General features: G+C 60.9%; 199 protein-coding genes and 7 pseudogenes (1 of these 206 running past the window's edge). 111 read left to right on the top strand and 95 right to left on the bottom strand.

From position 1 onward, the window contains the following. Window positions 1–68: 68 nt before the first annotated feature. Window positions 69–932, bottom strand: a complete 864-nt coding sequence (locus GH769_RS08210; RefSeq protein WP_020300743.1) for an IS3 family transposase — start codon at window positions 930–932, stop codon at window positions 69–71. Next, the gene (locus GH769_RS08205; protein WP_153649611.1) at window positions 929–1,222 is read right to left on the bottom strand and encodes a transposase; all 294 of its coding nucleotides are present in this window, start codon (window positions 1,220–1,222) and stop codon (window positions 929–931) included. The genes GH769_RS08210 and GH769_RS08205 overlap by 4 nt, the downstream gene beginning before the upstream one ends. 217 nt (window positions 1,223–1,439) lie before the next feature. Between GH769_RS08205 and GH769_RS08200 the strand changes: the two genes are divergently transcribed. Next, window positions 1,440–2,732 (top strand): IS4 family transposase, encoded by a 1,293-nt coding sequence (locus GH769_RS08200; RefSeq protein ID WP_153649965.1) that lies wholly within the window; start codon window positions 1,440–1,442, stop codon window positions 2,730–2,732. A 234-nt stretch (window positions 2,733–2,966) separates the two neighbouring features. Here the strand turns inward: GH769_RS08200 and GH769_RS08195 are convergent, their stop codons facing one another. Next, window positions 2,967–3,872, bottom strand: a complete 906-nt coding sequence (locus GH769_RS08195) for a LysR family transcriptional regulator (RefSeq protein ID WP_032901906.1) — start codon at window positions 3,870–3,872, stop codon at window positions 2,967–2,969. A gap of 213 nt (window positions 3,873–4,085) precedes the next feature. On the opposite strand from GH769_RS08195, the gene GH769_RS08190 reads away from it, so the two are divergent. The 4 genes and pseudogenes from GH769_RS08190 to GH769_RS08175 all read left to right on the top strand — a co-directional run bounded on the left by GH769_RS08190 (window position 4,086) and on the right by GH769_RS08175 (window position 8,683). Continuing rightward, complete coding sequence (locus GH769_RS08190; RefSeq protein ID WP_032901907.1) at window positions 4,086–4,697, top strand: cysteine dioxygenase; 612 nt, start codon at window positions 4,086–4,088, stop codon at window positions 4,695–4,697. Continuing rightward, entirely contained in the window at window positions 4,694–6,277 is a 1,584-nt protein-coding gene (locus tag GH769_RS08185) for a rhodanese-related sulfurtransferase (RefSeq protein WP_020302881.1), read from the top strand. Before GH769_RS08190 ends, GH769_RS08185 begins: the two co-directional genes overlap by 4 nt. Window positions 6,278–6,359: 82 nt before the next feature. Then, on the top strand, window positions 6,360–7,334 hold the full coding sequence (locus GH769_RS08180) for an ABC transporter substrate-binding protein (protein ID WP_020302880.1): 975 nt from the start codon (window positions 6,360–6,362) through the stop codon (window positions 7,332–7,334). Between the two features lie 10 nt (window positions 7,335–7,344). After that, window positions 7,345–8,683: pseudogene (locus GH769_RS08175) on the top strand (LLM class flavin-dependent oxidoreductase). Window positions 8,684–9,893: 1,210 nt separating this feature from the next. Here the strand turns inward: GH769_RS08175 and GH769_RS08170 are convergent. From GH769_RS08170 to GH769_RS08150, 5 genes are read right to left on the bottom strand one after another with little or no spacing between them, the layout of a single operon-like run. Then, a complete protein-coding gene (locus GH769_RS08170) occupies window positions 9,894–10,649 on the bottom strand; it encodes an energy transducer TonB (protein WP_032903515.1) in 756 nt (251 codons plus the stop codon). Next, a complete protein-coding gene (gene tolR / locus GH769_RS08165) occupies window positions 10,646–11,092 on the bottom strand; it encodes a protein TolR (protein ID WP_014718165.1) in 447 nt (148 codons plus the stop codon). The genes GH769_RS08170 and tolR overlap by 4 nt, the downstream gene beginning before the upstream one ends. Window positions 11,093–11,107: 15 nt before the next feature. Next, on the bottom strand, window positions 11,108–11,800 hold the full coding sequence (gene tolQ, locus GH769_RS08160; RefSeq protein WP_014718164.1) for a protein TolQ: 693 nt from the start codon (window positions 11,798–11,800) through the stop codon (window positions 11,108–11,110). Between the two features lie 47 nt (window positions 11,801–11,847). Beyond that, on the bottom strand, window positions 11,848–13,713 hold the full coding sequence (locus GH769_RS08155) for a phytase (protein ID WP_032903516.1): 1,866 nt from the start codon (window positions 13,711–13,713) through the stop codon (window positions 11,848–11,850). Between the two features lie 35 nt (window positions 13,714–13,748). Further along, a complete protein-coding gene (locus GH769_RS08150; RefSeq protein ID WP_032903517.1) occupies window positions 13,749–16,259 on the bottom strand; it encodes a TonB-dependent receptor in 2,511 nt (836 codons plus the stop codon). 743 nt (window positions 16,260–17,002) lie between these two features. Here GH769_RS08150 and GH769_RS08145 point away from each other — a divergent pair. Together GH769_RS08145 and GH769_RS08140 are read left to right on the top strand one after the other, a co-directional pair. Next, window positions 17,003–17,917: a GGDEF domain-containing protein gene (locus GH769_RS08145; protein ID WP_014718160.1), complete on the top strand. Its 915-nt coding sequence runs from the start codon at window positions 17,003–17,005 to the stop codon at window positions 17,915–17,917. A 1-nt stretch (window position 17,918) separates the two neighbouring features. Then, window positions 17,919–18,956: an AraC family transcriptional regulator gene (locus GH769_RS08140; protein WP_060767284.1), complete on the top strand. Its 1,038-nt coding sequence runs from the start codon at window positions 17,919–17,921 to the stop codon at window positions 18,954–18,956. Here GH769_RS08140 and GH769_RS08135 read toward each other — a convergent pair. The 4 genes from GH769_RS08135 to GH769_RS08120 all read right to left on the bottom strand — a co-directional run bounded on the left by GH769_RS08135 (window position 18,943) and on the right by GH769_RS08120 (window position 23,094). Further along, on the bottom strand, window positions 18,943–19,824 hold the full coding sequence (locus GH769_RS08135) for a LysR family transcriptional regulator (protein ID WP_032903519.1): 882 nt from the start codon (window positions 19,822–19,824) through the stop codon (window positions 18,943–18,945). The two genes, GH769_RS08140 and GH769_RS08135, sit on opposite strands and share 14 nt — an antisense overlap. Window positions 19,825–20,021: 197 nt before the next feature. Beyond that, entirely contained in the window at window positions 20,022–20,639 is a 618-nt protein-coding gene (gene ycaC / locus GH769_RS08130) for an isochorismate family cysteine hydrolase YcaC (protein ID WP_003191905.1), read from the bottom strand. Between the two features lie 29 nt (window positions 20,640–20,668). Then, window positions 20,669–22,507, bottom strand: coding sequence for an amidohydrolase (locus GH769_RS08125; RefSeq protein WP_014718157.1), 1,839 nt, complete (start codon window positions 22,505–22,507; stop codon window positions 20,669–20,671). Further along, window positions 22,504–23,094 carry an antibiotic biosynthesis monooxygenase gene (locus GH769_RS08120; RefSeq protein ID WP_153649610.1) on the bottom strand — a complete coding sequence of 197 codons (591 nt, stop codon included), beginning with the start codon at window positions 23,092–23,094 and terminating at the stop codon, window positions 22,504–22,506. The genes GH769_RS08125 and GH769_RS08120 overlap by 4 nt, the downstream gene beginning before the upstream one ends. Window positions 23,095–23,272: 178 nt before the next feature. Between GH769_RS08120 and GH769_RS08115 the strand changes: the two genes are divergently transcribed. From GH769_RS08115 to argE, 4 genes are read left to right on the top strand one after another with little or no spacing between them, the layout of a single operon-like run. Next, window positions 23,273–24,604, top strand: coding sequence for an NAD(P)/FAD-dependent oxidoreductase (locus GH769_RS08115; protein WP_161981182.1), 1,332 nt, complete (start codon window positions 23,273–23,275; stop codon window positions 24,602–24,604). Window positions 24,605–24,627: 23 nt separating this feature from the next. Further along, window positions 24,628–25,038, top strand: coding sequence for a RidA family protein (locus GH769_RS08110; RefSeq protein ID WP_014718154.1), 411 nt, complete (start codon window positions 24,628–24,630; stop codon window positions 25,036–25,038). An 11-nt stretch (window positions 25,039–25,049) separates the two neighbouring features. Beyond that, window positions 25,050–25,727, top strand: coding sequence for a DUF1028 domain-containing protein (locus GH769_RS08105; protein WP_032903521.1), 678 nt, complete (start codon window positions 25,050–25,052; stop codon window positions 25,725–25,727). Next, on the top strand, window positions 25,724–26,869 hold the full coding sequence (gene argE, locus GH769_RS08100) for an acetylornithine deacetylase (protein ID WP_014718152.1): 1,146 nt from the start codon (window positions 25,724–25,726) through the stop codon (window positions 26,867–26,869). The genes GH769_RS08105 and argE overlap by 4 nt, the downstream gene beginning before the upstream one ends. Before the next feature lie 213 nt (window positions 26,870–27,082). Here argE and GH769_RS08095 read toward each other — a convergent pair whose 3' ends face one another. Then, the gene (locus GH769_RS08095) at window positions 27,083–27,994 is read right to left on the bottom strand and encodes a LysR family transcriptional regulator (RefSeq protein WP_032903522.1); all 912 of its coding nucleotides are present in this window, start codon (window positions 27,992–27,994) and stop codon (window positions 27,083–27,085) included. A 250-nt stretch (window positions 27,995–28,244) separates the two neighbouring features. On the opposite strand from GH769_RS08095, the gene GH769_RS08090 reads away from it, so the two are divergent. The 4 genes and pseudogenes from GH769_RS08090 (at window position 28,245) to GH769_RS08080 (ending at window position 31,684) form a co-directional block, all read left to right on the top strand. Further along, the gene (locus tag GH769_RS08090) at window positions 28,245–29,660 is read left to right on the top strand and encodes a cytosine permease (protein WP_020301876.1); all 1,416 of its coding nucleotides are present in this window, start codon (window positions 28,245–28,247) and stop codon (window positions 29,658–29,660) included. 82 nt (window positions 29,661–29,742) lie between these two features. Then, window positions 29,743–29,838 (top strand): annotated as a pseudogene (locus GH769_RS29015) (fructose-bisphosphate aldolase); the annotation flags it as partial. Window positions 29,839–30,464: 626 nt separating this feature from the next. Then, a complete protein-coding gene (locus GH769_RS08085) occupies window positions 30,465–30,956 on the top strand; it encodes a GNAT family N-acetyltransferase (protein WP_014718149.1) in 492 nt (163 codons plus the stop codon). Window positions 30,957–31,285: 329 nt separating this feature from the next. After that, window positions 31,286–31,684, top strand: coding sequence for a hypothetical protein (locus GH769_RS08080; RefSeq protein ID WP_014718148.1), 399 nt, complete (start codon window positions 31,286–31,288; stop codon window positions 31,682–31,684). A gap of 121 nt (window positions 31,685–31,805) precedes the next feature. Here the strand turns inward: GH769_RS08080 and GH769_RS08075 are convergent, their stop codons facing one another. Continuing rightward, window positions 31,806–32,999, bottom strand: coding sequence for a YgcG family protein (locus GH769_RS08075; RefSeq protein WP_020301862.1), 1,194 nt, complete (start codon window positions 32,997–32,999; stop codon window positions 31,806–31,808). A gap of 132 nt (window positions 33,000–33,131) precedes the next feature. On the opposite strand from GH769_RS08075, the gene GH769_RS08070 reads away from it, so the two are divergent. Together GH769_RS08070 and GH769_RS08065 are read left to right on the top strand one after the other, a co-directional pair. Then, on the top strand, window positions 33,132–33,947 hold the full coding sequence (locus GH769_RS08070) for an alpha/beta fold hydrolase (RefSeq protein WP_014718146.1): 816 nt from the start codon (window positions 33,132–33,134) through the stop codon (window positions 33,945–33,947). Beyond that, window positions 33,937–35,073: a PAS domain-containing sensor histidine kinase gene (locus GH769_RS08065; RefSeq protein ID WP_014718145.1), complete on the top strand. Its 1,137-nt coding sequence runs from the start codon at window positions 33,937–33,939 to the stop codon at window positions 35,071–35,073. The genes GH769_RS08070 and GH769_RS08065 overlap by 11 nt, the downstream gene beginning before the upstream one ends. On the opposite strand, the gene dapF is transcribed toward GH769_RS08065, so the two are convergent. Continuing rightward, window positions 35,070–35,873, bottom strand: a complete 804-nt coding sequence (gene dapF, locus GH769_RS08060) for a diaminopimelate epimerase (RefSeq protein WP_032903523.1) — start codon at window positions 35,871–35,873, stop codon at window positions 35,070–35,072. The genes GH769_RS08065 and dapF overlap by 4 nt on opposite strands. Window positions 35,874–36,029: 156 nt before the next feature. Here dapF and GH769_RS08055 point away from each other — a divergent pair, with 156 nt between their 5' ends. Further along, window positions 36,030–36,527 (top strand): AAA family ATPase, encoded by a 498-nt coding sequence (locus GH769_RS08055; protein ID WP_032903524.1) that lies wholly within the window; start codon window positions 36,030–36,032, stop codon window positions 36,525–36,527. Window positions 36,528–36,569: 42 nt separating this feature from the next. Here the strand turns inward: GH769_RS08055 and GH769_RS08050 are convergent, their stop codons facing one another. From GH769_RS08050 to GH769_RS08040, 3 genes are read right to left on the bottom strand one after another with little or no spacing between them, the layout of a single operon-like run. After that, on the bottom strand, window positions 36,570–36,980 hold the full coding sequence (locus GH769_RS08050) for an SRPBCC family protein (protein WP_032903525.1): 411 nt from the start codon (window positions 36,978–36,980) through the stop codon (window positions 36,570–36,572). Between the two features lie 25 nt (window positions 36,981–37,005). Next, window positions 37,006–37,803: an SDR family NAD(P)-dependent oxidoreductase gene (locus GH769_RS08045; protein WP_020301857.1), complete on the bottom strand. Its 798-nt coding sequence runs from the start codon at window positions 37,801–37,803 to the stop codon at window positions 37,006–37,008. Window positions 37,804–37,814: 11 nt separating this feature from the next. Continuing rightward, on the bottom strand, window positions 37,815–38,825 hold the full coding sequence (locus tag GH769_RS08040) for an aldo/keto reductase (RefSeq protein ID WP_032903526.1): 1,011 nt from the start codon (window positions 38,823–38,825) through the stop codon (window positions 37,815–37,817). A gap of 112 nt (window positions 38,826–38,937) precedes the next feature. On the opposite strand from GH769_RS08040, the gene GH769_RS08035 reads away from it, so the two are divergent. After that, window positions 38,938–39,834 (top strand): LysR substrate-binding domain-containing protein, encoded by an 897-nt coding sequence (locus tag GH769_RS08035; protein WP_020301856.1) that lies wholly within the window; start codon window positions 38,938–38,940, stop codon window positions 39,832–39,834. Between the two features lie 159 nt (window positions 39,835–39,993). On the opposite strand, the gene GH769_RS08030 is transcribed toward GH769_RS08035, so the two are convergent. From GH769_RS08030 to GH769_RS08020, 3 genes are read right to left on the bottom strand one after another with little or no spacing between them, the layout of a single operon-like run. Then, complete coding sequence (locus GH769_RS08030; protein WP_032903527.1) at window positions 39,994–41,286, bottom strand: FAD-binding oxidoreductase; 1,293 nt, start codon at window positions 41,284–41,286, stop codon at window positions 39,994–39,996. Next, entirely contained in the window at window positions 41,283–42,371 is a 1,089-nt protein-coding gene (locus GH769_RS08025) for a polyamine ABC transporter substrate-binding protein (RefSeq protein ID WP_032903528.1), read from the bottom strand. The genes GH769_RS08030 and GH769_RS08025 overlap by 4 nt, the downstream gene beginning before the upstream one ends. A 25-nt stretch (window positions 42,372–42,396) precedes the next feature. After that, on the bottom strand, window positions 42,397–43,755 hold the full coding sequence (locus GH769_RS08020; RefSeq protein ID WP_014718136.1) for a glutamine synthetase family protein: 1,359 nt from the start codon (window positions 43,753–43,755) through the stop codon (window positions 42,397–42,399). Between the two features lie 137 nt (window positions 43,756–43,892). Here GH769_RS08020 and GH769_RS08015 point away from each other — a divergent pair, with 137 nt between their 5' ends. Then, complete coding sequence (locus GH769_RS08015) at window positions 43,893–44,789, top strand: helix-turn-helix domain-containing protein (protein ID WP_032903529.1); 897 nt, start codon at window positions 43,893–43,895, stop codon at window positions 44,787–44,789. Between the two features lie 59 nt (window positions 44,790–44,848). Here the strand turns inward: GH769_RS08015 and GH769_RS08010 are convergent, their stop codons facing one another. From GH769_RS08010 to GH769_RS08000, 3 genes are read right to left on the bottom strand one after another with little or no spacing between them, the layout of a single operon-like run. Then, a complete protein-coding gene (locus GH769_RS08010; RefSeq protein WP_019817349.1) occupies window positions 44,849–45,952 on the bottom strand; it encodes an acetoin dehydrogenase dihydrolipoyllysine-residue acetyltransferase subunit in 1,104 nt (367 codons plus the stop codon). Then, complete coding sequence (locus GH769_RS08005; protein ID WP_003190665.1) at window positions 45,949–46,968, bottom strand: alpha-ketoacid dehydrogenase subunit beta; 1,020 nt, start codon at window positions 46,966–46,968, stop codon at window positions 45,949–45,951. The genes GH769_RS08010 and GH769_RS08005 overlap by 4 nt, the downstream gene beginning before the upstream one ends. A 37-nt stretch (window positions 46,969–47,005) precedes the next feature. Beyond that, a complete protein-coding gene (locus tag GH769_RS08000; RefSeq protein WP_003190663.1) occupies window positions 47,006–47,983 on the bottom strand; it encodes a thiamine pyrophosphate-dependent dehydrogenase E1 component subunit alpha in 978 nt (325 codons plus the stop codon). A 307-nt stretch (window positions 47,984–48,290) separates the two neighbouring features. Between GH769_RS08000 and GH769_RS07995 the strand changes: the two genes are divergently transcribed. Beyond that, on the top strand, window positions 48,291–50,153 hold the full coding sequence (locus GH769_RS07995; protein ID WP_032903530.1) for a sigma-54-dependent Fis family transcriptional regulator: 1,863 nt from the start codon (window positions 48,291–48,293) through the stop codon (window positions 50,151–50,153). A gap of 41 nt (window positions 50,154–50,194) precedes the next feature. Here the strand turns inward: GH769_RS07995 and GH769_RS07990 are convergent, their stop codons facing one another. Beyond that, complete coding sequence (locus tag GH769_RS07990) at window positions 50,195–50,974, bottom strand: acetoin reductase (protein WP_003190660.1); 780 nt, start codon at window positions 50,972–50,974, stop codon at window positions 50,195–50,197. 191 nt (window positions 50,975–51,165) lie between these two features. On the opposite strand from GH769_RS07990, the gene GH769_RS07985 reads away from it, so the two are divergent. After that, window positions 51,166–53,325 carry a TonB-dependent siderophore receptor gene (locus GH769_RS07985; RefSeq protein ID WP_032903531.1) on the top strand — a complete coding sequence of 720 codons (2,160 nt, stop codon included), beginning with the start codon at window positions 51,166–51,168 and terminating at the stop codon, window positions 53,323–53,325. Here the strand turns inward: GH769_RS07985 and GH769_RS07980 are convergent. After that, the gene (locus GH769_RS07980) at window positions 53,315–54,445 is read right to left on the bottom strand and encodes an MFS transporter (RefSeq protein ID WP_032903532.1); all 1,131 of its coding nucleotides are present in this window, start codon (window positions 54,443–54,445) and stop codon (window positions 53,315–53,317) included. The two genes, GH769_RS07985 and GH769_RS07980, sit on opposite strands and share 11 nt — an antisense overlap. 98 nt (window positions 54,446–54,543) lie before the next feature. On the opposite strand from GH769_RS07980, the gene GH769_RS07975 reads away from it, so the two are divergent. After that, window positions 54,544–55,314 (top strand): helix-turn-helix domain-containing protein, encoded by a 771-nt coding sequence (locus GH769_RS07975; RefSeq protein WP_032903533.1) that lies wholly within the window; start codon window positions 54,544–54,546, stop codon window positions 55,312–55,314. A gap of 5 nt (window positions 55,315–55,319) precedes the next feature. On the opposite strand, the gene GH769_RS07970 is transcribed toward GH769_RS07975, so the two are convergent. The 4 genes from GH769_RS07970 to GH769_RS07955 form a co-directional block, all read right to left on the bottom strand. Continuing rightward, a complete protein-coding gene (locus tag GH769_RS07970; RefSeq protein ID WP_019817347.1) occupies window positions 55,320–55,757 on the bottom strand; it encodes a carboxymuconolactone decarboxylase family protein in 438 nt (145 codons plus the stop codon). Between the two features lie 93 nt (window positions 55,758–55,850). Continuing rightward, the gene (locus GH769_RS07965) at window positions 55,851–57,296 is read right to left on the bottom strand and encodes a mechanosensitive ion channel family protein (protein ID WP_153649609.1); all 1,446 of its coding nucleotides are present in this window, start codon (window positions 57,294–57,296) and stop codon (window positions 55,851–55,853) included. Between the two features lie 166 nt (window positions 57,297–57,462). Next, on the bottom strand, window positions 57,463–58,329 hold the full coding sequence (locus GH769_RS07960; protein WP_032903535.1) for a pirin family protein: 867 nt from the start codon (window positions 58,327–58,329) through the stop codon (window positions 57,463–57,465). Between the two features lie 76 nt (window positions 58,330–58,405). After that, the gene (locus tag GH769_RS07955; protein WP_014718125.1) at window positions 58,406–59,611 is read right to left on the bottom strand and encodes a multidrug effflux MFS transporter; all 1,206 of its coding nucleotides are present in this window, start codon (window positions 59,609–59,611) and stop codon (window positions 58,406–58,408) included. Window positions 59,612–59,711: 100 nt separating this feature from the next. Between GH769_RS07955 and GH769_RS07950 the strand changes: the two genes are divergently transcribed. The 7 genes from GH769_RS07950 to GH769_RS07920 all read left to right on the top strand — a co-directional run bounded on the left by GH769_RS07950 (window position 59,712) and on the right by GH769_RS07920 (window position 70,511). Next, entirely contained in the window at window positions 59,712–60,818 is a 1,107-nt protein-coding gene (locus tag GH769_RS07950; RefSeq protein ID WP_014718124.1) for an efflux RND transporter periplasmic adaptor subunit, read from the top strand. Between the two features lie 2 nt (window positions 60,819–60,820). Continuing rightward, window positions 60,821–63,895: an efflux RND transporter permease subunit gene (locus GH769_RS07945; protein ID WP_032903536.1), complete on the top strand. Its 3,075-nt coding sequence runs from the start codon at window positions 60,821–60,823 to the stop codon at window positions 63,893–63,895. A gap of 134 nt (window positions 63,896–64,029) precedes the next feature. Continuing rightward, complete coding sequence (locus GH769_RS07940; RefSeq protein ID WP_372242397.1) at window positions 64,030–68,718, top strand: RHS repeat-associated core domain-containing protein; 4,689 nt, start codon at window positions 64,030–64,032, stop codon at window positions 68,716–68,718. Beyond that, entirely contained in the window at window positions 68,715–69,026 is a 312-nt protein-coding gene (locus tag GH769_RS07935; RefSeq protein ID WP_032903703.1) for a contact-dependent growth inhibition system immunity protein, read from the top strand. Before GH769_RS07940 ends, GH769_RS07935 begins: the two co-directional genes overlap by 4 nt. 51 nt (window positions 69,027–69,077) lie before the next feature. Next, window positions 69,078–69,362, top strand: coding sequence for a hypothetical protein (locus GH769_RS07930; protein WP_074059145.1), 285 nt, complete (start codon window positions 69,078–69,080; stop codon window positions 69,360–69,362). Further along, complete coding sequence (locus GH769_RS07925; protein WP_019819573.1) at window positions 69,356–69,772, top strand: hypothetical protein; 417 nt, start codon at window positions 69,356–69,358, stop codon at window positions 69,770–69,772. The genes GH769_RS07930 and GH769_RS07925 overlap by 7 nt, the downstream gene beginning before the upstream one ends. A 379-nt stretch (window positions 69,773–70,151) precedes the next feature. Next, window positions 70,152–70,511, top strand: a complete 360-nt coding sequence (locus GH769_RS07920; RefSeq protein WP_032903701.1) for a hypothetical protein — start codon at window positions 70,152–70,154, stop codon at window positions 70,509–70,511. A 191-nt stretch (window positions 70,512–70,702) separates the two neighbouring features. On the opposite strand, the gene GH769_RS07915 is transcribed toward GH769_RS07920, so the two are convergent. The 5 genes from GH769_RS07915 to GH769_RS07895 form a co-directional block, all read right to left on the bottom strand. After that, the gene (locus tag GH769_RS07915) at window positions 70,703–71,932 is read right to left on the bottom strand and encodes a M20/M25/M40 family metallo-hydrolase (protein WP_020303175.1); all 1,230 of its coding nucleotides are present in this window, start codon (window positions 71,930–71,932) and stop codon (window positions 70,703–70,705) included. 48 nt (window positions 71,933–71,980) lie between these two features. Continuing rightward, window positions 71,981–73,039, bottom strand: a complete 1,059-nt coding sequence (locus tag GH769_RS07910; RefSeq protein ID WP_014718118.1) for a diguanylate cyclase — start codon at window positions 73,037–73,039, stop codon at window positions 71,981–71,983. Window positions 73,040–73,118: 79 nt separating this feature from the next. After that, on the bottom strand, window positions 73,119–73,751 hold the full coding sequence (locus GH769_RS07905; protein WP_032903460.1) for a LysE family translocator: 633 nt from the start codon (window positions 73,749–73,751) through the stop codon (window positions 73,119–73,121). A gap of 69 nt (window positions 73,752–73,820) precedes the next feature. Further along, window positions 73,821–74,690 (bottom strand): sugar phosphate isomerase/epimerase, encoded by an 870-nt coding sequence (locus GH769_RS07900; protein WP_014718116.1) that lies wholly within the window; start codon window positions 74,688–74,690, stop codon window positions 73,821–73,823. A 27-nt stretch (window positions 74,691–74,717) separates the two neighbouring features. After that, window positions 74,718–74,900, bottom strand: a complete 183-nt coding sequence (locus GH769_RS07895; RefSeq protein WP_014718115.1) for a rubredoxin — start codon at window positions 74,898–74,900, stop codon at window positions 74,718–74,720. A gap of 158 nt (window positions 74,901–75,058) precedes the next feature. On the opposite strand from GH769_RS07895, the gene GH769_RS07890 reads away from it, so the two are divergent. Then, the gene (locus GH769_RS07890) at window positions 75,059–76,489 is read left to right on the top strand and encodes a PLP-dependent aminotransferase family protein (protein WP_019817295.1); all 1,431 of its coding nucleotides are present in this window, start codon (window positions 75,059–75,061) and stop codon (window positions 76,487–76,489) included. Window positions 76,490–76,982: 493 nt separating this feature from the next. On the opposite strand, the gene GH769_RS07885 is transcribed toward GH769_RS07890, so the two are convergent. Further along, window positions 76,983–77,453 (bottom strand): Lrp/AsnC family transcriptional regulator, encoded by a 471-nt coding sequence (locus GH769_RS07885; RefSeq protein ID WP_014718112.1) that lies wholly within the window; start codon window positions 77,451–77,453, stop codon window positions 76,983–76,985. Window positions 77,454–77,576: 123 nt separating this feature from the next. Here GH769_RS07885 and GH769_RS07880 point away from each other — a divergent pair, with 123 nt between their 5' ends. Both GH769_RS07880 and GH769_RS07875 read left to right on the top strand, forming a co-directional pair. Beyond that, the gene (locus GH769_RS07880; RefSeq protein ID WP_014718111.1) at window positions 77,577–78,821 is read left to right on the top strand and encodes a methionine gamma-lyase; all 1,245 of its coding nucleotides are present in this window, start codon (window positions 77,577–77,579) and stop codon (window positions 78,819–78,821) included. Window positions 78,822–79,050: 229 nt separating this feature from the next. Beyond that, entirely contained in the window at window positions 79,051–79,722 is a 672-nt protein-coding gene (locus tag GH769_RS07875) for a helix-turn-helix transcriptional regulator (RefSeq protein ID WP_072435738.1), read from the top strand. A gap of 116 nt (window positions 79,723–79,838) precedes the next feature. Here GH769_RS07875 and GH769_RS07870 read toward each other — a convergent pair whose 3' ends face one another. Continuing rightward, window positions 79,839–91,226 carry an autotransporter-associated beta strand repeat-containing protein gene (locus GH769_RS07870; RefSeq protein WP_153649607.1) on the bottom strand — a complete coding sequence of 3,796 codons (11,388 nt, stop codon included), beginning with the start codon at window positions 91,224–91,226 and terminating at the stop codon, window positions 79,839–79,841. Window positions 91,227–91,497: 271 nt separating this feature from the next. Between GH769_RS07870 and GH769_RS29380 the strand changes: the two are divergent. The 3 genes and pseudogenes from GH769_RS29380 to GH769_RS07860 form a co-directional block, all read left to right on the top strand. Beyond that, a pseudogene (locus GH769_RS29380) lies at window positions 91,498–91,611 on the top strand (outer membrane lipoprotein carrier protein LolA); the annotation flags it as partial. Window positions 91,612–91,637: 26 nt separating this feature from the next. Continuing rightward, window positions 91,638–93,449, top strand: a complete 1,812-nt coding sequence (locus GH769_RS07865; RefSeq protein WP_019817299.1) for a monovalent cation:proton antiporter-2 (CPA2) family protein — start codon at window positions 91,638–91,640, stop codon at window positions 93,447–93,449. A gap of 72 nt (window positions 93,450–93,521) precedes the next feature. Beyond that, window positions 93,522–94,076: a hypothetical protein gene (locus tag GH769_RS07860; protein ID WP_014718107.1), complete on the top strand. Its 555-nt coding sequence runs from the start codon at window positions 93,522–93,524 to the stop codon at window positions 94,074–94,076. 133 nt (window positions 94,077–94,209) lie between these two features. On the opposite strand, the gene GH769_RS07855 is transcribed toward GH769_RS07860, so the two are convergent. From GH769_RS07855 to GH769_RS07820, 8 genes are all read right to left on the bottom strand, one after another. Next, entirely contained in the window at window positions 94,210–94,926 is a 717-nt protein-coding gene (locus GH769_RS07855; RefSeq protein ID WP_020303169.1) for an alpha/beta hydrolase, read from the bottom strand. A 10-nt stretch (window positions 94,927–94,936) separates the two neighbouring features. Then, window positions 94,937–95,692, bottom strand: coding sequence for a precorrin-6A synthase (deacetylating) (cobF, locus tag GH769_RS07850; RefSeq protein WP_019817301.1), 756 nt, complete (start codon window positions 95,690–95,692; stop codon window positions 94,937–94,939). Window positions 95,693–95,750: 58 nt separating this feature from the next. Further along, window positions 95,751–96,701, bottom strand: coding sequence for a hypothetical protein (locus GH769_RS07845; protein ID WP_019817302.1), 951 nt, complete (start codon window positions 96,699–96,701; stop codon window positions 95,751–95,753). Continuing rightward, window positions 96,698–98,185: an AAA family ATPase gene (locus GH769_RS07840; RefSeq protein WP_130175625.1), complete on the bottom strand. Its 1,488-nt coding sequence runs from the start codon at window positions 98,183–98,185 to the stop codon at window positions 96,698–96,700. The genes GH769_RS07845 and GH769_RS07840 overlap by 4 nt, the downstream gene beginning before the upstream one ends. Window positions 98,186–98,320: 135 nt before the next feature. Continuing rightward, window positions 98,321–98,869 (bottom strand): histidine phosphatase family protein, encoded by a 549-nt coding sequence (locus GH769_RS07835; RefSeq protein WP_019817304.1) that lies wholly within the window; start codon window positions 98,867–98,869, stop codon window positions 98,321–98,323. Window positions 98,870–99,012: 143 nt separating this feature from the next. After that, on the bottom strand, window positions 99,013–100,332 hold the full coding sequence (locus tag GH769_RS07830; protein ID WP_014718103.1) for an MFS transporter: 1,320 nt from the start codon (window positions 100,330–100,332) through the stop codon (window positions 99,013–99,015). Between the two features lie 33 nt (window positions 100,333–100,365). Further along, the gene (locus GH769_RS07825) at window positions 100,366–101,895 is read right to left on the bottom strand and encodes a class I adenylate-forming enzyme family protein (RefSeq protein ID WP_032903457.1); all 1,530 of its coding nucleotides are present in this window, start codon (window positions 101,893–101,895) and stop codon (window positions 100,366–100,368) included. 3 nt (window positions 101,896–101,898) lie between these two features. Next, window positions 101,899–103,077, bottom strand: a complete 1,179-nt coding sequence (locus GH769_RS07820; protein ID WP_014718101.1) for an acetyl-CoA acetyltransferase — start codon at window positions 103,075–103,077, stop codon at window positions 101,899–101,901. A 130-nt stretch (window positions 103,078–103,207) separates the two neighbouring features. On the opposite strand from GH769_RS07820, the gene GH769_RS07815 reads away from it, so the two are divergent. The 4 genes from GH769_RS07815 (at window position 103,208) to GH769_RS07800 (ending at window position 107,216) form a co-directional block, all read left to right on the top strand. Then, a complete protein-coding gene (locus GH769_RS07815) occupies window positions 103,208–103,780 on the top strand; it encodes a LuxR C-terminal-related transcriptional regulator (RefSeq protein ID WP_032903456.1) in 573 nt (190 codons plus the stop codon). A gap of 239 nt (window positions 103,781–104,019) precedes the next feature. Further along, window positions 104,020–104,916 (top strand): VOC family protein, encoded by an 897-nt coding sequence (locus tag GH769_RS07810; RefSeq protein WP_019817307.1) that lies wholly within the window; start codon window positions 104,020–104,022, stop codon window positions 104,914–104,916. Beyond that, complete coding sequence (locus GH769_RS07805; RefSeq protein ID WP_014718099.1) at window positions 104,913–106,304, top strand: alginate export family protein; 1,392 nt, start codon at window positions 104,913–104,915, stop codon at window positions 106,302–106,304. The genes GH769_RS07810 and GH769_RS07805 overlap by 4 nt, the downstream gene beginning before the upstream one ends. A gap of 93 nt (window positions 106,305–106,397) precedes the next feature. Next, complete coding sequence (locus GH769_RS07800) at window positions 106,398–107,216, top strand: alpha/beta fold hydrolase (protein WP_014718098.1); 819 nt, start codon at window positions 106,398–106,400, stop codon at window positions 107,214–107,216. A gap of 52 nt (window positions 107,217–107,268) precedes the next feature. On the opposite strand, the gene GH769_RS07795 is transcribed toward GH769_RS07800, so the two are convergent. Further along, window positions 107,269–107,655 carry a DoxX family protein gene (locus GH769_RS07795; RefSeq protein ID WP_014718097.1) on the bottom strand — a complete coding sequence of 129 codons (387 nt, stop codon included), beginning with the start codon at window positions 107,653–107,655 and terminating at the stop codon, window positions 107,269–107,271. Between the two features lie 183 nt (window positions 107,656–107,838). On the opposite strand from GH769_RS07795, the gene GH769_RS07790 reads away from it, so the two are divergent. The 3 genes and pseudogenes from GH769_RS07790 to GH769_RS29375 all read left to right on the top strand — a co-directional run bounded on the left by GH769_RS07790 (window position 107,839) and on the right by GH769_RS29375 (window position 109,890). Beyond that, complete coding sequence (locus GH769_RS07790) at window positions 107,839–108,837, top strand: NAD(P)H-quinone oxidoreductase (protein WP_032903454.1); 999 nt, start codon at window positions 107,839–107,841, stop codon at window positions 108,835–108,837. A gap of 164 nt (window positions 108,838–109,001) precedes the next feature. Then, window positions 109,002–109,628 (top strand): annotated as a pseudogene (locus tag GH769_RS07785) (IS3 family transposase); the annotation flags it as partial. After that, window positions 109,552–109,890, top strand: coding sequence for an integrase core domain-containing protein (locus GH769_RS29375; RefSeq protein WP_153649605.1), 339 nt, complete (start codon window positions 109,552–109,554; stop codon window positions 109,888–109,890). The pseudogene GH769_RS07785 and the gene GH769_RS29375, both read left to right, overlap by 77 nt. 311 nt (window positions 109,891–110,201) lie before the next feature. Here GH769_RS29375 and GH769_RS07775 read toward each other — a convergent pair whose 3' ends face one another. Continuing rightward, entirely contained in the window at window positions 110,202–110,840 is a 639-nt protein-coding gene (locus GH769_RS07775) for a GNAT family N-acetyltransferase (protein ID WP_014718092.1), read from the bottom strand. Between the two features lie 47 nt (window positions 110,841–110,887). Between GH769_RS07775 and GH769_RS07770 the strand changes: the two genes are divergently transcribed. Beyond that, entirely contained in the window at window positions 110,888–111,760 is an 873-nt protein-coding gene (locus GH769_RS07770; RefSeq protein WP_014718091.1) for an undecaprenyl-diphosphate phosphatase, read from the top strand. On the opposite strand, the gene GH769_RS07765 is transcribed toward GH769_RS07770, so the two are convergent. The 5 genes from GH769_RS07765 to GH769_RS07745 all read right to left on the bottom strand — a co-directional run bounded on the left by GH769_RS07765 (window position 111,757) and on the right by GH769_RS07745 (window position 116,298). After that, window positions 111,757–112,719 carry a Dyp-type peroxidase gene (locus GH769_RS07765; protein ID WP_019817314.1) on the bottom strand — a complete coding sequence of 321 codons (963 nt, stop codon included), beginning with the start codon at window positions 112,717–112,719 and terminating at the stop codon, window positions 111,757–111,759. The two genes, GH769_RS07770 and GH769_RS07765, sit on opposite strands and share 4 nt — an antisense overlap. A 48-nt stretch (window positions 112,720–112,767) precedes the next feature. Further along, complete coding sequence (locus tag GH769_RS07760; RefSeq protein ID WP_032904128.1) at window positions 112,768–113,586, bottom strand: sugar phosphate isomerase/epimerase; 819 nt, start codon at window positions 113,584–113,586, stop codon at window positions 112,768–112,770. 2 nt (window positions 113,587–113,588) lie between these two features. Next, complete coding sequence (locus GH769_RS07755; RefSeq protein WP_020303160.1) at window positions 113,589–114,788, bottom strand: NAD(P)/FAD-dependent oxidoreductase; 1,200 nt, start codon at window positions 114,786–114,788, stop codon at window positions 113,589–113,591. After that, window positions 114,785–115,111 carry a MocE family 2Fe-2S type ferredoxin gene (locus GH769_RS07750; protein ID WP_019817317.1) on the bottom strand — a complete coding sequence of 109 codons (327 nt, stop codon included), beginning with the start codon at window positions 115,109–115,111 and terminating at the stop codon, window positions 114,785–114,787. Before GH769_RS07750 ends, GH769_RS07755 begins: the two co-directional genes overlap by 4 nt. 104 nt (window positions 115,112–115,215) lie before the next feature. Continuing rightward, entirely contained in the window at window positions 115,216–116,298 is a 1,083-nt protein-coding gene (locus GH769_RS07745; RefSeq protein ID WP_032904127.1) for a fatty acid desaturase family protein, read from the bottom strand. Between the two features lie 161 nt (window positions 116,299–116,459). Between GH769_RS07745 and GH769_RS07740 the strand changes: the two genes are divergently transcribed. Continuing rightward, window positions 116,460–117,509: a LacI family DNA-binding transcriptional regulator gene (locus GH769_RS07740; RefSeq protein ID WP_014718085.1), complete on the top strand. Its 1,050-nt coding sequence runs from the start codon at window positions 116,460–116,462 to the stop codon at window positions 117,507–117,509. A gap of 18 nt (window positions 117,510–117,527) precedes the next feature. Here GH769_RS07740 and GH769_RS07735 read toward each other — a convergent pair whose 3' ends face one another. Next, window positions 117,528–119,489, bottom strand: a complete 1,962-nt coding sequence (locus GH769_RS07735; RefSeq protein ID WP_032904125.1) for a sigma-54-dependent Fis family transcriptional regulator — start codon at window positions 119,487–119,489, stop codon at window positions 117,528–117,530. 187 nt (window positions 119,490–119,676) lie between these two features. Between GH769_RS07735 and GH769_RS07730 the strand changes: the two genes are divergently transcribed. The 3 genes from GH769_RS07730 to GH769_RS07720 are packed head-to-tail and all read left to right on the top strand — an operon-like array spanning window position 119,677 to window position 122,418. Continuing rightward, window positions 119,677–120,693, top strand: coding sequence for a Gfo/Idh/MocA family oxidoreductase (locus GH769_RS07730; RefSeq protein WP_153649604.1), 1,017 nt, complete (start codon window positions 119,677–119,679; stop codon window positions 120,691–120,693). Next, window positions 120,693–121,472, top strand: a complete 780-nt coding sequence (locus tag GH769_RS07725; protein ID WP_032904123.1) for a TIM barrel protein — start codon at window positions 120,693–120,695, stop codon at window positions 121,470–121,472. Before GH769_RS07730 ends, GH769_RS07725 begins: the two co-directional genes overlap by 1 nt. 19 nt (window positions 121,473–121,491) lie before the next feature. Beyond that, window positions 121,492–122,418 (top strand): sugar ABC transporter substrate-binding protein, encoded by a 927-nt coding sequence (locus GH769_RS07720; protein WP_020303156.1) that lies wholly within the window; start codon window positions 121,492–121,494, stop codon window positions 122,416–122,418. Between the two features lie 122 nt (window positions 122,419–122,540). On the opposite strand, the gene yghU is transcribed toward GH769_RS07720, so the two are convergent. Further along, entirely contained in the window at window positions 122,541–123,371 is an 831-nt protein-coding gene (yghU, locus tag GH769_RS07715; RefSeq protein WP_020303155.1) for a glutathione-dependent disulfide-bond oxidoreductase, read from the bottom strand. Between the two features lie 95 nt (window positions 123,372–123,466). Between yghU and mug the strand changes: the two genes are divergently transcribed. Next, a complete protein-coding gene (mug, locus tag GH769_RS07710; protein ID WP_032904122.1) occupies window positions 123,467–124,000 on the top strand; it encodes a G/U mismatch-specific DNA glycosylase in 534 nt (177 codons plus the stop codon). A gap of 30 nt (window positions 124,001–124,030) precedes the next feature. Continuing rightward, window positions 124,031–124,627, top strand: coding sequence for a glutathione S-transferase family protein (locus GH769_RS07705; protein ID WP_020303154.1), 597 nt, complete (start codon window positions 124,031–124,033; stop codon window positions 124,625–124,627). Window positions 124,628–124,700: 73 nt separating this feature from the next. On the opposite strand, the gene GH769_RS07700 is transcribed toward GH769_RS07705, so the two are convergent. Then, entirely contained in the window at window positions 124,701–125,468 is a 768-nt protein-coding gene (locus tag GH769_RS07700; protein WP_014718077.1) for an SDR family NAD(P)-dependent oxidoreductase, read from the bottom strand. 138 nt (window positions 125,469–125,606) lie between these two features. On the opposite strand from GH769_RS07700, the gene GH769_RS07695 reads away from it, so the two are divergent. Further along, window positions 125,607–126,755: an aldose epimerase family protein gene (locus tag GH769_RS07695; RefSeq protein ID WP_020303153.1), complete on the top strand. Its 1,149-nt coding sequence runs from the start codon at window positions 125,607–125,609 to the stop codon at window positions 126,753–126,755. Window positions 126,756–126,870: 115 nt separating this feature from the next. Here GH769_RS07695 and araH read toward each other — a convergent pair whose 3' ends face one another. From araH to GH769_RS07660, 7 genes are all read right to left on the bottom strand, one after another. Further along, complete coding sequence (araH, locus tag GH769_RS07690) at window positions 126,871–127,839, bottom strand: L-arabinose ABC transporter permease AraH (protein WP_014718075.1); 969 nt, start codon at window positions 127,837–127,839, stop codon at window positions 126,871–126,873. 9 nt (window positions 127,840–127,848) lie between these two features. Then, window positions 127,849–129,351, bottom strand: a complete 1,503-nt coding sequence (araG, locus tag GH769_RS07685) for an L-arabinose ABC transporter ATP-binding protein AraG (RefSeq protein ID WP_032904121.1) — start codon at window positions 129,349–129,351, stop codon at window positions 127,849–127,851. Further along, window positions 129,348–130,352, bottom strand: coding sequence for a substrate-binding domain-containing protein (locus GH769_RS07680; RefSeq protein WP_032904120.1), 1,005 nt, complete (start codon window positions 130,350–130,352; stop codon window positions 129,348–129,350). Before GH769_RS07680 ends, araG begins: the two co-directional genes overlap by 4 nt. A gap of 171 nt (window positions 130,353–130,523) precedes the next feature. Next, on the bottom strand, window positions 130,524–131,387 hold the full coding sequence (locus GH769_RS07675) for an SMP-30/gluconolactonase/LRE family protein (protein ID WP_032904119.1): 864 nt from the start codon (window positions 131,385–131,387) through the stop codon (window positions 130,524–130,526). A 16-nt stretch (window positions 131,388–131,403) separates the two neighbouring features. Further along, window positions 131,404–132,984, bottom strand: a complete 1,581-nt coding sequence (locus GH769_RS07670; RefSeq protein WP_020302091.1) for an aldehyde dehydrogenase (NADP(+)) — start codon at window positions 132,982–132,984, stop codon at window positions 131,404–131,406. Between the two features lie 10 nt (window positions 132,985–132,994). Then, window positions 132,995–133,987, bottom strand: a complete 993-nt coding sequence (araD1, locus tag GH769_RS07665; RefSeq protein ID WP_014718070.1) for an AraD1 family protein — start codon at window positions 133,985–133,987, stop codon at window positions 132,995–132,997. Between the two features lie 16 nt (window positions 133,988–134,003). Beyond that, on the bottom strand, window positions 134,004–135,326 hold the full coding sequence (locus tag GH769_RS07660; RefSeq protein ID WP_032904118.1) for an MFS transporter: 1,323 nt from the start codon (window positions 135,324–135,326) through the stop codon (window positions 134,004–134,006). Between the two features lie 191 nt (window positions 135,327–135,517). Between GH769_RS07660 and GH769_RS07655 the strand changes: the two genes are divergently transcribed. The 3 genes from GH769_RS07655 to GH769_RS07645 all read left to right on the top strand — a co-directional run bounded on the left by GH769_RS07655 (window position 135,518) and on the right by GH769_RS07645 (window position 139,669). Further along, window positions 135,518–137,254, top strand: coding sequence for an IlvD/Edd family dehydratase (locus GH769_RS07655; protein ID WP_019817288.1), 1,737 nt, complete (start codon window positions 135,518–135,520; stop codon window positions 137,252–137,254). 48 nt (window positions 137,255–137,302) lie between these two features. Continuing rightward, entirely contained in the window at window positions 137,303–138,025 is a 723-nt protein-coding gene (locus GH769_RS07650; protein WP_003190551.1) for a FadR/GntR family transcriptional regulator, read from the top strand. A gap of 342 nt (window positions 138,026–138,367) precedes the next feature. Continuing rightward, window positions 138,368–139,669, top strand: a complete 1,302-nt coding sequence (locus tag GH769_RS07645) for an IS4 family transposase (RefSeq protein WP_153649964.1) — start codon at window positions 138,368–138,370, stop codon at window positions 139,667–139,669. An 853-nt stretch (window positions 139,670–140,522) separates the two neighbouring features. Here the strand turns inward: GH769_RS07645 and GH769_RS07640 are convergent. Further along, window positions 140,523–142,652 carry a TonB-dependent siderophore receptor gene (locus GH769_RS07640; RefSeq protein WP_032903511.1) on the bottom strand — a complete coding sequence of 710 codons (2,130 nt, stop codon included), beginning with the start codon at window positions 142,650–142,652 and terminating at the stop codon, window positions 140,523–140,525. 189 nt (window positions 142,653–142,841) lie between these two features. Continuing rightward, entirely contained in the window at window positions 142,842–143,933 is a 1,092-nt protein-coding gene (locus GH769_RS07635) for an NADH:flavin oxidoreductase/NADH oxidase (RefSeq protein ID WP_014718067.1), read from the bottom strand. Between the two features lie 90 nt (window positions 143,934–144,023). On the opposite strand from GH769_RS07635, the gene GH769_RS07630 reads away from it, so the two are divergent. After that, window positions 144,024–144,323 (top strand): helix-turn-helix transcriptional regulator, encoded by a 300-nt coding sequence (locus GH769_RS07630; protein ID WP_003190545.1) that lies wholly within the window; start codon window positions 144,024–144,026, stop codon window positions 144,321–144,323. A gap of 10 nt (window positions 144,324–144,333) precedes the next feature. Here the strand turns inward: GH769_RS07630 and GH769_RS07625 are convergent, their stop codons facing one another. Next, complete coding sequence (locus GH769_RS07625; protein ID WP_032903510.1) at window positions 144,334–145,362, bottom strand: GGDEF domain-containing protein; 1,029 nt, start codon at window positions 145,360–145,362, stop codon at window positions 144,334–144,336. Between the two features lie 2 nt (window positions 145,363–145,364). After that, window positions 145,365–146,216, bottom strand: a complete 852-nt coding sequence (locus GH769_RS07620; RefSeq protein ID WP_172832686.1) for a hypothetical protein — start codon at window positions 146,214–146,216, stop codon at window positions 145,365–145,367. A 329-nt stretch (window positions 146,217–146,545) separates the two neighbouring features. On the opposite strand from GH769_RS07620, the gene GH769_RS07615 reads away from it, so the two are divergent. The 5 genes and pseudogenes from GH769_RS07615 (at window position 146,546) to GH769_RS07600 (ending at window position 153,537) form a co-directional block, all read left to right on the top strand. Then, window positions 146,546–147,436 carry a bestrophin family protein gene (locus GH769_RS07615; RefSeq protein ID WP_003190542.1) on the top strand — a complete coding sequence of 297 codons (891 nt, stop codon included), beginning with the start codon at window positions 146,546–146,548 and terminating at the stop codon, window positions 147,434–147,436. A gap of 138 nt (window positions 147,437–147,574) precedes the next feature. Then, window positions 147,575–148,654: pseudogene (locus GH769_RS29370) on the top strand (cache domain-containing protein); the annotation flags it as partial. Window positions 148,655–148,981: 327 nt separating this feature from the next. Then, window positions 148,982–149,518: pseudogene (locus tag GH769_RS29365) on the top strand (methyl-accepting chemotaxis protein); the annotation flags it as partial. A 290-nt stretch (window positions 149,519–149,808) separates the two neighbouring features. Next, on the top strand, window positions 149,809–152,217 hold the full coding sequence (locus GH769_RS07605; protein WP_032903509.1) for a glucose/quinate/shikimate family membrane-bound PQQ-dependent dehydrogenase: 2,409 nt from the start codon (window positions 149,809–149,811) through the stop codon (window positions 152,215–152,217). A 57-nt stretch (window positions 152,218–152,274) separates the two neighbouring features. Then, complete coding sequence (locus GH769_RS07600; RefSeq protein WP_032903508.1) at window positions 152,275–153,537, top strand: carbohydrate porin; 1,263 nt, start codon at window positions 152,275–152,277, stop codon at window positions 153,535–153,537. Here the strand turns inward: GH769_RS07600 and GH769_RS07595 are convergent. After that, complete coding sequence (locus GH769_RS07595; protein WP_020302070.1) at window positions 153,534–154,709, bottom strand: XylR family transcriptional regulator; 1,176 nt, start codon at window positions 154,707–154,709, stop codon at window positions 153,534–153,536. The genes GH769_RS07600 and GH769_RS07595 overlap by 4 nt on opposite strands. 139 nt (window positions 154,710–154,848) lie before the next feature. Here GH769_RS07595 and xylA point away from each other — a divergent pair, with 139 nt between their 5' ends. From xylA to GH769_RS07555, 8 genes are all read left to right on the top strand, one after another. Continuing rightward, window positions 154,849–156,165 carry a xylose isomerase gene (gene xylA / locus GH769_RS07590; RefSeq protein WP_032903507.1) on the top strand — a complete coding sequence of 439 codons (1,317 nt, stop codon included), beginning with the start codon at window positions 154,849–154,851 and terminating at the stop codon, window positions 156,163–156,165. 143 nt (window positions 156,166–156,308) lie between these two features. Next, window positions 156,309–157,310 carry a D-xylose ABC transporter substrate-binding protein gene (gene xylF / locus GH769_RS07585; protein ID WP_032903506.1) on the top strand — a complete coding sequence of 334 codons (1,002 nt, stop codon included), beginning with the start codon at window positions 156,309–156,311 and terminating at the stop codon, window positions 157,308–157,310. Continuing rightward, entirely contained in the window at window positions 157,307–158,860 is a 1,554-nt protein-coding gene (gene xylG, locus GH769_RS07580; protein WP_032903505.1) for a D-xylose ABC transporter ATP-binding protein, read from the top strand. The genes xylF and xylG overlap by 4 nt, the downstream gene beginning before the upstream one ends. Continuing rightward, window positions 158,861–159,997, top strand: a complete 1,137-nt coding sequence (locus GH769_RS07575) for a sugar ABC transporter permease (protein ID WP_014718057.1) — start codon at window positions 158,861–158,863, stop codon at window positions 159,995–159,997. Window positions 159,998–160,835: 838 nt separating this feature from the next. Next, complete coding sequence (locus tag GH769_RS07570) at window positions 160,836–161,144, top strand: DUF6124 family protein (RefSeq protein WP_003190524.1); 309 nt, start codon at window positions 160,836–160,838, stop codon at window positions 161,142–161,144. 205 nt (window positions 161,145–161,349) lie between these two features. Beyond that, entirely contained in the window at window positions 161,350–162,291 is a 942-nt protein-coding gene (locus tag GH769_RS07565; RefSeq protein ID WP_032903504.1) for an ornithine cyclodeaminase family protein, read from the top strand. A gap of 117 nt (window positions 162,292–162,408) precedes the next feature. Beyond that, window positions 162,409–163,542: an FAD-binding oxidoreductase gene (locus GH769_RS07560; protein WP_032903503.1), complete on the top strand. Its 1,134-nt coding sequence runs from the start codon at window positions 162,409–162,411 to the stop codon at window positions 163,540–163,542. Continuing rightward, the gene (locus GH769_RS07555) at window positions 163,542–164,168 is read left to right on the top strand and encodes a transcriptional regulator (RefSeq protein ID WP_003190517.1); all 627 of its coding nucleotides are present in this window, start codon (window positions 163,542–163,544) and stop codon (window positions 164,166–164,168) included. The genes GH769_RS07560 and GH769_RS07555 overlap by 1 nt, the downstream gene beginning before the upstream one ends. Window positions 164,169–164,323: 155 nt before the next feature. Here the strand turns inward: GH769_RS07555 and GH769_RS07550 are convergent, their stop codons facing one another. Then, window positions 164,324–165,097, bottom strand: coding sequence for an ABC transporter substrate-binding protein (locus GH769_RS07550; protein ID WP_032903502.1), 774 nt, complete (start codon window positions 165,095–165,097; stop codon window positions 164,324–164,326). Window positions 165,098–165,271: 174 nt separating this feature from the next. Then, a complete protein-coding gene (locus GH769_RS07545; protein ID WP_032903501.1) occupies window positions 165,272–166,771 on the bottom strand; it encodes a CoA-acylating methylmalonate-semialdehyde dehydrogenase in 1,500 nt (499 codons plus the stop codon). A 108-nt stretch (window positions 166,772–166,879) separates the two neighbouring features. On the opposite strand from GH769_RS07545, the gene GH769_RS07540 reads away from it, so the two are divergent. Beyond that, window positions 166,880–167,809, top strand: coding sequence for a LysR family transcriptional regulator (locus tag GH769_RS07540; RefSeq protein WP_019817276.1), 930 nt, complete (start codon window positions 166,880–166,882; stop codon window positions 167,807–167,809). A 9-nt stretch (window positions 167,810–167,818) separates the two neighbouring features. Here GH769_RS07540 and GH769_RS07535 read toward each other — a convergent pair whose 3' ends face one another. Next, window positions 167,819–169,984: a TonB-dependent siderophore receptor gene (locus GH769_RS07535; RefSeq protein WP_003190512.1), complete on the bottom strand. Its 2,166-nt coding sequence runs from the start codon at window positions 169,982–169,984 to the stop codon at window positions 167,819–167,821. Window positions 169,985–170,092: 108 nt separating this feature from the next. Between GH769_RS07535 and GH769_RS07530 the strand changes: the two genes are divergently transcribed. From GH769_RS07530 to GH769_RS07485, 10 genes are all read left to right on the top strand, one after another. Continuing rightward, entirely contained in the window at window positions 170,093–171,265 is a 1,173-nt protein-coding gene (locus GH769_RS07530) for an MFS transporter (protein WP_032903500.1), read from the top strand. Window positions 171,266–171,301: 36 nt separating this feature from the next. Beyond that, entirely contained in the window at window positions 171,302–171,817 is a 516-nt protein-coding gene (locus tag GH769_RS07525; RefSeq protein ID WP_003190510.1) for a sigma-70 family RNA polymerase sigma factor, read from the top strand. After that, window positions 171,818–172,786, top strand: a complete 969-nt coding sequence (locus tag GH769_RS07520; protein ID WP_014718050.1) for a FecR domain-containing protein — start codon at window positions 171,818–171,820, stop codon at window positions 172,784–172,786. Window positions 172,787–172,886: 100 nt separating this feature from the next. Then, complete coding sequence (locus GH769_RS07515) at window positions 172,887–175,250, top strand: TonB-dependent receptor (RefSeq protein ID WP_019817275.1); 2,364 nt, start codon at window positions 172,887–172,889, stop codon at window positions 175,248–175,250. A 20-nt stretch (window positions 175,251–175,270) separates the two neighbouring features. Further along, window positions 175,271–176,410 (top strand): ABC transporter substrate-binding protein, encoded by a 1,140-nt coding sequence (locus GH769_RS07510; protein ID WP_014718048.1) that lies wholly within the window; start codon window positions 175,271–175,273, stop codon window positions 176,408–176,410. Next, a complete protein-coding gene (locus tag GH769_RS07505) occupies window positions 176,407–177,441 on the top strand; it encodes an iron ABC transporter permease (protein WP_003190501.1) in 1,035 nt (344 codons plus the stop codon). Before GH769_RS07510 ends, GH769_RS07505 begins: the two co-directional genes overlap by 4 nt. Then, complete coding sequence (locus GH769_RS07500; protein WP_014718047.1) at window positions 177,435–178,190, top strand: ABC transporter ATP-binding protein; 756 nt, start codon at window positions 177,435–177,437, stop codon at window positions 178,188–178,190. Before GH769_RS07505 ends, GH769_RS07500 begins: the two co-directional genes overlap by 7 nt. Window positions 178,191–178,945: 755 nt before the next feature. After that, window positions 178,946–179,404, top strand: coding sequence for a (2Fe-2S)-binding protein (locus tag GH769_RS07495; RefSeq protein ID WP_014718046.1), 459 nt, complete (start codon window positions 178,946–178,948; stop codon window positions 179,402–179,404). After that, window positions 179,404–181,641 (top strand): molybdopterin cofactor-binding domain-containing protein, encoded by a 2,238-nt coding sequence (locus tag GH769_RS07490; RefSeq protein WP_032903499.1) that lies wholly within the window; start codon window positions 179,404–179,406, stop codon window positions 181,639–181,641. The genes GH769_RS07495 and GH769_RS07490 overlap by 1 nt, the downstream gene beginning before the upstream one ends. 16 nt (window positions 181,642–181,657) lie before the next feature. Next, a complete protein-coding gene (locus tag GH769_RS07485) occupies window positions 181,658–182,998 on the top strand; it encodes a cytochrome c (protein WP_032903498.1) in 1,341 nt (446 codons plus the stop codon). Window positions 182,999–183,280: 282 nt separating this feature from the next. Here the strand turns inward: GH769_RS07485 and GH769_RS28810 are convergent, their stop codons facing one another. Further along, a complete protein-coding gene (locus tag GH769_RS28810; protein ID WP_019821498.1) occupies window positions 183,281–183,430 on the bottom strand; it encodes a hypothetical protein in 150 nt (49 codons plus the stop codon). 134 nt (window positions 183,431–183,564) lie between these two features. Next, a complete protein-coding gene (locus tag GH769_RS07480; RefSeq protein ID WP_014718042.1) occupies window positions 183,565–184,008 on the bottom strand; it encodes a DUF421 domain-containing protein in 444 nt (147 codons plus the stop codon). A 234-nt stretch (window positions 184,009–184,242) separates the two neighbouring features. Between GH769_RS07480 and GH769_RS07475 the strand changes: the two genes are divergently transcribed. Continuing rightward, on the top strand, window positions 184,243–184,461 hold the full coding sequence (locus tag GH769_RS07475) for a hypothetical protein (RefSeq protein ID WP_014718041.1): 219 nt from the start codon (window positions 184,243–184,245) through the stop codon (window positions 184,459–184,461). Window positions 184,462–184,464: 3 nt separating this feature from the next. Here GH769_RS07475 and GH769_RS07470 read toward each other — a convergent pair whose 3' ends face one another. After that, window positions 184,465–185,304, bottom strand: coding sequence for a DNA/RNA non-specific endonuclease (locus GH769_RS07470; protein WP_020303225.1), 840 nt, complete (start codon window positions 185,302–185,304; stop codon window positions 184,465–184,467). Window positions 185,305–185,591: 287 nt separating this feature from the next. Between GH769_RS07470 and GH769_RS07465 the strand changes: the two genes are divergently transcribed. The 4 genes from GH769_RS07465 (at window position 185,592) to GH769_RS28805 (ending at window position 186,855) form a co-directional block, all read left to right on the top strand. Then, entirely contained in the window at window positions 185,592–185,837 is a 246-nt protein-coding gene (locus tag GH769_RS07465; protein WP_020303224.1) for a type II toxin-antitoxin system ParD family antitoxin, read from the top strand. Beyond that, window positions 185,830–186,120: a type II toxin-antitoxin system RelE/ParE family toxin gene (locus tag GH769_RS07460; RefSeq protein ID WP_020303223.1), complete on the top strand. Its 291-nt coding sequence runs from the start codon at window positions 185,830–185,832 to the stop codon at window positions 186,118–186,120. The genes GH769_RS07465 and GH769_RS07460 overlap by 8 nt, the downstream gene beginning before the upstream one ends. 39 nt (window positions 186,121–186,159) lie before the next feature. Then, entirely contained in the window at window positions 186,160–186,615 is a 456-nt protein-coding gene (locus GH769_RS07455) for a GNAT family N-acetyltransferase (protein ID WP_020303222.1), read from the top strand. Window positions 186,616–186,705: 90 nt separating this feature from the next. Next, window positions 186,706–186,855, top strand: a complete 150-nt coding sequence (locus GH769_RS28805; RefSeq protein ID WP_019821496.1) for a hypothetical protein — start codon at window positions 186,706–186,708, stop codon at window positions 186,853–186,855. Between the two features lie 27 nt (window positions 186,856–186,882). Here the strand turns inward: GH769_RS28805 and GH769_RS07450 are convergent, their stop codons facing one another. Beyond that, window positions 186,883–188,406 carry a sensor domain-containing diguanylate cyclase gene (locus GH769_RS07450; protein WP_032903497.1) on the bottom strand — a complete coding sequence of 508 codons (1,524 nt, stop codon included), beginning with the start codon at window positions 188,404–188,406 and terminating at the stop codon, window positions 186,883–186,885. Between the two features lie 418 nt (window positions 188,407–188,824). Here GH769_RS07450 and GH769_RS07445 point away from each other — a divergent pair, with 418 nt between their 5' ends. From GH769_RS07445 to GH769_RS07425, 5 genes are all read left to right on the top strand, one after another. After that, complete coding sequence (locus GH769_RS07445) at window positions 188,825–188,995, top strand: general stress protein (protein WP_153649602.1); 171 nt, start codon at window positions 188,825–188,827, stop codon at window positions 188,993–188,995. Window positions 188,996–189,329: 334 nt separating this feature from the next. Next, complete coding sequence (locus tag GH769_RS07440; RefSeq protein ID WP_014718036.1) at window positions 189,330–189,680, top strand: general stress protein; 351 nt, start codon at window positions 189,330–189,332, stop codon at window positions 189,678–189,680. A 53-nt stretch (window positions 189,681–189,733) separates the two neighbouring features. Next, complete coding sequence (locus GH769_RS07435) at window positions 189,734–190,285, top strand: ATP-dependent Clp protease proteolytic subunit (RefSeq protein ID WP_014718035.1); 552 nt, start codon at window positions 189,734–189,736, stop codon at window positions 190,283–190,285. Between the two features lie 29 nt (window positions 190,286–190,314). Then, window positions 190,315–190,548: a DUF2934 domain-containing protein gene (locus GH769_RS07430; RefSeq protein ID WP_032903496.1), complete on the top strand. Its 234-nt coding sequence runs from the start codon at window positions 190,315–190,317 to the stop codon at window positions 190,546–190,548. Between the two features lie 211 nt (window positions 190,549–190,759). Then, window positions 190,760–190,969 carry a hypothetical protein gene (locus tag GH769_RS07425; protein WP_032903495.1) on the top strand — a complete coding sequence of 70 codons (210 nt, stop codon included), beginning with the start codon at window positions 190,760–190,762 and terminating at the stop codon, window positions 190,967–190,969. A 55-nt stretch (window positions 190,970–191,024) separates the two neighbouring features. Here the strand turns inward: GH769_RS07425 and GH769_RS07420 are convergent, their stop codons facing one another. Further along, the gene (locus tag GH769_RS07420) at window positions 191,025–191,294 is read right to left on the bottom strand and encodes a DUF6555 family protein (protein WP_003190473.1); all 270 of its coding nucleotides are present in this window, start codon (window positions 191,292–191,294) and stop codon (window positions 191,025–191,027) included. 474 nt (window positions 191,295–191,768) lie between these two features. Continuing rightward, window positions 191,769–192,083, bottom strand: coding sequence for a hypothetical protein (locus tag GH769_RS07415; protein ID WP_020303217.1), 315 nt, complete (start codon window positions 192,081–192,083; stop codon window positions 191,769–191,771). 397 nt (window positions 192,084–192,480) lie between these two features. Here GH769_RS07415 and cyoA point away from each other — a divergent pair, with 397 nt between their 5' ends. The 5 genes from cyoA to cyoE are packed head-to-tail and all read left to right on the top strand — an operon-like array spanning window position 192,481 to window position 197,192. Continuing rightward, window positions 192,481–193,404: a ubiquinol oxidase subunit II gene (cyoA, locus tag GH769_RS07410; protein WP_014718031.1), complete on the top strand. Its 924-nt coding sequence runs from the start codon at window positions 192,481–192,483 to the stop codon at window positions 193,402–193,404. A 2-nt stretch (window positions 193,405–193,406) separates the two neighbouring features. After that, window positions 193,407–195,380 carry a cytochrome o ubiquinol oxidase subunit I gene (cyoB, locus tag GH769_RS07405; RefSeq protein WP_032903494.1) on the top strand — a complete coding sequence of 658 codons (1,974 nt, stop codon included), beginning with the start codon at window positions 193,407–193,409 and terminating at the stop codon, window positions 195,378–195,380. A 3-nt stretch (window positions 195,381–195,383) separates the two neighbouring features. Then, on the top strand, window positions 195,384–195,998 hold the full coding sequence (cyoC, locus tag GH769_RS07400) for a cytochrome o ubiquinol oxidase subunit III (protein ID WP_020303216.1): 615 nt from the start codon (window positions 195,384–195,386) through the stop codon (window positions 195,996–195,998). A 1-nt stretch (window position 195,999) separates the two neighbouring features. Beyond that, window positions 196,000–196,338, top strand: a complete 339-nt coding sequence (gene cyoD, locus GH769_RS07395; protein ID WP_032903493.1) for a cytochrome o ubiquinol oxidase subunit IV — start codon at window positions 196,000–196,002, stop codon at window positions 196,336–196,338. Next, window positions 196,335–197,192: a heme o synthase gene (gene cyoE, locus GH769_RS07390; protein WP_020303214.1), complete on the top strand. Its 858-nt coding sequence runs from the start codon at window positions 196,335–196,337 to the stop codon at window positions 197,190–197,192. The genes cyoD and cyoE overlap by 4 nt, the downstream gene beginning before the upstream one ends. 166 nt (window positions 197,193–197,358) lie before the next feature. Here cyoE and GH769_RS07385 read toward each other — a convergent pair whose 3' ends face one another. The 4 genes from GH769_RS07385 to GH769_RS07370 all read right to left on the bottom strand — a co-directional run bounded on the left by GH769_RS07385 (window position 197,359) and on the right by GH769_RS07370 (window position 200,898). Continuing rightward, window positions 197,359–198,936, bottom strand: a complete 1,578-nt coding sequence (locus GH769_RS07385; RefSeq protein WP_177480923.1) for a histidine kinase famiy protein — start codon at window positions 198,934–198,936, stop codon at window positions 197,359–197,361. Window positions 198,937–199,044: 108 nt separating this feature from the next. Further along, window positions 199,045–199,554, bottom strand: coding sequence for a ferritin-like domain-containing protein (locus GH769_RS07380; protein ID WP_019821478.1), 510 nt, complete (start codon window positions 199,552–199,554; stop codon window positions 199,045–199,047). 63 nt (window positions 199,555–199,617) lie between these two features. After that, a complete protein-coding gene (locus tag GH769_RS07375; RefSeq protein WP_014718025.1) occupies window positions 199,618–200,502 on the bottom strand; it encodes a manganese catalase family protein in 885 nt (294 codons plus the stop codon). Window positions 200,503–200,667: 165 nt separating this feature from the next. Beyond that, window positions 200,668–200,898 (bottom strand): hypothetical protein, encoded by a 231-nt coding sequence (locus GH769_RS07370; RefSeq protein WP_032903490.1) that lies wholly within the window; start codon window positions 200,896–200,898, stop codon window positions 200,668–200,670. Window positions 200,899–201,219: 321 nt separating this feature from the next. On the opposite strand from GH769_RS07370, the gene GH769_RS07365 reads away from it, so the two are divergent. The 3 genes from GH769_RS07365 to GH769_RS07355 all read left to right on the top strand — a co-directional run bounded on the left by GH769_RS07365 (window position 201,220) and on the right by GH769_RS07355 (window position 202,189). Then, complete coding sequence (locus tag GH769_RS07365) at window positions 201,220–201,402, top strand: general stress protein (RefSeq protein ID WP_003190457.1); 183 nt, start codon at window positions 201,220–201,222, stop codon at window positions 201,400–201,402. A 248-nt stretch (window positions 201,403–201,650) separates the two neighbouring features. Next, the gene (locus GH769_RS07360; RefSeq protein WP_003190434.1) at window positions 201,651–201,905 is read left to right on the top strand and encodes a hypothetical protein; all 255 of its coding nucleotides are present in this window, start codon (window positions 201,651–201,653) and stop codon (window positions 201,903–201,905) included. A gap of 5 nt (window positions 201,906–201,910) precedes the next feature. Next, window positions 201,911–202,189, top strand: coding sequence for a hypothetical protein (locus GH769_RS07355; RefSeq protein ID WP_020303212.1), 279 nt, complete (start codon window positions 201,911–201,913; stop codon window positions 202,187–202,189). Window positions 202,190–202,208: 19 nt separating this feature from the next. On the opposite strand, the gene GH769_RS07350 is transcribed toward GH769_RS07355, so the two are convergent. Next, window positions 202,209–202,709 carry a CinA family protein gene (locus tag GH769_RS07350; RefSeq protein WP_019821476.1) on the bottom strand — a complete coding sequence of 167 codons (501 nt, stop codon included), beginning with the start codon at window positions 202,707–202,709 and terminating at the stop codon, window positions 202,209–202,211. A gap of 122 nt (window positions 202,710–202,831) precedes the next feature. Here GH769_RS07350 and GH769_RS07345 point away from each other — a divergent pair, with 122 nt between their 5' ends. Further along, entirely contained in the window at window positions 202,832–203,230 is a 399-nt protein-coding gene (locus GH769_RS07345; protein ID WP_014718020.1) for a low affinity iron permease family protein, read from the top strand. Between the two features lie 32 nt (window positions 203,231–203,262). Here GH769_RS07345 and GH769_RS07340 read toward each other — a convergent pair. Then, window positions 203,263–204,324, bottom strand: a pseudogene (locus GH769_RS07340) (M28 family peptidase). A gap of 192 nt (window positions 204,325–204,516) precedes the next feature. Here GH769_RS07340 and GH769_RS07335 point away from each other — a divergent pair. From GH769_RS07335 to GH769_RS07315, 5 genes are all read left to right on the top strand, one after another. Next, a complete protein-coding gene (locus GH769_RS07335; RefSeq protein WP_014718018.1) occupies window positions 204,517–205,281 on the top strand; it encodes an OBAP family protein in 765 nt (254 codons plus the stop codon). An 81-nt stretch (window positions 205,282–205,362) separates the two neighbouring features. Continuing rightward, window positions 205,363–206,652: an SDR family oxidoreductase gene (locus GH769_RS07330; protein ID WP_032903514.1), complete on the top strand. Its 1,290-nt coding sequence runs from the start codon at window positions 205,363–205,365 to the stop codon at window positions 206,650–206,652. A 173-nt stretch (window positions 206,653–206,825) separates the two neighbouring features. Continuing rightward, window positions 206,826–207,107, top strand: a complete 282-nt coding sequence (locus tag GH769_RS07325; RefSeq protein WP_020303208.1) for a hypothetical protein — start codon at window positions 206,826–206,828, stop codon at window positions 207,105–207,107. A 102-nt stretch (window positions 207,108–207,209) separates the two neighbouring features. After that, window positions 207,210–207,467, top strand: a complete 258-nt coding sequence (locus GH769_RS07320) for a DUF6555 family protein (RefSeq protein WP_003190423.1) — start codon at window positions 207,210–207,212, stop codon at window positions 207,465–207,467. Beyond that, window positions 207,464–207,703, top strand: coding sequence for a hypothetical protein (locus tag GH769_RS07315; protein WP_019821471.1), 240 nt, complete (start codon window positions 207,464–207,466; stop codon window positions 207,701–207,703). The genes GH769_RS07320 and GH769_RS07315 overlap by 4 nt, the downstream gene beginning before the upstream one ends. A 258-nt stretch (window positions 207,704–207,961) precedes the next feature. Here the strand turns inward: GH769_RS07315 and GH769_RS07310 are convergent, their stop codons facing one another. Further along, window positions 207,962–208,819, bottom strand: a complete 858-nt coding sequence (locus GH769_RS07310) for an SDR family oxidoreductase (protein ID WP_014718015.1) — start codon at window positions 208,817–208,819, stop codon at window positions 207,962–207,964. 308 nt (window positions 208,820–209,127) lie between these two features. On the opposite strand from GH769_RS07310, the gene GH769_RS07305 reads away from it, so the two are divergent. Further along, entirely contained in the window at window positions 209,128–213,273 is a 4,146-nt protein-coding gene (locus GH769_RS07305) for a CheR family methyltransferase (RefSeq protein ID WP_108538450.1), read from the top strand. A 15-nt stretch (window positions 213,274–213,288) separates the two neighbouring features. Here GH769_RS07305 and GH769_RS07300 read toward each other — a convergent pair whose 3' ends face one another. The 8 genes from GH769_RS07300 to GH769_RS07265 form a co-directional block, all read right to left on the bottom strand. Further along, entirely contained in the window at window positions 213,289–213,804 is a 516-nt protein-coding gene (locus GH769_RS07300; protein ID WP_032903488.1) for a hypothetical protein, read from the bottom strand. Window positions 213,805–213,818: 14 nt separating this feature from the next. After that, complete coding sequence (locus tag GH769_RS07295) at window positions 213,819–214,040, bottom strand: PLDc N-terminal domain-containing protein (RefSeq protein WP_003190416.1); 222 nt, start codon at window positions 214,038–214,040, stop codon at window positions 213,819–213,821. A gap of 313 nt (window positions 214,041–214,353) precedes the next feature. Next, entirely contained in the window at window positions 214,354–214,740 is a 387-nt protein-coding gene (locus GH769_RS07290) for a nuclear transport factor 2 family protein (RefSeq protein WP_014718012.1), read from the bottom strand. 92 nt (window positions 214,741–214,832) lie between these two features. Beyond that, entirely contained in the window at window positions 214,833–215,576 is a 744-nt protein-coding gene (locus tag GH769_RS07285; RefSeq protein WP_032892370.1) for an SDR family oxidoreductase, read from the bottom strand. A gap of 44 nt (window positions 215,577–215,620) precedes the next feature. Next, window positions 215,621–216,748 carry an alkene reductase gene (locus GH769_RS07280; protein WP_032903487.1) on the bottom strand — a complete coding sequence of 376 codons (1,128 nt, stop codon included), beginning with the start codon at window positions 216,746–216,748 and terminating at the stop codon, window positions 215,621–215,623. Window positions 216,749–216,804: 56 nt separating this feature from the next. Continuing rightward, window positions 216,805–217,386, bottom strand: a complete 582-nt coding sequence (locus GH769_RS07275) for a TetR/AcrR family transcriptional regulator (protein WP_020303201.1) — start codon at window positions 217,384–217,386, stop codon at window positions 216,805–216,807. Between the two features lie 104 nt (window positions 217,387–217,490). Beyond that, on the bottom strand, window positions 217,491–218,696 hold the full coding sequence (locus tag GH769_RS07270; RefSeq protein WP_153649601.1) for a cation:dicarboxylate symporter family transporter: 1,206 nt from the start codon (window positions 218,694–218,696) through the stop codon (window positions 217,491–217,493). A 112-nt stretch (window positions 218,697–218,808) separates the two neighbouring features. Next, on the bottom strand, window positions 218,809–219,234 hold the full coding sequence (locus GH769_RS07265) for a VOC family protein (RefSeq protein WP_014718007.1): 426 nt from the start codon (window positions 219,232–219,234) through the stop codon (window positions 218,809–218,811). Between the two features lie 155 nt (window positions 219,235–219,389). Between GH769_RS07265 and GH769_RS07260 the strand changes: the two genes are divergently transcribed. Beyond that, the gene (locus tag GH769_RS07260) at window positions 219,390–220,268 is read left to right on the top strand and encodes a LysR family transcriptional regulator (protein ID WP_020303199.1); all 879 of its coding nucleotides are present in this window, start codon (window positions 219,390–219,392) and stop codon (window positions 220,266–220,268) included. A gap of 205 nt (window positions 220,269–220,473) precedes the next feature. After that, a complete protein-coding gene (locus GH769_RS07255) occupies window positions 220,474–221,748 on the top strand; it encodes a glycoside hydrolase family 68 protein (RefSeq protein WP_032903486.1) in 1,275 nt (424 codons plus the stop codon). 207 nt (window positions 221,749–221,955) lie between these two features. On the opposite strand, the gene GH769_RS07250 is transcribed toward GH769_RS07255, so the two are convergent. Both GH769_RS07250 and GH769_RS07245 read right to left on the bottom strand, forming a co-directional pair. Next, the gene (locus tag GH769_RS07250) at window positions 221,956–223,665 is read right to left on the bottom strand and encodes a polyurethanase (protein ID WP_153649600.1); all 1,710 of its coding nucleotides are present in this window, start codon (window positions 223,663–223,665) and stop codon (window positions 221,956–221,958) included. A gap of 118 nt (window positions 223,666–223,783) precedes the next feature. After that, a complete protein-coding gene (locus tag GH769_RS07245; protein WP_032903484.1) occupies window positions 223,784–225,031 on the bottom strand; it encodes an MFS transporter in 1,248 nt (415 codons plus the stop codon). A 102-nt stretch (window positions 225,032–225,133) separates the two neighbouring features. Between GH769_RS07245 and GH769_RS07240 the strand changes: the two genes are divergently transcribed. The 5 genes from GH769_RS07240 (at window position 225,134) to yecR (ending at window position 229,166) form a co-directional block, all read left to right on the top strand. Further along, entirely contained in the window at window positions 225,134–226,102 is a 969-nt protein-coding gene (locus tag GH769_RS07240; protein ID WP_014718002.1) for an AraC family transcriptional regulator, read from the top strand. Window positions 226,103–227,012: 910 nt separating this feature from the next. Continuing rightward, window positions 227,013–227,312 carry a hypothetical protein gene (locus GH769_RS07235; RefSeq protein ID WP_014718001.1) on the top strand — a complete coding sequence of 100 codons (300 nt, stop codon included), beginning with the start codon at window positions 227,013–227,015 and terminating at the stop codon, window positions 227,310–227,312. Between the two features lie 432 nt (window positions 227,313–227,744). Beyond that, complete coding sequence (locus GH769_RS07230) at window positions 227,745–228,353, top strand: hypothetical protein (RefSeq protein WP_019821450.1); 609 nt, start codon at window positions 227,745–227,747, stop codon at window positions 228,351–228,353. Window positions 228,354–228,395: 42 nt separating this feature from the next. Then, window positions 228,396–228,812, top strand: coding sequence for a hypothetical protein (locus tag GH769_RS07225; protein ID WP_032903482.1), 417 nt, complete (start codon window positions 228,396–228,398; stop codon window positions 228,810–228,812). Window positions 228,813–228,884: 72 nt separating this feature from the next. Continuing rightward, window positions 228,885–229,166: a YecR family lipoprotein gene (yecR, locus tag GH769_RS07220; protein ID WP_032903481.1), complete on the top strand. Its 282-nt coding sequence runs from the start codon at window positions 228,885–228,887 to the stop codon at window positions 229,164–229,166. Window positions 229,167–229,718: 552 nt separating this feature from the next. On the opposite strand, the gene GH769_RS07215 is transcribed toward yecR, so the two are convergent. Continuing rightward, window positions 229,719–229,904: a hypothetical protein gene (locus GH769_RS07215; protein WP_256670312.1), complete on the bottom strand. Its 186-nt coding sequence runs from the start codon at window positions 229,902–229,904 to the stop codon at window positions 229,719–229,721. Window positions 229,905–230,111: 207 nt separating this feature from the next. Then, window positions 230,112–230,686, bottom strand: partial view of an IS5 family transposase gene (locus tag GH769_RS07210; protein ID WP_153649599.1) — the 3' portion only. The gene runs 406 nt beyond the window's last position; the window shows 575 of its 981 coding nt (coding positions 407–981); its start codon lies beyond the right edge, outside the window — the gene reads right to left on this strand; the stop codon is at window positions 230,112–230,114.

Raw genomic sequence — 230,686 nt, 5'->3', positions numbered from 1 at the left:
GGTGCCGAGTGGTGGGGCGAGGACCTTTTGGTGGGCCTGTCCCCCGGCAGCGTACGCCATGAAGCTGGTTATCCAGTCTTCTGCCTCAAGCTCTTTGCATATTCGTTCGGAGAACGATACCCCAGAGCTGAGTGCAGTCGACTGCTGTTGTAAAACCCATGCACATAGCTGGCGATCGATAGCTGTGCCTGTTTTTTGGTGGGGTAGACCCCAAAAGCCTCCTCTCTTTTCAGCGTAGCGAAAAAACTCTCCGCCACTGCGTTATCCCAGCAATTTCCCTTTCGACTCATGCTCTGTTTGAAGTCCTTCTTAGCTAACGCTAGACGGAACTTACTGCTTGCGTACTGACGGCCCTGATCGGAGTGAAATACTGCTCCGCTAGTGCCAGAACAGGCGCTCCAGGCATTCAGAAACGCACTTTCCACCAGGCCATCTGGCATGCGGTCTGACAAGCTGTAGCCCAAGATCTGGCGGGTCTGGATGCTCAACACTACGGCCAGATACAGCCAACCCTCTCTGGTTGGGAGATAGGTGATATCACTGACCCAAGTCGGAGTGGGGTTATCGATGGCAAACTGCCGCGCCACCACATTGTTCGCGACCGGCAAGTAATGGTTGCTGTCAGTGGTACAGGGCCTGAAACCGCGTTTGGACTTGCCGTGAATACCCTCCTCCTGCATCAACCGGCTGACTCGCTTGTGGCCCACTGCATACGATTTCTGGCGTAAGGCTGCGACCAACCGTGGCCGACCGTAGGTGTGTCGACTGGCCGCATAGACGCTGCGCAACTCAATGCGAATCTGAGCGTCAGGATCAGGGCGAGGCTGCCTGTGCGTGTAATCGTAGAAACCTGAAGTTGAGACTTCCATCACCCGGCACAACATACGTACCGGGTATTGAGTCCGTTCAGCAGCGACGAAGGCGTATCTCACCTGGACTCTCTGGCGAAGAATACCGCCGCCTTTTTTAGGATTTCACGCTCCATTTTTAGCCCGGCAACCTCGGCTCGCAGGCGGGCAAGCTCGCTGTCCTCCTTAGTGATGGGCTTGCGCTCGGGCGAGCTCAACGGTTGACCCTTGCGCGTGGCGTTCACCCAGTTATCGAGCGTTTTGACGGACATCTCTAGCTGGCGGGCAGCTTCGGTTCTGCCAACGCTTTCAGCTAACGCAACCGCTTGAGTCTTGAACTCATCGGTGTAGTTACGGCGAGTGGATGGATACATGGCAACCTCCAAGAGAACGATTTAAGTATCGCTTCTTGGCGTCCGTTGTCACGGGACAGGCCCATGGTTACTTTTGGGTCCTTCCAAAAGTGACCCGCTGTAAAAGCCAGCCCTTTCAAGGTCTTCTGTAAAATCCCCTGAAATTCATTCAGGGGGTACCTAAACGATGTGGGCGGAAGTTCTAGCGCGTTTCGAAAAAAAAGCACCTGCCAGTGTCATGGCCAAACTGGCGCTGCAGCAGGCTATTGCCCCCGAGTGGATTTTCGAAGAACACCGGCAACGGCAGTATTCTCGTGAGCTATTGTTCTCGACCATCATCAAGCTAATGTCCCTTGTTTCATTGGGCTTGAGGCCATCTCTGCACGCCGCCGCGCGACAACTGGAGGACCTTCCGGTCAGCCTGGCGGCTCTCTACGACAAGATCAGTCGTACCGAGCCTGCTCTGTTGCGCGCCCTGATTACGGGCTGTGCACAGCGCCTGGCTCCAACCATCCGGGAGCTGGGCTGCACGGCGATGCTGCCGGGTTGGCAGGTTCGGGTAGTGGACGGTAATCACCTGGCATCCACTGAAAAACGTCTGGGAGCTTTACGCAACGAGCGCGGCGCCGCTCGTCCCGGTTTTTCGGTTGTTGCATACGATCCCGATCTGGATCAGGTCGTCGACCTTCAGGCGTGTGAGGATGCCTACGCAAGCGAGCGCGTTTGTGTGCTGCCTTTATTGGCCAATGCCGAGCCAGGCCAAGTGTGGCTGGCTGACCGGCTTTATTGCACGCTCCCGGTTATGGAGGCTTGTGAGCAAGTCCAAACTTGCTTTGTCATTCGTCAGCAAGCCAAGCATCCACGCTTGATTCAAGAGGGTGAGTGGCAAGAGCCAGTACCTGTGGAAACTGGCACTGTGCGTGAGCAGATCATCCAGGTCAAAGGCGGTTACCAATGTCGGCGTGTCGAACTGACGCTTCATTCGCCAACGGACTCCGGCGACAGCAGCTTGATGTTCTGGAGCAACCTGCCTGAGAGCGTCAGTGCGCAACAGATCGCCGAACTGTATCGCCGCCGCTGGAGCATTGAAGGTATGTTCCAGCGACTGGAAGCGATCCTGGAAAGTGAGATCGAAACCCTTGGCAGCCCAAAGGCTGCCTTACTGGGGTTCGCAACGGCGGTATTGGCTTACAACGTCCTGGCTGTTCTCAAACGCAGTGTTGAACAAGCTCATCGGGATACCCAGCCTGAAGGATGGGAAGCCTCGATTTACCATTTAGCGGTTCAGGTCAGGAGTGGATATGAGGGAATGCAGATTGCGCTGCCCTCGGAACATTTTCCTGTCATTCCGTTGGAAAAACTGGCTCAGCACTTATTGGCGCTTGCCAGAAATATCCAACCTAAACAAGTTGCGAAAAGCCCCCGTGGCCCCAAGGTACCCAAGCCCAAAACATGGGTTAAAGGCACCGCGGTGAATGCGCATGTTTCAACGGACCGGATAATCAAGGCTGCCAAGACGAAAAGACCTTGAAAGGGCTGGCTGTAAAAGCGGAACCCTAAGTGGCCGTTACCGCAGGAATGGATATGTACTCGGTATAACTGTATCGACTGTCAGGCCGCTATCGCAGGCAAGCCAGCTCCCACAGTTGGATTGCGGGGGTGTCTGGTAGGTAAATGTCGGCTGTCAGGCCGTCATCGCAGGCAAGCCAGCTCCCACATTGGGTTCGCCGGGGGGTCAGGTGGATAAGCGTCGGCTGGCAGAGCGTCAGGCAGCGCTGCGGATCTTGTGCAAAGCGTCTGCCACCCATTGACCAAAAGCATCCACCGGCCCTTGCAGGTTGCCGAGAAAATGCGGATAGATCAGCCACAAATCCATCACCGGCTTGAAGTCCTTGAGGGGCATCGCCGCCAACTGCTCGCGATGAGCACTGCGTTCCAGCAACGGACGTGGCACTAGGCCAAGGCCGAGGCCGTCGGCCACCAGGCCCAGTTGCAGTTCAGTGCCAAAGGTTTCCAGGTTTACCCGCAGCGCCAGGCCCTGGTCAGACAAGGTGCGCTGCAACCCCGCACGGAACCCGCAGCCGTCCGGGTTGAGAATCCAACCGCTCTGATACACGTCCGCCAGCTTGCAAGGCTTCTTCGGCAATTGCGCCTTGGCACAGACCACCACCAACTCCATCTTGCCGATGGACTCACCGATCAAGTTGTCCGGGAAGATCTTGCCCGCGGGGAACAACGCCACCGCCGCATCCAGTTCGCCGCGTTCGATCTTGCCGACCAATTGGCTGCCCCAGCCGGTGGCAACCTGGGCACGCAAGTCGGCGTATTCGCTGCGCAGGTGCTTGAGTGCGTCCAGCAGCACCACATCGCCGATGGTCTGCGGTACGCCCAGGCGCAGCACGCCGGTAGGCGGTGCATCGGTGGCCACCAGTTCGCGCAGGGCATCCATCTCGCGCAGGATCAACCGGCATTGCTCATAGACACGCGTACCGATCAGCGTTGGCTTGAGGGGCTTGGTGTTGCGGTCGAACAGTTCCACTCCCAGAGCCTGCTCGAAGTTCTGCACGCGGCGGGTGATGGCTGGCTGGGTCAGCTGCAACGACGCGGCGGCATGGCTGATGGACTGGCAACGAATCACTTCGACAAAGGCATCGATATCGTCAATTTTCATTTGGGCCGCACATACAGATCAGTCATTAAGATGTGCGTGAAGCATAGTGGCCGCACACAGGTCTGGATAGCCCAGCCAGTGATCAATAACGTCTAACCCTATTCAAACCGGTTCTAAATTACCTCCGGCTATAAGCTAATCATTAAAAAATAGCATATTAAAAACAAACATTATGCTTAGATAAAAATACACCAACAGCCCGATGGAATGGTCATGACCCAGGCCCGACACCCCGAGAGACTCAGAGCCTTCATAGGCGCCCTGGCGGAATTGATCGACGGCAACCCGCGTGAAGGCGACCTGCTGCACCGTGGCGGCAAGTTGCTGGCGCAATTGGTCAGCCACGATGATTGGCTGCCCGACGAATTCGCCCAGCCCGACCCCGAGCGCTACCAGCAATTCTTGCTACATGCCGATTCGCGCCAGCGATTCAGCGTGGTCAGCTTTGTGTGGGGGCCAGGGCAACGCACGCCGATTCATGACCACCGGGTGTGGGGGCTGATCGGTATGTTGCGCGGCGCGGAGGTTTCCCAGGGGTTTGCCCGGGCACCGGGCGGCAGCCTGGTAGCGCAAGGCGAACCCGTGCAATTGCTGCCGGGCCAGGTCGAGGCGGTGTCGCCCAAAGTCGGCGATATCCATCAGGTCAGCAATGCCCACGGCGACCAAGTGTCCATCAGCATCCACGTATACGGCGCCAATATCGGCGCGGTGCGCCGGGCGGTGTATCAACCCGACGGCAGCGAGAAACTGTTTATCTCCGGTTATTCCAACGCCTATCTCCCGAACATCTGGGACCTGTCCAAAGAAAAGAGCCCTGCCCTATGACCACCCTATCGACCCGCAGCTTTGCGCAGATTCGCCAGGCCCTGTTGGCACGCGAAGAAGTCGCGCTGATCGACGTACGCGAAGAAGCGCCCTTTGCCGAGGCCCACCCTCTGTTCGCCGCGAATATCCCTTTGTCCAAGCTTGAACTGGAGGTGTACGCGCGCATTCCACGCCGCGATACCCAGGTCACCCTGTACGACAACGGCGAAGGGCTGGCCCAGCGCGCCGCCGAACACCTGGTTGCACTGGGCTACACCCAGGTCAGCCTGCTGGAGGATGGGCTGGACGGTTGGCGTCGGGCCGGTGGCGAGCTGTTTATCGACGTCAATGTACCCAGCAAGGCGTTTGGCGAGCTGGTGGAGAACCAGCGTCACACGCCGTCCCTGGCCGCCGAAGAGGTCCAGGCCCTGCTCGACAGCCAGGCCGATGTGGTGGTGCTCGATGCGCGCCGTTTCGACGAATACCAGACCATGAGCATCCCCACCGGCATCAGTGTGCCGGGGGCCGAGTTGGTGTTGCGCGCCCGTGAGCTGGCGCCCGATCCAGCCACGCGCATCATCGTCAATTGCGCCGGGCGCACCCGCAGCATTATCGGCACCCAGTCGTTGATCAACGCCGGCCTCCCCAACCCGGTGGCAGCCCTGCGCAACGGCACCATCGGCTGGACCTTGGCCGGGCAGACCCTCGCCCATGGCCAGGCGCGCCGCTTTGCGCCGACCTCGGAAAACCATCGCCAGCTCGCCGCCCAAAAGGCACGTGGTGTTGCCGATAAAGCCGGGGTCAAGCGTGCGACGCTCAATGACCTGCACCGCTGGCAACAGGACGCGACCCGCACCACCTACCTGTTCGATGTGCGCACCGTAGAAGAATTCGAAGCCGGCCACCTGCCGGGCGCCCGTGCCACCCCGGGCGGGCAACTGGTGCAGGAAACCGACCACGTTGCCAGTGTGCGCGGTGCGCGCCTGGTCCTGGTGGACGACGACGGTGTGCGCGCCAATATGTCCGCGTCGTGGCTGGCCCAGTTGGGCTGGCAGGTGTACGTATTGGATGACCTGCAAGCGGAGCACTTCAGCGAGCGCGGCGCATGGGTCGCGCCAGTACCGCCGCCGCCCCAGGCCGAACTGATCAGCCCCCATACCCTTGCCGACTGGCTCGGCCATGGCGACACGCAGGTGCTGGACTTCACGGCCAGCGCCAACTACGTGAAACGTCATATCCCCGGCGCCTGGTGGGTGCTGCGCGCGCAACTGCCCGAGGCCCTGAGCAAGGTACCGAGCGCCCAGCGCTATGTGTTGACCTGCGGCAGCAGCCAACTGGCGCGCCTGGCCGTGCCGGAAGTCGAGGCCCTCACCGGCAAGCCGGTCTTTTTGCTGCAGGACGGCACGGCCGGCTGGATCCAAGCGCAACTGCCCCTTGAGTCAGGCGAAAGCCACCTGGCGTCCCCGCGTATCGACCGCTACCGCCGCCCTTACGAAGGCACCGACAACCCTCGGGAAGCCATGCAGGCTTACCTGGATTGGGAGTTCGGCCTCGTGGAACAACTGGCCCGCGACGGCACCCATGGCTTCTACGTGATCTGATTCACCGCTGCACCGTTTCGCCCAACCGACCCCTTCTCCAGGCGGAGGTACTTTCCTTTACCTAACGCCTGGAGTTTTTCCCATGCTGTACGCCATTCCATTCAAACGCCTGTTGCTGGGCGCTGCCCTCGCCCTCGGCCTGCTTTCCACCGTCCAGGCTGGCGACCTGCAACCGCTGCGCGTGGCCAACCAGAAATCCACGATCAAGGCGCTGCTGGAAGCCTCGGGCGAAAGCCAGAACGTGCCCTACGAGATCAAATGGTCGGAATTCCCCTCGGCCTCGCCCCTGGGCGAAGCGCTGAACGCCGGCGCTGTGGATGTCGGCGCCCTGGGCGATGCCCCTTATGTGTTCGCCCTCGGCGCCGGTGCCTCGATCAAGGTGATCAGCATCATCCATGCCGAAGGCCGTAACACCACGGCGCTGCTGGTGCCCAAGGATTCACCGATCAAGACCGCGGCCGACCTCAAGGGCAAGAAGATCGTCACCGGGCGCGGCTCCATCGGGCACTACCTGGCGATCAAGGCCCTGAACGATGCGGGGCTGACCACCCAGGATGTGCAGTTCATCTTCCTGCTGCCCGCCGAGTCCCGGTTGGTACTCGACAACGGCACCGCCGATGCCTGGGCGACGTGGGACCCTTACACCACCGTGGTCACCTCACAGAGCAATGCTCGCGTGCTGGTGAGCGGCAAGCACCTGCTGAGCAATCATCTGTACTTCGCCGCTACCGGCCAGGCCATTGCCGACAAACGTGTGCAACTGGACGACTTTGTCGCCCGCATTGATCGCGCCTACGCCTGGGCCAATACCCATCCCGAGCAATACGCCGCTGCCCAAGCCAAGATCACTGGCCTGCCACTGGCCGTGCATATCGAAGTGGCCAAGGACACCCATCTTTCCCCGGTCACGATTGACGATACGGTGATCCATGGCCTGCAAGCCACCGCCGACACCTATGTAAAAGAAGGCCTGCTGAGCAAACACATCGACGTCTCCCAGGGCTTCGATTCCAGCTTCAACGCCAAGCGTATCCCCCTCGAACAAGCCTCGCGCTAAGGAGCAGAACATGAGCAAGCCGCGTCAATTGAAACTCGGTGCCATGGTGCACGGTGTCGGCCACGGTTGGGGCGAATGGCGCCACCCGCAGGCACAACCCGACGCCAGCACCAATTTCGGCTTCTACAAGCAGCAGACCGCACTGGCCGAAGCCGCCCGGTTCGACTTCGTGTTCATCGCCGACAGCCTGCATATCCACCCCAAGTCCAGCCCCCATTACCTCAACCGTTTCGAGCCGCTGACGATCCTCGGCCTTGGCCGCGCTGACCACTCACATCGGCCTGGTCGCCACCGTGACCGTCAGTTACACCGAGCCTTACCAGGTAGCACGCCAGTTCGCCTCCCTGGACCACATCAGCGGCGGCCGCGCTGGCTGGAACGTAGTCACCTCGTGGCTGAGCGGCACCGCCGATAATTTCGGCAAGGCCGAACACCCGCCCCACGCCGTGCGTTACCGCATCGCCAAGGAGCATTTGAATGTGGTCAAGGGCCTATGGGATTCCTGGGAGGACGATGCCTTTGCCTATAACAAACACAGCGGCGAATTCTTCACCCCAGGCAAGTTGCATGCGCTTAACCACAAGGGCGAGTTCTTCTCGGTCAAAGGCCCGCTGAACATCGCGCGTTCGCGCCAGGGCCAACCGGTGATTTTCCAGGCGGGCACTTCGCAGGATGGGCGTAACTTTGCCGCTGAAAACGCCGATGCGATTTTCGTGCATGTGGAAACTATCGATGAGGCCAAGGCCTACAGCGCCGACTTGAAACGCCGCGCCAAGGGCTTTGGCCGCGACCCGGACAGCCTGTCGATCCTGCCGGGCATCCGCCCGATTGTCGGGCGCGATGCCGCCGAAGTGGAAAGCCGCTACCAGCAAGCCGTGGCGCTGGTCACTGTGGAGGACGCCATCGTCGCCCTCGGCCGACCGTTCAACGACCATGATTTCAGCCAGTACCCGCTGGATGCGCCCTTTCCCGAACTGGGCGACCTGGGCGCCAACAGCCAGAAAGGTGGCTCCGAGCGTATCAAGCAACTGGCCCGTGACGAAGGCCTGACCCTGCGCGAAGTAGCCCTGCGTTTCTCACGGCCCCTGCGCGACTTTGTCGGCACCCCGCAACAGGTCGCGGATGCGATCCAAACCTGGTTCGAGAGCGGTGCCAGCGATGGTTTCATTATCAATTCGGTACTGCCGGACGGCTTGCAGTATTTCACTGAGTGGGTGGTGCCGGTGCTTCAACAGCGGGGGTTGTTTCGTACCGAGTACAGCGGCCGAACATTGCGCGACAACCTCGGCCTGGAAGTGCCAGCGAACCGCTACAGCGTGATCGAACCCCACGAGAAAGCGCTGGCCTGAACACATTCCACTGTGAGAGCGGGCTTGCCCGCGAAAGCGGTGTGTCAGTCACTGAATCTTCAACTGGACCACCGCTATCGCAGGCAAGCCAGCTCCCACATTGGTCATGTATTGCCCACAAAATCAGCGCCCGGCACAGATCCCCTGTGGGAGCGGGCTTGCCCGCGAAGGCGGTGTGTCAGTCACTGAATATTCAACTGAGCCACCGCTTTCGCAGGCAAGCCAGCTCCCACACTAGTCATGTATTGCCCACAAAAAATCAGCGCCTGGCACAGATCCCCTGTGGGAGCGGGCTTGCCCGCGAAGGCGGTGTGTCAGTCACTGAATATTCAACTGAGCCACCGCTATCGCAGGCAAGCCAGCTCCCACACTAGTCATGCATTGCCCACAAAAAATCAGCGCCCGGCACAGATCCCCTGTGGAAGCGGGCTTGCCCGCGAAGGCGGTGTGTCAGTCACTGAATATTCAACTGAGCCACCGCTATCGCAGGCAAGCCAGCTCCCACACTAGTCATGCATTGCCCACAAAAAATCAGCGCCTGGCACAGATCCCCTGTGGGAGCGGGCTTGCCCGCGAAGGCGGTGTGTCAGTCACTGAATATTCAACTGAGCCACCGCTATCGCAGGCAAGCCAGCTCCCACACTAGTCATGCATTGCCCACAAAAAATCAGCGCCTGGCACAGATCCCCTGTGGAAGCGGGCTTGCCCGCGAAGGCGGTGTGTCAGTCACTGAATATTCAACTGAGCCACCGCTATCGCAGGCAAGCCAGCTCCCACACTAGTCATGCATTGCCCACAAAAAATCAGCGCCCGGCACAGATCCCCTGTGGGAGCGGGCTTGCCCGCGAAGGCTGTGTGTCAGTCACTGAATATTCAACTGAGCCACCGCTATCGCAGGCAGGCCAGCTCCCACATTGGTCATGTATTGCCCACAAAAAATCAGCGCCCGGCACAGATCCCCTGTGGGAGCGGGCTTGCCCGCGAAGGCTGTGTGTCAGTCACTGAATATTCAACTGAGCCACCGCTATCGCAGGCAAGCCAGCTCCCACATTGGTCATGTATTGCCCACAAAATCAGCGCCTGGCACAGATCCCCTGTGGAAGCGGGCTTGCCCGCGAAGGCGGTGTGTCAGTCACTGAATATTCAACTGAGCCACCGCTATCGCAGGCAGGCCAGCTCCCACAGGTTTTGGGGAGGTGGCTGGAGAAGCTCATTTGATGCGGTAGTGGAAGGTGTTGCGCACTGCCGGTACGGCAACAGCCTTGCCATCGACGATTCTCGGCTGGTAGCGAAAAGTATTGGCCGCCGCCAATGAGGGCCGAATGAACAACGGGTGACAGCCGTCCAGCACCTTGGGGTTTTCCACGTGGCCCTGGGTGTTGACGGTGTACTCCACCGAACAGTCGCCTTCGATGTTCTTGTCCAAGGCGCGTTCGGGGTAGTCGGGGGCGGCCTTGCTCAAGGGTTGGTACTGGCGGCTGTCGAATGCAGGGGTAGGCACAGGCACGGCGGCTCGGGCTTTTTCCGAAGCGGCACGCGCCTGACTCAGACGCTGCTGTTCCAACGCCTGATTGCGCTGCTCGGTCGCCATGCGCTGCTGTTGTTGCTCGAGTTTCTTTTCTTCCACCCGCTTGCGCGCCAGCGCGGCTTTCTCGAGCTTTTGCGCCTGGACCTGCGGATCGACCGTCGGTTTGGTTGGTACCGGGATGGCAACAGGTTCTGGCAGTGCGACAGCGACGGGTTCAGGTGTCGGCGCAGGCGCCGGCGCGGGTAAAACCACCCACTGCGTGTGCATCACCCGTGGCGCTGGCCCCCCCGGTCGCTCCGTTGACCAGCCCAGCATCAACGCCACTGCCACCGCACCATGCAGCGCCACGGCCAGGCTCGCTGCCAGGCTTTTACGCCAGAAACCATCGCTGTCAGGCGCCAAGGCCAGTGCCGGACTGTGCATGATCATCACCGTCATTGTGGGGCCTCTGTCACCAGCCCAAGATTGCTGATGCCGCCCTTCTGCAGCACCGCCATGGCCGCCACCACACGGCCATAACCGGCATTGTCATCAGCGCGGATATACACCTGGGTATCGCTGCGCGCCGCCACCACCTGCATGACCTTGGCGCTCATTTCTTCCAGGGTCACCGCGCTGTCGGTCTGCTGGCGGGTATCCAGTTCGCCCCCCAGGTTCCAGTAGTAGCCACCGTCCGCCTTCACCGATAACGTCAGGATCTGCTGGCGCGTATCGGTGGCCAGTGCCTCGGCGGCGACCTTGGGCAGTTCGATCTTCACGCCCTGGGTGAGCATGGGCGCGGTGACCATGAAAATCACCAGCAGCACCAGCATCACGTCGATGTAGGGCACCACATTCATCTCGGCCTTGGGCCCGTGCTTGCGTTGCGGCCTGATCAACATCGCTTTGCTCCTTGTTCAGGCGGCCACGGCCAGGTTGTTCGAGGTACCGCGCAGTGTGCGGTGCAGGTGCACTTGCAGCTCATTGCCAAAAGCGTAGTAGCGCGTGAGCAAGGTCTGGCTGCGTGCCGCAAAGCGGTTATAGGCGACCACTGCCGGAATCGCCGCAAACAGGCCAATGGCCGTGGCAATCAAGGCTTCTGCAATACCCGGTGCCACGGTCGATAGGGTGGCCTGTTGCACCTGGGACAAGCCGAGGAACGAATTCATGATGCCCCACACGGTCCCGAACAGGCCGATGTAGGGGCTGACCGACCCCACCGTGGCCAGAAACTGCAAGCCCTTTTCCAGCTCCAGCTCCTGCTCGGTGATCGCTACCTGCAAGGCGCGCTCCACACCCTCGAGCACTGCCGGATCGTGGTGGTGCAAGTGCTGGTATTCCTGCATGCCGGCAATAAAGATCGGCGCCACACCGCCCTCGCCCGCCTGCACGGTTTCGCGATACAAGGGTTGCAGGTCCGACGCCACGCGAAAGCGCGCCAGGAAGCCGTCAAGCTGGCGTTCCAGACCACGCAGCACACTGCTGCGCTGAATGATCAGGTACCAACTGAGCAAGGACGCCAGCAGCAAAGTGACCATCACAGCCTTGACCAACAGGCTGGCGTCGCTGATCAAGCTCCAGATCGTCATATGTTCCATCGTCGCGTGCATGGTGAAGCTCCTATTCGATTAAAAACGGATGACTGCGTGATGACAGCTCAGGGTAATTTCAACGCACGGCTCACCTCGGCCCAGGGCACGAACTTGAAGTTCTGGGCTTGCTCGGGCATGCGCTTGCGCCCGTCCTGCACCACCAGCATGCCTTGGCTCCATGGCCCGCCGAGGTTGACGGCAGTGACCTCCAGGCCATCGGTTTCCGAGGCGCCATCAATGCCGGCGGCCGCATTGAGGCCAACGCGCAAGGCGCCGCGCACAGCGAATGGCGGCTCGGCGTCCAGCACCAGGTAGCTGTCATTGCCTTGGCTGGAGACCACCAGGTAATCCCGTGCGGGGCTTTGATACAGCGCCAGGCCTTCGACATCCGCGTGCAGTTGCGGGCCGACATTGATCACCGAAGTGAGCATGGCCGGTTGGTCGGCACGGGCATCCATCGCCCACACGCCGACATCTTCCTCACCGATAAACAAGCGTTGGCGCTGGTCATCGGCCACACAGCCCTCGGGTTGGCTGTCGACCTTGAACTGACGCACCAACTCGCCCTGCACACGGCCAGCCGGTGCACTCAGGCGGTATTGCAGGAAGGTGCCATCCTTGTCATTGGCAAATGCGTAGAGTTCACCGCTGGCGGGCTGGTACAGGCAGATGCCATAGATGTCCTTGAGTGGCGTGGAGACCTCACCGGCTTCACGCAGCTCGCCGCTCTGACGGTCGATGCTGAACAGGCTCAAGCTGTTGCGGTCGCGGTTACTCGCCACGGCCAGATCGACGGTGTGCGTACCCAGTTTGAAGCCTGGGCGTAGGTCGACATTGTTCAGGCGCCCCACTGCCAGTTCCTGCAGCAGCTTGCCGTCGAGATCGTAGGCCAGCAGGCCCTGTTTCTTGTTGGTCCCCAGCACACGGCTTTTGGCCGGTGTTTCCGGGTGAATCCAGATGGCCGGGTCATCCGCCGCGTCGCCCTGGCGACCCACGGGTTCGGTCTGGCGCAGTGCAGCGACTTGGGCAAGTATCGGCGCAACCGGCACCGGCGTGGCTTGCCAGTCGAGACGGCCCTGATAGAGCTGGCCGCTGTTGTCGTCCCGCACCAGCACCTGCCGGCCCTGTATCGCCAGTTGCTCCGGTTCTTTGAGGCCCGGCAAGGCCAGGCTGGGTTGCTCAACCCAACGCTCCCCGACTTGCTGGAACAGGTGCAACTGCGCGGTTTTCGGGTCCAGCGCGAGCATCCCGCCCGGCACCAGCGCCATGACGCCGGCTTCGCGCTGGGGATCGTCGAACAGCGCCACGGGCGTGCGCTTCACCTCGGCTTCCGGGTGCGCCGGGTAGGCCCACCAGCCGACGTTTTGCTCATTCACCACCAATCGCTCGGTCGCATCGTCCACTTGGCAGTATTGCGCCGATGGCGGCAGTGGCAGGCTGCGAACACGCTGCGCCTGGGCCAACAGGGTCGCACCATTGCCCACCAGCCACTGTTCGCCCTTGCCCTCTTCACCGACCAGAAACACAAACAGGTTGGCCGTCGCATCGCGATAGAGGCACAGGCTGTTTACCGCAAAGTCGCGGGGCGGCAGGTACAGCGGCGTACCCCAGGTTTTGCCGGCGCCATCGAGGCCGATCAGCAAGGCCTGCTGGCGGTCGTTGTCGAGGCTGGCGATCAGCGATTGAGTGCCGGCAGTGCGTGTGTCGAGGCTGCTGAAACGGCCTTTGAAGCGGGCCAGTTCGACGCCGTTATCGTCGAGCAGCAGCAGGCCGTCGCGGGCACTGGCCGCTACGCGCTGGGTGCCGCCGGGCAGGAAGGCAACGGCTTGGGCGTTAAGGCTCGGTGCCCACGGGGTCAACGGTAGGTCAGTGGCGAACGCATTGGCGCTGCTAACCAGTACGACCAGCAGGCACAGCTTGGAAATTCTCATGAACAGACAAATCCTTCAGGATGCACGCGTTATCGTTAGAAATGGGTGAATGTCAGGCCCAGCTTGTAGGTGGGGCCGTACTCTTCGTACTGGCCGTTGTAGCTGCGGTGGCCGGTGTAGACGAAGTACGACTCATCGGTGAGGTTCTGTGCCTCGAAGCTGACCTGCAGGTTCTTGGTCAGCGAGTAGCGCGCGCTGAAATCAACGAAGGTTTGCGCGTCGACGTGCAGGTCATGGGCCTTGTCGTTGATCGACGCCAACTCGTACAGGTAGGCCGATTTGTAATTGGCCGAGAGACGCAGGCTGAGGGTGTCGTCTTCCCAACCGAGCATCAGGTTGCCGACCGTGTCCGATTGGTTGGGCAGGCTGATGTTGCGCTTGCGATTGCGCCCGCTGGCACTGTCGAAGCCCTCGATGTCCGCGCTGGAACGGCTGAAGGTGCTGTTGGCGCCGATCATCAAGCCGTTCCACGGCGCAGGCAGCCAGTCGAACTTCTGTGAATAGGCCAACTCCAGGCCATAGAGTTTGGCGCTGTCGCCGTTGGCAAAGGTGTGCGCCTCGGCGAAGTTGGCCCAGGCCCCGGTACCGGCGACATCGGTGTTGTAGACGAAGTTCTGGATGTCTTTGTAGAACACGAATGCCGACACGGTACCGGCACGGCCCATGAAATGTTCGATGCCCAGGTCCAGGTTGCTCGACTCCAGAGGCTTGAGGTCCGGGTTGCCGAAGGTGGCTTCGTCATCGTCGATCACAAAACCTGGGGCCAGTTGGCCAAAGGTCGGACGCACCACCGATTTGGTCCAGGCGGCGCGCACTTGGGTGTTCTTGTCAATCTGGTAGCGCGCATGCAAGCCCGGCAGCCAATGGTGATAACGGCGCTTGGTCTCGGTGGCGCTGAACTGGCCGTCCGTGGCGCCGGTGCCTTTGGCTTCGAATTCAGTGCCCTCGTAACGCATGCCGGCAATGAAGCGCCAGTCGTCAATATCGACGGTGTTCATCAGGTAGCCGGCGTTGATGTCTTCGCGGATGGTGAAGTCGTTGACCGTGGATTCGGTGGGGTCATAGAAGTCATCGCGATTGAGGCCGCCGATCAACTGGCGGATATTGCTCGCGCTGATGCCTGGCCCAAAGCGGCCGAGACGGTAGTCGACGCTGCCCTTCTGGAACTGAGTGAGGTTGAGTTGTTCATCGCTCAAGCCCTCTTCATCCAGGTCCTTGTAGACCCAGGCCTCCAGGTCATTGTCCTTGTGGCGTCGGCTCACCTTGCCGCCGAACTTGAACTGGGATGCGTAACCGCGCAGGTCGTAGTCGCGCGCCAGGTCCAGGCGCAGGTTTTTCTCGGTGTCCTGGGTGTGCTGTTTTTCCCAGTCGACTTTGTCGAGGCTGAAATTGGCGGGGTCGTAAAAACCACTGCCAACGATGGGCCGCGGCTTGGCCTTGTCGTAAAAGCCGCTGTCGGCAAAATCACCGCCATCGAAGGTCGCACCGGCAATATGCCCCGGGCTGTCTTCGCTGGAACGGCTGTAACCGGCCTGGCCGCTCAAGGTCCACAGGCCGAGCAGGCGTTCACCGCCCAATACGTAGGACTGGATTTGCTGGGTTTCCTCGCGGTTCTTGAGCTTGCGTTTGCCCTCGGCTTCGCCCAATTCACCGGGCGCTTGCGGGTCAGCGAACTCGAGGCTGGCGGCGTTGCGGGTTTCGGTGTCCTTGTAGCGGCTGTAGAGGGTGCGCAGATAGTAGCTGCTCAGGTCATCGGGCTTGTAATCAAAGTTAAGGCCACCACCGGCGCGTTCACGGCTGATGTCGTAGTCGCGCTGCTCGAATTCGTTGAGCCGGGCGCCGTTGGTGAAGTCCCAGGCGCCGCCAGTTTCGACGTTGTCCGAGCCAAAATCACGCTTCTGCCAACTGAGGGCCGCAGCCACACCAAAGTTGTCGATACCGTCGCCGAGGCTGAACCGGTTACTGGCGGCGCCGGAGAATTTCGGGCTGGTCTGGTGCGTGTTCTTGTCATAACTGGCCTCGGTGCTGCCGGTGTAGAACAGGCCCTTGTGGTCGAACGCCGAGAGGCTCTTCACATCGACAGTGCCGCCGAGGGAGTTGGCGTCCATGTCCGGTGTGAGCGTCTTGATCACCGACAGCGACTGCACCAATTCCGAGGGCAGAACATCGAGGGCCACGGCGCGGCGTTCGCTCTCGGGGGATGGCACCAGGGTGCCGTTGATGGTCACGCTGTTGAGGTCCGGGCCCAGGCCGCGCACGCTGACAAAGCGGCCTTCGCCCTGGTCACGTTCAACGCTGATGCCCGGCAAGCGCTGCACCGCCTCGGCAACGTTCTCATCCGGCAACTGGGCGACGCCGTCGGCATGCACCACGCTCTTGATACTGTCGGAAGAGCGCTGCTCCTTGAGGGCGCTGTCGATCGCAGCGGCTTGGCCGACCACATCGACATGCTCGGTGGCCGCTTCGGCGGCGTTGAGCCGCTCGCAGGCTATCGCCAGAGCCAAGGCGGTAAGCGTAAAGCTGACGAGCCCGGTGCGCTTGTACATGAAACCCTCCCCAAGAATCCGTTGGCGCCAGGCAAAGGGCCTGGCAACTGGGAGGGCAAGCTAGGGATGAGGCGTGACGGTTCTGTGACAGGGTTGCGGGCAGAGCCTGTCAAAGCGGGGTTTACAGGCTTCTGGAGGGTACAAATGAGCTGAAATGACCTCACTCAACCTGTGGGAGCTGGCTTGCCTGCGAAGACGGCAGTTCAATCGACAGAGAAGTCAAATGTGCCGCCCAAGTAACCACGATGCGAAGCGAGCCGCTCTTGATCTTGCTCTTGATCTGCTTTTGATCTCAGACGCCCCGTTAAACCACGCTGGCCGGAATTCGACAGGGATTTGGGGGGTAAACCGGCAGGGATGCCGGTTTAGCCGCCCCGCGCCATGGATGGCGCGTGGCGGCGGCCCCCCAAATCACTGGCGGATTACGGGCACACCGAGCCCAAGCGAGGTGCCGAGTGGTGGGGCGAGGACCTTTTGGTTACTTTTGGGTCCTTCCAAAAGTGACCCGCTGTAAAAGCGGAACCCTAAGTGGCCGTTACCGCAGGAATGGATATGCACTCGGTATAACTGTATCGACTGTCAGGCCGCTATCGCAGGCAAGCCAGCTCCCACATAAGATATATGTTCAGCTGAAAAATGTGCCAAGGGCATGAGCTGATTCGACCCTCCCCGCCCGTCATCCAACCGTCACATCCATCTGCTGTGCTGGCGCCCATTACTCATTTGCCCAAGGACCCGTGGCCATGTTTTCCGTGCTCAAACCCCACCGCTGGAAACTCGCGTTGCTCCTGATCGCCGCCAACCTCGGGCTGCTCCTGCACCTGGCCTGCGGCGAGCTCAAGAGCGTCAGCGAATGGGTATGGCTGGATATCATCGGCGAAGGCGGTTCGGCGCTGCTCGCGCTGATCTGGCTGGGCCTGGTGTTGAAAAGCCGCCCCGCCGGACGGGTCACCCAATACCTGGCCCTGGGGCTGTCGTGCATCTTTTTTTCCTGGTGGATCGACAGCCTCGACGAATTCATCCGCCTGCCTGATAGCGTGTCCTGGGATCACTGGCTGGAGTCAGGGCCAATGCCGGTGGGCATGATCCTGCTGACGATTGGCATTTATCACTGGCACCACGAACAACTGGCGATCAGCGCGCAAATGGAAAAACGCGAGCGGTTGTTTCGCGAGCACCGGCTATTCGACAAACTCACGCCCCTGGCCGGCGCCGACTACCTCAAGCGCCAACTCATCGACAGCCTGCGCGACAGCCAAGCGCAGCAACAACCACTGTCGTTGCTCGCCCTGGACCTGGATAACTTCGCCACCATCAACCAGGTCTACGGGCATGCCGAGGGTGATGCGGTGCTACAGGCGGTCAGCCACGTGCTGCTGCTCAACCTGCGCCGCCAAGACCTGTTGTGCCGCCTGGCGGGCGATCGTTTCGTGGTGCTGCTGCCCAATACCGGCGAGCGTCAGGCCCAGGGCCTGGCGCTGGAGTTGCAACACGCGGTGCAGAGCCTGGCCCACAAGACCCGGCAACAGGGCGAACGCCTGCAACTGGCGGCGACCACGGCGGTGGCAATGGCCTTGCAAGAGTCCCCCCACGAGCTGCTCACGCGGCTGAATATGGGCCTGGCCCGGGCCAAGCAACCCCTTGCGAAAAGCGCCTGAAATGGCCGTGAAAACCAGCTGGTATGAAAACGACAGCCGCTTCATCCCCGGTCACTATCAACCCGCCACGTTGATCGACCTGGGCTTGTCCCGGGACATCGACAGCCATCGCCTGCTGCGGGGCACCGGCCTGTTCCACGAAGACATCCTGGCCGGCAACGCGCGGTTGAGCCCGCAACAGTTTCTGGGCTTGATCGGCAACAGCCGCAAACTACTGGACGCCGATGACAGCAGTTTCCTGTTTGGCCAACGCCTGCTGCCCGGCTACTACGGCGCCGCCAGCCATGCGCTGGGGCATGCACAGAACCTTCATCAGGCCCTGGACATCCTGATCCAGCAACAAGTGCTGCTCAGCCCGCTGGCTACGCTGCAACTAGAACTGGATGAGCACCACGCTTACCTGTATTGGTTGGACAGTTGCGGCGCCGGCGAACACTGGCGCTTTCTGCTCGAAGCCAGCATGACCTCGCTGGTTGCCATGAGCCAATGGCTCAGCGGCCAGCGCTTGCCATGGGTGTGCAGTTTCAACCATGCCGAACCTCGGTATGTCGAGCAATACTGGGTGCATCTGGGCGAGCACACGCGCTTCGAACGCCCGCTGGATATGATGTGCATCCCCCGTGAATACCTCACCCACACCTGGCCGGGCGCTTCGGCCACGGCGGGCCAGGTCGCGCGCCAGCAAGCCCTTGAACAAATCGAGCAACTGGGCTTTGCCACAAGTTTTCTGGACTGCCTCTATGCCTACCTGCGCGAACATGTGCGCCAACCACCCAGCCTGGAACAGGCCGCGCACATTTTCGCCATGAGCCCGGCCACGCTAAAGCGCAAGTTGCAACGGCACGACACCGGTTTTCAGCAACAGGTCGACCGGGTGCGCAAGCATGTGGCGTTGCACCTGTACCTGGCCAAGGGCTTGAGTAACGAGGAAGTCGCGGCGTACCTGAACTTCAACGATGCGGCGAATTTTCGGCGTTCGTTCAAGCGGTGGACGGGCAGCACGCCCAACCTGATCCGCCAACTGTTCAGCAGCCGCTAGCGAGGCGTTCGCGCAGGAACTCCACCAGCGCTTGCACCGGCCGTGAACTCTGTCGGTGCTGCGGGTACACCGCCGACAGGGTCAAGGCCTCTGGGGCGAAGTCTTCCAATACCTTGACCAAGCGACCGTCCTTCAAGGCCTCGCTGACAATGAACGTCGGTAGATAGGTAACGCCCAGACCGGCTATCGCGGTATCGCGCAGCAGGTCACCGTTATTGACGCGCATGCGCCCACTGACGCTCAAGGCTTGCACCTTGCCTTTGAAGCGCCATTGCACCTGGCGGCCGTGGCCGTAGGGCAGGCAGTCGTGCGTGGTTAAGTCCTCGGGTTTCAAAGGCGTACCCCGCAACGCCAGGTAGTCGGGGCTGGCGCAATACACCCGCTCGATAGCGGCGATCCGTCGGGCGATCAGGGTGGAATCTTCCAGGGTACCGATGCGTAGCACCAGGTCGTAGCCTTCGCCGATCAAGTCCACCGGACGGTCGCTCAGGTCAACTTCAACGCAGACCTGCGGATGCTGACGCAGAAACAACGGCAACAGGCAACCCAGGTGCGCCATGGCGAACGACAAGGGTGCACTGAGGCGAATGGTGCCTCGGGGCTCGCTGTTCTGGCCAGCGATGCCCTGCTCCACTTGTTCCACCTCACCGAGCAGGCGCAAGGCCGACTCGTAGTAGCTCTGGCCCAGCGGCGTGACGTCCAGGCGCCGTGTGGAGCGGTTAAGCAAGCGCACGCCCAGGCGGTCTTCCAGTTGGATCAGGCGGCGGCTGACGAATTGCTTGGACAAGCCCAATTGCTCGGCGGCGGCGGTGAAACTGCCGGATTCCATGACCTGGCAGAACAGGCGCATGTCTTCGAAGGGGTTCATTGTCGCTTCTCAGGGGACGATGGGCTGTTTTATAGCCTGTCAGTGGTCACACCACAAACCAAAATGTGAACACAATCAAATGTGGGAGCTGGCTTGCCTGCGATAGCGGTGTATCAGCCAGCAATGCTGTTGACTGATGCACCGCTATCGCAGGCAAGCCAGCTCCCACAGGGTTTTGCGGTGTTTTACCGACCAGGTTACTTGGCAGCGAACGCCGAGTAGCTGTTCATCAGGTTGCGGTAGTTGGGAATGCGCGGCGAGAGCAGGTTGGCCAGGCCTTCCATGTCGTTGCGCCAGTCCACTTGCAGCTCGCAAGCCACCGAGAACCAGTTGACCAGCTGTGCACCGGCGGCGGTCATACGCGCCCAGGCGGCTTGTTGCACGGTTTCGTTGAAGGTGCCGGAAGCGTCGGTGACCACGAAGACCTCAAAGCCTTCGTCAAGGGCACACAGGGTCGGGAACGCCACGCACACGTCGGTCACCACACCGGCAATGATGATTTGCTTGCGGCCGGTGGCCTTGACGGCCTTGACGAAATCTTCGTTGTCCCACGCGTTGATCTGGCCAGGGCGCGGAATGTACGGCGCGTCGGGGAACAGTTCTTTGAGCTCAGGCACCAATGGGCCGTTGGGGCCGCTTTCAAAGCTGGTGGTCAGGATGGTCGGCAGGTTGAAGAACTTCGCCACGTCGGCCAGGGCCAGCACGTTGTTCTTGAACTCGTTGGGGGAGAAATCCTGCACCAGGGAGATCAGGCCGGTCTGGTGATCAACCAACAAAACAACAGCATCGTCTTTGTTCAAGCGCTTGTAAGTCATGGGTAACTCCTTTAGGGATGGGGTGTTCTTCAAAAGGCAAAGCAGGAGCAGCCGAACGCACCCCAGAAACCCTGGAAGTCGCTGACCGGCACGCTGGAAAGGCGCGCTTTTTCATGGCTATGGGCATGCACGCCACAGGGGCCGCTGCACTGGTGAACCTGGGCCTGCATCGGCGACGTGGGGCGCCAGTGCCCCGGCACCTTGACCACCGGCGACCAGTCCGGCAGCACCGGTACCCGTGGCGGGGCGAAATCTTCGAAGTCGCCAGCGCCGTACACGACCTTGCCGCCGACCACGGTCAGCACCGACTCGATCCACTTGATGGCTTCTTCTTCGACGCTGAAAAAGTCCGCCGACAACGCGGCGACATCCGCCAATTGACCGACCTTGATCTGGCCTTTCTTGCCCTGCTCGGACGAGAACCAGGCGCTGCCGTGGGTGAACAGCTCCAATGCGGTAAGGCGCGGCAAGCCCTCGGCGTGCAGCTCCAGGCCACCGACGGTGCGGCCGCTGACCATCCAGTACAGCGAGGTCCAGGGGTTGTAGCTCGACACGCGGGTGGCATCGGTGCCCGCCCCTACCGGCACGCCTTCGGCCAGCATGCGCTTGATCGGCGGCGTGGCTTCGGCGGCCTTGGCGCCGTAGCGCTCGACGAAGTATTCGCCCTGGAACGCCATGCGATCCTGAATCGCAATACCGCCACCGAGGGCACGCACGCGTTCGATGTTTTTCGGGGTGATGGTTTCGGCGTGGTCGAAGAACCACGGCAAGCCATTGAACGGAATATCGCGGTTGACCTTCTCGAACACGTCGAGCATGCGCGAGATGGACTCGTCGTAAGTGGCGTGCAGACGGAACGGCCAGCGCTGTTCCACCAGGTGGCGTACCACCGGTTCCAGCTCCTGTTCCATGGTCAGCGGCAGGTCAGGGCGGGGTTCGAGGAAGTCTTCGAAATCCGCCGCCGAGAACACCAGCATCTCGCCGGCACCGTTATGGCGCAGGTAGTCATCGCCCTGGTGCAGGGTGACGCTGCCGGTCCAGTGCTTGAAGTCGCTGAGCTCTTCCTTGGGCTTCTGGGTGAACAGGTTGTAGGCGATGCGCACCGTCAACTGTTGATCCTTGGCCAGTTGCTCGATCACCGCATAGTCATCGGGGTAGTTCTGGAAGCCGCCGCCGGCATCGATGGCGCTGGTCAGGCCCAGGCGATTGAGTTCCCGCATGAACTGGCGGGTGGAGTTGACCTGATATTCCAAAGGCAGTTTCGGGCCTTTGGCCAAGGTCGAGTACAAGATCATCGCGTTGGGCCGCGCCACCAGCATGCCGGTGGGGTTGCCGTTGCTGTCGCGTACGATCTCACCGCCCGGCGGGTTCGGCGTGTCCTTGGTGTAGCCCGCCACCCGCAGGGCTGCGCGGTTGAGCAAGGCGCGGTCGTACAAGTGCAGCACGAACACCGGGGTGTCCGGGGCGGCCTGGTTGAGTTCTTCCAGGGTGGGCATGCGCTTTTCGGCGAACTGGAATTCGTTCCAACCGCCCACCACGCGTACCCATTGCGGCGTGGGCGTGCGGTCGGCCTGGTCTTTGAGCATGCGCAAGGCATCGGCCAGGGACGGCACGCCTTCCCAGCGCAGTTCAAGGTTGTAGTTCAACCCGCCACGAATCAGGTGCAAGTGCGAGTCGTTGAGGCCGGGAATTACGGTGCGGCCCTTGAGGTCGATGACCTGGGTGCCGCTGCCGCGCAGGGCCATGGCTTCGCCGTCGGTACCGACGGCGACAAAGCGCCCTTGGTGGATGGCCACGGCGGTGGCGCGTGGGTTTTCCCGGTCCACGGTGTGGAACTGGCCATTGAACAGAATCAGATCGGCGTTCATAGGGTTTCCTTTACAGAGGCTTCAAGCCAGGGAGCGAACAGGCGGGTGGCCGCCGGCATCAGCAGGTACACCACCAGCAACACGATGGTCAGGGTGACCAGGAAGGTGGAGACCACGTAGTTGGACAAAAACGGGTGCAACCGCAGGATCGGCCCCCAGATAAACGGCAGCAGCAGGGTTTGCGGCAGGATCACAAACAGGCTGACCACCGTCTGCTTCCAGCGCGGCGGCTTGGCACCGCCCTCGGCCTGGGGCGTGAACCAGAATTCATTGGCCGCGCCGATTTCCGTCTGGTCGCCATCCGCGAGCATGGGCGCGGCTTCGTCGATCAGGGCCTGGCGTTGCGGGGAGCCGAGCCACAGCTCAAGGGCGTTGGTGGAGCTATAGCGCAGCACGCAAGTGAACAGCGCCATGCCGTTTTGCTGGCTGCGCACCACGTCAACGCCAAGGTGCCCAGGGCGTTCGCCCGCGATGCGCACGATGCGGCGCAGCCAGGCTTCGTACTCGACTTCAAAGCCGGGTTTGACCCGGTGCTTGACGACCAGGGTGACGACTTCGTCGGGGCGGGTGTTGGCGGTTGATTCCATGGCTGGGTGTTTCCCCGGAGCATTGAGCGATGGGGAGAGTGTGGCCGGTTGGCAGGTGTGGGGAATTGCATGTATGTGCTGTCTGGCAGGCATTCGCCGGCTCTGCATCCGATATTTATGCTCACTTCCCAACTTAATAATATTTTATTAATACCCCCCCGCCGCCTAACTTGACGTCATGCCCGAGCTGAATCCAACTGCATTACGCAAGGATAGAGACATGACTGTAGCGATAACAAAAATAGACACGCTGGTGGTTGGCGCAGGTCAAGCTGGCGTGGCCATGAGCGAGCATTTGAGCAAGCAAGGCGTGCCGCACCTGGTGCTGGAACGCAGCCGTATTGCCGAGCGCTGGCGCACCGGCCGCTGGGACTCATTGGTCGCCAACGGCCCGGCCTGGCATGACCGCTTCCCCGGCCTGCATTTCGATGACGTCCCCGCCGATGGGTTCGCACCCAAAGAGCGCGTCGCCGATTACTTCGAAGCCTATGCCCGTAAATTCAACGCGCCGATCCGCACCGGCGTGGACGTCACCTCAGTAGTTCGCAACGAGGGGCGCCCCGGCTTTACCGTGCACACCAGCGAAGGCGTGATCGAAGCCAACCGCGTGGTAGCCGCCACCGGGCCCTTTCAAAAGCCTGTGATTCCCGCTATCGCGCCTAAAGACACCGCGCTGCACCAGATCCACTCCGCCGACTATCGCAACCCTGGGCAACTGCCAGCCGGCGCTGTGCTGGTGGTGGGCGCCGGCTCGTCCGGGGTGCAAATTGCCGATGAATTGCAGCGTTCCGGTCGCCAGGTGTACCTGTCGGTCGGCGCCCATGACCGCCCTCCTCGCGCCTATCGCAACCGCGACTTCTGCTGGTGGTTGGGCGTATTGGGCGAGTGGGACCAGGCGGCGATGAAACCCGGCCGCGAGCACGTCACCATTGCCGTGAGCGGCGCCCACGGCGGCAAGACCATCGACTTTCGCGAGCTGGCCCAGCAAGGCATGACCCTGGTCGGCCTGACTCACGCCTTCGACGGCACGGTGGCAACGTTCCAACCCAACCTGGTGGAGAACCTGGCGCGCGGTGATGAAAACTACCTGGCCTTGCTGGATGCGGCCGACGCCTATATCGAGCGCAACGGCCTCGACCTGCCCCTGGAGCCCGAGGCACGTCGCGTGTTCCCCGACGCTGAATGCATCAAGCAGCCGATCCTGACACTGGACCTGGCGGAGGCTGGCATCACTTCGATCATCTGGGCCACCGGATTTGCCGTGGACTACAGCTGGTTGCAGGTAGACGCCTTCGACGCCGCTGGCAAGCCGCAACACCAGCGCGGTGTCTCCAGCGAAGCGGGCATCTACTTCCTTGGGTTGCCATGGCAATCGCGGCGTGGCTCGTCGTTTATCTGGGGCGTGTGGCACGACGCCAAATACGTGGCCGACCATATCGCCATCCAGCGTCAGTACCTTGAGTACCGCGAAGCCGCCCCGGTTGCCCGCCAGTCCCCTGTCAGCGCCTGATCATTTTTCCCAGGAGTTTTTTGATGCCTACTCACACTCGCATTCGCATGTTCAACACCAAAGAAACCTATCCCAACCAGAGCCTGGACAACGACCTATGCCAGGCCGTGCGCGCCGGCAACACCGTGTACGTACGCGGCCAGGTGGGCACTGATTTCGACGGCAACCTGGTCGGCCTCGGCGACCCACGGGCCCAGGCCGAGCAGGCGATGAAGAACGTCAAGCAACTGCTGGAAGAAGCCGGCAGCGACCTCAGCCATATCGTCAAGACCACCACCTATTTGATCGACCCACGCTACCGCGAGCCGGTGTACCAGGAAGTCGGCAAGTGGCTCAAGGGCGTGTTCCCGATTTCCACCGGGCTGGTGGTTTCGGCCCTGGGCCAGCCGCAGTGGCTGATGGAAATTGATGTGATCGCGGTTATTCCAGAGTAAGGAGGCTAGCCATGACCTTTTCTATCGTCGGCCGTTGTGCAGAGACCGGCCAACTGGGCATTGCCATCAGCTCATCGAGCATCGCCGTGGGCGCCCGCTGCCCGTGGCTGCGGCCCGGTGTGGGCGCCGTGTCGACCCAGAACATCACCTTGCCGGCCCTCGGCCCGGACGTCCTCGACGGGCTGGAACAGGGCCTGGCTCCCGCCGACGCCGTCGATAAAGCGCTCACCCGCCACGGCTACAGCCAGTACCGGCAACTGACGGCGATTGACCACCTGGGCCGCAGCGTGCATTTCAGCGGCAGTCAGACCCTGGGTACCCATCACGCGGTATCGGGCGAGCAATGCGTGGCGGCGGGCAATATGCTCGCCGCCCCTGAAGTGATCACCGCGATGGTCACGGCCTTCGAACAGGGCGAAGGCCAGCTCGCAGACCGTCTACTGGCCGCGATGCATGCCGCCATCGCCGCCGGTGGCGAAGCCGGCCCGGTGCACTCCGCCGCGCTGGTGGTGGTGGGCGAGTTGACTTGGCCGATTATCAACTTGCGCGTGGATTGGGCCGACGAGGCGCCGATTGGCGAATTGCAAAAACTCTGGGATGCCTACCGCCCACAGGTGCAGGACTATATCGATCGCGCCCTCGCCCCCGACCGCTCCCCCGGCTACGGTGTGGCCGGAGACGACCGATGAGCCGCAGCCGCGACCTGCTGGAAACCCTGGTGGGCTTCGACACCACCAGCCGCGAGTCCAACCTGCAATTGATCGAGTATGTGCGCGATTACCTGGCCGGGCTTGGCGTCACCAGCGAGCTGGTCTACAACGCGCAACGCAGCAAGGCCAACCTGTTTGCCAGCATCGGCCCGGTGGAACTGCCAGGTATCGTGCTGTCGGGGCATACCGACGTGGTGCCGGTGGATGGGCAACCCTGGAGCCTGCCGCCGTTCACGCTGACCGAGCGCGACGGCAAGCTGTTCGGGCGCGGCACCGCCGACATGAAGGGGTATATCGCCTGCGTGCTGGCGTTGGTGCCAGCGCTGGTCAAGGCGCCATTGCGCCTGCCGGTGCACATCGCCCTGTCCTACGATGAGGAAGTCGGCTGCCTGGGCGTGCGCTCGCTGCTCGCCGTTCTTGAACAGCGTCCGGTCAAGCCGATGTTGTGCATCATCGGCGAGCCGACCGAGCTCAAGCCGGTACTGGGCCACAAGGGGAAGTTGGCGATGCGCTGCGATGTTCAGGGCCAGGCGTGCCACTCGGCCTATGCGCCCTCGGGTGTGAATGCGATTGAACACGCCGCCGAGTTGATCGGTGAACTGGGGCGCATTGGCCAACGGCTACGCGCGCGTCAGGACCCACGTTTTGACCCGCCGTTCAGCACGGTACAGACCGGCATGATCAACGGCGGCAAGGCCTTGAATATCGTGCCAGCCGACTGCCGCTTTGACTTTGAGGTGCGCGCCCTGCCCTCCATGGACCCGGGCGAAGTAGCTGAAGAGCTACAGGCCTACGCGCGGCAGCAGGTGTTGCCGCGCATGCAGGCGGTCAGCAAGCAGAGTTCGATTCGGTTCACCGAGTTGTCGGCCTACCCAGGGCTGGTCACGGATGAGCGCAGCCAGGCGGCGCAATTGATTGCGACGTTTTGCGACTCGCAGGCATTCGGTACCGTAGCGTTTGGTACCGAGGGCGGGCTGTTCGATGCGGTGGGTATTCCCACCGTGGTATGCGGGCCAGGCAGCATGGACCAAGGGCATAAGCCCGATGAGTTTGTGAGCCTGGAGCAGCTCGATGGCTGCGATGCGATGTTGCAGCGGTTGCTAGGCTTTATCAGCACCTGAAGACATCGCACCACCTATGTGGGAGGGGCCAGCCCCAATGCCGATCAGTTAAGCGCAAATCCCTGTGGGAGCGGGCTTGCCCGCGAAGGCGGTGTGTCAATCACTGCATCGGTTACTGCACGACCGCCTTCGCAGGCAAGCCAGCTCCCACCTTTGAGCTTCGTTGCGTTGAGCACTGTGTTCGCTTAACTGATCGGCATTGGGGTTTGGTGTTCAGCCCAGTAGTCGCGCCAACTCTTCGCGGCAGTAGTCGACAAACAACTGCACCGGTTTGGTCAAGGGTGCGCGGCGTAGCCAGACGGCGGACAACCCCGACCCCGTGACCGTTTCCACCAAGGGAATGCACACCACTTTCTGCCCATCATAGGTGTACTCGCTGAACGGTTTGGTCACCAGGATCGAGAACCCGAACCCCCGCCCCACCATGCCCCGCACCATTTCGATGGAGGGCGAGCTAAATACAATATTCGGGGTCAGCCCGCGCTCTTCGAAGATGCTCACGAAGTAGGTACGGCTGGGCAACACGTCCAGCAAAATCATCGGCTCCAGCACCAGGTCGGCCAGGGACACCTTGGCCTGTTGGGCAAAGCGGTGGTCGGCCGGCAGCAACGCATAGGGCTGTTGCGGCGGCATCAGCGGCGTGGTCTCGATGGTGCTGCCCAGGTCGTGCTCAAACAGCATCGCCACGTCGATACTGCCCGCCGTCAGCGCCTGCACCAGCTCCTGCTGCTCGCCATCGCGGATACGGATCTCCACGCCCGGCCAGCGCGCCTTGAAACCGGCGATCAAGCATGGCAAGTACAACGGTGCCACGGTTTCAAAACAACCGATGTCAATCTGCCCGGCCACCACATCGTTATCGGCCAGGGCGTTCTGTTCGAACTCATGGGCTACCCGCAACAGCTCCAACGCCTTGCGATAAAAGCGCGCTCCGCTGGGCGTGAGGGAAACGCCCTGAGCGTGATGGCGGATAAACAGTTGCACGCCAAAGCTGTCTTCCAGTTGCTTGATCGCCGTGGAAACCGACGGCTGGGCGATATACAGCTTGCGCGACGCCTCGGCAACGCTGCCGCATTCGGCCGTGGTCACAAAATATCTGAGCTGACGCAGGTTATAGGCTGCCATCGGCACCTCCCTAAACGTGGTTTTTTGCCCCAAACAAGTGCGAAGAAACACCGGTTTTTCAAGCCATTGACGTGCATGCAACATACCGGAGCAAAAAACCTCACGAGATACTTTTTTTAAGGTCTATAGCAACAAACTTACTAATTTACCTGCCTGCGCCCATTGCAGATGATCACTCCAACAACAAAGCGGTGCCCATGCGCCGCACAGCGAAGTACGCCCACGTACTCACCTTGCCTTGGAGCTCGTCATGGTTACCACTGCAACATCCTCCGCCCCGCTCATCGAAAAACACACGATTGGATACGTGCCCCCGGAAGATCGCCATGGAAAGGTAAGAGACCTGTTCACCCTGTGGTTCGGCGGCAACATCGCGCCGTTGCCGATCGTCACTGGCGCACTGGGTGTGCAACTGTTCCACCTCAACCTGGTGTGGGGCATTGTCGCTATCCTTGTCGGCCATTTGGTCGGCGGTGTGTTGATGGCATTGCACTCGGCCCAGGGCCCGCAAATGGGTATCCCGCAGATGATCCAGAGTCGTGCGCAGTTCGGCTCCCTCGGCGCATTGCTGGTGGTGGTGATTGCGGGGGTGATGTACATCGGCTTCTTCGCCTCCAACATCGTGCTGGCCGGTAAATCCCTGCATGGTGTGGTGGACGCCGTGCCTGTACCGGTGGGCATCGTTATCGGCGCCATCGGTTCCGGGATCATCGGCATCATCGGCTACCGCTTCATCCACGTACTCAACCGCATCGGCACCTGGGTCCTCGGCGCCGGCATCGTGCTGGGCTTTGGCTACATCTTCACCCATGTGCAGACCACCGATTTCCTCACCCGTGGCAGCTTCAACATCTCCGGTTGGCTGGCCACTGTTTCCCTGGCTGCGCTGTGGCAAATCGCGTTTGCGCCCTACGTGTCGGACTACTCCCGCTACCTGCCCGCCGACGTGCCGGTAGCCGCCACCTTCTGGACCACCTACCTGGGCTCGGCGCTGGGGTCGAGCCTGGCGTTCATCTTCGGCGCCGTGGCAGTGCTCGCCACGCCGGTAGGCATGGACACCATGGACGCCGTCAAACTCGCCACCGGCGCCATCGGCCCGTTGATGCTGGTGCTGTTCCTGCTCAGCGTGATCAGCCATAACGCCCTCAACCTGTACGGCGCGGTGCTGTCGATCATCACTCTGGTACAGACCTTCGCCTACCGCTGGATCCCGACCGCGAAAAGCCGTGCGGTGATCTCCATCATCGTGCTGGCCGCCTGTTCGATTGCGGCGGTGTTTGCCTCCCAAGACTTCATCGGCCACTTCGTCGACATGGTGCTGGTGCTGCTGGTGGTGCTGGTGCCTTGGACGGCGATCAACCTGATCGACTTCTACGCCATTCACAAAGGCCAATACGACATCGCCTCGATCTTCCGCGTGGATGGCGGCATCTACGGCAAGTACAACCCGCAGGCGCTGCTGGCCTATGCGGTGGGGATCGTGGTGCAGATTCCGTTCATGAACACGCCGCTGTACGTGGGGCCGATTTCGCAGCACATCAACGGCGCGGACTTGTCGTGGGTGGTGGGGTTGGTGGTGACGTCGCCGTTGTACTTCTGGTTGGCGAGTCGGGACAGTGCGTATAAGCGCCGGATGGACAGTGGGAAGTTGGTGAGTGGGGTTTGATACATCCTGTCGGTGTGGCGGCTGTGCGTGGGAGACCTTCGGGTCTGCCGGGGGTGATTCTTCCTGGTCTGCGAACCCGCGCACAGTTGCCAATACCGCCCGGATCATGGTCCAGGATGTGGCGGATGTGTTTACGGTGATTGAAAAACATGGCCTTGATTCGCCTGCTGTGCAGTAAGTTGTGAGAAAACCCGCCTCGGCGGGTTTTCTGGTTTTTGCGAAACTCAATCCTACCCGCTCCTACCCAGGCGGTAACCACGATGCGAAGCGAGCCGCTCTTGATCTGCTTTTGATCTCAGGCGCCCCGTTAAACCACGCTGGCCGGAATTCGACAGGGATTTGGGGGGTAAACCGGCAGGGATGCCGGTTTAGCCGCCCCGCGCCATGGATGGCGCGTGGCGGCGGCCCCCCAAATCACTGGCGGATTACGGGCACACCGAGCCCAAGCGAGGTGCCGAGTGGTGGGGCGAGGACCTTTTGGTTACTTTTGGGTCCTTCCAAAAGTGACCCGCTGTAAAAGCGGAACCCTAAGTGGCCGTTACCGCAGGAATGGATATGTACGCAATCAACTGTGTCGCCTGCCAGGCCGCCTTCGCAGGCAAGCCAGCTCCCACATTTGGATCGCGTAGGGTCAGATAGATAGGTGTCGGCCTTCAGGCCGCCTTCGCAGGCAAGCCCCACAGTTTGATTGCGCAGCACCAAAGTTGAACCTCACGCTTCACCCGTCAGGGCCGGCCTTGCGGTGCCAAAGGTGCAACGTTTCTCTATGATGTGGCCTTTCACTGAAAATCTCTGGAACGGCCCATGCCCACCCTCACCCTGCGCAACGCCCTGCCCACCGACGCAGCACGCTGCTTTGAAATCGAAACCAGCGCCTACGAGGGCGACGAAGCCGCCACGCTTGAAAAGATCACCACGCGTATCGCGCAGTATCCCGAGGGCTTTTTGATCCTGGAGGAAGATGGCGCAGTGGTGGGCTTCATCAACTCAGGGTGCGCCCATGAAGTGGTGATGTCGGACGAGGCCTTCAAGGAGTTGGTGGGCCATGTGGCCGAGGCACCGAATGTGGTGATCATGTCGGTGGTGGTCGACCCGGCCCATCAAGGCAAGGGCTATGCGAAACGGCTGATGACTGAGTTCGTGCAACGCATGCAGGCAATGGGCAAGCGCACCCTCCACCTGATGTGCAAGGCGCAGCATGTGCCGTTGTACCGAGCAATGGGCTACACCTACGTGCGCCCTTCGCCGTCGGATCATGGGGGTATGGCGTGGCATGAGATGGTGAAGACGCTTTAATGCAAGCCGTTGCACGAGTGGTTGCAAAAGTGTTTCCAAGCGTGAGGCAACCAAAAGACCTGCAACGACCGAATGTGTTTCGGTGAGTGAAAAGCTGGCACTGCGCTGCGCTATCTGACAGCCAGCCTGACTTTTCGGAGCGTGGGCCGGACTGCGCCTATAGCCTTTTGACTCACTCGAAAACCAACACCTGATGCGGTTTCACGTTGTTACATCCAGCCAAAACAGACCTCGTTGAGCGCCTGCCCCAGGCGCTGTAGCCTGCGAAACGCCCTGTCAGGGCCACCCTCTGACAGGGTCAATTTCCAAGCAATCAGAGAGGTGCAATCATGTCTTCAATCAATGGCTCCGCCCCATTCGTACCCGCGTACCAGCCCGCTGCCAAACACCCTATCGATAACGATGTACCGAGGAAAAACTCTCTGGACAAACAGGCTGGAGAAGATGCCGAAGTGTCCAATGGCAAGGGCGGCTGGAAAAACATTGGCAATGCGACGCGCGACCACGCCAACCGCACTCGGCTGGATCGCAACTTCTTGCCTTCAGACAAAAAGACCGTCGATGACGCCCAGGTCAATACCAGGGCTGGATATCACGGCACCGGCACCCTGCCCGCCTTCCCAACTTGGGATGACAAGGCCTTAAACGACTCCGCGTCCAATGCCCTGCGTCAACCGATCGACTTCGAAATAAAACCTGACGGCAACGGCGGTTGGACCAAGGCGTGACAACTCCACTGTCTAAGCCGCTTTAGCACTCAGGGCTTTGCCGAACAACCAGTACCCAGGGGCTTCACCCTCAAAGGTACAGTTCAGCGGTTGTTCCACTATGGGACAGCCGCCGAGTCATCTACCAACTGCCGGAAGCCCCCCCGCCACCGCTGGAACCGCCACCGCCCGACGAACTGCTGCTGGTGCTGGAGCCGCTGGAACCTGAGCTGGACCCGCCGCCGGAGCCAGAACCTTCGCCGACCTTGCCAAAGATAATCAGCGCAACAAACGATGCGATAGGAAATGCCAGCAACCAGGCGTCGCGATCGCCGTCCATCACCTGCCCCGCCACCCCATACACGGCCACCGCCGCCAGCAGTCGTACGCTAAAACCTGCGCGGCTGGTGCGCCAGGTCTGCCTCATGAGCAGCACCAGCACCAGGTACAACCCCAGCACCACCAAGACGCCCAGGGGCCACAGCAACCAGTGGGTGAAACTGACGTCTACGTAATGGTTTGCCACCACCAACCCGAGGATATAACCCAGCAGCCCGATCACGCCGTAAAACAGCGTGCGCACCTGCCACAACGCGCCGAATAGCGCGCCGCCAATCAACAAGGTCAGCGGCATTGCAACGAGGAACATCGGCCAGTCCCGACCACCGGCCAATACCGTCAGCAACAGCGTGGCCGCAACTGCGATGATCAAAGCTCTGCGCCAGTGCAACTTGCCAGCGGCGATCAGTGTACCGGCGAGCGCCCCCAGGACAAACGCCGCCAATATCGCGAAAAATTGCGGGTTGATCCCCGGCCCGGCCACTTCAGGCAGGTCGCCGCCGTCCACCAGGACCACCAGCGCGCTCACGCCTTGCTGGATGCCACCGGCAAAATCGCCCTGACGAAACGCTGGAGTGAGACGTTCTTCAATGATGCGATGGGCCAGCAGGTCAGTGACGATGCCTTCCAGGCCATAACCCACCTCGATGCGCACTGTGCGGTCGGCTTTGGCCACCACCAGCAGGATGCCGTCGTTGACGTCCTTGCGCCCCAGCTTCCAGGCGCGGAACAGTTGGTTGGCATAGTCTTCGATGCCGCTGCTGCCGGTGGTCGGCACCAGCAATACGGCCACTTGCGCGCCTTTGCGTTGTTCAAGGTCGGCGAGTTGTTGCTTGAGGCGCAGCACGGTGCCCGAGTCGAGGGTATTGGTCAGGTCAATAACCCGCTGATCAAGGGCAACCCCAATCGGCGAGGTGTCCGCATGAGCGGCGATGAACAGGCTGGAAAACACCAGGGCCAGTAGGCTGAACACCGATTGCCGCACAAGCACGATCATGTATGGTTACCTGAAGTCTCTCCCTGAAGACGCCGACTTTACCTTATCTGCACGCAAACGCGTGACCCAGGGCCTGCGACTATCTAAACTGCCCGCTAAGCTGCATAGCAATTAGCCATCCACGAGAACCCCATGGACCTACGTCACCGCAACAATATACATGTGATGGGCCACGGTCCCTCGACGCTGGTGTTTTCCCACGGCTTTGGTTGCAACCAGGCCATGTGGAATGCCTTGGCACCGCACTTTCTCGAGCGCTTTCGCGTGGTGCTGTATGACCTGGTCGGCGCCGGCCTGTCGGACTTGAGTGCGTTCGACAAAACCAAATACAGCCGCCTGGATGGCTATGCCCATGACCTGAACGAGATTATCGACGCCTATGCCCAAGGCCCGGTGATTCTGGTGGGCCACTCGGTCAGCGCGATGATCGGCACCCTCGCCGACCGTTTCCTCCCGGGCCGCATTGCCGCACACGTGATGATTGGCCCATCGCCACGCTATATCGATACCGAGGAATATGTCGGCGGTTTCCAGCGCGACGACATCGACGACCTGCTCGACACCCTCGACAGCAACTACCTGGGCTGGTCCAGCGCCATGGCCCCGGTGATCATGGGCGCCCCGACGCAGCCGCACCTGAGCGAGGCGCTCACCGAGAGCTTCTGCCGCACCGAGCCGGACATCGCCAAGCAGTTCGCCCGCGTGACCTTCCTCTCGGATAACCGCCAGGATGTGTTCGGCCTGACCACCCCGGTACTCATCCTGCAATCGACCGACGACCTGATCGCCCCCGTGGCCGTGGGTGAATACCTGCACGCCGTACTACCTAACAGCACTTATTGCCTGGTCGAGAATGTCGGCCATTGCCCGCATATGAGCGCCCCCCAGGCGTGTGCAACGGCGATGGACCGGTTCCTGGCCCCTTGGGCGGCTGCCGATGCCCGTTGACCCGCTGTTTGACAGCGCGGCGTGTGCCCTGGCGGTGACCCAGGAAGATGGCACGATCCTGCACGTCAACCCGCGCTTGTGCGACTGGCTGGGCTTTACTGCGGCCCAGCTGCTGGGCCGGCGTTTCCAGGACCTGCTGGCCATGGGCGGGCGGATTTTTTACCAGACGCACCTGGCGCCGATGCTGCGTATGCATGGCAGCGTCACCGAGGTGAAGCTCGACATCCGTCATTGCAACGGGCACAAAGTCACGGTCTTGCTCAACGCCAACCGGCGCCAGCAGCCCGACGGCGTGGTGTATGACTTGGCGCTGTTCGGCACCACCGACCGTGACAAGTACGAGCGTGAGCTGCTCAATGCCCACAAGCAGGCTGAAGCCCTGCTGCAGGAAAAAACTGCTACGGAACTGGCCCTGCAACAGGCCCAGGCCGAACTGAGCGAGGCCTATGCCATTGCCCAGCGCCGGGCGTTGTTTGCCGAGCAGATGGTGGCGATTGTCAGCCATGACCTGAAAAACCCACTCACCGCGATCCGCATGGCCTCCGACTTTCTCCAGCGTGGCGAGCGCACGGCCAAGGAGCGCCAGTTGTTGGGGCACATCGGCCAGTCGTCCGAACGCGCCCACCGCATGATCGCCGACCTGCTGGACTTCACCCAGGCCCGGGTCGGCCAGGGCATTACCATCAAGCCGCAACCGCTGGACCTGCACAGCGTTATTCATCGCAGCGTCGACGAACTGCGGGTGGCCTTCCCCAAGGCCACGCTGGTGCATCACGCCGAGGGCCAGGGCGACGCGTGCCTGGACGCCGACCGCGTGCAACAGATGATCGGTAACCTGGTGGCCAACAGCGTGGCCTATGGCGACTTGCTGCAGCCGATCACCATTACCTCGCGCCTGGGCGATAACACCTGCGCGGTCGCGGTGCACAACCACGGCCCGGCGATTCCCCAAACCCTGCTGGCCGGGTTGTTCGAACCCATGACCCGCGGCACCGACCAGGGCAGCGACGTGCGCAGCGTAGGCCTGGGCCTGTATATCGTGCGCGAACTGGCCAGAGTACATGGCGGCGACGTGGCCGTGAGTTCATGTGCGAGCGCCGGCACCACGTTTACCGTGAAGTTCTAGTACAGGTACGCGGTGCCCTGCATGATCGGCTCGACCCGGCCGGTCAATATCACCCCGCCCCGCCCGTCCCATTGCACCGTGACCGCGCCGCCGTCGCACTGGACCTCCACACGCTCATCGAGCAGCCCTCGCCGGATGCCGTTGACGACCGCCGCGCAACAGCATGAACCGGACCCCAGCGGCACACCTCCGCCACGCTCCCAGATACGCAGGCGGATATGGCCGCGGTCCAGCACTTGCACGAAATGCACATTGGTCCTGGCCGGAAACAGCGGGTGAACTTCCAGGCTCGGGCCCATGGCTTCAATATCGAGCGCCGTCACATCCTCCACAAAAAACGTGCAATGCGGGTTGCCCATGCTGCACGCCGCCGGCTGGCCGTCGATAGGCAACACGCAGGTGTCCATCGCCCTGGCCAAGGGTACCGACGCCCAGTCCAGCGAGGGTGGGCCCATATCCACCGACACGCGCTGCCCATCAGCACGTGTGCATGTCAGCAAGCCACGGTCGCTGCCCAGCACGATGCTTTGGGTGCCAGCCTCATGCATCAGGCGATCCGCCACGCCACGCGTCGCGCTGCCGCAGGTTTGCAAGCGTGTTCCGTCCGGGTTCCAGAACTGAACGCGCGCAGCAGCCTCCTCACAGTCGAGCACCACCGCCAGCTGATTGAAACCGATGCCGGTGCGGCGGTTACCCAAGTGGCGGGCAATCTGCGCAGTAATAGGGTTATCCTCGCCACGGCGGTCAATGATAATGAAGTCGTCGCCGTGGGCGTGCATCTTCACGAACGGCAGGGTCATGGGCGCTCCTGTGGGTGAAATGAGTCAAGCGGTTCTAATACCACTGTAGGAGCGAGGTTGCTCGCGAAAAACTCACAGGCGCCGCGTTTATTCAGGGAGTGCGCGTTATGGTTGGCGTTTTTCGCGAGCAGCGCGCCTACAAAGGGTTGAAGGGTCATGCTTATTGTATTCAGCGGCTTGCCCGGCAGTGGCAAGACCACGATTGCCAGGGAGCTGGCGCGACAGTTGGGCGCGGTTTACCTGCGTATCGATGTGATTGAGCAGGCGCTGCGGGAGGCTGCGGTGTTGGTAGGCGATGTGGGGGCCAGCGGCTACGCGGTGGCGAATGCGCTGGCGCTGAGTAACCTGCGCCTGGGGCAGCGGGTGATCGCCGATTGTGTGAACCCCGTGAAGGACAGCCGCGATGCCTGGCAAGCGGTGGCGACAGCGGCCGGTGTGGCGCTGATCAATATCGAGGTGGTGTGTACCGATCAGCAGGCGCATCGGCGTCGAGTCGAAGGGCGTGTGGGCGATATTCCCGGGCTGGTGCCGCCGACCTGGGAATCGGTGCAGGCGCATGAGTACGAACGCTGGGAAACCCCACCGTTCAGGCTGGATACGGCGCAGATGACGTCGGCAGAGGCTGTCGCGGCAGCCTTGCTCCATATAGGCTAAAACCCACCTGTGGCGAGGGAGCTTGCTCCCTCACCATATTCTTTAGAAGTTACCGCGCAACGCCTCAAGCCCGCCTTCGTAGACACCGGCAAACAATGCCTCGACTTGCGCCTCGGTGGTACCCGCTGCCGGCGTGAACACGCCGGACCAAGTCACTTTCGCCGAGGTGTCCGTCAGCGCTTCAACCTGCAAGGTCGCCAAGTAAGCACTCACCGGAAACGGCGACGCTTCAATGGTGTAGCTGTAGGTGCGCGCCACGTTGTCGAAAGTCTGCAAACGCTCGACAATCGCGCCGCCGTCAGCGGTGGTCAGGTGACGCACACGGCCACCCTCGCTCGGCTCGCTCTTGGCAATCAAAGGCAGCCAGTCAGGCAGGCTGTTGAAGCCGCCAATCAGTTGCCAGACCTGGTCGGCCGACACCGCAATTTCAATCACAGAAGACGCTGTTGCCACGATCAATACTCCAGTCAGGAAAAAATCAGATTGCCATGCTGTCGACAACGCCACCGTCGACCCGCAGCGCGGCACCGGTCGTCGCCGAAGACAGCGGTGAAGCAATGTACGCCACCAGGTTCGCCACTTCATCCACATTGGCCGCGCGCTGGATGATCGAGGTGGGCCGCGCATGGCGCACAAATACATCCGCTTCCTCTCGGGCACTGCGCCCGGATTCGGCCGTGGCGTCCTTGAGCATGTGTTCCAGGCCATCGGTAAAGGTCGGCCCCGGCAAGATAGCATTCACCGTCACCCCAGTACCCGCCAGGCGCTTGGCCAGGCCGTGGGACACCGCCAGGTTGGCGCTTTTGGTCACCCCGTAGTTGATCATGTCGGCCGGCGTCGCCACGCCAGACTCCGACGACACGAAGATCACCCGGCCCCAGCCCTGCTCGACCATACCCGGCACATAATGCCGCGCCAGGCGCACGCCGGAGATCACATTGACCTCATAGAAGCGCGCCCACTCACTGTCCGGCGCGTCGAAGAAATCCACCGCGTCGAAGATGCCCAGGTTGTTGACCAGAATGTCGGCGCGGGGTTCGGCGGCGAAAAGTTTCTGTGCGCCTTCAACGGTGCCGAGGTCGGCCACCACACCACGCAGTTGAGCAGCCGGAACCGCTTGGCGAATGCTGGCCAAGGCGTCGTCCACCTTGCCTGCATCCCGCCCGATCACCACCACCGTGGCACCGGATTGCGCCAGGGCCTGGCTGATACCCAGGCCAATCCCGGCGGTGCTGCCGCTGACAATAGCCACTTTGCCACTTACATCAATTTTCATGCTCAAGCTCCTTAACGTGAGAGAGGCAAAGGTGCACGGTCCGAGATCAAGCCGGCCTCGCGCAACGCCTGCCAGAAGGCTGCTGGAATCTGTTCAGACAACGCCGCGACGTCTTCGGCAATCCGCCCCGGACGACTGGCGCCAGGAATCACCGCTGCCACTGCCGGATGGGCCAGTGAAAACTGTAGCGCAGCGGCCTTGATACTGACGCCAAACGCCTGGGCAATTGCCTTGATCTGCTCGACCTTGGCAATGATCGCCGGGCCGGCTTGCTGGTATTCAAAGTGCGCACCGCCAGCGAGGATGCCGGAGCTGTACGGGCCACCGACGACGATCTCGACCTGCTGGGCGTGGGCTGCGTCCATCAGGCGCTGCAAGGCGCGGTCGTGGTCCAGCAGCGTATAGCGACCCGCCAGCAGAAAGCCGTCGGGCTGGGCTTCGGCCAGGTCCAGGGTCAACTCGCAAGGCTCGACACGATTGACGCCCAGCCCCCAGGCCTTGATCACTCCTTGCTCGCGCAAACGGGTGAGTACTTTGAAGGCACCAGTGCGGGCCTGGTTGAAGTATTCCAGCCATTGGTCGCCGTAAAAATCCTGGGCGATGTCGTGAACCCACACGATGTCCAGGCGATCGGTTTGCAGGCGTGTCAGGCTGTCTTCAATGGAGCGCAGGGTGGCGTCGGCGCTGTAGTCATTGATTATTTTATTGGGCCGGCCGTGTTCGAATACGCCGCTTTTTTCCCCAAGGTCACGGGCGGTTTCTTCGACTTCATCGAGAATTACCCGGCCAACCTTGGTGCTGAGCACGTAGTCGTCGCGGTGATAGTTGGACAGGGCCTGGCCCAAGCGGATTTCCGACAGGCCCGAGCCGTAGAACGGCGCGGTATCGAAGTAACGCACGCCGTGGCTCCAGGCGGCCTCGACGGTGGCCTGGGCTTCTTCTTCGGGGATAGCGCGAAACATATTGCCCAAGGGGGCGGTGCCAAAGCCCAGTACGCCGGGCAGTGTGTCTTTCAAGCTCATGGTGGTTCCTCAATCGGTGCGAGGTCGCTTTGACCGTTGAGCAGATGCTAGATTGCGCAGATCAGACCGTCCAAGACATACTGCGACCAACTTGAGTCCTTTAAGGTCTTACATGATTGATCTACGCCAGTTGCGCTACTTCGAAGTGGTGGCCGAAGAAGAACACGTCGGCCGCGCCGCCGAGCGCTTGCACATTTCCCAATCGCCCCTGAGTCGGCAGATCGCCCAGCTCGAGGAACGCCTGGGCCTGACCCTGTTCGAGCGCAGCCAGCAGCGCATCCGCCTGACCCGCGACGGCCAGACCTTCCTGGCCGAAACCAAGGCCCTGCTGACCCACGCCAACCGCCTGGAGTCCCTGGGCAAGCGCCTGGGCCGTGGTGAAGAAGGCGGTTTGTGCATCGGTTATATCGAGAACGCCATGCACGCCGGTGTCCTGCCCAATGCCTTGCGCATACTGCGCGACGATAGGCCCGCCGTGCACATCAAGCTGTATAACCTGCCCTCCCTGGAACAACTCGAAGGTTTGCGCCAACGCAGCCTGGACATCGCCCTGGTGGGCGAACCACCTGCCGCCGACGACCCGGACCTGACCGCCTGGCAGGTCCTCGATGACCCGATGCTGCTGGCCCTGCCCGAACAGCATCCGCTGGTTCAACAACATGAACTGTTACCCGAGCACCTGGCCGACCAACAATGGATCGGCGTGCAGCGCAAACCTGGCGCCAACCCGGCCGATGATTTCGTCGCCGCCTGTATCCGTGCCGGTTTCACCCCGCAAATCCCCATGGAGGCCAGCGAGCCCTTTACCGCACTGGGCCTGGTGGCGTCCGGGCTGGGGGTGGCGATGGTGCAAAAAGGCCTGAGCCGCAACGCACCGCCAGGCGTAGTGTTGCGCGAGCTGCCGTGGCTGGACTACACCACACCGCTGTGGGCGGCATGGCACCGCGTCAACTTGAGGCCGTTGGTGGAAACCTTTCGCAAAGTGCTGACCGAACCTGAGGCTATCTGACTGACGTCTCACAGGGTGTCTATGCCGGGTGATGATTTTGTGGGCAACGCCGGACCAGTGTGGGAGCTGGCTTGCCTGCGATAGCGGTGGTTCAGTTGAAGATTCAGTGACTGACACACCGCCTTCGCGGGCAAGCCCCCTCCCACATTGGGTCAGGAATCAGAGTGCTTCGCGCAACCGATACCACAACATCCCCAACGCCAGCAGTGGCGAGCGCAGCGCCTTGCCACCGGGAAAGGTCATGTGCGGCACCTGGCTGAAGATATCCAGGCCCTGGCTTGCACCCGCATGTATCCCTTCGGCCAGCAGCCGTGCGCACCAATGCGTCACGTTCAAGCCGTGACCGGAATAGCCTTGGGCATAGAACACATTGGGGTACTGCTTGAGCCGCCCGACCTGGGGAAAGCGGTTGGCGGTGATGCCAATCTTGCCGCCCCACTGGAACTCGATAGCCGTGTTGGCCAACTGTGGGAACACCTTGAGCATTTTCGGGCGCATGTACGCGGCGATGTCCTGGGGGTCGCGCCCCGAGTAGTGGCAGGCACCGCCGAACAACAGGCGCCGGTCGGCAGTCAGCCGGTAGTAATCCAGGCCGACTTTCTGGTCGCACAGCGCCAGGTTCCGCGGGATCAACTGCTGGGCTACTGGTTCAGGCAGTGGCTCGGTGGCGATGATGTAGCTGCCCGCCGGCAGCACCTTGCCGCTCAAGCGCGGCTCCAGTTCCTCAAGATGGGCATTGCATGCCAGCACCAGGTTGGCTGCGCGCACGCTGCCGCCTGCGCAGCGCACTTGCACCGTCTCGCCATGGATCAGCTCCAGCACCGGGCTGTGCTCAAAGATGCGCACCCCAAGGGCCTCGGCCGCACGCGCTTCACCCAAAACTAGGTTAAGCGGGTGCAGATGCCCGGAACCCATGTCGACCAGGCCGCCGGCATACACCGTAGAGCCCACCACCTGTGCCATGTCTTGTGGGCCGACCAGCCGCGTTTCATGGGCATACCCCATGGCCTCCAGGTGCGCCTGTTCGCCCTTGAACGCCGCGAACTGCGCCGGAGTATTGGCGAGTTCGCAAAAGCCCCAGCGCAGGTCACAGTCGATGCCGTGCTCGGCAATGCGCTGGCCCACCAGAGCGACCGAGTCGATACCGGCCCGCTCCATATAGCGCACGCCCTCCTCGCCCACGTATTTGGCAAACCCGGAGACATCATGGCCGATACCCCGAATTAATTGCCCGCCATTACGCCCGCTGGCGCCCCAACCGATGCGGCGCGCCTCCAGCAGGATCACCGAAAGCCCGCGCTGGGCCAGTTCAATGGCGGTGTTGACCCCGGTGAAACCGCCGCCGATCACACACACATCGGCGCTCAGGTCTGCCTCAAGTGCGGGCCGCTGCACCATGGCATTCGCCGAAGCGCGGTAATAGGACGGGGCATGTTCATTGGACTGCATCATCGGTTGGACTTCACTTTGCTCCAGGCGCGGGTCATCACGCGCATGGTCGCCGGCGTGGGCGTGGTGGAAATATAGAGTTTGTCGAGAACCTCCTGGGGCGGATACACCTCAGGGTTGTTCACCAGTTCCGGTGCCATGAACGGCTTGGCGGCCGGGTTGGCGTTGGCATAGCCCACCGAGGCGCTGACCTTGGCAATCACCTCAGGCTCCAGCAGGTCGTTGATGAACGCATGGGCTTCTTTAGGGTTGCTCGCGTCGGCCGGAATCGCCAAGAGGTCGAACCACAGGTTGGAACCTTCCTTGGGGATCGAGTACGCAATGTTCACCCCGTTCTTGGCTTCCTTGGCGCGGTTGGCGGCCTGGAACACATCGCCGGAATAACCGAAGGCCACGCAGATATTGCCGTTGGCCAGGTCGGAGATGTACTTGGAAGAGTGGAAATAGGTGATGTACGGCCGCAGCGTGAGCAACTTGGCTTCGGCCTGCTTGTAGTCCTCGGCATTCTCGCTGCGTGGGTCCTTGCCCATGTAGTTGAGGATCGCCGGGAACAGCTCATCCGCTGAATCGAGGAAGGCCACGCCGCACTCATGCAGCTTCTTGATGTTTTCCGGCTCGAACAACACCACCCACGAGTCGATGCGGTCGATGCCCAGCACTTGCTTGACCTTGTCGACGTTGTAGCCAATGCCATTGGTGCCCCACAGGTACGGCACCGAGTGCGCATTACCGGGGTCGTTCTGTTCCAGTAACTTGAGCAGCTTGGGGTCCAGGTTCTTGAAGTTGGGCAACTGCGCGCGGTCAAGCTTGAGGAACGCACCGGCCTTCACCTGGCGTGCCAGGAAATGGTTGGACGGCACCACCACGTCATACCCGGTGCGCCCGGCCAGCAACTTGCCCTCCAGGGTTTCGTTGGAGTCGAACACATCGTAGATCACCTTGATGCCGGTCTTGGCCTGGAAGTCCGCCAAGGTGGTCTCGCCAATGTAATCGGTCCAGTTGTAGACACTCACCGTCGGCGCCGCCTGGCCGGCACTGCTGAACGCCGCGACCAGGGCCAGTGGAAGAAGCTTGTTCACAAGACGCATATCGTCACCCCTCTTATGCTTGTTTTCAGACGCTCAACAGCAGGAACTCACGCTCCCAGGAACTGATCACCCGCTTGAAATTCTCATGCTCGGCGCGCTTGACCGCGACGTAGCCGCGCACGAATTTTTCGCCCAGGTACTGCTTGACCGTGTCGCAATCCTCCATGCGCGCCAGCGCATCTTCGAGGGTGAACGGCAGGCGCAGGTTGCGGCGTTCATAGGCGCGGCCTTCCACCGGGGCACTGGGTTCGATGTGCTCGATCATGCCCAGGTAGCCACACAACAAGCTGGCAGCAATCGCCAGGTAAGGATTGGCATCGGCGCCCGGCAGGCGGTTTTCCACGCGCATCGCCTCCGGGCTGGACGTGGGTACGCGCAGGCCGACGGTGCGATTTTCTTCGCCCCATTCGACGTTGACCGGCGCCGAGGTGTCCGGCAAAAAACGCCGAAACGAGTTCACGTTGGGGGCAAACATCGGCAGCAGCTTGGGGATGTACTTCTGCAGGCCGCCGATGTGATGCAGGAACAACGGGCTCATGTTGCCGTCGGCATCGACGAACACCGGTTTGCCGGTAGCGATTTCGACCACGCTCTGGTGCAGGTGCATGGCGCTGCCGGGCTCGTCGGCCACCGGCTTGGCCATGAAGGTGGCGGCGACGTTGTGCTTGAGGGCGGCCTCGCGCAAGGTGCGCTTGAACACCGTGATCTGGTCGGCCAGGTCCAGGGCGTCGCCATGGCGAAAGTTGATTTCCATCTGCGCGGGGCCGTCTTCGTGGATCAGGGTGTCGAGGTCCAGGCCTTGGGCTTCGCACCAGTCATAGACATCTTCGAACAGCGGGTCGAATTCGTTGGCGGCGTCGATGGAAAACGACTGGCGCCCGGTTTCGGCGCGGCCCGAGCGGCCGATGGGAGTTTTCAAGGGCAGGTCCGGATCTTCGCAGCGCTGGGTCAGGTAGAACTCCATTTCCGGCGCGACAATCGGCTGCCAGCCTTGGTCGGTATAGAGCTGCAGGACTTTCTTCAACACATTACGCGGCGACAGTTCGATGGGGTTGCCCTGCTTGTCGAAGGTGTCGTGGATCACGATGGCGGTGGGCTCGATGGCCCACGGCACTACGTAAGTGGCGTTGGCGACCGGGCGGCAAATCATGTCGATATCGGCCGGGTCCAGCAGGTCGTAATAGATATCGTCGTCGACAAAGTCCCCGGTTACCGTTTGCAGCAACACACTTTCCGGCAGGCGCATGCCTCGCTCATGCAGGAACTTGTTGGTGGGTGCAATCTTGCCGCGTGCGATGCCAGTCAAGTCACTGATCACGCATTCGACTTCGGTAATCTTGTGTTCTTTCAGCCAGGTGGACAGCTGATCGAAGGGGGCGTTCATAAGGACCTCGTCTTGGGTGGGATGCGACGCTGGGTTGTACTCCCAGCGCATTGAGGTCTATCTTGGGCCAGCCTTGAAACGGCATCTATCCACTTTGCACGCGGCACAACGCACCAATAGAGTGCGCACGGATCACCATGACACAGGCAACCGCTTTGCGCGTACAGGCCTTCGCCACCGGCGATGTGGCCGCCCAATGCAGTGCGACACCCGGCTGGGTGCAGCAGTACCAGCAGATGTCCCCCGGGCATTTTGCCGGGCAGGTGCGCTACCTCGACCTGCACGGGGTGCAGGTCTACGAAGAGTGCATGAACACCCGGGTGGAGCAGCATTTCAACGCACCTGCCGGCGCCCTGGCGTTCTGTTTCGACGCCAGTGACAACGCGCTGTACCTGCTCAATGGCGAAAGCCGCAACACCTGGATCACCCCGGTCAACTACCGCGAAGTGGCCGTGGTGTTCGGCCCGCAGTTTGTCCAGCGCCACGGCCTGGATATGGCCAAGCTCGAAGGCCTGTTCATGGCACCGCTGAGCTGCCAACAGAACGCGCTGTTCACCCGCTGGCTCAGTGGCACGCTCACGCGCTTGTCCGCACTCACCGACCCCATCAGCCGCGATGCCCTCACCCAGCAACTGCTCGACGACTGCCTGTTTATCCTCGATAACGCCTGCGTGTGCCTGGACGGCAGTTCATTGCAAAAGCGCAATGAAGAACGCCAATTGATGGCACGCATCGGCGAATGGGCGGCGGATGCACCGGATGAAACCGCCAACCTGTTGGAACTGGCGCAGATTGCGGGTGTGCCGTTGCGCCAATTGCAGCAAGGGTTCAAGACCTACACGGGGATAAGCCCGGCGCAGTGGTTGCGGTTGCGCCGCTTGAACGGGGCGCGGCGGGAGTTGCTGAGCACGACCGACACCACGGTGGCCGAGGTCGCGATGAATTGGTCGTTCTGGCATTTGGGGCGGTTTTCAAACAGCTACCGGGCGCTTTTTCAGGAGCTGCCCAGCGAAACCCTGAAACGCTCCAGCTGAAAAAACACGCTTGACCTTGTGGGAGGGACAGACCAAACCGTCCCTCCCTTGAACCTCAATCAGGGCTGCGCGTTCAAAAAAGTGGAGATCAGTTGATTGACCTGCTCCGCCGCCTCCAGCTGCACCATATGCCCCTGCCCCGGCAATACATGCACCTGAGCCTGCAGCCCTTGGGCGTGACTTGCCGGGATGATCGCATCGTCACTGCCCCAGATCACCAGGCTCGGCTGGCGGCCCACCTCGCTGCGAAGATCCAGCATCTGCCGCCCGCCATCGAACAGCTTGTGATCGAGCTGGCGCAACGCTTGATCCACCCCTTCCAGGCGCTTGAATTTGAGCATGTCCTCCAGCATCTGCCGCGTCACCAACGCAGGGTTACTGAACAGTTGAGTCAATGGCGGCTTGAGCGCGTTACGGTTGTTGGCTTCGACAAAACCTCGCAGGTAATCGCCGTTGATATCGGCACCCAGACCGGCGCTGGCGATCAAGGTGATGGAGGCGATACGTGCAGGCGCCAGGCTGGCGACGGTGAGGGTCACCAGCCCACCCATGGAGTGGCCGGTCAAATGCACACGGTCGAGCGCCAGGTGGTCGAGCAATGCCAGTACGGCATGACTGAGTTCGGCAGCGTCTCCCGTTTGCAGAGACTTGCCCGACTCCCCGTGACCCGGCAGGTCCAGGGCAATCACCCGGCGTTCGGCGGCCAGGGCCGGTTGATTGAACAGCCAGTTGTTCAGATCGCCCCCGAAGCCGTGCACCAACACCAGCGGCGTGCCGCCCTCGCCCATGTCCAGATAACGCAGCAAGCGCCCGCCTACCTCGACTTTTTGTGCGCTGGGGCCGGCCTCTTTGGCTTCGGCGGCACTGGAGACGAACCCGGCGTTGAAGCTTTCGATCACGCTATCGATCTGAGCCTCTGTCGCCTCGCCCTCCACCACAATTCCCAGTAGAGCGCCCACCGGCAGGGTTTCATCACTGAGCGCCAGTACCCGACGCAGCACGCCGCTAAAAGGCGCCTCGACACTGCTGGAGATCTTGTCGGTCTCCACGTCCAGCACTTCCTCGCCCTTTTCCACTCGGTCGCCGGGTTGTTTGAGCCAGACATCGATGCGGCCCTCGGTCATCGACAGGCCCCATTTGGGCATGGTCAGGGTATGAATCATGCGGCGGTCCTCTTGTCGGCGATCTTCATCACGGCGGCCTCGATCTTCGCGGCGTTGGGGATGTACAGGTCTTCCAGTGCATCGGAAAACGGCACCGGGGTGTGCGGCGCGGTGACCATCTCGATGGGAGCGCGCAGGAAAGCGAACCCCCGCTGGGCCACCAGGGCACTGATGTCGGTGGCGACCGAGCAGCGTGGGTTGGATTCGTCGATCACCACCAGGCGCCCGGTTTTCTCGACGCTTTCAAGGATGCTGTCTTCATCCAGCGGGCTGGTGGTGCGCAGGTCCAGCACTTCACAATCAATGCCTTGACGCGCCAGGTTGGCCGCAGCCTCCAGGGCGATATGCAGCATGCGGCCGTAGGTCACCAGCGTCACATCCTTGCCCTCACGCACAAAGTTGGCTTCGCCAAACGGGACCGTGTACAGCTCTTGCGGTACGTCGCCCTGCATGCCGTAGAGCATTTTGTGCTCAAGGAAAATCACCGGGTCATTGTCGCGGATTGCCTGGATCAACATGCCCTTGGCGTCGTAGGGCGTGGCCGGGCATACCACCTTGAGGCCGGGGATATGCGTCCACATGGAGGTGAGCATTTGCGAATGCTGGGCAGCCGCCCGCAAACCGGCGCCGTACATGGCACGGATCACCAGCGGTGTAGTGGTTTTGCCACCGAACATATAGCGGAACTTGGCAGCCTGGTTGAGCAACTGGTCCAGGCAGCAGCCGATGAAGTCGACGAACATCAATTCGCACACTGGGCGCATGCCACGGGTAGCGGCGCCCACCGCCATGCCCACGTAGCCGACCTCAGACAACGGTGCGTCCAGCACGCGCCCGGGAAATTGCGGGTGCAAGCCCTTGGTCACGCCGAGCACGCCGCCCCATGCGTCCTGCTCACCGGGGGAACCGGTGCCACCGGCCACATCCTGACCGATGATGAATACGCTCTGGTCACGGCCCATCTCTTGAGCCAAGGCCTCATTGATCGCCTGCTGATAGCTGATTTTACGAGCCATTAGATTCTCTCCACGTCTTGTTTTTATAGGGTTGGTATCAGCGGTAGGCCACGTAAACGTCGCTTAGCAGGTCGGCGGCCTGGGGCTTGGGATCGGTTTTGGCCAGGCGTACGGCGTCTTCGATCAATTGCGCCACTTCACCGTCGATGCGCTCGAACTGCGCTGCATCCAGCCAGCCTTCGGCATGGCAGCGCTGACGGAACAAGGCCAGGCAATCGGCGTTTTCACGCAGGTTTTTCACTTCGTCAGCGCCGCGATAGGTTTGCGCATCGCCCTCGAAGTGCCCATAGAAACGGCTGAGCTTGACCTCGACCAGCGTTGGCCCGTCGCCTTGGCGCGCCCGCTCCACAGCAACGCCGAGTGCTTCATGCACCGCGAAAAAATCATTGCCGTCGACGATCACCCCCGGCATACCAAACCCGGCGGCGCGCTCAGCGATGTCTTTGCAGGCCACCGACCAACCGGCGCCAGTGGCCTCGGCATAACCGTTGTTTTCGGCGACAAACAGACACGGCAGCTGCATGATCGACGCCAGGTTCATCGCTTCGAACACGGCACCTTCGTTGGAGCCACCGTCGCCAAAAAATGCCACTGCCACGCCCTGGCTCCCCTTGAGCTTGGCAGCCAGCGCCGCCCCCGCGGCCAACGGTGCGCCGGCACCGACAATGCCGTTGGCGCCGAGCATGCCTTTCTCTTGGTCGGCGATGTGCATGGAGCCGCCCTTGCCGCCGCACACGCCGGTTTTCTTGCCATAGATTTCGGCCATCATGCCGAAGACGTCGACGCCCTTGGCGATGCAGTGTCCGTGGCCGCGGTGGTTGGACGCGATGCAATCATCGTCATTGAGGTGCGCCATGACGCCAGCGGCGCAGGCTTCCTGACCGGCATACAGGTGAACGAAACCGGGGATCTCGCCGGTGGCGAACTCCACATGCAGGCGTTCTTCGAAATCGCGGATGGTGCGCATCACGGTGTAGGCATGCAGTAACTGATCGGTGCACAGGTGGGTGGACATCTTGTTGTTCTCCAGGTTGTCTCGACGCACAAAAAACTGGCTGCGGCCAGTGCCAAGCTGTTCAGCACAGCTTGTGCCAACCGTCGAGAAAACCTGGCAAAGCCTTGATCCAGAGCCGTGCAACACAGCGATGCCCAGGCAAGTGGTCGACTAAATGTGAGACGCAACCACGCAGTTCGACCCTTGAGTCTCAGCGGCATGAGACGCAGCGTCTCAATGCAGGCGTTGGTCAGGGTGCCCTTGTCCGTGGGCACACATGCGCGCTTAATGACGCGCATAACAACAAAGCTTGAGAACCGGAGGCTTTATGCTCGCCATGAACTCCAGGGAGCATGTCGACTGTGTCAGCCGCGTGGTCCGCAATGCCGAGCGCCTGCCCCAGGCGCCCGTGCCGTCGCTGATCTTCGATTCGTGGCGGCGGTCCATGGAGCAACACCGCCTGGACCCCGGCTCCCTGCAAGGTCCACGTATCCTCAGCGAACCCTTGCTCAAGGAATGCCGCGAGCGCGCCGAGCTGTTCATGCGCATCGCCGGCGAAGAAGTCGCACAGTTGCACCATCGCGTGCGCCATGCCGACTACTGCGTGATGCTCACCGACGCCCAGGGCCAGACCATCGATCACCGTGTCGATGCGAGCATTCGCACCGACTGCCGCAAGGCCGGCCTTTACCTGGGCACCTGCTGGTCGGAAGCCGAGGAAGGCACCTGCGGCGTGGCCACGGTGCTGACCAATAAAACGGCGGTAACGGTGCACAAGCGTGATCACTTTCGCGCAGCGTTTATCGGCCTGACGTGTTCGGCTGCGCCCATCTTCGACCCGCAGGGCCACCTGTTGGGTGTGCTGGATGTCTCGGCGCTCAAGTCGCCGGATGACCGCGGCAGCCAGCACCTGATAAGGCAGATGGTGGCGCAGAGCGCCCAGGCCATCGAAAACGCTTTTTTCATGCACAGCGCCCGGCAGCACTGGGTGTTACAAGCCCATAGCACTCCAGGCTTTGTCGACAGCCAACCCGACCTGCTGCTGGCCTGGGACCAGGACGGACGTCTGCACGCCTTGAACAGCAAGGCGCGTCAAGCCCTGCGCTTGCGCTTTGGCCAGCTGCCTGAGCATATCGGCGAAGTGTTCGATGTGGATGCATTGCGTGCAGCCACTGATCAGTCAACCCGGCAGTTGCACTGGCTGGGCAAGCCCGACGCGGTACACGTGAGGGTCAATGCACCCCGACGCCCCTCGGTTCGGGCGCTGCCAGAGACTCAAGTCGACCCGCGGATCCAGGAGCACCTGCGCTTGGCTGCGCGGGTCAAGGACCGCAACCTGCCCGTGCTGGTGCAAGGTGAAACCGGCGTCGGCAAAGAAGTCTTCGCCCGCCAGTTGCACGAGCACAGCGCGCGCCGGCACGGGCCGTTTGTGGCGGTGAACTGCGCGGCGATTCCGGAGAGCCTGATTGAAAGCGAGCTGTTCGGCTATTCGCCCGGCGCCTTCACCGGAGCCTCCAGCAAAGGCATGAGCGGGCTGCTACTGCAAGCCGAAGGCGGTACGTTGTTCCTCGACGAAATCGGCGATATGCCGTTGGCGTTGCAGACACGGTTGCTGCGGGTGCTGGCCGAGGGTGAAGTCGCGCCGTTGGGCGCAGCGAAAACCCGCGTGGTGAACATTCAGGTGATCTGCGCCAGCCACCGCGATTTGGCGGCGCTGGTCAGCGCGGGCCGATTCCGTGAAGACCTGTACTTTCGCCTGGGTTGTGCGCGCTTCTGCCTGCCGCCGTTGCGCGAACGCACCGATAAGCTGGCCCTGATCAATCGGCTGTTGGAGCAAGAGGCGCGTAACAGTGGCGTGTCGTTGGGCATCGGCCAGGCCACACTGCAATTGCTACTGGGTTATGCGTGGCCGGGCAATGTGCGGCAACTGCGGCATGTGCTGGCGTACGCCTGTGCGGTGTGCGAAGGCACTACGCTGCAAGTGGTGGATTTGCCGATTGAAATCCGGGGCGAGCAGCCTCAAGGGCTGGAAGAGCAAAGCGCCAGCCCCGAGCGTCAAATGGTTCTGGATGCGTTGATTCGCCATCGCTGGAAACCCTCGCCTGCGGCACAGGCCCTGGGGATTTCAAGGGCAACCCTGTACCGACGCGTGAACCAACTGGGTATTGATATGCCCGGCAAAACCCACTGATACAAGGGATCGACTCCCACGCAGGCGAGTCGACCACGCTGTCAGCGGTAGACCAGGCCACCGTCGATCAACGGCGCCTGCCCGGTCATATAGTCTGCGTCCGGGCCTGCCAGAAATGCCACAAACCCCGCCACATCCTCCGGCGTTTGCGCACGGCCCAAGGCAATCCCATCCACGTACTGCTTGTAGGTTGCCCCCACCTGCGCCCCGGTAATCTCGGCCATGCGCTTGTCGATCTCAACCCACATATCGGTGCCCACCACACCGGGGCAATAGGCGTTTACCGTGATCCCCGCGCTCGCCAGTTCCTTGGCCGCCGCCTGGGTCAAGGCGCGCACCGCGAATTTGCTCGCCGAGTAGACCCCTAACAGCGCAAAGCCTTCATGCCCTGCGATTGAACAAGCATTGATGATTTTGCCCTTGTGCTTGAGCGCCTTGAATTTGTTGGCGGCCGCCTGGATCCCCCACAGCACGCCCTTGACGTTGATATCCAGGGTGCGCTCGACCTGCTGCGGGCTGACATCGAGCAATGAGTCGATCTGCGCCACTCCGGCGTTATTGACGATGATGTCGAATCCGCCCAGCGTCTGGTGGGCATGCTCTACCGCAGCCGTCACCTGTTCGCGTCTGGATACATCAGCGATGAACACAGAGGCTTTGCGGCCGGTGGCGACGATTTCGGCGGCCACGGCGTTGAGCTTGGCGCCGTCAATGTCCACCAACGCGACATCGGCGCCGTCCTGTGCAAGGCGCATGGCAATAGCCCGGCCTATGCCCTGCCCGGCGCCGGTGACCAGCGCGACTTTACCTGCGATACCCATGACAATCTCCTGAAACGATGAGGGGAGCCTTGTCTATCGCAAGCCGGCGCCTGGCTGTCGAGCCGCAACAGGATCGGCATCGGAGCTGAGACGGGTTGTCTCGCCGTGCGAACCTTGCGCGAAAGCTTGTAAAAGGCCGCGCTTATGCCTAGCTTAGGCGCCCCCCGCCCAGCGCTTTAAGGCCTTGCCCCATGGTTTTGCGTTTTCGCCCCGTCGTCACTTCACGTTTCGCCCTCGGCCTGTTGCTCAGTGGCGGCATCGGCAGCAGCCTGGCCGCCGAGATCGAGTTGCCGACGGTAAAGGTTCAGGGCCAGGATGAGTCGGGCTACCGCAGTGAAACCGCGTCGGTGGGCGGCTTTGATGAAGCGCCGCTGTTGGACACCCCCGCCTCGATCACCGTGATCAACGCCGCGCTGATCAAGGACCAGCAGGCACGCTTGCTCAGTGAAGTGCTGCGCAACGATGCCTCAGTGGGCGACAGTTATGCGCCTATCGGTTATTACGAGAATTTCGTGGTGCGTGGCTTTTCGCTGAACGCGGCCAGCAGTTACAAGATCAATGGGCGCACCATCACCGGCGAGCAGAACGTCGCGCTGGAAAACAAGCAGCAGGTGGAAGTGCTCAAGGGCCTGGCCGGTTTGCAGAGCGGCATTTCCGAGCCCAGCGGGGTGATCAACTACGTGACCAAACGCCCCCAGGATGTGCGCTCGGTGACGGTGTCCACTGATGATCGTGGCAGTGGTTACATCGCCACCGATGTCGGCGGCTGGTTTGGCAGCGAGCAGCAGTTCGGCCTGCGCGCCAACGTCGCCCATGAAGACCTCAACTCCTATGTGGAACACGCCAACGGCCAGCGCGATTTCGTGTCCCTGGCCTTTGACTGGAACATCAGCCCCGACGCCGTGCTGCAACTGGACGCCGAATACCAGAACAAGCAACAGCGTTCGGTACCGGGGTATCAACTGCTGGGGGGCACCGAAGTGCCCCACGGTGCTTCACCGAAGAAGCTGTTGGGGCACCAGACGGGCGGCAAGCAGGTCGGGATTGATTCGCTGAACCTCAACGGCAAGTTCGAGTACCGTTTCAGCGATCAGTGGAAAGGCAGTGTCAGCGCGGCGCGTAGCAAGGTGGTGATTGATGACTACAGCTCGTTTGCCTGGGGTTGCTATGGTTCGGCCAGTTGCAGTGCCGCCAGCGTGCCGAACTACTTCAGCCCCGAAGGCAATTACGACGTCTACGACTACCGCAGCCCGGACGACACTCGCCGCGACGACGAAATCCAGGCGGCCATGACCGGCCTGTTCGACACCGCCGGCATCGGCCATGAACTGACCTTTGGCACCAGCGCGTTTCGCCGGGTGATCGACAAGCGTGAGTCGGTCAACGACCCCATCGGCAGCGGTAATATCAATCAGGATACGCCAAGCTTCGAACCTACCAAAAAACCGCTGAACGACAGCCACCGCAACCTCGACAGCCGCCAGTACGGCCTGTTCGTCACCGACCGCATCCGCTTCAACGAGCAATGGCAAACCATTCTGGGCGGGCGTGAAGTGCGCCTGGATGAAAAGGCTTTCGACGAGAACGGCACTGAGTCACGGCATACCCAGCGGTACGTGTTCCTTCCCCAGGCCTCGCTGATCTATAAGCCGATTGAGAACATTTCGCTGTACACCAGCTATAGCAAAGGCCTTTCTCTGGGCGGTGAAGCACCGTGGACAACCACCAATGACGGCGAAACACTCGCCCCTACCGTCTCGCGCCAGATCGAAGCCGGGGTGAAATACGACTGGCGCCGTATCAGCTTCGCCGCCGCCGTGTTCCAGACGCGCCAGGCTTACCAGTACGCCAAACCCGAAGGTGACACGTTCAACTACGTGCAGCAGGGCCAGCAAAAAAACACCGGCATTGAATTGTCCGCCAACGGCTGGGCCACCGACCGTCTGCAGATCGCCACCAGCGTGGCCGCGATCCGAGCGCGGGTGAGCGGCAGCGGCACGCCGGCGTACGAAGGCCATCAGGCGATCAACGTGCCCGAGCTGCGCGCCAGCGTGTACGCCGACTACGCCCTGCCCTGGGTCAACGGCCTGGCGGTATTGGGCGGCGTGCAATACAGCGCCAAGAAGTCTGCCAATCGCACCGGCAATGTGGAAGTGGGCGACTACGCGGTGGTCAACGTCGGTAGCCGCTACACCACCAAGGTCGATGGCTACGAGACCGTGTTTCGCCTGAGCGTCGATAACCTGTTCGACAAGCGCTACTGGCGCGACGCCGGCGAATACATGGGTGATGACTACCTGTTCCAGGGTGCACCGTTGACCGCGCGCCTGAGCGCGTCGGTCAACTTCTGAATAGCCGCGACGTGGCCAGCCACAACGCCGCCAAAGCGCACACCAACAGGCTCCAGCCAAGATCCTGGGACCAGGTCACCAAAGCCAGCCCGCCACCAATCACCAGGTAGTACAGCAAGCCAAACAGGGCGGCGGCGGTGCCAAGGCGGTCACGGTAATCGACCAGGGCCGCCCCCAGCACGTTGGGAATCGCCATGCCGAAGGCCAGCACCACCAACAGCATCGGCCACACCAACAGCCAACTGTGCTGCAGGGCCAACACCAACAGACTCCCCACCACGGTCACCGCGGCGGCGACAACCACCAACCGCTCGCCGCTCCACCCATGCTTGAGCAAGGCTTTGTTCAGCCATGCACCCGAGCCGGAGCCCAGCGCCAGCAGCACACCGCTGTAACCAAACTCGGCGGTGGAACGCCCCTGCTGCGCGAAGATAAACGGCCCCACGCTGTAATAGCTGAACAGCGCAATATTGAACGCCGCGACCAACCCGACCGAGCGCCATACTCCAGCATCCTTGAGCATCAGGCCGAGCGTCTGGCCAAGGGCGGCGGTGGGCAGCGATGCCGGACGGGTCTCCGGTAAGGCCCACCAACACCAGCCCCATAACACCCCCGCGAGCATCAGCAACGTGCAGAGCACACCGCGGTAACCGAAAAACTCCACCAGGCTCGCACCGCTGAACAAGCCGACAGCAGGACTGGCCGCCAGCGCAACGCCCATCAAGGAAAACACCTGGGCCAATTCGGCACCGTGGAAACGGTCACGCAGCACTGTCTGCGTGACCACCGACCCCACGGCCGCACCCAATGCCGCGCAGGCCTGGGCCAGCAGCAAGGCGTTGAATGTCGTCGCAGTCAAGGCCAGCGCCGAAGCGCCCACATAGACTGCCAGCCCCATCAGCATCACCGGCCGCCGCCCCAAACGATCACTCAACCGGCCCCACACCACCACGCCCAGGGCGAAGGCGAGGAAATACACCGACAAGGTCTGCCCCGCTCGCTCGGGCGCGACATCAAAGGCCCGGCCGATATCGCCCAAGGCCGGGCTGTAAAGGGTCTGGGCCAACTGCGGGAACATCAGCAGGGCCATGGTCAGCGCCAGCAATTTTTTAAACGTCATCACAAGATCCCTCCATAAACACAACGGACGGATTCTAGGACGCGCCAGCTGGGCTATTATCCAGACTTCGACACTTTATCCATCAAATCGGACAACCCATGGCCTGGCTTGCCGCTACCGCGTCTTTCAACCCCGATGTTTACTCAGCGCCCGTGATCGGCATCGCGGCGGTGTTGGGCAATCACGATTCCGGCCTGCATGCGCACCAGCGCGGGCAACTGCTGTTCACCCAGCAAGGTTGCACGCGCATCACCCTAGACAATCAACTGTGCCTGTTGCCACCTAGCCGCGCAGCCTGGATCCCCAGCGGCCTGCCCCATCGTGCGGTGATGCAGCAGGCGGTGGACTATCGGTCGGTGTATGTGAGTGCGGCCCTGGCCGAGCAATTACCGGCCCAGGTGCGGGTGATCGAAGTGAGTGCCTTGCTCAGGGCAGTGCTGGAGCCCATGGCCCTGGCGCCGTTCGAGACTGATTGGCAGGCGGGTCGCTATGCCCATTTGTTGGGGCTGTGCCTGGATGAAATCCGCCACGCAGCCGCACAACCCATGCTGCTGCCGTTGCCACGGGACAAGCGCCTGGCGCCGCTGCTAGCCCAGCTCGACCGCCTGCCCCCCACGCTGCAGGACCTGGAACAGCACATTGGCGCCAGCACCAAGACCATCGGCCGGATTTTCCTCAAGGAAACCGGCCTGGGGTATCAGCAATGGCGCCAACAGTGGCGTCTGATGCGGGTGATCGAACTGCTCGCCACCGGGCGCAGCCTGGGCTACTGCGCCTTTGAACTGGGCTTTGCCAGCGACAGTGCACTGATCGCCTTTTTCAAAGGCATGACCGGCACCACGCCGCGCAGCTATTTCAAAGCCAACTGACGGCCTTACTTGGGCATCTTGCGAAAACCCACCGCCAGGCGGTTCCAGCTGTTGATGGTGGCGATGGCGACGCTCAGGTCGACTTGTTCCTGGGGGCTGAATTGGGCGGCCAGTGCGTCGAAGTCTCCATCCGGGGCGTGGGTCTGGCTGAGTAGGGTCAGGCTTTCGGCCCAAGCCAGGGCGGCGCGCTCGCGCGGGGTGAAGAACGGGGTTTCACGCCAGGCCGACACGGTGTACAGGCGCCGCTCGGTTTCGCCGCCCTTGCGTGCATCGGCGGTGTGCATGTCCAGGCAGAACGCGCAGCCGTTGATCTGCGATACGCGCAGGCGCACCAGTTCCAGCAGTGGCAGTTCGATGGAGAGTTTGCCGACTGCCGCTTCCAGGGCGAGCATGGCTTTCATGGCGTCTGGGGAAGCGGTGTAGAAATCGGTACGGGTTTGCATGGTGTTGCTCCAGGACAGTGGGATTGGTGAGCAGGTTAGTCACCCCGGCGTCCTGGAGAAATAGCCAATCCGGGCGAAGAACAGGTGACCAATCTACAGGCCGCGGTTCCTCAGCCACTGGATGAAGCCCTTCTTGACCGGTACCACGGGTGCGTCTTCGGTCAGGGCCTGGGCAGCATGGCGGCGGAAGTCCAGCAGCGCCTTCATGGCTTCGCCGATATCATGCCGGGCGTCCAGGCACGGCTTGAGGTATTCGTTTTCGATGCGGTAGAGCGTGCAGTAGGTCTTGGCCGAAAAATCCGCCAGCACCGCCTGGTCGGAGAGAATGCCGGACTCACCGATCACCTCCCCCGGGCCCATGCGCCCTGCCTCGAACGTGTGCCCGTCCTTGATCAACAGCACCGAGACCACGCCGGACTCGATGATGAACAGGTGATCGCTGACCTCCCCCGCCGCCAGGATCATCTCACCGGCGCGGTAGGTGTGCAGGGTCATGTTCTGGCTGAAGGTGTCTTTTTCTTCCTGGCGCAAGGTGGAGAAGATCGTCGAGCGCTCCAGCAAGGCGCGGGCGCCAGACACCGCAGGCGGCGTGCTGCCTTCGGTGGCGGACAACAGGCCCACGCCCGCCGCCTGCAAATGCCGGTAGGCCAGGTCGTAAAGCTGGTTGCGGGTTTCGCGCTTGAGGCCCATGGCCGGCACAAAGCCGCTGATCTCATACTCCACGCCACTGCCGGTGGACGCCTTGAACGCGACGCTGGGCGCCGGTTGGGCCAGCAACGGCCGGCAGCCCTGCATCGCACGTTCCAGCGCTTCGATCACGGTTTGCGGGCGCGCATGTGGGCTCACTTGCAGGCTGACCGCCAGGCCGAACATGTCTGCCGGGCGCGAGAAGTTGATGATCTTGGCCTTGGCCGCCAGGGAGTTGGGGATCACCGCCAGGCTGCCCTGGGAGGTTTGCAGGCGCGTGGCGCGCCAGTCGATGTCGGTGACGCGGCCTTCGGTGCCGTCGATGGAGATCCAGTCATCGATCTGGTAAGGCTTGGTGGTATTGAGGACGATCCCGGAAAACACATCGCTCAGAGTGCTTTGCAAGGCCAGGCCGACGATGATCGCCACGGCGCCCGAGGTGGCCAGCACGCCCTTGACCGGCAGGTCGAGCACATAGGCCATGGCGGCGATGATCGCAATGAGGAAAATCACCGCGCCCATCAGGTCCTGCAACAAGCGCCCGGTATGGCCGACCCGCTGCATCATCACTGCGCCGAGCAATACCGTGAGGGTGCGCGCCGCAAACAGCCACCAGCCGATCTGCAATGCCGTGGCGGCCAGGTGCAAGGTGGTGTCATCGGCATAGGGCGCCGCCTGCATGGGGTTCATGCCGTCGTTGAACAATACGACACTGAACACCGCAAAGATCACTAGCCGCGCTGCGAGTTTCCAGTTGGCAAGGTTTGGGGAAATAAGGCGCCACACGGCGATGTCGATCAGGATCAACGCCACGGCGCACAGCATCGGGTGATCAGCGATAAATGAGGGCATCCAGGCGACTCCAGGGCGAATGCCGAGAAGATCGCATGAAATCAGAACCCTGGAAACAAAATGTGGGAGCTGGCTTGCCTGCGATGCACACACCGCGGTGTATCAGCTACACCATGATGATGCTATCGCAGGCAAGCCAGCTCCCACAGGGGGTGGCGGTGAACCGTCAGGCGTGCATCTGCCCGAATTTTCCCGACTGGAAGTCGGCAAATGCCTGGTGAATCTCCTGCTCGGTATTCATCACGAACGGACCGTGGCCGACGATGGGCTCGTCGATGGGTTCGCCGCTGAGCAGCAGCACCTTGGCGTCGTCGTTGGACTCCAGGGTCAGTTGCTTACCGTCGCGCTCGAACAACGCCAGTTGCCCCTGGCGTGCGACTTCCTCGCCGTTGATCAACAATGTGCCGCTGAGCACCACCAAGGCGGTGTTACGCCCGGCGTGCAGGTCCAGCGTGACCGCTTTACCGGCGTTGAGGCGCAAGTCCCATACGTCTATCGGCGTGAAGGTGCGGGCCGGGCCTTGAGTACCGGCAAATTTCCCGGCGATCAGGCGCAGGTGGCCGGCGTCGTTTGCCAATGGCAGCACCGGAATGTCGCCATCGACGATGGTCTGGTAACCGGCATCCGCCATTTTGTCCTTGGCCGGCAGGTTGACCCACAGTTGCACCATCTCCAGTGCGCCGCCACTACGAGCGAAGTCTTGGGAGTGAAACTCTTCGTGCAGGATCCCTTTGGCTGCAGTCATCCATTGCACATCGCCCGGGCCGATTTTGCCGCCGGCACCGGTAGAATCGCGGTGCTCGACTTCGCCGTTGTAGACGATGGTCACGGTTTCAAAACCGCGATGCGGGTGCTGGCCGACGCCGCGACGTTGTTCAGTCGGGGTGAATTCGGCCGGACCTGCGTGATCCAGCAACAGGAATGGGCTGATGTGCTTGCCCATGGTGTCGTAGGAAAACAGCGTGCGTACCGGAAAGCCATCACCGACCCAGTGGGCGCGGGGGCTGGTGTAGATACCAATCAGCTTTTTCATGGTGTACCTCCAAAGTGAGTACACCTTAAATCGCCTCACCCTTGAGCACTAGCCGGTAAAAATGGCCCTGATCGTTCTATATATAGGACAGCGTTTTAACCTGGCGTTGGCGCAGCAGTTGAAAGGCAACCAGTGCCGACAGTGCAAGCCCGGCCTGGATAATGATCATCGGCGCGGCACTGCCATCGCGTAACTGGCTCAGCAGCAACCCGCTGCACGTGGCGCCGAACATCTGTGCAAATCCCATGAGCCCGGCGGCTAAACCCGCACGGTGCGCATTGGGCATCACGGCCCCGGTAACGGATCCCGGCAGCACCAGGCCGCCGCCGAGCGTGACCAGGGCGATGGGAATATCCAGCCCCACTACCGACAACCCGAACACTAGGTAAATCGCCAGGGCTGCCACCCCGCCCACCGCCACCATCGTCACACCCATCGCCACAATGCGCTGCGGCCCCAGGCGCTGAATGTTACGCCGGGTGTAGGTGGAGCCGACGATCAGCATCGACACAATCAGCCCGAAGTTGAGCCCGTACTCAAGGCTGCTGAACCCCAGCAGATTGATAAACACCGCCGATGAACCCGCGATCACCGCAAACATCGCGCCATAGGTACACGCCAGGGCCACCGCGTAAGCACGGTACTGGCGCCCCTTGAGCAGATCCAGATACTGCCCGCCGAGGGTGCGCCAGTGTGCGGCCCTGGGATCGAGGTGATGATTGCTCTCGCGAAAGAACAGCAGCGCCAGCAATAACACCAGGCTGCCGATCACCAACGCCAGGGCGATGGGCGCACGCCACCCAAGTAATTTGATCAGCAAGCCCCCTGCTATCGGCGCAACGACGATGGCATACAACATGCCGATCATCGTCAGCGCCAGGGCCGGGCCTGCCTCGGCTTTCCACACATCGCGCACCACGGTGCGCGCTAGTACCAGCGCGGCGCACGCGCCCAGGCCTTGCAACACCCGAGCGGCGATAAACTGCTGGATGTCGGTGACCAGCAGCATCGCCAGCGTCGCCACTACGTAGAGCGCCAGGCCCCCGATCAAGACTGGCCGCCGGCCGATGCGATCCGACAGCGGCCCGAACAGTAGCTGCCCCAGGCCAAAAGCAGCAACGAACGCCGACAGCGCCATCAGTGCCGAGCCTTGCGGCGCCTGCAGCGCGTGCTCGATGGCACCCAGGCCGGGGATGATCAGTTGCGTCGAGACTTCACCCAATGCGGTGAGGGCAACCAGCAAGAACAGCAAGCTGCGTGAGGGTGCCGGGGCGTTTGCCATGGGGAATATCCGGGGGCTGGATTAATTTATATTTCGACCATAATATGAGCAAAAAATTATGTCCATAATTTTTTGCCCTATGGTCACCCTGGAGTTCGTCATGCCCCCTCTCCCCCTGCGCCTTCTCACGCCCCTGGCTCTGCTGGTGGTCCTCAGTGGTTGTAACAGCAAGGCCGACAGCGCCGCCCAGGCGCCCACATCGCGCCCGGTGCTGGCCGTCAAAGTCGAAGCAGCCGGCACCCAGCAAAGCGCTTATACCGGCGTGGTGGCGGCACGCACTGAAAGTGACCTGGGCTTTCGGGTCAGCGGCAAGGTGATCGAGCGCAAGGTCGACCCCGGCCAGCACGTCTCCCGTGGTGACACCCTGTTGGTGCTGGACATCGGCGACTTCGAACTGGCGCTGCGCTCGGCCAAGAACCGCGTCAACGCCGCCCAGGCCCAACTGCGCCAGCGCCGTGATGATGAAAACCGTTACCAACGCCTGGCCAGTACCGGCGCGGTGTCGCGGCAGATCTTCGACCAGTCGGCCACCAACCTGCGCGTCGCCCAGGCCGAACTGGCCGCGGCGCAATCGGACGCCAGCCAGATCGAAAACCGTCGCACTTATTCGGTCCTCAAGGCCGATGGCGACGGCATTATCACCGACGTACTGGCCGATCGCGGCCAAGTGGTGGCCGAAGGGCAAATCGTGGCGCGCCTGGCCCATGACGGCGCCCGCGAAGCCATCGTCAACCTGCCGGAAAACCGGCGTGACCTGGCCGCGCAAAAAGCCCTGGCGCTTCCCTTTGGCGCAGCGGACCAGGCCGTGACCGCCACCCTGCGCGAACTGTCCGCCAGCGCCGACCCGGTCACCCGCACCTACCGCGCACGTTATGTGCTGCAGGGTCCGGTCGAGCGGTTCGCCCTCGGCTCCACCATCACCGTACGCCTGCAAGGCAATGGCCAGCCGCTGCAAACCCGCGTGCCGATTGGCGCCTTGCAGGATGCGGGGCAAGGCACGGGCGTCTGGCTGATTGGCGATGACCAAAAGATCAGCTTCGCCCCAGTGAAGGTCGCCAGCCTCGGCCAGGAAGACGCCTTGCTCGACAGCGGCGTAACACCCGGCCAAACCATCGTCGCCCTCGGCGCTCACCTGCTGCACAGCGGCGACACGGTGCGCTTGCTGCCCGCCCAGGCGCTGGCCCTCAACCGTCAGCAGGATCAATGAGTATGCGCGGGATCAACCTCTCCGAACTGGCCGTCAAACACCGCGCCGTCACCCTGTTTTTGCTGATTGCGATCCTCGTCGCCGGGGTCTTCGCGTTCGGCAAGCTGGGGCGCGCCGAAGACCCTTCGTTTACCGTCAAGGTCATGACCATCACCGCCGCCTGGCCCGGCGCCACCGCCCAGGAGATGCAGGAGCAAGTGGCCGACCGCCTGGAAAAACGCCTACAGGAACTGGACTACTACGACCGCGTCGAGACCATCGCCCAGCCAGGCTTTGTGTCGATGCGCATGACCTTCCTGGAGTCCACACGCCCGAGCGAAATCCAGGAACTGTTCTACCAGACCCGCAAAAAACTCAGCGACGAAGCCACGCGCCTGCCCAAGGGCGTGATCGGGCCGTTTTTCAACGATGAATATTCCGACGTGTACTTTGCGTTGTACGCCCTGGAAGCCGAACACCTGCCCCATCGCCAACAAGTGCAAATGGCCGAGGAGCTGCGCCAGGGTTTGCTCAACCTGCCAGGGGTGAAAAAGGTCAATATCCTTGGCGAACAGGCCCAACGCGTGTTTGTGGAGTTTTCCTATGAGCGCCTGGCAACCCTGGGCATCAAGCCCGAACAGATCTTCGCCGCCCTCGCCGCACAAAACGCCGTGGCGCCCTCAGGCTTCGTCGAAACGGCGGGCGCCCGCGCTTATATCCGCATCGACGGCGCGTTCGACAGCCTGGCCTTGATCGAGAACGTGCCCCTGCAAGTCAATGGCCGCGTATTGCGCATCGCCGATGTGGCCACCGTGAGCCGCGGTTATGAAGACCCGCCCAGTTATCGCATCCGCCATCAGGGCGACCCGGCGTTGATGCTGGGCGTGATCATGGAGAAGCACTGGAACGGCCTGGAATTGGACAAGAGCCTGCAAGCCGAAGAAGCGCGGATCCAGGCCGACCTGCCCCTGGGCGTGAATTTCGCCAAGGTCTCCGACCAGGCGAAAAACATCAGCCTGGCGGTGAATGAGTTCATGCTCAAATTCTTCGTCGCCCTGGCCGTGGTGATGCTGATCAGCCTGCTGGCCCTGGGCTTTCGCGTGGGGCTGGTGGTGGCGGCGGCTGTGCCGCTTACGCTGTCGATCGTGTTCGTGATCATGCTGGTCACCGGCCGCGAATTCGACCGCGTGACCCTCGGCGCATTGATTATCTCCCTGGGCCTGTTGGTGGACGACGCGATCATTGCCATCGAGATGATGGTGGTCAAACTCGAAGAAGGCTTTGACCGCATCCACGCGGCCACCTACGCCTGGAGCTCAACAGCGGCGCCGATGCTGACCGGCACCCTGGTCACCATCATCGGTTTTCTGCCGGTTGGGTTTGCGCGTTCCGGGGCGGGTGAATACGCCGGCAATATCTTCTGGATCGTGGGTTTCGCCCTGATTTCATCCTGGCTAGTGGCCGTGGTGTTCACGCCTTACCTGGGCGTGAAGTTGTTGCCGCAGATCAAGCCAGTGCCCGGCGGGCATGATGCGATTTATGCCGGGCGCTACTACCAGACACTGCGCAGCCTGGTGGAGGCCTGCGTGCGCGGGCGCTGGCTGGTGACCGGCATGGTGGTGGCCGCGTTCGTGGTGTGCGGCCTGGGTATGGCGGTGGTGAAGAAACAGTTCTTCCCGGATTCCGACCGCTCGGAGCTGATTCTGGAAGTGTATATGCCACCCGGCAGCGCCTTCAAAAGCACCGAAGCCGTGGCGGCGCAGGTGGAGAAGGCACTGTTGCAAGAGCCGCAGACCAGTATGGTCGACACCTATGTGGGCGGCGGTGCACCGCGGTTTTTCCTATCGTTGAACCCTGAAATGCCCGACCCGGCGTTCGCCAAGTTGATCGTGCAAACCCCGAACTCTCACGCCCGCGACGCGCTGAAACTGCGGATGCGCGAGCGCATTGCGGCAGGCGAATTTCCGTCGGCGCGGGTACGGGTCACGCAGCTCGTCTTCGGCCCGCCGGTGCCGTTCCCGGTGGTGTTCCGCGTCTCCGGGCCGGACCTGAATGTGCTGCGCGGGCTGTCGGAAGACGTGCGTCAGGTTGTGGCTGGCAACACGCTGACCAGGGACACCTTCCTCGAATGGGGCGAGCGTGCCAGCGGTTATCGCCTGGTGCTGGACCAGGATCGCTTGCGCTTGCTGGGTTTTACCCCCGACGAGGTCAAGTCCCAACTCAACGCCCTGCTCAGCGGCAACCCGATCACCGAAGTCCGCGAAGGCAACCGCACCGTCTCAGTGGTGGCCCGCGCCCAAGGCAGCCAACGCGAAGACCTGGCCAACCTCAACAACATGACGCTGACCAACAGCGCCGGTACGTCGGTGCCGCTGGCCCAGGTCGGGCATTTCCAGCCGGTGATGGAAGAACCGATCCTCAAGCGCCGTGACCGCGCCACCACCGTGGAGGTACGCGCCGACATCATCGACGGCGTACAACCGCCCGATGTGGAAATGGCTGTGTACAAAGACCTGCAACCGCTGATCGCCAAGCTGCCCAGCGGTTACAAAATCGACATCGGCGGCCCGGTTGAGGAAAGCGCCAAGGCCAACGTGGCCCTGGCGGCGCTGTTTCCGATCATGATCCTGCTGACCCTCACGGTGATCATGTTCCAGGTGCGCTCGTTCGGCGTGATGTTCATGGTGTTCGCTACCGCGCCTTTGGGCCTGATTGGCGCAGTGCCGACCTTGTTGCTGTTCAACCAGCCGTTCGGCTTCAACGCAATTCTTGGGCTGATCGGCATCGGCGGCATTCTGATGCGCAACACGCTGATCTTCACCGACCAGATCCGCCAGAACCAGGATCACGGCATGGCGATTCGCGAGGCCATCATCGAAGCCACGGTGCGGCGTGCGCGGCCGGTGATCCTTACCGCACTGGCGGCGGCGCTGGCGTTTATTCCGTTGACGTTGTCGGTATTCTGGTCGTCCCTGGCCTATGTGCTGATTGGCGGGGTGTTGGTGGGCACGGTGTTGACCCTGCTGTTTTTGCCGGCGCTGTGCAGCCTGGTGCTGCGCGAAAAAGCTGCTGAAACGTCCCACGTAACTGCCGGATAAGCTCTACTCCCCTCCTCTTTCAACCGCTGCAAAGTCCCTCGCCTGATCAAACAGTGCGAGGGATTGCAGATGGTGGTGTTCGTTAGAGCCCTGATGAATGGGGCTGTCTCTTGATCTCGGTGCTGGCCAACCTGATGCTGGTGCCGATGGATCCCGAAGCGCCGAAGGTTGAGCGCGTATTCGCGGATTTCCGCACCTGCCTGAATACCTTTGATACGTGGGCCGACAGCTTTTTAAGTGGTTCGGCACTTAGCGTGGAGCAGGTGTTCAAGGTTGGGGAAGACGTCGCACTGGTCGCGCCGATCTCTTCCGACAAGCCCAGCCGCACGGTCGCTCAATGCAAAGCCCAGGGCGGGCTGACCTTGGTACATCTGTTCGAAAGCACGCAGTTCGTGCCTATCGGCAACACGCCCGTGAGGCTGCAAGCCGTTGCACAGGACGGCAGCCCGGTAGGCGCGCCACTGCATCGGACCATTGGCCCCAGCGGCATTCTTGAAGTCAGCGACTGTAGCCGCGACCAACAGTACGAAATCACCTTTTACCCCACTGTTTCCAAGGCTCACGTCCAGGCGCTGTATGCGTCCTATGAGTCTGTGATCGCCGGGCTGGAAGCGGATTTGCGCACGGCATGGGCCGAGCACTTCAAGCCTCGATGGGCAGACTTTGCCAAAGCGCCAGCCTACAAGCGTAGCGGCATTCAGGGCATTGCCTTTGCGACCGGGCTGGGCAAGGCGCTTTACAACCTGTGGGACAACATCACCGAGCTGTACGACCTGCTCGCCAACCTCAAGTCCAACAGCGAAACGTTGCTGAAATACCTGTCCCAGGCCGAGCTGGATGCACTGCTCAAGCTGGGCAAAGACACGCTGGCCAAGGGGTTGCTGGTACTCAGTGATGAGCCGCTGTTGTTTATCTACCTGTCGGCGCTGGAGGCCTGGGTACGCATGCTGCCGCCACCCGACATGTACGAACTGCTGGGTGAAATCACCGGCGAAGTGTTGATCAACTTGCTGCTGATCTGGGCCACACGGGGTATTGGAGTACAGCTGCGCCTGGGTGCTCAGGTGCTTAGTGGCGTCAAGTCCGGGCGGGCGCGGGCGTTGTTGGAGTTGCTGGCCAAGCAAGTAGTGGGGCCTCGGCTGGAAACCCATGTGGAGGCCGCCAAGCCGGTGTTGCTGAGCAGTGCGGCGACGCCGATTAAGACGGTGCCGGCTGTGCCGTTGAAGGCGGGCGATACGCTGGTTTCGAACCCGGTGCCGATGGTGCGCGGCAAGGCCCAGCGCACGACGTTGGTTCGTCAGGAGCCTGTCGATGATGTGCCGGCCATGGCGTCGAATCCGAAGGGCGATGCGGCGGCGCCTGCGGATAAAACGGTCACCCATGGTTGCCCGGTGTCGATGGTCACCGGCGAGGAGTTGCTGACCCTTACCGACGGCGCGCTGGATGGGATCTTGCCGTTTGAGTGGACGCGGCTGTATCGCACTAGCGCGGTGGAGGTCGATTGTGGGCTGGGGTTGGGTTGGAGCCATGCGCTGGCTCATCGGCTGGTGGTGTCGGGCGATTCGGTGGTGTGGACCGATCATGAGAACCGCCATACGCAGTTTCCATTGCCCAGCGACTCTCGGCCCGCGATTACCAATAGCCTGGCGGAAGCGGCGATCTATTTGGGTTCGGCGCCTGACGAGTTGGTGCTGGCCCAGGCCTCGCGTTTTTATCACTTTCGCGACGGTGTACTGACTGCGATCAGCGATGCGTATGACAACCGTCTACGCATTTGCCGTGATCGTTCCGGGCGGATTGAGCGGCTGGATAACGGCGCGGGTCGCTCGTTGCTGTTGCGTTATGAGCTGGATCGCATCGTTGCGGTGGACTACCAAGTACATCGTGCCAAAGGGCGAGAGCCCTACGTGTGGGAGACCGAGCAGAACCTTGTTTCCTACGCCTATGACGAAGACGGACGACTGGTTTGCGCGACCAATGCTGTCGGGGAAAGCGAGCGTTATCGATATGACGATCAGCACGTCATTCTTGAGCGCCAACTGGCCGGTGGGGCGAGTTTCTTCTGGGAATGGGAACGCGCGGGCAAGGCGGCGCGCTGCGTCCGGCATTGGGCAAATTTTTCGCAGATGGACACGCGTTATGCCTGGGGCGATGACGGGCGTGTCACGGTGCATAACGCCGATGGTAGCCAGGAGGTGTATGTCCATGATCAGCGGGCGCGGCTGGTACAGAGGATTGATCCGGATGGTGCCACGCATTTCAAATCCTACGACGACCAGGGCCGGCTGACCGTCGAGCAAGACCCTATGGGCGCGGTGACGGCCTATCAATATGACGACGCCGGACGCTTGGTGGCGCTGTTTCCGGGGGAGGATGAGCCGACATCCTACGAGCATGACAATGGGTTCGTACGAGTTGTGCGCCGTGGTGAGGCGGTCTGGAAATATGAGCGTAATGAGCAAGGCGATGTAACGCGTAGGGCCGATCCCGATGGTGAGGTTACTGACTACAGCTACAACAAACAGGGACAACTGGCCGGTGTTTGGTATCCCGACAGCAGTTGCCATCGGCTGGTGTGGAACGAGCGTGGGCAGTTGCTTGAAGAGCAATTGCCCAACGGCGGGATCAAGCGTTATCGCTATGACGATCTAGGCCGGCAGATTGCGCGTGAGGATGAGCATGGGGCTCAAACTCAATATCAATGGGATGCCGTCGGGCGTCTGCTAAAGCTGATCGAGCCCGGTGGTGGTTGTAGGGAATTCAGCTACAACCCCTACGGCAAAATCATCGCCGAACGCGACGAACTCGGCCACGTCACCCGCTACGAATACGCCGACGGCCTGCACCTGATCAGCCGCCGCCTCAACGCCGACGGCACCCAGATCAAGTACCGCTACGACAACACTCGGCTGCTGCTCACCGAGATCGAAAACGAAACCGGCGAAACCTACCAACTCGACTACCACCCCAACGGCCTGATCCGCCAGGAAACCGGCTTCGACGGCCAGCGCACCGCCTACGCCTACGACCTCAACGGCAACCTGCTGGAGAAGACCGAATACGGCGACGATAACAGTCAGCTAATCACCCGTTACGAGCGCGACCACGCCGGGCGCCTCATACGAAAAACCCTGCCCGATGCCAGCGTTGTCGACTATGCCTACGACCGCCAAGGCAACCTCCTCAGCGTCGAAGACGGCCACTGGGCGTTGGCCTACGAATACGACCGCCAAAACCGCCTCACCGCCGAACACCAAGGCTGGGGCACCCTGCGCTACGGCTACGACGCCTGCGGGCAGCTTAAAACCTTGTGCCTGCCGGACAACAACCGCGTCACCTTCAACCACGACAAAGGCGGCCACCTCGCCACCGTCGAACTCAACGGAGAAGTGCTCACCTCCCATCTGTTCAACAGCGGCCGCGAACACCAGCGCCAGCAAGGCCAACTGCTCAGCCACTACCACTACGACGACCAGAGCCGCCTACACGCCCATGCGGTAACCCAACAGCAAAACCATTTTTACCAACGCCAGTACGACTACGACAAATCCGGCAACCTCACCCGCCTGCTCGACACCCGCAAAGGCGAACACCGCTACCACTACGACCCCCTCGCCCGCCTGACCCGCGCCGACCACTCCCAAGACGTACAGGAACGCTTCGGCCACAACCCGGCGGGCAACCTGCTCATGCAAGACCGCCCCGGCCCCGACATCGTCGCGGCCAACCGCCTGATGATCCAGGGCGACCGCCACTACGACTACGACGCCTTCGGCAACCTCATTCGCGAACGACGCGGCAAAAGCCAGCAACTTGTCACTGAATACCGCTACGACTGCCAGCATCGGTTAGTCGGGGTTACAACGCCCAACGGCCAAACCGCCAGCTATCGCTATGACCCATTTGGACGCCGCATCAGCAAAACCGTGGACGACAAAACCACCGAGTTTTTCTGGCAAGGCGACAAGCTGATTGCCGAACACCATGCAGAGCGCCATCGCAGCTACCTCTACGAACCCGGCAGCTTCCGCCCATTGGCACTATTGGACGGTTTCGGCCCAAAAGAAACCAAGCCCTACCACTACCAACTCGACCACCTGGGCACCCCGCAGGAACTGACCAGCCCCGAAGGCGAAATCGTCTGGTCCGCCCACTACCGCGCCTACGGCCAGATCGCCCGGCTCGACGTGGGCAAAATCGACAACCCACTGCGGTTTCAAGGGCAGTATTTCGATGCGGAAAGCGGGCTGCATTACAACCGCCATCGCTACTACTATCCAGATATTGGTCGCTACCTGACGCCAGATCCGGTGAAGTTGGCGGGAGGGATCAATGGGTACCGGTATGTGCCCAATCCGACGGGATGGGTAGATCCCTTAGGGCTGAGCTGTAAGGTTGGAATTTGTCCTGGCTCAAAAATCGACGCTCCAGCAAAAAAAATACCCAGCGGCGTACTAGACGGGCATGAAAAAGCAGGCGGACATCTGATTAAGAAGCACGTAGAGCGGACTGACTATCAATTGGTAGAAAGGCTTGAGGTGGAGCCACATATACCTGCAGCGTCTACGTTCAAAACTTTAGAAGACGCAGAAGCACTTGTATCCAAAAGCTTGGCTTCGCACAGTCAGGAAATATCCAAATTCCTACAAGGAACGAAGGACAAGCATATTATCAGAGAGCATTCGAGCCAACCCGTAGGGTTGAGCGTTATAAGAGGCACCACAGAATCCATACCTGTTTATAAGTTTATGCTAGTTTTAATTCGAAAACCAAAAATGCCAGACGGCTACCTTTTACTGACAGGATACCCAATAGAAAAATGAACAACCAACTAACTGAACTTCAGCAATTCTTTGGAGCTTACTTCCATCAAGACTGGGTAGATGAGCACGCCACAGCTGACGAGGTCATTGATGCTTTTCTACTAGTCTCATCTACGGATGTAATCATCACCGTAAAAGAAGAAATTCTAGAACTGCTCAAATACTATACAAACGAATCAAATCTTTTGGAGAACCTGCTACACAAACAGTATTGCTATTATTATTATCCGCACGAGTGGGCATCAGGGCCGCTTTGGCTGAGCCACATCGTAAGAAAAATTGAGAACCACTTACTCCTCATACAATAATCGATCGCCCCCCCTTAAACAAATCAGCACCGCCACTAAAGGAAAAATCCTATGCAGTTAAGTACGCAGTTTAAAAGTCATCGAGCGCAACTCGCTGTACTAAATGAGGTAACCACCAGAGCAGAACGCAACCTACCGCCTTTTACCGGGGAAGATTACTACGGCAACCCAGTTGTCCGAATCGAAATGCAGGGTTGCGGAAGAGGATACATACCAAACCCTTCTGACCGAAACAATCCAATACTTGATGAAAACATGGATGCAGCGATCGCAAAATTTGATCGCGAAACCAAAGAACTTTATACCGTATTCCCTGTGGGTAATGACCAATGCTGAAACACCCTTTTCTAGATATCCCGTACGCACCGAAACTTCGGCACTTACTCAGCCCGTTCGATATTTATGATCGCGAAGAGACTTTAGGTGAAGAGTTTGCACGTTACGACATCAACCTTGACACAGACAGAAGACGACTGATCAAAAAATACATAATTGAGAAATCTTCAGATCTAAGCTATCGACATCGCAAGGTTTTATGCGACAAATTGGGGGCTGCACTTAGCGACGAAACCTTTGATTTTTCGCACTTATTGAGACAGGCTCCCGGCTATTATTGCACCCTGCCGTGGGGATGGAGTGAAATGGACAATCCAAAAGGTTTTTTCGAAGAAATTTATAGATTAACTAATGAATGGTGGAAAGAAGACCTCCAAAAAGCCAGCCTCGAAGACCCTGCCACATGGTGACTTCCACATTGAATACACCGAGTACTCAATGTGGGACGGGGCAAGCCCTAATGCCAATCAGTCAAGCGAACACAACGCTCAAATCAACAAATACCAAATGTGGGAGCTGGCTTGCCTGCGAAAGCGGTACTGCAGTAACACATGCAGCGACTGACGCGCCGCCTTCGCGGGCAAGCCCGCTCCCACAGGGGGATCTGCGCTTACCTGGAACTCCTCCCACATTCAAACCCGCTTCGCTTTGCAATTCAATGATCTGTATGGAGAAGTTTATAGGTGAAGGGTATAAAAGGGATAAATCAGAATATGGAAAACAGAGATAAGCCTTTGCGCATTTGAATGAAGACAGAAACCTCTTTACTGCTTACATGGACTTTTAAACATGAAAAGTCAACCACAGCTATCAATACTTAAAGGATTATTATTTACCTACTGCATCGAAAACACCAGAGATGCGGACCGAGAAGAGCTAATTACCTCTATAAACGTGAACCATCACGAGGAACTCACATGGTTATTCAACCAGCTAACCAAGCCTGAATTCATCAAATATAAGCAAGATGAAAGAGAATGGCACATCAACACACTCCAGCATTTTCTCAGCACGGACGAAAATTTTGAGTCCGTATTTTATCTATTTGACACTTACTTCGAAGATGAAATCGTCGACAACAGAGCCTTTATGAAAACATTGCTTGAATGTCTAATTCGTTATCACGCTCAAGCGACAGCAGACGAATAATCCAACAAAACCAAGCGAACACGATCAAATGTGGGAGCTGGCTTGCCTGCGAAAGCGGTAGTGCAGTAACACATGCAGCGACTGACACACCGCCTTCGCGGGCAAGCCCGCTCCCACAGGGAATCTGCGTTTGCCTGAGGGGCATTCCTCCCCCATTCAAATCTGCTTCGTTCGATCATCCAGTGTTCTGATCAGCGCTTGGACAACTCCATAATCATCCGACTCAACAAATAAACCCGCGGCACCACACTCTCCACCTCGGCATATTCCTCCGCCGTGTGAATATTGCCCCCCACTATCCCAAACCCATCCAGCGTCGGCGTGCCTACACCGGCGGACAAGCTGGCATCCGCCGCGCCGCCGCTGCCTTCGATGGTCAACTTGCGTCCCAGTTCGCCATAAATCCCTTGGGCCATCGCCACCAACTTATCCGACTCGGCCGTCTGCGGCATCGGTGGCAGGCCGCGCTGCAGGCTGGTGTTCACTTCGGTTTCCGGGATCAATTTGTTGGCTGAAACCCGGGCCAGGTCTTTCTCGATCCGGTCGAACTCTTCCGGCAAGGCCGCACGCACGTCGGCCTTGGCGGTGGCTTGGTCAGGGATGACGTTGGTGCGGTCACCGGCCTTGAGCACGGTGAAGTTGATGGTGGTTTTCTTGTCTTCATCGCCAAGTTTGCCCAGTTGCAGGATCTGGTGCGCGGCTTCCATGGCGGCGTTGCGTCCCAGTTCCGGGGCGACGCCGGCGTGGGCGGCCTTGCCTTTGACTTCGACCACGGCGGTGGCGCTGCCTTTGCGCCACACCACCAGGCCGTCGGCGGGGCGGCCGGGTTCCAGGTTCAGGGTCACGTCGTGGCCCTTGGCAGTGTTGCGGATCAGTTCGGAGGCGGCGTCGGAGCCGGTTTCTTCGCTGGCGTCGAGCAGGAAGGTGATCTGCGCGTAGTCCTTGAAACCCTGGCTTTTGAGGACTTTGAGCGCATAGATGCCCGCGACGATGCCGCCCTTGTCATCCATCACGCCGGGGCCGTAGGCGCGGCCGTCCTTGATGTGGAAGGGGCGCTCGGCAGCCGAGCCTTCCTTGAATACGGTGTCCATATGGGCCATCAGCAGGATCTTGGCCTTGCCGGTGCCTTTGAGGGTGGCGACCACATGGCTGTTGTTGGCGGCTTTATCCGGCACCAATTCGATGGTGAAACCCAACTGTTTCAACTCGTCCACGGCGATATCGCGCACTTGGGTCAGGCCCGGCTCGTAGCCTGAGCCCGAGTCGATATTCACCAGGCGCTCCAGCAGCTTCAAGGCTTGGGCCTTGTATTGTTCGGCCTGTTGCTGGATCTGTTTATGAGGCTCGGCGCTGTAGGCCGGCAGGCTGAAAGACAAGGCCAGGGTAGCGGCCAACAGGGTACGCGGGAAGGTGAAGAACATGGACCGATCCTTGTTTTTTGTTGGAGGGTGCCCCGCCACCCTACCCCACTAAACTGACCGCAACCAACTGCCCTGTACCGAGCTGACCCGGTTGCGCCCGCTGCTCTTGGCTTCATACAGCGCCTGGTCGGCATCGTTGAGCCAACTGATGGAGTCGGCGTGGCTCGGCTGATACGGCGCCAGGCCGATGCTCAGGCTCACTCGCAGTGTTGGGTCCTGGGCGTAGGCCAAGGCGTTGAAGCGACCGCGCAAGGCCTCCATCACCTCGGTGGCACGGTTGAGGGGCATATCGGGCAGGATCACGCAGAACTCATCACCGCCATAACGGCCGGCCAGGTCGGTGGTGCGCAGGTTCTGGCGCAGCACCTTGCTCAGTTGGCGCAGGACGATATCGCCGGTCACATGGCCGTAGGTGTCGTTGATGGTCTTGAAGTGGTCGATGTCGATCAACGCGATGGCGGCACCGGCCGGGCCACGGCGGCAACGTTGAAATTCGAGGTCCAGATGGTCCTTCCAGGCGCCGTGGTTGAGCAGGCCCGACAGGCTGTCGGTGCGGCTCAAGGCCAGCAGTTCACGTTTGTGCCGGGCCAAGGTAACGGCCTGGCGATAGCAGATCCATCCCAGGGCCAGGGGATACAGCATCAGGATCGGCAGGCAGGCATACAGCTGGGCCTGGGTGGTCAGGGCGACAAACCCAGGTGTGAACAGCAGCAACGCGGTGCCCAGTCCCAGTGCCTGCGCCACCCAACCCGCGAACAGGAAGCGCGGCCCGCCGATGGCGACGTTGTTCATGCTCATCATCGACAGGGTGGTGACGCTGGGCAGCGGGTTGAAGTGCATCGCGCCAACCCAGAACCCACCGCAAAAGGAATCGAACAGCAGGCTGCGGCGTTCGCTGCGCAAGGTATTGGCCGAGCGCAACGAGCATTGAAAAGCCAGGTGCGGCCACGCAAAGGCATTGACCAGCATCCAAGCCCATACCCACAGAGAGGGGTTCAACGGATACATGCCGAACGCCACGCACACAAAGCCGAGCGTCAGCCCCAGCAGGCGAGATTTGTACAAGCGCAAAGCGAGCGGAAGTCCTTTTCCTCCGACGGCTGGCATGGTGGGGGCGATCCTGGGTGAATGCCTGGAGTCTAACAGGGCGACGTCAAATCGCCACTACCGCTTATTGGCTAATACTTCAGTGCGAAAACCCGCGTGCCAGCATCAAGGCGACGCCCAGCAGCAAGACGGCCGTGACCCGCTGCAACAACACCCGGCGCTTGGGGTTTTCCAGCACGTGCTTGATGCGCTGGCCGAAATAGCAATACAGGCAGCCGCTGGCAAATTGCAGCAGCAGGAAGGTCAGGCCAAGGATGGCGATGTCCGCCGCCGAACTGTGTTCACCGGCGCCGGCAAACTGCGGGAACACGGCGCTGAACATGATGATGGTCTTGGGGTTGGAAAACCCGGTCAACAGCCCTTTGCCAAACAGGCTGCGCGAGCCCTCCACGGCACCTGCGCTGTTGATCGACACGCCGCTGCTGGTCCACTGCTTGTAGGCCAGGTAGAGAATATAGGCCACACCGACAAACTGGATGGTCTGGGTAATGGCAAGGTTGCCCTTGATCAGTTCCGAGAAGCCCACGGCAAAGATCAGGATGGAAATCAGGTAAGACACACTGGCGCCGATCTGCGCGGGGATCGAACTGCGCAGGCCGTCCTTCAGGCCCAGGCTCAACAACAACAAGGTCATGGGGCCGGGGCTGAAGGTCATGGTGGCGCAAAACAGCAAAAAGTAGAGAAACGACGACAGGGTTAACGCACTTGTCATGGCCAGGGACCTTGAATTAAGAGAACAACAGCAACGAGGCGAGCGCCTCAAGCGCCCGCCCCAGGCCGGTCAGGCGACGGCGATTTCAGTCGTCAGGGACTCGCGGTACATCACCGCAAGGTCAGCCAGCGCGGCCTTGGCGGTCTGGTTACGGGTTTCAAACGCCACCAGGCCCTTCCAGTTGGTCTCGACAATGGCCTGCACCACATCGGCGTAATCACAGTTACCGTCATGGATGCCGAAGTGCTGGTCTTGCACGCCGTTGTTATTGCTGAAAGAGATGCCCTTGATCAGGTGGTGATACTTGCGCACCACTTCTGCCGGCAGGCCGTTCTCGATGTTGGCATGGCCGGCGTCGAGGAAGAAGTACACATTGCTGTGGGCTTGCAGGCGCTCGAACACAAAAGCGTATTCGGCTTCATGGGTAAAGATGTAGTGGAACGGCCGATAGTTGACGTAGTTGGACAGGTTCTCCAGGTAGATATCCGTGCCCTTGGCCTCGGCGTAGCGCGCCAGTTCCTGCACCGACTTGAGGTAATGCTCCAGGGCAACCTTCTTGGCCATCAGCACCATTTTCGGCTCGACGATGCAACCGCCGTGAATGATCAACGGCGCGCCCAGGCGGCTGGCGATGTCGATTTCCTTTTTCACATACTCCACGGCAGCGCTGCGGAAGGCTTCTACATCACTGCCCAACGGTGCCTTGAAGTTGCCGTGGAAAACCGGCTTGACCCCAGTCGCCGTGATTTGCGCCTGCAGGCTTTCGATACGCGCCTCGGTCCAGTCATCGACCATTTCGCCGAACAGGCTGCCGTCGATGTACCAGTGGGTGCAGTCACCTTCGATGGCGGTTTGCAGGCCCTTTTCGGCGCCCAGGTATTTCTGGTGGGCCACACCGGTGCAGAACGGGACGGTGGCGTTGATCAGTTTGCTTTCCATGGAGCGATTCCTTTCGTTGATGGAGTGTCAGGCGAATTGACGTTCAGGAAGATTGATGGCCATGAAGTCGGCCTTGGTCACGCCGCAATCCGGGCATGTCCAGTCTTCAGGCACCTCTTCCCAAGGGGTGCCTGCGGGAATTCCGTCCTCCGGAATACCCAGTTCTTCTACGTACATAAAACCGCAGGGTGCGCACATATAAGTCTTCATGGAAATGCAGAATCCATTGCTCAGGTGTAGGAAATATCGCCATCTCCAGGCGAGATGCCGCGCAGTCTAGGGGAGTGGCATTGCGCAAGGCAGGTAAAGTGATGCCTAATCCGGCCTCACTTCACCGGTAAAATCACCTGCAAACACAAGGACGCGTCATGTTTGTATCCGCCATCGCTTTCGTAGAAGGCACGCCCAAGGTCCAGCAGATCGTCGAGGCGTTCAGCCACGCCATCGAAAATGGCGAATGGGCACCGGGCAGCAAACTGCCATCCGTGCGTGAGCTGACCCAGATCCTCGGCGTCAGCAAGTTCACCCTCAATGAGGCTCTGGACCGCCTGCGCGGTCGCCACCTGCTGACCTCGAGCCAGGGCCGCGGCTACTTCGTGGCGATGGACAGCACACGCCCTGCTTCGGCGACCTGGGTCGATCTACTGCCCCAAGACCTGCTCAGCGTATTGCGCCGGCCCTTGGCCACCGCCAGTGGCGAACTGCGGCCCGGTGGCGGACACCTGCCGGAGGACTGGCTCAATGGCGAAGCGATCCGCCAGGCCATGCGCAGCGTGGTGCGTGCGCCGTCGCTGCGCATCGCCGGGCTGGGCACGCCGGCGGGGCTGTTGCCGTTGCGCCAGGCGCTGCAACAGAAACTGCATGGCGAAGGCTTGTCGGTGCCGGTGGAGCAAATCATCACCACCCCCAACACCGTGCAGGGCCTGGACATGCTCATGCGCCTGCTTGCACGCCCCGGCGACACGGTGTTGCTCGACGCGCCGTGCTATTTCAACTTCCACGCCAACCTGGCGCTGCATGGGGTCAAGGTCGTTACCATCGAGCGCCGCCCCGATGGGTTCGATTTCGCGGCCCTCGAACAGTTGCTGGCCGAACACCGCCCCAGCCTTTACCTGACCACTAGCGTTCTGCATAACCCCACCGGGCATTCCTTCAGCCCCAGCCAGGCGTTTCGGCTGCTGCAACTGACCCAGCACTATCACTGCCATATCGTCGAGGATGATCTTTATGGCGACCTGCATCCCAACCCTCCTCCACGCCTGGCCGCCGTCGCCGGGCTGGAGCAGGTCACCTACTTGTCGGGGTTCTCCAAGAGCCTCAGCGCCAACACCCGCGTCAGCTACGTCGTGGCCGCGCCGCAACTGGCCGCCAACCTCACCAATATGAAATTGATGAGCGGCGGCGTCACCTCCGAACTGTTCGAACAAATCGTCTACCGTATGCTCAGCGAAGGCAGCTATGCCAAGCATCGCAAGCGCATGGTGCAACGCCTGATGGAGGCCGGAGGGCGCGTCGAACAATGGCTCAAGCGCTGCGGGTGCGAACTGCCGATGGCGTATGAAGGCGGGATGTTCATCTGGGCACGCCTGCCGCCTGGCGTGAACGGCGAACTCCTGGCTCAGCAAGCCCTGAAACGCAGCATGGTGCTGGCGCCCGGTGCGCTGTTTGGCTATGACCCGGCCCATCGCGACTCGATGCGCTTCAATGTGGCCCACAGTGATGAGCCACGGGTGCAGCGGGTATTTGAGGCGCTGTTGTTGCATGGGGTGGCACACAAAAGCAAAAGCGGCCCAACGTAACCACGATGCGAAGCGAGTAGCTCTTGCTCTTGCTCTGATTTTGATCTCAGGCGCCCCGTTAAACCACGCTGGCCGGAATTCGACAGGGATTTGGGGGGTAAACCGGCAGGGATGCCGGTTTAGCCGCCCCGCGCCATGGATGGCGCGTGGCGGCGGCCCCCCAAATCACTGGCGGATTACGGGCACACCGAGCCTAAGCGAGGTGCCGAGTGGTGGGGCAAGAGCCCTTTGGTTACTTTGGGGCTTTTCCAAAGTGACCCGCCGTAAGGGCGGACCCCTAGGTGGCCGTTACCGCAGGAATGGATATGTACTCGGTATAACTGCGTCGGCTGTCAGGCCGCCTTCGCAGGCAAGCCAGCTCCCACAAATTGATCGCGGGGCGTCAGGTAGATAGGTGTCGGCTGGCAGGCCGCCTTCGCAGGCAAGCCAGCTCCCACAGTTGGATCGCGGGGCGTCGGGTGGATACGCATCGGCTCGCGCCGTAAGCCTCCCGTCAACCCGGCAACGGAATCACCCGCAACGGCCGCACCGACTTGTAGGAAAAGCTCGAATAGATCTCCTTGACGCAGGGCAACGTCTGCAAAACCTCGCGGGCAAACTCGCCAAACGATTCCAGGTCTTTGGCCACCACTTCCAGCAAAAAGTCATAGCGCCCCGAGACGTTATGGCACGCCACAATCTCCGGAATCGCCAACAGGCGCTGCTCGAACGCGCGGGCGATTTCCTGGGTGTGGCTTTCCATCATGATGCTGACAAACGCGGTCACCCCATAACCCAGCGCCTTGGGAGAAAGGATCGCCTGGTAGCCACTGATCACCCCGCTCTCCTCCAGGGTGCGCACCCGGCGCCAGCACGGTGAGGTGGTGAGGGCCACCCGCTCTGCCAACTCGGCCACGGTCAGGCGGGCGTTGCCTTGCAACGCGTTTAAAAGGGCTTTGTCCGTACGGTCCAGCTTGATGGGCATAACGTGCCTCTAATCATTATTTTTATCGATGTTTGATCCACAAACGCGGGTTTTTGCAGGCTTTTTCGCAAAGTTCATCTGTGGTTATGAGCATAGCATTGTAGGAAATAAGGAGCGCCCGACATGCACACTCAACACACCAGCTTCGGCTTTTGCACCCGTGCCATTCACCATGGCTATGACCCTGTTGACCATCACGGCGCCCTCGTTCCGCCCATCTACTTGTCTGCCACCTTCGCCTTCCCCACCGTCGAATACGGCGCCGCCTGCTTTGCCGGCGAAGCCAGCGGCCACTTCTATACGCGCATTTCCAACCCCACCCTGGCCCTGCTGGAGTCACGCATGGCCAGCCTGGAAAACGGCGAGGCCGCCGTAGCATTCAGCTCCGGCATGGGCGCGATTGCCGCAACGTTCTGGACCCTGTTGCGCCCGGGCGACGAGATCATCGTCAGCCAGACCCTCTATGGCTGTACCTTCGCCCTGTTGCACCATGGCCTGGGCGAATTCGGTATCAAGGTGCGGCATGTGGACCTGACCGACCTGGCCGCCCTGCAAGCAGCATTCTCCCCGGCCACGCGCATGCTCTACTGCGAGACGCCGGCCAACCCCAACCTGCGCCTGATCGACATCGCCGCCGTGGCCGAGTTGGCCCATCAACAGCCGAATGTCACCGTGGTGGTCGATAACACTTATTGCACGCCCTATCTGCAACGCCCCCTGGAACTGGGTGCCGATGTGGTGGTGCACTCGGCCACCAAATACCTCAGCGGCCACGGCGACATCACCGCAGGTGTTGCGGTGAGCCACCAGGCGCTGGCACAGCGCATCCGCCTGCAAGGGCTCAAGGACCTGACCGGCGCAGTGATGTCACCCCAGGACGCGTCGTTGCTGATGCGCGGCCTCAAGACCCTGGCCCTGCGCATGGACCGTCATTGCAGCAATGCCCAGGCGCTGGCCGAAGCCTTGCAGGCGCACCCGGCCGTGGAGAGTGTGATCTACCCCGGGCTGCGTTCCTTCCCCCAGTACGAACTGGCGACCCGGCAAATGAAACTGCCCGGCGGCATGATTGCCTTTGAACTCAAGGGTGGGATCGAGACGGGCCGGCGCTTTATGAACGCACTGCAACTGTTCACCCGTGCGGTCAGCCTGGGAGATGCCGAATCACTGGCCCAACACCCGGCGAGCATGACCCACTCCACCTACACCCCCGAGCAACTTGCGCAGCACGGTATCAGCGAGGGCCTGGTGCGTTTGTCGGTGGGGCTTGAAGACGTTGCCGACCTGCTGACGGATATCCAACAGGCCCTGGCCAAGTGCAGCGGTGCCAACCTGCGGCCAGCCCCCACAGCGGTTTATGCCATGAAATAGCGCCTCAAGCCGTGCGTTTTGCGGTGCCTGGGCGGCGGTCGGAAGGATCCGACTGCCGTTCTACATGTTTAATGCTTTTTTTCGCAGATTGGATCCCCCTCCTTTAGCCAGCCTGTACTAGCATGTCCGCAGCGGGACGCACTATCACTGCAGGTTATTCACATTCGTTACCTTCTTAACCCCCGTCGCTATAAAACCGAACACCTGCACGAAACTCATGGACGAATTGATGAACTCACACCTGTTCCCACAGATAGGCAAGGTCATCGCCAGCACCGGCAGCCGCCATTTTCCACGCATGCTGCATGACCTGATCCTCACCCAACTGGCAGTGGACGCCACCCATATCACCCAATTGCACGTCAGCCGCGAAGGCCTTGGCCGCCGCAAGATCAGCCCGGTGTACACCGATTCGGTGGCGGCCCTGGGCAGCGAGCAACTCGCCGCACAACTGCACCTCACGGGCCGCAAGGACGATGTGCGCTATGTACTGTCGGTGTATCGCTCGCACCCGTCCGACAGCTTTTCCGCGCAAGAACGCAGCATGCTCCAAGACTTCTCCGCGCTGTTGCTGCCCATGGTGGAAAAACACATCACCGCGCTGCAGCCATCGCTCCCAGACAGCCCGTGCGCAGTGCCCCAACATCAGGGCATCGACACCTTGCACCGACGCATTCAGGAGCGCCTGGTGCAATCGGGGCTGACCCTGTCCAACCGTGAACTGCAAGTGTGCGTAGGCCTGCTGGCCGGGCGCACCGCGCCGGAGTTGGCCGAACAACTGGCGTTGAAGGTCAACACCATCGAGAGCTACCTCAAGCGTGCGGCGATCAAGTTGGGGATCAGCGGGCGGCATTCGTTGTTGCGGTGGATGTACTCGACCGAAGACGGCACCCGTTTCTGAGCTGACGCCAATCAAACTGTGGGAGCACGCTCGCTTCTACACGGGGTATTCGAGCAAGCCCAGCTTTCAGCAAAAAAAACCGCCCTTGCGGGCGGTTCAAAAAAACTCGGCCTTGATCAGAAACCGAGGGAGAAACTCACCGTCACGGCGTGGTCCTTGTCGTTGCGCGAGAGTTGGCCGGAATAGCCCAGGCCCAGTCTGCCGTTCTGGCTGATCTGGTAATCCAGGCCCGCTTCCACCACCGCGCTGTCCTTGGCAATCGGCACGCCCTGGGTGCTGAACGAGCCACCGCCATTGATAAAGCTCAGGTCGGCGTCGGGCTTGGTGTCACCGAAGGCATGGCGCCAGCCGATGCTGCCCCGTGGGGTGATTTTCGAGCCGTTGCCCAGGGTGATGGTCTGGCCAATGCGCACGCCCAAGGTCGAGTAGGTGATGTCCTGGTCGGCATCGCCACGCAGGGCTGCCGAGCCGCCTTTTTCCTTGATGGTGTCGCTGTCATAGTTGACGTAGGCCAGGCCGGCGAACGGTTCCAGGGCCACGGTAGGGGTTTGAATGGTGTAGCCGACTTCACCGAACACCTGCGCACTGCGTGCCTTGTAATCGGCTTTGAGGCGTTGGCCTTCGCCACCGACGGCCACGTTGCGTTTGCTTTCAACGTCATGCCAGCTGTACGCCACGCCCATGCGTGCGGCGAAGGCTTCTTGCTGGTAGGCGGTGTAGGCCATCAGGTGGTAGCTGTCCACATCGGCGCTCGAGTTGCGGCGCTTGGCGTCCAGGTCGCTGCGGGTATAGCCGGCGGCCACGCCCACGCGCCAGGCGTCGTCCACTTGCTTGTCGGTACCGAGCAGGAAGCCGCTGAGGTTGCGGTCCAGCTTGGCGCTGTTGCTGTCACCGCCCATGTGGCCCCAGGTGCCGAGCACGCGCATCCAACCGACCATCTCGCCGTGGCAACCGGCGCTGCTCAGGTGGTTTTCGCTGGGTGCCAGGGCATTGCGCGGGTCGTCCTCGCGGTAGCAACCGGGTTGGCGCAGGCGCTCGTTGACCGCATCACGCACGTAACGCGAGTCTTCAAGCATGGCGCTGGCGGTGCTGGCGTGGATTTCGCCGGACAAGCTGTCGAAGGCCGCACGTGCCGCCGCTGCATCACCGTTAAGCAGTGCATTTTGCACCGCTGCGCCACCGACTGCGGTGCCTGTGCCCAACGCCGCCGCTACGCCGCGCTGGTTACCGGTGGCCGCCACGCTGGCGTAGCTGACGTCGTTGCGGCTGACCGCCAGGGCCACTTGGGTTGGGCTGTAGTTCAACGCGGTAGTGAGGAATGCCAGGTTCTCCAGGTTGGTGGTGGCAAAGGTGCCGTTGACCGCGCCCGCCGTCAGCAGGGTGTAGGTGGTGGCGCCGGCATAGGGTGCCAGGTTGACCACATTCAAGGTGCCGCCCAGGTTGGCGGTGCCGCCCACGGCCAGGGAGCCGGTGGTGGATGGGGTGATCACCAGGTTCAGCGCACCGGTGCTGGCGTTGGTGAAGTTGCCGGCCACGGTCAGCTTGCCACCGTCGGGCGTCACCGAGCCGTTGTTGACCAGCGAACCGACACTGCCGTTACCGGTCAGCCCCGCACCGTTGGCCACAGTGACTTGGCCGCCAAGCACCGCGCCTGGGTTGGCCGCGTTACCCACTTGCAGCACGCCCTCTTCCACCGCCACGGTGCCACTGAACGGCTGGTTGCCGGTCAGCAACAGCGCGCCTGCGCCTTGCTTGATCAGCGCACCGGTGCCGCTCAAGGTGCCGCTGAACTGGCCATTGGTGCGCTGGGTAAACAACAACCGCGCGTTGTTGAGGATCCTGCCACGCAGGCTGGTGGTGGTGCCCGCCAGCGTACCGCCACTGACGGTGGTGCCGCCGGTGTAGGTATTGGCGCCAGTCAGCAGCAAGGTGCCCGCATCCAGCTTGTTGATGCCGCCGGTTCCCACCAGCGGTGCATCAATCTGAGCGGTCACGCCGGAATTGACGCGCACTGGCGCCAGGCTGCCATCGGCCGCATTGGTCGGGCTCAAGCTACCGCCTGCGCCGGCGACCAGCGTGTAGCCGGCGTCCAGCACTTGCAGTCCAGTGAAGCCTTGGTTGCCAACTACGGTCACGGTGCCGCCCTGCCCGCCAAATACCGCGAACTGATTGGTGGACGCCTGCCCTTGAGTGCCGGTGGGGTCGGTCCAGTTGGTGCCTGGGCCCCAGGTACCACTGCCGCCGGTGATGCTGCCATCGGGGTTGGTGGTGCCGCCGTTCCAGAACTGGATCTGCCCTGGGGTGGTTTGCACCACCAGGTTGAGCTGGTTGGCCAGCGCCGTTTGCAGGCTCAGGTTGCCCAGTGCCACCGGCAAGGTGCCAAAGGTGAGGCCGTTATCGGTCAAGCTGCCGCCGTAGCGGAACAGCTGGTACACGCCGACACCGAAGCCGCCGGTATCGCTGACGTTGAGGGTGCCGTCCAGGGTCAGGTTGCCCGCCACGTTCACCGCTGTACTGGAGGCACCCGGCGCACCGAGGGCGAAGTCCAGGGTGGTGCCCGATGACAAGGCCAGCGAACCCACCGACAGCGGCGTCGCGGCACCGGCCTGGAGCACCGAGCCGTCAGCCATGTTCACCGCACCGCCCAGGGTACCGCTGCCGCCGAGGGTCGCGCCGCTGGCGACTTGCACTGCGGCGCTGTTCAAGGTGCCGTTGACCAGCAGGCTGCCGGTGTTGACGTTGGTGTTGCCGGTAAAGGTGTTGTTGCCGCTGAGCAACAACGCGCCGGTGCCGGTTTTGTTCAACACACCGGTACCGGTGAGGTTGCCGGTGTAGGTGCCGTCGATGGCTTGCTCAAAGGTCAACGCCGCGTTGTTGGCGATAGCGCCTTGCAGGCTGGTGGTGTTGCCCGTGGTGCTGCCGCCGTTGAGCGTGGTACCGCCGCTGTAGGTGTTGGCCGCGGTCAGCAACAAGTCGCCGTTGCCATTTTTCACCAGGCCGCCGCTGCCGCTGACCACGCCGTTGAGGGCTAGGTCGTGGCTGCCGGCCAGGGTCAGCGCGCCACCCAGGTTGAGGGTATTGGCCAGTTGCAGGTCGGTGCTGCCATCCAGTTGCGCCGCGCCGCCGACCGTCAAGGCACCACTGCCCAGGGCAGCATTATTGCCAAGGATCAATTGACCGGCGTTCAGGCCAGTGCCGCCGCTGTAGCTGTTGACGCCATTGAGCGTCAGCGCTGCCGCACCGTTTTTCACCAGGCTGCCGCTGCCGCTGACAACCCCATCAAGGGTCAGCGCGTTGCTGCCTGCCACCGCCAAGGCACCGTTGAGCACGGCCGCATTGGCCAGGCTGACCGCCGCGTTGCTGTCCAGGGTAGTACCACCGGCCGCCGTCAGAGCGCCTGTGCCCAGGGCACTGTTATTACCCACCACCAGGGTGCCGCCATTGAGCGCGGTACCGCCGGTGTAGCCATTATTGCCGTTGAGTACCAGGGTGCCGCTGTCGAGCTTGGCCAGGGTGCCAGCGCCGTTGAGGGTCACGCCCAGGGTCGCGGTGGCGTTGGGGTCGACGCGTACCGCGGTGTTGCCGGTGCCGCCATTGACCAGGTTGAGCACGCCCGCCGTGCCGGAGCCCAGGGTGTAGCCATCAGTGACGAACTGCATGCCGGTGATGTTTTGCGTACCGTCCACCGTCACGTTGCCCGCCGCGCCTTGGAACACCGCGAAGCTGTTGGCCCAGCCTTGGTTGAGGGTGCCGTCGACATTGGTCCAGTTGGTATGGCCGGCGTTCCAGGTGCCGTTGCCGCCGTCAATCGCACCGTTGCCGATCAGGCTGTTGCCATCCCAGAACTGCACGGTGGTGTTGGGCGCAGTCACCAGCAGGTTGACCTTGTTGGTGATCGCGGTCTGCACTTGCAGGTCGCCCGGCACCACGCTGCCTGGCAGTGTGCCAAGAGCCAGGCCGTTATCGGTCAAGGCCCCGGTGTAGTTGATAAGGTTGTAGACGCCGCTGCCAAAGCCGCCGATATCGGTGACATTGAGGTTGCCGTCCAGGGTCAGATTGCCGCCGACATTCAGCAGGCCTGTGCCGCCACCCAGCACCGGAGTGCCGAGACCGACATCCAGGTTCGAGTTGCCACCCAGCACCAACGAGCCCACCGACAGCGTGCTGCCGGAGGCCAAGCCGATGTGCCCACCGTCGGCCACGGTCACCGCGCCGGCCAATGAGCCGCTGCCGGCCAGGGTTGCGCCGCTGTTCACCGCCACTGTGCCGCTGGCCAGTGAACCGGTGACATTCAAGGTGCCGCCGTTGACGTTGGCCGCGCCGCTGATGGCATTGGTGCCGCTCAGGTTGAGCACCCCGCTGCCGTTTTTATCCAGGTTGCCGGCACCGTTGAGCGCACCGCCAAAGCTGTTATCCAGGTTGCTGCCACCCACCGCCAGCGTGTTGCCGCCAGCCACCTGTACCACGCCGTTGCCGGCCAGGCTGTTGAGGTTGGCGTTGCCACCCAGGTTGAGGTTGGCGCCGCTGCCGACAGTGACGCCGGAGGTGGTGCCCAGCGCACCATTACCCGTCGTGGTCACGCTGCCCGCCGCCACGGTCAGTGGGCCGCTGAAGCTGTTGTTGCCGGTCAGCAGCAGGTCCGCCGCGCCATTCTTGATCAGCGCTGCATTGCCAGCGAGTACACCGGCCAGGGTCAGGTTGTTGCTGCCTGCGACAGTGAGGTCGCCATTGAGGTTGACCGCATTGGCCAACACCAACGGCGTGCTGTTGGCCAGGGTCGCCGTACCGCCGACGGTCAATGCGCCCGAGCCCAGGGCCGTGGTGCTGCCGACGGTCAGCGTGCCGGCATTGAGGGCCGTGCCGCCGCTGTAGGTATTGGTGCCGTTGAGGGTCAGGTTGGCGCCACCGGCATTGGTCAACGAACCACTGCCGTCCACTACACCGTTGAGGCTCAGATCGTTGCTGCCGCCGACGGTGAGCGCGGCGTTCAGGCTGGTGTTATTGGCCAGGGCCAACGCCGTGTTGGTGTCCAGGGTGGTTGCCCCATTGACCGCCAAGGCACCGCTGCCCAGGGCTGACGCATTGCCTAGGGTCAAGGAACCGGCATTCAATTGCGTGCCACCCAGGTAGGCATTGGCACCGTTGAGCGTCAGGTTGCCCGCACCGGTTTTGGTCAGCCCACCGCTACCGCTGACCAAGCCGTTCAGGCTCAGGTCGGCGGTGCCCAGAATGCCCAGGTTGCCGGCCAGATTCACCGTGTTGGCCAGGGCGACCGCCGTGCTGCTGTCGAGGGTGGTGCCGGCGGCCGCGTTCAGGGCACCACTGCCCAGGGCCGAATTGGAGGCCAGGATCAGGCCGCCTGCGTTGAGTGCGGTTGGGCCAGCATAGGTGTTGTTGCCACTGAGGGTCAGGTTGGCGATGCCATTCTTGATCAGGCTGCCCGTGCCCGCCACCGTGCCGGCCAGGGTCAGGGCATTGCTGCCGCCGAGGGTGAGGCTGCCGTTGACGTTGAGTGCATTGGCCAGGCTGACCGCGATGTTGCTGTCCAGGGTGGTGCCGTTGGCGGTGGTCAAGAGGCCGCTGCCCAGGGCACTGTTATTGCCGACCACCAGGGTGCCGCCATCCAGGGCAGTGCCGCCGGTGTAGCTGTTGGCGCCGTTGAGCACCAGGGTGCCGGTGTCGAGCTTGGCCAGGGTGCCGCCGCCGTTAAGCGCCACGCCCAAGGTGGCAGTGACGCCAGGATCGACACGTACGGCGGTGTTGCCGCCCACGCCATTGAACAGGGTCAGGGCGCCCGCTGCCCCGCCGGCCAGGTTGTAGCCATCGGTGACGAACTGCAAACCAGTGATGGCTTGCGCGCCGTCAACCGTGACGGTGCCCGCCGTGCCTTGGAACACGGCAAAGCTGTTGGGCGTCCAGGCTGTATTGAATGCACCATTGACGCCGGTCCATTGGCTGCCGCCTGCACTCCAGGTGCCGCTGCCGCCTTCGATGGTGCCATTGCCCGTGGTTTGGCTGCCGTCCCAGAACTGCACGTTGGTGCTGCCGTTGACCAGCAGGTTGATCTGGTTGCCGATCGCGGTTTGCAGGTCCAGGTCGCTGGCCGGGATGTTCACCGGCAGGCTGCCCAGCAGCAGGCCGTTGTTGGTCAGGCCGCCGGTGTAGTCGATCAGGCGGTAGATACCCGCACCGAAGCCGCCGATATCCGTGACGTTAAGGGTGCCGTCCAGAGTCAGGTTGCCGTTGACCTGCACCAGCGCCGTACCGCCCGTCGCGGGCGCGCCGAGGCCCGCATCCAGGTTGGCGTTGGCATTGAGCAGCAGCGAACCGGTGCTAAGGGTCGCGCCGGAATTGACGGCCAGGTGGCCGCCATCGGCGATGCTCACGTTGCCCAACAAAGTACCGGTACCACCGAGGGTGGCACCACTGCCCACCGCCACGTTGGCGCTGGCCAGGGAACCATTGACGAGCAAGCTGCCGGCGTTGACCTGGGCGTCCCCGGTCACCACGCTGAGGCCGCCGAGGGTCAAGGCGCCTGTGCCGTCTTTGGCCAGGTTGCCGAGGCCTGCCACGACGCCGTTGAAGGTGCTGTCCAGATTATTGTTGCCGACGCTCAAGGTGCTGCCGGCCCCTACGGTTGCAAGCCCGGTACCCGTGAGGGCGCCCAGGCTGGCGCTGCCGCCCAGGTTCAGGGCAGTACCGCTCGCCAGGTTGACCCCGGCGCCGACACCCAGTGCTCCGTTGCCCAGCGTGGTGAGGCTGCCTGATTGCACATCGAACAGGCCGTTGAAGGTGTTAGTGCCGGTCAGGCTCACATCCGCCGTGCCGGTTTTGACCAGGCTGCCGCTGCCGGCCAGCACGCCGGCCAGGGTCAGGTTGTTGTTGAGACCGCCCACGGTCAGCCCAGCGTTGAGGTTGACCGCATTGGCCAATACCAGCGGTGTGCTGTTGGCCAGAGTAGCTGCACCGTTTACGTTCAAGGCGCCGGTACCCAGGGCTGCTGCCGTGCCCAGGGTCAGCGTGCCGGCGTTGAGGCTGGTGCCGCCTTGGAAGGTGTTGACGCCATTGAGGGTCAGGTTGGCCGCGCCGTCTTTGCTCAGGCCAGCCGTGCCGGTGACCAGGCCACCCAGGGTCAGGTCGTTGCTGCCGGTGACGGCGAGGTTGGCGTCAAGCACGACGCCATTGCCCACACTCAGCGCTGCCGTGTTATCGAGGGTCGCCGCGCCGCCAACGGTGAGGTTGCCCAGGCCAAGGGCGGTGGCGCTGCCCAAGGTCAGCGTACCGGCGTTCAGGGTGGTGCCACCCAGGTAGGCGTTGGCGCCGCTGAGGATCAGATTGGCCGTGCCCTCCTTGGTCAGGCTGCCTGCACCGTTGATTGCGCCGCCGAGGGTCAGGTCAGCGGTGCCGCCGATGCCCAGGTTGCCCGCCAGATTGATCGCGTTGGTAGTGGTGACCGCCGTGCTCGCGTCCAAGGTGGTACCGCCTGCGGCATTCAACACGCCCGCGCCCAGCGCCGTATTGCTGGCCAGGATCAGCCCGCCTGCGTTCAAGGCCACGGGACCCAGGAAGGTATTGGTGCCGCCGAGTGTCAGGCCTGCCGTGCCATTCTTGACCAGGCCACCGGTGCCGCTGATGGCGCCATTGAGCGCCAATGCGTTGCTGCCGCCGACCGTCAGGCCGCCGTTGAGTACCGCATCATTGCCCAGGGTTACGGAGGCGTTGCTGTCCAGGGTGGTGCCCGCCGCAGCGGTCAGCGTGCCAGTGCCCAGCGCGGTGTTGCTGCCGACCACCACCGTACCGCCATTGAGCAAGGTGCCGCCGGTGTAGCTGTTGGCGCCATTGAGCACCAGCGTGCCGGTATCGAGTTTGTTCAGCACGCCCGCGCCGGTGATATCGACGCCGAGGGTGGCAGTCGCCAGTGGGTCGACGCGCACGGCGAAGTTGCCGCTGCCGGTGCTCAACTGCCCACCGGTGCCATTGACCAGGCTGTAGCCATCGGTGACGAATTGCAGACCGGTGATGGTTTGTACGCCATCCACGCTGACAGTGCCCGCAGCACCTTGGAACACCGCAAAGCCACCGCCCCAGGTCTGGTTGGAAAGGCCGTCGGCCGACGTCCAGTTGGTGCCCCCCGCTGTCCAGGTGCCGTTGCCACCGTCAACAGTGCCGTTGGCAAGGGTGTTGCTGCCGTCCCAGAAACGAATATTCGGCGCCGCTACCACCAGGTTGACCTGGCTGCCCACTGAGGTCTGTACCAGCAGATCACCCAGGCCATAACCCAGCGGCACCGTGTTGACGTTCAATGCGCCGGTCAAGCCGCCGGTGTAGTTGATCAAGCGATACACACCAGCGCCAAAGCCACCGGCATCGCTCACATTAAGGTCGCCGGCCAGATTCACGTTGCCGCCGACATTCATCAGCGAGGTCAGCGACGGTGCGCCAAGCGCCACATCCAGACTGGCCCCGGCACTCATGTTCAGGCCAGCGGCCGACAAGGTCGTGCCACTGCCCAGCGCCAGGTGCCCGCCGCTATTGATATTCGCCGTACCCAAGAGCGAGCCACTGCCGGTGAGGGTGCCGCCGCTGTTCACGTTGACCAACGCGCTGCCCAGAGAACCATCGACATCCAGAGTGCCCGCGTTGATCGCCGTGTTACCGGTGATGCCATTGATTCCGTTGAGCGTGAGCGTGCCGGTACCCACTTTAATCAAGCTGCCCGCGCCGCTGAGGTCACCGTCAAAAGTACTGCTGGTGTTCACCCCTCCCACGGTGAGATTCAAACCGCCGCCGACTGCCACGCCACCCGCACCGCTGAGGCCGGCCAGGCTGGAATCGACGCCCAGGTTCAGTGCGGCGCCGGTGCTGACATTGACGCCAGAGGTGTTGCCCAATGTACCGGTGCTGCCGGTGGTGACGCTGCCGGAGACAATATTCAATGGCCCGGTGAAAGTGTTGTTGCCGCTCAAGGTCAGGTCAGCCAAGCCATTTTTGATCAGCGCACTGGCGCCGCTGAGCACGCCGCTGAGGTTCAGGTCATTGTTGCCCGCGAGCGTCAGGTCGCCATTCAAGGCAATCCCGTTGCCCAGGGTGAAGGTCGCGCTGGTATCCAGAGTTGCCGCACCACCGACCGTCAAGGGGCCTGCGCCCAATGCGCCTGCCGTGCCCAAGGTCAACGTACCGGCGTTGAGGCTGGTGCCACCGGTGAACGTGTTGATGCCGTTAAGGGTCAGGTTGGCCAGGCCATCCTTGATCAGCGCACCCGCGCCGCTGACCACACCGCCCAGGGTCAGCCCATTGGTGCCGCCGACGGTCAGCCCGGCGTTGAGGGCAATACCATTGCCCAACGCCACCGCCGAGGTGCTGTCCAGGGTTGCGGCGCCGCCGACGGTCAAGTTGCCCAGGCCAAGCGCCGTGTTGCTGCCGACGGTCAGCGTGCCGGCATTCAGCGTGGTGCCACCCAGGAAGTTATTGCTGCCGCTCAGTGTCAGGCCGGCTGTGCCGTTCTTGGTCAGGCTGCCTGCACCGTTGACTGTGCCGCCCAGGGTCAGGTTGGCGCTGCCACCGATTCCAAGGTTACCGGCCAGGTTGATCGCGTTAGTCAGCGTGGCACTGGTGCTGGCGTCCAGGGTCGTGCCTGCAGCTGCATTCAACGTACCCGCACCCAAGGCACCGGTAGCGCCAATCACCAGCTTGCCGCTGTTGAGTGCCGTGTTGCCCAGGTAAGTGTTCGCTTGATTGAGGAGCAGATCCGCCGGGCCGTTCTTGATCAACCCACCAAGGCCCGCCACCACACCGCCAAGGGTCAGCGCGTTGCTGCCGCCAAGGGTCAGGTTACCGCCCAGGTTGAGGTTATTGCCCAGGCTCACTGCTGCACTGGCATCCAACGTGGTACCCGCCGAGGCGTTCAACACACTGGCGCCGAGCGCAGTATTGGAGCCCACCACCAGCGAACCGGCGTTGAGGGCCGTGGCGCCGGTGTAAGTATTGTTGCCCGTAAGCGCCAGGCTCGATACGCCCTCCTTGATCAACCCGGAACCACCGCTGACAACCCCGCCAAGGGTCAGCGGGTTCACGCCGTCTACGGTCAGATTGGCGTTCAAGGTAATCGCATTGCTGGTTGTCAGCGCAGCATTGCTCTGCAAAGTACCTGCACCCGCCACGGTCAAGGCACCGGAACCTAGCGCCGCGGCATTTCCCAATGTAAGCGTGCCGGCGTTCAAGGTGGTACCACCCTGGAAGGTGTTGGTGCCACTGAGGATCAATTCGCCGGTACCCGCTTTGCTCACACCCGCGGCGCCCGAGATCACACCACTCAGGTTCAGCCCGGTCGAGGCGCCCTGTACCGTTAAACCACCGGTACCCAGGGTCATCAGGTTGGCCAGTGTCAGGCCGTTGCCGGTGGCCTCGATAGCGCCGCCGTTGGACGTGAGCACACCGCTGCCAAATGTCGCGTTGTTATTGAATTGCGCCACACCGCCATTGAGCGTAGTGCTGCCGCTGACCAACGGCCCCTGCAACGTCCAGGTGCCACTATTGATGGCCAGGTTGTTGAAGTTGACATAGTTGGCGCTTGAAGCCGTGCCGGTGCCTGTACTGCCACCACCGACGCCCGTCGTGTTTTCAAGGATCAGCGAGTTGCTGCCGCCTGCGCCGCCGTCCACCTGGCCGGTGGGGGCGAACGTCAGGTTCACGCCGATCAGTCCGCCAAGGCTTAAGCCGAGGCCGCCGCCGTTGGTCACATGCGAGCCCGTGACTGCCGTAAAGGTGTTGGTACTGGCGGCCCCCATCGACACACCGCCAGAGATAGTGCCGGTGTTGCGGAACGTGTTCCCTGTAGTGGAGCTCTCGAACGCCACGCGCCCGGTCAGGGTGCCGTTATTCGTCATATTGACCTGCCCGCCACCCTGTACCGCCACCACCGGGGTGTCGGAGGAAAGCAGCGAAAGGCCGAGCAAGAAAGACGAACCAATGGTGCCGTCGTTGACAATCGTGGTGGTGCCGCCTACGCCGTTGGTGGCATTGAGTGCCATGCCGCCCAGCGAGGCCAGGTTCAACCCAAGCAGCGCGCCGGTACCGTTAATAACGCCGGTGGCCGCGTTGGTGATGTTCAGCGCATTGGCTGTCGAGTTGCCGATCACCACACCACCGCTCAGGGCTGAAACCAACCCAAGTACTGCCGGGTCAATGGTGCCGGCGTTGTTCAATGTCGTGTTGTTGCCCGTCAGGCTCAGCGCGACACCACCCACCAATGTATTGAGCTTCGTCCCGGCGGTGACGTTGACCGTGAGGGTGTTGACAGCGCTGTTGAAGGTGTTGGGAATCAGCAGCAATGTCGGCACACCCGTACAGGTCACCGTCGCTCCAGCGGTGGGACTCGCCGGGCTACAGGCGGCGAACACATCCGGGCTCGCCAGCCCCATCACCAGCCCGGCCACGCCCAGGCGGATCGCAAGAGAAAGCGCAGAAATACGAGGTAAAGCGGCAGTCGCAAGTCTTCTATCCACGTTCTACTCCTTGTGGTCCAAGCCTTTCATCCGTGACTGCGTGCACGCCTTGTTTCAACGATCCACACGCATCGAATTCGAAACACCTGACCGTGGTGACTACTGGTTCAGTTTTTCGAAACGTTAGTAGACCTGCGCGAAAGCCATTGAATTAAATGGTATTAATACTTTCGTAAAACCGGTGTAAGAATGGGATGAGCGCCAACATCCATTGACTGTCGCGTCAAAAATACAAGTTTCCAAATGTGAAAAAGCGCTCTAATAGCGCCCTATCCTCCCCACCGTAGGAGCGAGCCTGCTCGCGAAAATCCTCAACGATGACGCGACAAACCAGACACAACGCGGTGCCCTTGCGTTCTTCGCAAGCAAGCTCGCTCCTACCGTTGATCGATGCAAATGCTGGAGTTCGTAATGCCCCATGAAGGCAATCTGTTACAAGCAGCCGTGGTGTTCCTGTTCGCCGCCGTGCTGACCGTGCCCCTGGCCAAGCGCCTGCAATTGGGCGCGGTGCTTGGCTATCTGTTCGCCGGTGTGATCATCGGCCCGTCAGTACTCGGCCTGATCGGCAACCCGCAAAGCGTGGCGCAGTTCTCTGAACTGGGCGTGGTGCTGTTGCTGTTCATCATCGGCCTGGAGCTGTCGCCCAAACGTTTGTGGGTGATGCGCAAGGCGGTGTTCGGCGTCGGCCTGGCCCAGGTCCTGCTCACCGGCGTGGTGATGGGCGCGGTCGCGCTATGGCTGTTTGGCCAGTCGTGGAACAGCGCCATCGTGCTGGGCCTGGGCCTGGCGCTGTCGTCTACGGCGTTTGGCCTGCAAAGCCTGGCCGAACGCAAGGAACTCAACCAACCCCACGGGCGCCTGGCCTTTGCCATCCTGTTGTTCCAGGACATCGCCGCCATCCCGCTGATCGCCATGGTGCCGTTGCTGGCCGGCAGCGATCATCCGACCACCGAGGCCCAAGGCCTGCAACATGTGCTGCAGATCCTGGGCAGCATCGCCGTGGTGATCATCGGCGGGCGCTACCTGTTGCGCCCGGTGTTTCGCATTGTCGCCAAGACCGGCCTGCGCGAAGTGTCCACCGCCACCGCGTTGCTGGTGGTGATCGGCACCGCCTGGCTGATGGAGTTGGTGGGCGTGTCCATGGCCTTGGGGGCCTTCCTCGCCGGCCTGCTGCTGGCGGATTCGGAATACCGCCACGAACTGGAGTCCCAGATCGAGCCGTTCAAGGGTCTGCTGCTGGGCCTATTTTTTATCAGCGTGGGCATGGGCGCCAACCTCAGTCTGCTGCTCAGCACACCGCTGGTGGTGATCGGCCTGACCCTGCTGCTGATCGGCTTGAAGCTGCCGCTGCTGTACGCCGTCGGGCGGATGGTGGGCGACCTCAACCGCGAAAGCGCTTTACGCCTGGGCGTGGTGCTGGCGGCGGGGGGTGAGTTCGCCTTTGTGGTGTTCAAGATCGGCCGCGACCAGGGCCTGTTCGAACCGCAGTTGTACGACGTGCTGGTGCTCACCATCACGCTGTCCATGGCCGTGACCCCGCTGCTGTTGCTGGTGTGCCCGAAGCTGTTCAAGCCCAAGGTCAAGCCGGTGGAAGTACCCGAGGAATACCGCGCCATCGAAAGCGATGCGCCCCGCGTGGTCATCGCCGGCATGGGCCGTATGGGCCAGATCGTGGCGCGCATCCTGCGCGCGCAGAACATCTCGTTCATCGCCCTCGACACCTCGGTGGAAACCATCGAGCTGACCCGCAGTTTCGGCGGTATGCCGGTGTTCTACGGCGACCCCCAGCGCCCGGAAATCCTCCACGCGGCCAAAGTCGATCAGGCGGAATTCTTCGTGATCGCCATGGACGACCCAGAGATCAACATCAAGACCGCCGAGTTGGTGCGCAACCTCTATCCGCACATGAAGATCATCGCCCGTGCGCGTAACCGCCAGCACGTACACCGCCTGGTGGACCTGGACGCTTCACCGGTGCGCGAAACCTTCTACTCCAGCCTGGAAATGAGCCGCCGTACCCTGGTCGGCCTCGGTTTGAGCCAGGCCCAGGCCGATGCGCGCATCAACCGCTTCAAGACCCACGACCAGCAGGTACTTGCCGCCCAACACGCGGTGTACGACGACGCGGCCAAGGTCATGCAAACCGCCCAGGAAGCCCGTGCGGAACTGGCGCGCCTGTTTGAAATGGACAGGCTTGAGGAAGAGTCTTCCGACAAAGTGTGACGGGGCCGATGAACGAGATTGCGAATTTTCTGACAGAATACGCCGCAATTTCGTTCATCCCCGGAGTGCTTCATGGCCACGTTCACCAAGACCGCAATGCTGCTGGCCCTCGCGCTCACCGCCGGCAGCGTATTCGCTGCTGCCAAGCCCACCACCCAGACCATCTCCACCTTGGGTGGCAAGTTCACCTTCAAACTGCCCAAGGCCTACAGCGCCGACACCCTGCCCTCCGGCACGGCGCAAGACGGCACCGCTGACACCCAAGGCACCCTGTACGCCAACTCGACGACGAAAAGTGTGGTGATCGTCGCCGAAACCGTGCGCAACGATGGGGCAACTATCCAGGATAACGACCCGCAGTTCCTAGACGGCGCCGTGGCCGATTTCGTCAAGGACCAGAGCGCTGCCCTGCCTGACTTCAAGAAACTGGGCGAGAAGAAACTCACCTACAAGGGCCTGGGCCTGCGCCAAGTGGACAGCAGCGCTACCCAAGGTGGTGGCAAGACCTTGAACTCCACATTCCTGGGTGGTTCGGGCAACCATTTGCTGGTGATCCAGGCGATTTCCCGGGCGGATGATGTGAAGGGGCATGCACAGTTGGTGAAGCAGATTACAGGCGGCAAATGACCCTCCTCTTTACAGCCAACACAAAACCCATGTGGGAGCGGGCTTGCCCGCGATAGCGGTGTGTCAGTCACTCATTCTTTTACTGAGCCACCGCTATCGCAGGCAAGCCAGCTCCCACATTTTCAAGCGCATTTCACTTCAGGCTTTTCTCAAGCCAGGCTTTTAAGTCCTGGATTTCCGCTTCGCTGATGGTGTGATTCATCCCCGGGTACTCATGAAACTCCGGCTTGAGCCCCAACCCTGTCAGCACCTTGTTCGCCTGCGTGGCCGAGCTGAAGGGCAGCGCCTGGTCCAAGGTGCCATGGCCGATAAAGATCGCCAGCTTGCCCATGGACGCATCCGGTTTCAGCGCAGACCTGAGCCCCGGTAGCACGCTGCCACTGAGTGCGGCGATACCGCGCACCCACTCGGGTTCACGCAAGGCCACCTCGTAAGACATGATCGCGCCCTGGCTGAACCCCACCAGGAACACCCGATCACTTTGGGTGTGGTACTTGGCGGTGGCCTTGAGCACAAAGTCCTTGATCAGCCGGGCGCTGCTGAACAGTTCATCGGTCTCGCCGTTGTACTCAGGCTCATCGGTCTTGGTAAACCAACGATACCCCTGCGGCTCCACCGGCAGTGGCGCACGCACTGATAGGTAGGTCCAGGTAGACGGTAACGCGTCCTTGATGCCAAATAAATCTTCCTCGTTGCTGCCAAACCCATGCAGGAAGATCACCAGCGGCTGGTTGCGCGCATCGCCCTGGGTCTGTTCCAGGTAGGACAACGGCAAGTCGGTGTGCAAGCCGGTGTCGGCATGAGCGGCGCCGGCCACCAGGGCCAAGGCGAGGGCAAGCTGTTTGAGCATCGGGTTTACCTCAGGGTTTGCGCAGCAAATAGGTGTCCATGATCCAGCCGTTTTCCAGGCGTGCCGCCTTGCGTACCCGTTCGATCTCTTCTGCCACGTGCGCCACTTTACCGCTGATCAGGATCTCGTCCGGCGTGCCCAGGTAGGCGCCCCAGTAAATATCCAGGTCCTGATCCGCTACGCTGCGGTAGGAATCTTCGGCGTCGAGCATCACCACCAGGGTATCGGCATCACTCGCCTGCCCCGCCGCCAGCCGTCGCCCAGTGGTGATTTCGATGGACTTGCCGATACGGTTGAGCGGCACCTTATGCTGCGCCGCCAGGGCCTGCACGCTGGTGATACCGGGGATCACTTCAAACTCGAACACACAGCGGCCACTGGCAAGAATCGCCTGCAAGATACGAATGGTGCTGTCGTACAGCGCCGGGTCGCCCCAGGCCAAAAACGCCCCGACTTCGCCGTCGGCCATTTCTTCGTTGATCATGCGTTCGAAGGTCTGCTGCTTATCGCGGTTGAGGTCTTGCACGGCGGTGGTGTAGTCGATTTCACCACGCACCCGCTCCGGGCAATCGGCCTCGACAAAACGGTAGCCGGGTTCGGTGATGTAGGTGTCGCAGATTTCCCGGCGCAGGTCGATCAGCTTGTCCTTGCTCTGGCCCTTGTCCATCAGGAAGAACACGTCGGTACGGTTCAGCGCCTTCACGGCCTGCATCGTGATGTAGTCAGGGTTGCCGGCGCCAATGCCGATGATCAGGATGCGTTTCATGGGGTGCTCTCAGTACAGGGCGTGAAATGTTGCCATGTTACTGGGTTGCCCTGCTGGGTCAAATCACCTTGAACTGCCGGGCGATGTCAAGTTTGAGCTTACCTGCGATCACATTTTTATAACTGTCGTTCGTTTCATCAAAGCCCAAGGGGTGTTTGTCAGAGAAATTCAACTTTGTCAGTATCTTGGTCAACATCCTATATCTGCCCCCCAGTCTGGAGCGTTTCGCCACTAATAGCGCATCGGGTACACAGACTTGATAACGAGGGACTAAGCGAAAGGTCGCAATTGAATTATCCACTTTCAGGCATGTGCCATTGGTTGCCATCACCTCAATTTCGTAGGACGTACTGTCAGCCTGAAGTCTCAATTTATTCAAGTCTAGCCCCCCGCCCTTATATGCAAGCCTGAAAGATATATTCTCCGCATCCACCAAGGGGTGCAGATGAGGTGTCAAGTCAAACCGGGTAGTGCCTTTCATTTGTGGCCCGTTACACTTTTCGCAGCAGGGGATGAAATTCCCCATGGTTAACGCTAGTAAAGGAAATTCGGCCTGCGGGTAATAATGATCAATATTTGGCCTGTACGCTTTCAACCCATCAGGACTTACATAAGTGTCAATGGGCGTTATATGGCAATAAGGGCAAATTTTCGATCGGATGGATGTACACAATGCATAGGCGTCCCATCTTTTTAACAGGACCACCCTCTCTTTAGCTGAAAACTCCTTATAGCACAGATACTTTTTGAAAAAACCATTCAAATAGTCAATATCAACAACACGGGCAAAAGTCTGACTAAAGGCAACAATCACACCCGGCAGCGCCAACGGGTCACACCCACATATGGCCTCCCTGTGTTTATCCAAGAACTCGACAAGACGATGCTGAGTCATGGCCGGCCCGACGAATCCTTTTAAGGCATCAGTCAGTCCTTGCAGCTTCCATAGCATGAATAATTTGTGCCTGACTGCGATGTCCTCCCACACCCGCGCGATGTTAACAATCATGAATATCGCCTCTCCGGAGCACGATATAACGCTTCCTTGATGCCAATATCGCCAATGCTCTCAAGCAATAATTTATCCAAGGCCGAAGAAATGCCCTGTTCAAGACGCTGATGGAGTGCATTTATCTTTTCCGCCGCAAACTCACCAATGGCAGCAGTCCCAAAAGAGTTCAGGATAATGTCTTCCAATGGAGCTGCAAACGTATTCTGAGGTGTGACCCTGTCATCCAGGTTAGTTACCATGCACGCTGGAAAATCACCTGTTATCACAGGGGAGTGCGTGGCAACCACTACCTGCACAATCTTCATGTCAAACTCCGCTTTCACCCCTGCCAGGAATTTATTCAGCAAGGAAATATAACGGCGCTGCCACTCAAGATGAAGATAGGCATCGCCCTCATCGATAAGCACCATGACGTGCTTTAATTTCTTTCCCGCCATGGTTACAAAACCTTGGCGGAGCAAAAAAAACTGGTCAACCAGGGCCCTTACACCCGAGCTTTGATCTGTCCAACGCACTTCGACTGCAGCGGTCGACATTTTTATCTGCTTGATTTCCTCTGCCGAGCCTATAGCAAATGAATAGGACCGGGGGTGTTTGCGGATATCATCCTTCGCCCCAACCTTTATAAAATTGAGCGTGGCACGATAAGTCATCATCAGCAAATCGAACACTTCCTTATCTTCGTCGTAACGTCCATCGCTGGCGAGTTCAAAAAAATTAAAGAAAAATCGCCCAATACGATCATGATCAGGGATTTTTTTTGCCACCGACGTTAAGGCAGCGAGCATTACTAACTTATTGCTTTTACCACGGGGAAGTTTCGATAGAGCAAAACGCTCCAACCTGAGCACGCAGGTATCAAGCAAACGCTCAATCTGGATGTTCAAACGTTCATTCTCATAGTAATCCGAGCTTACAAACTGGCGCTTTTTTTGAATTTTCGCGTATTCAGATAAAAATGTAATCACCGGCTTGTGCGCCGTTTGAAACCCGGCAAGATTGCTCATGACGACAAGCGCAGGCGCCAACACGGTCTTGAACAGCTCAAATTCATAACATACTTCTGCCCTCAAACTTGCGTTCAATTCCAGATCGCTGGCCACTTGGTAGAACTGCTCGGCTCGCGCAGAATTCTCTACCTTTCCAAACCGAGGAGAAGCATCGACGAATCGGTTACGAAAAGGTAGCCGGCGCCGGTAGGGAACGGGAGAGAAGTAAATTACACCAATACGTTCAAGCTCTTCGTCAGACAGTTTCTCCGAAGATGTTTCGCGATCATCATAAACGGCTCTTCGAGGGGTAGAGACAGGCGATGAAATATACGCTGCCATGTCACACAACAAGGCAGTTTTACCAGAACCGTTATTACCCAGAATCAAACGAATCGTGTCCACATCAAAAAAGCCATTCCATTTCAGGCTCTCTTGATTTTCGAATTCAAATTTATTCGTACCTGTCTTGACCGCAATCAACTTGTTCATCTGCATAGAATCCCTTACGCAGCCCGTCAATCATTAGGGCAATTCAAAAAGTCGTGTGTCGTGGGCCAGACAATGGCACCAACAAGTGATGCCATTTTGCCACATGTCTGTGCCCTGCGGTAAGGCATGCGTACTTCACGCCATTAACCGCAACCGCCAATACCCATTGAACCGCAACTCCACCGACGATAATGGCTCAACATCAATCCGGTAGAACATCAAGACAGGCAACTGCATGACGTACAGCATCGCCGCGCGGATGACGAACGGGTGGGTCACGGCGATGACATGGCCGGGTTGGGTTTCGAGGGATTTAAGCCATTGGCCGACCCGCATGCACAACTGACCCACCGACTCGCCGCCGTGGGCTGCGCTGGTGCTGTCGGTGGCCCAGGTGTTCAAGGTTTCGCTGTCGAGCTGGCCGATAGCCTGGCCTTTCCATATGCCGACATCCAGGTCGCGTAAGGCGGGTTCGACCTGGGCGTTATTGCCGAACAAGCCCGCGGTTTGACGGGCTCTCACTTCAGGGCCGCACACCAGGCGTGCCTGTTGTTTGTAGCGCCCGGCCAGGGACAAGGCCGCGCCCTGCCAGTCCATCGTGACGGACTCGTCATCAGAGAAACGCCCCTGCTTTTGCAGGGGCGTGATGGCGTGGCAGATCAGGGTCAAGCGGGTGGCCGGCATGGCAATTCTCTGTACCTGTAGGAGCGAGGGGGACGCATAGTTCTTGCTCGCGAAAAGCGTCAACGATAACGCGTGCTGCCTGAATAAGCGCGGCGCCTATGAGTTTTTCGCGGGCAAGCTCGCTCCTACGGGGTGTTCGTGCTTCAAGCCAGCGCAGCGCTGGCGGGCACGGCCGTGGAGTGACCGCTGGCGACAAAATCCTCCTTGCGCAACACCACCAACGCCAGCAACGACACCACCCCGGTCGCCACGTAGAAATACCACGGCGAGGTAATGTCGCCTGTCACCTTGATCAGCCAGGTGGAAATCAACGGTGCGCTGCCGCCAAATACCGCCACCGGCACGTTATAGGCCACCGCAATCCCGGTGGAACGAATGCGCGTGGGCAGCAGTTCACTCATCAGCGCATAGGTTGACGACGCGTACAGCCCGAACAAAATCGCCACCGCCATCAACGGCGCGAAGAAGGTCGCCGGGGTGGCGGTGGGGGCGGATTTGAACAGCCAGAACATCGCCAGGGTCGCCAAGGTGCCGATCACCATCAGGAACGGCTTGCGCCCGTATTTATCGGTAAAGGCCCCGCCAAATGGCATCACGAAAGCCGCCGAGAAGCTGGCGACGAACACGTACAGCAAGGTGGTGCCGCTGTCGAACTTGAGGATCTTGGCCATGTAGGTCGAGGCAAAGGTCAGCACCAGGTAGAAAATCGAGCTGTGCAAAGTGATGATAAAGAACACTAGGGCAATCGCACGCTTCCACTGCCAGACCTCGCGCAGCGGCGCCCGCGACGTTTGCCCGGCGCGTTGCAGGGCCAGGAACTCGGGGCTGTCTTCGAGCTTGAGGCGGATGTACATGGAGATAAAGCCCAGGGGCGCGGCGATCAGGAACGGTACGCGCCAGGCCCATTCCTGCATGACCTCGGCGCCCAGCCCCCAGGTCATGCCATTGGCCACGGCGCCACCGAGCAGCAGGCCAAGCACGGCGGTGACCATCAGCCAGCAAGTGGCGAAGCCGCGGCGACCGGGCCCGGCGTATTCAGAGATGAAGCTGGTGACGGTGCCGATTTCGCCGCCCGCCGAGAAGCCCTGTACGCAGCGCACCAGAATCAACAGGATCGGTGCGGCGATGCCCAGGCTGGCGTAGGTCGGCAACAGGCCCAGCATCACCGTGGAGCCGGTCATCATCACCAGCGCCATGATCAGGGTTTTGCGCCGGCCGATCTTGTCCGCCAGCGGGCCAAAGAACAGCCCACCCAGAGGGCGGATAAAGAAGCTCAGTGCAAACGCGGCAAAGCTGGCCAACAGGCTGGTGGTGGGGTCATCGGAGACGAAGAACGCCTGGCCGATATAGACCGCGAGAAAGCCATACACGCCGTAGTCGTACCACTCGATCAAGTGGCCGGAGGTGGCGCCCAGAAACGCACGGCGGCGCTTGCGGACGGTGTCTTGTGCGGGATTGCCCATCGTGGGGACTCCTTGTCTGATTATCGATCCATGTTAAAGCGCGGCGATACTCGCGGTTTGCAGCCAATGCCGCAAGTCGGTCTTGAGAATCTTGCCGTAGCTGTTTTTCGGCAAATCGCTGCGCCACACATATTTTTTCGGCTTTTTGAACGAGGCCATGCGCGCCAGGAACCAGGCCGTCAGCTCGCTTTCGTCCAGCGGCTGGCCGCTGCGCGTCACGACAAAGGCCACCACCGACTCACCCCATTGCGCGTCCGGCTCGCCCACCACGCACACTTCGAACACCTCGGGATGCTGGGCCAGCACTTCCTCGACTTCACGCGGGTACACGTTGCTGCCGCCACTGATGATCACGTCCTTGGAGCGATCCGTCAGGGTCAGGTAGCCGGCCGGGTCGAGGTAGCCGATGTCGCCGGTCAGCAGCCAGCCGTCCACCAGCGTCTGGCGCGTGGCCTGCGGGTTGCGCCAATAGCCTTGCATCACCGTGGCGCCACGCACCGCGATTTCACCGCGCTCGCCGGTGGGCAGTGGCTGGTGCTCGGCATCAAGAATGCGGATCTCGACACAGGCTTGCGCGTGGCCCACCGAGGCGGCCAAGGTGGCCCAGTCGGGACGCTGGCGCTCGGCGATCAAGGCGCGTGGCAAGACGCTGATGGTCATCGGGCTCTCGCCCTGGCCGTAGATCTGCACCAGGCGCGGGCCGAAGGTGTCGACTGCTTCGCGCAGGTCGGCCAGGTACATGGGGCCGCCGCCGTAGACGATGGTCTTGATGCCGGCGCCGTGATAATCCTGGCGCCGCGCCTGCTCGACCATGCGCTTGACCATGGTCGGCGCAGCAAACAACGACACATCGCCCATGTGCTCGGCCAGCCCGAACAGCTCGGCGGCATCGAAGCCATGGGAAGCCGGCACCACATGCCGGGCGCCGCAGCGCACATGGATGAAGTTGTACAGGCCGGCGCCGTGGGACATGGGCGCGGCATACAGCGCCGCATCGTCGGCGTTCACTTGATCGACATCCGTGGCGTAGCACAGCGACATGGCGATCAGGTTGCCGTGGGACAGCATCACGCCCTTGGAGCGCCCGGTGGTGCCGGAGGTGTAGAACAGCCAGGCGAGGTCGTGATCCTGGCGGGGCACCGGCTGCTCCAGGCCGGGCCAACCATGGCTGGGCGGCAGCGGGTGGCCGTCCAGTTCCGTGCAATGCGCGGGCAAATCCCGCGATGAAAATACCTGGCCGCCGTCGGTAAAGATCAACCGCGCCTCGGCATTATCGGTAATCCACGCCGCTTCGCTGGGGTGCAGCTTGGCGTTGATCGGCACCGCCACCCCGCCCATCCACCAGATGGCGTAGAGCAGTTCCAGGTAGTCGCAGCTGTTTTTCATCAGCAGCGCCACCGCGTCTCCCGGCACCAGGCCATGCTGCTCCACCAGGTGCGCGGCGCGTTGGCGCACGTGGGCGGCGAAGGTGGCGTAGTCGGCCACTTGCACGCTGCCGTCGAACAAGGCCGGGCGTTGCGGGGCCCGGCGCTGGGTGTCGTGCAGCCAGTTGGCAATGTTCATGGCTCAGCTCCGGCGTGCCTGCAGGACCGAGGCGTAGTTGGCCACCGCCATGCCGCCCATATTGAACACCAGGCCAAACTCCGGGTTGGGCACCGCCAGGCCAATCGGTTCGCCGGTCAATTGCCGGAACGCCAAGGCATGCATGGACACCCCCGTGGCACCGACGGGGTGCCCCTTGGCCTTGAGCCCGCCGGAAAGGTTCACCGGCAAGCGCCCGCCGGCGCGCACCACGCCGCTGTCGAGCACGCGATGGCCTTCGCCCTTGGGCGCCAGACCCATGGCTTCGTAGATCAGCAACTCGGCAATGGTGAAGCAGTCGTGCACCTCGGCGAAGCTCAGGTCGGCCAGGGTCACATTTGCGCCGCGCAATGCTGAGTGAATCGCCCGCTGCGGGCCCTCGAAGGCGAGGATGTCGCGTTGGGCGATGGGCAGCGTGTCGTTGACCTGGGTCATTGCACGTATCTGCACCTCGCGACGAAACGCACGCGCACGTTTGGGCGAGGCGAGGATGATGGCGGCGGCGCCATCGCTGATCAACGAGCAATCGGTCAGGCGCAGGGACTCGGCCACGAACGGGTTGCTTTGGGAGACGTTGTTGCAGTGCTCGAAATTCATCTCCCGATGCATCTGCGCCAAGGGGTTGGCCATGGCATTGGAGTGGTTTTTGGTGGCGATGGCCGCCATCGAGCCCAGCGGGCAGTGGTAACGCTCGGCGTATTGGCGGGCGGCGCGGCCGAACAACTGCGGGAAACTCAGGCCGGCTTCGGCCGGGTCGTTCTGGTAGCCGGCCCCGGCCAAGGCTTGGGTGACTGCGGCGGTGCTGGTGTGGGTCATCTTCTCGGCGCCCACTACCAATACCAGCTCGGCGCTGCCGGAGAGAATCGCATTGACCCCCGCCTGGATCGCTGCCGAGCCGGACGCACAGGCGTTTTCACAGCGGGTGGCAGGTTTGAAGCGCAGACCGGGGTCGGCTTGCAATAGCAATGAGGCGGCAAACCCGTCGGGCACCAGCCCCGAGTTGAAATGACCGAGGAACAACGCATCGATTTGCGACGCGTCAATCTCGGCGTCGCTCAGGGCTTCCCGGGTCACCTGGACGATCAGGTCTTCCAGCGTCGTGCCTTCCAGGCGACCAAAGCGGGAGTGACCAGCGGCAACAATGGAGACGCAATCAGCAGGCATAATCAATTTCTTCTGTTCTTGATTCGGACTTTACTTACAATGACCCACCCCTGATCGTGCGCCAATTCGTGTAACTACTTACACGGGTAAGTAGCGCCCCAGGGCATTGAACAACGAGGCAGGATGCCCCATGACCGCGCTAGCCCAGCAATTTCCCGACCTCGAACGCCTGGCGTTCAAGCTGTCCCCTGCCCCGCAGATCGTCACCAGCGACCGCGTGATTCTCGACTGCAACGACGCTTTTCTGAAGCTGTTCGGCTATACGCGCGATGCACTGGTCAACCAACTGACCCTGCTGATCTACCCGTCCCAGGCCGACTACCACGCCATCGGCAAGCGCAGCCATGACTGGCTGCTCGACAGCGACAACGGCTTTTATTCCGATGAACGCTTCATGCAGCACCACAACGGCGAAGTGTTCTGGGCCAAGTCCCACGGCTACACCCTCACCCCCAAAGACCCATTCAAACTGATGATCTGGCACTTCGAACGCCTGGACCGCATGCACCAGGGCACCGGCGACCTCACGCCCCGTGAGCGGGAAATTGCCATGCACATCGTCAACGGCTTCAAATCCAAGGAAATCGCCCTGCGCCTGACGATCTCCCACCGCACCGTTGAGGTGCACCGGGCGCGGTTGATGAAGAAACTGCAGGCCAAGACGGTGGTGGAATTGGTATCGAAGATCATCATGGTGGCCTGACCGCAATGCCCAAAGCAGCGAAGATCAAATGTGGGAGCTGGCTTGCCTGCGAAAGCGGTCGTGCAGTCATAGATGCAGTGACTGACACGCCGTCATCGCAGGCAAGCCAGCTCCCACATTTAAATTGAGGTGCGTCAGGTAGCTGAAACGTTCAACCGAGCACGTCCATACAATTCCCCACCGCCCTGCCCCCCCTAACCTCACGGCTTTCGAACCCTCAGAAGCGCTGGAGAACGGGCATGGGTAACACAACAACCAAGGTATCGCTGGCATTGACGCTGCTGGCAAGCGCGATGATGAACAGCGCGTTCGCCGCCACCCCAAGCGTGGCCGTGGCGCCGCAATACGACACCAGCCATGTGTATGTGGCACCGGCCGATGTGGACCGTTTTGCCCAGAGTTTCCTCGCCACCTTCGGCGGCAAAAGCACGCCCCAGGTCGTGGTCAATGTGCTGCCGGTACCGAGCAGCACCACCTCGCAGCTGCTGCAAACCCCGGCGGGTACGGTGTCGTTGTTCGGCTTTACCACCCCCGTACCCCACCCGTTCGGCCAGGAACGCAACGGCTATCTGGTCAAGGACATGGACGTGGCCCTCAAGGCCGCGCGGGAAAATGGCGCCGATGTGATCGTCAGCGATTTCCCCGACCCCATCGGCCGTGATGCCGTGGTGCAGTGGCCGGGTGGTGTGAACATGCAGCTCTACTGGCACACCAAGACCCCGGATTACACCGCCTTCGACACCGTGCCGGAAAACCGTGTGTATGTGTCTCACGACAGCGCCGAGCGGTTTATCAAGGCGTTCCTGGGTTTCTCCCACGGCAAGGTAGTGAGCGACGACAAGCACGCCCCAGGGGTTGATGTCGGCCAGGCCGGCGGCCACTACCGCCGCGTGGATATCGAATCGCCGTTCGGGCGCATGGCGGTGCTGGTCACCAACGGCCAACTGCCCTACCCGTTCGGCCACGACACCACCGGTTATCAGGTCAACGACCTCGCCGCCACCCTGGGCAAGGCCACCGGGTCTGGTGCCACCGTGCTGGTGCCGGCGTTCGACAGCAAAGGTCGGCGCAGTGCGTTGGTGGAGTTCCCCGGCGGTTATGTCGCAGAAATCCACCAACTCAGCGCGGCAAAATGATTCGTCACGCAGGCTGGAGCCTGGCGGTGCTGTGGCCGTTGCTTGCTGGCAGCGTGCAGGCCGACGACCCGCCGGTACGCCCGGTGATCAAGGCCAACCGCTGGCAGGAGGACTGGTCTGTGCTCAAGGACCCGGCGTTGCGCACGCAACCGCTGGACAACCTCAAGTACATCCCACTGTCCGCCGCCAACCCGTTCACCTACTTGTCGTTGGGCGCAACCTTGCGTGAACGCTTCGAGATGAACGACGCCAGCGGGTTCGGCGTGCGGGATGTACCGCGTGACCGCTACCTGATCCAGCGCTTTCAGGTGCACGCCGACTTGCACCTGAACGAACACTGGCGGCTGTTCACCCAGCTGGAAGATGTGCGGGCCTATGACAAGACCACGATTGGCGGTGCCGACCAGAACCGCGTCGACCTGCGCCTGGCCTTTGCCGAATACGTGAAGACCTTCAGCGCCGGCACCTTCAAGGCACGGGCTGGCCGCCAGGATTTCGCCTTCGACTTGCAGCGCTTCATCTCGTCACGGGACGGCCCGAATGTGCGGCAGTCCTTCGATGCGTTGTGGGCGGACTGGGAAACGCCGCAATGGCGCTTTATCGGGATCGCCAGCCAACCGGTGCAGTATCAGGATGGCCGGCATTTCGACGACAAGTCCAACAGCGACGCGCGCTTCCACATGCTGCGGGTCGAGCGGCTGGTGGGCGGCACCAATGAGCTGTCGGCCTATTACGGCGTGTACGAGCGCAGCGCCGCTCATTACCTGGACGCCGACGGCGAAGAGACGCGCCAGTTGCTGGACGCCCGCCTCGGTGGCGCAGCCCAGGGTTTCGACTGGGACGTCGAAGCCATGCTGCAACGGGGCTCGGTGGGTAGCAAGACGATTCGCGCCTGGGCCGGTGGCAGCCGCACCGGCTACACCTTTGACACGCTGGCCTGGAAGCCGCGTATCGGCCTGCAACTGGATATCGCTTCCGGTGACCGCCAGGCCGGTGACGGCCGGGTCGGCACCTTCAACCCGCTGTTCCCCAATGGCTATTACTTTTCCCTGGCGGGCTATACCGGCTACAGCAACCTGATCCACGTCAAGCCGTCGATTACCGTCAAGCCCCTCGCCAAGCTCAGCGTGCAAACCGCCGTCGGCCTGCTGTGGCGGCAGACCACCGCAGACGCCGTCTACACCCAGCCCAACCTGCCCGTGGCTGGCACGGCGGGCCAAGGTGAGCGCTGGACCGGCGCCTACGGTCAACTGCGCACCGACTACGCCTTTACGCCCAACCTCAGCGGTGCGGTCGAGGCCGTGCACTACGCGGTCGGCCAGACCCTGCGTGATGCCGGTGGACACGACAGCAATTACCTGGGCATGGAGCTCAAGTTCAGTTGGTGAGACAAGCACACCCATACAAGCCTCGGCTCAGGTTTACGGCAATAGTGATGCGGTTTTTTCACCGCCCTTTTTCAGCCCTGCAAGGAGTTTCAGATGAGCACATTCGTTGCCAAAGACGGTACCCAGATCTACTTCAAGGACTGGGGCAGCGGTAAGCCCGTGCTGTTCAGCCACGGCTGGCCGCTGGATGCGGACATGTGGGAATACCAGATGGAATACCTGAGCAGCCGTGGCTTTCGCACCATTGCCTTTGACCGTCGTGGTTTTGGCCGCTCGGACCAGCCCTGGACCGGTAACGACTACGACACCTTCGCTGACGATATCGCCCAGTTGATCGAACACCTGGACCTGCAGGACGTGACCCTGGTGGGCTTCTCCATGGGTGGCGGTGACGTGGCGCGCTACATCGCCCGCCACGGCAGTGCCCGTGTCGCCGGCCTGGTGTTGTTGGGCGCGGTCACGCCGATCTTCGGCCAGCAAGCCGACTACCCCCAAGGCGTGCCTGGTGAGGTGTTCGATGGCATCAAGGCAGGCCTGTTGAAGGATCGTGCGCAGTTCATCAGCGACTTCAACACGCCGTTCTTCGGTCTCAATAAAGGCCAGCACGTTTCAGAGGGTGTGCTCAGCCAGACCCTGCAGATCGCCATGCTTGCCTCGCTCAAGTCGACCGTGGATTGCGTCACCGCGTTCTCGCAAACCGACTTCCGCCCGGACATGGCCAAGATCGACGTACCGACCCTGGTGATCCATGGCGACGGCGACCAGATCGTGCCGTTCGACACCACCGGCAAAGTCGCGGCCCAGATGATCGAGGGCGCACAACTGAAAGTGTACAAGGATGCGCCGCACGGGTTTGCCGTGACCCACGCTCAACAGCTCAATGAAGACCTGTTGGGGTTCCTGAACCGCTGAACCTTGAAACATCCTCTCCTTGTTTGGCCGGGCTCGCCCGGCCTTTTTTTGTTCAAGCAAAGCGCTGAGCCAATACCAGCCGGCCCGGCCCGGCAATGAGGATGCTGGTAAAGATGATCAACAGCAGCCAGCCGAACTGACCTTCGAACAGCGTCCACTCCGGGTGCACCACCAGCAACGCGATGACCAGCACCGCCAGGATCGGCAGGCACGCCAGGCGCACCAGCACGCCCGCGATGATCAGCAGCGGGCACAGCACCTCGGCAAAGATCGCCAGCAGCAACGTGACATGGGCGCCCAGGTGAAACGGGTCCTCGATCAGCTTCAATTGCTCGCTGTAGTGGAACAGCTTGGGCAACCCATGCACCCACAGCAGGAACAACGCCCCGCTGACCCGCAGAAACAACAGCCCGATATCCTGATTTCTTGCTTGGTTCATATGCCACCTATTTGCGTCGAAAATGACCGGCAGTCAGTGTGTCCAACGTCGCGTCGCCGCACTTGCAGGCTTGTGCTGAAATCCTGCGTTTGCATTGCCCAAAGAACTCGGCATGATCTTGCTGAACTGCCGACCCCGCGCTACGGTCCCAACCCATACGCTCATCGCTACAGGAATTTTTCCATGACGCTTCCCCAAGAAATGACCCTGATCGAAATCACCACCCCTGGCGGGCCCGAGGTCTTGCAGCCGCGCAGCGCCGACGTGCCAGTGGCCGGGCCAGGCGAGATTCTGATTCGCGTGCACGCCGCCGGGGTCAACCGCCCAGACGCCTTGCAGCGCGCGGGCAAATACCCGATGAAGCCCGGCATGAGCCCGATCCCGGGGTTGGAAGTGGCCGGTGAAGTGGTGGCGCTGGGCACTGGCGTGAACGAATACAGCCTGGGCGACAAGGTCTGTGCCCTGACCAATGGCGGCGGCTATGCGCAGTATTGCGCGGTGCCGGCCAGCCAGGCGCTGCCGATCCCTGCGGGCATGGACTGGATTCAGGCCGCTGCCGTGCCAGAAACGTTCTTCACGGTCTGGGCCAACCTGTTCGGCCTCGGCGGTGCCCATAAGGGCCAGCGCGCATTGATCCACGGCGGCACCAGTGGCATCGGTACCACCGCGTTGATGCTCTGCCAGGAGTTCGGCATCCAGGCATTCGCCACGGCGGGCAGCGCCGACAAATGCGCGGCGATTGCCAAGCTCGGTGCCGAGCCGATCAACTACCGCGAACAGGACTTTGCCGAGGTCATCGCCAAACAGACCGACGGCAAAGGCGTCAACGTGATCCTCGATATCATGGGCGCCTCGTACCTGAACAATAACCTCAAGGCCCTGGGCATGGACGGCCACCTGGTGATCCTCGGCTTCCTCGGTGGCGGCAAGGCCAACGACGTCGACCTGCTGACCATCCTCGGCAAACGCGCGGTGATCACCGGCTCACTGCTGCGCGCCCGCACCCGGGAAGAAAAGGCCGAGATTGCCCAGCAACTGCGCGAACACGTGTGGCCGGTACTCAGTGCCGGGCGCTGCCTACCGATGATCGACCAGGTCTACGCCTACACCGACGCCGCCCAGGCCCATGCGCGGATGGAAGGTGGGGACCATATCGGCAAGATTGTGTTGCGGGTGAAGTGAGGCGATTCGACTTGCTCGCGAAGGTGGTGTGTCAGTCACTGTATCTGTTACTGCACGACCGCTTTCGCAGGCAAGCCAGCTCCCACATTTGATCTTCATTGTGCCCGCCTGCGAGCCGAGGTTGCCGAGCTAAAAATGGAGCGTGAAATCCTAAAAAAGGCGGCGGTATTCTTCGCCAGAGAGTCCAGGTGAGATACGCCTTCGTCGCTGCTGAACGGACTCAATACCCGGTACGTATGTTGTGCCGGGTGATGGAAGTCTCAACTTCAGGTTTCTACGATTACACGCACAGGCAGCCTCGCCCTGATCCTGACGCTCAGATTCGCATTGAGTTGCGCAGCGTCTATGCGGCCAGTCGACACACCTACGGTCGGCCACGGTTGGTCGCAGCCTTACGCCAGAAATCGTATGCAGTGGGCCACAAGCGAGTCAGCCGGTTGATGCAGGAGGAGGGTATTCACGGCAAGTCCAAACGCGGTTTCAGGCCCTGTACCACTGACAGCAACCATTACTTGCCGGTCGCGAACAATGTGGTGGCGCGGCAGTTTGCCATCGATAACCCCACTCCGACTTGGGTCAGTGATATCACCTATCTCCCAACCAGAGAGGGTTGGCTGTATCTGGCCGTAGTGTTGAGCATCCAGACCCGCCAGATCTTGGGCTACAGCTTGTCAGACCGCATGCCAGATGGCCTGGTGGAAAGTGCGTTTCTGAATGCCTGGAGCGCCTGTTCTGGCACTAGCGGAGCAGTATTTCACTCCGATCAGGGCCCGTCAGTACGCAAGCAGTAAGTTCCGTCTAGCGTTAGCTAAGAAGGACTTCAAACAGAGCATGAGTCGAAAGGGAAATTGCTGGGATAACGCAGTGGCGGAGAGTTTTTTCGCTACGCTGAAAAGAGAGGAGGCTTTTGGGGTCTACCCCACCAAAAAACAGGCACAGCTATCGATCGCCAGCTATGTGCATGGGTTTTACAACAGCAGTCGACTGCACTCAGCTCTGGGGTATCGTTCTCCGAACGAATATGCAAAGAGCTTGAGGCAGAAGACTGGATAACCAGCTTCATGGCGTACGCTGCCGGGGGACAGGCCCACCAAAAGGGCTCTTGCCCCACCACTCGGCACCTCGCCTAGGCTCGGTGTGCCCGAACGCAGGCTTGAATCCGTGGGCCGCCGCCACGCGCCATCCATGGCGCGGGGCGGCTAACCCGGCGTCCTGCCGGGTTACCCACGAATTCAAGCCTGCGTTCGGCCAGCGTGGTTTGACGGGGCGCTTAAGATCAAGATCAAAAGCAGATCAAGAGCGGCTCGCTTCGCATCGTGGTCACCGTAGGATATCTATGCTCATCGAGAGAAAGCCCCAGCCCGTCAATGCAGCGATGCCCGGGTAATCAGGTAGTTCACCAACTGCGGGTCATCGTCCAATTCAATGCTCTGCACCGGGCGCGGCAGGTTATCCAGCACGGTGCGCCAGAACGCCTGGGACACCTCGTCCTGATCATAGAAACGCACCAACCAATTGGCCGCGCCGCTGCACAGCACCTGGCTGGCGATGGCGCGGCCGATGCCCTTGCGGCGGTAGCGCTTGAGGATGAACAGGTCGGCCAGTTCCAGGGCGTCGATGCCAGGCAGTTCGCTGCCTTCGATCAACAGGAAGCCGGCGATGTAGCCGTCTACCAGCAGCAGGTTGGCGCTCCATTGCGGGTCGCTCCAGTAGCGGGCCAAGTGTTCGTCATGGATGTAGAAACGCCCATCGGCCTCGACATCTTCCTGTTCCCAGTCCGAAGACTCATAGGCGTAGTACTGGTAAAGATTGCGGATCAGTTCGGCTTCTTCGGGGCCGGTCTGGATCAATTCGACGGTGGTTTCAGGCATGGGGCTCTCGGTGGAAAAACGCAGGGCGCCATTGTTCACAAAAGTGCTGCCCACGCCAATGGCCTGGCGAATCCTTTCTATTGGCTGAACCGATTGCAAATAGCGGTTGCCCTGGCCGAAATCCTGAAACATTTAGAATAAACTTCGCCGGTTCCCCCTTTTGCTCAAGGACACGTATTTTGACCAACGTCTGTACCGCCGGCCTGGATGTGGGCTTTGCCTCCCTGGATTACCTGCAAATCTTCATCCTTGGGGTGATCCAGGGCATTACTGAATTGCTGCCGGTGTCATCCACCGCCCATATGCGCGTGGTACCCGCCCTGCTCGGCTGGCAAGACCCTGGCTCGGCGTTTTCCGCAGCCATGCAATTGGCGGCGTTGGCAGCAGTGGTCAGTTACTTCTGGCGCGATGTGCGCCAGGTCACCACGGGCAGCATCAGTGCGGTACGCCGGGGCGACTACAACGACCGCTGGTTCAAGCTCGCCGTGGCAATTGTGCTGGCAACCGTCCCGATTGGCATCGCCGGGCTGGCGTTGTCGTCGACCTTGAATGCCTGCAACTCGCCATTGCGCGGGCTGATGGTGATCGGCATTTCCTGCGTGGTGATGGCGGTGCTGCTGGCAGTGGCCGAACTGCGTGCCCGGCATACACGCGACGTGAGCCAAATGCGCCTGCGCGATGCCCTGATCGTGGGGGTTGCACAGATTGGCGCGTTGATACCGGGCGTATCGCGTTCGGGCTCCACGTTGACCGCGGCGCTGTTCCTGAATTTCAAACGCGAAGAAGCGGCGCGGTTTTCTTTCCTGTTAGGCTTGCCGGCCATCGCCCTGGCCGGTTTGAAAGAGTTATGGGTGCTGCTGCGCGCCGACCTGCCCGCCCACGCCTGGCCGCACTTGATCTTTGGCCTGGTGGTGGCCAGCGTCTCGGCGTTCTTTGCCATCTGGGGCCTGATGAAATTTCTGGAGCGTTTCTCCACCTGGCCGTTCGTGATCTACCGTGCGCTGCTGGGGATCTTCCTGATTGTGGCGGTCAGCACCGGGTTGTTGAGTTAAGCCACCGGTTCGCGGTCGGCCAGCGCTTCGAGCAAGTCGGCCGAGGGCACGAAGAACAGGCCGCCGGTCACGGCCGTGCTGAAGTCGAGCAAGCGGTCGTAGTTGCCGGCCGGGCGGCCGACGAACATGTTCTCCAGCATCTGCTCCAACGGCTGCGGCGAGCGTGCATAGCCGATGAAGTAGGTGCCGAACTCCCCGGCACCAGGGCGGCCGAAGGGCATGTTGTCGCGCAGGATCTTCACCTCCTCGCCGTCCTCGTCAGTGATCACTGTCAGGGCGCTGTGGGAGTTGCTCGGCTTGGCGTCGTCGTCCAGTTCGATGTCCGACAATTTGGTGCGCCCGATCACCTTCTCTTGAGCCTCCACCGTCAAGCCATTCCACGCGGTCATGTTGTGCAGGTATTTCTGCACCAGCACATAGCTGCCGCCTTCGAACTCAGGGTCTTCATCGCCCACCAGGGTGAAGGCCTCGGCCTTGCGCCCCACCGGGTTCTCGGTGCCGTCGACGAAACCGATAATGCTGCGCATATCGAAGTAGCGAAAGCCCTGGACCTCATCGACCACCTTCACGCTATCACCCAGGGCGGCCATCAGTTGGGTTGCCAGCTCGAAACACAGGTCCATCTGCTCGGCACGGATGTGCAGCAGGATGTCACCTGGGGTCGACACCGCCTTGCGCCCTTGCACACCGAACTCGCGAAACGGATGCAAGGCCGCCGGGCGCGGCGCGCCGAACAGGCGGTCCCAGGCATCCGAGCCAAACCCGCAAACGCACGTCAGGTTGCCCGAGGGCACGCGCTTGCCTACCGAGCGCACCAGGCCTGCGATGTCGGCGCACCAGGCCCGCACGTTTTCAACCGCATCAGGCGCCAGGGTGGCGACCATGAAGATCGCGCTGCTGGTGATCGGGTGACACACCGATTGCGGTTCGAGCGGGGGACGGACGGGGCAGGTTTTCATGGGCATTCCACAGGCTGAGGGCGGTTTGAACCCGCGCAGATTAGCAGATCATCGATGGCAACTGGCCCACACCTGGCGAATCAGGGCTTTGAGCTTGAGCGCCTCGGCCCAGCGATCGGTGAGTTCGCGCCCCTGTGCGTCGGTAATCGCAAAGGGTGGCGGGCCCAACTCGCAAGTGAAGGACAGGCTCTGCGGGGTGTCAGCGCGGCCCAGCCAGTGTTCGACCCCATAGCGCCACCAGCCGGTAAATCGCTCGACCCACGGTTGGTGCTGGGGAAAATCCAGGCCAACCTGCACCTGTTCGCTGCTGGCGATGCGGCCATGAAAGCCCCAGCTGTGACGCAGGATGGTGCGTATCTGTTCGTCGTCTTCCACACTGCCGGGCTGGGGCAACTCGCGGCCAACCACGTAGTGGGACAGGTCAGCGAGCAGTTTCAGATCGGGCATCTGTGCCAGCAGGTCGAGGGTGAACAACAGGTCGTTGGTGAGCCGATAACGGTGGGTTTCCAGCAAAATCTGGAAGTCCACCTGTTCGGCCAGGCGTTGCCAGCCGTCGATCAGCCTGGCCGCCTCGGCCTGGGTACGTGGGCGCACGTCGGCTTGCAAGGTGAGGTGGTGACAGCCGTAACGGCTGATCACCTCCAATGCCCTGGCCAGATCATCCACCGATTGCGGGAACAGTTGCCCTTCAATCTGCAGGCCACTGGCCGTGGCCGCCGCGTGCAGGCGCTGCACCGATGCCGGCGCCCAGTAATGCTCGGTGATGCCGTCATAACCGGCGGCGGCGATGCGGTCCAATTGCGCTTCGAGGCTGCCGGGCTCGGTTTGCATGGCCCACATCGATTGGAATACTAACAACTGGCGCATGGTCAGCCTCGCAATAACAGCTTCAGGGATACCTCGGGGTCGGCCAGGCTGGCCGGGTTAAGCGGGATGTGGGCGGTGATCAAGTGCTCGCACAGCTTGATGTCCTTGGCTGCGCGGTGACCCATGGCCCAACCGCAGGCGCCTTGCAAACGGTGATGGTCGTCAAGGTAGAACAGCAGCAGGCCGCCGTCGGGCAATTGCCGGCGGACCATCAGTGCAGTCATCACCCCGACGGTGTGCAAGCCCCACGCGTATTGATCGGACCAGAAACCCGGGATCATCTCGAACGCCAACGCCTGCCCCAGCAGGTTCAACGCCGCGAGACGGCCCTGGGCTTCGGCGTTGCGCCAGGTTTCCTGGCGCTGATAAAGGCCCGCCAGGCGAAACTCGCACACATCCCCCGCCGCGTAGATATCCGCCGCACTGGTGCGCAACTGCGCGTCGACACGAATGCCCTGCCCGACGTCCAAGCCCGCCGCCGCGGCCACCTCGATGTTGGGCTGCATGCCAATGCCGACCACCACCAGGTCGCAGGGCAACCGCTGCCCGTCGACCAGTTGCACGGCGTCGGCGTGGATGCACTCCAGGGCGACGTTCAAACGCACGTCCACACCCTGCTCACGGTGCAATGCCAGCAACGCGTCACTGATCACCGGCGGCAACACCCGCCCTGCCAGCCTTGGCCCGGCTTCCAGTAGCGTCACCTCGCAGCCCAGGGCCCGCGCCGTCGCTGCCACCTCCAGGCCGATAAAACCACCGCCAACCACCACCAGCCTGGCGCCTGGCTTTAATTCATTGCGCAAGACCAACGCGTCATCATGGGTGCGCAGGTAAAACACGTTGGCCTGCTCCTGGGGCAAACGCCGCGCCCGGCCTCCGGTGGCCAGCAGCAGGCCGGCATAGCTCAACCACTGGCCGTCGGCCAATTGCAACCGGTGGTGCTGCGGCTCCAGGCGGCTGACCGGGTTGGCGGCGATATGCTCTACCTCGAGCGCCGCCAACTGCTGGCTGTCGCACAGGCTGCATTGCGCCAAGTCGGTCGAGCCTTGCAGCAAGCCCTTGGACAACGGTGGCCGCTCGTAGGGCAAGTGCGCTTCATCGCCAATCAGGATCAGGCGCCCGCTGTAACCTTCGTCACGCAGGGTGAGTGCCGCACGGCCACCAGCATGGCCGGCGCCGACGATGATCAGGGGAGCGTTCATTCTTCGGCCGTGACGGCGAGCAGTACCCGCCCCGCATCTACCCGCACGGGGTAGGTCTTGAGGTTGACGCACACCGGCGCGCCCAGGGCCTTGCCGGTGCGGTAATCAAAGCGTCCGTTGTGCTTGGGGCATTCGATCACATGGTCCATCACCAGGCCGTCGGCCAGGTGGATTTTCTCGTGGGTGCACAGGCCGGCGGTGGCGAAGAATTCGTTATCGGCTGAACGGAACACCGCGTAGGTCTGCGCGCCGTGGTCGAAGCGCAGCACGTCTTCTGCTTCTATTTCGCCCACGGCGCAGACGTCGATCCATTGATCGTTCATGCATTTATCTCCAATGACTGGCTTTCACTCTGTGGCGAGCGAGCTTGCTCGCGCTGGGCTGCGAAGCGGCCCTAGATTCGTCTGTACGGTGTAGGTCTGAAGGGTTATTGGGGCTGCTGCGCAGCCCAGCGGGAGCAAGCTCCCTCGCCACGGGTGGGGCGCTGGACGAAATAGCTGGGGTCTCTGCGCTGGCGCCAGATCGTCGGAATGATTTCCTGGTAGGCCTGCCACAGGTTGGCATACGGCGGCGGGCAGTCGCTGCGGATCTCTTCGTGCAGTTGACTGAGCGCGTGGTAAGGCACCATCGGGTACATGTGGTGTTCGAGGTGGTAGTTCATGTTCATGTAGATAAAGCGCAACACGCGGTTCATGTAGATGGTGCGGCAATTGCTACGGTGGTCGAGCACATCTTCGGCCAGGCCCACGTGTTGGCTGAGACCAAACAGGTAGCCGAGCCACGCGCCGTAGAGGCTGGGCAGGCCCACCAGCATCAGCGGCAACCCGCTGTGCAGGTACAGCGCGGTGCCGATGATCAGGGCGTAGATGCCGACCCAGATACGCGCATCTCGGTACACCTTGGGCCACTCGGATTCGGGGATGAAGTCCTGCTCCTGGGCACTCATTCGCCCGAACGTATGGCGGGCCACGCCGCTGAAGGTCTTCCAGGCCAGGGGTAGGTTGAACAGACTGAGGGCCATCATCCATAAGCTCGGCGGGCGCGGTTCAACGATCTCCGGGTCGCGACCGACGACAATGGTGTCGGTGTGATGGCGGGCATGGCTCCAGCGCCACACGTGGGGTTCGAAGAGGCACATGAAGCTCGCCACCTGATACAGCGCATCGTTCATCCAGCGGGTCTTGAACGCCGTGCCGTGGCCGGTTTCGTGCCAGCGCGGGTTGGAGGCCGTGCCGTAGAGCACACCGTAGGCGATGAAGAATGGCACGCAGGCCCAACTGCCCCAGAACCAGTAGCCGCCGACACCGGTGGCCAACAACGCTGAGAACCACAGGGCGGTGTCGAGCAACGCCGGAGCGTCGCGGCGTTGCATCAGGGCTTTCATGCGATTGCGCGGGATGGGCGACTGGTACCAACGGGCCGAGACCAGGCCCTTGTCGGCGGCCCGGGCGGCTTCGGGGCCGGTGAGGCTGTAATCGCGCCGAGCGCGGTGAGCGGTGTGTCCAGGCATTGTTATTGTTCTCCGCAAGCGTGGGTTTCAGGGGCTTTGCGAAACCAACGATAGAGTGCGGCTAAATCACCCTCAAGGCCTTGAATCCATTCCCTATCAAGCTATCATCCAGGCCCAGCGGGGCTTGATAGTTTTCTATCAAGACGCTCATGGGGCCTGCCATGCACAACAACAAACGCCCAACCATCGCCACCGTCGCCGCCCATGCGGGGCTCAGCGTAGCCACCGTCGACCGCGTATTGAACGCCCGCGCGCCGGTCAACCCCGGCACCGCCGAACAGGTGTTCCAGGCCGCCGAAGCGGTGGGCTATTTCGCCGCACGGCTGATCGGCCAGCGCATTCGCGAACGTCGGCCCACCTACCGTTTCGGCGTGCTGTTGCTGGGGACCGCCCAAGCCTTCTATGCGCAGTTGGCCCACGCCATTAGCGAGGCAGCGCAGCATCACGCCACCGCTAACCTGAGCTGCCAGTTCGACTACATCAACGACCGCACGCCCGGCGTCATCGTCGCGCAAATCGAACAACTGGCCGTGCAGTGCGACGCCCTCGCGGTGGTCAGCTTCGCCCATCCGTTGATCAACGCCTGCCTGGCGCAGATTCGTGAAGCAGGCGTGCCGGTGGTTGCCCTGCTTTCGGATATCCATGAACACGCTGGCGAACCCTATGTAGGCCAGAACAACCACGTGGTCGGGCGCACCATGGGCTGGCTGCTGGCGCGCACCTGCGGCGCACGCAAAGGCAGCGTGGGCATCCTGTTGGGCGGCCATCGTTTCCTCGGCCATCAGGCACGGGTCGAGGGCTTGCACAGCTACCTGGCCGAACACGCGCCGGGGCTCAAACCGTTGGAGCCGCTGATCAACCTGGACAACTGCGACATCACCGAAGAAGCCACCCTCGATCTGCTCAGCCGCCATACCGATTTGCGTGGGTTATGTGTGGTCGGCGGTGGTGGCGACGGCGTGATCAACGCCCTGGCGCAACTGCCCAAGCGCCCGGCGCTGTGCTGCATCCTGCAAGAGTCCACGCCGTTGTCGCGTCAGGCATTGAGCAACGGCTTGATTGATGTGGTGATGGACTCGCAGCCACGGCAAACGGCCGTGGCGCTGGTGGAGTTGCTGGTGCGCTTGCAGAGTGATGAGGGGTTTGACCCATTGAGGCACCGCGTGCATATACCGCCGCAGATAGTGACCCCGGAAAACCTGTGCATCTGATCGGTTTGGCTTGAGGTTTCAGCGCTCACGGAAATCAGCGGCGCTCAAGCCAAACCGGCTCATCTTGTTGTACAGCCCGCCCCGCGACACATCCAGTTGCTGTGCGGCCAGGCGAATGTTGCCGCGGGTGCTGGTGAGCGCGGCAACGATGGCGTGCCTTTCATGGCTGCTCAAATCCTGCGCGGGCTGGGGCTGGTAGGCGCGCAACGTCGGGCGTTGCTGGGTTTCCAACGGCAAGTCGGCCGATTGAATCAGCTCGCCCATCGCCAGGTTGGTCGCTCGTTCGATAACGTTCTCCAGTTCCCGCACGTTGCCCGGCCAACCATGGGCTGACAGCAACGCTAACGCATCCGGCGCGAAACCTTGCACCGTTTTACGTAGCGAGCGGGCACAGCGCTGCAGGAAGTGCCGCGCCAGCAATGGAATATCGTCACGGCGCATACGCAGTGGCGGCACGCTCAGGTTCAGCACGTTGAGTCGGTAGTAAAGGTCTTCACGAAACGCGCCCTCGGCCACCGCCTGGCTCAGGTTGCGATGGGTGGCGGCGATGATGCGCACGTCGACTTGCCGCGATTGCTTGGCCCCGACGCGGGTGATCTCACCCTCCTGCAAAACCCGTAGCAGACTGACCTGGGCGTCGAAGGACATGTCGCCGATTTCATCCAGGAAAATGGTGCCGCCATCCGCCAGTTCGAACTTGCCTGCCGCCCCACCCCGCGCCGAGCCGGTGAACGCGCCTTCGACGTGGCCAAACAGTTCACTCTGCACCAGGTCCCGTGGGATCGCGCCGCAGTTGACCGCCACAAACGGGCCGTTGCAACGCTCGCTGCCGTTGTGAATGGCCTGGGCAAACAGCTCCTTGCCGGTGCCGCTTTCGCCGAGGATCAAGGTGGTGGACTCGCTGCGACTGGCAATGCGCCCCAGGTGCAGTGCATCTTGTATGGCCCGCGAGGTGCCCAGGATGGTCTCGAAGGTATAGCGGGCCTGGGTGCCGATAATGCGCCGGGTAATCTCGCGGATACGGCGGTTTTCGCGCACCGACACAATCACCCCACCCTGCTCCAGTGGGCATACCGAAACCAGGCAGGCGAGTTGGCTGGCGTCGTGCAAGTGGAAGGTGCAATCGCGGTCGCGCACCGGCTCACCCAGCGCGTCGCTCAGTTCACTGCGGCCCAGGCGTTGGAAAGGACTGCCGATCAACTCGCGCCCCACCCCGAACAGTTGCCGCGCATAACGGTTGAGCGCCTTGATGCAGCCACGCTGATCGAGCACCACCAAGCCTTCGTTGAGCACTTCGAGTACGGCCTGTTGTTCTTCCAGCAACACCTGCAGCGCCATCTGCCGCGACACCGCCTCGGCCGCCGCTTGAACGGTGCCCAGGGTATGGAAATGAAACCAGCCGGGCTCGGCGGTCAGGGTGAGCATGGCCAGGGTCTGGCCTTGGGCATCCTTGATCGGCGCGGCGGCGCAGTGCATGTGGCGCTGGCGCAGGCCGCTGGCGAAATTTTCTTCAGCCAGCACATACACCAGGCGATCTTCGGCCAGGGCCAGGCCGGTGCAGTTGGTGCCTTGCACCGATTCGAGCAAGCGACTGCCCACCGGGGTGATGTCCACCCCGCAAAAATACAGAGTCGTGCCCTCGGCATCCGTGAGGTTGATATGCCCGCGCGGGTTGTAAGCCAGCAATCCATGCATGACTTGCGCGGCAGCGGCGATCAGGGCGCGATGGTGGGCCAGGGTCGCCGCCAGCGCATGAGGCGCAACAAAGCGGTAGTCGCTGTTACCGGGCTCGATACCCGCCTCGACACTGCGTCGCCAGGAATCCCAGATGACCTGGCGCACCCCGTCCGGACGCACGACTTTGCCAGCCAGGCACTCTCGCCACGCCTGTTCCAACGCGGCGATGGGCCCATCGTTCAGCGCGGCAGGCCCCAGGTTCGTGAGGTATTCGAGGTCTTGCACACTGAACGCCTGGGTCATTGCGGTTATCCATGTTCACATTTTCGACATGTCAGTATAGACATGTCATGAAAATGAACACTTTTAGTTTGATTAAAATAATAAGCCTTTATAAATCAGCTATTTATAAATTGGCATAGGCCTTGCTCCCGCCCCTGTGTCACCCAGGACGGTCCTGGGGGCCCACAACAACAAAAGGGGTCGTTTCATGAGCACACACAACATCCGCCTGGGTTTGATCGGTGCCGGTCGCATGGGCAGCTTCCATGGCCTTACCGCTGCACGCCATATCCCCGGTGCCTGCCTCGCCGCCATCGCCGATCCGGTTCCAGGCCAGGCCGCTCGCCTGGCAGCAGAACTGGGGGTGGACAAGGCCTACACCGACCCGCAACAGCTGCTGGACGACCCGGACATCGACGGCGTACTCATCGCCGCACCTGCCCGTAGCCATGCCGAGCTGGTGATCAAGGCCGCACGTGCCGGCAAGGGCATCTTCTGCGAAAAGCCCATGGCGATCACGCTGGACGAAGCCGACCGCGCCATCGCCGCCGCTGTCGATGCACGGGTGCCGTTGCAGGTCGGCTTCAATCGGCGCTTCGCCAGAAGCTTTCGCACAGCGCACCTCGACGTCGTCGCTGGACGTATTGGCACGCCGCAGCTGCTACGCTCGCTGACCCGCGACCCGGCGCTGAACAACCCGGCCAACTCGCCGCAATGGGTGATCTTCCTCGAAACCCTGATCCACGACTTCGACACCCTGCGCTACCTCAACCCTGGGGCCGAAGTGGTACAGGTGCAGGTGATGGCCGACGCGCTGATTGCCCCGCAATTCAAAAGCCAAGGTTTGCTCGATACCGCCGTGGTCACCCTGCGCTTTGACAACGGCGCCATTGCCACCGCCGAAGCCAGCTTCCAGGCCGTGTATGGCTACGACGTGCGCGGCGAAGTGTTCGGCAGCAAGGGCATGCTGAGCATGGGCAGCCTTAACGACTGCGACCTGGTGCGCTACCTGGCCGAGGGCATCCAGGCAGACACCCAGCGGATGGACACCGAACTGTTGCGCGACGCCTACATCGCCGAGCTCAACCACTTTGTCGACTGCCTGCGCAGCGGCGCCAAGCCCCTGGCCAGCGGTGAAGATGCGCGCGCAGCCCTGGCAATTGCCCGTGCCTGCATTGAGTCGTACCAAACCGGCAAGGCCGTGGCCGTTCAAGGAGCCCGCTGATGATGCCGTTCAAATTGGCCGTCAGTGCCGAAATGGTGTTTCTCGAACTGCCCTTCATCGAACGGGTCAAACGTATTCATGCCTTGGGCTTCAGCGCCGAAATCTGGAGTTGGGCCGACAAGGACATCAATGCCTTGGCGGCGACAGGCGCGGACTTCACCTCGATGACCGGCTACCTCACCGGCACCCTCACCGACCCCGACGGCATCCGCCAATTGCTCGACAGCGCCCGTGAGTCCCTGGGCATTGCCGAGCGCCTCAATTGCCCCAGCCTCAATCTGCATGGCACGGGCCTGGGTGAAGGCGGCCTGCCCGTGCAGGCCGTCAGCCACACCAACGGGCGCATGTGGCTGAGCGCTTGCAAGAGCCTGGAGAAAATCGCGCGCCTGGGGGAAGACGCCGGCCGCGTGTTCCTGCTGGAAAACCTCAACACCGCCGTCGACCACCCAGGTACACCGTTCGCACGTGCCGACGACACCCTGGCCCTGATCGAAGCCGTCGGCAGCCCGCATCTGAAAATGAACCTGGACCTGTACCACGCGCAGATTGGCGAAGGTAACCTCATCGAATTGATCCAGCGCGCTGGCAGCGCCATCGGCGAAATCCAGGTCGCTGATGTGCCTGGGCGCAAAGAGCCCGGCACGGGCGAAATCCACTACCCGGCCATTGCCCGGGCCTTGCACGCCATGGGTTACACCGGTGTGGTCGGCCTGGAGGGCTGGGCCAGCGGCGACAGCGAGTCGGCTCTGGAGCGTTTCCGCCAGGCATTCACCCTATAACAATAAAAGGAACAGCCTCATGCACCGTTATTCATTACTAGTGGCCGCGCTGTTGTTGATGTTCAGCCAGTGGTCCTTCGCCGCCTATCGCATCGGCGTGAGCATTGCCCGGGTGGACGATAACTTCATGACCTACGTGCGCACCGGCCTGGAGGCGGCAGCCAAACACCAGGACGTGCAGATCCAATTTGAAGACGCCCAGGGCGATGTGGTGCGCCAGCTCAATCAAGTAGAAGGTTTTCTCAACCAGAAGGTCGATGCGGTGATCGTGCTGCCGGTCGACACCGCCGCCACTGCCAACATCACCCGCGCCGCCGTGGCGGCGAAGACACCGCTGGTGTACGTCAACCGCCACCCGGATGAGCGTACGCTGCCTGCGGGCGTGGTCACGGTGGCCTCCAACGACATCGAAGCGGGGCAATTGCAGATGCGCTACCTCGCCCAAAAACTGGGCGGCAAGGGCAATGTGGCGATCATCATGGGCGACCTTGCACAGAACGCCACCCATGACCGTACCGAAGGCGCCAGGCAGGTGCTCAAGGACTTTCCGGGGATCCAGGTCGTCGAGCAGCAAAGCGCCGAATGGCAACGCAACAAAGGCATGGACCTCACCAGCAACTGGCTGCTGGCAGGTACACAGTTCGATGCCATTGTCGCCAACAATGATGAAATGGCAATCGGTGCGGCCATGGCGTTGCAGCAAGCCGGCAAGGCCAAGGGCGAGATTGCGATCGTCGGCATCGACGGCTTGCCCGACGGTTTGGCAGCGATCAAGCGTGGGCTGCTTGCTGCCTCAGTGTTCCAGGACCCCAAGGCCCAGGCGACCCAGGCGGTGCAAGCGGCGATCAAGATGATCAAGGGCGAGCCGATTGAAGCCCAAGTGTGGGTGCCGTTTGAACTGATCAAGCCCGAACAGGTGGCGGTATTCGAACAACGCTACAAATAAATCGAAGCGAAGGAAAACTAAATGTGGGAGGGGGCTTGCTCCCGATGAAGGTGGATCAGTTGTTACATGAGTGACTGATTCACTGCCATCGGGGGCAAGCCCCCTCCCACACTGGATCTGAATCAATCCAGGTCACTTGCATCATGCCGTTCTGGCAACTGCTCCTCACCCGACACCCGGTTCACCCGCCGCCCGCGCTGCACCGCCGGCCGGGCGTCAATTGCGTCGGCCCAGCGCAGCACGTGCTTGTATTCATGCACAGAGAGAAACTCCGCCGAGTCGCCATACAAGCGGCCTTTGACCAACCCACCGTACCAAGGCCATATCGCGATGTCGGCAATGGTGTATTCATCCCCGGCAATGTATTGGCTGACCGCCAGGCGCTTATCCAGCACATCCAGTTGGCGCTTGGTCTCCATGGCGAAGCGGTTGATCGGGTATTCCATCTTGCTCGGCGCATAGGCATAGAAATGCCCGAAGCCGCCCCCCAGGTAAGGCGCGCTGCCCATCTGCCAGAACAGCCACGACAGGCATTCAGCCCGGGCCGCAGGCTCCGTGGGCAGGAACGCACCGAACTTCTCGGCCAGGTACTGCAGAATCGCGCCCGATTCGAACACGCGAATCGGCGTGGCGCCGCTGTGGTCCATCAGCGCCGGAATCTTCGAGTTCGGGTTCACCGCCACAAAGCCACTGCCGAACTGGTCGCCGTCGCCGATCTTGATCAGCCAGGCATCGTATTCGGCGCCGCTGTGCCCCAGGGCCAGCAGTTCTTCCAGCAGGATCGTGACCTTCTGCCCATTGGGCGTGGCCAGGGAGTATAACTGCAGCGGGTGCTTGCCCACCGGCAGCGGCTTTTCGTGGGTGGCGCCGGCGATGGGCCGGTTGATGCTGGCGAAGGTGCCGCCGCTTTCGGTGTCCCAGGTCCAGACTTTGGCAGGTACGTACTCGGTCATAATCAATGCTCCAGAGGCGCTTGTGATCCACTAAGCGTTCCAGACTAAACCAAAGGTTGATGACTCGTCACACCTATCAGCATGGAAGATCCGGCATGAACGAGCGACTCGACGACCTCCTCGCCGACCACTTGCACGTACTGTTCTGCGGCATCAACCCTGGCAAGGGCTCGGCAGCCCTCGGCCTGCATTTTGCCAATCGCAGCAACCGCTTCTGGCGCACCGTGCATCTGGCCGGTTTCACGCCCCATGAAATTCGCCCGCAAGACGGCGCCACCTTGCTGCACTACGGTTGCGGATTGACCACCTTGGTGGCACGGCCAACGGCCAGTGCAGGCGAGTTGGCGCGGCATGAATTTCTGGACGCGGCGGCGGCGTTCGAACACAAGATCCGCCGCCATGCCCCCCGCTTCGTGGCGTTCCTCGGCAAGCCCGGCTATAGCGCGCTGAGCGGCCAGCGCGAGGTCGCCTGGGGTTTGCAAGCGCAGCCACTGGGCGACGCCTCGGTCTGGGTACTGCCCAACCCCAGCGGGCGCAACCTGGCGTTCAGCCTCGATCAATTGGTGCAAGCGTATCGGCTGCTGCACAACGCCGTTGCGCACGCCCGGCCCGTGCCCGTAATCTCTTGAGCCCAACACCCTGTAAGCAATGGAGGCTGCATGAAACTGGTCGGAATGCTGGACTCGCCCTACGTACGCCGCGTGGCTGTTTCCCTGGAGTTATACGGGGTGGACTTTGTGCATGAACCGCTGTCAGTGTTCAGCACTTACGCTGAATTTGCCCAGATCAACCCCGTAGTCAAGGCCCCTACCCTGGTGCTGGACGACGGCACGGTGCTGATGGATTCGAGTCTGATCCTCGATTACCTGGAAGCGCTGGCGCCGGCTGACAAGAAGCTGCTGCCCCAACAACCGGCGGCACGTGCCCGTGACCTGCAACTGCTTGGGCTCGCGCTGGCGGCATGCGAGAAAAGCGTGCAGATCGTCTATGAACACAACCTTCGCCCCGCTGAAAAATTGCATGCGCCGTGGCTTGAGCGCGTTACCGGGCAACTGCTGGCGGCTTATGCGTTGCTGGACAAGCAGCTGGCAGGCAATGAAGCGCTGACCCAGGCGCCGATTACCGCAGCGGTCGCCTGGTCGTTCAGCCAGTTCACCGTGCCCTCGGTGGTGAAAGCCGATGCGTTCCCCAACCTCAAGCGCCATGCTGAACGCCTGGAGCAGCACCCGGCGTTCAAGCGTTACCCCATCGAGTAAGCACCACAATTTAACTGTGGGAGCGGGCTTGCCCGCTCCCACACTCGATGTGCATCATTCTGAAAGTCGCGTGTTATACCCACCCGCCGTCAACGATAAAGTTCTGCGCCGAGCACATCGCCGAGGCATCCGAGGCCAAAAACAGCGCCATGTTGGCGATGTGTTCTGGCATCACGCTGCCGGGCAGGCACTGGCTGCGGGCGATGAGTTCCTTGGCGGCGTCGTCGACCCACATGGCCAGTTGTTTTTCGGTCATCACCCAACCCGGCACCAAGGTGTTGACGCGAATACGGTTGGGCCCCAGCTCACGCGCCAGGGCTCGGGTCATGCCGTGGGCGGCGGCCTTGCTGGCGGCGTATACGGGGTAGCCGGCCGAGGCCATCATCCAGCCCACCGAGCCCAGGTTGATGATCGAGCCGCTACCGGCCTCCTTCATCATGGGCACCACCGCCTTGGCGGCAAAGAAGGCGTGCTTGAGGTTGACCGCAATCAGCTGGTCGAACATGTGCGAGTCGATTTCTTCCAGGCTGTGGCGCACATCGTTCGCTGCGTTGTTGACCAGTACCGTGATCGGCCCCAAGGAATGCTCGAAGCGCCCGATCGCCGCACGGTAGCCGATCTCGTCGGTGATATCGCAGCACTCGAACTCGACACTGTGCCCTTTGGAGTTGAGCAGCGCCGCCAAGCGTTCACCCTGGCTCTGTGCACGGTCCACAAACGCCACCTTGGCACCCTGCGCGGCGAAGGCCCGCACCATGAACTCGCCAATCCCCGAAGCCCCGCCGGAAACCAGCACGGTTTTGTCCTTGAGGTCGGGATAAATCGCTTGCTGGGTAGTCATAACAATCAGTGCTCCGCTTAATTAGTCTTATTTTATTTTGCAAGAACGGCGTTAAAGGCTATAAATCTGCTGTCATATCGACAAAATATCTCAAATTAGTAGAACTATTCCAGCAAAACAACAAAAGGAAGTTCGACCATGAAGCACCCTCGATACCTGCTGTCCGGCCTCGCGCTGTCCATGCTGATCGCCAGCGGTGGCGCGCACGCCGCCGGCCTTAGCAGCGAACACAAACCCTTCGGCAAAACCAACGATGGCACCGCCGTCGAACAGTACGTGTTGCGTAACAGCCATGGCATGCAAGCCACGGTGATCACCTACGGCGGCGTGCTGCAGTCGCTAAAAGTGCCAGACAAACACGGCAAGCTCGACGACGTGGTGCTGGGCTTCGATGACGTGCAAGGCTATCAAGGCGGTACCGCGTTTTTCGGCGCGACCATTGGCCGCTTCGGCAACCGCCTGGCCGGCGGCGCCTTCGAACTCGACGGCAAACGCTACCAGGTACCGCTCAACGACGGCCCTAACTCATTGCATGGCGGCGCCCAGGGCTTCGACAAGCAGGTGTGGCAAGCCAAATCGGTCAAGGACAAGGATTCGGTGGGCGTCACCCTCACCTACCTGTCCAAAGATGGGGAAATGGGCTTTCCGGGCAACTTGAAAACCGAGGTCACCTACCGCCTCAACGACCACAACGAACTGCACATCGACTACACCGCCACCACCGACAAACCGACGGTGCTCAACCTCACCAACCACAGCTACTTCAACCTGGCCGGCGCGGGCAACGGCGACATTCTCAAGCAGGTCGCCACCTTGCACGCCAGCCACTACACACCGGTGAATGCCACCTTGATTCCCACCGGCGAACTGGCGCCGGTCAAGGGCACGCCCATGGACTTCCTGAAGCCTACCGCCATCGGCCAGCACATCAAGGACGACCATCCGCAGCTCAAATTCGCCGAGCCCAAACAAGGTGGCTTCGACTTCAACTGGGCGCTGGATACCAAAAGGGACGTCAAGCAACTGGCCGCCGAGGTGCATGATCCTGAATCAGGCCGACGTTTGCAGCTCTACACCACAGAACCTGGCGTGCAGTTCTATACCAGCAACTTCCTGGACGGTTCGGTGAAGGGCAAAGGCGGCAAGACGTACCAGCACTGGAGTGGGTTTACCTTGGAGACCCAGCATTTTCCGGATGCGCCTAACCAGCCGAGCTTTGCCTCAACGCGTTTGAATCCAGGGCAGACTTACACCCAACACACTATTTTCAAGTTCACCGCTGATTAAATTGTGGGAGCTGGCTTGCCTGCGATGGCGGTGGCACAGGCTACTCAATTATTGCCTGAACCAACGCTATCGCAGGCAAGCCAGCTCCCACATTGGTTTTTCACAGCGCCTGGGTTCAGCGTTGTTTCATGCGGTCGATGACCACGGCCAACAGCAGGATCGAACCGCGGATCACATACTGGTAAAAGGTATCGATGTTCTTCAGGTTCATCGCATTCTCGATGATCGCCAGAATCAACACCCCGGCGATCACATGGCGGATCATGCCGATGCCGCCGCTCAGCGACACCCCACCCAGCACGCAGGCCGAGATCACCGTGAGCTCGAAGCCCTGGCCGATCATCGGCTGGCCGGAGGTCATGCGCGAAGCCAGGATCACCCCGGCCAAGGCGCCGATCAGGCCATGGATGGCGAAGATCAGGATCTTGGTGCGGTCAACGTTCACGCCCGCCAGCAGCGCCGCCTCCGGGTTACCGCCGATGGCCATGGTGTTGCGCCCATAGGTGGTGTAGTTGAGCAGCCAGCCGAAGAACAGGAAGCAGACAATGGTGATCAGGATCGGCACCGGCACGCCGAACAATTGGCCGTTGCCGAACACGAAAAATTGCTCCTGGGACACGCCTACCGCCTTGCCGTCGGCAAAGATGTAAGCCAGGCCGCGCACGATCTGCATGGTCGCCAGGGTAGTGATCAAGGCGTTGACCCGCAGCTTGGCGATCACGATGCCGTTGATCAGCCCCACCATCAGGCCCATCAGCAGCGCTGCACCAATGCCCAGCATCACGCTGTCGGTATCGCGCATTACAATCGCCGCAACTACCCCGGCGCAGGCGATCACCGAGCCTACCGACAGGTCGAAGTGCCCCGAGGCCAGGCAGAACAGCATGGTGCACGCGGCAATACCGACAGTCGAAATCGCCAGGCCCAAGCCGCGCATGTTGAGCGGAGAGAGGAAGTTATCGATCAGCAGCGCGCACAGTACGAAGATGCCCACCGCCGCCAAGAGCATCGCCCAGTTATCGAGCAATGCACGCATATCGAGGGGTTTGCGTGCCGAGGGCAACGCGTTGTTTTGAATGGTCATGGTCGTCTCTCAGTTCGCCAGGCCGCGTGGCAAGGCCAGCTGCAGCAGGTTGGATTCAGTCGCGTGCTCGCGCAGTTGTTCGCCGCGCAGGGCGCCTTCGCACAGCACCAGGATGCGGTCAGAGATGCCCATCACCTCCATCAGGTCGCTGGACACCACAATCACCGCAATGCCGCTGGCCGCCAGGTTATGGATGATCTGGTAGATCTCCGACTTGGCGCCGATGTCGATACCGCGAGTGGGTTCGTCGAGCAGCAACACCTTCATCGGCATCGACAGCCAGCGGCCAAGAATGGCTTTCTGTTGGTTGCCGCCGGACAGGTACAGGATCTTCTGCGCCGCGTTCGGCGTTTTGACCCGCATCGCCTGGATCTGTCGGTCGGCGTTGCCTTTCTCCCAGCCTTCGCGCAACAGCCAGCCAAAGGTGGAATGGGCACCACGGGCGCTGATGTTGATGTTTTCAGCGACGCTGCCCAGCGGGATGATGCCCTCTTTCTTGCGATCCTCCGGACACAGCAATACCCCGGCGGCGATGGCGTCCCGGGGTGAGCGCAGTTGCAGCGCGTGCCCGCACAGTTCCAGGCTGCCGGCACTGGCGCGCTCTAACCCACTGAGCAGGCGAAACAGCTCGGTACGCCCCGCCCCCACCAGCCCGAACAGGCCCAGGATCTCGCCCTTGCGCACCTGGAAACTGATCGGCTCACGCAGGCCCGGGCCGAGCAAGCCGTCCACCTTGAGCGCCACTTCGCCTTGCTCGCGCGGTCGGTAATCGTAAATATCCTGGATATCGCGACCGACCATGCAGGTCACCAGCTGATCGTGGGTCAGCGTGTTCATGTCCTCGAACGTACGCACGTAGCGACCGTCCTTGAACACCGTCACCGCATCGCAGATACGGAACACTTCTTCCATACGATGCGACACGTAGAGCACCACTTTGCCCTCCTCGCGCAGGCGCGTGATGATGGCCATCAAGCGGTCGATTTCCCGCGCCGAGAGGCTACTGGTCGGCTCGTCAAAGGCGATCACATGGGCGCCACGGGACAGCGCCTTGGCGATTTCCACCAATTGGCGCTGGCCCAGGGACAGGCGCCCGAGTTTCTCGTCGGGGTCGATTTCATCGGCCAGGCCCTTGAGGCAGGCCAGGGCCTGCTTGCGCAGCAGGCTCCGGTTGACCACGCCAAAGCGCGTGGGCAAATGCCCGAGGAACAGGTTCTCGGCCACGCTCATTTCCGGCACCAGGTGCAGCTCTTGGTGAATCACCGCCACACCGCTGGCGATGCTGTCGGCGGCGCATTTGAAGGCCATGGTCTGCGCGCCGATCTGCACCGTGCCGCTGGACGGAATGTAGGCGCCGCCGAGGATTTTCAGCAGCGTCGACTTGCCTGCGCCGTTCTCGCCCATCAGCGCGTGCACCTGCCCGGGGTGGGCGGTGAAGCAAATGCCGTCCAGCGCCTTGACCCCGGGAAAGGTCTTGCCGATACCGTCAAACCGCAGGGCCGCAGCGGTCATTTCCACAGCCCGATCTTGGTCAGTTCCGCCTGGAAGTTTTCACGGGTGATCAGCGTCACTTCGTCCATGGCCGTGTATTTCGGCGGCTCGGTGCCTTGGGTAACCCACTCGTACATCATCTCAGCGGTTTTGTAGCCTTCAATGTGCGGGCTGGGCAGCATTGAGCCGAAGAAGCCGCTGTTGGCTTTCTTCAATTCGCCGATGGCGTCGGTGCCATTGATGCCGATACCGATCACGTTGGCTGCGGCGAAACCGGCACTTTCGGTGGCACGCACGCCGCCGAGCACGGTGTTGTCGTTCATGCCGCCGATGATCAGGTTCTTCGCCCCACTCGGCAGCTTGACCAGGGCCGAGTTGGTGGCGTCCATGCTGCCAGGTACGTCGAGGGTTTTGAGCGCGGCGGTGAGGATGTGGTCCTTGGGAATCCCGGCTTCTTCCAGGGATTTGATCGAGCCGTCGGTGCGTTTCTTGCCGGTGTCGAGTTCGTTGAAGGTATTGATCACCGCGTAGGTGTCCTTCCAGTCCCAACCACGTTTTTTCGCTTCGGCGGCCATGGCGGCGCCTTGCTTCTGGCCGACTTCAAACGCGGCCATGCCCAGGTACGGCACGTCTTCCATGAAGTTGCCCTTGGCATCGACAAAGCGGTCATCCACGGCCATCACTTTCAAACCGTTGACCTTGGCCTTGGCGACAATCGCAGGGCCCAGGGACACGTCCGGCGGGCAGATCACGAAGCCTTTGGCGCCGTTGGCGGCCAGGCTGTCGATGGCCGAGAGGGTTTTCTCGCCGTCGGGCACCGCGATCTTGATGAGTTTGAAGCCTTTGTCCTGGGCGGCTTTTTCCGCAAACGCCCACTCCGTCTGGAACCAGGGCTCTTCGGCCTGCTTGACCAGAAAGCCGATTTTCACTTCTTCAGCGGCCAGCAACAGGCCGCTCAAGCTCATGGCCGAGACCGCCACAGCGGCGCAGCACAGGGAACGCAAACCACGACGACGATTCATAGGGGTGACTCCTTGTTGTTGTTTTTTTCAATGTTCGTTTTGTGTACGGGTACTGTTGTGGCGAGGGAGCTTGCTCCCGCTGGGGTGCGCAGCGCCCCCCCCCAAAAAAAGCCGGCTCCAGCTGCGCTGTCGAACGGGAGCAAGCTCCCTCGCCACAACAGCGCGTTTGGTTTATCCGGCGAAGCGGTGACAGGGCTTGCCTGGCACGTCGACTTCAATGGCCAATACCGCACCATCAAGGGGGTGATCCAAGGGACTCGCCGCGCTGGTGATGTACAGCGTGGTGAGCTCGGGCCCACCGAACACGCAACTGGTGGGACGGCTGACCGGCAGTTCGATTATGCGATCCACCTCACCTGAAGGCGTCAGACGCAGCAGGCAACTGCCTTCCCAGCGCGCATTCCAGATGTAGCCGTCAGCGTCCATGGCCGAGCCATCCGGCCCGCCGCGTGTGTGCGGCCCGAACCAGGCCTGGGCGGCACCGAGTTGACCGTCAGCCTGGATCGAATGCTGATAGAGCGTGCCGTCCATGCTGTCGCCGAAATGCACCTGGCTGCCCTCCTCGTTCCAGAGCAGGGTGTTGGGAATGCCCAGCCCAGTCAGCAACGGCGTGACCCGCGCATCGGCATCGATGCGAAACAGGCCACCGGAGCGCCGGGTAATCGGCAGGTCTTCGCCCTGCTCGCCGATGTTGTTCTGCATGGTGCCCAACCACAGCCGGCCCTGGGCATCGCAGCGTGCTTCATTGCCGCGGTTGCCCGTTTGCGGGTCGGCTACGCACAGCAGGGTCAAGGCTTCGGTGGCCAGGTCCAGGCGATATACGCCGCTGCTCAAGGTCACCAACGCATCACCGCGTTGACAGGGGATGAACGCCGAGACGTGCTCAGGCAATTGCCACACCTGCAACTGCCCACCCATCAGACGCAGCGCCTGGCGGGCGGCGATATCCACCCAATACAGGGCCTGGGTCGGTACATCCCAGAACGGCCCTTCGCCCAACCGGGCACGGTGCGGGGTGACTGCGCTCAACGACATGAAGCCTCCTGATCAGTTACAGCGATTCGCGCGATGGCGTGCCATTTACCAGGCGCTGAATACGCAAGGGGTTGGCGTTTTTCAACGCGTCGGGCAGCAGGCTATCAGGGTAGTTCTGGAAGCACACCGGGCGCAGGAAACGGTCGATGGCCAGCGTGCCGACCGAGGTGCCACGGGCGTCGGAAGTCGCCGGGTACGGCCCGCCGTGAACCATGGAATCGCACACCTCCACGCCAGTGGGGTAACCGTTGAGCAGGATGCGCCCGACTTTCTGTTCCAGCAGTGGCGTGAGTTCGGCGAACTGGTGCAGGTCGGTCGGTTCGCCGATGAGCGTGGCGGTCAACTGCCCGTGCAGCCCCTGCAGGGCGGCGCTGAGTTGGGCCTGGTCGGCCACTTCGACGAACACCGTGGTGGGGCCGAACACTTCCTCTTGCAGCACTTCGTCGCCGTCAATCAACAGACGTACATCCGCCTTGAACAGCTGCGGTTGCGCCTGGTTGCCCGATTGCGCGCTGCCCGCCAGATGCTGGATGCCCGGGTGAGAGCGGAGTTTTTCCAGGCCCTTGCCGTAGCTGCCCAGGGTGCCGGCATTCAGCATGGTTTGCGCCGGTTGCTCGCCAATCAATTGCGCGACCTGCTGAGTGAACGCGGTGAACGCAGGCGAAGCGATACCGATCACCAGACCTGGGTTGGTGCAGAACTGGCCGCAGCCTTGCACCACCGAGGCGGTCAGGTCGCGGGCGATGCTCTCGGCGCGGGCGTGCAGCGCCTGGGGCAGCACGATCACCGGGTTGATGCTCGACATTTCGGCAAACACCGGGATCGGTTGCGGGCGCGCCGCGGCCATGTCGCATAGGGCGCGGCCGCCTTTGAGTGAGCCAGTAAAGCCAACCGCCTGGATCGCCGGGTGCTTGACCAGCGCCTCACCGACGCCGCCGCCAAAAATCATGTTGAACACGCCGGCCGGCATCTCGGTGGCCTCGGCGGCACGAATGATCGCATCGGCCACGCGCTCGGCGGTCGCCATGTGGCCGCTGTGGGCCTTGAACACCACCGGGCAACCGGCGGCCAATGCAGCCGCCGTGTCACCGCCGGCGGTGGAGAATGCCAGGGGGAAGTTACTGGCACCAAAGACCGCCACCGGACCGAGGCCGATGCGGTATTGGCGCAGGTCTGGGCGCGGCAACGGCTGGCGCTCTGGCAGGGCCTTGTCGATACGCGCGCCGTAGAAGTCACCGCGGCGCAGCACGGTGGCGAACAAACGCATCTGGCCGCTGGTGCGCCCGCGTTCGCCTTTGATGCGTGCGGCCGGCAATGCGGTTTCGCGGCAGACCAGTTCGACGAAGTCATCGCCCAAGGCGTCCAGCTCATCGGCCACCGCATCCAGAAACTGCGCACGTCGTGCGGCGCTCAAGGCGCGATAGGCCGGGTACGCCTGGGCCGCGGCCTGGGCGGCGGCGTCCACTTCCTGGGCGGTGGCCTGGTAGAAATCCTGGGGCAAGGCTTCGCCGGTGGTGGCGTCGATGCTTTGCAGCTTAGTGCTACCGTTGGCGCTGCGCTGGCCGCCGATGTAGTTGTGGCCGAGGAACGGGGTCATGTTGATCTCCTTAAAGGGGGGTGACTTGGCCGGGTTCAAATGCCGCATCGCTGCTGCCGATACCGTTGATCAACGGCGCGCCGAATTCAGCCTGGCTGATCTCGAACACATCGCCCGGCTGGGTACGTATACCGTCGGCGAATGACAAGGTGGCGGTGCCGAAGAAGTGAATGTGCACATCACCCGGCTTGAGGAACTGGCTGTATTTGAAGTGGTGGTATTCGAGGTTTTCCAGGCTGTGGCACATATTGGCCTCGCCACTGAGGAATTCGTTCTGCCAGATGACCTCGCCGTTGCGCAGGATGCGGCTGGTGCCCGCCAGATGCTCGGGCAGTTCGCCCACGCGCAGCTCCGGGCCGTAACTGCAACTGCGCAGCTTGGAATGGGCCAGGTACAGGTAATTCTTGCGCTCCATCACATGGTCGGAGAACTCGTTGCCCACCGCAAAACCCAGGCGATAGGGCTTACGGTCATGCCCGATCACATAGAGGCCACCGATTTCCGGTTCTTCGCCGGCATCTTCGGCAAACGGCGGCACCGGGAAGGCCTGGCCCGGGCGCACGACGATGCTGCCATCGCCTTTGTAAAACCACTCCGGTTGCACACCGGCCTGGCCGGCGCCTGGTTTGCCGCCCTCCACGCCCCATTTGAAGATGCGCATGGTGTCGGTCATCGCGCTGTCGTCGCCGGCCTGCTGGTGCATCTTGTCGCGGGCCGAGGCACTGCCCAGGTGGGTGAGGCCGGTGCCGCTGATCAGCATGTGGGCCGGGTCGGGGTGGTCCAGCGGAGGCAGGATTTTGTGGTCCGCCAACAAAGCGGTGTAGTCATGGCTGGCGCCCAGGCCGAGGGCTTGCACCTGTTGCTGCAACTTGCCGCCGGCTTCGATGGCGGCCAGCGCCAGTTCACGCACGCTGTGGGCGCCGCGCACTTCGCGTACCTGGTTGCCTTCTACCACGCCGACGCGGCGCTCACCGTTGCTCAACTCGAACTGAACTAAACGCATGCAGGTTCTCCTGGATTTAAGTGCGTGTGGCGCCACGGGCGCTGGCGGCGAATTGGTCGACGGGCAGCACGTGCTTGCGTTCCAACAAGCGGTAGACCACGAGGGTCAGCAGCAACCCGAACACCATCACACCGGATAAGAAATACAAGCCTGAGGCCAGGTTGCCGGTGTACTCCTTGAGCGCACCGATCACGAACGGGCCGATATAGCCGCCGAGGTTGCCCACCGAGTTGATCAAGGCAATACCGGCCGCCGCACTGGCGCCGGCAAAGAAGCGCCCCGGCAGGGTCCAGAACACGGCGGTGCAGGAAAACATTGCAAACGCCGCCAGGCACAGCGCGGCCATTTGCAGCACTGGCACCGTGAGCCAGGCGCTGCAGAACAGGCCGATGGCGCCCAGCACATAGAGCACGGCGAGATGGCCGTAACGGTCGTTCAAACGGTCGGAACTGCGCGGGATGATCAACAGGCCGATGATGCCGAAGATATAGGGCACGGCGGAGATGAAGCCGGTGGTAAGGTCGCTGCCGCCAAACTGCTTGATCAGGGTCGGCAGCCACAGGCCGAGGCCGTAGATGCTCAGGGTCACCGGCAGGTAGAACAGCGCCAGCAACAACACGCGCTTGTCCTTGAGCGCATGCAAGGGGTTGCCATGGCGTGTCTGGCCGTAGGCTTGCAAGTCTTTGTGCAGCTCGCCGGTGAGCCAGGCTTTTTCTTCCTCGCTCATCCAGTTGACCTTCTGGGGGCCGTCCGGCAGGTAACGCAGCACCGGCCAGGTCAGCAGGATCGCCGGGGTACCGATCACGATAAACAGCCACTGCCAGCCATGCAGGCCGAGAATGCCGTCCATGCCGAGCAGACCGCCGGACACTGGACCTGTGATCATCATTGCAATCGGTTGGGAGAGGATGAACAGCCCGAGGATCTTGCCGCGATGGCGCACCGGGAACCATTGGGTGATGTAGTACAGCACGCCGGGAAAGAACCCAGCCTCCGCCGCGCCCAGCAAAAAGCGCATCACATAGAAGCTGTGCGCCCCTTGCACGAACGCCATGCCGATCGTGATGGCGCCCCAGGTGATCATGATGCGCGCAAACCAGCGCCGCGCGCCGAAGCGATCGAGCATCAGGTTGCTGGGAATCTCGAACAGGAAATAGCCAATGAAGAACAACCCGGCACCGAGGCCATAGGCGGCGTCGCCGATGCCCACGTCAGCGCCCATGTGCAGCTTGGCGAACCCTACGGCGGAACGGTCCACGTAGGCGATCAGGTACAGCAAGATCAGGAAGGGAATCAGTTTCAGCGTGATGCGCCGAATAAGCCGCAGTTCCTGGCTCATGGGGTCGATCTCCGATTGTTGTTTTTATAGAAGCTCGGGGGACGCCTCTGACGAAATCCGCCAGGTCCATACCTCAGTTAAGACCGACTATATAGTATGACTATTTGCAAAACAACACTTCCAAAGCGGCGATTTTGCGCTTATGTTTAAGCACGCATAGAACATATAGTCATACAATAAGAGAATCGATCATGCCTGACAAAAAGCCCGGCCTACGCTCTGCCCAGTGGTTCGGTACTGCCGACAAGAACGGCTTCATGTACCGCAGCTGGATGAAGAACCAAGGCATTGCCGACCATCAGTTCCATGGCAAGCCGATCATCGGCATCTGTAACACCTGGTCGGAGCTGACCCCGTGCAACGCGCACTTCCGTCAGATAGCCGAACACGTCAAGCGTGGCGTGATCGAGGCCGGAGGCTTCCCGGTGGAGTTCCCGGTGTTTTCCAATGGCGAATCCAACCTGCGCCCTACCGCCATGCTCACCCGCAACCTGGCGAGCATGGATGTGGAAGAAGCGATTCGCGGTAATCCGATTGATGGCGTGGTACTGCTCACCGGCTGCGACAAGACCACCCCAGCGCTGCTGATGGGCGCCGCCAGTTGTGATGTGCCGGCCATCGTGGTCACTGGCGGGCCGATGCTCAACGGCAAGCACAAGGGCCAGGACATCGGCTCGGGGACGGTGGTGTGGCAGCTCAGCGAACAGGTCAAGGCCGGCACCATCACCCTGGATGATTTCCTCGCGGCCGAGGGCGGCATGTCGCGTTCGGCGGGCACCTGCAACACCATGGGCACGGCCTCGACCATGGCCTGCATGGCCGAGGCGCTGGGCACGTCCCTGCCCCACAACGCGGCGATCCCGGCGGTGGATGCACGGCGATATGTGCTGGCGCATATGTCCGGTATGCGTGCGGTCGAGATGGTGCGCGAAGACTTGAAGCTGTCGAAGATCCTCACCAAAGAAGCGTTTGAAAACGCGATTCGCGTAAACGCAGCCATCGGCGGTTCGACCAACGCGGTGATCCACCTGAAAGCCATCGCCGGGCGCATCGGCGTGGAGTTGGACCTGGATGACTGGACCCGCATCGGGCGCGGTATGCCGACCATCGTCGACCTGCAACCCTCGGGGCGCTTCTTGATGGAAGAATTCTACTACGCCGGCGGCCTGCCCGCGGTGCTGCGTCGCCTGGGTGAGGCCAACCTGATCCCCCACCCGAACGCTTTGACGGTCAATGGCAAGTCCCTGGGCGAGAACACCCAGGATTCGCCGATCTACGGCCAGGACGAAGTGATCCGCACCCTGGACAACCCGATCCGCGCCGACGGCGGCATCTGCGTGCTGCGTGGCAACCTCGCGCCCCTGGGTGCGGTGCTCAAGCCTTCGGCAGCGAGCCCCGAACTGATGCAGCACCGTGGCCGCGCCGTGGTGTTCGAGAACTTCGACATGTACAAGGCACGCATCAACGACCCGGAGCTGGACGTGGATGCCAACTCGATCCTGGTCATGAAAAACTGCGGCCCCAAGGGTTACCCCGGCATGGCCGAAGTCGGCAACATGGGCTTGCCGGCCAAGCTGCTGGCCCAGGGCGTGACGGACATGGTGCGCATTTCCGATGCGCGCATGAGCGGCACCGCCTACGGCACCGTGGTGTTGCACGTGGCCCCGGAAGCCGCTGCCGGCGGGCCGTTGGCAACAGTGAAGGAAGGTGACTGGATCGAACTCGATTGCGCCAATGGCCGCCTGCACCTGGACATTCCAGACGCCGAGCTGGCAGCGCGCATGGCCGACCTGCCCCCAGCACAAAACCTCATCGTCGGCGGCTATCGCCAGCTGTACATCGACCATGTGCTGCAGGCCGACCAAGGCTGTGACTTTGACTTCCTGGTGGGCTGTCGCGGGGCAGAAGTCCCACGGCATTCCCACTAATTGGGATGCTATGATGCGGCGAATCTAAGCCAGAGCCTGCCCGTCGTTATGGATCACCAGCCGCCCAAGCCGCGCAAGAGCCAGCATGCCCAGATCGTTCAGGATCTGGGCATGCACATCGTTTCCGGTCGTTTCAAGCCTGAAGAACGCTTGCCCATGGAAGCGACGCTGTGCGAGGAATACCAGGTCAGCCGCTCGGTATTGCGCGAAGCCACGCGGGTGCTCAGCGCCAAGGGCCTGGTGTATTCCAAGCCACGGGTGGGCGCGGTGGTGCGGCCACGCTTGAAATGGCACCTGCTCGACCCGGACGTGCTGTCCTGGTTGATGCAGTCCACGCCCCACAGCGAGTTCTTCAACACCCTGGCCGGGGTGCGCCGCATCCTCGAACCGGAAATCGCCGCGATGGCCGCGACCACCGCCACCGATGAAGACATCGCCACTATCGAACACGCCTACCAAGGCATGGAAACCGCCAAGACCCACGAGGAGCTGCTACAGGCCGACCTGGACTTCCACCGTGCGATTGCCGACGCCACCCGCAACGACCTGCTCGCCTATATGTGCAACATGCTCTCGCTGCCGTTGCGCGAGTCGATCAACATCACCAACCGCCGTCCGGATATCCAGGGCCTGAGTCTGCCTCGGCACAAAGCGATCCTCACGGCGATCCAGAACCGCGATGCCCTGGGTGCGCGGCATGCGTCGCTGGTGCAACTGGATGACACGCGGGTCGCGCTGGACACGGTGATGAATGTGTTGACGCCGTTGTAACCCCGCGTCATTCCTGACTGTTAACTTTCGCCCAGCTCACGATGCGAAGCGAGCCGCTCGTGCTCTTGCTCTGCTTTTGATCTTGATCTTAGGCGCCCCCCCAAATCACTGGCGGATTACGGGCACACCGAGCCTAGGCGAGGTGCCGAGTGGTGGGGCAAGAGCCCTTTTGGTTACTTTTGGCTGGGCCGGCATTCCGGGCTCTTTTCCAAAAGTGACCCGCTGTAAAAGCCAGCCCTTTCAAGGTCTTCTGTAAAATCCCCTGAAATTCATTCAGGGGGTACCTAAACGATGTGGGCGGAAGTTCTAGCGCGTTTCGAAAAAAAAGCACCTGCCAGTGTCATGGCCAAACTGGCGCTGCAGCAGGCTATTGCCCCCGAGTGGATTGATCAGGTTTTCGAAGAACACCGGCAACGGCAGTATTCTCGTGAGCTATTGTTCTCGACCATCATCAAGCTAATGTCCCTTGTTTCATTGGGCTTGAGGCCATCTCTGCACGCCGCCGCGCGACAACTGGAGGACCTTCCGGTCAGCCTGGCGGCTCTCTACGACAAGATCAGTCGTACCGAGCCTGCTCTGTTGCGCGCCCTGATTACGGGCTGTGCACAGCGCCTGGCTCCAACCATCCGGGAGCTGGGCTGCACGGCGATGCTGCCGGGTTGGCAGGTTCGGGTAGTGGACGGTAATCACCTGGCATCCACTGAAAAACGTCTGGGAGCTTTACGCAACGAGCGCGGCGCCGCTCGTCCCGGTTTTTCGGTTGTTGCATACGATCCCGATCTGGATCAGGTCGTCGACCTTCAGGCGTGTGAGGATGCCTACGCAAGCGAGCGCGTTTGTGTGCTGCCTTTATTGGCCAATGCCGAGCCAGGCCAAGTGTGGCTGGCTGACCGGCTTTATTGCACGCTCCCGGTTATGGAGGCTTGTGAGCAAGTCCAAACTTGCTTTGTCATTCGTCAGCAAGCCAAGCATCCACGCTTGATTCAAGAGGGTGAGTGGCAAGAGCCAGTACCTGTGGAAACTGGCACTGTGCGTGAGCAGATCATCCAGGTCAAAGGCGGTTACCAATGTCGGCGTGTCGAACTGACGCTTCATTCGCCAACGGACTCCGGCGACAGCAGCTTGATGTTCTGGAGCAACCTGCCTGAGAGCGTCAGTGCGCAACAGATCGCCGAACTGTATCGCCGCCGCTGGAGCATTGCAGGTATGTTCCAGCGACTGGAAGCGATCCTGGAAAGTGAGATCGAAACCCTTGGCAGCCCAAAGGCTGCCTTACTGGGGTTTGCAACGGCGGTATTGGCTTACAACGTCCTGGCTGTTCTCAAACGCAGTGTTGAACAGGCTCATCGGGATACCCAGCCTGAAGGATGGGAAGCCTCGATTTACCATTTAGCGGTTCAGGTCAGGAGTGGATATGAGGGAATGCAGATTGCGCTGCCCTCGGAACATTTTCCTGTCATTCCGTTGGAAAAACTGGCTCAGCACTTATTGGCGCTTGCCAGAAATATCCAACCTAAACAAGTTGCGAAAAGCCCCCGTGGCCCCAAGGTACCCAAGCCCAAAACATGGGTTAAAGGCACCGCGGTGAATGCGCATGTTTCAACGGACCGGATAATCAAGGCTGCCAAGACGAAAAGACCTTGAAAGGGCTGGCTGTAAAAGCGGAACCCTGAGCAGCCGTTACCGCAGGAATGGATATGTACTCGGTCTGACACCCTGTGTCGGCTGTCAGGCCGCCATCGCAGGCAAGCCAGCTCCCACAGTTAGAACGCGACGTGTCAGGTAGAAATGCGTCGGCTGGCAGGCCGTCTTCGCAGGCAAGCCAGCTCCCACAGTTGGAACGCGGCGTGTCAGGTAGAAATGTGTCGGCTGGCAGGCCGTCTTCGCAGGCAAGCCAGCTCCCACAGTTGGAACGCGACGTGTCAGGTAGAAATGTGTCGGCTGGCAGGCCGTCTTCGCAGGCAAGCCAGCTCCCACAGTTGGAACGCGGCGTGTCAGGTAGAAATGCGTCGGCTGGCAGGCCGTCTTCGCAGGCAAGCCAGCTCCCACAGTTGGAACGCGGCGTGTCAGGTAGAAATGTGTCGGCTGGCAGGCCGTCTTCGCAGGCAAGCCAGCTCCCACAGTTGGAACGCGACGTGTCAGGTAGAAATGTGTCGGCTGGCAGGCCGTCTTCGCAGGCAAGCCAGCTCCCACAGTTGGAACGCGGCGTGTCAGGTAGAAATGTGTCGGCTGGCAGGCCGTCTTCGCAGGCAAGCCAGCTCCCACAGTTGGAACGCGACGTGTCAGGTAGAAATGTGTCGGCTGGCAGGCCGTCTTCGCAGGCAAGCCAGCTCCCACAGTTGGAACGCGGCGTGTCAGGTAGAAATGTGTCGGCTGGCAGGCCGTCTTCGCAGGCAAGCCAGCTCCCACAGTTGGAACGCGGGGCGTCAGGTAGATAGGCGCCGTGGCGGGAGCAAGCTCCCTCGCCACAGGCCCTGCGTGGTACCGCAGCTGTTCATCACAGGGTGTAGGCGATGCCCACCTGCACAGTTCGCGGTGCACCAGGGTAAGCGTAGATATTGCCGAACGCGCCCTCTTCATATTCACGGTTGAACAGGTTCTTCACATCCAGGTTCAAGCGCACACGCTCATTGACCTTGTAGTAACCGAGCAGGTCGACCACGGTATAGGCGTCCATGGAGAATGCCGTATTGGCGGTCTGGCCGGCGCGCTGGTCGACGTACTTGCCGCCGGCGCCCAGGCCCAGGCCTTTGAGCGCGCCGTCCTGGAACTCGTAGACGTTGAGCAGGCTGAAGCTGTTGCGCGGGATGTTCATCAAGCGAGTGCCGGAGCGCAGAGTGTTATCACGGGTGACTTCGGCATCTACATAGGCGTAACCGCCGATCACGCGCCATTCGGGCGTGAGGTTGCCTGCAACGTTCAGGTCAAATCCACGACTGCGCACTTGGCCGGCCGCGACATTAAAGGCACTGTCCACCGGATCGGGGGTCAGCACGTTTTTCTTCTCGATCTGATAGATCGCCGCATCCACGCTCAACTGCCGGTCCAGCGCCTCCCACTTGAGGCCCATCTCGTAGGACTTGCCCTTCTCCGGCGCAAAACCACCGCCTTCGCGGCTGGCGCTGGCGTTGGGTTTGAACGAACGTGCGGCGTCAGCATAGACCGCGACGGTGTCGGTGAGGTCGTAGATCACACCCACGCGCGGGGTGACGGCGTTATCGGCGGCCTGCCAGCTTTTACCTACATAGTTCTGGTAGTCATGCTCGAAACGCTCGAAGCGGGCACCGGCCAGTACTTTCAGCCGTTCAGTGAGGGCGACCTGGTCCTGTACGAAGGCGGCGTAGGTCTTGAGGTTTTCCTTATCGTGGGTCGGCGTTCGGGTCAGCGCCGGACGCGTTTGGCCGTACACAGGGTTGAAGATGTCGACCGGGTAAGTGCCCACCTCGTCGCTTGAACGTTGAATGATCGACTTATAGTCGTAATCCTCGTACTCGATACCGGTAAGCAAGGTGTGATCGAACCCGCCGGTGGAGAAGTGCCCGGTCAGGTTGAGCTGATAGTCCTTGTCGGTCCATTCCAGCTTGCGGTAGTTGAAGTTGCGTTGCAGGGTCTGGCCATCGGCGCCCAGGCTACCCGGCCCATTGGCCTCAATGGCGTTGCCCTTCAGGCTGCCGTCCAACCATTGAAAACCGCCGCCCAGGGTCCAGTTGTCGTTAAGCACGTGCTCGAAACGCAACTGCGCCATGTTGTTGTCGTTGTGCAGCTTGCCGGCATCCTTGTCGCCCCAGAACGTATCGCGCGAGGGGGTGCCACGCTGGTTGGGGAAACGCGTCAGGCCGCGGTCCAGCGGGTGGTTGTTGCGCATGAAATCGCCTTCGAAGGTCACCTTGGTGTCATCGGTGGCCTGCCAGGTGATCACCGGCGTCACGCCGTAGCGTTCCGTCTCGACGTGATCGCGGAAGGTGTCGCCGCCCTCGCCCACCACGTTCAGGCGATAGGCCAGGCGGCCTTCCTCGTCCAGCGGGCCGGAGGCATCCAGGGTACCGCGCTTCATGCCCTGGTCATTGAGCTGGCTGCCCAGGGTGACGGTGCGTTCGGCCAGCGGCTGCTTGGACACCACGTTGAAGGTGCCACCTGGGTCGCCACGGCCGTAGAGCATGGTCGCGGGGCCGCGCAGCACTTCAAGACGCTCGATGGTGTTGGCGTCCGGCATGTTCGGGTAACCGCGGTTGATCGGGAAACCGTTGCGGTAGAACTCACCGGTGGTGAAGCCGCGCACGGTAAAGGTGGTCAGGCCCTGGCCGCCGAAATTGTTGGCGCGGCCCACGCCGCCCGCGTAATCGAGGGCATCCTGCAGGCGCGTTGCACCGAGGTCTTCGACCACGTCCTTGGACACTACGCTGATGGACTGTGGAGTTTCATGAATGGCGGTGTCGGTGCGCGTCGCACTGGCTGAACGTGTGGCGTGGTAGCCCTGCACGGGGCCTTGGGCCGACTCAAGGTCAGCGGTGGCGGTGACATTGGTCGCTTGCAGCTCGATACTGGCGTTCTCGGCAGGTGCCTGCTCTGCCCACGCGAAGGGGGAAAACGCCTGGAGCACACAGATGGAAATCAGGGTACGACGCATGGGTGTAGAACCTAGTGAATGAGCCAGATGGGACGGCAAACCTGCCAAGAATTCGCGGCGCATCCTATATCAGCGGATTCTCGTTTGACATCGATTCTCATTTGTTATTTTTCACCGCGTAGGTCGCGAAAAGCGACAGGCGAAAAAAAGCCACTCAATCGAGTGGCTCATGCAACGCGCAGGCGTACCTCAGCGATAGCGTTCCAGCCAATGCGCGTAAGGCGCCGGCAAGGTCCAGGAGGACTTGTCCACGCCCAGCTCCTTGGCAGCAAAGTAGGCCCAATGCGGGTCGGCCAGATGCGCACGCCCTACCGAAACCAGGTCCAGGTGCCCGGCCTGCAAAGCGCCTTGGGCCAGTTGCGGCGTGCCGAAGCCCCAGGCCGAGGTCACCGGAATACCGGCTTCACGGCGTACACGCTCGGCAATCGGGCCCATGAAGGCCGGGCCCCATGGGATGTTGGTGTCAGGAATGGTAAAGCCGACGCTGACGCTCAACAGGTCCAGGCCCCCGTCCTTGAAACGGCGCGCCAGTTCAATGGACTCGGTGAGGGTCTGCTCATCACGACCGTCGTATTCGATCACGCCGAACCGGGCGGTGAGCGGCAGGTTTTCCGGCCAGACTTCACGCACCGCAGCCAGGGTTTCGAGGAGGAAGCGGCTGCGGTTGTCGAAGCTGCCACCGTAGGCATCGGTACGCTGGTTGGAATGCTCGGAGAAAAAGCTCTGGCCCAGGTAACCGTGGGCGAAGTGCAGCTCGATCCATTCAAAACCGGCATCGCGGGCGCGACGGGCCGCGTCGACGAAGTCCTGCTGCACACGGGCGATGTCTTCCAGGGTCATGGCACGCGGTACGTTGGGCAGGTTGGCACCGAACGCGATGGCAGAGGGAGCGATGGTTTCCCAGCTACGGGCATCAGAGGCCGGGATGTGGTCATCACCTTCCCAGGGGCGATTGGCACTGGCTTTGCGACCGGCGTGGGCGATCTGGATGCCCGGCACCGAACCTGCGGCCTTGATGGCTTTGACCATGGGCACGAATGCCTGGGCGTGGGCGTCGCTCCAGATCCCAGCGCAGCCTGGGGTGATGCGTCCTTCAGGGGCGACCGCGGTGGCCTCGACCACCAGCAGGCCGGCACCGCCACGGGCCATGCCGGCCAGGTGGACGTGGTGCCAGTCGTTGACCATGCCGTCTTCGGCCATGTATTGGCACATCGGGGGGATAGCAATGCGATTGCGCAAGGTCACATCTTTGAGTTTGAACGGTTCGAACAAAGCCGACATTGAGAACTCCAGGAAGGGGTGGGTGATTCGATAGTTCGATGGTAATCGAACTATGGTATTGAACGCTACCCCCCTGTTATGATCCGCCCCATGCGAGCCTTCAAACACCCTACCCCCCAAGAATTGACGCTTGAGCGTGTGCTGTACGCCTTGAGCGACCCCGTGCGCCTGGACATCGTGCGCTACCTGGCCAACGTGCCAGAGGCCACCTGTGGCGAACTCGACGGGGGGCGGCCCAAATCCAGCATGTCCCATCACTTCCGGGTATTGCGCGATGCCGGCCTGGTGCACACGCGCAATGTGGGCACCACCCATATGAACTCGTTGCGCCGTGACGAGCTGGAAAGCCGCTTCCCTGGGTTGCTGGCGAGCGTTCTGTCACAGCACTAGACGGCACGCGTCAGGACAAGACCGCCTGTAGCAATGCGCCGTCCAGGTGCACACAATCCTTGCCATTGCGCTTGGCGCCGTACAGGTTCTTGTCCGCCATCTTGAGTACGGCCGACAACTCGTCGCCTGGCGAAAAACGCGCCATCCCCGCACTGCAGGTGTAATGGTGGGGCGCAGGCACGCTGCTGCGGATCGCCTGCAACAAGTCCAGGGCATAATCACAGGCCACCTCCACATCGTCGCCCTGCAATAACACGCCGAACTCTTCCCCGCCGATTCGTCCGAAGCTGTGGCTGCCCTTGGCGTTTTTCAGGCACAGCGCCATGGCGCGCAGAATCTTGTCCCCCACGTCGTGGCCATACAGGTCGTTTTTTTCCTTGAAACTGTCGATATCCAACATGATGAAGTAGCCGCCCCGCTCCCCACCGAGCAACTTCTCGAAGCTCTGCATAAAGGCGCGCCGGTTGAGGATGGACGTCAGGTAGTCGGTCTCGGCCAAAGCGCGAAACTCGCTTTCCACCAGCAATACCGAACGCAGGTTCTTCAAATAGGAATAACTCAAGATAAACCCGATGGACACCGACGCCGCGCAGAACAGCAGCAAATACACCTCGGTGCCGGCGTATATATCCGCCTGCATGGGCGGCCACAGGATCAGCCAGATCAATAGCGCATCGGCCAGATAATCCTGGATACTGATAAACAAGATTGCACTGCCCACCACCAGGGTCACCGCCAACGGCAAGCCATAGATACGCAACTCTGCGTGCATATGAATCAGATAAGCGAAGCCGACGGACAACAACACCATATACGTGACTCCCAGCACTCGCCAGAGCAGAAAGTTCGTGGTGGTGGCATGTACCCGGCAAACAATCAGCAGGCCCACCGTGACGGCCAACATATAAAAATCCAACTTCAGGGCCGCAGGAATCAGGAGCATGCCGACCCAGGCAATAATCCCGACCCATTCGGCTTGGGTCACCGCAGGTGACAACAAACTGCGCATTCTGGGCCGCAACTTCAAGTTAGCAGGCATCCTTACGCTCCCATCTCAATAGCATGCAGGCCCATCGCAAATGAAAAGGCCATGAACCGCTTTACCAGGCTGGCAAAGGGTGGCAGAACTTCCAGCCGGGTTTTGGAGTGGGCTTTGAAATAACCCTTTTCGACCCCCTCCTGCACCATACGGATAATGTGGGTCTTGGACACGGAAAGTTGCTTGGCCAAGGCCAGGTAGGAAGACGACCGGAAGGTGGCGCGGTCGTTCTCAGGGGCAAAGGCATCGTTGTAGATCGCCAGCATCAACAGATGGCCGGCATCGCGTTTCACCAGCCAATAACATTCGGGCAGCAAGACATCCACCGTCAACTCGGCCGCGAGAATCATGGCAAAACCTTTGAAATAGAGCGCCAGGAACTCACGGTCATCCAAGTCACGCATCTGCCGGAACACTTCCCGTTCGGGGTAGAGCAGCGCCAACGACTCCGTGAGGGCGGTGAGCATCAACCGCGCTTCGCGGCAGGCTTCATCCGAGGGTGCATACACCCTGAAGCGACTGTCTTCGGGGTGCGGCGCAACCTCCATGAAACCCAGGGCCCGGAATAGCAAAAAAATCGATTCCAGGCTGTTTTTCGAACAGTATTTGCGCGTTACGCACAAGGCTTTAACTTCTGCCAACAACGGCAGCGGTGTGGAAAAGTATTGGCTCAATAATGCAAACGACACCATCAAGCGGCTGTATTTAAGGGCACTCTTGTAGAAAAACGGTCGTTTCGAATAGGGCACGAGCAGCACGTGATAATGCGCTCTCATGCACGATTCAAAATCCTTATGACGTTCGAGCGCTTGCGCGGTATTACACATAGCCAACTTCAACGAACTGACACGCATGAAAGAGCCCTGATCATCCAACTTGATGCCACTGATCTCAGCTACGAAATCCCTGCAGCCCGGCCCCAAAACAAATCACTTCAAAATTCCTGCCATTAATGGCTTTTTGCCTCGAACGCAATGTACAGCGATTGCCGGACAAGACGTCATCAGTACCAAAGTTGTTCCACCGTCAAATGCCGCGTAGCACACACTTACGCGCAACCTTTGGTTACATTCTCTCCGCCTGGCGGTTAGAGGACTAATCGATTCAGCACACTGCGAACCTTCCTTCCTCGACGGCGTCGTAACAGGGGATTGTTGCCAACCGCCCGCCGCGAGGTTCTCGTTTGAAAGCTGCCCTTCTGAAGAAATACCGCCTGATCATCAAGACCATGGGCTATGTGGGCTGGGCGTTGTTCTGGCTGTTGTTGTGGGATGTGGCGGTGACGGTGGATTTCATGCTGTTTCTCACCGCCAAGATCAATTTGCCGCTGATGCCCCTGACCTTGCTCGGCTCGGCACTGGTGGTGCTGATCAGTTTTCGCAACAGCAGCGCCTATAATCGCTGGTGGGAAGCACGCACGCTGTGGGGTGCGATGGTCAACAACTCGCGCAGTTTTGCCCGGCAAGTGTTGACCCTGCTCGATGACGCCCCCGGTGAGGTGAACCCGGTGAAGTCGACGCTGTTGCGCCGTCACGTGGCTTACGTCAACTGCCTGGCTGCGCACCTCAAGGGCCAGCCGTGCCCGGAGGAAGTGCGAGCCTTTATCCCCGCCGAAGAATTTGCGCGCAACGGCGCCACCAATAACTTCGCCAATGACATCCTCACCGGCTCAGCCTCGTTGCTGGCGCGCGAATACCAGGCCGGGCGCCTGGACAGCATCCGCCTGGCGCGGTTGGAGTCGACCCTGGTGGACCTCTCCAACGCCCAGGGCGGCATGGAGCGGATTGCCAACACGCCACTGCCCTACCCTTACGTGTACTTCCCGCGGCTATTCATTTCGCTGTTCTGCCTGATCGTACCGGTGGGCCTGGTGGAATCCCTCGGTTGGTTCACGCCGCTGGCTTCCACAGTCGTGGGCTTCATGCTGCTGGCCATCGAACGCATCGGCACCGACCTGCAAAGCCCGTTCAATTCCAGCGAACACCAGATCCAGATGGAAAGCATCTGCGAAACCATCGAGAAGAACCTGCAGTCGATGCGCCGCGATGCCCTGGTCGGTGACCCGATCGCCTGATTCCCCCTGCTCAAGTGCCAACTCCCTCGGCCGATATACCGAGGGTACGCATGGCCTCGCCTCTCACAAAAACGCCTGCGACACGCAGCACTAATTTTTCTCCCCTTGCCAAAACTATAAATACCCGCGGGTGAAGTCATGAATATCAAGCAGAAGCTGACATGGGCGTTTGCGGCCATCGCGTGCGTGCCGGTCATCCTGGTCGCCATTATCGTGGTGCTGAATCTGCGCGAGGGTGCGCTGGCCAACTTCCTCGACAGCAGCGGCCGCGAGATCCGCCAGATCGACAATGGCATGCAGCAGTTTTTCGACGGCATCAGCCAGAATGTCGACTTCGTCGCCAAGGACCCGCGCGTGATCGCGGCCAAGAACCTCAAAAGCTATGCCGGCGCCGATGCCGCGCAAATCCCGCTTACGCCGACCAACACAGAGCTGCTGGCGATTTTCGATCAGTTCGCCAAAAGCCACCCCAGCACCGCCTACCTGTCCCTGGGACTGAGCGATGGCGGCTACGCCAGTTGGCCAGACGACGCCAAACTGACGCAATACGACCCGCGCACCCGCCCCTGGTACCAGGCCTCCATCGCAGCGCCAGGCAAGACCGTGCGCACAGGCGCCTACTACTGGGCCCCGGACGACGTGGTGCTGATCGGCACCGTGCGCACCGTCGCGGATGCCACGGGCAATGTCCTTGGGGTGGTTGGCCTGGACGTGTCGCTCAAGCAACTCACCGAGCTGGTGCGCACCATCAAGCTGGGCGACAGCGGCTACCTGATGCTGGTGGAAGCCGACGGCAACGTGCTGGTGGACCCCAGCGATGCCACGCACAATTTCAAGCCCCTGGCGGGCCTGGGCGCGAACTACGCCGAACTGGCCAAGCACGGCGATGGCGTGACCGAGGTGAGCATCGACGGCGTGGCCTACATGGCTAACGTGGTCAGTTCCAAAGACCTGGGCTGGCGCTTTATCGGCCTGATCAAGCGCGACGAAGTGATGGCCGGCGCCACCCGCCTGACGTGGTTGATCGCGGCGATTGCCGCCGTATTGGCCGTGGTGTTCGCGATAGTAGGCGCTAGTTTCGCCCGTGTGATCGTGCGCCCGATTCGCGGCGTGGCCGACGGTTTGCAGGAAATCGCCGAAGGTGAAGGCGACCTCACGCGCCAGCTCAAAGTGCAAGGCAAGGACGAAACCGCCAGCCTGGCCGGCTGGTTCAACCAGTTCCTGAGCATGATTGCGCAATTGGTGCAGCGCATCGGCAACGCCTCCTCAGACCTGCAAACCGCCGCCGCCGACACCAGCGCCGTGGCCAACAATATGAACCAGGCCGCCGGCCGCCAGCGCGAAGCCGTGGAACTGGTGAGCACTGCGTTCAACGAGATGGTTGCCACCGCCAACGAAGTCGCGCGTTCATGCAGCGCCGCCGCCACGAGTGCCGATGAGGGCTATCGCGACGTGCACACCGGCCAGCAGCACATCGGCGAAGCCACCGGCAGCGTGCTCAAGCTCAGCGAAGACCTGCAAAAATCCACACAGACCATGCAGTTGCTCGAGCAAGACAGCCAGAACATCAACACCATCCTCGATACCATCCGTTCGATAGCCGAACAGACCAACCTGCTGGCGCTCAACGCCGCGATCGAAGCTGCCCGCGCTGGCGACCAGGGCCGCGGCTTTGCGGTGGTCGCCGATGAAGTGCGTGCACTGGCGCGTCGCACCGCCGACTCCACCGGCGAAATCGACAGCCTGCTGGGCAACCTCGCCCGCCGCACCCAGGAAGTCACCCAGCAGATGCAAGGCAGCTTGCTGGTGTCCAACACCAGCGTGGAGCGCATCCAGCAGGCCCGTGACAGCTTTGACAAGATCCGCGGCTCGGTGGATTCGATTCGCGACCAGAACACTCAGATCGCCACCGCCGCCGAAGAGCAGCACCAGGTGGCCGAAGAGATCAACCGGCATATCGCGCAGATCCACGCTGACGCGCAGTTGGTGGAAGGCTTTGCGCATTCGGCGCAGACCGGTTCAGGGCGGCTGACGGATATTTCCGGCCAGCTCAATGGGCTGGTGGGGCGCTTCAAGTTCTGATGCCCGCCCAATAAAGGCAGCGCTGTACCGTGGCGAGGGAGCTTGCTCCCGCTGGAGTGCGTAGCAGTCCCAGTCTTTTAAAATAGGAGCGGGGCCGCTTCGCGCCCCAGCGGGAGCAAGCTCCCTCGCCACAGGGTACGCGTCGCCGGGTCCATCTATGCCGCCTCAGAGGCGGCCCTGCCCATCATCGCAGTACCTGCAACAGTCTATTGCAGGACTCAAATGTACTAACTGGTTACTTATCTTGCTAAAATCGCGTCTTTGCCCTCTCTCACTCGAGTCCATTCGACATGAAACGAGCATCGCGCGCCGCTGGCGTCTCTAGATTCTTACTCCTGGGCCTGGGCGTCGTCATCGCCCTGCTCGGCCTTGCGCTGGCCGTCGGCGGCGCCAAACTGGTCAGCCTGGGAGGCTCCTGGTACTTCCTGCTCGGCGGCGTGGCCATGGCCATTTCCGGGCTGTTGATTGCCCGCTGCAAGCCTGCCGGCGCCTGGTTGTTCGCCGCGTTTCTAGTGGCTACTGCCGTGTGGGCGGTGGCCGACGTGGGCCTGGAATACTGGCCGCTGTTCTCGCGACTGTTCATGTTTGCGGTGATTGGCGTGGTTGTGGCGCTGGTGTATCCATTGCTGGCCGGCAAACCGGCGCGGGGTGCCTATGGCGTCGCCGCCGTGTTGGCGCTGGGCGTGGCGGTGGCGGCGGGCAATATGTTTGTCGCGCACCCAAGCGTTGCGCCCACCGGTGCAGGCCCGGGCATGACCCCGGTGGCGGCGGCCGATGCGCAGAAAGATTGGGCCCACTACGGTAATACCGAAGGTGGCAGCCGTTTCGCCGCGCTGGACCAGATCAACCGCGACAACATCGACAAGCTCAAAGTCGCCTGGACCTACCACACCGGCGACGTGGCCATCAGCGACGGCAACGGTGCCGAAGACCAGCTGACGCCCCTGCAGGTCGGCAACAAAGTGTTTATCTGCACCCCGCACAACAACCTGATCGCGTTGGATGCCGACACCGGCAAAGAACTGTGGAAGAACGAAGTCAACGCCAAGTCGGCAGTGTGGCAGCGTTGCCGGGGCATGGCGTATTTCGACGCCAGCGCACCGATTGCCCAGCCGACCCAGCCCAACAGCTCGCCGATCCTGACCGCCAGCGTGCCTGTCGGTGCGCAGTGCCAGCGTCGCCTGCTGACCAACACCATTGATGCACGCCTGATCGCCGTAGACGCCGACACCGGCAAGTTCTGCGAAGACTTTGGCACCCATGGTCAGGTGGACCTCAAGGCCGGCCTGGGCAATGTGCCGGACAGCTACTATCAACTGTCCTCGGCGCCGCTGATGGCCGGCACCACCGTGGTGGTCGGCGGTCGCGTGGCAGACAACGTGCAGACCGATATGCCCGGTGGCGTGATCCGTGGCTTTGACGTGATCACGGGTCAAATGCGCTGGGCGTTCGACCCAGGCAACCCTGAAGACAAGCAGGCCCCGACGGGCGACGCCACCTACGTGCGCAGCACCCCGAACAGTTGGGCGCCGATGTCTTACGACCCACTGATGAACACGGTCTTCCTGCCGATGGGCAGCTCGTCCACCGATATCTACGGTGTGGAGCGCACCCAGCTCAACCACAAATACGGTGCTTCGGTGCTGGCACTCGACGCCTCCACCGGTGCCGAGAAGTGGGTGTACCAGACGGTCCACAACGACCTCTGGGACTTCGACCTGCCGATGCAGCCCAGCCTGATCGACTTCACCCCGCCAGGCAGCGACAAGGCTGTACCCGCCGTAGTCATCGGCACCAAGGCCGGGCAGATCTATGTGCTCGACCGCGCCACCGGCAAGCCGCTGACGGACGTGCAGGAAGTTCCGGTCAAAGCCGCGAACATTCCCAACGAGCCGTATTCCCTCACCCAGCCGAAATCCGTGGGCATGCCGCAGATCGGCGCGCAAACCCTGACCGAGTCGGACATGTGGGGCGCGACGCCGTATGACCAGTTGCTGTGCCGCATCGACTTCAAGGGCATGCGCTACGACGGCCTGTACACCGCACCAGGCACCGATAAATCCCTGAGTTTCCCGGGTTCCCTGGGCGGCATGAACTGGGGCAGCATTTCCACCGACCCGGTGCACGGTTTTATCTTCGTCAACGACATGCGCCTGGGCCTGTGGATCCAGATGATACCGTCGCAGAACAAGGCCCAGGCCTCTTCCGGTGGTGAAGCGCTGAACACCGGCATGGGCGCCGTGCCGCTCAAGGGTACGCCGTATGCGGTGAACAAAAACCGCTTCCTGTCGGTGGCCGGCATTCCGTGCCAGGCGCCGCCGTTCGGTACCTTGACCGCCATCGACATGAAGACGCAAAAGGTCGCCTGGCAAGTACCGGTGGGCACCGTTGAAGACACCGGCCCCCTGGGTATCCGCATGCACCTGCCGATCAAGGTAGGCCTGCCGACCCTGGGCGGTACGCTGTCCACCCAAGGCGGCCTGATCTTTATTGCCGGCACCCAGGACTTCTACCTGCGCGCCTTCAACAGCAGTAATGGCGATGAAATCTGGAAAGCCCGCCTGCCCGTCGGCAGCCAGGGCGGGCCGATGACCTACGTGTCGCCGAAAACCGGCAAGCAATACATCGTCGTCACCGCCGGCGGCGCACGCCAGTCCACCGACCGTGGCGACTACGTGATCGCCTACGCCCTGCCGTAACCGCCCTTTGTTCGCGCGGTGCTCCGGCACCGCGCTTTGTGTTTGGAAAGATCCCCCATGACCCCTACTCCTCATACCGCCTGGCGCCTGGCGCTGGGCCTGGCCTTTGCGGCCGCCCTGCCCGTTCAAGCCGACGACACCACCCTGACCGGCGACTGGGGCGGCCTGCGCCGCGAACTCGACGCGCAAGGTGTGCGCTTTACCGGTGACTACAGCGGCGAGACCGCCTACAACGCCCACGGCGGCCAGCACCGTTCGGCGCGCTACTCGCAAAACGTCAAGCTCGGCGTGCAGTTCGACCTGGGCAAGCTCTACGGTTTTACCAACGGCGACCGCATCCAGCTGACCATCAACGACCGACGCGGCAACAGCGCCTCCGAGGACCTGGTGGGCAACCGCCTGCCGATCCAGGAAAACTACGGTGGCCTCTACACGCGCCTCACCGAACTGAGCTACGAGCGCACGCTGTTCACCCCGGCGCTGAACCTCAAGCTGGGCTATATGGCCATGGGCAATGACCTCGGTGGCCTGGACAGCGGCATCCTGTGCAACTTCATGAACGCCGGCTTCTGCGGGCATCCGCTGAACATGTCCGGCGGCAGTGGCTGGGCCAACTACCCGAATGCGCACCTCGGTGCCCGGTTGAAGTACGACTTTTCGCCCAACTGGCAGCTGCGCGTGGCGGCGTTCAATGTCGACCCGTCCAGCAACGGCAACTCCAGCCGTGCCTGGCACCTGGGACCCAAGCACACCACCGGCACCGTGGTGCCCATCGAGCTTATCTACAAGCATGCGGGCGCACTGCCCGGGGAATACAAGCTCGGGTATTACTACGACAGTTCCGATGTAAAACGCATTGGCAGCAACAAGGACGTCAGCGGACGTGGCGGTCACTACCTCTTGATCGACCAGGCTGTGTGGGCCTCACAATCATCCCAAGGCCGTAGCCTGCACGCCTTCGGCCAGTACTCTGCCGCCAGCCAAGCGGCCTCGCCGTTCACCCAGTGGTATGGCGCAGGCGTGGTGCTGTACAAACCGTTCGAAGGTCGCCCGCGCGATACCGTCGCCCTGGGCTACGGCCGTGCGGTGCCGAACCCGCGCAGCCGTGATGTGCAAGAGTTGACTGCGTTCAACGCCGGGACGGCCTATCCCGACCTGGACACGGCCGAACAGCTGATCGAGCTCAGTTATGGCTACCAGGCCACGCCTTGGCTGACCTTGCGCCCGGATGTGCAATACATCATCGAGCCGGGAGCTTTTTCCGGGGAGAGCATCGACAATGCGCTGGTGCTGGGCTTGCAGGTCAAAGCGGTGTTCTAGTTCGTGCCCTGCTGATACTGACGCGGCGTACAGCCAAATTCGCGGCGAAACACCGTATGCAGGTACTGCGCAGAGGTGAAGCCACAGCGTGCAGCAATGTCGGCAATCGCAAGGCTGTGGTTTTCCAGGCCTTTGGCGGCAGCGGCAAGTTTGAAGCGCAGAATCTCATCATGCACGCTGCAGCCGCGGGCCTTGCGAAAATGCGCTTCCAGGGACGAGCGGGAAACACCGACATAAGCCGCGACCTGATCGGTCTTGATACCCTGGCAGGCGTACTGGCGGATAAACAACAAGGCCTGCATCACGTAAGGGTTGCCCAGGGGTTGATGCAGGCTGGAGGCCTGCACGTTGATGGCGTCCGGCGGCACCAGCACCTGGGTGCCCGTGCAGGGTTTGCCATGCAACATCTGATGCAACAATGCCGCAGCGGTACGGCCCATGGTCTCCGTGCCCTGGATCACCGAACTGAGCGGCACCCGCGTGAGGGTGCGGGTCAGCGGGTCGTTGTCGATGCCGATCAACGCCACCTCCTCCGGCACCGCAATACCCGCCGTCAGGCAGGCTTGCAGCAATTGCCGAGCGCGGGCATCGGTCACCGCGATGATGCCGATAGGCTTGGGCAAACTGTGCAGCCAGGCAATCTGCTGCTCCACCGCGCTGTCCCACAACGGCGCACTGGTGCCCAGGCCGCGATACACCTCTACCTGCAAGCCATCGCGCTGCATCAAGCGGCGAAAAGCTTTCTCACGCTCCTGGGCCCACCGATTGGCCTGGGCTTCGGGCAGGCTGAAACAGGCAAACCGCGTCAACCCCGCCTCCACCAGATGCTCGTAGGCCAGCTTCATCAGGGCATGGTTATCGGTGGCCACATAAGGAATGCCCTTGGGGTACTTGCTGACATCCTCATAAGAGCCACCCACCGCCACCACTGGAAGCCGACTGCCGGCCAGCGCCTCGCCAATCAGCGGGTCATCGAAGTCGGCAATGATGCCGTCCCCCTGCCAACGCTCGATACCGCGCAGGCGGCAGAGGAAGTCTTCTTCCAGGAACAGGTCCCAGGATGCGCGGGTGCTGCTCAGGTAATTGCCAATGCCGGCGATGATGCCGCGGTCGTAGATTTTGCTGCCGTTGAACAGCAAGGCGATGCGGTGAACGGGCGGTAGGGTTTTCATTGTTTTTGTCCTTAGGCCGGTAGGGACAGACTAACCCTCACCACTCAAAATCGCACTACACCTTGGTGATTTTCATAATCAGCCGCCCAGGTGCCATTGCTAGTATCCAGACACCGCCCAGAACAATAAGGAAAACCCCATGCCGTACTTCCCCGGTGTCGAGAAGGTGCGCTTCGAAGGCCCTGCCAGCACCTCTGCCCTCGCGTTTCGTCACTACGACGCCAACAAACTGATCCTCGGCAAACCCATGCGGGAGCACCTGCGCATGGCAGCCTGTTATTGGCATACCTTTGTGTGGCCGGGGGCGGATATGTTTGGGATGGGGACGTTCAAGCGCCCGTGGCAGCGCAGTGGCGATCCGATGGAGGTGGCCATCGGCAAGGCCGAGGCGGCGTTTGAGTTTTTTTCCAAGCTGGGCATCGACTACTACAGCTTTCACGACACCGATGTGGCGCCCGAAGGCAGCTCGCTCAAGGAGTACCGCAACCACTTCGCGCAGATGGTCGACCACTTGGAGCGCCATCAGGAACAGACCGGCATCAAGCTGCTGTGGGGCACTGCCAATTGCTTCAGCAACCCGCGTTTTGCCGCCGGGGCCGCGAGCAATCCAGACCCAGAGGTGTTCGCCTTCGCCGCCGCGCAGGTGTTCAGCGCGATGAATGCCACGCTGCGGCTCAAGGGCGCCAACTATGTGTTGTGGGGTGGTCGTGAGGGTTATGAAACCTTGCTCAACACCGACCTCAAGCGCGAGCGCGAACAGCTCGGGCGTTTTATGCGCATGGTGGTGGAGCACAAGCACAAGATCGGCTTTACGGGTGACCTGTTGATCGAGCCCAAGCCCCAGGAGCCGACCAAGCACCAATACGATTACGACAGCGCCACCGTGTTCGGCTTCCTGCATGAGTACGGCCTGGAACACGAAATCAAAGTGAACATCGAGGCCAACCACGCGACGCTGGCCGGGCACAGTTTTCATCATGAGATCGCCACCGCCGTGTCGTTGGGGATCTTCGGCAGCATCGACGCCAACCGCGGCGACCCGCAGAACGGCTGGGACACCGACCAGTTTCCCAACAGCGTCGAGGAAATGACCCTGGCCACCTATGAAATTCTCAAGGCGGGCGGGTTCAAGAACGGCGGCTATAACTTCGATTCCAAGGTGCGCCGCCAGAGCCTCGACGAGGTGGACCTGTTCCACGGGCATGTCGCCGCCATGGATGTGCTGGCCCTGGCGTTGGAGCGTGCGGCGGCGATGGTGCAGGACGACCGCTTGCAGCAGTTCAAGGACCAGCGCTATGCCGGCTGGCAGCAGCCCTTGGGCCAGGCGGTGTTGGCCGGTGAGTTCAGCCTGGAGTCATTGGCTGAACATGCCTTTGCCAACGCGCTGGACCCACAGGCGGTGAGTGGGCGCCAGGAGATGCTTGAAGGCGTTGTGAATCGGTTTATCTACACCTGACTGTGGCCAGAGATTGCTCCCGCTGGGGCGCGAAGCGGCCCCAAAAAATGGGAGTGCTACGCACTCCAGCGGGAGCAAGCTCCCTCGCCACAAAGAGGATCTTCCCCTAGTGTCTTTCCAACAACAATAAAAGGACGCACACCATGAAGTCATTCAAACCTGCCCTGCTCGCCGCAGCCCTGGCGCTGTTCGCCCTGCCGGTAATGGCCGACCCTGCGCACCCGAAAATCGGTTTTTCCATCGACGACCTGCGCCTGGAGCGCTGGTCCCGCGACCGTGATTACTTTGTCGCCGCCGCGGAAAAGCTCGACGCCAAGGTGTTCGTGCAGTCTGCCGATGCCAACGAACAGAAGCAGATTGCCCAGATCGAAAACCTGATCTCCCGGGGCGTCGATGTGATCGTGATCGTGCCGTTCAACGCCACGGTGCTGACCAATGCGGTGGCCGAAGCCAAGAAAGCCGGGATCAAGGTGGTGTCCTATGATCGCCTGATCCTCAATGCCGACATCGACGCCTACATTTCTTTCGATAACGAAAAAGTCGGCGAGATGCAGGCCAGCGGCGTGTTGCAAGCGGCGCCCAAGGGCAATTACTTCCTGCTGGGCGGCGCGCCGACGGACAACAACGCCAAGGTGCTGCGCGAAGGTCAGATGAAGGTGCTGCAACCGGCCATCGACAAAGGCGATATCAAGATCGTCGGCCAGCAATGGGTCAAGGAATGGAACCCCACCGAGGCCTTGAGCATTGTCGAAAACGCCCTGACCCGTAACGACAACAAGATCGACGCCATCGTCGCCTCCAACGACGCCACCGCCGGCGGTGCGATCCAGGCCCTGGCCGCGCAGAAACTGGCGGGCAAGGTACCGATCTCCGGCCAGGACGCTGACCTCGCGGCGATCAAGCGCGTGATCGATGGCACCCAGACCATGACCGTGTACAAACCGCTCAAGCTGATCGCCACCGAAGCGGCCAAACTTTCGGTGCAGTTGGCACGCAGCGAACAACCGACCTACAGCTCGCAATACGACAATGGCAGCAAGAAGGTCGACACCATCCTGCTTACGCCGACGCCGTTGACCAAAGCCAACATCGACCTGTTGGAAAAGGACGGTTTCTACACCAAAGAGCAGATCGCCGGGCAATGACCGTGGCCGCCGATTACCTGCTACAAATGAACGGCATCGTCAAAAGCTTTGGCGGTGTCAACGCCCTTAACGGCATCGACATCAAGGTCAAACCTGGGGAGTGTGTGGGCCTGTGCGGTGAAAACGGTGCGGGTAAATCCACCTTGATGAAGGTGCTGTCGGCGGTGTACCCGCACGGCACCTGGGAGGGGGAAATCCTCTGGGATGGGCAGCCGCTCAAGGCCCAGTCCATCCGCGAAACCGAGGCCGCCGGGATTGTCATCATTCATCAGGAACTGACCCTGGTGCCCGACCTGTCGGTGGCCGAGAACATTTTCATGGGCCACGAACTGACCCTGCCCGGTGGGCGCATGAACTACCCGGCGATGTTGCACCGCGCCGAGGCGTTGATGCGTGAACTCAAGGTGCCGGACATGAATGTGGCGCTGCCGGTGTCGCAGTATGGCGGCGGCTACCAGCAATTGGTGGAGATCGCCAAGGCGCTGAATAAACAGGCGCGCCTGTTGATCCTCGACGAGCCCTCCTCGGCCCTGACCCGTGGCGAAATCGAGGTGCTGCTGGACACTGTCCGGGGCCTCAAGGCCAAGGGCGTGGCCTGTGTGTATATCTCGCACAAGCTCGATGAAGTGGCGGCGGTGTGCGACACCATTGCAGTAATTCGCGACGGCAAGCACATCGCGACCACCGCCATGGCCGACATGGACATCCCCCGGATCATCACGCAGATGGTCGGCCGCGAAATGAGCAACCTCTACCCCACCGAGCCCCATGAGGTGGGCGAGGTAATTTTCGAGGCGCGTAACGTCACCTGCTACGACGTCGACAACCCCAAGCGAAAGCGCGTCGACGACATCTCCTTCGTGCTCAGGCGCGGTGAAATCCTTGGCATCGCCGGCTTGGTGGGGGCCGGGCGCACGGAGTTGGTGTCGGCGCTGTTCGGCGCCTACCCCGGGCGCTACAGCGCCGAGGTGTGGCTGGAGGGTCAGGTGATCGACACGCGCACGCCGCTCAAGTCGATCCGCGCCGGGCTGTGCATGGTGCCCGAAGATCGCAAGCGCCAAGGCATCATCCCCGACCTGGGCGTGGGCCAGAACATCACCCTGGCGGTGCTGGACACCTACGCGCACCTGACCCGCATCAACGCCGAAGCCGAACTGGGCAGCATCGACCAGCAAATCAGCCGCATGCACCTCAAGACCGCCAGCCCGTCGCTGCCGATCACCAGCCTCTCAGGCGGCAACCAGCAAAAGGCCGTGCTGGCGAAAATGCTGATGACCCAGCCCAAGGTGCTGATCCTCGACGAACCCACACGCGGGGTGGACGTGGGCGCCAAGTACGAGATCTACAAACTGATGGGTGCGCTGGCCGCCGAAGGCGTGTCGATCATCATGGTCTCCTCGGAATTGGCCGAAGTGCTCGGCGTGTCCAACCGCGTGCTGGTGATTGGCGACGGCCAGTTGCGGGGAGATTTCATCAATGAAGGGCTCACCCAGGAACAGGTGCTCGCCGCCGCGCTCAGCCATAACCCTAATGATCGGAAGACCGCGTAGATGAATCAGGTCAAACATCTTTTTACCCGCTACAAGATGCTCGCGCTGGTAATCGCCGTGGCGTTCATCTGGTTGTTTTTCAGTTGGCAGACCGAGGGTGGTTTTCTCACCCCGCGCAACCTCTCCAACCTGCTGCGGCAGATGTCGATCACCGGAATATTAGCGTGCGGCATGGTGCTGGTGATTATCAGCGGCGAGATCGACTTGTCGGTGGGCTCGTTGCTCGGGCTGTTGGGCGGGCTGGCGGCGATTCTGGATGTGGTCTATCACGTGCCGCTATTGGCCAACCTGAGCCTGGTGGCGCTGTGCGGCTTGATGATCGGCTTGGCCAACGGCTACATGACCGCTTACCTGCGCATCCCCTCGTTCATCGTCGGCCTAGGCGGGATGTTGGCGTTTCGCGGGATACTGCTGGGGATTACCGGCGGCACCACCATTGCGCCGGTGTCGCCGTCGCTGGTGTATGTGGGCCAGGGGTATTTGCCCCACAACGTCGGCATCGGGCTTGGCGTATTGTTGTTTGCCCTGACACTGTTCCTCACCTGGAAACAACGGCGCAACCGTGCGCTGCATGGGTTGGCCGCGCATTCACGGCTGCGCGATGCACTGCGCGTGGTGCTGATTGGCGCGGTGCTCGCAGGCTTTGTCACCACCCTCAACCGCTACGACGGCATCCCCGTGCCGGTGCTGCTGTTGCTGGCGCTGCTGGGGGTGTTCAGCTATGTCACGCACCAGACCGTGTTCGGCCGCCGGGTGTATGCGGTGGGCAGCAATATGGAGGCCACGCGGCTGTCGGGCATCAATGTGCAAGCGGTAAAACTGTGGATCTTCGGCATTATGGGCGTGATGTGCGCCCTCGCTGGCCTGGTCAACACCGCGCGCCTCGCGGCGGGCTCACCGTCGGCCGGTAACATGGGCGAACTCGACGCCATCGCCGCGTGCTTTATTGGTGGCACCTCGATGCGCGGTGGTTCGGGCACGGTGTATGGCGCGTTGCTTGGGGCATTGGTGATTACCAGTTTGGACAACGGCATGTCGATGCTGGATGTGGACAGCTACTGGCAGATGATCGTCAAGGGCAGCATTTTGGTGCTGGCGGTGTGGGTGGATGTGAGCACGCGCTCGGGCAGGCGGTAACTCGTCCGCCAGAACATCATCGATTACCTGTGGGAGCTGGCTTGCCTGCAATAACGGCCTGACAGCTGATCTCCATCTACCTGACACCCCACGGTCAAACTGTGGGAGCTGGCTTGCCTGCGAAGGCGGCCTGGCAGTCAACACAGTTGAATTGTGTGCATATCCATTCCTGCGGTAACGGCCACCTAGGGTTCCGCTCTGACAGCGGCTCACTTTTGAAAAGAGCCCAAAAGTAAGCAAAAGGCTCTTGCCCCACCACTCGGCACCTCGCCTAGGCTCGGTGTGCCCGTAATCCGCCAGTGATTTGGGGGGCCGCCGCCACGCGCCATCCATGGCGCGGGGCTGCTAAACCGGCATCCCTGCCGGTTTACCCCCCAAATCACTGTCGAATTCCGGCCAGCGTGGTTTGACGGGGCGCTTAAGATCAAAAGCAGATCAAGATCAAGAGCGGCTCGCTTCGCATCGTGGTTAGCGGCGATTGCAGGCAAGCCACATTGATCGTATTGCAGCGTGGGTTAGTGGCATTTGGTCATGGTTTGTAAAGGGCCAGCAAGGCGTGTCCCTTTAAATTGCAGGACGTTTCCTAGACAATCCTTGCCGCCTTGTGCCTGCTGGAATCGGTGGCTAGTCTGCGGTCCGTCACTGCCAAATCAGTGATCGGGTTTAGTCGCCCGGATTCGAGCAAGCGTTTGGTCCCATAACGTTTTTATGGTGGCTGTGCGCGGGGCGCCCTCGGGTGCGCCGGATGCTCTGGACCGGTCGACTAACCTGCGTACAGCCGCCACCCTACGTTTAGTCGCGAAGCGTGTCGGCTCCATGAACATTCCGGAGCTATACCATGAATAAAGTACTACCAGACCCACCCATCGATCCCGCAAAAGACCGCGCCGCCTTCAACCGCGCCATCGACCATTACCTGCCTACCCAAGGCTTCCACTGTGTCAACGAAGACCTGAGTTTCGAGGACGCCCTGCTCTACACCGCCAGCCTGCTCGACAGTGCCTCTGCCACGGCGCTGGATTGCGGCGAGCTGCTGCAAAGCCCTGAGCGGGCGAAGATCCTGGCGGTGTGGCATTTGCTGGAAATTGCAAAAACCACCGTAGATCGCTCCATCGAGTGCCTGACCGGCACCAAGGCCACTGCCTAAACGCGGTTAAAACTGTGGGAGCGGGCTTGCCTGCGAAGGCGGTGTGTCAGTCATTGCATTTGCTGCTGTACTAACGCCATCGCAGGCAAGCCAGCTCCCACATCTGATCTTCATGGCTCCCACATTGATCTCATTTTTCCCTCGGGTTATTGCGGATAAAAACTAAATGTCCATAATGGACAAATTAGTTTATACGGAGAACCCCATGTCCACGACGCCCCTCGTTATCGACCAAGCCCAGGCCCGTACCTTGCTGGCTCAAGTCGACGTGCCGTTGATCCTGCGCAAGCTGTTCCGCGACCTCGCCGCCGGGCACGCGGTGCAGCCGGCGCAACAATTGGTGGAGTTTCCCCAGGGTGCCGGGGATTTCATCAACTACTTGGGCGTATTGGCCGAAGACGGGGTGTACGGGGTCAAGACTTCGCCCTACATCGTGCGTGAGCAAGGCCCGTTGGTGACGGCCTGGACCCTGTTGATGTCGATGCACAGCGGCCAGCCGTTGCTGTTGTGCGATGCCGCTGAATTGACCACCGCACGCACCGCCGCCACCACGGCCTTGGCGGTGGATGCGCTGGCTCCGGCGGCGGCGCAACGTTTGGCGATTATCGGCAGCGGCAAGGTCGCCCAAGCGCACCTGCGTTATGTGCAGAACCTACGCGACTGGCAGCAAATCTGCCTGTACTCACCGAGCCTGGACAGCGCCAGCGCCGAAACACGCGCGCAGTTGGCCTGCCTGGACCCGCGCCTGACCCTCGCCGCCACCTGCGAGGCCGCCCTTGAAGACGCGGATGTGATCCTGCTGTGCACCTCGTCCGCTGGCCCGGTCATCGACCCGTCACGCTTGAGCAAACCCGCGTTGATCACCTCCATCAGCACCAACGCGCCACGCGCCCATGAAGTGCCGCCGCACTGCCTCAACCAGATGCACGTGTTCTGCGACTACCGCCAGACCACCCCGGATTCGGCCGGTGAGATGCTGATCGCCAGCGAACAGCACGGCTGGGACAAACGCACAATTGTCGGCGACCTGCCCGAGTTGTTCAGCGACATGGCCCAGCGCCCGGACTACGATCGTCACGTGTTTTTCCGCTCCATTGGCCTGGGCCTGGAAGACATCGCCCTGGCCAATGCCCTGTACCGACTGTAGGAGCGAGCTTGCTCGCGAAGACCTCACAGCTACTGCGTTTACACAGGATGGGCGCGTTATCGTTAACGTTTTTCGCGAGCAAGCTCGCTCCTACAATGCTTATTTCAGGAGATCTTCATGAGCCAGGCAGACTTCATCATTATCGGCGGCGGCATCGCCGGCGCGTCCACCGGGTTCTGGTTGTCGCAGCACGGCAAGGTTCTGGTGCTGGAGCGTGAAAATCACCCGGCCTATCACTCCACCGGGCGTTCGGCGGCGCTCTACACCGCCGCGTATGGCACCCCGCAAGTGCGGGCGCTGACCTTGGCCAGCCGGGCCTTCTTCGACCAGCCACCCGCAGGCTTTTGCGAACACCCACTGCTGACGCCCCGGGGCGAAATGACCGTGGATTTCAACGGTGACCCGGCCGAACTCGACAGCCAGTACCTGAGCGCCAAGGCCACCGTGGCGCAGGTGCAGCGCCTGACGGTCGATGAAGCCTGTGCACGCTTGCCGATCCTGCGCCGTGAAAAAGTCCACGGGGCAATCTACGACCCTACCGCCTGTGACATCGACACCGACGCCCTGCATCAAGGCTACCTGCGCGGTATCCGCCGCAACCAGGGCGAAGTGCGCACCGACAGCCATGTGCTGGGCTTGAGCCGCGACGCCGATGGCTTGTGGCAGGTGCGCACCCAGGCTGCAATCTTCAGCGCGCCGGTCATCATCAACGCCGCCGGTGCCTGGGCCGACCATATCGGCGGGCTGGCGGGCGCAGCGTCCATCGGCTTGCAGCCCAAGCGCCGCTCGGCCTTTGTCTTTGCTGGTCCCGAGGGCATGGACAGCCACGACTGGCCGATGCTGGTGGCCCTCGACGAAGCGTTCTACATGAAACCGGATGCCGGCATGTTCCTCGGCTCGCCGGCCAACGCCGACCCGGTAGAACCCCAGGATGTGCAACCCGAAGAGCTGGATATTGCCATGGGCATTTACCAGATCGAGGAAGCCACCACCCTGACCATCCGCCGCCCCACGCGCACCTGGGCCGGGCTGCGCAGTTTTGTGCAGGACGGTGATTTACTGTCGGGCTTTGACCCGCAAGTACCGGGACTGTTCTGGGTGGCAGCGCAAGGCGGCTATGGTATCCAGACCTCACCCGCCATGGGCCAGGCAAGCGCCGCCCTGGCGCGCGGCGAACCGCTGCCGGAGGCACTGACCCGGTTCGGCCTGGACGCTGGTATGCTCTCCCCGGTCCGCCTGGAGCCCCATTGATGAACACCGCCGAACAAGACAAGGTCATGCAGAACTTCCGCGCGATTGCCGATGCAATCGCCACGTTGTTCTTTCCCCATGCAGAAGTGGTGCTGCATGACCTGCGCACGCAAACCGTGGATTACATCGCCAATAACCTGTCCAAACGCAGCCTGGGTGACGACTCGTCCCTGGAGGACATGCTCGACGGTGACGTCAGCGAGGTGAATATCGGCCCTTACGAAAAGCTCAACTGGGATGGCCAGAAAATCCGCAGCCTGAGCACCGTGCTGCACGACCACAAAGGGCGCAGGCTGGCTGTGTTGTGCATCAACCTGAATATTTCAATGTTCGAAACAGCCAAGGCGGCGCTGGATTTATTCCTGTCGCCAAGCAAGCTGATCGCACAGCCGGACGCGCTGTTCCGTGATGACTGGCAGGAACGCATCAACACCTTCCTGCATGCCTGGCTGCGCGAGCGTCAGTTGAGCCTGAACCTGTTGACCCGCGACCACAAACGCGAACTGGTGCTGGCGCTGCATGCCGAAGGCGCATTCAAGGGCAAGAGCGCCTCCAACTATGTGGCCAATGTGCTGGGCATGGGGCGAGCGACGGTCTACAAGCACTTGAAGGAACTCAAGGGTTGAGCCCTTTCTGACCACGGCGCCGATTCCCTGTGGGAGCTGTCGAGCCCCGGCGAGGCTGCGAAGGGGCCGGCAAGGTCAACATTTGCATCGCCTGACCCACCGCTTTCGCAGCCTCGCTAAAGCTCGACAGCTCCCACATTGACCGCGTCTTTGCATCAGTCGCCGTAGATATCGGCCTTGAAGTACTGCTGTGAAATCTTCTGGTATTCGCCACTGGCGCGAATGCCGTCGATCGCCGCATTCAATTCGCTGACCAACTCGCCATTGCCCTTGCGTACTGCAATGCCGGCCCCCTCACCCACGTATTTCGGGTCCTTGAGCTCCGGGCCGACAAAGGCATAACCCTGCCCGCGCGGCATCGACAGGAAGTCGCTCAGGGGGATGGTGTCGGCAAAGATCGCATCCAGGCGCCCCGCTGCCAGGTCCATGTAGATTTCTTCGTTATTGCTGTAGCGCTTGACGTTGATGCCCTTGGGTTCGAACACCTCGGTGGCATAGCGGTCGGTGGTGGCGCGCTGTACACCGACGTTCTTGCCCTTGAGGCTGGCGTACTGGTCATCCACCACGGCGCCGTCCTTCATCACCAGGCGCGACGAGGTGAAGTAGTACTTGTGGGTGAAATCCACCGACTTCTTGCGGTCTTCGTTGATGGTCATGGACGACAACGCCATGTCGATCTTCTTGACCTTGAGGGACGGAATCAGCCCGTCGAACTCCCCTTCGATCCACACGCACTTGACCTTCATTTGCGCGCACAGGGCGTTGCCGATGTCGTAGTCGAAACCGACGATCTTGCCGTCGCCGGTCTTGGAGGCGAACGGGGGGTAAGCCGCCTCGATACCGATACGCAGGGTTTTCTCGGCGGCCAGCAGGTGGCTGGAAGCAAACAGGCTCAGGGCCAGGGCGGGAAGGAGATGGCGTTTCTTCATGGAGGGGTTCTCGCAAGTTGTTGTTGGTTTGGCAAGAGTGAAGAAAAACGTGCAGCAGCTATTTTGTACTTATAATTCCATACTGGACTTTTATGTGTTTCACCGTCAACAGGCAAAAAAAATGTGGGAGGGCTTGAGCCTTCCCACATCAGATCCAGCAGCACAGCTTAAACCTTACTTGGACACCGGCATTGCAAACTCCGCGCCCTGCTCGATGCTCTCCGACCAGCGTTGCATGATCGACTTCTGCTTGGTGTAGAAGCGCACACCCTCGGTGCCGTAGGCATGCATGTCACCGAACAGGCTCTTCTTCCAGCCACCAAACCCGTGCCAGGCCATGGGCACCGGGATCGGCACGTTGATACCGACCATGCCCACCTCGATACGCCGCGCAAACTCACGAGCAATGTTGCCATCGCGAGTGAAGCAACTGACGCCGTTGCCAAACTCGTGGTCGTTGACCAACTTCACCGCTTCGGCAAAGTCGTTGACGCGCACACAGGCCAACACCGGGCCGAAGATTTCTTCGCGGTAGATGCTCATGTCCTGGGTCACGTGGTCGAACAAGGTCGCGCCGAGCCAGAAGCCGTTTTCCAGGCCGGGTTCGGTGGGCACGTAGTCACGGCCATCGAGCAGCAACTGCGCGCCGGCTTGTACACCCTGCTCAATGTAGCCACTGATGCGTTCCAGCGCGGCCCGCGACACGATCGGGCCCATCTCGGCTTTGAGATCGCGGCCATCGGTGATGCGCAGCAACTTGGCGCGTTCGGTCAAAGCGGCGATCACCTTGTCGCCCACATCACCCACCAGCACCGCCACCGAGATCGCCATGCAGCGCTCGCCGGCACTGCCGTAGGCGGCGCCCATCAGCGCATCCACGGTGCGTTCGATATCGGCGTCGGGCATCACCACCATATGGTTTTTCGCCCCGCCCAGGCCTTGCACGCGCTTGCCATTGCGGGCGCCGCTCTCGTAGATGTATTGGGCAATCGGCGTGGAGCCGACGAAGCTCACGGCCTTGACGTCCGGGTGTTCGATCAGCGCTTCCACCGATTCTTTATCACCCTGCACCACATTGAACACGCCTTTGGGCAGGCCGGCTTCATGCAGCAACTCGGCCATGAACAGCGACGCGCTCGGGTCAGTCGGGCTGGGCTTGAGGATAAAGGTGTTACCCGCCGCAATAGCGATGGGGTACATCCACATCGGTACCATCACCGGGAAGTTGAACGGCGTCACGCCGGCGACCACGCCCAGCGGCTGGCGCATCGTCCAGTTGTCCATGCCACGGGAGACCTGGTCGGAGTGTTCGCCCTTGAGCAGGTTGGGAATGCCGCAGGCAAATTCGAGAATGTCGATGCCACGGTCGACTTCGCCCTGGGCATCGGTGAACACCTTGCCGTGCTCGGCGACGATGATGCGCGCCAGGTCGTCCTTGCGTTCGCGCAGCAGGTGCAGGTATTGGAACAACACGCGGGCGCGACGGATCGGCGGGGTGTCGGCCCAGCCGGCAAACGCAGCCTGGGCGGCGGCGACGGCTTCGGCCACGGTCTGGCGGCTGGCCAGGGCCACACGGGCGGTGACTTCACCGGTGGCCGGGTTGTAGACGTCCTGGTAACGGTCATCGCGGCTGACGCGCTGGTCGTTGATGTAGTGCTCGATGGTTGCAGTCATGGCAGTCGATCCAGATGGGTGGCGTTGGTCCACACGATAGGCTTTCGCTTTGTTCCGAACCAGAGCAGAATCCAGAACTTATTGTCCTTATATGCGAACAATACACCCATGGAAAAGGCTGAGATCGAAGGGTTGTGGACCCACATTCACTGGCTGTCAGTGCTGGAGGAACAAGGCACCTACACCGCTGCCGCCGCGCGCCTGGGGGTGAGTAAATCGGCGGTGAGCCAGCGCATTTCCGACTTGGAAAAGGCCACCGGCACGCGGCTGGTGACGCGCACCACCCGCAGCGTGCGGCTGACCGATGCGGGGCTGTCGTTGACCCGCGAAGTACGCAGCGCCTACGCGCAGATCGCCCGCAGTTTTTCCTCGGTGCGCGACTCGGTCGGGGAAATACGCGGGCTGGTGCGCCTGACCGCCCCCGTGGCGTTCGCCCGGCAACAACTGGTGCCGCACCTGTCCGGCTTTTTGCAGCTGTACCCTCAGGTGCGTATCCAATTGGACGTCTCCGATGCCTTGAGCTCATTGGCCGCCGAGGGTTACGACCTGGCGGTGCGCCACGGCTTCCAGGTGCCCGAAACCCACGTGGCCTGGAAGCTGTGCGACACCACTTCGGTGCTGGTCGCCACCCATGATTACCTGCAACGCCACGGCAAACCCCGGGAGCCGGGCGAGCTGTCGGCCCACAACTGCCTGTTTTACCCACGCGGCACCGACCAGCCCGCCTGGACCTTTGAACGCGGCAGCCAGCCCCTCGAGCGCCTCACCGTGCCTATCGCCGGCAGCTTCGCCACTAATAACAGCGAAGCCTTGCGCGACGCCGCACTCAACCACCTGGGCATCGCCCTGCTCCCGGACTTCAGCGCCCAGGCGGCGCTGGCCGCTGGTCAGTTGGTGCAGGTGCTCAAGGACTGGACCCTCAAGGGCGCGTTTGCCGATGAGATCTACCTGATTCGGCCCTACTCGCCCCATGTACCCAAGTCGGTGAGTGCGTTGGTCAACTACCTGAAGGACAAACTCTCGGGCGGGTTCCGCTAGGCGGCAGGGTTAAAAGTCCACCGTCGCCGACAGCTGCAAAGTACGTGGATACCCCGGCGAGAAGGCGCCGTAAGACGCGACGCCCGACCAGTACTCGCGGTCAAATACGTTCTGCACGGTGGCGCGCAAGGTGGTGGGCCGCCCTTCGATCTTGGTCGCGTAGCGGACGCCGGCATCAATGCGCGTCCAGGCATCCAGCTCCTGGGTGTTGGCCTGGTTGACATATTGGCTGTCGGTGTAGATCGCCCCGCCGGTGAGGGTAAAACCTTCCAGCCACGGGGTGTCGTACTCGGCCCACAGGTTGGCCTGGATATCGGGCACGCCGACCGGTTTGTTGCCTCGGTTGGCGGCGCTCGCCGACTGGGTCAGCTCGCCATCGAGGAAGGTCACGCCGCCCATCAAGCGCGTGCCAGGCGCCACTTCGCCGTATACGCTCAGCTCGACACCACGGTTGCGCTGCTCGGCCTGCACGGAGTACACACCGTTGGCGCCCAATTCGCCGCTGGGCTTCTCGATCTGGAATAACGCCAGGGTGGTCATGAGGGTGCCGTGTTCATACTTCACGCCCAGTTCGTGCTGCTTGGATTCATAAGGCGCGAAGGTTTCACCGGCATTGCTGGCCGTACCCGGCGCGATATCGCCTTTGCTCAACCCCTCGACATAGTTGTAGTAGAGCGACACGTCATCCCAGGGCTTGACCACCACGCCCACCAAAGGCGTGGTCGCAGCGTCCTTGTAGCGCGAACTCACCGCGCCTGCGGCGTTGTAGTTACGCGACTCGATGTCTTGGCGCCGCACGCCCAGGGTCAACTGGATGCGCTCATCGAGAAAGCCCAGGGTGTCGGTGAGCGCCACGCCGGACAGCTCCGATTCGGAGATGCGCAGCACTTTCGGCGCCCGCAGGTTTTGCTTGGGCGTGTCCACCGGGTGGTAGATGTTGGAGCGGATTTCGGTGCCGTTGTTGATGCCGCGAGACAGCTCATCCTGGTAACGGGTCGCCATCAGCGTGGTGGTGTGGGTGATCGGGCCGGTGGCGAACTGCGCACGCAGGCCCACATCGGCGGTGGAACGGTCGACGTTGAACTTGTAGTAACCCGGAATATTACTGGTGTCGCCAGCATCATTGAGGATGCGCGGCACCTGGTCCGACAGGCGCTTGACATCCGACCGCCCGCCGCCGGCATGGGCGAACACGGTGAGCGAATCGCTGAGGTCATATTCACCGCCGAGCAAGGCCGATTGCTCCTTGGTGTCCGACCAGCCCCACTTCTGCGGCAGGCTGGTGCGGCCATTCGGGGCCGAAGGCACCTGCACGCCCGGCGCCAGGGTGAACGGGCGCGAGGCGCCTTCAAAACTTTCTTTCTGGCTGATGTAGTCCAGGTTCAGGCGCAGGCGCTCGCCGCGATAATCCAGGGCAATGGCGCCCACCCCCACGTCGCGATGCTGATCGTCCACGGCGGTGTCGCCCCCTTGCAGGCTGCCGTTGAAGCGCACACCAAACTGGTTTTCCTCACCGAAACGGCGGCTGATATCCAGGTGACCGCCGACTTGGGTGTCGGAGGCATAACTGCCGGTAAAGCGCGTCAGGTCCTGGTCCAGCGGGCGCTTGGGCACGATATTGATCACACCGCCCACGCCGCTGTTGGGCGAGATGCCGTACATCAGCGCCCCCGGCCCCTTGAGCACTTCGACGCGCTCGGCGTACTCGGTGAATGCGCGGTAGTTGGGGGCCACGCCATACACGCCGTCATAGGCCAACTCGCCCAGGTTGCCCTCGCCAATCGCAAAACCCCGCACGAAAAACGAGTCGACAATACCGCCAGTCTGCCCGGTAGAACGCACCGAGGGGTCGCGCTCCAGGGCATCGGCCACGGTCACCGTCTGCAGGTCGGCGAGGGTCTTGGCAGTGTAGCTGGTCACGCTGAACGGCGTGTCCATCACGTCCTTGTTGCCCAGCATGCCCAGGCGCGCGCCACGGGCCACCTGGCCGCCAGCGAGCACCTCGGGCAGGTCGGTGGGGCCCAGATAGCGGGCGTTGACGTTCGTCGCGTCAAGGGTCAGGCTCTGCGCGCTGTCGTCGGTTGACTCGGCGGTGGCGGCCCAGGCGTTGCCACTGGCAGCAGCCAGCAACAGGGCGGTACGAATAGCGAGGGTTAACCGGCTGGCAACAGGCATGACGTCAGGGCCCTTTGATCAAGTGAAGTGAGAATTACGCTTGATGCCAGTCGACGCGTGAAAAAGTATCACCCCAGCCGCGACTTTTTTGTATAGCGAGACTGCTCCATGCCACCCACCCGCGTCCTGATTGCCCTGCTGTTCACGATCCAGCTTGTGTCCATGGGCGCCATGGAAATGAGCGGGCCGTTCTGGCCGGTGCATTTACGCCAACTGACCGACTCCGACACGCTGTTCAGCTTCGCCAGCGTCGCCGTGTACGTGGGGCCGATGCTCGGCATTCTGTTGACCAGCGCGTTCTGGGGCCGCATCGGCGATCGCTACGGCCACAAGCTGATGATGATTCGCGCACTGGCGGGCCTGACCCTGACGCAACTGGGGCTGGCCTTGTTCAGCGACCTCTGGACTATTCTGGTGCTGCGTTTTCTGCAAGGCGCCTGTGCCGGCTACATCGCCCCGGCCCAGGCGTATGGCGTGAGTATCGAGGTGCCGTCACGGCGTGCACGGCTGTTCGCACTGCTGCAGATTTCCACCAACGTCGGCTCGCTGCTCGGCGCCGTGGTCGGCGGCTTGATCCTCGACCATGCGACGTTCTTCTGGATCAACCTCAGCGCCGCGGCGCTCTGTGCGGTGTGCACGGTGATTGCAGCGCTGACCTTGCCGAACGTGCCACCGGTGAAGAAAACCACAGCCCCCTCAACGGGCGGCACCTGGCAGGCCTCGGCCCTGCTGCCGCTGTTGACGGTGATGGGCATTCTGCTGCTGGCGCGGATGCTGCCGCAGACCTCGTTCGCGCTGTATGTGAGTACGACGTTCGCCGTCAGCAATGCCCTGGTCGGCCTGTGCTACGGCTTGCTGGCCCTGGGTTTTATCCTGTCGGCCACCGCCTGGGCGCGCCAGTTCGAAGGTCGCAGCCAGGCAGACAGCTTGCGCCGCCTCACCTGGGTGGTGGCCGGCTGCATCGCGCTGACAGCCCTCGCCGGCCTCACCCGCAACCCGCTGGTGTTTGTGCTCGCCTATTTTGTCTGGGGCGTATTGCTGGGCGCGACCACGCCGGTACTGATGGCGCTGGTTTCAAGGACCGCCGACAGCACGCAGCAAGGCCATGTGCTGGGGATCGCCCAGGGCACGGCGCAATTTGCCTCGATCGTGGGTATCTGCGCCGGCGGCTTGCTCAGCCAGGTCTATGGCTTGGCGTACACCTACCTGTTTGTGTGTGTGGCCTATGCCATGGCGCTGATTGCGATTCTCGCGTTGCGCAACCGATGGGTTTGCACTTAGCATTGGGAATACTTCTCAATTGCACGGTTGCGCGCCATGAGCGAAAGCCTTCCCGCCGATAACACCCCTCACCTGCGCGCAATCGAGGCGCTGTACAGCGGCCATCACGGCTGGCTGTACGCCACGCTCAAACGCAAACTCGGCAATGCCATGGATGCGGCGGACCTGGCCCAGGACACCTTCACCCGCATCCTGGCCTCGCAGGTCACGGTGATTGACCAGCCACGCGCCTACCTGAGCTGCGTGGCCAAGGGCATCCTGGTCAACTGGTACCAGCGCAAGGCCCTGGAACGTGCCTATCTGGAAGCGCTCGCCAGCGTGCCGGCCCACGAGGTGCCGTCGCCGGAAGCGCACTTTCTGGTGCTGGAGACCCTGCACGAAATCGACGCAATGCTTGACGCGCTGCCGCCGCTGGTCAAGCGTGCGTTCCTGCTGTCGCAGCTCAACGGCCTCAAATACCAGGACATCGCCGAGCAATTGGGCGTGTCGCTGATTACCGTCAAGCGCTACATGAAACAGGCACTCGTCCAGTGCCTGATGCGGGTGGAATAAGTGCTCAGCCTGGGCAAGGAACCGCCGCTGCCCACCGACGCCCTTGAAGAGGCCGCCGAATGGCTGATGCGCCTGAGCGAGAACGAATTGAGCGCCAGCGAACGCGCCGAGTGGGAGCGCTGGAAGGTCAGCAGCCCTGAGCGTGGCCGGGCTTGGGCGCGCGCGCAATTGCTGCAAAGCAAGCTCGGTGGCCTGCCGCCGTCCCTGGCGATGTCGGCGCTGGACCGCCCGAGCAACCCCCAACGCCGCGAAGCCCTGGGCAAACTGGCCTTGTTGCTGGCGGTAATGCCGGTGGGCTGGGGCAGCTGGAAACTGGCGCAGTCCCAGCAATGGAGCGCCGACTACCGCACCCGCATCGGCGAACGTCGCGAACTGACCCTGGCCGACGGCTCGCGCCTGACCCTCAACACCGAGACCGCCATCGACGTGCGGTTCGACACCCAGCAACGCCTGGTGAGCCTGCGCGAAGGTGAAATACTGGTGCAGACCGCACAGGATGCATCCCGCCCGTTCCTGGTCAGCACCCGCCAGGGCCATATGCACGCCCTGGGCACGCGTTTTACCGTACGCGAACGGGGCGCACGCACGCATCTGGCGGTGCTTGAGGGCGCGGTCAAAGTGAAGCTGGCCGACAATAGCCAGAGCGCGCCACTGATCGTCAGCGCCGGGCAACGCACGGATTTTTCCGCGCAACAGTTCGGCGCGCTCACCCCCGCCGACCGCAATATCAGCGCCTGGACCCAAGGCATGCTGATGGCCGACAACATGCGCCTGGCAGACTTTGTCGCGGAACTGACCCGCTATCGGCGTGGCTTCGTGCGCTACGACCCGGCCATTGCAAACCTGCGTATTTCCGGGGCCTTCCCCATCGCCGATACCCAGCGCACCTTGAACATGCTGGTGCAGACCTACCCGGTGCGCGCCAGCGGCCATTTGAACGGTTATTGGGTCAGCCTGTCGCCGGCTTGAGGCGGCGCCAAAATAAAACGCGCCGCGGGTGATACTTTTTTCGCGCTCGGCTGGCAAACACTCATACCCCTTTTCCCTTTCGTCCATAGGGCTGCCCTCCATGCTTGTGATTCGCAGCGCGCTGCTCAGCCTGGCCCTGGCCGGTGCCGCCCTGGCGGACGTGCCGGCGCAATGGGACAGCGTGACGGTGCGCACCTACCACATCGACCCCGGCCCGCTCGGCGCCACGTTGTCGAGCTTTGCCGTGGACGCCGGTATTGCCCTGTCATTTCTCCCGGCACTCACCGAGGGCCTGACCAGCCCAGGCTTATCCGGCCGTTACTCGCCCCAGGAAGCGGTCACGCGGCTGTTGGCCGGCAGTGGCCTGGACATGGTGCAGCGCAGCGACGGCAGCTACACCCTGGTGCCGGGTCAAGTCACGCTTTCGGACATCACCGTCAGCGCCCCCGAGCCACGCGCCAGCGACCTGCCGCCGCTGTATGCCGGCGGCCAGGCAGCCACCGGCGCGCGCCTGGGCATGCTGGGCAATACCGACGTGATAGATGCGCCGTTCAGTGTCAGCGCCTACACCGCCGCGCTGATCCAGGACCAGCAGGCAACCACGGTCGGCAATGTGCTGGAGCGTGATTCCTCGGTGCGCTCCACCGGGCAGACGGGCGGGATTGTCGACTCGTTCTTCATCCGCGGTTTCCCGGTGGGTGAAGGCAACCTGGGAGAACTGGCGTTCGACGGCGTGTACGGCGTGGCCTCCAACTACCGGGTGTTTACCGACTACGCCGAGCGCATCGAAGTGGTCAAAGGCCCCGGTGCGCTGCTGTACGGCATGTCACCCAACAGCGCGGTAGGCGGCGTGATCAACGTGGTGCCCAAGCGCTCCCTGGATGAAGACCTGACCCGCTACACCGCCAGCTACACCCAGGACGCGCAGGTCGGCAGCCACCTCGATATCAGCCGGCGCTTTGGCGACGAGCGCCGCTTCGGCGTACGCCTCAACGGTAGCCTGCAGAACGGTGACACGGTGATCGACCAGCAGTCGCGCGATATAGGCATTGGCGCGCTGTCCCTGGACTACCAGGGCGAACGCCTGCGCACCAGCCTTGATCTGATTTCCCAGCAGGAGAAACTCGACGCCGCCTCGCGCCCCTTCCTGATTGCTGCCGGCGTCGACGTCCCCTCCGCCGCCAACGGCCGCACCAACGTCAGCCAGGACTGGGGCTGGTCGCGCACGCGAGATAAATCCGCGCTGCTGAACGGTGAATACGACCTCACCGACGCGCTCACACTGTTTGCCCATGCCGGTGGCGGCAAATCGGCAGTAGCGCGGATGTCCGACCAGACGCCGACCCTCATCAACGCTGCCGGCGACACGTCTTCGATCCCCGGTTATTACCGTTTCGATGTGCAGCGCTACACGGTCGACGCCGGTGCGCGGCTGCGCTTCGAAACCGGACCGATCAGCCACAGCGCCACCGTGCAGGCCAGCCGTTATCGCGACGAGCTGTCGCGGGGGATTATTTCCGGGGCCCCGGTGCTGTCCAATCTCTACCATCCGGTGGACCGGCCCAAGCCTGCGATCGCCAAGCCCGCCACGCCGAAAGTATCAGCCAGCGAACTGTCTGGCGTAGCCATCGCCGATACGTTGTCGGTGCTCGACCAACGCGTGCAAGTCACCGTCGGCCTGCGCCAGCAGCGTATCCAGTCCAGCAACTACAACAGCGCCGGCGTGGCCACCAGCACCTACGACGACAGCAAGGTCACGCCGCTGTTCGGCGCAGTGCTCAAGCCCTGGGAGCATGTGGCGTTCTACTACAACTACCTTGAAGGGTTGAGCAAGGGTGACGTGGCGCCTTCCAACGCCGCCAACGCCGGCGAGGTGTTTGCGCCTTACGTGTCCAAACAGCATGAGATCGGGGTCAAGGTCGACTACGGCACCTTCATGGCGACCCTGGCGCTGTTCCAGATCCACAAGCCCAGCGGCGAACTGGCCGCCGGGCGCTTCTCGGTACAGGGCGAACAGCGCAACCGTGGCCTGGAGTTCAATGTGTTGGGCGAAGTCGCCCACGGCACGCGCCTGCTCGGTGGCGTGACCCTGCTGGATGCCCAACTGACCAAAACCGCGATTGCCGCCAACACCGGCAACACACCCGTGGGCGTGCCCGACGTGCAAGCCAACCTGTGGGCCGAATGGGACACCTCATGGGTCGAGGGCCTGACGCTCACCACAGGCGCCATCTACACCGGCAGCCAGTACGTCAACCAGGCCAACACCCAACAGCTCGATGCGTGGACCCGCTTCGACATCGGCGCACGCTACAGCACGCGTATCGCCGAGCACCCGACCACCCTGCGCGCCACGGTGCAGAACCTGTTCGACCGCGAGTATTGGTCAGGCGTCGCCTCCTACGGTGCGTTTTCCCAAGGCTCGCCGCGCACCCTCCTCCTCTCGGCCACGGTCGATTTCTGACACCTGCAAGGGCTTGATTCATGATCTGCATTGTTCGACGTTGCCACCTTCTAGCGGCGCTGCTGTTCACCGGGTTGTTGGGGGCTAGCCTGCCGAGCATGGCGGCGCTGACCACCGTCACCGATCTGCTTGGGCGCCAGGTCAAGGTCAAGCTGCCGGTGCAGCGGGTGATTCTTGGCGAGGGCCGCCAGCTGTACCTGGTGGCGGCGCTGGACACGCAAAACCCGATTGAACGGATCGTTGGCTGGCGCAAGGACCTGATCCAGTCCGACCCGGACACCTACAACGCCTACCTGCGCGCGTTTCCCGCCATCGCCAAGATCCCCACCTTCGGCGGCTTTGAAGACGGCACCTTTGATATCGAGCAGGCCATCTCCCAACGCCCCGACGTAATCATCCTCAATATCGAGGCGCAGCATGCCACCGAGGATGCGCGCTATATCGAGAAGCTCGATGCCTTGGGCATCCCGGTGGTGTACGTGGATTTTCGCAACCAACCGATGACCAACACCGAGCCGACCATGCGCCTGTTCGGCCAGTTGTTCGGCAAAGAGCAACGGGCCGAGGATTTCATTGCGTTTCGCAACCAGCAGATCCGCCGCGTGACCGACGTGATTGCGGCGCAGCAACCGGCGCGCCCGTCAGTGTTTATCGAGCGTATCGGTGGCTACACCGACGACTGCTGCCTGAGTTTTGGCAATGAAAACTTCGGCCTGTTCGTGCAGATGGCCGGCGGCGACAACATCGCCAAAGGCATTATTCCCACCACCTTTGGCCAGTTGAACCCCGAACAGGTGATCGTGGCCAACCCCGACCAGGTCGTTGTCACCAGCGCCAATTGGGAGGCGTTTGCCCCCGGCGGGCATTGGGTTGGCGTGGGGCCGGGCGCCGACATGGCCCAGGCCCGAGCCAAGCTGGCGTGGTACACCCAGCGCCCCGCCTATGCCGGTATCAAGGCCCAGGGCCCGCAAGCCTTCCACGCCATCTGGCATCAGTTCTACAACAGCCCGTATCAGTTCGTGGCGATCCAGCAACTGGCCAAGTGGTTTCATCCCGACCTGTTTGCCGACCTGGACCCGGACGCTGCGTTTCGAGAACTGCACGAACGCTTCCTGCCCGTCCCTTATGAGTCGGGTTACTTCGTGAGCCTCAAGCCATGAGCGCCCCGACCTACCGCAACCTGGTGATACGCAAACGCCTGATCCTCCTTGCCCTGGCATTGCTGTTGTTGTGCAGCGTGCTGCTCGACCTGGCCCTGGGCCCGGCCAGCTACAGCCTCAGCGAAGTGCTCGGCGCCCTGTTCTCGCCCGACAGTGCCGCGCCGCAAGTGCGTGTGGTGATGTGGGACATCCGCCTGCCCGTCGCCCTGATGGCGGTCGCCGTTGGCGCGGCGTTGTCCCTGGCCGGGGCGCAGATGCAGACCATCCTCAACAACCCGCTGGCCAGCCCCTTTACCCTGGGCATTTCTGCCGCCGCCAGTTTCGGTGCGGCCATGGGCCTGGCGTTTGGAGTGGCGTTGTTTCCGCTGGCGGCGCAGTACATGGTGCCGGTCAACGCGTTCATCATGGCGATGCTCTCGGCGCTGCTGATCCACTTCCTGAGCCTGCGCCGTGGGGTGACGGCCGAAACCATTGTGCTGCTGGGCATTGCCCTGGTCTTTACCTTCAACGCGCTGCTGGCCCTGGTACAGTTTTTCGCCACCGAACAAGCCGTGGCAGCCGTGGTGTTCTGGACCATGGGCAGCCTGACCAAAGCCACCTGGCCCAAGCTGGGGGTGATCTGCCTGATCATCCTGGTCACCCTGCCGATTTTCGCCAAGCGCGCCTGGGCCCTCACCGCACTGCGCATGGGTGACGACAAGGCCGCCAGCTTCGGCATCAACGTGCGCAGCCTGCGCTTTCAAACGTTGATCATGGTCAGCCTGCTCGCCTCGTTCCCGGTCGCCTTTGTCGGCACCATCGGCTTTATCGGCCTGGTGGGCCCGCACATCGCACGCATGTTGATTGGCGAGGACCAGCGCTTCTTCCTGCCCGCCTCGCTGCTCACCGGCGCGTTGATTCTGTCAGCCAGCTCGGTGGTCAGCAAAACCCTGATTCCGGGGGCGATTTTCCCAATAGGCGTGGTTACGTCACTGATCGGCGTGCCGTTCTTTATATCCCTGATCCTGGGCGGCAAGAAAAACTCATGGTAAGTCTCCAGTTGAAAGACCTCGGCGCCCGCTACGGCCAGCGCACCATCATCCGCGAAGTGAACACCGCAGCCTTTGTCGGCGGCCAGGTGGTGGCGGTGGTCGGGCCCAACGCTGCCGGTAAATCCACCCTGTTCAAGCGCATGGCCGGGCTGATCGACGGGCCAGGCGAGGTGCTGCTGCAGGGCTCGCAAAAAGGTGCACAAGCCATCAGCTACATGCCCCAAGGACTGAACGCCAGCGCCCGGTTGACGGTGTACGAATCGGTACTGCTGGCGCGTAAACAACTGACGCCGGGGTGGGTGGTACAAGACGACGAGTTGAACTTGGTCGACGAAATGCTCAGCGCCCTGGGCATCACCGGCCTGGCCTTTCGCAACCTCGGTGAACTCAGCGGCGGCCAACAACAGCTGGTGTCCATCGCCCAGACGCTGGTGCGCGAACCCGACGTACTGCTGATGGACGAACCCACCAGCGCCCTCGATATGCATCGCCAGGTACAAGTACTGGATTTCATGCGCACCCTGGCGCGCAAACGCGAGGTGATTGTGTTCATCGCACTGCATGACCTGAACCAGGCACTGCGCTTTGCCGACCAGGTGCTGGTCATCGCCGACGGCACAGCCCAGGGCAGCGGGCCGAGCCACGCGGTGATCAACGAAGCGATGCTGCGCGAGGTTTACCAGGTGCAGGCACGCATCGAGCGCTGCAGCCGCGGGCAGGCGCATATTTTGATTGATGGGGTTGTGTGAAAGCAGAGATATTTACTCAATTGTGTAGCGATCAACGGTAACCACGATGCGAAGCGAGCCGCTGTTGATCTTGATCTGCTTTTGATCTTAGGCGCCCCGTTAAACCACGCTGGCCGAACGCAGGCTTGAATTCGTGGGTAACCCGGCAGGACGCCGGGTTAGCCGCCCCGCGCCATGGATGGCGCGTGGCGGCGGCCCACGAATTCAAGCCTGCGTTCGGGCACACCGAGCCCAAGCGAGGTGCCGAGTGGTGGGGCAAGAGCCCTTTGGTTACTTTGGGGCTCTTTTCCAAAGTGACCCGCCGTCAGGGCGGAACCCTAAGTGGCCGTTACCGCAGCAATGGATATGTACCCAATCCAACTGTGTTGCCTGCCAGGCCGCCTTCGCGCGCAAGCCCGCTCCCACAGTAGGATCGCGGGGTGTCAGGTAGAGAAGCATCGCCTGTCAGGCCGTCATCGCAGGCAAGCCAGCTCCCACAGAAGATCACGGCACATCAGCCAAAATCTCGGATCAGCCACTGCTTCTATCGCTCAATCCTCGCGAATACTTGCCTGATCCTCCGACTTATCGCCTGCCGGGATAGATACCCCTTGCGCCGTGGTCTAGAGTCCAACCATGCGCGCGTGGCCAAGATGAAACAGGTTCTCAACCCCGCCGCCATAACCCGTCGCCCATGAGCGACACCAGGGTATGCCACCGAGCACGTCCCTGATAAGAAAAAGCACCACCAACCGATGATCAGCAGGTGAGCCCGCATGGAATTACGTATCAACCAAAAGGCCTATCAGGTCGATGCCGAAGCCGACACCCCGTTGTTGTGGGTGATCCGCGATAACCTGGGCATGACCGGCACCAAATACGGCTGCGGCCTGGCCCAGTGCGGCGCCTGTTCGGTGCTGGTGGACGGCAATGTGGTGCGCGCCTGCGTGACGCCCGTGGCCGGCGTGGTCGGTCGCGAGATCACCACCATCGAGGCCGTCGAGGCCGATGACGTGGGCAAGCGTGTGGTGGCGGCCTGGGTCGAACATCAAGTAGCGCAATGCGGTTACTGCCAGTCCGGGCAGGTGATGGCGGCCACGGCGCTGCTCAAGCACACCCCCGCGCCGACCAAGGCGCAGATCGACGCGGCGATGGTCAACCTCTGCCGTTGCGGCACCTACAACGCCATCCATGCCGCCATGGATGCCTTGGCCGCCGGGAAGGAGACCGCCTGATGAACACCAACGAGATCATTCCCGGCGTGACCCTGGGCGAACCGATCAACCTGTCCCGTCGCCGCTTCCTGGCCAGCACCGCGGTGGGCGCGTTGGTGATCGGTTTCGGCTTGCCACTGGGCACCTCCCGCGTGCAAGCCGCGACCGGCGCCGCCGCTGAACGCGGCACTCAAGTACCCGCCTTCCTGGAAATTCGCCCCGACGGCAGCGTGCGCCTGCTCAGCCCCTTCATGGAAGGCGGCCAAGGCACTCACACCGCCATGGCGCAGATCGTCGGTGAAGAATTGGATGCCGACCCGGCCACGTTCATTGTCGAAGCGGCCCCGCCCGGCGAAGCCTATGTGGTGATGGAAAATGGCCTGCGCATCACCGGCGGCAGTATGTCGGTGCGCATGAGCTACCCGACCATGCGCCGCCTCGGCGCCCTCGCCCGCGCGATGCTGATGCAAGCCGGCGCCGAGCAACTGCGCGTACCGCTCAGCGAGCTGACCACCCAGCCCGGTCGCGTGGTGCACGCCGCTTCCGGCCGCTCCCTGGGCTACGGCGAACTGGCAGGTGCCGCCCTGGATATGCCGGTGCCCGACCCGGCCAGCATCACCCTGCGCGACCCGAGCCAGTTCCGCTGGATCGGCAAGCCGGTCAAGCGCCTGGATGCCTATGACAAATCCACCGGCAAGGCGCAGTACACCATCGACCTGAAAATCGACGGCATGCTCCACGCTGCCGTCCAGCATGCGCCACGCCTGGGCATGACCGTGGGCAGCCTGCGCAACCAGGCGCAGGTGCAAGCCATGAAAGGCGTGCATTCGGTTCACACCCTGCCCGGCGCCGTGGCCGTGGTAGCCGAGCGTTGGTGGCATGCCAAGCGGGCCGTCGAAGCCATCCAGGTCGAATGGCTTGAAGCCGCCGCCGACTCCACCGTGCGGGCGATGCCGGCGGATTTTTCCAGCGACAAGTACCGCGACTTCCTCGCCGCCCAGCAAGGCCCGGCCCGCGATGACGAAAACGAAGGCGATGTGGCCGGCGCACTGGCCAGCGCCAAAACCCGCGTCGAAGCCACCTACCACAACCAGTACCTCAACCATGCCCAGCTGGAACCGCCTTCAGCCCTGGCACGCTTTAACCCCGACGGCACGCTGGAGGTGTGGCTGCCTAACCAGGCGCCGGATATGTTCCGTGCCGACATCGCCAAGCGCACCGGCCTGAGCACTGAGCAAATCACCCTGCACTCACCGCTGCTGGGCGGCTTTTTCGGCCGGCATTTCCTGTATGACTCGGCAAACCCTTACCCGCAAGCCATTGCGTTGGCCAAGGCGGTGGGCCGGCCGATCAAGCTGATCTGGAGCCGTGAAGAAGAATTCGTGCGCGATGTATTGCGCCCCGTCGCCGTGGTCAAGTTCCGCGCCGCACTGGATGACAAAGGCCTGCCGGTGGCCATCGAAGCGGTCAGCGCCACCGAAGGCCCCACCGAAGCCATCGCCGGCAAACAGGGCGACGCCATCGACCCTACTGCCCTGGAAGGCTTGTCGGGCAAGAGCTATGCGATCCCCAACAAACGCATTGCGCAGATCTACGTCAAAGGTCCGGCTATGCTCGGTTACTGGCGCTCGGTGGGTAACTCGCTCAATGACTTTTTCTACGAAGCCTTCCTGGACGAACTGGCCGACAAAGGCGGCCATGATCCCTATGAACTGCGCCTGCACCTGCTGCGCGACAACCCGCGCCTGACCACCCTGCTGCAAGCGGCCGCCGAGCTGTCTGGCGGTTGGAAGCGTGGGCCCTACACCGCCGAAGACGGCACCCGCCGTGCACGCGGCGTAGCCATGGCCTCGCCGTTTGGCTCCCATGCAGCGGTGGTGGCCGAGGTGTCGATCGAGAACGGCCAGGTCAAGGTTCATCACATCTGGGAAGCGATTGACCCGGGCAGCATCGTCAACCCGGCGATTGTAGAGGCGCAGGTCAACGGTGCCGTGGCCTTGGGCCTGTCGCAAACCTTGTTGGAGGAAGCGGTGTACGTGGATGGCAAGCCACGGGCGCGCAACTACGACCTTTATCCGGTGCTGCCGCCTTCGCGTATGGCGCAGGTACACGTGAAGATCGTGGAGAGCGGAGAAAAAATGGGCGGTATCGGCGAACCGCCGTTGCCGGCTGTGGCCCCCGCCGTGGCGAATGCCGTGGCGCAGTTGACCGGCCAACGCATCCGCAGTCTGCCTTTGAGCCGTTACACCTTCAGCTAACCGACAGGGAATGCCCATGAATAACCGCCGATTCGCAAGAACCGCAGGGTGGCTGGTGCTGCCCTGCGTGGTCGCCGCCGGCCTGCTGGCCTGGTATGTCACCCGCGAGCCTGCCTCGCCTTTTGAACAGCAACAGGCCACGAGCTTCGACCCCGCGTTGGTCAGTCGCGGCGAATACGTCGCCCGCGTAAGTGACTGCGTGGCCTGCCACAGCCTGCCAGGCAAGACGCCCTTCGCCGGGGGCCTGGAAATGGCCACGCCGCTGGGGGCGATCCACGCCACCAACATCACCCCCAACCGCGAGCATGGCATCGGCACCTATAGCCTGGCCGACTTCGACCGCGCCGTACGCCACGGCGTAGCACCGGGCGGGCGACGGCTCTACCCGGCCATGCCCTACCCGTCTTATGTGAAGCTCAGCGACGATGACATCCAGGCGCTGTACGCATTTTTCATGAAAGGCGTGCAACCGGCCAACCAGCCTAATATCCCCAGCGACATTCCCTGGCCGCTCAACCTGCGTTGGCCCATCGCCCTGTGGAACGGTGTGTTTGCACCGACCGCGACCTATGCCGCCAAGCCCGGCCAGGACGCACTGTGGAACCGGGGCGCCTATATCGTCCAAGGTCCCGGCCACTGCGGCAGTTGCCACACGCCTCGGGGGCTGGCGTTCAACGAAAAGGCCCTGGACGAATCCGGCGCGCCGTTCCTGGCCGGTGCTCTGCTCGACGGCTGGTACGCCCCCAGCTTGCGCCAGGACCACAACACCGGCCTGGGGCGCTGGAGTGAGGAACAGATCGTGCAGTTCCTCAAGACCGGTCGCAACCAGCATGCCGTGGTCTACGGGTCGATGACCGAGGCCTTCAACAACTCCACGCAGTTCATGCAGGACGATGACCTGGCCGCGATCGCTCGCTACCTCAAGTCACTGCCCGGCGACCCGCAGCGTGACGGCAGCCCTTGGCAATATCAGCCGGTAACGGCGCGCTCGGATGTCCCCGGTGCCCACACGTACGCCACCCGCTGCGCCTCCTGCCATGGGCTCGACGGCAAAGGCCAGCCCGACTGGATGCCGCCCCTGGCCGGCGCCACCTCGGCCCTAGCCACGGAAAACGCCTCCGCGATCAACATCACCCTCAACGGCTCACAACGCGTGGTCACCGCCGGGATGCCAGACGCCTACCGCATGCCCGCGTTTCGTGAGCAATTGTCCGACCAGGAAATCGCCGACGTGCTGAGCTACGTGCGCGGCACCTGGGGCAACCACGGCGGCGCGGTCGATGCAAAGGCCGTGGGCAAGTTGCGTGGGCATACCGACCCGGCGAGCAGTAGCCCTATCATCCTGCATATGCGCTGATCGGTCGCGATCAACTGTGGGAGCTGGCTTGCCTGCGATGCAAACACCTCGGTTCCTCAGGTAAACCGAGTCGATGCATTCGCAGGCAAGCCAGCTCCCACACTGGCCATGCATTGCCCACAAAATCAGCGCCTGGCACAGGTCCCCTGTGGGAGCGGGCTTGCCCGCGAAGGCGGACTGTCAGTCACTGCATCGTTAACTGAACCACCGCTATCGCAGGCAAGCCAGCTCCCACATTCGGCAATGAGCATCAATGATATAAGCGGCGGCTGGCAGGCCGCTCTATTTGCTCTCGTCCGCCTTGCCTTCCTGCATCTGCACCGACGACTGGGTGCCACTGTTGTTGTCTTTAGTGGCGTTGTCAGCGTTGTCAAAACAGCCGTGCAGCAGGAACGCGCTGCACAGGCCCACGCACATATAAAGCTTCTTCATGATCGTTCACCTGTTGGCAAGTGTGTGTTATCGGCGTGACGAAAGCAGAATTCGTCCGCCCATGATCTATCTGTCTGGAACAGAAGCGCTGGCGTTCAAAAAATAGCCCCTTGGCTGACGAATGGGGCCGCGTTTTATTCAAACGGGATCACCGAAATCTTGCCGTTGCGCTCAAGAATCGCGAAGCGGATCTGCTTGAGTTCGACAAGCCCTTGGGTAGACCGGGCCGCCTCAAGAATGTCGCCCTCGTCCAGGCGCGCATGCTTGAGCCTTTTATGCAGCACCTGGCCTTGCTCGACCAGCACCGTCGGCCCGCCATCGAGCACCCGTGCGAACCAGGCTGAACGCTGCTTGGCCAGCGAGAAGCCAATGTCGATGGCAATGAGGGTGGCGATGACCAGCACGGCGTTGGTCATCGAGAAATCTTCGCCCAGCAACGCCTGTTGGGTGGCTTCGCCGATGACCATCAACAACACCAGGTCAAAGGTGGTGAGCTCGGCCAGCGTGCGCCTGCCGGCAACTTTGAACAGCACCAGCAGCACCAGGTAAATCGCCACAGCCCGCAGTACAGAGTCCATGGTTGCCCCTCGGATCATTGAATGGGAAACGACCGATTCATACGGATTAGGTGACCACCGCGCCGCGGTGGTTCATTCTTTCGACACGTCTCGACCACCATCTAAAAAGATGATGGTTTCAGCGCAACTGAATCGTTGAAATGATCGAAATTTCGGCAGTAACCCAGTTGATACCGGGGCGTTGGCAGCGGGTCACAGCTCTATATCGATCACGCTGAAGAAGGAACCCCTGTCATGAACGACTCACAACGCGCCTGGGAACTGGCTATGGTGCTGATTGCCAATGGCCGGATCCCCTTCGACCCCGCCAACCCGAGTGGGTCGGTGAAAATCCTTTCCAAGCATCTGCAAGCGCTCGAAGAAGCACTGCGTGAACAGGCCACACACGTCGCCACGCATGAGCGCCTGGGCAAGAACAACAGCCGCAGGCCCTCGTTGGTGTGTGCCGACTAGGCGTCAGGCTTTGGTTCGGTTACAGCCGATCCGACTCGGCAACTGGCCCTGCCTGGCCTTCAGCGTGGCTTGCAGCGCTTGCGGCAAGGTGCTCCAGAACGTCAGCCCGGAGCGCTCTTCGATGTGATCCACGGTGACCTGGTAATCACAGAAGTCTGCGCCCTTGGGGGTTTCCTGGTTCATCACGAATGAGGCGTACAGGCCCGTTTCCGGCGAACTGCCGACCACGATGATTTTCCAATAGCCACTGGGGATGGTGTGCACTTTGTTCGTGCCCGGCAACGAGCCGACAAAATGTTCATACAACGGGCCGGTAGCCACATACACCTGATCGACGCCTGGTTCCTTGCTGAGGTTGCGCTCCTGGTCTTCCAGGCGCGCCCAGGGCCCCTGGTTGAGCTCGGCCTTTTGCGGGGTGATGTTCGACAAGTAGTTGAGCGTTTGCCAATCGGCCACCCCGGCCATCGAAGCCAGGTTGGCCTGATGCCCACGGTCGATTTTGAGCGCGACGTTGGCGCCGTTGTAATCCACCGGGTCCAGGGTTTCCCCGGCTGGAATATCCGGGTCGGTGCGCCAGTCACGGGCGCGCCCGCTGGCCGCCGTGGCCTTGGTGATCTTGTAGGACACCCAATTGGCAAACTTGGTCGAACCGTTGTTGTTCAACGTGTAGGCCTGGCGGTTCAACGTCACTGGGCTGCCGCCGGTGGGGCAGCCAACCGCGCAGTTATCGAACGGCAAGGCTGGCGCAGGGAGGACGGCGGATTGGCGTGTGGGCGTGGTACAGGCGGCCATCAACGGGATCAACGAAAACGCCAGGTACTTGAACGATGTGCTTCCTTGCATGGTGTTACTCCTTGGGATGAATTTCTTGAAAGATCAAAATGGCCTCGGCTGATGCGCTTCCTGCGCAAGCCGAGATGACCATTGAATCACATAAACATTTCTAAACAACGCTGATCAAGCGCGGGGACTGTCCCCTATAGCCCGTTCAGCGTTGCGTCCTACTGAACGCGCCGTACCTCCTTCCTGAAGCTTTGGCAGTCATCATTTCGACCATTCATCTGCGCCGCACAATACCGCACCAATAGTATGATAATTTCCTCGCAACGCTTATCTTCCAAGGAGCAGTAATGACTACTGTACGAAAAACCATCACCGTGACTGATCAACAAGACGGGTGGATAAAGGCACAAATTGAAGCGGGTCATTACACCAATGACAGCGAGTACATCCGCGATTTGATTCGTCGCGAACAGGAGCGCAGTGCACAAGTAGAGGCCATTCGTGCGGCTCTGCTTGAGGGTGAAGCCAGTGGTAAACCTCGCCCATTTGACCCTGAAGCGTTCAAACAGAGGATGCTCAATGCCCATGGCTGAATACCGTCTTAGCCCCGCGGCCGAACGCGACCTGGAAGGAATCTGGACTTATACCGCGCAACAGTGGGGTGCGAAGCAGGCAGATCAGTACATCGATATCCTGACCACGACGTTTTCAGACTTGGCAAAACACCCTAAAACAGCTCCGACTTGTGACCACATCCGTGATGGCTACCGCAGGCGCAGCATCGAACACCATATGATTTACTTGCGCATTACTACGTATGGAATTTCGATCGTTCGCATCCTGCATGACCGAATGGACGCCCCCCACAAGCTATGACAATCCAGACTGTCAAACCGGGGGTGGAGAAAAATTAAAATGCCTGACACAAAGCTGCCCCCCGCTGCCCCACACTGGCTGATCCGCCAAGCCACCCCCGACGATGTGCATGCCTTGGTCGCACTGGATGCCTACGCAACCGAGCATGCCAGCCGTCGTGTGTTTATCTATGACGCCGTGGTTCGCCAGCAATGCTTGGTAGCCGCCGACGCTAACGTGTGCGCCGGCTACCTAGTGCTCACCCACGACTTTTTCAACCATGGGTTTATTGCGCTGGTGGTGGTTTCACCGCTGTACCAGCGCCAAGGCGTCGCCCTTCGTCTGCTGTCAGCGGCCGAAGCAGCCTGCAAGACGCCCAAGCTGTTCGCATCGACCAATGCCTCCAACGGCGCGTCCCAGGCCCTGCTGACGAAAGCCGGCTTTATTCCCAGCGGGCAGATCGAGAATCTGGACGATAACGACCCTGAACGTGTGTACGTCAGGTTCATTCGCTGAGCTCCATAAGGTGCCTTCTGCGCGGGCGGGAACCTTTTCTCGAACGCACAATCTGTGGTTCACCCTTTTGAACCGATTGAGACCCTGCGCATGCTTGTGAAAAAAGCCGTCCTCTGCCTGGCACTGCTAAGTGCTGGCTTCATCGCAGGCTATGCGGCCAAACCCACCCCGCAGCTGCAAGTCACCGCTGGCCAACTGATGGAGTGCGGCGAACTCATGATCCCGACGCTTGGGATGTGAGCCGCGCATACCCAGGTAAAAGCCGTTTCAGCCGCCCGAAGTCACGTGCGCAGGATGCACGTTGAACCCATTGCGCCCAGCCGCCTTCGCACCGTAAAGCGCTGCATCGGCCGCCTCGACCAAACCCAACACCGGCTCCAGCCGTGAGCCCATGCCCGTCGCTACGCCGATACTCACGCTCACGCGCCCGAAGGGGCTGCCTGGGTGTGTGATGTTCTCCTGCTGTAGACGCGAAAGAATGCGTTGCGCGACCACCGCAGCGCCTGCACTGTCAGTCGCGGGCAGGATGACCGCCATTTCTTCTCCGCCATAGCGCGCCACCAGGTCCGACGGCCGCCGCACGCACGTTTCCAATAACGTGCTGACCGCCTGCAAGCACGCATCTCCCGCGACGTGACCAAAGGCATCGTTGAAGCGTTTGAAGTGGTCGATGTCGATCATCAGCAATGCCAGTGACGTACCTTCGCGCTGCGCCCGACGCGCTTCCACGGCCAGCGTTTCGTCAAAACAGCGGCGGTTGGCCAGGCCGGTCAGCGCGTCCTTCTTCGCCAAGAGTGCCAACTGCCGATTGGAGTCGAGCAACTGTTGCTGGGCGACACGCAACGCCTCTTCCGCCGCCGTACGCCTGCGGATATCCAGGATCAGAAACCAGCCGATCAGTCCCGTCAGCCCCAGCAGCCCCGCCACCACGACCGCTGACAGTGCCGCCTCGATGCGCCACGCCGCGAGGGCTTCGTGCTTGCCCAACGCGACCGTGGTGATCAGCGGCAGGGTTTCGCTTTTGCGAAAGGCATAGAGTCGCTCTACCCCGTCCAGGCTGGAGGTATAGGCCGCAGTGCCCACAGGCTGGTCGACGAGGTACTTGGAATAAATAGGCGAGGTGGAAAAGTTGCGGCCCATGTCCTGCTCGCGGAAGGGGTAACGCACCAGCAACGTGCCGTCGGCGTAGGACAGGCCGATGGCGCCCTCCTGGCCTACATCGAGCTTGCCGAATACCCGCAGAAAGTTTTCCACCCCCAGGGTCACAGCGACCACGCCAGCGAAGTTGCCGGCCGCGTCGTTGAAACGGCGGCTGATGGTCACCACCCATTCATGGTTGGCGCGGCTTTGAATCGGCGGGCCAATAAAAGGTTCAGCGCTCGGATCGTCGCGATGGTGGATGAAATAGGCCCGATCACTGCTATTGGCGCCCTCCGGAATCGCACGATTGGAAGACAGCAGCCACCGGCCCTGATGATCATAAATGGTGATGCCGCTGAGCTGCGGCATCAGCGGCTGCTGTCGGTTGATCAGCGTACTGATGCGCTGGATTTGCACCGGGCCACTGCCTTCGGTTTCCAGGCGCTCCACCAACCCCAGCAACAGCAACGAGCTTTGCCGCACGATGCCTTCGGTATAGGTGTTAAGGGCCTGGGTCAGGTTCAAGCCATGCACGTCCACTTCCGCCAGCGCACGGTCGCGGGAAGACAGGACTTTCCAAATCGTCAGCGAAGTCAGGGAACAGCCGATCACCAACAGCAACAGCATCACAAGACGGGTATCACGCTTCACGTCAGCACCTTAAGGAAGTCCGGTTTCCATCCAGCCATCATTCGAACGTCGGTACTCACAGGGGCAACCGGTTCCAGAGTGCCAGCATACAAGCAGTCTGTGCGAGCTGCAGCTACAGAGTGTGCGGCTGAGCGCCGGCCAGAGGAGCCAGCGCCTTTAATGACCACTATCAAAACAGGGTATTGAATGCTAAACCAACCGTTAAGGTCGCTATTAATTCAATATCAATCGACGCAGAAAAACTTATACGAAGCGGCACTTTCTGAGCCCACTTGTACAAGTTTCATCTGCCACTCTACCGTTCATCGCCCTTTTTAAAAAATTTCAAAACATCTGCGCACTTTCCCTTATCAGAAAAGATGTCCGTTGCATAAACGGGCAACTAGCGAAACGACATTTCAAAACTGGGAGTATTGTTATGACGACGAGCAATAAAAACCCTGGAAACTTTGCCAACGATCGCGAAAAAGCATCAGAGGCGGGAAAGAAAGGTGGACAGGCCTCTGGCGGCAATTTCGCCAACGACCGCGAGAAAGCCGCGGAAGCCGGGCGTAAAGGCGGCCAGAACAGTCATGGTGGGGGGCGTTAGTCCTGACCACACGGGCAGTACCGCTGTTCCGTTTGTTAACAAAGGGCATTGATCATGCGTGCGTCCATTGATAATCAGCGCGGCGAGCCAGCTCGCAGGCCGATTGTAGAAGTGCAAACTAAAGCAAGGACTGGCCTGCGTTCTAATACGTCTGCGTGTTACGAACATCAGCAACTTGTTGAACAAGCCGAAGCCACGATAAGTGCATCTAAAACGCCACCCTTGTGTGAAAGGCACTTATAACTGTGCAGCTTGATGCACGCGACCAAGTGCACGTTTCCAGCACAATCGAAGTGAACGTTACATTACCGACATAACGACGAGGTAACTGAACATGACTACTCAAGACAAGCAAGGCCAAATGAGCGTCAGCGAAGCCGGGAAAAAAGGCGGCGAAGCCACTTCTGCGTCCCATGACAAAGAGTTCTACCAGGAGATCGGCAGCAAAGGTGGCCAAAACAGTGGCGGGAACTTCAAGAATGATCCCGAGCGCGCCGCTGAAGCCGGCAGCAAAGGCGGCCAGAACAGCGGGGGCAATTTCAAGAATGACCCCGAACGCGCCGCCGAGGCGGGCAGCAAAGGCGGCCAGAACAGTGGCGGCAATTTTGCCAACGACCGTGAAAAAGCTTCCGAAGCCGGGCGTAAAGGTGGCGAACACAGCCACGGCGGCGGACGCAAAAGCTGATGTGCTTGATGCAGGGGAGCCGTGCTCCCCTGCTTTCATTGATGAGGGACACCATGCCTTTACACATTATCAACTTCACCGCACCGGTCACCGCTTCTACGTGCAGCCAACTGATTGAAAAAGCCTCGTTGGCCGTACAACAAGATGCCCAGGGCCTGGTACTGAATATCGCCACCATGGGTGGTGAATGCAGCTACGGCTTTACGATGTACAACTTTTTATTGTCCCTGCCGATTCCGGTGCATACCCATAACCTCGGCACCGTGGAATCCATGGGCAATATCATCTTTCTGGCTGGTGAGCGCAGGACCGCCTGCAAGCACAGCAAATTCCTGTTCCACCCCTTCCACTGGCATGTGCAAGGCGCGGTTGACCATTCGCGCATGTCCGAATACGCGATGAGCCTCGATTACGACTTGCAGTTGTACGCACGCATCGTGGCCGAGCGCACCGCCGATGCTGTCGAAAAACTGGAGACCGAAAAGTACCTGATCGCCGCGCCACGCATTCTCGACCCGCAACAAGCGCTGACCGCCGGCTTGATCCATGGGATCGAACTTCCCGTGGTCAAGGCGGACTTCGTGAGCAGCTTCATTCACTCCTAGCACCTTTTATTCAATAGGGGAGCCTCACAATGGACGAAGAAACGATCCGACTCACCGCGTACCGCATTTGGGAACAGCAAGGGAAGCCTGACGGTCAGGATTTCGTGCACTGGTTACAAGCCAGGGAGGAGCTGACAACCCCGCCGACTGACGGCCTGGCAGGCTCGATAGCAAGTAGCGTCACCCCGCCCAACCCGGACCGATCAAAGCGCCAGGCGACCGCCGCCGGGCAAAAAACCCGCAGCAGAAAACCCAACTGCTGAACCCACAGAGCAGAGAGTGAGGACGCGCCTGTCGATAAACCTGCCAGGGTTCTAAAACATCGACAGCCGTCCAAGCGCCATCCCCTCCCCGCCGCCTCTCGATACTGGCATTAAAACATCAACTAATCGCTCGTTTGAATTCTTCCTCTTTAGCAGTTGAAAACGCCCACTTCTTAATCGAGAGTGGCCGTTCATTCAGGGAGGAATCGATGTGACCCATCTACAAGCGAACCGAAGTTGCCTGCAATGTAAACAACCCTACGAATCGACGCTGGATGACCCCGACTTTCTAGTGTCGTCGGCCTCTGACATGCTCTGCCCGGCCTGCAAGCAACACTATGCAGCCGACCTGATGAAAGAGGCACTTCAACGCAGCGTGCAAAAGTTGTGCATGTTGCAGGAGCGACGCAAAAAACAGTAAACACGCGCCTCGCCCCTACCGCCACCCGCATGGACACCGTCCATTAAAAATACATTCATTCGGGTGGCGGCGGCACATAAGGCTTTGCAATAAACGGGATACTCCCAGACGGGCGCCATCTTACATTCTCAAGACCGTAGCGCTCGGCCAGCGGTTTACTGATGCGTTTGATCTTTTCATTACGCGACCTGGGAATAATGCCAATGCCTGCATCGCAACAGGCCCAATGCCACGCCTCTGCGTTATTCATCACCTCCGCTCTTATAATGAAAGACTTAGGCTCGTGGTGGTATTCGTATTCGATGACATATAAAGAATTTTTCATAACCTCTCCTTCTGATTTTTTTGTTATTTGCTCAGAACGAAGGTTCAGAAATTTTAATGTTTTAATGACGACGATCACGCACTTGCTGTTGCACTACCGTTCGTCGGCCTCGCATTAAAAAAATAAAACTGCTTATGCTTCTTTTGTTTCTTAATACTGAGTCTGTTCACTCCAGGCTCTTGGTAAAAACTCCTGTCTTGCCCGCACTCTGTGCGGGCTTTTTTATTTTGCCGCACGCTACACCCTATGGCGAGGGAGCTTGCTCCCGTGACGGCCGGGCAGCCGACGCTTGTCCAACCGACGCACCGAGGTCCAAGCTTGCCTGTCGGACCAAAATCCTCGTCGGCTGTCAGGCTGCCTTCGCGAGCAAGCCCGCTCCCACATTTGGATCGTTTGGGATCAGGAAGATAGGCGCCGGCTGTCAGGCCGTCATCGCAGGCAAGCCAGCTCCCACATTCAAGATCGCGGAGCCACTCAATCGTCGTCGTGCACGTGAGCGTCAGCACAGGGCAGTCGGCCGGACTCACCTCCGGCAATCCGTTCCGCCTGATCAATACCGCGTTTGAGCGCGTCATTCACCGTCCATTCGGCACCCGGCAACTGCTTGATGCGTTCAACCACGCATTGCCCCGTCGCGGTATAAACGCAGAGCAGCACTTCAATATCAGCGTCCTCCCGCTCTCGGGCCCTGACTTCGATATGGCAGCCGTTTTCGACTTCCCGGGTGAAGCATTTTTCTTTCAGTGCTTTTGAGACCCAGGCTTTATAGGTGTTGCCACGTATAAACATAGCGCTTCTCCAAAACCGTTAGTGGGGTTGGCCATCAACTAACGACTGAAATCCCTAACCAGAATTCAGACTTTCTGCAAGGCCACCTCCATCATGCACCGATAAAAACCTTTTACCGTTTCGCCTGTTAAACCGTTCGTCAGGCGAGGAAACAAATTGTTAAACCAACCCACCGGGCTCTATTCAAAATGTTCGGGAGCGCGGCGAAATGCGCCCTGCAGAGTGGCAGAAAAAGCCAATAAAACCGGGCAGTAGAAGCACTTTATCTACTGACGGCACCTTATTGCCGAGTGTTTAACACCTGACGGCTCCTGAGGTTAACAAGCGCTTCGCTTAGTTAACGCTTGAGCACTGATTCGGCACAGCAAAACGCAAGTTTCCAATACAGGAGCAAGGCATGAAACGAGCGATGGGTTATTGCCTGGTCACTATCACCAGCCTCTTCTTACTCACCAGTTGCAACCTGGTGGTATTCAACCCCAAGGGGCAAGTAGCAACCGATGAGCGCGACCTGATTATTCTCGCTACGGGCCTGATGCTGCTGGTGGTCGTTCCGGTGATTGTGATGATGTTTGTCTTCGCCTACCGCTACCGCGCCACCAATAAAAAAGCGCGTTACTCCCCCCGCTGGGCCAGTTCGCACAAAATCGAAGCGGTGGTATGGGGCGTTCCCCTGCTGATCATCATCGTCCTGGGGTGGGTGACGTGGGAGACCACCCACGCACTCGACCCCTATCGCCCGCTGGAGTCAGACACCCCGCCGATCAATGTGCAGGTGGTGGCCACCGACTGGAAATGGCTGTTTATCTACCCTGACCTGGGCATCGCCAGCGTCAACGAACTGGCCCTGCCGGTACACACGCCGGTAAGTTTCACCGTCACCTCCGACGCGGCCATGACCTCGTTCTTTATTCCCGCACTCGGCGGGCAGATCTACGCCATGGCCGGCATGCAGACCAAGTTGCACCTGATCGCCAACGAAACCGGTGAGTTCAGAGGGATTGCCGCCAACTACAACGGCCCCGGTTTTTCCGACATGCATTTCACCACGCTGTCCCTGAGCACTGCCGACTTTCAAACCTGGGTGACAAAGGTCAAGGGCGCGGCCACCTCTCTGGACCACAGCACTTACGCGCAATTGGCCAAGCCGACCCTCAAGCACCCGGTGACCTATTACTCGGCGGTACAGGAGCGCTTGTTCCTGGACATCGTCGATAAATACGAAGGCATGAACAAGGCCAATAAACCCCGGCGCTCGCCATTGAGCGACGCTGCACAACGCACCGATCAACACCCAAGTCTGCTGGCTGAGGAGCGGTAACCATGTTCGGAAAACTGTCGTGGGACGCGATCCCAACCACTGAACCCATTGTGATGTACACCCTGGCCATCGTCGGCCTGATGGGGGTGGCGTTGGTGGGCTCGATTACCTGGAAACGCAAGTGGGGCTATTTGTGGCGCGAATGGTTCACCTCGGTGGACCACAAGAAGATCGGTTGCATGTACATCATCGTCGCCCTGGTGATGCTGCTGCGTGGGTTTTCTGATGCGATCATGATGCGCACCCAACAAGCCATGGCCGCCAGCGGCGGGCCGGGTTACCTGCCGCCGGAACATTACGACCAGATCTTCACCGCCCACGGCGTGATCATGATCTTCTTCATGGCCATGCCCTTCGTCGTCGGCTTGATGAACATCGTCGTGCCGTTGCAGATCGGCGCTCGGGATGTGGCCTATCCGTTTCTCAACGCCCTGAGTTTCTGGCTGTTCGTGGTGGGTGCGGCGCTGGTGAACATTTCGCTGGGGGTCGGTGAATTCGCGCGCACCGGCTGGGTCGCGTATCCGCCGTTATCCGAGCTGGGCTACAGCCCCGGCGTCGGCGTGGATTACTACATCTGGTCATTGCAGATATCCGGCATCGGCACGCTGCTCACGGGGGTGAATTTCTTCGTCACCATCCTGAAGATGCGCACCGAAGGCATGACGCTGTTCAAGATGCCGGTGTTCACCTGGAATGCGCTGTGCACGTCGGTGCTGATCCTGGCGGCATTTCCGATCCTCACCGCCACCCTGTTGATGCTGACCCTGGACCGTTACCTGGGCATGCATTTTTTCACCAACGAGGCCGGCGGCAACCCGATGATGTACGTGAACCTCATCTGGGCCTGGGGGCATCCGGAGGTGTACATCCTGATCCTGCCCGCGTTCGGGGTGTTTTCCGAGATTGCCGCCACCTTCAGCAGCAAGCGGCTGTTCGGCTACGTGTCGCTGGTATGGGCGACCATCGCGATCACCGTGTTGTCGTTCATCGTGTGGCTGCATCACTTTTTCACCATGGGCGCGGGGGGCAACGTCAACGCGTTCTTCGGCATCATGACGATGATCATCGCGGTGCCGACCGGGGTGAAAATCTTCACCTGGTTGTTCACCATGTACCGCGGCCGCGTGCGCTTCGAAACGCCCATGCTGTGGACCCTGGGCTTTATCGTGACCTTCAGCATCGGCGGCATGACCGGGGTGCTGCTGGCGGTGCCCGGGGCCGATTTCCTGCTGCACAACAGCCTGTTCCTGATCGCGCACTTTCACAACGTGATCATCGGTGGCGCGGTGTTCGGCTATATGGCCGGCCTGACGTATTGGTTCCCCAAAGCGTTCGGTTTCCGCTTGAACGACAAGCTGGGGCGCATCGCTTTCTGGTGCTGGCTGGTGGGCTTTTACTTCGCGTTCATGCCCTCCTACGTGCTGGGTTTCATGGGCATGACGCGCCGCCTCAATCATTTCGACAACCCCGAATGGCGGCCCTGGCTGCTGCTGGAGTTGGTGGGAGTGGCAATCATCCTCTGCGGCGTGGCGGCGCAAGCCTTGCAATTGTTTGTCAGCATCCGCAACCGTCATCAATACCGCGACCTCACCGGCGACCCGTGGGACGGGCGCACCCTGGAATGGGCCACCGCGTCCCCGCCGCCGCTGTACAACTTCGCCGAGCAGCCCAAGGTCAATGACCTGGACGCGTACTGGGGCATGAAGGAGCGCGGCGTCAGCACCCTCAGCCACACCGACTATCGCAGCATCCACATGCCGCGCAATACCGCGTCGGGCCTGGTGATCAGCCTGTTTGCGCTGGTCTGCAGCTTTGCGTTGGTGTGGCACATCTGGTGGATGGCGGCGTTCGGCCTGGTGGCCTCGGTGGTGGCGTTCGTGGTGCGCAGCTACGACGAAGACACCGATTACTTCGTGCCCGCGCAGGAAGTCGCGCGCATCGAAACGGCACGTCTCAAAGACCTGGCAGAGGCTTGACCCATGTCCAATATCGTTATGGAAAAAGACATCGCCCACACCCACGAACAAGGGCATGAAGACGCCGGTTCCCTGAGCCTGTTCGGGTTCTGGATCTACCTGATGACCGACTGCATCCTGTTCGCGACCTTGTTCGCCGGCTACGCCGTGTTGCGCGACAGCGTGGCGGGCGGGCCGTCGAGCATGGATATTTTCGAACTGCCCTATGTGCTCGCCGAAACCATGCTGCTGCTGTTGAGCAGTATCACCTACGGCTACGCCATGCTCGCCATGAACCACGGCAAGCAACGCGATGTGCTGCGCTGGCTGGGGCTCACGTTCGTGTTGGGCGCGGGCTTCATCGCCATGGAGATCAACGAATTCCACCACTTGATCGCAGAAGGCTACGGGCCGGACCGCAGTGCCTTCCTGACGGCCTTCTTCACCCTCGTCGGCACCCACGGCGCGCACGTGTTGACTGGGCTGATCTGGATGGCGGTGCTGATGGTCCAGGTCAAGCAACGCGGCCTGACCAGCACCAACGCCACCCGGCTCAGTTGCCTGAGCCTGTTCTGGCACTTTTTGGACGTGGTGTGGATCTGCGTCTTTACCGTGGTCTATCTGTTGGGGGTGGTGTGACATGTACAAGCAAAGCTCGCTTCACAGCAGTGCCGGTACGAGCCATGGCAGCAGTCGCTCCTACCTGGTGGGGTTCCTGGTGTCGGTCCTGCTCACCCTGATCCCGTTCGGCCTGGTGATGTTCCCGTCACTGCCGCGCACCTTCACCGCCTGGCTGGTGGTGGCGCTGGGCGCGATACAAATCGTGGTCCACCTCAAGTTCTTCCTGCACCTGGACTCGGCCGAAGAACAACGCTGGAACCTGATTGCGCTGATTTTCTCGGCGGTCATCATTCTTCTGTTGGTGGGGCTTTCGCTATGGATCATGGACAGTATTCATCACAACATGCTGGCGCATTGAGACACTGGCGGGGGCTGTTCAATACCGCCATCGAGCTCACCAAGCCGGGCATTATTGTCGGTAACCTGGCCTCGGTGCTGGGCGGTTACCTGCTCGCCGCCAGCGGGCATGTGGCCTCGGTGACGCACGGGCTGGCCACCCTGCTCGGCACCGCCCTGGTGATCGGGTGCGGTTGTGTCATCAACAACTGCATTGACCGCGACATCGACCGGCGCATGGTGCGCACCTGTCATCGGCCATTGGCATTGCGCACCATCAGGGTGTCCACTGCCGCAGGCTATGGGACCGTCCTGGGCGCCTGCGGTTTTGGCTTGCTGTGGGGCGGCAGCAATGCGCTGGCGTGTGGGCTGGCAATGGTCGGGCTGGTGATCTATGCGGGGGTCTACACCTACTGGCTCAAGCGGCGTTCCCACTGGGCCACCTTGATCGGCAGCGTCTCCGGGGCGATGCCGCCGGTGATCGGCTATTGCGCGGTCACCGGGCGGTTTGACCTCACGGCCATGCTGCTGATCGCGGTGTTCTGTTGTTGGCAGATGCCGCATTCACACGCGATCACCGTGATGCGCCGCGAGGATTTCCGCGCCGCAGGCTTGCCGCTGTTGAGCCTGGCCCAAGCCCATCGGCAGATCCAGGCGTACATGCTGGCCTTTCTCGCCAGCGCCCTGATGCTGGGCGCGGTGGCGCAGATGGCGGCGCTGTATTTTGTGGTGATGCTCGGGCTTGGGGGGTATTGGCTCAACCTGGCGGCCAGCAGTACACGGCTGACTGATCCGACCGGCTGGGCGCGCAGGATATTCGGGTTTTCAATTGTGCTGGTGCTGGCCCTTAACCTGGCGTTGGCGGTGCTGAGGTAGCTCTGCGGGGCGGGCACCCGCGGAATGCAATGCTCAAAGCAACGAAGATCAACTGTGGGAGCTGGCTTGCCTGCGAAAGCGGTCGTGCTGTAACAGATGCAGTGACGGACACACCGCCTTCGCGGGCAAGCCAGCTCCCACATTTTGAGCGCATTGGCCTGCTCGATCAGGTATCGAGCACCGCCCGGATTTTGCGCGGCAAATCAGCAGGCTGATACGGCTTGGGAATCAACTCGAACTCATGCACCTCTATCTCCGCGCGGGCCAATGCGTCTTTCGCATAGCCGGTAGTCAGCAAGATCCTGATGTGCGGATACAAGCGCGACACCTCCCGCGCCAACGCCGCGCCATTCATCGCGCCGGGCATGATCAAGTCACTGAACACCAAGTCATACGTCGCCTGTTTGAGCATGCCCAATGCCTCGGCGGCATTGAGGGCAATGTCCGTGTGGTAACCGTAGTCAGACAGGATCACCTGCGCCAACTCGGCCACCTCGGGCCGGTCCTCTACAATCAGGATGCGTTCGTTACCTTGCGGTGAGATGGCTGTGGGTGTCTGCTCGACCCACAGCTGGCTGTCATCTGCAGGAAAGTACAATCGAATCGTCGTACCGATGCCCGGGTCTGAATGAATCCGCGCCGTGCCGCCCGATTGCTTGACGAAGCCATACACCATCGACAACCCCAGGCCTGAGCCCTGGCCTTCCTCCTTGGTGGTGAAGAACGGCTGCATGACTTTGTCCTGAATACCTGCGTCGATGCCGTTGCCGTTATCCGAGACCGAAATGCTCACGTAACAGCCCTCGGTCAACCCATCACGCTCGGCACCGACATCGCCCGGTACCTGGACGTTGCAGGTCTGGACGGTTACCGCTGGGTCCGCACGCCCGCGCAAAGCATCCTGGGCATTCGATAACAGGTGCTGCACTGCCAGCTCCGCCTGGACAGGGTCGATGCGGCAGTTCCACAGATCTTCGGCAAGTTCTACATGCAACTCGACGCCCTGCAGCGCACGTGCCATGAATTCGGGGCGGCTGAGCAAGCTGTTCAAGTTGATCACTCGACTGTCGAGCCGTTGCTTGCGCGAAAACGCCAGCAACTGCTGGGTCAGGGTCTGAGCTTTTTCCGCCGCTGCCCTGGCACGGCTGGCACTGTTGACGATGCGCTGCGGATCGCTACCGGGGCGCTTGGCGCTCTGCTGGATCAAGTCGAGATAACCCATCATCACTTGCAGCAGGTTATTGAAGTCATGGGCAATGCCACCGGTCAGTTGCCCCAGCGCTTCCAGGTCTTGTGCGCGACGCACGCGCTGTTCTGCGTCGTGGCGCCGGCTCACGTCCAACTGCGATGCGAAAAAATACACCAGTTGCCCACGTTCGTTGAACAACGGCGAAATGAACAGCTCGTTCCAGAAGGTCGAGCCATCCTTGCGGTAATTGAGCACCTCGACACAGGCCTCATGGTGCTGCTCAACCGCGCGCTGCACCTGGTGCAGCGCGTTTTTGTCGGTTTGAGGCCCCTGCAGGAACCTGCAATTACGTCCGATCACTTCGTCCAGTTCAAAGCCTGTCAGGGTCAGGAACGCCTGGTTGGCAAAGATGATCGGGTTATCAGGCCCCGCGGGGTCGGTCACGATCATTGCACTGTGGCTGGCTTGCATGGCCGCAAAGAACAGGTCTTTGCGGCTGGTAGACAGCATTGCCAATTCCATACCGTCGACCACAGGCTTCTTCTTTGTCGCCAAGGTTCACCTCCAGATACGTGGTACGTGTTCCATGGACCGTGAAAACGCTGCGCAGTGCCATCTTGTGCCGAGCGGACGCGGCGCCCCCCAAGGGCACCGCACGTGTCATTAACGCTTGGCTTGTGTGTCAGGCGCCTCAGAGCGTTGCAAAAACGCTTGCGTAAGCTCTGGCAAGTGCTCGAGCAACCACTGAGCCATGGCGACTTCCTGGGGTAGAATCTTTTCGCACGCCGCTTGTGTCTCGGCATCACCCGCTGCCTTCGCGGCCGCGATGAGCACCGTGTAGCTGGCCACTTCCATATTTTCAAACACGTAGCCGGCCATCGCGCCCTTGATCACCTCGTCACTCATCAGCGAGCCACCGACCGCCTGACCGAAAGCCATCAGCTTGCCGCCCACATCTTTAAGGGTCGAAGCACTGCCTCCCAAACGCGTCAGGCATTCGTCAATCAGTTGCTGCTGCCCAAGGGTTTCCTCAATGTGCTCGTCAATTCGCGCCTTTAGTTGGGGGTAATTCTCCAGGCGCTCGGACTGTGCCTTGAGCATTTTCTCGGCCTGTTGCTCCATCGCATGGGCATCACGTAGCCAGTCGAGCAGGTTTTCCTGTGGGGTTGCCATGTCGTTGTCCTCGTCAAGAAAGTCGAAAGCACCGCACGCCCTTCAGCGTGCGGCTGTTCTCAATCAAAGGTCGGGCTTGGGCTTGAGGCCCGCCCCCAGGTCAGCGCCGGTGGTGGGGTCGCTGGTGGGGTCCGAGAGCGTGCGGATTTTCATCGCGCTCAGCACCGCTTCATCGTCGGCGTCCAACTGCACGCTGGCGGTGCCGTCACCGCCATCGACCGCCGGTTGTGGGTTTTCCACAAACTCCCAACCGTCACCCTGGTTCCAGGGCCCGCGCAGGTTCTCCGCGCCTTGGGACATGTTGAAGTACACCTGGGTGAACTCCGGTTTGCCCGGCAACTTGCCCTGGGGAAAATTCGGCTGGATCGCATGCAGCGCTTTTTCGAAGGATATCTGGTGAGCGATTTCCCGCGTCATCAAAAAACCCAGCGCATCTTTTACACCCGGGTCATCGGTGACGTTCATCAACCGCTCATAGACAATTTTGGCCCGGGCTTCGGCGGCGATATTCGAGCGCATGTCTGCGGTGGGTTCACCAATAGTGTCGATGTAGGCGGCGGTCCACGGCACGCCGGCAGAGTTGGTCAAAGGCGAACCCGCCCCGTACAGCAGGCTGGTGATATGCGAGTCATTGCCGGCGCCATTGAGGGCACGATACAACTCGCCCTCCTCTTCCACGCCTTCGGCCATTCGCCCCTTGGCGCCCTTGTTGAGCATGACGATTATGGAGCCGACGATCTCCAGATGGCTGAGTTCTTCGGTGGCGATGTCCATCAGCAAATCTTTGCGCCCCGGATCGTCTTCCGCCAAGGCTTGGGTGAAGTAACGGGACGCGGCGGCCAACTCACCTTGGGCGCCGCCAAACTGCTCGAGCAAAAGGTTGGCCAGGCCCGGATTGGGCTCGGCGACGCGGACGGTGTATTGAAGTCGCTTGTTATGTAGAAACATGAACAAATCTCCTCAGGCTTACGGAAAAAGGCGCCCTGCTGGAATGCGCGCCTACCTTGCATGGGAAGTGGCCTGCGCGTGGAAAATTTCAAAATAAACCGACGCCTCACGACCAGCGGTAATGCGCTGCAGGCCAAGCGAAACGGCACTTGTAGCGCAGTTCTCTCAATCGGCGCCGTGGTTTTCCGACTCGGGCACGGCGTCGATGCCGGGCGTACCGCTGGCGGGTTTGATGGTGGCGTCAGCGGGTGTTGCGGCGCTGTCGGGATGGTCCCAATCGGTAGTCGCGTTGGGGTCTTCGTCGCGCCCGGCAGTGCCGATGACGCAACCGTCTTCATTGGGTGCGTCTGGATGCTCGAGCGGCCGGTACTGTGGGTTGGATGGGTTGTGTTTCATGGCTGAAAAGCTCCCGTTCACAGGTTAGGAACCTCTTTGGAACCACACCCTTTTTTAGAGTGCGACGAAAAAGACGAATGGCAGGACCGCTAACTAAACCAGCCGTTTCGATCTGATTAATATCAAAGCGCTGGCCGGCAATAAAAGTTATACGAAGCGGCGCATCAACCGCATCTTTGTATAACTTTTTTCAACCAAATTACCGTTCGTCGCCGGTTAGAAAAATCGGTAAAACATTTTTCAAAAAGCCAATATCGGAATAAGTGTCCGTTGCGAAACGGCCAACTAACGAAACGCAAACTTAGCGACTGGAGAACTATCATGACTACAGGTAATAAAAACCCGGGCAACTTTGCCAATGATCGCGAAAAAGCCTCCGAAGCCGGTAAAAAAGGCGGCCAGGCGTCGGGCGGCAACTTCGCCAACGACCGTGAAAAAGCCTCGGAAGCCGGCCGTAAAGGTGGGCAGCACAGCCATGGCGGCGGTCGGAAGTCGGGTTCTTGAGTAACGGTGGGAGGGGCAGCCTGGCTGCCCCTTCAAACCCAATAGTTTGAACAGGCTACACCTTATAATCCCCCCTCATCCTGCCCGCTTGATTTAACAACGAGCGAACCTTCAGCCCAAGTTTCAAGTAGAGGCTTTCGACGCAAAGTTGTGGACGACCCTTCTTACAAAGCTATCACCTTGCCAGTATTTACGCCCCGTCATTATGAGCTAGCCTTACCGCGCTGAGTCCTTTATGCGGTGAACTCATGGATACGTTAACGAAAGCCGAAATCGAAACGGCCCTGTCCGCTCGCCTTCCCAAGTGCGCGGTCAAGTGCGCGCTCAACCCGGACGGCAGCCTTTCAGTCACTGTAACGGCGCACGGTATGGACCAATTCACCATCGCCAACATCAACCGCGCCCACTACCACGGTGTTTCGGGGATCAACCGGCTTGTGCGGGAAATACGTGAAGAAATGGTCATCGCCAGACAGTCTTTCTGGCTGTCATCGGTGGGGTAACAGATATGCCAGACGCTACTGACGCAACGCTGCAACCGGTCAACATTCAATACCTGCATGACACGCTGTTCGGTGTGAACACGCTCGCCAGCGAATGCATGGGGCAACTTGTGCGCACTGCGCCCGGCGTGCAGTTGCGGCTTGCACCGCCATGGCCAAAGCTATTGCCGAAGGCCCACTGGATTAGCTTTGAATGGAATGGTCAGGCCTATCGTGGCGTGGTGCAGGAGGCTGAATCCTTGACCAACGGCGACTTGCTGATGGACATCGAACCGCAGCCGTAAACGCGCGCACTTGGCAGCATTAGGCGCGTTCACCGGCCATCGCCCGTTGGTGAAAATGCGGCAGCCATTTCAATGCATGAAGAGACGCGGCCAACTGCACCTGCTCACGAGAACCCATAAAGCGTTCCTTGCGACTGAACACACTCAGTGCCCCGCCGTTTCGATAGGCCCAGGCAAAACAGACAGTGCCTGGGGGAATGCCATCAATTCCATCCGGCCCCAGCAGGCCAGTGGTGGCGACCGCCACATCAGCGGGGCTGTCGCGCAGCGCGCCTTGGGCCATTTCCTGGGCGACCTCACAGCTGGTGAGATTGAAGGTATCGATGGTATAGCGACGCACGTTCAACAGCCGCTGTTTCGCTTCTGGCGAATACACCACGTACCCGCTTTCGATCCACGAACCGCTGCCGTCGACCTGCGAAAGCAAGGTGATGATCTTGCCTGCGGTACACGACTCCGCCGTCGTGATGACCAACTGATGGTGCTTGAGGTATTCAACGATAGAAGCAGCGACCGACATGCTGAGTGCTCCTGTGCAAGAGGGATTTGCTCATTGATTTTTGTCAAAAAAAACGATTTGTAAAAAAGAATTTCGAAATTCTGCTGGGGTCTACAGAGGAACATCCCCCAGGAGACAGCACCATGAAGTTCGCGAAATTCTGCCAAAAACTCTCCAACCAGGCGGGCAGCTCAAAAACCTTTCTGACAGCCGTCAGCTTGATTGCTGTTTGGGCGCTCACCGGGCCTTACTTTCATTACAACGACACCTGGCAGTTAATCATCAACACCTCCACTACCATCATCACCTTCCTGATGGTGTTCCTGATCCAGAATACCCAGAACCGTGACAACGATATTCTTCATCTGAAACTGGACGAGCTGATTCGTGCCACCAAAGAAGCTCACAATGCGGCGTTAAGCCTGGATAAGCTTGGGTCGCGTGAGTTGCAAAAATTGCGCGAGCAATACAGCAAGCTGGGGCAACCCAATGCGGCCGATGAAATCAGGCAGGAGACAGATTCTCCAAGCGGCCCAATCTGAGCCCCACCGGTCAGCGTACCTTGCACCGTCTATCAGGCTGCAAGGTACTCGGCCAATGTCGCGGCACAGGCCTGCACCGCCCCATCCAGAATCAATTCATAACCATGGGTATTTTCCGTTGGAATGGCCAGGCAGCCGGCGCGGGCGCAGGTCCCGTTACTCATGACCGCACTGGCATCCGAAGCGAAATCCACCAACAGCGCATATTGGGGGCTGTAGCCGCAGCGCTCTGCGGCAGCCGCCAGGTCGTTGACCACCGCCCGGGTGTAATAGCCTTTCTGGTCCCCCGTATTGATGATCGGGTCGACGGCCAGGCGCGTGCCGTATTCCTGCATGACCGGCCCCACCTCCACCGCGATGGTGGTGTCGCCGGGTAGCGTCGACGCGGCATACATTGCCCCGGCATTGCACTACTCTTCGAGCGTGGTGAATACCAGATAGACATCCCTGGCCAACGCCTCCCGGCGCGAAGCCAGCAGCTGGGCTGTATGCAGAACGGCAGCAATCGGGGCGCGGTCATCCAGAAAATGCGCGGCAATGGCATCGCCCACTTGGAAGGGCTCACGCCAATGACGGCTCAGCACCACACGGCTTCCGGGCCGAATGCCGTACCCGCACAATGCCTGGGCAGTGCATCGCGTGATCACATGAACGTCGTTCCAGTGCACATCGCCCGAGAGCACATCAGCCCCTTGTGCCGTATTACTGGTGGCGTGCATCGAGCCAAAGGACAGCACGCCAGGAAGGATGCGTGCGTCCCCCAGGATATCCACCGGGCACACGCCAAAGTTGACCGGGTTGGCCCCACCCAGCGCCGTCACCCGCAACGTGCCATCCGCCTCGACGCGTTTAACCACCATGGCGATTTCATCCATATGTGCCATGACTTTAACCGCACCGGCAGGCTCGGCATCGTTGTGCTTGCCCTTGATCAAACCCACCACATTACCCGCCCGATCGACCCAGGCCTCATCGCACAACGGCGTCAGGCTTTCCAGGCAAATGGCGCGCACCTCGTCTTCCTGACCGCCCGGCCCGCGTGCCCGGAGCAATTGGGTAAGCAGCGTCGACGCTCGATTTTCAGTCTTGTGCATGGGATGAACACCTCACTGGCAGGTAAGCAATTGCGCTGTCAGCGCCTCTATAAAAAACGACCTGATGAATGAGTGAGTGTTCAACTCAAAGCATTTTGAACGCCCCGTACGCGCGTCTTTCCAACGAGAACAGGATCAGCCCTGAAGCAGATCATCGAATGTGACCACACCGGCAACAGGAGGCAGCCGACCATGACTGACACCCCAACCCATCGAGTGACAAAATCCCTATCCGCCGCAGTTGCGCTGTCCCTGCTCAGCGCCTGCGCTGGCAACAACTCACCTTCGAATGTCGAGGCACCTGGGAAGCCGACAACGCCTTCGACCCGAACGCTGGAAGCCGGCGCCGCCCTGCTGCAATCACGCCCACCGATTGATGCCCTGAACGCCTACCTGGACGGTTTTCACTTCTACAACGGCCATCCCGATGTGCAAATGGAAGCCCATCACTACTGCGCAATCCTCAACGAGGAGGTCATCCAGTGTGTGATCTACGACGGCAACCGCAAGGATGCCAAGTTGATGGGCGTGGAGTACATCATCAGCGAGGCGCAGTTCAACACGCTGCCCGCGCCTGAAAAGGCGTTGTGGCATAGCCATGTGCATGAAGTGAAGTCAGGGCAACTGGTCGCGCCGGGCATTCCTGAGGCGGCGGAACATGCGCTGATGGAGAAGCTGGTGCACACCTACGGCAAGACCTGGCACACCTGGCATACCGATCTGGATAAACGCCTGCCGTTAGGCGTGCCTCAGTTGATGATGGGGTTTACCGCAGACGGCCAGGCTGACCCGCGTATGGTCGCCGAACGAGATAAACGACTGGGCATCGACAGTGCCGACAAGAAAAAGACGCGTGCCGATATCCCCGCGCCGCCCATCGCGCCCGGCGCGGACGCATGGCGCCAGGGCACGGTTATCCAGATCGCCGACCCGACCCTGAAGGCCCATCAACATTGACACCGCCATTCAGTCATTTGGATTGAACGATCATTTGCGGGCCCTTCTCTACCCCAAGACCAGCCAAAGGAGGATGTCATGATGATTGATACCGCAACCGGAATGAGGCCTGGCGAGCGATACGCCGTGGAAAACCTGGAGCGCACACCGAACTTCAGCGGGTTTTTCCTGGACGGAAAGTACTACCTGGGCCCTGAACTGATGACAGCAGTCGGATGGCTTGAGGGCCAGACGTTTATCTATGATGAGCTCGACGCCACAGGCGAACCGGTATTTCCCGACCGCGTCGCTGGCACCCTCGAGAACCTGACCCTGGTACTGACTGACGGTACCCGCCTGCAACTGCACCCCGTGCCCGTCCACGTGCCCGAGGATTCGCCTGGCGTCATGCAGGCCAAGGGGAAACTGCACGGCAAGACCGTGGTGATCACCGGCGCCTCCAGTGGCATTGGTCGCGCGGCTGCTCACGCCTTTGCCGAGCAAAGTACCCGCTTGGTATTGGCGGCCCGAGATGAAAAGGCCTTGGGAGAGGTCGTCGAGGAATGCGCTGCGCGTGGCGCCGAGGCCATCGCCGTTAAAACCGATGTAACCCAGGGCGACCAGATGCGCGCCCTTGCCGAACAAGCGGCGGCCTTCGGCAATGGCCGCATCGATATCTGGATCAACAATGCCGGAGTAGGCGCCGTCGGCAGTTTCGAGGACACGCCCCTGGAAGCCCACGAACAGGTGCTGCAAACCGACCTGCTCGGGTACCTGCGCGGCGCCCACGTGGCGTGGCCCTATTTCAAAGCCCAGCACCGCGGCACTCTGATCAACACCTTGTCGCTGGGCAGTTGGGTAGCCCAGCCCTATGCCGTCGCCTACTCGGCCAGTAAATACGGCCTGCGCGGCCTGACTGAGGCACTGCGCGGCGAGCTGACTGACTACCCGGATATTCATGTGTGCGACATCTATCCCGCCGTGATGGACACACCGGGCTTTCGCGATGGCGGCAATTTTACCGGCCACGAGTTGACGCCACCGCCACCGGTCTACGACCCACATAAAGTCGCGCAAGCGATGGTGGCCTGTGCGCTGCAACCGAGGGACAGCACCACGGTAGGCAGCGCTGCCACCGTGGCCCGCGTCGCGCATTTTTTGCTGCCCGGCTTTGCCCGGTTATCCGGTTGGCTCACCCGCCTCGGCCTGGAGCGCAGCCAGCGCGCCGCGACCTCTACGGGCAACCTCTACACCCCGGCAAGCGGCGAACGTCGTGTCGAAGGCGGCTGGCGGCAAACCCGCCGTACGCCCTATGGGATGGTTGCAATAGGCGCAGCGCTGCTAGTGGGCGGCGTTGTCGTTGCGCGCAAATATTCGGCTCGTCACAAATGAAAACGGGGCGAACCCCGAATAGCAGCCAGTCAAGCACAACTCCTCTGTGGGAGCGGGCTTGCTCGCGAAGGCGTCGGTCCATTAAACATTGATGTGACTGATCCACCGCTTTCGCGAGCAAGCCCGCTCCCACATTTGATCTTCGTTGTTCCCTTTACATGAGGTAACCCAGCATGTCTTACGACTACCAAGGTATTGCCAGTGTCATCACTGCCTCGCGCCATCTTGGAACACCCTCAGATGAACGCCTTAACGAATCAAAAAACATTCAAATGACCAGTAGCGGTAAACCGACCATCGCGCGCCTGGACTTTGACACGCCAATGGATTGGCCTGGCAATCCCAACTTTATCACCGTCAATTTGCCCGACGGATCCTCCGTCAGCGGTGTCATCGCCGAACTGCAACGCCCGGCCGATGGGCCTGGATGGGTCACCTTTACGGTAGATGATTAGGCTTCATCCATGCCTTGCGCCCAGTCATCGAATTGTCGGACAACTTATTTGAATTATTTTTGACGTCAAATATCTGTAGTTCATGAGTATCAAGGAGGCCTCATGAAACACAACGACCTATTCACTATCGAGTACCAGCTGCATGGCGAGCCCAAGTCCTTCATCGTGCGCGCACCGCGCATGGACAATGCCGAGGCTTGGCATTGGGCCAGTTGTGACGCTGGTGTGGCGGTGATCCCCAAATTTGGGCAACACACGTTCAAGCGTGTGTCCAAACCGATGGCGGAGAAATACGGCATTACCCAGGTGCGCTGGAGTGGCGCGGCACAGATTCAATGGGCGGAGGGCCTCAGAGGATGAACAGTCAGACTCTTGGTTACACAACTACAAACAGGCGGGACGACGAGGTCACGCGAAACGCCGAGATGTTCTTCGAAGCGGATCGATTGGACGCGTTGGCGTACGAGATTATTGAGTCCTACAGCGGCGATGCGCAGACGTGGGCGCGGTTTACCGAGGCGAAGAAACGTGCGGATGCGCAGCGTACAGTGGCCTATCGGGAGTGGATGCGAATTCATCGTTCCAAGCGCAAATAACGTCAGCCTGCGATAGCGGCCTGACAACCCATCAGGATGTCAGGCCGAGTGTATATCCCCTCGCGTTCACGCCCCTGACTCAGGGTCTGTCGAAGGCCCTCCGGGAGCAACACCGCCTTGCTCCTTTGCCTGTTGTCCGCCTGCCGGTGCCTGCGATTTATCGTTTCGCTTAGCCGCCGGCGGGCGCACCTTGCGCTCAGAAGGATTCGGCTCGTGGTGCTTCGAGGCTTCGCTCATACCGCCCTCCTCAATCACTGATCAAAGTATCGGCTTGCCACCCGTCACGCCGTAGCGTTCGCCGGAGATGTAGCTGCCTTCATCCGACGCCAGCAGCACATAGATCGGCGCCACTTCCACTGGCTGGCCTGGGCGTCCCAATGGGGTGTTGCCGCCAAAGTTTTTCACCATGTCCGGCGTCATCGTCGAGACGATCAACGGCGTCCAGATAGGCCCGGGTGCCACGCTGTTGACGCGAATCCCCCGCTCGCCGAGCATCTGCGCCAGGCCGGCGGTGAAGTTGGCAATCGCGCCCTTGGTGGCCGCATAGGGCAACAGGCTGGGGTTGGGCATATCGGAGTTGACCGAGCTGGTGTTGATGATCGAACTGCCTTCGGCCATATGCGGCAGCGCGGCCTTGCAGATGCGAAACATCGCGGTGATGTTGACGTTGAAGGTTTTCACCCAGTCCTCGTCGGGGATGTCTTCCAGCGATTGATAGGTCATCTGGAACGCTGCGTTGTTGACCAGCACATCGATGCGGCCGAACTTCTCCACGGTGTCGTTGACGATGGCCGTGCACTGCGCCGCATCGCCCAGGTCGCCGGGCAGTAACAGGCATTGACGACCCGCCGCCTCGACCCAGCGTGCGGTCTCCTTGGCGTCTTCATGTTCATCCAGATACGACACCGCCACGTCCGCGCCTTCACGTGCGAAGGCAATGGCCACGGCCCGTCCGATGCCGCTGTCGGCCCCGGTGACCAAGGCGATTTTATTGGCGAGCCGGCCCGAGCCTTGGTATGACTGCTCACCGCAATCGGGCATCGGGTCCATCTTGCGCTGCTCACCGGGTACGGGCTGTTGCTGGGCGTTGAAGGGTGGTTTTGGATAGCTGTTCATCAGAACGTCTCCTGGGTGGGTTTCTCTTTGCGAGGGTTCGCCAGGAAGCGAAGTTCAGACGGATTTTCAGAAAATCGGATAACCGTGCAACCGCGATGGCCACTCGTCAGTTTGATTAAACCTTCCGCAGGTTGCGTGCCTCAACCGGCAGTAAGTGGTCCGTCGAATGACCGGGTGGCTTCAAGGCTTTTTTTGTTGGCAGCAGGTTTTCAGCTATATTTCACTGTCGGTTCAGCCCTCGCCCACGTTGTTCAAGTTCTTCCCTCTACACCCGTCTTCCTGTGCGCCGTTATCCAAGGTTGGTATTTATGAAGTCTGCCCCCCCGCGGTCCCCCAACGTTCCGCAACGCAAAGATCTGACCCCCAGTAACTTGAATTTCCCGGTGGTGGGTATCGGTGCCTCGGCGGGCGGGCTGCAAGCCGTGAAAGCGTTCTTCGAGCACATGCCCAAAGACTGCGACATGGCCTTCGTGGTGGTCCTGCATCTTTCGCCCGACCATCAAAGCGTGGCAGACAAGATCATCCAGGAAACGACCCGCATGCCGGTGTCGCAGGTCAATGACGCCACGCCCATCGAAAAGAATCACGTGTACGTCATCTCCCCGGCGCAGCTCTTGAAGATGAACGATGGTTACCTGGCGGTCTCGCCTGCCGTGCGCGAAGGTGGATCGCACATTGCCATCGACCTGTTTTTTCGCGACCTGGCAGACACCCATAAAGAACGCGCGTTTTGCCTGATCCTGTCTGGTACCGGCTCAGACGGTGCGGTGGGGCTGTCGCGGATCAAAGAACAAGGCGGTATCACCCTGGTACAGGCGCCGGAAGACGCCGAGTACGATGGCATGCCGCTGGCGGCCATCGAAACCCAGATGGTCGATCTGGTGCTGCCGGTGGTGGAAATGCCGCAAAAGCTGCTGGAACTGTGGCGCAATGCCCAGTCGATTGTGCTGCCCACCGCCAACGATCCTGAGATCAAGACCATCCCACCCAGCTCCGAACGCGATGCCGCCGTGGCCGAGCAGCTGTTGCTGGATATTCTGATCCAGTTGCGCGCCAGTACCGGGCATGACTTCAAGCATTACAAACGCGCCACGGTGTTGCGTCGTATCGAGCGGCGCTTGCAGGTCACGGCTCAACCCGACCTGGCCACCTATTACAACTTCCTCCAGGCCAACCCGGACGAAACCAAGGCGTTGCTGGGCGACATGCTGATTGGCGTGACCAACTTCTTCCGCGACCGCGAGGCCTTCGAAGCCCTTGAGCGGGACGTGATCCCCAACCTGGTGAAGTCACTGGAAGACAGCGTGCCGCACCGTGAGGAGGTGCGCATCTGGTCGGCGGGTTGCTCCACCGGCGAAGAGGCCTACAGCCTGGCGATGCTGGTGGCCGAGCAACTGGCGCTGGACGCCAGCGGTGCAAAGATGCAGGTGTTTGCCACCGATATAGATGAGCGGGCCATTACCCATGGCCGCAACGGCGTGTACCCCGAAGCGATCATCACCGACGTACCGCCTCAACGGTTGCGCCAGTACTTTGCCAAGGAGAAGAACCAGCACTACCGGGTGCGCAAGGAAATTCGCGAAAAGGTGCTGTTCGCCAAACACAGCCTGTTGGCCGACCCACCGTTCTCGCAGATCGACCTGATCGTGTGCCGCAACCTGTTGATCTACCTGGACCGCGAAGTGCAACGCGACATCCTGCAAATGTTCCACTTCGCGTTGCGTCCCGGTGGCTACCTGTTCCTCGGCTCCTCGGAGTCGGCCGACGGCTGCCTGGACCTGTTTGTACCGGTGGACAAGCGCAACCGCATTTTCAGAGTGCGTGCCGGCTCGTCCGCCGTGCGTCGCGCCCCGACCATGCCGCGAGGCGGCTATCTGCGCCCGAGCGCCACGACGCTGGCGATTGAAACCAAGGCGCCCAGCAAGGTCTCGTTCGCAGACATCCATCTGCGCGCCCTGGAAAAAGCCGCGCCGCCCAGCGTCATCGTGAATATGCAGGCCGATATCCTGCACATGAGCGAAGGCGCAGGTCGATTCCTGCGCTACGTGGCCGGCGAGGTGACGCACAACCTGCTGACGTTGGTGCATCCCGATTTACGCCTCGATATCCGCACCACCTTGTTTCAGGTCCAGCAATCGAATAGCCCGGTGTCTTCGCGCAAGATCCGCATCCAACGCGAGCAAGGCCCCTTCCTGGTGGACATCAGCGCCCGCCCCTACCGCGATGAAGCGACCGAAAACGACTACGTGCTGGTGATCTTCCAGGAAACCGCCGTCGACCCGTTGCTGCCCGACATCGACACGGTCACCCAGGCCGAAAACGCGATCATGAGCAACCTGGAGCGCGAGCTGCAACGCACCAAGTTGCACTTGCAGGACACCATCGAACAGGCGGAAGTCTCCAGCGAGGAACTCAAGGCCTCCAACGAAGAAATGCAGGCCGTCAACGAAGAACTGCGCTCGGCCACCGAGGAGTTGGAAACCAGCAAGGAAGAGTTGCAGTCGATCAATGAAGAACTGCTGACCGTCAATTTCGAGCTCAAGACCAAGGTGGAAGAGACGGACAAGGTCAACGATTACCTGACCAACCTGATCGCGTCCACCGACATCGCCACGGTCTTCGTCGACCGCAACATGCGCATTCGCTGGTTCACGCCACGGGCCACGGATATTTTCAGCATGCTGCCGGTGGACACCGGGCGCTCGTTGCTGGACATCACCCACCGCCTCAATTACCCGCAAATGACCGAAGACGCCGCCACCGTGTTTGAGTCCCTGAGCATGATCGAGCGGGAAATCAGCAGCAACGACGACCGCTGGTACATTGCGCGGTTGCTGCCCTACCGCTCCAGCGAAGATCACATTGATGGCACCGTGCTGACCTTCATTGATATCACCAAGCGACGTCAGGCCGAAGAGGAACTGCGCCTGGGCGAGGAGCGCATGCGCCTGGTCGCCGAGAGCACCCATGACTTTGCCATCATCATCCTCGATGACCATGGCGCCATCACCGACTGGAACACCGGTGCCGAACTGATCTTCGGCTACACCAAGGACGAGGTGCTGGGCGCTTACTACGATCTGATTTTCTCCCCGGAAGACCGCACCGCTGGCGTGCCGGAGAAAGAACTGCGCACCGCCCGCGAACATGGGCGTGGCGAAGATGAACGCTGGCATGTGCGCAAGGACGGCAGCCGCTTCTATTGCAGCGGCGAGGTCACCCAGCTCAAGAGCAGCAGTTTGCGCGGCTACGTCAAGATTGCCCGCGACCTCACCGGCCACAAGCGCACCCAGGATGAACAGAGTCAGCGTTTGAAGGAAACCCAGACCAACAGCCACCTCAAGGATGAGTTCTTCGCGGTGATGTCCCACGAACTCAAGCACCCGTTGAACCTGATCCAGCTGAACGCCGAACTGTTGCGACGCCTGCCCGCCACCAAGGTCGCGGGCCCGGCCATCAAGGCGGTCAATACCATCTGCGAAGCGGTGTCCAGCCAGGCGCGGATCATTGACGACCTGCTGGATGTCGCCCGGGTTCGCACGGGCAAGCTGAAGCTGAAAAAGCAACCGATCGACCTGATTCGCACCCTCAAGGACATTCATAGCGTGGTGCTTGCCGACGGTCATCGTCGCCAGGTCAGCCTTCAAACCCCTTCGGTGCCGGGCCCGTTGATCGTTGACGTAGACCCGACGCGCATCGAGCAAGTGATCTGGAACCTGGTCAACAATGCCCTGAAATTCACTCCCGAGGACGGCCAGGTGCAGTTGGTAGTCAGTCGAACGGACGGGCGCGCACAACTGGATGTCATCGACAGCGGCGCAGGCCTGGCCGCAGACAGCCTGGAGAAAATCTTCGACCTGTTCGGGCAAGCGGAAAACCAGCACCAGACCCACCAGCGTGAAGGCCTGGGCATTGGCTTGTCGCTGGTACGGCAGTTGGTGGAGGCCCATGGTGGTTCGGTGAGTGTGCACTCGCGAGGGCTGGGCTTTGGTTGCACCTTCTCGATCTGGTTGCCGCTGTGCGAACAACAGAATCATCTGCTGGATAGCGGCGCTACCCAGCACGAAGATCAGCGCCTCAATGGCCTCAAGGTTTTACTGGTCGATGACTCAGCCGAAGTGCTTGAGGTGCTGAACATGCTGCTGGAAATGGAAGGCGCCCAAGTGAGCGCCTTCAGCGACCCGTTAAGCGCACTTGAAACAGCCCGGGATGCCCAGTACGACGTGATTATTTCGGACATCGGCATGCCTAAAATGAATGGCCATGAGCTGATGCAGAAGCTGCGTAAAGTAGGCCACCTTCGACAGGCTCCCGCCATTGCATTGACCGGCTACGGCGCAGGCAATGACCAGAAAAAGGCGACTGAATCAGGCTTTAATGCGCATGTCAGCAAGCCCGTGGGCCATGATTCGTTGATCTCCTTGATCGAAAAACTGTGCAGCTCACGCCGTTAGGGTCGGGGCTGACGGTCAAGGGTAAATAAACTGAGAAAAGCGCACGGACGCCCCTGTGGGTCGCGACACCTGGGTATCCACGCTGCCCACCGTGTCGCTGCGCAAGGTCAGGTACAGCACGGCCTGGCCAGCACTGTCACTCAGCATCCAGACGCTTACACCCTCCCCGGCCGCCCTGGCCTTGAGCGGCTGAGGCTGCAGCATCTCGATATTGAAGCCGCGCAGCAGTTCACCGCTCAACTCGACCTCCAGGGGTTCTTGGGCCTTGCCTTGCAGATGAACCACCAGCCCATCGGAGGCGCCATTGCGCAAAAAGCGTTGGTACTCCACGCGCAACTGTCCATCGGCACTGCGCACTTGGCGGGTGCTCAGCGGCCCGCTGGAAAACAGGCCCGCCAGGCTCAGCCCCATCAGCACCAGCAGCGCGTACCAACCCACCCTTTCAAAGCGCCAGACCTTGCGCTGCAAGGCCATATCTTCCGGTACCGGGTAGTTGCGGCTCTGTAAGTCGTCGGGGTCTGGGTTGTTCATAGCGCGGCCCGGACTCAGCCCTTGCTGTGCTCGGGAGAAGACGGCCCCTTGGTGACACCCCTTGGGCCGGCAATCGCCCATATTGCGGCGCCCAGGAACGGCAGGACCACGACTACCGCACTCCAGCCTGCCTTGCTCGCCGAGGCGTTATCGCTGCGCCAGATGCTGTTGATGATCCACGCATCAAGCAGTACGAGGATCACTGCCAGGCCTATCCAGAAGTAAGTGGTTTGCATGATGCACCTCCAGGTTATGTAACTTTGGGTGCACAGGCGCAGGCAGGGTTCATTATTTTTAAGGGCCTACCGTTGGACTCATCGCCACTGAGCAAGCAGACACCCAACAGCCCCATCGGACTCGCCGTCTTCGAGGCTGCTTTTGACAATCGCAGGGTGCCATTGCTGGGTCTCACCAAACTTCTTCATCACGCTTCAGGCGCGTTGTGCACGGCGTTCAAAACAGCGGAGAATTCAACCATTGGCATCGTATGACCCTTTGAATAGACAGCCCGGCGATCCCGACATCAGGGGTGCCGGGATCGGTTGATGCTTACGCGTCGAACTGGTGATACACCTTGGCAATCACCTTCCAGACACCCTCAATTTTGATCAGTGTCAGGTAGTCGTTGTAATCGGCGCCAATCGCATCGTTTTCCATATCGACACGTACTACTGCGGTGCTCGGCGTAATTGCCAATACGTCAAGGCGAGTGGTGATTTGGGGTGCGCCGCCGTTCTTCGCAACGAAATCAAACAGCTTGTTGATCGGGCCGCCGAGCAACTCGCCATTGGTGAACCCATACATCACTGCGTCTTGATGGAAGGCTTGTGCAACGCTTTGAGCATTACCGGTACGCAGACCTTCCACGTACTGATTGGCTGTGGCGATGACAGCGTCGTACTCGTGGGTGGGTACTGCCTTGATATTCTTCGACATGCTTGTTTTTCCTTTCATGGGGGATGAGATGCCACACCGCTCGCCTGACATAGCCGAGGGGTCTTGCTGAATGAGTCAATGACCGCCGCCCGCTACCAATCCTGGCGCGTCGGCGAGATGATCAAGTCATTGACGGTGACGTTTTCCGGCTGGTTGAGCGCGTAAATCACTGCACGGGCGACATCGTCAGGCCCAATAGCAATCCGGTTCAGCGCCTGGGCAGCCTTGCGCCCCTGCGGATCACTGACCTTGTCCGCCCACCCTGTATTGATGACGCCAGGGCTGATCGTGTTAACGCGAATACCGTGCTGCACGCCAAGTTCTTTGCGCATGGACTCGGTCATGGCCTGGACGAAAAACTTGGTCGCACTGTAGACACCCGCAGACGGCCCTACCTGATGCCCTGCAACAGAGTCCATATTGAGAATCTGCCCGGACTTCTGTTCCAACATGAACGGCAATACTGCAGCCGTCATGTTGAGGTAACCCTTGATGTTCACATCGATCATCTTTTCCCAATCCTGCACGGCCAGATCAACCCAACGGGAAAAAAGCATCAGGCCAGCGTTGTTCACCAGAATGTCGATGGCGCCGTATGTTTCACGGGCAAACCTGGCAAGTGCCTGGGTTTGATCCGGTTGAGTCACATCAGTAGTAAACGCGACCACCTCACTTGCGGCCTCGCGCAGGTCAGCGACGAAAGACTCCAACGCCTCTTCATCAAGGGCGGCGGCAACCACACGCGCACCTTGCGCTACCAGCGCCCGGGTGGTTGCCGCGCCGATGCCTGAGGATGCGCCCGTGACGATGACTACCTTGTTTTGCAGGTAATTCATGTTCAATACCTTTTTGCAATGACTGCTATTGCGACGCCTGCGCCTTAATTAGCGCGGGACCTTGCTAGTGAGGCGTCAGCGGTTGGCCAATCGATGTAACCTTTTGCACCCCCGCCGTAGTAACTCTCGCGTGGAGCGATGGTCAGCTCAATACCGCGACGCAGACGCTCGACGAGGTCGGGGTTGGAAATGAACAAGCGACCAAATGCAACCGCATCGATCCGGCCCTGCGCCCGGCGTTCGATTGCCATCGCCAGGTCATAGTTGTTATTGCCTATGAATGGCCCTTCAAACTGGGCACTCAGTGCATCCAGGTCCACGCCTTCGGGCACGGTGCGGGAGGTCGCCGTGGCGCCCTCAACAAAATGCAGGTACGCCAGGTTCAATTGATTGAGCTGCTGGATCAGGTAGCCATAAGTCGCCATGACATTGCTGTCAGGAGGCGTATTACCGGCATCAGGGGTCACCGGTGAAAGGCGAATACCGACACGGTCGTTACCCCATATCGAAACCACGGCTTCGGTGACTTCCAAGGTCAGTCGCACCCGGTTCTCAATGGAGCCACCGTATTGATCGGTGCGTTTGTTCGTGGAATCACGCAGGAATTGATCGAGCAGATAGCTGTTGGCCGAATGCACTTCTACGCCATCAAAACCGGCTCGCTTGGCGTTCTCGGCGGCCCGCTTGTATTGCTCGATGATCCCTGGGATCTCCGAGGTTTGCAGCGCACGAGGCGTCGACACCTCGACAAAGCCATTTTCGGTGTAGGTGCTACCTTCAGCCTTGATCGCCGAAGGCGCTACCGGCGCTTCGCCGTTGGGTTGCAACTCGACACTGGAAAAACGTCCCACGTGCCACAACTGACTGACAATTTTGCCGCCCGCCGCGTGCACTGCGTCGGTGACCTTTTTCCAGCCGGCCACCTGTTCTTGCGACCAGATTCCCGGAGTCATGGCATAGCCACGTCCTTGGGCAGAAATGTTCGTCGCTTCGGCAATGATCAAGCCGGCACTGGCACGTTGAGCGTAGTAAGTGGCGTGCATTTCATTTGGCACACCGTCGTCGGCCATCCGGCTACGTGTGACGGGCGCCATGACTATCCGGTTAGCCAATTGCAGCGCCCCCAGATGCATGGGAGAAAAAAGGTCGGTATCCGTGGTGATATCGGTCATAAAGCCTCTCGATAAATTAGACCGGTCGTCTAGTAAAGTGGTAAAAAAAAACGCCCCTATGCCAGCAGGCGCTTACTCGTGTTCAGCGCTGTTTCGAAAGCAGCCGTTGTGTTTCGCACCTTCACTAACAGTGAAGCCCCAAGCCACAGTTGATACAACGATTCAGCCAATGTCTCGGCGTTCTGGGTCGACGTGATGGAGCCATCGGCCATCCCCTGTTCAACACACCGGGTGATCCTCTGGATAATCAGTGCGGTGCCCTCTTCAAGTACGCTGCGCATGTCCTCCGAGAGGTCACACACTTCTGCGCCGAGTTTCACCACCAGGCATTTCTCCTCGGGATGATCGAACGCCTGTGTCTTCGCCCAGTAACTCAGGTAGCCAATCAGCCGCTCGGCGCCAGTCCCTTGCGCTGCCATGACGATGTCTACCCGACCGATATACTCTTGGAAATACTCTTCCAGTAGTGCCTGGCCGAACTCCTCCTTGGAGCGGAAGTAGTGATAAAACGAGCCCTTGGGCACGCCCGCCGTCGTCAATACTTCCATAAGACCGACGGCGGTATAGCCCTTGTGGGTCATCAGTGTCTTCGCTACATCGATGATGTGCTGTCGCATGTCCAGATTAGATTTTTTCATAATGACGAGAGCCTATCCAAAACTAGACCGGTCGTCTACAAAACATTAGCAATACCTGACGAATGACCTCCTGCGTTCTCGCCTATCGTTGCTCCTGCAAACGACTAGACCCGTGCGGCTGGATAATCCGTTGAAGGTCTGAGCTCGACCTTTTCCCACTTGGCGATGACTAACGGCGCAATGGCATTGCCCAACACGTTCAACGTAGTGGTACCACTGTCGATGATCCTGAAAATGCCAGCGATCAACGCGACGCCTTCCAGTGGAAGACCTGCTGCGCCCTTGGAAGTCAGCACCATGGTCACCACCAACAGGATCTGCTGGGATAACGACAGGTCGATGCCATGGAGTTGCGCGACAAAGATCGTCGCCACCCCAAGAAAAATCGACGCACCATCGAGGTTGAACGCATACCCCACCGGCACCACGAAGCTGACGATCCGACGCGGCACGCCGTAACTTTCCATCTTTGTCATCAACTGCGGCATCACTGCGGCTGAGGCGGCACTTGAGAAGGCGAGCATCAACTCATCGCGCAAGTACCCGATCAACTTGAAAATGTTTTCGCCTATCAAGTAACAAATACCGCCAAGTACCACCAACGCAAAAACAATCAGCGCCAGGTACACAACACCAATCAACTTGAGCAATGGCAACAAAGAAGCGAAACCAAACGTCGCCACGGTCGCGCCGATCATGCCGAACACACCCACAGGCGCATAAGCCATAACCATGGAGACAACCTTGAACATCGCATCGCAAACACTTTGAAGCAGTGCGATGACCGGTGCGTTTTTCTCTTTCGGCAAGGCGTTCAATGCCAAGCCGAACAGCACGGCAAAAAACAACACCGACAGCAATTTCCCCTCGGACATCGCAGCCAATACGTTATCGGGCACAATGTTCTGCAATATTACCAGCGCTCCTTTCGGCGGCTCCAGCGTGATGGATGCGGCACCGTGCGAAACACCGGAAATATCGGTACCTGTTCCCGGTTCGAAGAGATTTGCGAAACACAAGCCTATGACGACGGCCAGCGCGGTAATCGCAAAGAAATAACCGAGCGAGCGCACACCCATGCGGCCAAATGACTTGCTGTCTGGGCCACCGGCAATGCCCAGAATCATGCAGCAGAACACGATTGGCACAACGACCATCTTCATCATCTTGATAAAGATGTCACCAAGCGGTTTCAGAACCTGCACGCTGACCCATGCCTGATAGTGCGGATGGGTATTGAAGTACCAACCGACAAGCACGCCAAGCAACAGCCCGGCAACGATTTGCCACACCAAGGGAATACGTTTCATGTCTAGCCTTCTTGTTGGTATGAAAGGTCTGCGTTATCAGCAGTTGCTAGAGTCATGAGCTTGCAGCTCACGTGAGCCCCCATGGCACAGCTCAGCTGTGCCATGGGTGTTCTTATTTCGCGAAGAGCTGGCCCATATCCTTGAACGCCTTGAATTCAAGAGCATTGCCGCAAGGATCAAACAGGAACATGGTGGCTTGCTCGCCAACCTGACCTTTGAAACGAATGTACGGTTCGATCACAAATTCGGTACCAAACGACTTCAGTCGCTCGGCCAGCGCTTCCCATTGCTCCCAACCCAGAATGATGCCGAAGTGCGGAACAGGAACATCATGACCATCGACCGGATTGCTATGAACACTTTCTTGAGAGGCGGTTTTGGGATGCTCGTGAATCACCAGTTGATGACCATAGAAATTGAAATCGACCCATTGAGTGCTGGACCGCCCTTCTTCTAAACCAAAAACCTCACCGTAGAAGGTCCGTGTTGAAGCCAGGTCGTAAACAGGTATTGCGAGGTGGAATGGCGAGAGGCTCATCAGATCTCCAGTGCTTTTTTTGTGGGTTTGGCGAACATTCCCCCGTCATTGCCTCGCTTGGCTCAGCCGTTGGCGGGAATGGAAAACATCGTAGGACGGAAAACCCAACATAAAAATCAATATATATTTCTTAGAAACACAATTAATATTTATGAATGATCAAAGAACTCAAGACACTCATCGCTGTTGCGCGGGAAGGCACTTTTGCCGCTGCCGGCAACAGAATCGGCCTGACCCAGGCCGCTGTGAGCGCGCAAATCCAGCGCCTCGAAGCTGAACTGGGCGTCGAAATTTTCGACAGAAAGGGACGCTCTGCGCATCTCAATAGAATGGGCCACCAAGTACTCTTGCAAGCTCAGGAGCTGCTCAATCTTTACGACAACCTGGGTTCCTCGACGATGGGACAACCCACCCACGAGCGGGTGACTATCGGCGCAATCGCGTCGGTGCAGCGCTCATATTTGCCCGAATCGCTGGCCAGGTTTCACCAGCAATGCCCGCAATGTCGCACGCGAGTCATTCCAGGGCTGTCGATGGAATTGGTCAACCTCGTCGACGCTGGCGAGATCGACATGGCCACCATCATTCGCCCACCCTTCTCGCTTCAGAGTGACCTGCACTGGACGACGCTGGCGCGGGAGCCCTACCGGCTAATAGTACCGAGCGAAGTGCCCGGTGAAGACTGGTCGGCGCTGCTGTCCAGCCATCCTTTCATTCGCTATGACCGCTCATCGTTCGGCGGCAGGCAGGTTGATCGTTTTGTGCGGCAGATGCATTTCACGCTGCATGAGGTGTGCGAACTGGATGAGCTGGAGGCCATCCTTCAATTAGTCAAAAAGGGCGTAGGCGTCGCATTGGTGCCGCAAACGTGCAGAGATCCGGAGTGGCCTATGGGTGTTCGAGCACTCGATCTGGGCATACACACCTTTCACCGGGATATCGGACTCATACACCGTTCTCGCCAAAGCCTTACCGAACCCGTGCGGATGCTGGCTGACCTGATCAGTGACCAGTTCATGCGTGGCTTGAACTAACCACCCTCTCGCTCATGGCCATCACTGCGCCACGCCAACGGAATAACTTCTGTAAACGGGACAAGGTGAAACGTATCAGCTAAATGAAAAACTCAAAAAATGCATAAATGCATTTTTATCCTTGACCCACAGATCCGAGTCTTTTAAATTCGAATCACTGTATATAAATACAGTGACTTGAATCCCTACATGGACGAGGTTTCCTATGAAAAGCACCCCTTCGAAATTTGGCAAAACACCCCATCAACCCAGCCTGTGGACCCGAGCCGATGCGCTTAAAGTGCGTGCGGACGACCCCACCACCACCCAGCCACTGGTCAGTGCGAACTTCCCGGTATTGAGTGACGAGGTTTTTATCTGGGACACCATGCCGCTGCGTGATATCGACGGCAACATCACCTCCGTTGACGGCTGGTCGGTGATCTTCACCCTCACTGCGGATCGCCATCCGAACGACCCGCAATACCTCGATCAGAATGGCAACTACGACGTCATCCGCGACTGGAACGATCGCCATGGCCGGGCAAAGATGTACTACTGGTTCTCTCGCACTGGCAAAGACTGGAAGCTCGGCGGCCGAGTGATGGCTGAAGGGGTTTCACCCACCGTGCGCGAATGGGCTGGCACACCGATCCTGCTGAACGAACAAGGCGAAGTGGACCTGTACTACACCGCCGTCACGCCCGGCGCGACCATCGTCAAGGTGCGTGGCCGCGTGGTGACCACCGAGCATGGCGTCAGCCTGGTGGGCTTCGAAAAGGTCAAGCCGCTGTTCGAGGCGGACGGCAAGATGTACCAGACCGAAGCGCAAAACGCCTTCTGGGGCTTTCGCGATCCATGGCCGTTTCGCGACCCGAAAGACGGCAAGCTGTACATGCTGTTCGAAGGCAACGTGGCCGGCGAACGCGGCTCGCACAAGGTCGGTAACGCCGAAATCGGCGACGTGCCACCCGGCTATGAAGAGGTCGGCAACTCGCGCTTCCAGACCGCCTGCGTCGGGATCGCCGTGGCCCGCGACGAAGACGGTGACGACTGGGAAATGCTGCCACCGCTGCTGACCGCGGTCGGCGTCAACGACCAGACCGAACGCCCGCACTTTGTGTTCCAGGACGGCAAGTACTACCTGTTCACCATCAGCCACACCTTCACCTACGCCGACGGTGTAACCGGCCCGGACGGGGTATACGGCTTCGTCGCCGATTCGCTGTTCGGCCCGTATGTGCCGTTGAACGGCTCTGGCCTGGTACTGGGCAACCCGTCCTCCCAACCGTTTCAGACCTACTCGCACTGCGTCATGCCCAACGGCCTGGTGACCTCCTTCATCGACAGCGTACCGACCGACGACACCGGCACGCAGATCCGTATCGGCGGCACCGAAGCACCGACGGTGGGCATCAAGATCAAAGGGCAGCAAACGTTCGTGGTCGCCGAGTATGACTACGGTTACATCCCGCCGATGCTCGACGTTACGCTCAAGTAACGGAGGCTATGAGGTAGCGGGTTTGAGCTCGATGACAAACCCGCGGTAGATATCCGCTGCTCCCGTAGCGGTCTGACAGCCGCCATCGCAGGCAAGCCAGCTCCCACATTTTGGTCCGTGGGGCGTCAGGTAGGTATGTGTCGGCTGAGGGGCCGTCACGGGAGCAAGCTCACTCGCCACAGGTTCAACAGCCCATTGTGTGGGTATTCAGGAAATATAAATGCCTGCACCATTGAGTTGAGTCATGTTCACGCCAACCAACGTCACCGAGTTGTCGCCAAAGGACAACAGCGCATTGTCCTCGAACATCGAGACATGGGAACGGTAATCGTATTGCTGGCCCAGGTCAGGAATCCCCATGAACACCAGCTTATCGCTGGCCTGGTAGCCCTCGACCCGATCATTGCCAAAGAGGCCGTTGAACAGGAAAGTGTTGCTGCCCCCGCCCGACACCATCAGGTCATTGCCCGCCCCGCCGACGAACACATTATTACCCTGCCCACCGATCAAATGATCGTCGCCGCCCAGACCGAACAACCATTCCCCCGCAGCATGAGCGGTGAGGACATTGTCCTGCGCATCGCCGTTGGCAGAGGCCGTGTAGGGCGTCAAGGCTGTGCCGGCCAGCAGGCCTTGGCCGGTTACGTTATAGGTGACGTCGTGGGTGCCCCAGGGGATTGAATTCCACATGATGTAGGACTGCTCTTGGCTCACCAATGCACCGATATCGCGGGTCATACTGATGCCGCCATAGGCGTCGTTGATGTAGAGCGTGCCATCGCCATCGTTGGCAAAGCCGAAGCTGGCCAGTGGCTTGTGCAGTTCGAAGACGTTATCGCCCTGCCCGCCCAGCAGGATGTTGTAGCCGCCATCATCGCGAAAACGATCATGACCGGCGCTGCCTTCCAGGAAGTCGTTGCCGACACCGCCCTTGAGCAGGTCGTTGCCCTCGGTGCCGAGGATGAAGGTATTGCCAGTGTGTTTTTCAGCGTAACGGTTCAGGTCTTGTACCCAGGTGGTTTCACGCGCAGCCTCGGTCAGGCTGGAGACCACGATGGTCGAATCCTTGCTGGTCAGGTCGTAGAACTTGGAGGACGCGATACGCCCCAAACCTTGGATGTAACCGTCCAGGGAGTGAGCCTTGGCCACGCCCCAATTCAGACTATTAGGTAAATGTGCCGAGAACGACGCGTAATTATCGGTAAAACTGACGAGGTTGTTGGCGGCCGCATCCCAGCCCCGGTCGTTGCCCCAGAAGAGTGCCGAGGTATTGATGCCTTTGCCATCAATGGCTTTGAACACCGGGTCATTTTCATAGCCAATATTCAACACCGGGGTATCACCCGAGCGTTGAGCGGGTGAGGCAAAGGTTACGTAGTTGGCACCCTGATAAAAGCCGCCCCAGTGATCGTGGCTCAAGGTCGCCAGGCTGTTGGCGCCCAGTGCGCCGAGGCTATGGCCGGTGACCAGGATATCCTTGCCGCTCAAGCCCTGGCTCGCGGCGTAACGAGCGACGTTTTCGAGCAAGGCGCTGAAGGCGAACTTGGCGTAATTGGCGGCGTATCCAGGCAGTGCTGCGGCCGCCAGGTCGCTGGCCACGTCGCCCGCGCCATCCCAGGTCAAGCCAAAGGACGTGCCACGAAAGGCAATCCCCATGGCGATCAGCCTGCCAAGCCCATCGTACTGCCCCAGAATCTCGACGTTGGCCGAAGGGGCCAAGGCTGTCTCGCCCCAGAAGGTGCCTTGCTTGTCCACATGCTGCGTCACGCCCAGGGCCTGCGCACCGATAGGCGCCCAGCCACCGGTTGCCAGGGGTTGGCCGGTGGAGTCATACGCGTACTCGGATAAAGCCAAGGCGTTGCTCAGCAGCGCCTTGGCGGGGTCGCCCTTCATGCCCTTGTAATCGAAAACGCCCATGCCCTTGGTCCCTTTTCAGATGACGTGCCAGATGGCCTCGATTCGGATGGCCGGGGTCGATTGAGTGCGGGTCACGGGGGCCTGTCAAGGGTTACCTAGAAATTCAATAGTGCTCATTTTATTGAGCGCTAGCCCTCCCAGCATTGACGACATGGACAGAAGGCACCCGTACACGCAGCGCAATCAGCAACGCAGCCAGCAACATCAGCACCGCCGCCGCTATAAATACGCCCGCGCTGCCACCGAGGCTGAACACTGCACCGCCAGCGGCGGCGCCCATGGCTATGGCGGACTGCACAGAGGCCACCACCATACCCCCGGCGCTTTCCGCCTGGTCAGGTACCGCGCTGGCGACCCAGTTCGACCACGCCACCGGCACACCGCCAAAGGCCAAGCCCCAGATTGCCAGCAGTACCGCCTGCCCCGGCAACGAGGGTGGCAACAGCACCAACGCCAGTGCTGCAACCCCGACCAGCGCAGGCATTAACACCAGAGTGGCCAGCGGGCGGTGCTCCAGCAGCCTGCCAGCCAACAGCGTGCCGAAGAAGTTCGCCACACCGAACCCCAGCAACATCAGCGACAGCCCTTGCGGGCCGATGCCGGTAGTGCCTTCAAGGAATGGCCGAACATAGGTGAACATCGCGAAGTGGCCGCTATGCACCAGCACACAACCGAACATCCCCATGGCGATGCCCGGGCGCTGCAACACGTCGAAAACCGTGCGCAGACGTGCCGGCCGGCGCGGCGCAAGGCGTGGCAAAGTCAATGACTGAAACGCCAGGGTCACCATGCCGACCGCCGCCGCTGCAAAGAACGCACTGCGCCAGCCGTACAGCCCGCCCAGATAGCTGCCCAGCGGCACTGCAACGACCGTCCCGACGGCAATCCCACTGAAAATAATCGAAAGCGCCCGAGGCAACAGCGCACTCGGCACCAAGCGCATCGCCACCGCCGCAGCCATGCTCCAGAACCCGCCAAGGGCAATCCCCAGCAAGATGCGCATCAACAACAGCACCGCGAAGCTGGAGGAAACGGCGACCAACAGATTGGAGGCAACCATCAACGTGGAAAACCCCAACAACACCCAACGTCGGTCGATGCCGCGGGTCAGGCCTGGCACCAACAAACCGGCGAACAACGCTACCACTGCTGTCACCGTTACCGCCTGGCCAGCCAGCGCTTCGGACACGCCCAAATCAGTCGCCATCAGTGTTAACAAACTGGCCGGAAGGTACTCCGCAGTCAGTAATCCGAACACCCCCATTGCCAGCGAGAAGACGGCCATCCACGCGGGGGCCGCAGGCTCTGCATCCGAGAAGGCGTCGGGATGGCGGTTGGATACGGCATTACACACACAGTCAGTCATTACAGGGATCTCCCAATCATCATTGCGACCCGCAGTCTAGGCGCGCGAATCTGGATGATCTATGATCCAAAATCTCTCATTTTTGACTAAAACACCTGAACAATGTCTGCAGAACAGTTTGCTCTTTCCTCGGATCTCATCAACGAACTGTTGCGCGGTATGCGCCTGCGTGGCGTCGAATACCGGCGTATACAAACGAGTCCGAGTTTCGGTTTGGGCTTCGCTGAAAAACCTGGGCATGCCTGGTTCCATTTCATGGCCGTCGGCAATGCGGTACTGCGAATGGAGGACGGCACCACCTACGCGCTGTCTGCCGGCAACGCCGTGTTCATCTCCCACGGCGCGGCCCATCAACTGTATTCCCATGCGGACGTACCCGTTCAGGACATCGACCGCCTAGACGGCGTCCCCCTCGGTGACACCGTGAGCGCGGTGCACACCGGAACTGATGCCAGCCCAACGCCGAGCACCATTTTGTTCAGTGGTTGTATGGAGTTTGAACTGGGCAGCATCCATGGCCTCGGCAAACTGATGCCGGGCCTGATGTTGATTGATGCCGACGGCCAGCGCTACCCTGGACTGGTGCCTATCCTGACCACCATGGAGCGCGAGGTCAGCGCCGCACGTGTGGGCTTCGCCGGTATCCTCGCGCGGTTGGCCGACGTGGTGGCCGCCATGGTCGTTCGCGGCTGGGTAGAGTGCGCTTGCGGTAATGCCTCTGGCCTGGTCGCCGCCTTGCGCGATCCACGCTTGGCCAGTGCACTGCTCGCGCTCCATCAACAACCGGGCCGCGACTGGACCGTTGCGCAGTTGGCAGAGCAATGCAATACCTCGCGCTCAGCCTTCGCGGATCGCTTCCAGGTGACGATTGGCATGACGCCGCTGCGCTATGTCACCGAACTGCGAATGCGGCTCGCAAGCCAGTGGCTGACCCTCGAAAGGCTGCCGATCGAAGAGGTAGCACAACGCTTGGGCTATACATCCCAGGCCGCTTTCAGTCGCGCGTTCAAACGTGTTACGGGCAAGACACCGGGGTTAAGTCGCAAGGTGAGGCAGCCCATTGTTACTTGACGCTGAGCGCACGTACTCGACGGTCTGTGCCTCTGAATCATTTAATGAAACCGCTCGTGACTACCTGATCGAAAGCCAGCACTGGGACCTCTCAGGCACCGCATAGGACCCGATCCGCGGTAGCGTCCCCCTATCGCGTGTTTTCCACCGCCTTTGAAAGATCGCTCCTACACTTTCTCCAAACACTTCCGACGGCCCCATCTGAAATACCCAACAGTCACGAAAAACGACAAGCCCTTTTCTAAAATAAACGTTATGTATTCAGTTGTTCTGGGCAAGAAGCCCACGTCTCCATTCACCTCATGAAGAACTTGGATCATGCTAAATACCTCATTTTTTCCCTCATTGCGTACCGCCGTCAGTACAGCCCTGCGGTCCCGACAACTCAATCGAGAAGAAGAGCGCCTGGTCCACTACTACCGTTGCTTGTCGGAACAGGATCGTGAAGCGGTGCGCTGCCTAATGTTTACGGTCAGGGAAACCAGCGAGGCGAACACCCTCCCCCATAAAAAGTGATGCCGTCATGGGTCAGCGAACGATGGAAGTACCTGCGGGTTTGACATCTAGCCGGCAGCCTGTCACTAACACCCTCGCGATGGATTTTTCTACCCAGCTAGAGCATGCCTGCGAAAGCCCCATCGCCGTGGAGGATCTGCATATCCCCATGCCCACCTTCGTCACCCTTCAGCCTCGATTTTCCCTCGGTGGCCTGACCCTCTCCCGCTCGATTTCCGTCAGCTCCAACACGCTCCACCGTAGCCTCCGTCTCGATTTCCTCCAAGTGATTGTGGGGGTCTTTTACGCGCTCCTAGACTCCGCCGCCGTAGGGCAAATCCCTGTTCCCTCATGATTCCCACAGGCGGCACGCGCGCAATTTTTCTGCCGCCGCCACTCGCAAGGAGCCTCAACGATGACCAAGACCTCAACCGCCCTCCTCCTGCTTGCACTGGCCAGCCTGCTGGCGGGCTGCACCACCAACCCCAACGTACTGCAGATACACAAAGTCACCGCAGAGGCGATTGGCTTGGCCTCTACGGATGAGCTGACCATGGGCCCGGTCACCAAGAGCAAGGAGGACTTCCTGGGCGGCGCTGAACTGAACTTCAAAGCCACGACCGCCAAGGGCCGTGTGTTCAACTGCTCGACGGTCATGACTCCAGGCATCCTGCTTGAGCCGCCGAAGTACTCGCGCCTGACCTGCACGAAGTAACCCTGACAGCCGGTGCGGGCATCGCGCGCACCGGCCTATGGGAACGGCCGTCGGCGTGCCGGGCGCGCCACATGGCGGCGTTGCCGGCAAAGATGGTGTTCATGCTCAGCACGCTAAACCTGCGTCAGCGCTCAGCATTCGATAGATGGCCGTTTGAGGCATAAGAGTGCGCGCAGTCGGCTACCGAGGGTGAAGGGCGCCCCCAACACTTAGACACCCATTCAATTTCTGGGGCGTTTTCAATGCTTGGATAAGTCACGCACAACGCTATTGAAAGACACCTCCTACAGACCCAGCGCATGGGTTCGCAGGACGCGTCCTGATTGCGCCCACATTATTGAATGGCACGGGCGACGCTGCCTAGGATGTGCCCGCTCGCTCATTTCGTTGAGCTCTAGCCCTCCCCGCGTCCACGACAGGAGTCGATTGACCATGTACAACAACATCCCCCTCGGTTTGCGAAAGCGCCTGCTCGCAGGTTCGACCTTCGCCCTCTTATCGCTAAGCGCAGCCCCCGCAGTGGCCACCGACTGGTGGATGATCTTTGGCACCGGCGACACGCCCAACAGAGACCTGTTCTTCGCCGATGCACAGTCGGTAAAAGCCACACAACAACACCCGCAAAACACACAGCTGACGGTCGTGCAGGTATTCGAAAGCCCCAACAGCCCCAACTACGTGAGCTACGCGCTGGAGCTGCAATGCCCGGAGCGACAGCTCAGGGTGAACTCTGCCACCGCCTACCTGCGCGCCGGGGCGACCACGGTGCTGCCGGCGCCTAAACGTTGGGTGCCGGTGCCCAAGAGCTGGCTGGAGCGTGGCTATGACTTCGCCTGCGCACCGGGCAAACGCAAGTCCAACGCCATGATGCCGATGGGCGTCGGCTCGATCGACAACACTCAACTGGTGGCGATCACGCAGCAAGGCCTCTTCAATCAGTTGCCGGGTAATCAGCCGATCCGCATTGAATCCAGGAAGAGCAGCACCGAGGACGTGATGCGCGACCTCAACTTCCTCTTGGGCGCACCTGAGAAAAAATGACCTCCGGCGCCAACCGGCACGCTTGAATAATGAGTGATCGACATGAAATACACAGGTGCATTGGCCTTGGCCCTCGCGCTGCTGCAGACCGGCTGCGTCAGTTTTGACACCGTCCCGGAAATGTACGCGCGCAGCCAATGGAAAGGCCGCCCGGCGCAGGACGCCATCAATCTCTTTGGTCCACCCCAAAAAATGGATCGCACCGCGGACGACCAGCATGTGGTGATGCAGTGGTACCGCGACACGTCTTACAACAGCAATGAGGTGGTGGCACAAAGCGCGGAAAGGCAAGGCAACGTGATGGTGCACACCAACTATTGGGCAACCGTCAATAACCCGAATCGCTGCATCCTTTCCATCACCGTCGATCAGGACAGAAAGATTGTCGGGTTTGAGGCCGATGAAGGCGAATTGCTGCTCTCCAGTGGCTGTCAGTCGGTCAAGTTTGGGCCGCCTTAAGGCGACCTACGCTGAGGCGGGCTAAAAAAGACACCTGACAAATGTCATTTCCATGAAGGATGGTCCTCGACAATGAAATCCGTCATCGTCGCCATCGCCCTACCGCTCATTGTAGGCTGCGCAACGCCGAAATATTGGGAGGCCACCGGCGGCAACCCGTCCGACGGGCTTGTGCAACTCTTCTACGTCCATACGCCGTTTGAGTACGGCCAAATCCGGGCATCCCAAGGGTTGGCGATTGCCACGGGGCGTTGCCAATTTTGGAACTACGCGCGCGCTGAGCGCGCAGGCGCACAAAAATCCGTGTGCCGCACGATGGGGCAATTCCACTGCCTGGAAACCACCGTCACTTAGGATTATCGGTGCCAGAAGTGACGCCCTCCCCAAGCGTCGAGGCGCGTCGGGAAGTTGAGCGAACAGTAGTTCGCCTGGCGACCCAGGCGAACTGAGCGGATCTAGTAACAATACGAATTTGAGCGCGCGCCCTACGGTTGTGCGCACAAACAAAAAAAGACGCCTAAGCGTCCATTCCGTAAATCACACAGGCAAAAAAAAGCCACTCGTTAGAGTGGCTTTTTCATTAATGCTTGGAGCGGGAAACGAGACTCGCATCTAGCGTCCGACCCATTGAAATCTAAGGGGTTTCTTTTCTTGCCGAAGCAGGGAAAAACTCAATTCTGGACTTGTTTTCGGGGTGTTTCAAGAGCGGAAAAAGTGATAATTCTAAGCAAGGCTGTTGGATTCTACCCATAGCCAATCGGACGACGGATCATCAAGCCGGTGATGTAAGTCCTGAGGCATTCAAAAGGGACTCACCTTGAGGCTGGAAAATGCCTACGGGGACGGGGGCGATCCACTATGGGCATTTTTTTAATCATGGTCGGGTCCTTGGCGGTGCTGACGAGCTCAACAGTAAGTGTTTTCGTAACAGGCCTGCGGGTCGGCCACGGCATCGAAACGATCTAATGCGTCTTTACCGCCTTCGGCCTGTTGCGTGACCTTCAGGGCTTGGCCGAGTAGCTTTTGCAAATCGAGAAACACCTGGTTGCGCTCCAATTCATCCGGAATAAGGTCCTCAACATTTTTTTTCATTTGTATTCGTAGTTCAAATGCCTGACGCTCTACCTGCCGCTTCAACAGCGGTGAGCGCTTAGGGATGCTCTGAAGTAGTCCGCCATTTAGCGGCCAACTGGCCTCAGTGATCTAAAAAGCGAGATCTCGACTCTAAATATTGTCAGCTTCATCGCATATCTTATGTTTTCGGTTGCTACGAGCGTCTCGTAGCAACCATTCCCCGCATTACAGTCGCACCTCTCCCGACGTTTTCAGTAAATGCCGGCGTGCCATCCAAAGATTCGACAGCGCAAACAGCGTCATCATCTTCCCGGTGTTCTTGGCTAGGCCACGGAAGCGCACTTTTGTGTAACCGAACTGCCGCTTGATCACTCGCAATGGGTACTCAACTTTCGCTCGCGTCTGCGCTTTGACGTTCTCGATCTTGCGGATGACTTTGTACAGAAGACTGCGTTTGCCGTGTTTCTTGTAGGTGCTCCGGCGCGCGGCGATCTGCCAGATGACTTCGCGGCCGCTATGCTCCTCCCACTTTTCAACACCGGTGTAGCCAGCATCTGCGTACACCACGTTTTCTTGCCTGTGCAGTAGTTTGTCGACCTGAGGAGCGTCCGCCACGTTCGCCGCCGTGACCACCACGCTATGAACCAGTCCCGATTCATCGTCAACACCGATGTGCGCTTTGGCACCGAAGTAATACTGGTTGCTCTTCTTCGTTTGGTGCATTTCCGGATCGCGTTTGCCGTCCTTGTCCTTGGTCGAACTGGGTGCGCTGATCAACGTGGCATCGAAGACGGTGCCTT

The organism is Pseudomonas sp. CFSAN084952, from assembly GCF_009648855.1.
GTDB classification, from domain to species: Bacteria; Pseudomonadota; Gammaproteobacteria; order Pseudomonadales; family Pseudomonadaceae; genus Aquipseudomonas; species Aquipseudomonas paracarnis.
Note: the sequence above shows the minus strand (reverse complement) of the source record. Positions and strands in the feature narration are given on the sequence as shown.

Coding starts and splice junctions, on each gene's coding strand:
- GH769_RS08205 (WP_153649611.1), bottom strand. CDS start 1,222: ATGTATCCATCCACTCGCCGTAACTACACCGATGAGTTCAAGACTCAA.
- GH769_RS08200 (WP_153649965.1), top strand. CDS start 1,440: ATGGCCAAACTGGCGCTGCAGCAGGCTATTGCCCCCGAGTGGATTTTC.
- GH769_RS08195 (WP_032901906.1), bottom strand. CDS start 3,872: ATGAAAATTGACGATATCGATGCCTTTGTCGAAGTGATTCGTTGCCAG.
- GH769_RS08190 (WP_032901907.1), top strand. CDS start 4,086: ATGACCCAGGCCCGACACCCCGAGAGACTCAGAGCCTTCATAGGCGCC.
- GH769_RS08185 (WP_020302881.1), top strand. CDS start 4,694: ATGACCACCCTATCGACCCGCAGCTTTGCGCAGATTCGCCAGGCCCTG.
- GH769_RS08180 (WP_020302880.1), top strand. CDS start 6,360: ATGCTGTACGCCATTCCATTCAAACGCCTGTTGCTGGGCGCTGCCCTC.
- GH769_RS08170 (WP_032903515.1), bottom strand. CDS start 10,649: ATGACGGTGATGATCATGCACAGTCCGGCACTGGCCTTGGCGCCTGAC.
- tolR (WP_014718165.1), bottom strand. CDS start 11,092: ATGTTGATCAGGCCGCAACGCAAGCACGGGCCCAAGGCCGAGATGAAT.
- tolQ (WP_014718164.1), bottom strand. CDS start 11,800: ATGCACGCGACGATGGAACATATGACGATCTGGAGCTTGATCAGCGAC.
- GH769_RS08155 (WP_032903516.1), bottom strand. CDS start 13,713: ATGAGAATTTCCAAGCTGTGCCTGCTGGTCGTACTGGTTAGCAGCGCC.
- GH769_RS08150 (WP_032903517.1), bottom strand. CDS start 16,259: ATGTACAAGCGCACCGGGCTCGTCAGCTTTACGCTTACCGCCTTGGCT.
- GH769_RS08145 (WP_014718160.1), top strand. CDS start 17,003: ATGTTTTCCGTGCTCAAACCCCACCGCTGGAAACTCGCGTTGCTCCTG.
- GH769_RS08140 (WP_060767284.1), top strand. CDS start 17,919: ATGGCCGTGAAAACCAGCTGGTATGAAAACGACAGCCGCTTCATCCCC.
- GH769_RS08135 (WP_032903519.1), bottom strand. CDS start 19,824: ATGAACCCCTTCGAAGACATGCGCCTGTTCTGCCAGGTCATGGAATCC.
- ycaC (WP_003191905.1), bottom strand. CDS start 20,639: ATGACTTACAAGCGCTTGAACAAAGACGATGCTGTTGTTTTGTTGGTT.
- GH769_RS08125 (WP_014718157.1), bottom strand. CDS start 22,507: ATGAACGCCGATCTGATTCTGTTCAATGGCCAGTTCCACACCGTGGAC.
- GH769_RS08120 (WP_153649610.1), bottom strand. CDS start 23,094: ATGGAATCAACCGCCAACACCCGCCCCGACGAAGTCGTCACCCTGGTC.
- GH769_RS08115 (WP_161981182.1), top strand. CDS start 23,273: ATGCCCGAGCTGAATCCAACTGCATTACGCAAGGATAGAGACATGACT.
- GH769_RS08110 (WP_014718154.1), top strand. CDS start 24,628: ATGCCTACTCACACTCGCATTCGCATGTTCAACACCAAAGAAACCTAT.
- GH769_RS08105 (WP_032903521.1), top strand. CDS start 25,050: ATGACCTTTTCTATCGTCGGCCGTTGTGCAGAGACCGGCCAACTGGGC.
- argE (WP_014718152.1), top strand. CDS start 25,724: ATGAGCCGCAGCCGCGACCTGCTGGAAACCCTGGTGGGCTTCGACACC.
- GH769_RS08095 (WP_032903522.1), bottom strand. CDS start 27,994: ATGGCAGCCTATAACCTGCGTCAGCTCAGATATTTTGTGACCACGGCC.
- GH769_RS08090 (WP_020301876.1), top strand. CDS start 28,245: ATGGTTACCACTGCAACATCCTCCGCCCCGCTCATCGAAAAACACACG.
- GH769_RS08085 (WP_014718149.1), top strand. CDS start 30,465: ATGCCCACCCTCACCCTGCGCAACGCCCTGCCCACCGACGCAGCACGC.
- GH769_RS08080 (WP_014718148.1), top strand. CDS start 31,286: ATGTCTTCAATCAATGGCTCCGCCCCATTCGTACCCGCGTACCAGCCC.
- GH769_RS08075 (WP_020301862.1), bottom strand. CDS start 32,999: ATGATCGTGCTTGTGCGGCAATCGGTGTTCAGCCTACTGGCCCTGGTG.
- GH769_RS08070 (WP_014718146.1), top strand. CDS start 33,132: ATGGACCTACGTCACCGCAACAATATACATGTGATGGGCCACGGTCCC.
- GH769_RS08065 (WP_014718145.1), top strand. CDS start 33,937: ATGCCCGTTGACCCGCTGTTTGACAGCGCGGCGTGTGCCCTGGCGGTG.
- dapF (WP_032903523.1), bottom strand. CDS start 35,873: ATGACCCTGCCGTTCGTGAAGATGCACGCCCACGGCGACGACTTCATT.
- GH769_RS08055 (WP_032903524.1), top strand. CDS start 36,030: ATGCTTATTGTATTCAGCGGCTTGCCCGGCAGTGGCAAGACCACGATT.
- GH769_RS08045 (WP_020301857.1), bottom strand. CDS start 37,803: ATGAAAATTGATGTAAGTGGCAAAGTGGCTATTGTCAGCGGCAGCACC.
- GH769_RS08040 (WP_032903526.1), bottom strand. CDS start 38,825: ATGAGCTTGAAAGACACACTGCCCGGCGTACTGGGCTTTGGCACCGCC.
- GH769_RS08035 (WP_020301856.1), top strand. CDS start 38,938: ATGATTGATCTACGCCAGTTGCGCTACTTCGAAGTGGTGGCCGAAGAA.
- GH769_RS08030 (WP_032903527.1), bottom strand. CDS start 41,286: ATGATGCAGTCCAATGAACATGCCCCGTCCTATTACCGCGCTTCGGCG.
- GH769_RS08025 (WP_032903528.1), bottom strand. CDS start 42,371: ATGCGTCTTGTGAACAAGCTTCTTCCACTGGCCCTGGTCGCGGCGTTC.
- GH769_RS08020 (WP_014718136.1), bottom strand. CDS start 43,755: ATGAACGCCCCCTTCGATCAGCTGTCCACCTGGCTGAAAGAACACAAG.
- GH769_RS08015 (WP_032903529.1), top strand. CDS start 43,893: ATGACACAGGCAACCGCTTTGCGCGTACAGGCCTTCGCCACCGGCGAT.
- GH769_RS08010 (WP_019817349.1), bottom strand. CDS start 45,952: ATGATTCATACCCTGACCATGCCCAAATGGGGCCTGTCGATGACCGAG.
- GH769_RS08005 (WP_003190665.1), bottom strand. CDS start 46,968: ATGGCTCGTAAAATCAGCTATCAGCAGGCGATCAATGAGGCCTTGGCT.
- GH769_RS08000 (WP_003190663.1), bottom strand. CDS start 47,983: ATGTCCACCCACCTGTGCACCGATCAGTTACTGCATGCCTACACCGTG.
- GH769_RS07995 (WP_032903530.1), top strand. CDS start 48,291: ATGCTCGCCATGAACTCCAGGGAGCATGTCGACTGTGTCAGCCGCGTG.
- GH769_RS07990 (WP_003190660.1), bottom strand. CDS start 50,974: ATGGGTATCGCAGGTAAAGTCGCGCTGGTCACCGGCGCCGGGCAGGGC.
- GH769_RS07985 (WP_032903531.1), top strand. CDS start 51,166: ATGGTTTTGCGTTTTCGCCCCGTCGTCACTTCACGTTTCGCCCTCGGC.
- GH769_RS07980 (WP_032903532.1), bottom strand. CDS start 54,445: ATGACGTTTAAAAAATTGCTGGCGCTGACCATGGCCCTGCTGATGTTC.
- GH769_RS07975 (WP_032903533.1), top strand. CDS start 54,544: ATGGCCTGGCTTGCCGCTACCGCGTCTTTCAACCCCGATGTTTACTCA.
- GH769_RS07970 (WP_019817347.1), bottom strand. CDS start 55,757: ATGCAAACCCGTACCGATTTCTACACCGCTTCCCCAGACGCCATGAAA.
- GH769_RS07965 (WP_153649609.1), bottom strand. CDS start 57,296: ATGCCCTCATTTATCGCTGATCACCCGATGCTGTGCGCCGTGGCGTTG.
- GH769_RS07960 (WP_032903535.1), bottom strand. CDS start 58,329: ATGAAAAAGCTGATTGGTATCTACACCAGCCCCCGCGCCCACTGGGTC.
- GH769_RS07955 (WP_014718125.1), bottom strand. CDS start 59,611: ATGGCAAACGCCCCGGCACCCTCACGCAGCTTGCTGTTCTTGCTGGTT.
- GH769_RS07950 (WP_014718124.1), top strand. CDS start 59,712: ATGCCCCCTCTCCCCCTGCGCCTTCTCACGCCCCTGGCTCTGCTGGTG.
- GH769_RS07945 (WP_032903536.1), top strand. CDS start 60,821: ATGCGCGGGATCAACCTCTCCGAACTGGCCGTCAAACACCGCGCCGTC.
- GH769_RS07940 (WP_372242397.1), top strand. CDS start 64,030: ATGCTGGTGCCGATGGATCCCGAAGCGCCGAAGGTTGAGCGCGTATTC.
- GH769_RS07935 (WP_032903703.1), top strand. CDS start 68,715: ATGAACAACCAACTAACTGAACTTCAGCAATTCTTTGGAGCTTACTTC.
- GH769_RS07930 (WP_074059145.1), top strand. CDS start 69,078: ATGCAGTTAAGTACGCAGTTTAAAAGTCATCGAGCGCAACTCGCTGTA.
- GH769_RS07925 (WP_019819573.1), top strand. CDS start 69,356: ATGCTGAAACACCCTTTTCTAGATATCCCGTACGCACCGAAACTTCGG.
- GH769_RS07920 (WP_032903701.1), top strand. CDS start 70,152: ATGAAAAGTCAACCACAGCTATCAATACTTAAAGGATTATTATTTACC.
- GH769_RS07915 (WP_020303175.1), bottom strand. CDS start 71,932: ATGTTCTTCACCTTCCCGCGTACCCTGTTGGCCGCTACCCTGGCCTTG.
- GH769_RS07910 (WP_014718118.1), bottom strand. CDS start 73,039: ATGCCAGCCGTCGGAGGAAAAGGACTTCCGCTCGCTTTGCGCTTGTAC.
- GH769_RS07905 (WP_032903460.1), bottom strand. CDS start 73,751: ATGACAAGTGCGTTAACCCTGTCGTCGTTTCTCTACTTTTTGCTGTTT.
- GH769_RS07900 (WP_014718116.1), bottom strand. CDS start 74,690: ATGGAAAGCAAACTGATCAACGCCACCGTCCCGTTCTGCACCGGTGTG.
- GH769_RS07895 (WP_014718115.1), bottom strand. CDS start 74,900: ATGAAGACTTATATGTGCGCACCCTGCGGTTTTATGTACGTAGAAGAA.
- GH769_RS07890 (WP_019817295.1), top strand. CDS start 75,059: ATGTTTGTATCCGCCATCGCTTTCGTAGAAGGCACGCCCAAGGTCCAG.
- GH769_RS07885 (WP_014718112.1), bottom strand. CDS start 77,453: ATGCCCATCAAGCTGGACCGTACGGACAAAGCCCTTTTAAACGCGTTG.
- GH769_RS07880 (WP_014718111.1), top strand. CDS start 77,577: ATGCACACTCAACACACCAGCTTCGGCTTTTGCACCCGTGCCATTCAC.
- GH769_RS07875 (WP_072435738.1), top strand. CDS start 79,051: ATGAACTCACACCTGTTCCCACAGATAGGCAAGGTCATCGCCAGCACC.
- GH769_RS07865 (WP_019817299.1), top strand. CDS start 91,638: ATGCCCCATGAAGGCAATCTGTTACAAGCAGCCGTGGTGTTCCTGTTC.
- GH769_RS07860 (WP_014718107.1), top strand. CDS start 93,522: ATGGCCACGTTCACCAAGACCGCAATGCTGCTGGCCCTCGCGCTCACC.
- GH769_RS07855 (WP_020303169.1), bottom strand. CDS start 94,926: ATGCTCAAACAGCTTGCCCTCGCCTTGGCCCTGGTGGCCGGCGCCGCT.
- cobF (WP_019817301.1), bottom strand. CDS start 95,692: ATGAAACGCATCCTGATCATCGGCATTGGCGCCGGCAACCCTGACTAC.
- GH769_RS07845 (WP_019817302.1), bottom strand. CDS start 96,701: ATGATTGTTAACATCGCGCGGGTGTGGGAGGACATCGCAGTCAGGCAC.
- GH769_RS07840 (WP_130175625.1), bottom strand. CDS start 98,185: ATGAACAAGTTGATTGCGGTCAAGACAGGTACGAATAAATTTGAATTC.
- GH769_RS07835 (WP_019817304.1), bottom strand. CDS start 98,869: ATGCCGGCCACCCGCTTGACCCTGATCTGCCACGCCATCACGCCCCTG.
- GH769_RS07830 (WP_014718103.1), bottom strand. CDS start 100,332: ATGGGCAATCCCGCACAAGACACCGTCCGCAAGCGCCGCCGTGCGTTT.
- GH769_RS07825 (WP_032903457.1), bottom strand. CDS start 101,895: ATGAACATTGCCAACTGGCTGCACGACACCCAGCGCCGGGCCCCGCAA.
- GH769_RS07820 (WP_014718101.1), bottom strand. CDS start 103,077: ATGCCTGCTGATTGCGTCTCCATTGTTGCCGCTGGTCACTCCCGCTTT.
- GH769_RS07815 (WP_032903456.1), top strand. CDS start 103,208: ATGACCGCGCTAGCCCAGCAATTTCCCGACCTCGAACGCCTGGCGTTC.
- GH769_RS07810 (WP_019817307.1), top strand. CDS start 104,020: ATGGGTAACACAACAACCAAGGTATCGCTGGCATTGACGCTGCTGGCA.
- GH769_RS07805 (WP_014718099.1), top strand. CDS start 104,913: ATGATTCGTCACGCAGGCTGGAGCCTGGCGGTGCTGTGGCCGTTGCTT.
- GH769_RS07800 (WP_014718098.1), top strand. CDS start 106,398: ATGAGCACATTCGTTGCCAAAGACGGTACCCAGATCTACTTCAAGGAC.
- GH769_RS07795 (WP_014718097.1), bottom strand. CDS start 107,655: ATGAACCAAGCAAGAAATCAGGATATCGGGCTGTTGTTTCTGCGGGTC.
- GH769_RS07790 (WP_032903454.1), top strand. CDS start 107,839: ATGACGCTTCCCCAAGAAATGACCCTGATCGAAATCACCACCCCTGGC.
- GH769_RS29375 (WP_153649605.1), top strand. CDS start 109,552: ATGCCTGGAGCGCCTGTTCTGGCACTAGCGGAGCAGTATTTCACTCCG.
- GH769_RS07775 (WP_014718092.1), bottom strand. CDS start 110,840: ATGTTTCAGGATTTCGGCCAGGGCAACCGCTATTTGCAATCGGTTCAG.
- GH769_RS07765 (WP_019817314.1), bottom strand. CDS start 112,719: ATGAAAACCTGCCCCGTCCGTCCCCCGCTCGAACCGCAATCGGTGTGT.
- GH769_RS07760 (WP_032904128.1), bottom strand. CDS start 113,586: ATGCGCCAGTTGTTAGTATTCCAATCGATGTGGGCCATGCAAACCGAG.
- GH769_RS07755 (WP_020303160.1), bottom strand. CDS start 114,788: ATGAACGCTCCCCTGATCATCGTCGGCGCCGGCCATGCTGGTGGCCGT.
- GH769_RS07750 (WP_019817317.1), bottom strand. CDS start 115,111: ATGAACGATCAATGGATCGACGTCTGCGCCGTGGGCGAAATAGAAGCA.
- GH769_RS07745 (WP_032904127.1), bottom strand. CDS start 116,298: ATGCCTGGACACACCGCTCACCGCGCTCGGCGCGATTACAGCCTCACC.
- GH769_RS07740 (WP_014718085.1), top strand. CDS start 116,460: ATGCACAACAACAAACGCCCAACCATCGCCACCGTCGCCGCCCATGCG.
- GH769_RS07735 (WP_032904125.1), bottom strand. CDS start 119,489: ATGACCCAGGCGTTCAGTGTGCAAGACCTCGAATACCTCACGAACCTG.
- GH769_RS07730 (WP_153649604.1), top strand. CDS start 119,677: ATGAGCACACACAACATCCGCCTGGGTTTGATCGGTGCCGGTCGCATG.
- GH769_RS07725 (WP_032904123.1), top strand. CDS start 120,693: ATGATGCCGTTCAAATTGGCCGTCAGTGCCGAAATGGTGTTTCTCGAA.
- GH769_RS07720 (WP_020303156.1), top strand. CDS start 121,492: ATGCACCGTTATTCATTACTAGTGGCCGCGCTGTTGTTGATGTTCAGC.
- yghU (WP_020303155.1), bottom strand. CDS start 123,371: ATGACCGAGTACGTACCTGCCAAAGTCTGGACCTGGGACACCGAAAGC.
- mug (WP_032904122.1), top strand. CDS start 123,467: ATGAACGAGCGACTCGACGACCTCCTCGCCGACCACTTGCACGTACTG.
- GH769_RS07705 (WP_020303154.1), top strand. CDS start 124,031: ATGAAACTGGTCGGAATGCTGGACTCGCCCTACGTACGCCGCGTGGCT.
- GH769_RS07700 (WP_014718077.1), bottom strand. CDS start 125,468: ATGACTACCCAGCAAGCGATTTATCCCGACCTCAAGGACAAAACCGTG.
- GH769_RS07695 (WP_020303153.1), top strand. CDS start 125,607: ATGAAGCACCCTCGATACCTGCTGTCCGGCCTCGCGCTGTCCATGCTG.
- araH (WP_014718075.1), bottom strand. CDS start 127,839: ATGACCATTCAAAACAACGCGTTGCCCTCGGCACGCAAACCCCTCGAT.
- araG (WP_032904121.1), bottom strand. CDS start 129,351: ATGACCGCTGCGGCCCTGCGGTTTGACGGTATCGGCAAGACCTTTCCC.
- GH769_RS07680 (WP_032904120.1), bottom strand. CDS start 130,352: ATGAATCGTCGTCGTGGTTTGCGTTCCCTGTGCTGCGCCGCTGTGGCG.
- GH769_RS07675 (WP_032904119.1), bottom strand. CDS start 131,387: ATGTCGTTGAGCGCAGTCACCCCGCACCGTGCCCGGTTGGGCGAAGGG.
- GH769_RS07670 (WP_020302091.1), bottom strand. CDS start 132,984: ATGACCCCGTTCCTCGGCCACAACTACATCGGCGGCCAGCGCAGCGCC.
- araD1 (WP_014718070.1), bottom strand. CDS start 133,987: ATGCGTTTAGTTCAGTTCGAGTTGAGCAACGGTGAGCGCCGCGTCGGC.
- GH769_RS07660 (WP_032904118.1), bottom strand. CDS start 135,326: ATGAGCCAGGAACTGCGGCTTATTCGGCGCATCACGCTGAAACTGATT.
- GH769_RS07655 (WP_019817288.1), top strand. CDS start 135,518: ATGCCTGACAAAAAGCCCGGCCTACGCTCTGCCCAGTGGTTCGGTACT.
- GH769_RS07650 (WP_003190551.1), top strand. CDS start 137,303: ATGGATCACCAGCCGCCCAAGCCGCGCAAGAGCCAGCATGCCCAGATC.
- GH769_RS07645 (WP_153649964.1), top strand. CDS start 138,368: ATGGCCAAACTGGCGCTGCAGCAGGCTATTGCCCCCGAGTGGATTGAT.
- GH769_RS07640 (WP_032903511.1), bottom strand. CDS start 142,652: ATGCGTCGTACCCTGATTTCCATCTGTGTGCTCCAGGCGTTTTCCCCC.
- GH769_RS07635 (WP_014718067.1), bottom strand. CDS start 143,933: ATGTCGGCTTTGTTCGAACCGTTCAAACTCAAAGATGTGACCTTGCGC.
- GH769_RS07630 (WP_003190545.1), top strand. CDS start 144,024: ATGCGAGCCTTCAAACACCCTACCCCCCAAGAATTGACGCTTGAGCGT.
- GH769_RS07625 (WP_032903510.1), bottom strand. CDS start 145,362: ATGCCTGCTAACTTGAAGTTGCGGCCCAGAATGCGCAGTTTGTTGTCA.
- GH769_RS07620 (WP_172832686.1), bottom strand. CDS start 146,216: ATGCGTGTCAGTTCGTTGAAGTTGGCTATGTGTAATACCGCGCAAGCG.
- GH769_RS07605 (WP_032903509.1), top strand. CDS start 149,809: ATGAAACGAGCATCGCGCGCCGCTGGCGTCTCTAGATTCTTACTCCTG.
- GH769_RS07600 (WP_032903508.1), top strand. CDS start 152,275: ATGACCCCTACTCCTCATACCGCCTGGCGCCTGGCGCTGGGCCTGGCC.
- GH769_RS07595 (WP_020302070.1), bottom strand. CDS start 154,709: ATGAAAACCCTACCGCCCGTTCACCGCATCGCCTTGCTGTTCAACGGC.
- xylA (WP_032903507.1), top strand. CDS start 154,849: ATGCCGTACTTCCCCGGTGTCGAGAAGGTGCGCTTCGAAGGCCCTGCC.
- xylF (WP_032903506.1), top strand. CDS start 156,309: ATGAAGTCATTCAAACCTGCCCTGCTCGCCGCAGCCCTGGCGCTGTTC.
- xylG (WP_032903505.1), top strand. CDS start 157,307: ATGACCGTGGCCGCCGATTACCTGCTACAAATGAACGGCATCGTCAAA.
- GH769_RS07575 (WP_014718057.1), top strand. CDS start 158,861: ATGAATCAGGTCAAACATCTTTTTACCCGCTACAAGATGCTCGCGCTG.
- GH769_RS07570 (WP_003190524.1), top strand. CDS start 160,836: ATGAATAAAGTACTACCAGACCCACCCATCGATCCCGCAAAAGACCGC.
- GH769_RS07565 (WP_032903504.1), top strand. CDS start 161,350: ATGTCCACGACGCCCCTCGTTATCGACCAAGCCCAGGCCCGTACCTTG.
- GH769_RS07560 (WP_032903503.1), top strand. CDS start 162,409: ATGAGCCAGGCAGACTTCATCATTATCGGCGGCGGCATCGCCGGCGCG.
- GH769_RS07555 (WP_003190517.1), top strand. CDS start 163,542: ATGAACACCGCCGAACAAGACAAGGTCATGCAGAACTTCCGCGCGATT.
- GH769_RS07550 (WP_032903502.1), bottom strand. CDS start 165,097: ATGAAGAAACGCCATCTCCTTCCCGCCCTGGCCCTGAGCCTGTTTGCT.
- GH769_RS07545 (WP_032903501.1), bottom strand. CDS start 166,771: ATGACTGCAACCATCGAGCACTACATCAACGACCAGCGCGTCAGCCGC.
- GH769_RS07540 (WP_019817276.1), top strand. CDS start 166,880: ATGGAAAAGGCTGAGATCGAAGGGTTGTGGACCCACATTCACTGGCTG.
- GH769_RS07535 (WP_003190512.1), bottom strand. CDS start 169,984: ATGCCTGTTGCCAGCCGGTTAACCCTCGCTATTCGTACCGCCCTGTTG.
- GH769_RS07530 (WP_032903500.1), top strand. CDS start 170,093: ATGCCACCCACCCGCGTCCTGATTGCCCTGCTGTTCACGATCCAGCTT.
- GH769_RS07525 (WP_003190510.1), top strand. CDS start 171,302: ATGAGCGAAAGCCTTCCCGCCGATAACACCCCTCACCTGCGCGCAATC.
- GH769_RS07515 (WP_019817275.1), top strand. CDS start 172,887: ATGCTTGTGATTCGCAGCGCGCTGCTCAGCCTGGCCCTGGCCGGTGCC.
- GH769_RS07510 (WP_014718048.1), top strand. CDS start 175,271: ATGATCTGCATTGTTCGACGTTGCCACCTTCTAGCGGCGCTGCTGTTC.
- GH769_RS07505 (WP_003190501.1), top strand. CDS start 176,407: ATGAGCGCCCCGACCTACCGCAACCTGGTGATACGCAAACGCCTGATC.
- GH769_RS07500 (WP_014718047.1), top strand. CDS start 177,435: ATGGTAAGTCTCCAGTTGAAAGACCTCGGCGCCCGCTACGGCCAGCGC.
- GH769_RS07495 (WP_014718046.1), top strand. CDS start 178,946: ATGGAATTACGTATCAACCAAAAGGCCTATCAGGTCGATGCCGAAGCC.
- GH769_RS07490 (WP_032903499.1), top strand. CDS start 179,404: ATGAACACCAACGAGATCATTCCCGGCGTGACCCTGGGCGAACCGATC.
- GH769_RS07485 (WP_032903498.1), top strand. CDS start 181,658: ATGAATAACCGCCGATTCGCAAGAACCGCAGGGTGGCTGGTGCTGCCC.
- GH769_RS28810 (WP_019821498.1), bottom strand. CDS start 183,430: ATGAAGAAGCTTTATATGTGCGTGGGCCTGTGCAGCGCGTTCCTGCTG.
- GH769_RS07480 (WP_014718042.1), bottom strand. CDS start 184,008: ATGGACTCTGTACTGCGGGCTGTGGCGATTTACCTGGTGCTGCTGGTG.
- GH769_RS07475 (WP_014718041.1), top strand. CDS start 184,243: ATGAACGACTCACAACGCGCCTGGGAACTGGCTATGGTGCTGATTGCC.
- GH769_RS07470 (WP_020303225.1), bottom strand. CDS start 185,304: ATGCAAGGAAGCACATCGTTCAAGTACCTGGCGTTTTCGTTGATCCCG.
- GH769_RS07465 (WP_020303224.1), top strand. CDS start 185,592: ATGACTACTGTACGAAAAACCATCACCGTGACTGATCAACAAGACGGG.
- GH769_RS07460 (WP_020303223.1), top strand. CDS start 185,830: ATGGCTGAATACCGTCTTAGCCCCGCGGCCGAACGCGACCTGGAAGGA.
- GH769_RS07455 (WP_020303222.1), top strand. CDS start 186,160: ATGCCTGACACAAAGCTGCCCCCCGCTGCCCCACACTGGCTGATCCGC.
- GH769_RS28805 (WP_019821496.1), top strand. CDS start 186,706: ATGCTTGTGAAAAAAGCCGTCCTCTGCCTGGCACTGCTAAGTGCTGGC.
- GH769_RS07445 (WP_153649602.1), top strand. CDS start 188,825: ATGACGACGAGCAATAAAAACCCTGGAAACTTTGCCAACGATCGCGAA.
- GH769_RS07440 (WP_014718036.1), top strand. CDS start 189,330: ATGACTACTCAAGACAAGCAAGGCCAAATGAGCGTCAGCGAAGCCGGG.
- GH769_RS07435 (WP_014718035.1), top strand. CDS start 189,734: ATGCCTTTACACATTATCAACTTCACCGCACCGGTCACCGCTTCTACG.
- GH769_RS07430 (WP_032903496.1), top strand. CDS start 190,315: ATGGACGAAGAAACGATCCGACTCACCGCGTACCGCATTTGGGAACAG.
- GH769_RS07420 (WP_003190473.1), bottom strand. CDS start 191,294: ATGAAAAATTCTTTATATGTCATCGAATACGAATACCACCACGAGCCT.
- GH769_RS07415 (WP_020303217.1), bottom strand. CDS start 192,083: ATGTTTATACGTGGCAACACCTATAAAGCCTGGGTCTCAAAAGCACTG.
- cyoA (WP_014718031.1), top strand. CDS start 192,481: ATGAAACGAGCGATGGGTTATTGCCTGGTCACTATCACCAGCCTCTTC.
- cyoB (WP_032903494.1), top strand. CDS start 193,407: ATGTTCGGAAAACTGTCGTGGGACGCGATCCCAACCACTGAACCCATT.
- cyoC (WP_020303216.1), top strand. CDS start 195,384: ATGTCCAATATCGTTATGGAAAAAGACATCGCCCACACCCACGAACAA.
- cyoD (WP_032903493.1), top strand. CDS start 196,000: ATGTACAAGCAAAGCTCGCTTCACAGCAGTGCCGGTACGAGCCATGGC.
- GH769_RS07380 (WP_019821478.1), bottom strand. CDS start 199,554: ATGGCAACCCCACAGGAAAACCTGCTCGACTGGCTACGTGATGCCCAT.
- GH769_RS07375 (WP_014718025.1), bottom strand. CDS start 200,502: ATGTTTCTACATAACAAGCGACTTCAATACACCGTCCGCGTCGCCGAG.
- GH769_RS07370 (WP_032903490.1), bottom strand. CDS start 200,898: ATGAAACACAACCCATCCAACCCACAGTACCGGCCGCTCGAGCATCCA.
- GH769_RS07365 (WP_003190457.1), top strand. CDS start 201,220: ATGACTACAGGTAATAAAAACCCGGGCAACTTTGCCAATGATCGCGAA.
- GH769_RS07360 (WP_003190434.1), top strand. CDS start 201,651: ATGGATACGTTAACGAAAGCCGAAATCGAAACGGCCCTGTCCGCTCGC.
- GH769_RS07355 (WP_020303212.1), top strand. CDS start 201,911: ATGCCAGACGCTACTGACGCAACGCTGCAACCGGTCAACATTCAATAC.
- GH769_RS07350 (WP_019821476.1), bottom strand. CDS start 202,709: ATGTCGGTCGCTGCTTCTATCGTTGAATACCTCAAGCACCATCAGTTG.
- GH769_RS07345 (WP_014718020.1), top strand. CDS start 202,832: ATGAAGTTCGCGAAATTCTGCCAAAAACTCTCCAACCAGGCGGGCAGC.
- GH769_RS07335 (WP_014718018.1), top strand. CDS start 204,517: ATGACTGACACCCCAACCCATCGAGTGACAAAATCCCTATCCGCCGCA.
- GH769_RS07330 (WP_032903514.1), top strand. CDS start 205,363: ATGATTGATACCGCAACCGGAATGAGGCCTGGCGAGCGATACGCCGTG.
- GH769_RS07325 (WP_020303208.1), top strand. CDS start 206,826: ATGTCTTACGACTACCAAGGTATTGCCAGTGTCATCACTGCCTCGCGC.
- GH769_RS07320 (WP_003190423.1), top strand. CDS start 207,210: ATGAAACACAACGACCTATTCACTATCGAGTACCAGCTGCATGGCGAG.
- GH769_RS07315 (WP_019821471.1), top strand. CDS start 207,464: ATGAACAGTCAGACTCTTGGTTACACAACTACAAACAGGCGGGACGAC.
- GH769_RS07310 (WP_014718015.1), bottom strand. CDS start 208,819: ATGAACAGCTATCCAAAACCACCCTTCAACGCCCAGCAACAGCCCGTA.
- GH769_RS07305 (WP_108538450.1), top strand. CDS start 209,128: ATGAAGTCTGCCCCCCCGCGGTCCCCCAACGTTCCGCAACGCAAAGAT.
- GH769_RS07300 (WP_032903488.1), bottom strand. CDS start 213,804: ATGAACAACCCAGACCCCGACGACTTACAGAGCCGCAACTACCCGGTA.
- GH769_RS07295 (WP_003190416.1), bottom strand. CDS start 214,040: ATGCAAACCACTTACTTCTGGATAGGCCTGGCAGTGATCCTCGTACTG.
- GH769_RS07290 (WP_014718012.1), bottom strand. CDS start 214,740: ATGTCGAAGAATATCAAGGCAGTACCCACCCACGAGTACGACGCTGTC.
- GH769_RS07285 (WP_032892370.1), bottom strand. CDS start 215,576: ATGAATTACCTGCAAAACAAGGTAGTCATCGTCACGGGCGCATCCTCA.
- GH769_RS07280 (WP_032903487.1), bottom strand. CDS start 216,748: ATGACCGATATCACCACGGATACCGACCTTTTTTCTCCCATGCATCTG.
- GH769_RS07275 (WP_020303201.1), bottom strand. CDS start 217,386: ATGAAAAAATCTAATCTGGACATGCGACAGCACATCATCGATGTAGCG.
- GH769_RS07270 (WP_153649601.1), bottom strand. CDS start 218,696: ATGAAACGTATTCCCTTGGTGTGGCAAATCGTTGCCGGGCTGTTGCTT.
- GH769_RS07265 (WP_014718007.1), bottom strand. CDS start 219,234: ATGAGCCTCTCGCCATTCCACCTCGCAATACCTGTTTACGACCTGGCT.
- GH769_RS07260 (WP_020303199.1), top strand. CDS start 219,390: ATGATCAAAGAACTCAAGACACTCATCGCTGTTGCGCGGGAAGGCACT.
- GH769_RS07255 (WP_032903486.1), top strand. CDS start 220,474: ATGAAAAGCACCCCTTCGAAATTTGGCAAAACACCCCATCAACCCAGC.
- GH769_RS07250 (WP_153649600.1), bottom strand. CDS start 223,665: ATGGGCGTTTTCGATTACAAGGGCATGAAGGGCGACCCCGCCAAGGCG.
- GH769_RS07245 (WP_032903484.1), bottom strand. CDS start 225,031: ATGACTGACTGTGTGTGTAATGCCGTATCCAACCGCCATCCCGACGCC.
- GH769_RS07240 (WP_014718002.1), top strand. CDS start 225,134: ATGTCTGCAGAACAGTTTGCTCTTTCCTCGGATCTCATCAACGAACTG.
- GH769_RS07235 (WP_014718001.1), top strand. CDS start 227,013: ATGACCAAGACCTCAACCGCCCTCCTCCTGCTTGCACTGGCCAGCCTG.
- GH769_RS07230 (WP_019821450.1), top strand. CDS start 227,745: ATGTACAACAACATCCCCCTCGGTTTGCGAAAGCGCCTGCTCGCAGGT.
- GH769_RS07225 (WP_032903482.1), top strand. CDS start 228,396: ATGAAATACACAGGTGCATTGGCCTTGGCCCTCGCGCTGCTGCAGACC.
- yecR (WP_032903481.1), top strand. CDS start 228,885: ATGAAATCCGTCATCGTCGCCATCGCCCTACCGCTCATTGTAGGCTGC.
- GH769_RS07215 (WP_256670312.1), bottom strand. CDS start 229,904: ATGAAAAAAAATGTTGAGGACCTTATTCCGGATGAATTGGAGCGCAAC.